This window comes from Mesobacillus maritimus, assembly GCF_023715205.1.
Classification (GTDB): domain Bacteria; phylum Bacillota; class Bacilli; order Bacillales; family Cytobacillaceae; genus Mesobacillus_B; species Mesobacillus_B maritimus_C.
Genome location: NZ_JAMBNR010000010.1, coordinates 1 through 230686 on the forward strand (window position 1 = coordinate 1; position 230686 = coordinate 230686).

At 39.6% G+C, this 230686-nt stretch carries 215 protein-coding genes and 3 pseudogenes (1 of these 218 cut by a window edge); 195 read left to right on the forward strand and 23 right to left on the reverse strand.

Features of this window, described 5'->3' with window-relative positions; translation table 11 throughout:
* Positions 1 to 375 precede the first annotated feature (375 nt).
* Positions 376 to 777, reverse strand: a complete 402-nt coding sequence (locus M3182_RS14945) for a hypothetical protein (protein ID WP_251425576.1) — start codon at positions 775 to 777, stop codon at positions 376 to 378.
* Positions 778 to 1314: 537 nt separating this feature from the next.
* Positions 1315 to 1749 (reverse strand): DUF1885 family protein, encoded by a 435-nt coding sequence (locus tag M3182_RS14950; protein WP_251425578.1) that lies wholly within the window; start codon positions 1747 to 1749, stop codon positions 1315 to 1317.
* A 157-nt stretch (positions 1750 to 1906) separates the two neighbouring features.
* Here M3182_RS14950 and M3182_RS14955 point away from each other — a divergent pair, with 157 nt between their 5' ends.
* Both M3182_RS14955 and M3182_RS14960 read left to right on the forward strand, forming a co-directional pair.
* Complete coding sequence (locus M3182_RS14955) at positions 1907 to 2206, forward strand: DUF3055 domain-containing protein (RefSeq protein ID WP_251558830.1); 300 nt, start codon at positions 1907 to 1909, stop codon at positions 2204 to 2206.
* Between the two features lie 198 nt (positions 2207 to 2404).
* A complete protein-coding gene (locus M3182_RS14960; RefSeq protein WP_251425580.1) occupies positions 2405 to 2527 on the forward strand; it encodes a GapA-binding peptide SR1P in 123 nt (40 codons plus the stop codon).
* A 326-nt stretch (positions 2528 to 2853) separates the two neighbouring features.
* On the opposite strand, the gene M3182_RS14965 is transcribed toward M3182_RS14960, so the two are convergent.
* A complete protein-coding gene (locus M3182_RS14965; protein WP_251425582.1) occupies positions 2854 to 4323 on the reverse strand; it encodes an aminotransferase class I/II-fold pyridoxal phosphate-dependent enzyme in 1470 nt (489 codons plus the stop codon).
* 205 nt (positions 4324 to 4528) lie between these two features.
* Between M3182_RS14965 and M3182_RS14970 the strand changes: the two genes are divergently transcribed.
* The gene (locus M3182_RS14970) at positions 4529 to 5485 is read left to right on the forward strand and encodes an NAD(P)H-dependent flavin oxidoreductase (RefSeq protein ID WP_251425584.1); all 957 of its coding nucleotides are present in this window, start codon (positions 4529 to 4531) and stop codon (positions 5483 to 5485) included.
* 81 nt (positions 5486 to 5566) lie between these two features.
* Positions 5567 to 5839, forward strand: a complete 273-nt coding sequence (locus M3182_RS14975; RefSeq protein WP_251425586.1) for a UPF0223 family protein — start codon at positions 5567 to 5569, stop codon at positions 5837 to 5839.
* Between the two features lie 28 nt (positions 5840 to 5867).
* Here M3182_RS14975 and M3182_RS14980 read toward each other — a convergent pair whose 3' ends face one another.
* The gene (locus M3182_RS14980) at positions 5868 to 6488 is read right to left on the reverse strand and encodes a DUF1054 domain-containing protein (RefSeq protein ID WP_251425588.1); all 621 of its coding nucleotides are present in this window, start codon (positions 6486 to 6488) and stop codon (positions 5868 to 5870) included.
* Positions 6489 to 6657: 169 nt separating this feature from the next.
* Between M3182_RS14980 and M3182_RS14985 the strand changes: the two genes are divergently transcribed.
* Positions 6658 to 6852, forward strand: a complete 195-nt coding sequence (locus tag M3182_RS14985; RefSeq protein WP_251425590.1) for a YkzI domain-containing protein — start codon at positions 6658 to 6660, stop codon at positions 6850 to 6852.
* A 322-nt stretch (positions 6853 to 7174) separates the two neighbouring features.
* Entirely contained in the window at positions 7175 to 7981 is an 807-nt protein-coding gene (locus M3182_RS14990) for an inositol monophosphatase family protein (protein WP_251558833.1), read from the forward strand.
* Between the two features lie 309 nt (positions 7982 to 8290).
* Here the strand turns inward: M3182_RS14990 and M3182_RS14995 are convergent, their stop codons facing one another.
* Positions 8291 to 8476 carry a YlaF family protein gene (locus M3182_RS14995; protein WP_251425594.1) on the reverse strand — a complete coding sequence of 62 codons (186 nt, stop codon included), beginning with the start codon at positions 8474 to 8476 and terminating at the stop codon, positions 8291 to 8293.
* 126 nt (positions 8477 to 8602) lie between these two features.
* On the opposite strand from M3182_RS14995, the gene typA reads away from it, so the two are divergent.
* The 3 genes from typA to M3182_RS15010 are packed head-to-tail and all read left to right on the forward strand — an operon-like array spanning position 8603 to position 11077.
* On the forward strand, positions 8603 to 10438 hold the full coding sequence (gene typA, locus M3182_RS15000) for a translational GTPase TypA (RefSeq protein WP_251425596.1): 1836 nt from the start codon (positions 8603 to 8605) through the stop codon (positions 10436 to 10438).
* Between the two features lie 23 nt (positions 10439 to 10461).
* Positions 10462 to 10776 carry a YlaH-like family protein gene (locus M3182_RS15005; RefSeq protein ID WP_251425598.1) on the forward strand — a complete coding sequence of 105 codons (315 nt, stop codon included), beginning with the start codon at positions 10462 to 10464 and terminating at the stop codon, positions 10774 to 10776.
* A gap of 10 nt (positions 10777 to 10786) precedes the next feature.
* Positions 10787 to 11077: a hypothetical protein gene (locus M3182_RS15010; RefSeq protein ID WP_251425600.1), complete on the forward strand. Its 291-nt coding sequence runs from the start codon at positions 10787 to 10789 to the stop codon at positions 11075 to 11077.
* A gap of 103 nt (positions 11078 to 11180) precedes the next feature.
* On the opposite strand, the gene M3182_RS15015 is transcribed toward M3182_RS15010, so the two are convergent.
* The gene (locus M3182_RS15015; protein WP_251425602.1) at positions 11181 to 11381 is read right to left on the reverse strand and encodes a YlaI family protein; all 201 of its coding nucleotides are present in this window, start codon (positions 11379 to 11381) and stop codon (positions 11181 to 11183) included.
* Positions 11382 to 11518: 137 nt separating this feature from the next.
* Between M3182_RS15015 and M3182_RS15020 the strand changes: the two genes are divergently transcribed.
* Positions 11519 to 11974 (forward strand): pyridoxamine 5'-phosphate oxidase family protein, encoded by a 456-nt coding sequence (locus M3182_RS15020; RefSeq protein ID WP_251425604.1) that lies wholly within the window; start codon positions 11519 to 11521, stop codon positions 11972 to 11974.
* A 102-nt stretch (positions 11975 to 12076) separates the two neighbouring features.
* Here the strand turns inward: M3182_RS15020 and M3182_RS15025 are convergent, their stop codons facing one another.
* Positions 12077 to 12670 (reverse strand): YhcN/YlaJ family sporulation lipoprotein, encoded by a 594-nt coding sequence (locus M3182_RS15025; RefSeq protein WP_251558836.1) that lies wholly within the window; start codon positions 12668 to 12670, stop codon positions 12077 to 12079.
* 209 nt (positions 12671 to 12879) lie between these two features.
* Between M3182_RS15025 and M3182_RS15030 the strand changes: the two genes are divergently transcribed.
* On the forward strand, positions 12880 to 14217 hold the full coding sequence (locus M3182_RS15030; protein WP_251425608.1) for a PhoH family protein: 1338 nt from the start codon (positions 12880 to 12882) through the stop codon (positions 14215 to 14217).
* 79 nt (positions 14218 to 14296) lie between these two features.
* Here M3182_RS15030 and M3182_RS15035 read toward each other — a convergent pair whose 3' ends face one another.
* Positions 14297 to 14794 carry a protein kinase family protein gene (locus tag M3182_RS15035; protein ID WP_251425610.1) on the reverse strand — a complete coding sequence of 166 codons (498 nt, stop codon included), beginning with the start codon at positions 14792 to 14794 and terminating at the stop codon, positions 14297 to 14299.
* Positions 14795 to 14966: 172 nt separating this feature from the next.
* On the opposite strand from M3182_RS15035, the gene M3182_RS15040 reads away from it, so the two are divergent.
* Positions 14967 to 15248 carry an Fpa/YlaN family protein gene (locus M3182_RS15040; RefSeq protein ID WP_251426181.1) on the forward strand — a complete coding sequence of 94 codons (282 nt, stop codon included), beginning with the start codon at positions 14967 to 14969 and terminating at the stop codon, positions 15246 to 15248.
* Between the two features lie 137 nt (positions 15249 to 15385).
* The gene (locus tag M3182_RS15045) at positions 15386 to 16585 is read left to right on the forward strand and encodes an FtsW/RodA/SpoVE family cell cycle protein (protein ID WP_251426182.1); all 1200 of its coding nucleotides are present in this window, start codon (positions 15386 to 15388) and stop codon (positions 16583 to 16585) included.
* Between the two features lie 141 nt (positions 16586 to 16726).
* On the opposite strand, the gene M3182_RS15050 is transcribed toward M3182_RS15045, so the two are convergent.
* Complete coding sequence (locus M3182_RS15050; protein WP_251425612.1) at positions 16727 to 17695, reverse strand: COX15/CtaA family protein; 969 nt, start codon at positions 17693 to 17695, stop codon at positions 16727 to 16729.
* 610 nt (positions 17696 to 18305) lie between these two features.
* Between M3182_RS15050 and cyoE the strand changes: the two genes are divergently transcribed.
* The 7 genes from cyoE (at position 18306) to M3182_RS15085 (ending at position 24998) form a co-directional block, all read left to right on the forward strand.
* Positions 18306 to 19244: a heme o synthase gene (gene cyoE, locus M3182_RS15055; protein WP_251425614.1), complete on the forward strand. Its 939-nt coding sequence runs from the start codon at positions 18306 to 18308 to the stop codon at positions 19242 to 19244.
* A 136-nt stretch (positions 19245 to 19380) separates the two neighbouring features.
* On the forward strand, positions 19381 to 20448 hold the full coding sequence (coxB, locus tag M3182_RS15060) for a cytochrome c oxidase subunit II (protein WP_251425617.1): 1068 nt from the start codon (positions 19381 to 19383) through the stop codon (positions 20446 to 20448).
* Positions 20449 to 20473: 25 nt separating this feature from the next.
* Positions 20474 to 22345: a cytochrome c oxidase subunit I gene (gene ctaD, locus M3182_RS15065; RefSeq protein ID WP_251425619.1), complete on the forward strand. Its 1872-nt coding sequence runs from the start codon at positions 20474 to 20476 to the stop codon at positions 22343 to 22345.
* Positions 22345 to 22974, forward strand: a complete 630-nt coding sequence (locus tag M3182_RS15070) for a cytochrome (ubi)quinol oxidase subunit III (RefSeq protein WP_251425620.1) — start codon at positions 22345 to 22347, stop codon at positions 22972 to 22974. The genes ctaD and M3182_RS15070 overlap by 1 nt, the downstream gene beginning before the upstream one ends.
* Before the next feature lie 4 nt (positions 22975 to 22978).
* On the forward strand, positions 22979 to 23314 hold the full coding sequence (gene ctaF, locus M3182_RS15075; protein ID WP_251425622.1) for a cytochrome c oxidase subunit IVB: 336 nt from the start codon (positions 22979 to 22981) through the stop codon (positions 23312 to 23314).
* 268 nt (positions 23315 to 23582) lie between these two features.
* Complete coding sequence (gene ctaG, locus M3182_RS15080; RefSeq protein WP_251425624.1) at positions 23583 to 24494, forward strand: cytochrome c oxidase assembly factor CtaG; 912 nt, start codon at positions 23583 to 23585, stop codon at positions 24492 to 24494.
* Positions 24495 to 24533: 39 nt separating this feature from the next.
* Entirely contained in the window at positions 24534 to 24998 is a 465-nt protein-coding gene (locus tag M3182_RS15085; RefSeq protein ID WP_251425626.1) for a DUF420 domain-containing protein, read from the forward strand.
* Between the two features lie 114 nt (positions 24999 to 25112).
* On the opposite strand, the gene ytvI is transcribed toward M3182_RS15085, so the two are convergent.
* Together ytvI and M3182_RS15095 are read right to left on the reverse strand one after the other, a co-directional pair.
* The gene (gene ytvI / locus M3182_RS15090; RefSeq protein WP_251558838.1) at positions 25113 to 26171 is read right to left on the reverse strand and encodes a sporulation integral membrane protein YtvI; all 1059 of its coding nucleotides are present in this window, start codon (positions 26169 to 26171) and stop codon (positions 25113 to 25115) included.
* Between the two features lie 247 nt (positions 26172 to 26418).
* Entirely contained in the window at positions 26419 to 26778 is a 360-nt protein-coding gene (locus tag M3182_RS15095; protein WP_251425630.1) for a YugN family protein, read from the reverse strand.
* A gap of 172 nt (positions 26779 to 26950) precedes the next feature.
* Here M3182_RS15095 and M3182_RS15100 point away from each other — a divergent pair, with 172 nt between their 5' ends.
* Positions 26951 to 27382, forward strand: coding sequence for a CBS domain-containing protein (locus M3182_RS15100; RefSeq protein ID WP_251558840.1), 432 nt, complete (start codon positions 26951 to 26953; stop codon positions 27380 to 27382).
* 32 nt (positions 27383 to 27414) lie between these two features.
* On the opposite strand, the gene M3182_RS15105 is transcribed toward M3182_RS15100, so the two are convergent.
* On the reverse strand, positions 27415 to 27903 hold the full coding sequence (locus M3182_RS15105; protein ID WP_349775458.1) for a PaaI family thioesterase: 489 nt from the start codon (positions 27901 to 27903) through the stop codon (positions 27415 to 27417).
* Positions 27904 to 28089: 186 nt separating this feature from the next.
* Between M3182_RS15105 and M3182_RS15110 the strand changes: the two genes are divergently transcribed.
* From M3182_RS15110 to coaD, 6 genes are all read left to right on the forward strand, one after another.
* Positions 28090 to 28506, forward strand: coding sequence for a YlbD family protein (locus M3182_RS15110; protein ID WP_251425634.1), 417 nt, complete (start codon positions 28090 to 28092; stop codon positions 28504 to 28506).
* Between the two features lie 11 nt (positions 28507 to 28517).
* Positions 28518 to 28760: a YlbE-like family protein gene (locus M3182_RS15115; protein WP_251425636.1), complete on the forward strand. Its 243-nt coding sequence runs from the start codon at positions 28518 to 28520 to the stop codon at positions 28758 to 28760.
* Between the two features lie 109 nt (positions 28761 to 28869).
* Positions 28870 to 29313 (forward strand): YlbF/YmcA family competence regulator, encoded by a 444-nt coding sequence (locus M3182_RS15120; protein WP_251425638.1) that lies wholly within the window; start codon positions 28870 to 28872, stop codon positions 29311 to 29313.
* Between the two features lie 245 nt (positions 29314 to 29558).
* Positions 29559 to 29834 carry a YlbG family protein gene (locus tag M3182_RS15125; RefSeq protein WP_251425640.1) on the forward strand — a complete coding sequence of 92 codons (276 nt, stop codon included), beginning with the start codon at positions 29559 to 29561 and terminating at the stop codon, positions 29832 to 29834.
* Positions 29835 to 30221: 387 nt separating this feature from the next.
* Positions 30222 to 30794: a 16S rRNA (guanine(966)-N(2))-methyltransferase RsmD gene (gene rsmD / locus M3182_RS15130; protein WP_251425642.1), complete on the forward strand. Its 573-nt coding sequence runs from the start codon at positions 30222 to 30224 to the stop codon at positions 30792 to 30794.
* Entirely contained in the window at positions 30795 to 31280 is a 486-nt protein-coding gene (gene coaD, locus M3182_RS15135; protein ID WP_251425644.1) for a pantetheine-phosphate adenylyltransferase, read from the forward strand.
* 626 nt (positions 31281 to 31906) lie between these two features.
* Here the strand turns inward: coaD and ylbJ are convergent.
* Complete coding sequence (ylbJ, locus tag M3182_RS15140; RefSeq protein ID WP_251558843.1) at positions 31907 to 33136, reverse strand: sporulation integral membrane protein YlbJ; 1230 nt, start codon at positions 33134 to 33136, stop codon at positions 31907 to 31909.
* A 253-nt stretch (positions 33137 to 33389) separates the two neighbouring features.
* On the opposite strand from ylbJ, the gene M3182_RS15145 reads away from it, so the two are divergent.
* Both M3182_RS15145 and M3182_RS15150 read left to right on the forward strand, forming a co-directional pair.
* On the forward strand, positions 33390 to 34181 hold the full coding sequence (locus M3182_RS15145; protein ID WP_251425647.1) for a patatin-like phospholipase family protein: 792 nt from the start codon (positions 33390 to 33392) through the stop codon (positions 34179 to 34181).
* On the forward strand, positions 34178 to 35194 hold the full coding sequence (locus M3182_RS15150; protein ID WP_251558845.1) for a SepM family pheromone-processing serine protease: 1017 nt from the start codon (positions 34178 to 34180) through the stop codon (positions 35192 to 35194). The genes M3182_RS15145 and M3182_RS15150 overlap by 4 nt, the downstream gene beginning before the upstream one ends.
* Positions 35195 to 35468: 274 nt before the next feature.
* Here M3182_RS15150 and M3182_RS15155 read toward each other — a convergent pair whose 3' ends face one another.
* Entirely contained in the window at positions 35469 to 36680 is a 1212-nt protein-coding gene (locus M3182_RS15155) for a nucleotidyltransferase (protein ID WP_251558848.1), read from the reverse strand.
* A 542-nt stretch (positions 36681 to 37222) separates the two neighbouring features.
* Between M3182_RS15155 and M3182_RS15160 the strand changes: the two genes are divergently transcribed.
* The 4 genes from M3182_RS15160 (at position 37223) to M3182_RS15175 (ending at position 39744) form a co-directional block, all read left to right on the forward strand.
* Entirely contained in the window at positions 37223 to 37747 is a 525-nt protein-coding gene (locus tag M3182_RS15160; protein ID WP_251425652.1) for a YceD family protein, read from the forward strand.
* A 106-nt stretch (positions 37748 to 37853) separates the two neighbouring features.
* The gene (gene rpmF, locus M3182_RS15165) at positions 37854 to 38027 is read left to right on the forward strand and encodes a 50S ribosomal protein L32 (protein WP_046522242.1); all 174 of its coding nucleotides are present in this window, start codon (positions 37854 to 37856) and stop codon (positions 38025 to 38027) included.
* A 200-nt stretch (positions 38028 to 38227) separates the two neighbouring features.
* On the forward strand, positions 38228 to 38986 hold the full coding sequence (locus M3182_RS15170) for an enoyl-CoA hydratase/isomerase family protein (protein WP_251558850.1): 759 nt from the start codon (positions 38228 to 38230) through the stop codon (positions 38984 to 38986).
* Positions 38987 to 39189: 203 nt separating this feature from the next.
* The gene (locus tag M3182_RS15175) at positions 39190 to 39744 is read left to right on the forward strand and encodes an RsfA family transcriptional regulator (protein ID WP_251425655.1); all 555 of its coding nucleotides are present in this window, start codon (positions 39190 to 39192) and stop codon (positions 39742 to 39744) included.
* 51 nt (positions 39745 to 39795) lie between these two features.
* Here the strand turns inward: M3182_RS15175 and M3182_RS15180 are convergent, their stop codons facing one another.
* Both M3182_RS15180 and M3182_RS15185 read right to left on the reverse strand, forming a co-directional pair.
* Positions 39796 to 40272, reverse strand: a complete 477-nt coding sequence (locus M3182_RS15180) for an N-acetyltransferase (protein WP_251425657.1) — start codon at positions 40270 to 40272, stop codon at positions 39796 to 39798.
* Positions 40273 to 40417: 145 nt separating this feature from the next.
* Complete coding sequence (locus tag M3182_RS15185) at positions 40418 to 40867, reverse strand: Lrp/AsnC family transcriptional regulator (protein ID WP_251425659.1); 450 nt, start codon at positions 40865 to 40867, stop codon at positions 40418 to 40420.
* Between the two features lie 257 nt (positions 40868 to 41124).
* Between M3182_RS15185 and M3182_RS15190 the strand changes: the two genes are divergently transcribed.
* The 47 genes and pseudogenes from M3182_RS15190 to pyrE all read left to right on the forward strand — a co-directional run bounded on the left by M3182_RS15190 (position 41125) and on the right by pyrE (position 91250).
* Positions 41125 to 41700, forward strand: coding sequence for a chromate transporter (locus M3182_RS15190; protein WP_251558853.1), 576 nt, complete (start codon positions 41125 to 41127; stop codon positions 41698 to 41700).
* Positions 41697 to 42227 (forward strand): chromate transporter, encoded by a 531-nt coding sequence (locus M3182_RS15195; protein WP_251558855.1) that lies wholly within the window; start codon positions 41697 to 41699, stop codon positions 42225 to 42227. The genes M3182_RS15190 and M3182_RS15195 overlap by 4 nt, the downstream gene beginning before the upstream one ends.
* A 219-nt stretch (positions 42228 to 42446) precedes the next feature.
* On the forward strand, positions 42447 to 43319 hold the full coding sequence (locus M3182_RS15200) for a 2-dehydropantoate 2-reductase (protein WP_251558858.1): 873 nt from the start codon (positions 42447 to 42449) through the stop codon (positions 43317 to 43319).
* A 14-nt stretch (positions 43320 to 43333) separates the two neighbouring features.
* On the forward strand, positions 43334 to 43729 hold the full coding sequence (locus M3182_RS15205; RefSeq protein ID WP_251558860.1) for a DUF3397 domain-containing protein: 396 nt from the start codon (positions 43334 to 43336) through the stop codon (positions 43727 to 43729).
* Between the two features lie 106 nt (positions 43730 to 43835).
* A complete protein-coding gene (gene bshC / locus M3182_RS15210; RefSeq protein ID WP_251425668.1) occupies positions 43836 to 45470 on the forward strand; it encodes a bacillithiol biosynthesis cysteine-adding enzyme BshC in 1635 nt (544 codons plus the stop codon).
* A gap of 175 nt (positions 45471 to 45645) precedes the next feature.
* On the forward strand, positions 45646 to 46077 hold the full coding sequence (gene mraZ, locus M3182_RS15215) for a division/cell wall cluster transcriptional repressor MraZ (RefSeq protein ID WP_251426184.1): 432 nt from the start codon (positions 45646 to 45648) through the stop codon (positions 46075 to 46077).
* 54 nt (positions 46078 to 46131) lie between these two features.
* Positions 46132 to 47064 (forward strand): 16S rRNA (cytosine(1402)-N(4))-methyltransferase RsmH, encoded by a 933-nt coding sequence (gene rsmH / locus M3182_RS15220; protein WP_251425670.1) that lies wholly within the window; start codon positions 46132 to 46134, stop codon positions 47062 to 47064.
* Between the two features lie 54 nt (positions 47065 to 47118).
* Positions 47119 to 47490 carry a cell division protein FtsL gene (ftsL, locus tag M3182_RS15225; RefSeq protein ID WP_251425673.1) on the forward strand — a complete coding sequence of 124 codons (372 nt, stop codon included), beginning with the start codon at positions 47119 to 47121 and terminating at the stop codon, positions 47488 to 47490.
* Positions 47487 to 49751 (forward strand): penicillin-binding protein, encoded by a 2265-nt coding sequence (locus M3182_RS15230; protein WP_251425674.1) that lies wholly within the window; start codon positions 47487 to 47489, stop codon positions 49749 to 49751. Before ftsL ends, M3182_RS15230 begins: the two co-directional genes overlap by 4 nt.
* Positions 49752 to 49873: 122 nt before the next feature.
* Positions 49874 to 50002 (forward strand): hypothetical protein, encoded by a 129-nt coding sequence (locus M3182_RS26205; RefSeq protein ID WP_285868332.1) that lies wholly within the window; start codon positions 49874 to 49876, stop codon positions 50000 to 50002.
* Positions 50003 to 50213: 211 nt separating this feature from the next.
* Positions 50214 to 52151 carry a stage V sporulation protein D gene (locus M3182_RS15235; protein ID WP_251425676.1) on the forward strand — a complete coding sequence of 646 codons (1938 nt, stop codon included), beginning with the start codon at positions 50214 to 50216 and terminating at the stop codon, positions 52149 to 52151.
* 305 nt (positions 52152 to 52456) lie between these two features.
* Complete coding sequence (locus M3182_RS15240) at positions 52457 to 53926, forward strand: UDP-N-acetylmuramoyl-L-alanyl-D-glutamate--2,6-diaminopimelate ligase (RefSeq protein WP_251425678.1); 1470 nt, start codon at positions 52457 to 52459, stop codon at positions 53924 to 53926.
* A gap of 121 nt (positions 53927 to 54047) precedes the next feature.
* Positions 54048 to 55022: a phospho-N-acetylmuramoyl-pentapeptide-transferase gene (mraY, locus tag M3182_RS15245; RefSeq protein ID WP_251425680.1), complete on the forward strand. Its 975-nt coding sequence runs from the start codon at positions 54048 to 54050 to the stop codon at positions 55020 to 55022.
* A complete protein-coding gene (gene murD / locus M3182_RS15250; RefSeq protein ID WP_251425682.1) occupies positions 55023 to 56375 on the forward strand; it encodes a UDP-N-acetylmuramoyl-L-alanine--D-glutamate ligase in 1353 nt (450 codons plus the stop codon). It begins immediately after the preceding gene.
* Positions 56376 to 56471: 96 nt separating this feature from the next.
* The gene (spoVE, locus tag M3182_RS15255) at positions 56472 to 57572 is read left to right on the forward strand and encodes a stage V sporulation protein E (RefSeq protein ID WP_251425684.1); all 1101 of its coding nucleotides are present in this window, start codon (positions 56472 to 56474) and stop codon (positions 57570 to 57572) included.
* Positions 57573 to 58347: 775 nt separating this feature from the next.
* Positions 58348 to 59439, forward strand: a complete 1092-nt coding sequence (gene murG, locus M3182_RS15260) for an undecaprenyldiphospho-muramoylpentapeptide beta-N-acetylglucosaminyltransferase (RefSeq protein WP_251425686.1) — start codon at positions 58348 to 58350, stop codon at positions 59437 to 59439.
* Positions 59440 to 59502: 63 nt separating this feature from the next.
* On the forward strand, positions 59503 to 60411 hold the full coding sequence (gene murB / locus M3182_RS15265) for a UDP-N-acetylmuramate dehydrogenase (protein WP_251425688.1): 909 nt from the start codon (positions 59503 to 59505) through the stop codon (positions 60409 to 60411).
* Between the two features lie 205 nt (positions 60412 to 60616).
* Positions 60617 to 61408, forward strand: coding sequence for a cell division protein FtsQ/DivIB (locus tag M3182_RS15270; RefSeq protein WP_251425690.1), 792 nt, complete (start codon positions 60617 to 60619; stop codon positions 61406 to 61408).
* Complete coding sequence (locus tag M3182_RS15275; RefSeq protein ID WP_251425692.1) at positions 61386 to 62090, forward strand: DUF881 domain-containing protein; 705 nt, start codon at positions 61386 to 61388, stop codon at positions 62088 to 62090. The genes M3182_RS15270 and M3182_RS15275 overlap by 23 nt, the downstream gene beginning before the upstream one ends.
* 28 nt (positions 62091 to 62118) lie before the next feature.
* Complete coding sequence (locus tag M3182_RS15280) at positions 62119 to 62853, forward strand: DUF881 domain-containing protein (RefSeq protein WP_349774412.1); 735 nt, start codon at positions 62119 to 62121, stop codon at positions 62851 to 62853.
* Positions 62853 to 63203: a small basic family protein gene (locus tag M3182_RS15285; protein ID WP_251425694.1), complete on the forward strand. Its 351-nt coding sequence runs from the start codon at positions 62853 to 62855 to the stop codon at positions 63201 to 63203. Before M3182_RS15280 ends, M3182_RS15285 begins: the two co-directional genes overlap by 1 nt.
* A 108-nt stretch (positions 63204 to 63311) precedes the next feature.
* Positions 63312 to 64601 carry a cell division protein FtsA gene (gene ftsA / locus M3182_RS15290; protein ID WP_251425696.1) on the forward strand — a complete coding sequence of 430 codons (1290 nt, stop codon included), beginning with the start codon at positions 63312 to 63314 and terminating at the stop codon, positions 64599 to 64601.
* A 42-nt stretch (positions 64602 to 64643) separates the two neighbouring features.
* The gene (ftsZ, locus tag M3182_RS15295; protein ID WP_251425698.1) at positions 64644 to 65801 is read left to right on the forward strand and encodes a cell division protein FtsZ; all 1158 of its coding nucleotides are present in this window, start codon (positions 64644 to 64646) and stop codon (positions 65799 to 65801) included.
* 734 nt (positions 65802 to 66535) lie between these two features.
* Positions 66536 to 67471, forward strand: a complete 936-nt coding sequence (gene spoIIGA / locus M3182_RS15300; RefSeq protein ID WP_251425700.1) for a sigma-E processing peptidase SpoIIGA — start codon at positions 66536 to 66538, stop codon at positions 67469 to 67471.
* Positions 67472 to 67515: 44 nt separating this feature from the next.
* Positions 67516 to 68235 (forward strand): RNA polymerase sporulation sigma factor SigE, encoded by a 720-nt coding sequence (sigE, locus tag M3182_RS15305; protein ID WP_251425702.1) that lies wholly within the window; start codon positions 67516 to 67518, stop codon positions 68233 to 68235.
* A 152-nt stretch (positions 68236 to 68387) separates the two neighbouring features.
* Positions 68388 to 69167, forward strand: a complete 780-nt coding sequence (gene sigG, locus M3182_RS15310; RefSeq protein ID WP_251425704.1) for an RNA polymerase sporulation sigma factor SigG — start codon at positions 68388 to 68390, stop codon at positions 69165 to 69167.
* Between the two features lie 374 nt (positions 69168 to 69541).
* Positions 69542 to 69811, forward strand: a complete 270-nt coding sequence (locus M3182_RS15315) for a YlmC/YmxH family sporulation protein (RefSeq protein WP_251425706.1) — start codon at positions 69542 to 69544, stop codon at positions 69809 to 69811.
* 239 nt (positions 69812 to 70050) lie between these two features.
* A complete protein-coding gene (pgeF, locus tag M3182_RS15320; protein ID WP_251425708.1) occupies positions 70051 to 70878 on the forward strand; it encodes a peptidoglycan editing factor PgeF in 828 nt (275 codons plus the stop codon).
* The gene (locus tag M3182_RS15325) at positions 70879 to 71562 is read left to right on the forward strand and encodes a YggS family pyridoxal phosphate-dependent enzyme (protein WP_251425710.1); all 684 of its coding nucleotides are present in this window, start codon (positions 70879 to 70881) and stop codon (positions 71560 to 71562) included.
* Positions 71563 to 71565: 3 nt separating this feature from the next.
* Positions 71566 to 72021: a cell division protein SepF gene (locus tag M3182_RS15330; RefSeq protein ID WP_251425712.1), complete on the forward strand. Its 456-nt coding sequence runs from the start codon at positions 71566 to 71568 to the stop codon at positions 72019 to 72021.
* A 7-nt stretch (positions 72022 to 72028) separates the two neighbouring features.
* On the forward strand, positions 72029 to 72289 hold the full coding sequence (locus M3182_RS15335) for a YggT family protein (RefSeq protein WP_251425714.1): 261 nt from the start codon (positions 72029 to 72031) through the stop codon (positions 72287 to 72289).
* Positions 72290 to 72405: 116 nt separating this feature from the next.
* Positions 72406 to 73176, forward strand: coding sequence for a YlmH family RNA-binding protein (locus M3182_RS15340; protein WP_251425716.1), 771 nt, complete (start codon positions 72406 to 72408; stop codon positions 73174 to 73176).
* An 88-nt stretch (positions 73177 to 73264) separates the two neighbouring features.
* Positions 73265 to 73786, forward strand: coding sequence for a DivIVA domain-containing protein (locus tag M3182_RS15345; RefSeq protein ID WP_251425718.1), 522 nt, complete (start codon positions 73265 to 73267; stop codon positions 73784 to 73786).
* Between the two features lie 339 nt (positions 73787 to 74125).
* Positions 74126 to 76894 (forward strand): isoleucine--tRNA ligase, encoded by a 2769-nt coding sequence (gene ileS / locus M3182_RS15350; protein WP_251425720.1) that lies wholly within the window; start codon positions 74126 to 74128, stop codon positions 76892 to 76894.
* A 598-nt stretch (positions 76895 to 77492) separates the two neighbouring features.
* Positions 77493 to 77777, forward strand: coding sequence for a hypothetical protein (locus tag M3182_RS15355; RefSeq protein WP_251425722.1), 285 nt, complete (start codon positions 77493 to 77495; stop codon positions 77775 to 77777).
* A gap of 84 nt (positions 77778 to 77861) precedes the next feature.
* Positions 77862 to 78350, forward strand: a complete 489-nt coding sequence (gene lspA, locus M3182_RS15360; protein WP_251425724.1) for a signal peptidase II — start codon at positions 77862 to 77864, stop codon at positions 78348 to 78350.
* Positions 78325 to 79236, forward strand: a complete 912-nt coding sequence (locus M3182_RS15365; protein WP_251425727.1) for an RluA family pseudouridine synthase — start codon at positions 78325 to 78327, stop codon at positions 79234 to 79236. The genes lspA and M3182_RS15365 overlap by 26 nt, the downstream gene beginning before the upstream one ends.
* Positions 79237 to 79406: 170 nt before the next feature.
* Positions 79407 to 79949, forward strand: a complete 543-nt coding sequence (gene pyrR / locus M3182_RS15370; protein ID WP_251425729.1) for a bifunctional pyr operon transcriptional regulator/uracil phosphoribosyltransferase PyrR — start codon at positions 79407 to 79409, stop codon at positions 79947 to 79949.
* Positions 79950 to 80215: 266 nt separating this feature from the next.
* Positions 80216 to 81517: a solute carrier family 23 protein gene (locus M3182_RS15375; RefSeq protein ID WP_251425731.1), complete on the forward strand. Its 1302-nt coding sequence runs from the start codon at positions 80216 to 80218 to the stop codon at positions 81515 to 81517.
* 215 nt (positions 81518 to 81732) lie between these two features.
* Positions 81733 to 82668 carry an aspartate carbamoyltransferase catalytic subunit gene (locus M3182_RS15380; protein WP_251425733.1) on the forward strand — a complete coding sequence of 312 codons (936 nt, stop codon included), beginning with the start codon at positions 81733 to 81735 and terminating at the stop codon, positions 82666 to 82668.
* The gene (pyrC, locus tag M3182_RS15385; RefSeq protein WP_251425735.1) at positions 82631 to 83917 is read left to right on the forward strand and encodes a dihydroorotase; all 1287 of its coding nucleotides are present in this window, start codon (positions 82631 to 82633) and stop codon (positions 83915 to 83917) included. Before M3182_RS15380 ends, pyrC begins: the two co-directional genes overlap by 38 nt.
* Positions 83914 to 85031, forward strand: a pseudogene (locus M3182_RS15390) (carbamoyl phosphate synthase small subunit). The gene pyrC and the pseudogene M3182_RS15390 overlap by 4 nt, the downstream one beginning before the upstream one ends.
* Positions 84998 to 88216 (forward strand): carbamoyl-phosphate synthase large subunit, encoded by a 3219-nt coding sequence (gene carB / locus M3182_RS15395; protein WP_251425739.1) that lies wholly within the window; start codon positions 84998 to 85000, stop codon positions 88214 to 88216. Before M3182_RS15390 ends, carB begins: the two are co-directional and overlap by 34 nt.
* The gene (locus M3182_RS15400; RefSeq protein WP_251558865.1) at positions 88213 to 88992 is read left to right on the forward strand and encodes a dihydroorotate dehydrogenase electron transfer subunit; all 780 of its coding nucleotides are present in this window, start codon (positions 88213 to 88215) and stop codon (positions 88990 to 88992) included. Before carB ends, M3182_RS15400 begins: the two co-directional genes overlap by 4 nt.
* A complete protein-coding gene (locus tag M3182_RS15405) occupies positions 88989 to 89930 on the forward strand; it encodes a dihydroorotate dehydrogenase (protein WP_251425744.1) in 942 nt (313 codons plus the stop codon). Before M3182_RS15400 ends, M3182_RS15405 begins: the two co-directional genes overlap by 4 nt.
* On the forward strand, positions 89902 to 90618 hold the full coding sequence (gene pyrF / locus M3182_RS15410) for an orotidine-5'-phosphate decarboxylase (protein WP_251558867.1): 717 nt from the start codon (positions 89902 to 89904) through the stop codon (positions 90616 to 90618). Before M3182_RS15405 ends, pyrF begins: the two co-directional genes overlap by 29 nt.
* On the forward strand, positions 90615 to 91250 hold the full coding sequence (gene pyrE / locus M3182_RS15415) for an orotate phosphoribosyltransferase (RefSeq protein WP_251425748.1): 636 nt from the start codon (positions 90615 to 90617) through the stop codon (positions 91248 to 91250). The genes pyrF and pyrE overlap by 4 nt, the downstream gene beginning before the upstream one ends.
* 396 nt (positions 91251 to 91646) lie before the next feature.
* Here pyrE and M3182_RS15420 read toward each other — a convergent pair whose 3' ends face one another.
* Positions 91647 to 93356, reverse strand: a complete 1710-nt coding sequence (locus M3182_RS15420) for an Rqc2 family fibronectin-binding protein (RefSeq protein ID WP_251425751.1) — start codon at positions 93354 to 93356, stop codon at positions 91647 to 91649.
* 127 nt (positions 93357 to 93483) lie between these two features.
* Between M3182_RS15420 and M3182_RS15425 the strand changes: the two genes are divergently transcribed.
* The 17 genes from M3182_RS15425 to spoVM all read left to right on the forward strand — a co-directional run bounded on the left by M3182_RS15425 (position 93484) and on the right by spoVM (position 111802).
* Positions 93484 to 96174 carry a calcium-translocating P-type ATPase, SERCA-type gene (locus tag M3182_RS15425; RefSeq protein ID WP_251425753.1) on the forward strand — a complete coding sequence of 897 codons (2691 nt, stop codon included), beginning with the start codon at positions 93484 to 93486 and terminating at the stop codon, positions 96172 to 96174.
* A 306-nt stretch (positions 96175 to 96480) separates the two neighbouring features.
* Positions 96481 to 97356, forward strand: coding sequence for a YicC/YloC family endoribonuclease (locus M3182_RS15430; RefSeq protein ID WP_251558869.1), 876 nt, complete (start codon positions 96481 to 96483; stop codon positions 97354 to 97356).
* A 56-nt stretch (positions 97357 to 97412) separates the two neighbouring features.
* Positions 97413 to 97676, forward strand: a complete 264-nt coding sequence (gene remA / locus M3182_RS15435) for an extracellular matrix/biofilm regulator RemA (protein ID WP_251425757.1) — start codon at positions 97413 to 97415, stop codon at positions 97674 to 97676.
* Between the two features lie 10 nt (positions 97677 to 97686).
* A complete protein-coding gene (gene gmk, locus M3182_RS15440; RefSeq protein ID WP_251425759.1) occupies positions 97687 to 98301 on the forward strand; it encodes a guanylate kinase in 615 nt (204 codons plus the stop codon).
* Position 98302: 1 nt separating this feature from the next.
* Positions 98303 to 98527: a DNA-directed RNA polymerase subunit omega gene (rpoZ, locus tag M3182_RS15445; RefSeq protein ID WP_251425761.1), complete on the forward strand. Its 225-nt coding sequence runs from the start codon at positions 98303 to 98305 to the stop codon at positions 98525 to 98527.
* Between the two features lie 323 nt (positions 98528 to 98850).
* On the forward strand, positions 98851 to 100062 hold the full coding sequence (gene coaBC / locus M3182_RS15450) for a bifunctional phosphopantothenoylcysteine decarboxylase/phosphopantothenate--cysteine ligase CoaBC (protein WP_251558871.1): 1212 nt from the start codon (positions 98851 to 98853) through the stop codon (positions 100060 to 100062).
* The gene (gene priA, locus M3182_RS15455; RefSeq protein WP_251425765.1) at positions 100059 to 102473 is read left to right on the forward strand and encodes a primosomal protein N'; all 2415 of its coding nucleotides are present in this window, start codon (positions 100059 to 100061) and stop codon (positions 102471 to 102473) included. The genes coaBC and priA overlap by 4 nt, the downstream gene beginning before the upstream one ends.
* A gap of 68 nt (positions 102474 to 102541) precedes the next feature.
* Positions 102542 to 103027 carry a peptide deformylase gene (gene def / locus M3182_RS15460; RefSeq protein ID WP_251425767.1) on the forward strand — a complete coding sequence of 162 codons (486 nt, stop codon included), beginning with the start codon at positions 102542 to 102544 and terminating at the stop codon, positions 103025 to 103027.
* The gene (fmt, locus tag M3182_RS15465; RefSeq protein ID WP_251558872.1) at positions 103024 to 103980 is read left to right on the forward strand and encodes a methionyl-tRNA formyltransferase; all 957 of its coding nucleotides are present in this window, start codon (positions 103024 to 103026) and stop codon (positions 103978 to 103980) included. The genes def and fmt overlap by 4 nt, the downstream gene beginning before the upstream one ends.
* Entirely contained in the window at positions 103970 to 105322 is a 1353-nt protein-coding gene (gene rsmB / locus M3182_RS15470) for a 16S rRNA (cytosine(967)-C(5))-methyltransferase RsmB (protein WP_251558874.1), read from the forward strand. The genes fmt and rsmB overlap by 11 nt, the downstream gene beginning before the upstream one ends.
* 8 nt (positions 105323 to 105330) lie before the next feature.
* Positions 105331 to 106425: a dual-specificity RNA methyltransferase RlmN gene (gene rlmN, locus M3182_RS15475; protein WP_251426186.1), complete on the forward strand. Its 1095-nt coding sequence runs from the start codon at positions 105331 to 105333 to the stop codon at positions 106423 to 106425.
* 4 nt (positions 106426 to 106429) lie between these two features.
* Entirely contained in the window at positions 106430 to 107179 is a 750-nt protein-coding gene (locus tag M3182_RS15480; protein WP_251558876.1) for a Stp1/IreP family PP2C-type Ser/Thr phosphatase, read from the forward strand.
* Positions 107180 to 107184: 5 nt separating this feature from the next.
* The gene (pknB, locus tag M3182_RS15485) at positions 107185 to 109167 is read left to right on the forward strand and encodes a Stk1 family PASTA domain-containing Ser/Thr kinase (RefSeq protein ID WP_251425775.1); all 1983 of its coding nucleotides are present in this window, start codon (positions 107185 to 107187) and stop codon (positions 109165 to 109167) included.
* An 18-nt stretch (positions 109168 to 109185) separates the two neighbouring features.
* Positions 109186 to 110067, forward strand: coding sequence for a ribosome small subunit-dependent GTPase A (rsgA, locus tag M3182_RS15490; RefSeq protein WP_251425777.1), 882 nt, complete (start codon positions 109186 to 109188; stop codon positions 110065 to 110067).
* Positions 110068 to 110069: 2 nt separating this feature from the next.
* Positions 110070 to 110714, forward strand: a complete 645-nt coding sequence (gene rpe / locus M3182_RS15495; RefSeq protein ID WP_251425779.1) for a ribulose-phosphate 3-epimerase — start codon at positions 110070 to 110072, stop codon at positions 110712 to 110714.
* 263 nt (positions 110715 to 110977) lie between these two features.
* The gene (locus M3182_RS15500) at positions 110978 to 111625 is read left to right on the forward strand and encodes a thiamine diphosphokinase (protein ID WP_251425781.1); all 648 of its coding nucleotides are present in this window, start codon (positions 110978 to 110980) and stop codon (positions 111623 to 111625) included.
* Positions 111626 to 111721: 96 nt separating this feature from the next.
* A complete protein-coding gene (gene spoVM, locus M3182_RS15505) occupies positions 111722 to 111802 on the forward strand; it encodes a stage V sporulation protein SpoVM (RefSeq protein ID WP_034302035.1) in 81 nt (26 codons plus the stop codon).
* A gap of 185 nt (positions 111803 to 111987) precedes the next feature.
* Here spoVM and rpmB read toward each other — a convergent pair whose 3' ends face one another.
* Positions 111988 to 112176, reverse strand: coding sequence for a 50S ribosomal protein L28 (gene rpmB / locus M3182_RS15510; protein WP_066053137.1), 189 nt, complete (start codon positions 112174 to 112176; stop codon positions 111988 to 111990).
* A gap of 301 nt (positions 112177 to 112477) precedes the next feature.
* Here rpmB and M3182_RS15515 point away from each other — a divergent pair, with 301 nt between their 5' ends.
* The 88 genes and pseudogenes from M3182_RS15515 (at position 112478) to M3182_RS15950 (ending at position 212651) form a co-directional block, all read left to right on the forward strand.
* Positions 112478 to 112840: an Asp23/Gls24 family envelope stress response protein gene (locus M3182_RS15515; protein ID WP_251425783.1), complete on the forward strand. Its 363-nt coding sequence runs from the start codon at positions 112478 to 112480 to the stop codon at positions 112838 to 112840.
* Between the two features lie 38 nt (positions 112841 to 112878).
* Positions 112879 to 114546 (forward strand): DAK2 domain-containing protein, encoded by a 1668-nt coding sequence (locus tag M3182_RS15520; protein ID WP_251425784.1) that lies wholly within the window; start codon positions 112879 to 112881, stop codon positions 114544 to 114546.
* Positions 114547 to 114865: 319 nt separating this feature from the next.
* Positions 114866 to 116914, forward strand: a complete 2049-nt coding sequence (gene recG, locus M3182_RS15525) for an ATP-dependent DNA helicase RecG (protein WP_251425786.1) — start codon at positions 114866 to 114868, stop codon at positions 116912 to 116914.
* Between the two features lie 138 nt (positions 116915 to 117052).
* A complete protein-coding gene (fapR, locus tag M3182_RS15530) occupies positions 117053 to 117628 on the forward strand; it encodes a transcription factor FapR (protein ID WP_251425788.1) in 576 nt (191 codons plus the stop codon).
* Between the two features lie 5 nt (positions 117629 to 117633).
* Positions 117634 to 118614 (forward strand): phosphate acyltransferase PlsX, encoded by a 981-nt coding sequence (gene plsX / locus M3182_RS15535; RefSeq protein ID WP_251425790.1) that lies wholly within the window; start codon positions 117634 to 117636, stop codon positions 118612 to 118614.
* A 35-nt stretch (positions 118615 to 118649) separates the two neighbouring features.
* Entirely contained in the window at positions 118650 to 119588 is a 939-nt protein-coding gene (gene fabD / locus M3182_RS15540) for an ACP S-malonyltransferase (RefSeq protein ID WP_251425792.1), read from the forward strand.
* 5 nt (positions 119589 to 119593) lie between these two features.
* Complete coding sequence (gene fabG / locus M3182_RS15545; protein ID WP_251558878.1) at positions 119594 to 120337, forward strand: 3-oxoacyl-[acyl-carrier-protein] reductase; 744 nt, start codon at positions 119594 to 119596, stop codon at positions 120335 to 120337.
* A gap of 94 nt (positions 120338 to 120431) precedes the next feature.
* Positions 120432 to 120665, forward strand: a complete 234-nt coding sequence (gene acpP / locus M3182_RS15550) for an acyl carrier protein (protein ID WP_251425796.1) — start codon at positions 120432 to 120434, stop codon at positions 120663 to 120665.
* A gap of 183 nt (positions 120666 to 120848) precedes the next feature.
* Positions 120849 to 121628, forward strand: coding sequence for a ribonuclease III (gene rnc / locus M3182_RS15555; protein WP_251425798.1), 780 nt, complete (start codon positions 120849 to 120851; stop codon positions 121626 to 121628).
* Between the two features lie 20 nt (positions 121629 to 121648).
* Positions 121649 to 125215, forward strand: coding sequence for a chromosome segregation protein SMC (gene smc, locus M3182_RS15560; RefSeq protein ID WP_251558880.1), 3567 nt, complete (start codon positions 121649 to 121651; stop codon positions 125213 to 125215).
* Between the two features lie 16 nt (positions 125216 to 125231).
* Positions 125232 to 126233, forward strand: a complete 1002-nt coding sequence (gene ftsY, locus M3182_RS15565; RefSeq protein ID WP_251558882.1) for a signal recognition particle-docking protein FtsY — start codon at positions 125232 to 125234, stop codon at positions 126231 to 126233.
* Positions 126234 to 126610: 377 nt separating this feature from the next.
* Positions 126611 to 126940 (forward strand): putative DNA-binding protein, encoded by a 330-nt coding sequence (locus tag M3182_RS15570; protein WP_251425804.1) that lies wholly within the window; start codon positions 126611 to 126613, stop codon positions 126938 to 126940.
* Positions 126941 to 126953: 13 nt separating this feature from the next.
* Entirely contained in the window at positions 126954 to 128306 is a 1353-nt protein-coding gene (gene ffh, locus M3182_RS15575) for a signal recognition particle protein (RefSeq protein ID WP_251425805.1), read from the forward strand.
* A gap of 110 nt (positions 128307 to 128416) precedes the next feature.
* On the forward strand, positions 128417 to 128689 hold the full coding sequence (gene rpsP / locus M3182_RS15580) for a 30S ribosomal protein S16 (RefSeq protein WP_251425807.1): 273 nt from the start codon (positions 128417 to 128419) through the stop codon (positions 128687 to 128689).
* 13 nt (positions 128690 to 128702) lie between these two features.
* A complete protein-coding gene (locus tag M3182_RS15585) occupies positions 128703 to 128933 on the forward strand; it encodes a KH domain-containing protein (protein WP_251425809.1) in 231 nt (76 codons plus the stop codon).
* Positions 128934 to 129158: 225 nt separating this feature from the next.
* Entirely contained in the window at positions 129159 to 129551 is a 393-nt protein-coding gene (locus tag M3182_RS15590) for a YlqD family protein (protein ID WP_251425811.1), read from the forward strand.
* A 6-nt stretch (positions 129552 to 129557) separates the two neighbouring features.
* Entirely contained in the window at positions 129558 to 130076 is a 519-nt protein-coding gene (rimM, locus tag M3182_RS15595) for a ribosome maturation factor RimM (RefSeq protein ID WP_251425813.1), read from the forward strand.
* Positions 130076 to 130816, forward strand: a complete 741-nt coding sequence (gene trmD / locus M3182_RS15600; protein ID WP_251558958.1) for a tRNA (guanosine(37)-N1)-methyltransferase TrmD — start codon at positions 130076 to 130078, stop codon at positions 130814 to 130816. The genes rimM and trmD overlap by 1 nt, the downstream gene beginning before the upstream one ends.
* A 125-nt stretch (positions 130817 to 130941) precedes the next feature.
* Positions 130942 to 131286 (forward strand): 50S ribosomal protein L19, encoded by a 345-nt coding sequence (gene rplS / locus M3182_RS15605; protein WP_251425814.1) that lies wholly within the window; start codon positions 130942 to 130944, stop codon positions 131284 to 131286.
* Positions 131287 to 131581: 295 nt separating this feature from the next.
* On the forward strand, positions 131582 to 132133 hold the full coding sequence (gene lepB, locus M3182_RS15610) for a signal peptidase I (protein ID WP_251425816.1): 552 nt from the start codon (positions 131582 to 131584) through the stop codon (positions 132131 to 132133).
* Between the two features lie 268 nt (positions 132134 to 132401).
* Positions 132402 to 133268 (forward strand): ribosome biogenesis GTPase YlqF, encoded by an 867-nt coding sequence (gene ylqF / locus M3182_RS15615; protein WP_251558884.1) that lies wholly within the window; start codon positions 132402 to 132404, stop codon positions 133266 to 133268.
* A 117-nt stretch (positions 133269 to 133385) separates the two neighbouring features.
* Positions 133386 to 134168, forward strand: coding sequence for a ribonuclease HII (gene rnhB / locus M3182_RS15620; RefSeq protein ID WP_251426188.1), 783 nt, complete (start codon positions 133386 to 133388; stop codon positions 134166 to 134168).
* Positions 134169 to 134442: 274 nt separating this feature from the next.
* Positions 134443 to 135603, forward strand: coding sequence for an ADP-forming succinate--CoA ligase subunit beta (gene sucC, locus M3182_RS15625; protein WP_251425820.1), 1161 nt, complete (start codon positions 134443 to 134445; stop codon positions 135601 to 135603).
* A 22-nt stretch (positions 135604 to 135625) separates the two neighbouring features.
* Positions 135626 to 136528, forward strand: coding sequence for a succinate--CoA ligase subunit alpha (sucD, locus tag M3182_RS15630; protein WP_251425822.1), 903 nt, complete (start codon positions 135626 to 135628; stop codon positions 136526 to 136528).
* 98 nt (positions 136529 to 136626) lie between these two features.
* Positions 136627 to 137496: a DNA-processing protein DprA gene (gene dprA / locus M3182_RS15635; protein ID WP_251425824.1), complete on the forward strand. Its 870-nt coding sequence runs from the start codon at positions 136627 to 136629 to the stop codon at positions 137494 to 137496.
* A gap of 385 nt (positions 137497 to 137881) precedes the next feature.
* Complete coding sequence (gene topA, locus M3182_RS15640; protein WP_251558886.1) at positions 137882 to 139957, forward strand: type I DNA topoisomerase; 2076 nt, start codon at positions 137882 to 137884, stop codon at positions 139955 to 139957.
* A gap of 421 nt (positions 139958 to 140378) precedes the next feature.
* Positions 140379 to 141287: a tyrosine recombinase XerC gene (gene xerC, locus M3182_RS15645; protein WP_251426189.1), complete on the forward strand. Its 909-nt coding sequence runs from the start codon at positions 140379 to 140381 to the stop codon at positions 141285 to 141287.
* Between the two features lie 22 nt (positions 141288 to 141309).
* Positions 141310 to 141852 (forward strand): ATP-dependent protease subunit HslV, encoded by a 543-nt coding sequence (hslV, locus tag M3182_RS15650; protein ID WP_251425828.1) that lies wholly within the window; start codon positions 141310 to 141312, stop codon positions 141850 to 141852.
* Positions 141853 to 141869: 17 nt separating this feature from the next.
* Positions 141870 to 143279, forward strand: a complete 1410-nt coding sequence (hslU, locus tag M3182_RS15655) for an ATP-dependent protease ATPase subunit HslU (RefSeq protein WP_251425830.1) — start codon at positions 141870 to 141872, stop codon at positions 143277 to 143279.
* 90 nt (positions 143280 to 143369) lie between these two features.
* Entirely contained in the window at positions 143370 to 144149 is a 780-nt protein-coding gene (codY, locus tag M3182_RS15660; protein ID WP_251425832.1) for a GTP-sensing pleiotropic transcriptional regulator CodY, read from the forward strand.
* Positions 144150 to 144453: 304 nt separating this feature from the next.
* A complete protein-coding gene (gene rpsB / locus M3182_RS15665; protein ID WP_251425834.1) occupies positions 144454 to 145164 on the forward strand; it encodes a 30S ribosomal protein S2 in 711 nt (236 codons plus the stop codon).
* A gap of 142 nt (positions 145165 to 145306) precedes the next feature.
* The gene (tsf, locus tag M3182_RS15670) at positions 145307 to 146191 is read left to right on the forward strand and encodes a translation elongation factor Ts (protein WP_251425836.1); all 885 of its coding nucleotides are present in this window, start codon (positions 145307 to 145309) and stop codon (positions 146189 to 146191) included.
* 265 nt (positions 146192 to 146456) lie between these two features.
* Positions 146457 to 147179, forward strand: coding sequence for a UMP kinase (gene pyrH, locus M3182_RS15675; RefSeq protein ID WP_251425837.1), 723 nt, complete (start codon positions 146457 to 146459; stop codon positions 147177 to 147179).
* 2 nt (positions 147180 to 147181) lie between these two features.
* Entirely contained in the window at positions 147182 to 147739 is a 558-nt protein-coding gene (gene frr / locus M3182_RS15680) for a ribosome recycling factor (RefSeq protein ID WP_251425839.1), read from the forward strand.
* Between the two features lie 231 nt (positions 147740 to 147970).
* Complete coding sequence (uppS, locus tag M3182_RS15685) at positions 147971 to 148747, forward strand: undecaprenyl pyrophosphate synthase (RefSeq protein WP_251425841.1); 777 nt, start codon at positions 147971 to 147973, stop codon at positions 148745 to 148747.
* 16 nt (positions 148748 to 148763) lie between these two features.
* Positions 148764 to 149558: a phosphatidate cytidylyltransferase gene (locus tag M3182_RS15690; protein ID WP_251558888.1), complete on the forward strand. Its 795-nt coding sequence runs from the start codon at positions 148764 to 148766 to the stop codon at positions 149556 to 149558.
* Between the two features lie 101 nt (positions 149559 to 149659).
* Positions 149660 to 150802 carry a 1-deoxy-D-xylulose-5-phosphate reductoisomerase gene (gene dxr, locus M3182_RS15695; protein ID WP_251425845.1) on the forward strand — a complete coding sequence of 381 codons (1143 nt, stop codon included), beginning with the start codon at positions 149660 to 149662 and terminating at the stop codon, positions 150800 to 150802.
* A gap of 18 nt (positions 150803 to 150820) precedes the next feature.
* A complete protein-coding gene (gene rseP, locus M3182_RS15700) occupies positions 150821 to 152095 on the forward strand; it encodes an RIP metalloprotease RseP (protein ID WP_251425847.1) in 1275 nt (424 codons plus the stop codon).
* 273 nt (positions 152096 to 152368) lie between these two features.
* Entirely contained in the window at positions 152369 to 154075 is a 1707-nt protein-coding gene (locus M3182_RS15705) for a proline--tRNA ligase (protein WP_251558890.1), read from the forward strand.
* A 456-nt stretch (positions 154076 to 154531) separates the two neighbouring features.
* A pseudogene (locus tag M3182_RS15710) lies at positions 154532 to 157450 on the forward strand (PolC-type DNA polymerase III); the annotation flags it as partial.
* Positions 157451 to 158188: 738 nt separating this feature from the next.
* A complete protein-coding gene (gene ltrA / locus M3182_RS15715) occupies positions 158189 to 159292 on the forward strand; it encodes a group II intron reverse transcriptase/maturase (protein WP_251558892.1) in 1104 nt (367 codons plus the stop codon).
* A gap of 492 nt (positions 159293 to 159784) precedes the next feature.
* The gene (locus M3182_RS15720; RefSeq protein ID WP_251558894.1) at positions 159785 to 160012 is read left to right on the forward strand and encodes a hypothetical protein; all 228 of its coding nucleotides are present in this window, start codon (positions 159785 to 159787) and stop codon (positions 160010 to 160012) included.
* A 112-nt stretch (positions 160013 to 160124) separates the two neighbouring features.
* Positions 160125 to 161528 (forward strand): annotated as a pseudogene (locus tag M3182_RS15725) (PolC-type DNA polymerase III); the annotation flags it as partial.
* Between the two features lie 294 nt (positions 161529 to 161822).
* A complete protein-coding gene (gene rimP / locus M3182_RS15730) occupies positions 161823 to 162293 on the forward strand; it encodes a ribosome maturation factor RimP (RefSeq protein ID WP_251425854.1) in 471 nt (156 codons plus the stop codon).
* A 72-nt stretch (positions 162294 to 162365) separates the two neighbouring features.
* On the forward strand, positions 162366 to 163481 hold the full coding sequence (nusA, locus tag M3182_RS15735; protein WP_251425856.1) for a transcription termination factor NusA: 1116 nt from the start codon (positions 162366 to 162368) through the stop codon (positions 163479 to 163481).
* A gap of 18 nt (positions 163482 to 163499) precedes the next feature.
* Positions 163500 to 163781: an RNase P modulator RnpM gene (gene rnpM, locus M3182_RS15740; protein WP_251558896.1), complete on the forward strand. Its 282-nt coding sequence runs from the start codon at positions 163500 to 163502 to the stop codon at positions 163779 to 163781.
* A complete protein-coding gene (locus M3182_RS15745; protein ID WP_432806563.1) occupies positions 163781 to 164080 on the forward strand; it encodes a YlxQ family RNA-binding protein in 300 nt (99 codons plus the stop codon). The genes rnpM and M3182_RS15745 overlap by 1 nt, the downstream gene beginning before the upstream one ends.
* Before the next feature lie 21 nt (positions 164081 to 164101).
* Positions 164102 to 166432, forward strand: a complete 2331-nt coding sequence (gene infB / locus M3182_RS15750; RefSeq protein ID WP_251558897.1) for a translation initiation factor IF-2 — start codon at positions 164102 to 164104, stop codon at positions 166430 to 166432.
* Complete coding sequence (locus M3182_RS15755; protein WP_251425862.1) at positions 166432 to 166713, forward strand: DUF503 domain-containing protein; 282 nt, start codon at positions 166432 to 166434, stop codon at positions 166711 to 166713. The genes infB and M3182_RS15755 overlap by 1 nt, the downstream gene beginning before the upstream one ends.
* A gap of 19 nt (positions 166714 to 166732) precedes the next feature.
* A complete protein-coding gene (gene rbfA, locus M3182_RS15760) occupies positions 166733 to 167098 on the forward strand; it encodes a 30S ribosome-binding factor RbfA (RefSeq protein WP_251425864.1) in 366 nt (121 codons plus the stop codon).
* Positions 167099 to 167351: 253 nt separating this feature from the next.
* Positions 167352 to 168269 (forward strand): tRNA pseudouridine(55) synthase TruB, encoded by a 918-nt coding sequence (gene truB, locus M3182_RS15765; RefSeq protein ID WP_251558899.1) that lies wholly within the window; start codon positions 167352 to 167354, stop codon positions 168267 to 168269.
* Between the two features lie 35 nt (positions 168270 to 168304).
* Positions 168305 to 169255 (forward strand): bifunctional riboflavin kinase/FAD synthetase, encoded by a 951-nt coding sequence (gene ribF, locus M3182_RS15770; protein WP_251425869.1) that lies wholly within the window; start codon positions 168305 to 168307, stop codon positions 169253 to 169255.
* A 121-nt stretch (positions 169256 to 169376) separates the two neighbouring features.
* Complete coding sequence (gene rpsO, locus M3182_RS15775; RefSeq protein ID WP_251425871.1) at positions 169377 to 169646, forward strand: 30S ribosomal protein S15; 270 nt, start codon at positions 169377 to 169379, stop codon at positions 169644 to 169646.
* Between the two features lie 269 nt (positions 169647 to 169915).
* Positions 169916 to 172033 (forward strand): polyribonucleotide nucleotidyltransferase, encoded by a 2118-nt coding sequence (gene pnp / locus M3182_RS15780; RefSeq protein WP_251425873.1) that lies wholly within the window; start codon positions 169916 to 169918, stop codon positions 172031 to 172033.
* Positions 172034 to 172322: 289 nt separating this feature from the next.
* On the forward strand, positions 172323 to 173297 hold the full coding sequence (locus M3182_RS15785; RefSeq protein ID WP_251425875.1) for a polysaccharide deacetylase family protein: 975 nt from the start codon (positions 172323 to 172325) through the stop codon (positions 173295 to 173297).
* Positions 173298 to 173441: 144 nt separating this feature from the next.
* The gene (locus tag M3182_RS15790; RefSeq protein ID WP_251425877.1) at positions 173442 to 174680 is read left to right on the forward strand and encodes a M16 family metallopeptidase; all 1239 of its coding nucleotides are present in this window, start codon (positions 173442 to 173444) and stop codon (positions 174678 to 174680) included.
* Between the two features lie 243 nt (positions 174681 to 174923).
* On the forward strand, positions 174924 to 175166 hold the full coding sequence (locus M3182_RS15795; RefSeq protein WP_251425879.1) for a YlmC/YmxH family sporulation protein: 243 nt from the start codon (positions 174924 to 174926) through the stop codon (positions 175164 to 175166).
* 502 nt (positions 175167 to 175668) lie between these two features.
* Positions 175669 to 176571 carry a dipicolinic acid synthetase subunit A gene (gene dpaA, locus M3182_RS15800; RefSeq protein WP_251558901.1) on the forward strand — a complete coding sequence of 301 codons (903 nt, stop codon included), beginning with the start codon at positions 175669 to 175671 and terminating at the stop codon, positions 176569 to 176571.
* Positions 176568 to 177167 carry a dipicolinate synthase subunit B gene (locus tag M3182_RS15805; protein WP_251425883.1) on the forward strand — a complete coding sequence of 200 codons (600 nt, stop codon included), beginning with the start codon at positions 176568 to 176570 and terminating at the stop codon, positions 177165 to 177167. Before dpaA ends, M3182_RS15805 begins: the two co-directional genes overlap by 4 nt.
* 204 nt (positions 177168 to 177371) lie before the next feature.
* Positions 177372 to 178424, forward strand: coding sequence for an aspartate-semialdehyde dehydrogenase (gene asd, locus M3182_RS15810; protein WP_251558903.1), 1053 nt, complete (start codon positions 177372 to 177374; stop codon positions 178422 to 178424).
* 48 nt (positions 178425 to 178472) lie between these two features.
* The gene (gene dapG / locus M3182_RS15815) at positions 178473 to 179705 is read left to right on the forward strand and encodes an aspartate kinase (protein ID WP_251558905.1); all 1233 of its coding nucleotides are present in this window, start codon (positions 178473 to 178475) and stop codon (positions 179703 to 179705) included.
* A 121-nt stretch (positions 179706 to 179826) separates the two neighbouring features.
* Complete coding sequence (dapA, locus tag M3182_RS15820; RefSeq protein ID WP_251558907.1) at positions 179827 to 180696, forward strand: 4-hydroxy-tetrahydrodipicolinate synthase; 870 nt, start codon at positions 179827 to 179829, stop codon at positions 180694 to 180696.
* Between the two features lie 367 nt (positions 180697 to 181063).
* Positions 181064 to 182734, forward strand: a complete 1671-nt coding sequence (locus M3182_RS15825; protein WP_285868413.1) for a ribonuclease J — start codon at positions 181064 to 181066, stop codon at positions 182732 to 182734.
* A gap of 539 nt (positions 182735 to 183273) precedes the next feature.
* Positions 183274 to 184008, forward strand: a complete 735-nt coding sequence (locus M3182_RS15830) for a ClpP family protease (RefSeq protein WP_251425892.1) — start codon at positions 183274 to 183276, stop codon at positions 184006 to 184008.
* A complete protein-coding gene (locus tag M3182_RS15835) occupies positions 184005 to 184226 on the forward strand; it encodes a YlzJ-like family protein (protein WP_251425895.1) in 222 nt (73 codons plus the stop codon). The genes M3182_RS15830 and M3182_RS15835 overlap by 4 nt, the downstream gene beginning before the upstream one ends.
* 139 nt (positions 184227 to 184365) lie before the next feature.
* Complete coding sequence (locus tag M3182_RS15840; protein ID WP_251558909.1) at positions 184366 to 186756, forward strand: DNA translocase FtsK; 2391 nt, start codon at positions 184366 to 184368, stop codon at positions 186754 to 186756.
* 444 nt (positions 186757 to 187200) lie between these two features.
* Entirely contained in the window at positions 187201 to 187926 is a 726-nt protein-coding gene (locus M3182_RS15845; RefSeq protein ID WP_251425899.1) for a GntR family transcriptional regulator, read from the forward strand.
* 108 nt (positions 187927 to 188034) lie between these two features.
* Entirely contained in the window at positions 188035 to 189144 is a 1110-nt protein-coding gene (locus M3182_RS15850) for a BMP family lipoprotein (protein WP_251558912.1), read from the forward strand.
* A gap of 291 nt (positions 189145 to 189435) precedes the next feature.
* Entirely contained in the window at positions 189436 to 190971 is a 1536-nt protein-coding gene (locus M3182_RS15855; protein ID WP_251558914.1) for an ABC transporter ATP-binding protein, read from the forward strand.
* A complete protein-coding gene (locus tag M3182_RS15860; protein ID WP_251425906.1) occupies positions 190964 to 192010 on the forward strand; it encodes an ABC transporter permease in 1047 nt (348 codons plus the stop codon). The genes M3182_RS15855 and M3182_RS15860 overlap by 8 nt, the downstream gene beginning before the upstream one ends.
* Positions 192011 to 192019: 9 nt before the next feature.
* Complete coding sequence (locus tag M3182_RS15865) at positions 192020 to 192970, forward strand: ABC transporter permease (RefSeq protein WP_285868470.1); 951 nt, start codon at positions 192020 to 192022, stop codon at positions 192968 to 192970.
* Positions 192971 to 193406: 436 nt separating this feature from the next.
* Positions 193407 to 194684, forward strand: coding sequence for an EF-P 5-aminopentanol modification-associated protein YfmF (gene yfmF / locus M3182_RS15870; protein WP_251425910.1), 1278 nt, complete (start codon positions 193407 to 193409; stop codon positions 194682 to 194684).
* Positions 194684 to 195970: an EF-P 5-aminopentanol modification-associated protein YfmH gene (gene yfmH, locus M3182_RS15875; protein WP_251558918.1), complete on the forward strand. Its 1287-nt coding sequence runs from the start codon at positions 194684 to 194686 to the stop codon at positions 195968 to 195970. The genes yfmF and yfmH overlap by 1 nt, the downstream gene beginning before the upstream one ends.
* 50 nt (positions 195971 to 196020) lie before the next feature.
* Positions 196021 to 196743: an elongation factor P 5-aminopentanone reductase gene (gene ymfI / locus M3182_RS15880; protein ID WP_251558920.1), complete on the forward strand. Its 723-nt coding sequence runs from the start codon at positions 196021 to 196023 to the stop codon at positions 196741 to 196743.
* An 85-nt stretch (positions 196744 to 196828) separates the two neighbouring features.
* Complete coding sequence (locus tag M3182_RS15885) at positions 196829 to 197080, forward strand: DUF3243 domain-containing protein (RefSeq protein WP_251425916.1); 252 nt, start codon at positions 196829 to 196831, stop codon at positions 197078 to 197080.
* 348 nt (positions 197081 to 197428) lie between these two features.
* Positions 197429 to 198220 (forward strand): DUF3388 domain-containing protein, encoded by a 792-nt coding sequence (locus tag M3182_RS15890; protein WP_251425918.1) that lies wholly within the window; start codon positions 197429 to 197431, stop codon positions 198218 to 198220.
* An 18-nt stretch (positions 198221 to 198238) separates the two neighbouring features.
* Positions 198239 to 199150, forward strand: coding sequence for a helix-turn-helix domain-containing protein (locus tag M3182_RS15895; protein ID WP_251558922.1), 912 nt, complete (start codon positions 198239 to 198241; stop codon positions 199148 to 199150).
* 263 nt (positions 199151 to 199413) lie between these two features.
* Positions 199414 to 199992: a CDP-diacylglycerol--glycerol-3-phosphate 3-phosphatidyltransferase gene (pgsA, locus tag M3182_RS15900; RefSeq protein WP_251425922.1), complete on the forward strand. Its 579-nt coding sequence runs from the start codon at positions 199414 to 199416 to the stop codon at positions 199990 to 199992.
* A gap of 33 nt (positions 199993 to 200025) precedes the next feature.
* Positions 200026 to 201273, forward strand: coding sequence for a competence/damage-inducible protein A (locus tag M3182_RS15905; protein ID WP_251558923.1), 1248 nt, complete (start codon positions 200026 to 200028; stop codon positions 201271 to 201273).
* Between the two features lie 437 nt (positions 201274 to 201710).
* A complete protein-coding gene (recA, locus tag M3182_RS15910; RefSeq protein ID WP_349774413.1) occupies positions 201711 to 202757 on the forward strand; it encodes a recombinase RecA in 1047 nt (348 codons plus the stop codon).
* A gap of 315 nt (positions 202758 to 203072) precedes the next feature.
* The gene (rny, locus tag M3182_RS15915; RefSeq protein ID WP_432806564.1) at positions 203073 to 204638 is read left to right on the forward strand and encodes a ribonuclease Y; all 1566 of its coding nucleotides are present in this window, start codon (positions 203073 to 203075) and stop codon (positions 204636 to 204638) included.
* A gap of 263 nt (positions 204639 to 204901) precedes the next feature.
* Positions 204902 to 205699 (forward strand): TIGR00282 family metallophosphoesterase, encoded by a 798-nt coding sequence (locus M3182_RS15920; RefSeq protein ID WP_251425928.1) that lies wholly within the window; start codon positions 204902 to 204904, stop codon positions 205697 to 205699.
* A gap of 294 nt (positions 205700 to 205993) precedes the next feature.
* Positions 205994 to 206254 (forward strand): stage V sporulation protein SpoVS, encoded by a 261-nt coding sequence (gene spoVS, locus M3182_RS15925; protein WP_221875497.1) that lies wholly within the window; start codon positions 205994 to 205996, stop codon positions 206252 to 206254.
* A gap of 474 nt (positions 206255 to 206728) precedes the next feature.
* Entirely contained in the window at positions 206729 to 208462 is a 1734-nt protein-coding gene (locus tag M3182_RS15930) for a 2-oxoacid:acceptor oxidoreductase subunit alpha (protein ID WP_251425930.1), read from the forward strand.
* Positions 208463 to 209329 (forward strand): 2-oxoacid:ferredoxin oxidoreductase subunit beta, encoded by an 867-nt coding sequence (locus tag M3182_RS15935; protein ID WP_251425932.1) that lies wholly within the window; start codon positions 208463 to 208465, stop codon positions 209327 to 209329.
* Between the two features lie 294 nt (positions 209330 to 209623).
* Positions 209624 to 211168, forward strand: a complete 1545-nt coding sequence (gene miaB / locus M3182_RS15940; RefSeq protein ID WP_251558925.1) for a tRNA (N6-isopentenyl adenosine(37)-C2)-methylthiotransferase MiaB — start codon at positions 209624 to 209626, stop codon at positions 211166 to 211168.
* 1 nt (position 211169) lies between these two features.
* Positions 211170 to 211598: a YlbF/YmcA family competence regulator gene (locus M3182_RS15945; RefSeq protein WP_251425936.1), complete on the forward strand. Its 429-nt coding sequence runs from the start codon at positions 211170 to 211172 to the stop codon at positions 211596 to 211598.
* Between the two features lie 504 nt (positions 211599 to 212102).
* Entirely contained in the window at positions 212103 to 212651 is a 549-nt protein-coding gene (locus M3182_RS15950) for an outer spore coat protein CotE (RefSeq protein WP_251425938.1), read from the forward strand.
* 89 nt (positions 212652 to 212740) lie between these two features.
* On the opposite strand, the gene M3182_RS15955 is transcribed toward M3182_RS15950, so the two are convergent.
* Positions 212741 to 213937: an ABC transporter permease gene (locus M3182_RS15955; RefSeq protein WP_251558927.1), complete on the reverse strand. Its 1197-nt coding sequence runs from the start codon at positions 213935 to 213937 to the stop codon at positions 212741 to 212743.
* Positions 213930 to 214646: an ABC transporter ATP-binding protein gene (locus M3182_RS15960; RefSeq protein WP_251425942.1), complete on the reverse strand. Its 717-nt coding sequence runs from the start codon at positions 214644 to 214646 to the stop codon at positions 213930 to 213932. Before M3182_RS15960 ends, M3182_RS15955 begins: the two co-directional genes overlap by 8 nt.
* Before the next feature lie 560 nt (positions 214647 to 215206).
* On the opposite strand from M3182_RS15960, the gene mutS reads away from it, so the two are divergent.
* A complete protein-coding gene (gene mutS, locus M3182_RS15965; RefSeq protein ID WP_251425943.1) occupies positions 215207 to 217882 on the forward strand; it encodes a DNA mismatch repair protein MutS in 2676 nt (891 codons plus the stop codon).
* 39 nt (positions 217883 to 217921) lie between these two features.
* Positions 217922 to 219889 (forward strand): DNA mismatch repair endonuclease MutL, encoded by a 1968-nt coding sequence (gene mutL, locus M3182_RS15970; RefSeq protein WP_251425944.1) that lies wholly within the window; start codon positions 217922 to 217924, stop codon positions 219887 to 219889.
* 135 nt (positions 219890 to 220024) lie between these two features.
* Here the strand turns inward: mutL and M3182_RS15975 are convergent, their stop codons facing one another.
* The gene (locus M3182_RS15975) at positions 220025 to 220180 is read right to left on the reverse strand and encodes a hypothetical protein (protein WP_251425946.1); all 156 of its coding nucleotides are present in this window, start codon (positions 220178 to 220180) and stop codon (positions 220025 to 220027) included.
* Positions 220181 to 220422: 242 nt separating this feature from the next.
* On the opposite strand from M3182_RS15975, the gene tatA reads away from it, so the two are divergent.
* The gene (gene tatA / locus M3182_RS15980; protein WP_251425949.1) at positions 220423 to 220614 is read left to right on the forward strand and encodes a twin-arginine translocase TatA/TatE family subunit; all 192 of its coding nucleotides are present in this window, start codon (positions 220423 to 220425) and stop codon (positions 220612 to 220614) included.
* A gap of 446 nt (positions 220615 to 221060) precedes the next feature.
* Here the strand turns inward: tatA and mreBH are convergent, their stop codons facing one another.
* Positions 221061 to 222068 (reverse strand): rod-share determining protein MreBH, encoded by a 1008-nt coding sequence (gene mreBH, locus M3182_RS15985; protein ID WP_251426193.1) that lies wholly within the window; start codon positions 222066 to 222068, stop codon positions 221061 to 221063.
* 318 nt (positions 222069 to 222386) lie between these two features.
* Between mreBH and miaA the strand changes: the two genes are divergently transcribed.
* The 3 genes from miaA (at position 222387) to spoVK (ending at position 225178) form a co-directional block, all read left to right on the forward strand.
* On the forward strand, positions 222387 to 223343 hold the full coding sequence (gene miaA, locus M3182_RS15990; protein WP_251558929.1) for a tRNA (adenosine(37)-N6)-dimethylallyltransferase MiaA: 957 nt from the start codon (positions 222387 to 222389) through the stop codon (positions 223341 to 223343).
* 27 nt (positions 223344 to 223370) lie between these two features.
* On the forward strand, positions 223371 to 223601 hold the full coding sequence (gene hfq / locus M3182_RS15995) for an RNA chaperone Hfq (RefSeq protein WP_251425953.1): 231 nt from the start codon (positions 223371 to 223373) through the stop codon (positions 223599 to 223601).
* A gap of 626 nt (positions 223602 to 224227) precedes the next feature.
* Positions 224228 to 225178 (forward strand): stage V sporulation protein K, encoded by a 951-nt coding sequence (spoVK, locus tag M3182_RS16000; RefSeq protein WP_251425955.1) that lies wholly within the window; start codon positions 224228 to 224230, stop codon positions 225176 to 225178.
* A 114-nt stretch (positions 225179 to 225292) separates the two neighbouring features.
* On the opposite strand, the gene M3182_RS16005 is transcribed toward spoVK, so the two are convergent.
* On the reverse strand, positions 225293 to 225901 hold the full coding sequence (locus M3182_RS16005) for a trimeric intracellular cation channel family protein (RefSeq protein ID WP_251425956.1): 609 nt from the start codon (positions 225899 to 225901) through the stop codon (positions 225293 to 225295).
* 325 nt (positions 225902 to 226226) lie between these two features.
* Here M3182_RS16005 and hflX point away from each other — a divergent pair, with 325 nt between their 5' ends.
* The 4 genes from hflX to glnA form a co-directional block, all read left to right on the forward strand.
* Positions 226227 to 227489 carry a GTPase HflX gene (hflX, locus tag M3182_RS16010; protein ID WP_251558931.1) on the forward strand — a complete coding sequence of 421 codons (1263 nt, stop codon included), beginning with the start codon at positions 226227 to 226229 and terminating at the stop codon, positions 227487 to 227489.
* A gap of 13 nt (positions 227490 to 227502) precedes the next feature.
* Positions 227503 to 228774: a methionine gamma-lyase family protein gene (locus M3182_RS16015; protein ID WP_251558933.1), complete on the forward strand. Its 1272-nt coding sequence runs from the start codon at positions 227503 to 227505 to the stop codon at positions 228772 to 228774.
* Positions 228775 to 229161: 387 nt separating this feature from the next.
* A complete protein-coding gene (locus M3182_RS16020; protein WP_251558936.1) occupies positions 229162 to 229569 on the forward strand; it encodes a MerR family transcriptional regulator in 408 nt (135 codons plus the stop codon).
* A gap of 35 nt (positions 229570 to 229604) precedes the next feature.
* Positions 229605 to 230686, forward strand: partial view of a type I glutamate--ammonia ligase gene (glnA, locus tag M3182_RS16025; RefSeq protein WP_251425961.1) — the 5' portion only. The gene runs 253 nt beyond the window's last position; the window shows 1082 of its 1335 coding nt (coding positions 1-1082); its start codon is at positions 229605 to 229607; the stop codon falls past the right edge of the window.

A 230686-nucleotide genomic window follows, 5' to 3' on the forward strand; every position in this document is an offset into this window, starting at 1 on the left:
CTTAATGAAAAGGAATAAAAAAAGAAAAGGAAAAAGGCAATTTTCCGCTTGAAAAACAGGTGGAAAATTGCCTTTTTGTATTCATTTGAATTTGCAGAATAAAAAACGTAAGTTTTTCAGTGCCCTCGTGAATAGCGGAGGGGATTTTTTTATCTAAAATCCAAAACTATACCTAAATCTGTTCAGGAGCCTATTTTTGAGTGATGATACTTTTGTTTAAAGTGGTTTGTCACAATGAGGCTAGCTATGTAGATTGAATCTCTAAGGGAGGTTATGATAGTTCAGTTTACGTAAAGAGGACTGTAAACGATGGCTGTTTTCAAGGTAGGAAACTAAAAGGATATACAGCGCATGGGCAATATATATAAGGAGAACTTATTGATTCTTTACTGAAAGTGGGCTTTCGTCAGAAAAAACCGCCTCAATCGGTTTGATAATCTCGTGCTTAGTAGCATTTCCACTAATTTTAACAAGAATATGATCTTGATAATAAACCACGATAGCGGGCTGTTGGTCAATCTCAAATAGCTTCGAATATTTTGATGCCTTTTCTCCAACCAAAACTTGCATATTATTAAACGCATCTGGATAATCTCTTCTTAGCTCAACGATTGCATCATAATAAGGTGCTTCAAAGCGATTATTTGTATCGTTTGACAAGAAAAAAATCTGTTTAGAATTATAATCAAGGTCAAAATCATCATAAATAGAAAATGAGCTACAGGAAGAGATTATGAATAGGAAAGTAATGATAAAAATCATGGATAAAACCCGCACTTTCTTCCCTCACTTCCACGTAATAAAGTAGTGAACCGTCCAGTTATTAAAACCATTCTATCACACTGATTTCCGAAAATTCTGTCTGTCACTCATTTGTTACTTAAATGAAAAATATCTATCAAAATTATACATATACTATTTCTTAACGATTGGCTATGAAGAAAGAATTGAAAAATGGTGGTGATCTCGTGAAGGTTTATTCCGTTATTCTGATGCAGATGATGATTTGGAGTCTATATACGCTATTGGAATGGCTATCACAACATGATCATCCAATATATAATGGAATCATGTTCATAGTTTTTCTTTTTATCGCAATGAAGTGTGGAAACCTCATAATGAAGTCAACCCGAAAAACACTTTTTACTACTCTAGTTAGTTTAGGTGTATATTTTTCGTTGTATTTAACAATGTCGATTTTTTCAATATAAAATACGGTGTATATTAGGATGGGATTAGGTCAACAAAACTAATAGCACATCAAGAGAAACAGAACGATAAAAAACCCCCTGAATTACTCAGGGGGGAAAGAAATTATTTACGAGGATAATAATACATAATACGACCATTGAATAAATGAAGTTCGCCTTTAAGTTTTTTGGCTAAAAATTTACTAAACTCATTTGCTTTCCCCTTATCACCATGGGTGGCGGAATCAGGGAGGGTAATTTGTATGTAAGTCTGTTTCACTTGCTCATTTTCATTGTTGACAACGCTTTCGTTGTCAATACCCATTAAAATGGCGTTATATCGATCATGGTCGGATTTAAGGTAAAACCAGTTGTCTGTTCCAGTTGTGGGTTCTTTTATTTCGTATGGGAAGGCAGAGTACTCATAATTCCAATCAACTTGAGTGCCGGTCTTTGAAGTGATTTCTTTATAGTAGTTAAAAAGTGATTTAATCTCATCAGTCGTAATGGTTTGTTGTGCTGATGACGGGACAAGTTTAATATAAGCATTTTCAGTCATGGTCGACCCCCCTAGTTTCCTATCAATCTAATGATAGCATTTGCTAATAATAGCGACAACATATTGTCACAAAATTCCTTAATCGTTGCCTTGAATCCTGTGAATTGTTGATTTATAATTTTCTTTTAAGATTCAAACAAAAAGGAGGAGATGATTTATGGGTTTGTTTGAAAAACTATATGATGAACATGAAAAAGTACAAGTACGCTTTATTGGTTTTACAACCGAAGAGACACGGTATGACTTTGGGATTGTCTATACCAATATGTTTTTTGGAAAACCTCTTATTGTTTGTATGCAAACAGGTCGCTCAGCTCTCCTTGATCCAAGTGATTTGGATAATATTGAATACCTACAAAAAGCATTCCACATAAAAGAAGTTAATCAGGCAGCCGATTTAGCTGAATTTTTCAAGTCTGAACTTCCTATCATGCCATTTCAACCCCAATATGAATAATGAAAAGAAACCAGGTCGTCTTTGACCTGGTTTCTTTGTATACATGATCATTATAATATGCATACAAAATGAACAAAAAAACTTTAATGTGTTATACAAATTAGGCTTGATATTTTAATAGTGTTATATTATTATGTATTTAGATAATTTAAAACGCTTTCAGATTCACCAAACTAAAGGGAAAAGGGGTTTGAAGTAATGGGAACAATCGTGTGTCAAACATGCAATTCAACAATTGAACATTTTGAGGATGAGAAAGTCACTGTTCTCTACTCAAACAACTGTACATGCAACAATAAAGACCATAAAAATGAAAAATAATAGGTAAAAATAAAAGGGTATGCGTTAGGTGAACGCATACCCTTTTTTTGATAAGGCTCTTTTCTCAAACATTGTTGCTTTTAAAAAATATATAGCATGATTTAGCGATGTTTCCATTCCAAATTGGTTTGTAAGAGGAGAAAAGAGCTTAAAAACTAAGTAGTATCGCAGAGGAAAGCTTATTTCTCGTTATAATCGGCTTTAGGATTTTAACAACAAACTTTACGATAACAACCTATGGTAAAAAATATAAATCAATCTTTATATGACGACTACTTTGAAATGGAAAACTCGCCAATCGGCGAGTTCTTTTAATTAGATTGTACCTACCGTATAGCCTTATGCTCTTTTATAACCCGAATATTTTGTAGTTGGTCATCTTCCGGTCCTTGAACAGGAAGGCCTGCTTCCATATTCATTTTTATATAACGAAGATTTTCGGCTGTAATAATTTCACCAGGAATAAAGATTGGGATTCCAGGAGGATATACCATTACAAACTCGGCGATAATCCGGCCTTCCGATTCAGACAATGGAATGACTTCCGTTTCAGCATAAAATGCATCTCTTGGAGTAAGGGCAAGTAACGGGATGTCAGGTAAGATTACTTGAGCATGGATTTTCTCAACGCGTTCATGAAATTGGTCGCTTAATTCTTTGAGGGCACGAACCAACAAATCTCCTTCTGATTCAGTATCACCTGGTGTGATGATGCAGAGAAGATTGTATAAATCAGAAAGTTCCACTTCAATATTGTATTTTTCGCGAAGCCATTTTTCAGCATCATAACCTGTTATTCCTAAATCTTTTATGGAAATAATTAATTTTGTTGGATCATAATCAAATGTTGCCTTTGTACCAAGTATTTCTTCACCAACACAATAAAGGTGTTCAATTTCATTGATTTGTTTTCTAATAGATTTAGCTAAATTGATTGTTTTATCAATCAGTTCTTTCCCCTCAGTTACTAAACGCCTTCTTGCTACATCCAGGGACGCTAAAAGCAGGTAGGAAGTAGAAGTAGTGGTTAGCATAGACAAAATGGATTGAACTCTTTTATATGACACAAGCCCATCCTTAACGTTTAAGATTGAACTTTGAGTCATAGACCCACCTAATTTGTGCACACTTGTTGCAGCCATATCTGCACCTGCTTGCATGGCAGAAAGTGGGAGTTCTTCGTGAAAGTGAATGTGTACTCCATGTGCTTCATCGACTAAAACCGGAACTTCATAGGAGTGAGCCACTTCTACGATTTTTCTTAAATCTGCTGAAACACCGAAATAAGTAGGGTTGATGACAAGTACACCTTTTGCATCTGGATTTTGTTCTAATGCTTTTTCTACTGCATCGGTAGTAATTCCGTGCGAAATCCCCAAGTTTGAATCGATTTCAGGGTGAATAAAAATAGGGATTGCCCCTGAAAAAACAATAGCCGACATGACCGATTTATGGACATTTCTTGGGACAATGATTTTATCCCCAGGTCCACACACGGTCATAATCATCGTCATAATTGCACCACTTGTACCTTGTACGGAAAAGAAAGTGTGATCTGCTCCAAATGCTTCTGCAGCTAGATCCTGGGCTTCTTTAATGATTCCTTTAGGGGAATGAAGGTCATCTAGTGGTCCAATGTTAATTAAGTCAATTGATAAGGCATTATCTCCGATAAAATTTCGAAAAGTTGGATCCATCCCTGTTCCTTTTTTATGACCGGGAATATGGAACTGGACTGGGTTCTTTTTTGCGTGTTCAATTAAACCACTAAACAGTGGTGTTTTATTCTGTGACAACAATAGCAGGAACACCTCTTTATATCAATAATAATTACAGAGTCTACAAAACAAATGAATTATAGCATTATTCATTTTCCATGACTACAACTAATTCTTACTTTTCATTCATCCTTCTATAATTATTTATGCCCTTGTTTCTGCTGAATAAAAGGAAAGTTCCTTTGAAAATAGAATAACAATACGTGAAGGGAGATGTTTGTAAATGAATTGGGAAACAAAAGTTACCAAAATGCTTGGGATTCGCTATCCGATAATTCAGGGAGGATTAGCCTATTTAGCTTATTCAGATTTGGCTGCTGCTGTCTCAAATGCAGGAGGATTAGGTCAAATTACAGCAATGAGTTTAGAAAGTCCGGAAGCATTAAGAGCAGAAATTAAACAGTTAAAAAAAATGACAGATAATCCATATGGAGTAAATTTTGCGATTGGTCAACATGGACGACCATTTTCTGACTTCCTAGATGTCGCTATCGAAGAAAAGGTCCCGGTCATTACGATGACAGGTGGAAATCCAGCGCCTATTTTTGAGCAGTTAGAAGGTGTAGATGTTAAAAAACTTGTGCTAGTGGCAGCTAAAAGACAAGCAGAGAAAGCAGAGGAACTTGGCGCGGATGCAGTAATGGTCGTTGGTCAAGAAGGGGGAGGGCATCTAGGTAAAAATGATACCGGTACGATGGTGTTGATCCCGAGTGTAGTTGATGCAGTGTCAATCCCGGTTATTGCATCAGGTGGAATTGGAGATGGTCGTGGATTGATGGCAGCACTTAGTTTAGGAGCGGAAGGCATTGAAATGGGGACGAGATTCATTGCAACTAAAGAATGTATCCATGCACATAAAGCTTATAAACAGCGATTAGTGAACGGGACAGAAAATGACACAGTCGTCATCAAAAGGAGGATTGGGGCACCGGCTCGGGCGATTTCAAATGAGTGGACAAATAAAATTATTGAACTAGAGAATAAGTATGGAAATTATGAATCCCTCAAGGAGTATATTAGCGGTGAAGCGAACAAAAAGTATATTTATAAAGGAGACGAACAAGCAGGGTTTGCTTGGGCAGGTCAAGTAATGGGACTGATCAATGATGTACCGACGGTGGAAGAGCTGATTACTAGGATGGTCCGCGAAGCAGAGTCAATTCGAGAAAAGTGGAATTGAAATTAGATTTGCACCTGGTTGAGATAAATGTGTACAATTGGTTCAAACTAGAAATATGATGATAAAGCAGGTGCGTATTTTATGGAATATCAATATCCTATCGATTATACATGGTCGACAGACGAAATTATCGATGTTGTAGCATTTTTTGAAGTGATTGAACTGGCCTATGAAAAAGGAGTATCTCGAGAAACGATCATGGACCGTTATCGACGGTTGAAAGAAATCGTTCCAAGTAAATCAGAAGAAAAGAAATTGTTTAACGAATTTGAATCAGAGAGTGGTTATTCTTCTTATCGGACAGTAAAGTCTGCAAAGGAAGCTAACTCGGGGGATAAAATAAAAATGAAATGAAAAAACGGCCTTGAGGCCGTTTTTTGGTTTAAGACAGTTTATAGAGGGGTATTAATGTTTTAAATACAGAGTCTACTTTATCAATGAATTCTTCGCCACTCATTTTAGTAGCTGTTTCACGTGGGATTGTATATCCACATAGAATCTCTGCTTTTTTTACTGTTTGTAGCCGCGTGAACATATCCAGTAAGTCAGCTTTTGATAAAGTTTGTTGTTTCCATGCATCTGGTTTTGTGTGGTCAGTGGACCAAACGAAATCAGGTGGTGTTTGGTTGATAATTTGATCAATATTCTTTTCTAGTACTTTGCCGTACTCTACTTTATTTGGTGCTTCATAGATAAGAGCAAACCAAATGAACATATGCGACTCCCAAAGGCCAATTTGAAAATGAGGCATCATTTTATAGCCCCGGGGATTCGCAGCGAATGCGACCCATGTATCTTGGGGTGGATTTTTGGTGCGACGAGCATGTTTCGCCACATGATAATACATTTCATCTCCAGTAAGGCTAGCTAGCTGTGGGTTGAAATGGTTTCCAAGCTCTTCAAGTTTTGGACGGATTTGCTTTTTTAATGCATCCATCCGCTCGTCCAAACCGTCTATTGTAAAAACTTCAAAGTCTTTATCTGTGAAACCAGAAAACTTCATCTTACTACCTCCTAATTCTTTGTAGATATTGTAACAAACAGAATCAGAATTTTGAAAGGATAACACCTATTTATAGGTCATAGCACATATTTGTTGCAACGTCCACTATCGTTTCATAGAATATTAAAAATATAAAAATATTTCAAAACCACTAAGGAGTGTATAAAACTTGAAACAACTAATGGATTCTATGGAGGGAAGGCCGAGCGACAAACAAAGAACAGCCGTTTTGCGAATGGAACTTGACTATGAACTTGCGACGCTTTTTGAAGCAATGAGTGAGTCTAATAAAGCAAAGATAAATTCCTGTAAGAAAAAACTCGAAAAGATTCGCCAGGAGCTGCTTGCTCTAAAGGCACTATAATAAAAGATTGGATACAGGTAAAATGATTAATCAGGTAATCAAATTAAGGGCAAAATAAAACGAACTCCAAGGAAAAGGGGGAGTTCGTTTTTGTTGTTTAAAGATCATTTGTCAAAGAGTAGCTAGGAACTCAACTCGACATTATAAGGAATGGTTTCATTTATTTATCTGATAAGAAGGTTCTTCGGAGGGGTCTTATCTAAGTGCTTCCTAATTAAACCCTTAAAGGGAAAATACTTGAAGCGATAATGTTTTTCTTATAAGCTAAATCTAATCTTTTTTCACGTAAAAACAGAAAATGGAATATGTAAAGGGGGAGCAGATGGTGACCGTGAATTTGCATGAAATTGATACATATGCCAAACAATGGATTAAAGAAGCCGGAGAGCGAATACGAGAATCCTTTCCAAAAACGTTAAATATTGCAGCAAAGTCAAATCCCAACGATTTGGTAACCAATATTGATCAAGAAACGGAGCAATATTTCATTGAGAAAATAAAGGGCACATACCCCGATCATAAAATTTTAGGCGAGGAAGGATATGGGGATCGCTTAGAAAAGCTAGAAGGAGTTGTATGGATTATTGATCCTATTGATGGGACGATGAATTTTATCCATCAACAGCGTAACTTCGCTATCTCAATCGGCATTTATGAAGATGGTATCGGAAAAATTGGGATTATATATGATGTTGTACATGACGAACTCTATCACGTGTTAAAAGGACATGGGGTTTTTCTTAATGATATTCAACTTTCGAATCTTAAGGAAACGAGTGTGCATGAGTCGATTATTGCCCTAAATGCAACATGGGTAACGGAGAACCGCCGTCTTCCTTCCGACTTGCTAGCACCTCTTGTAAAAGAAGCAAGAGGCACAAGATCCTATGGTTCAGCTGCTCTTGAAATGGTGTATTTAGCTTCTGGACGGATTGATGCTTATATTACGCCAAGATTAGCTCCATGGGACTTTGCTGCAGGAATCATTATGATTGAGGAACTGGGTGGTGTAGCTACAAATCTAAGAGGCGGAAAACTAGACTTATTAAACCAAAGCTCTTTGTTTGTTGCGAAACCTGGTTTACATGGCGAAATTTTGAAAAAGTATTTAAAGAATGGTCAGTGGTAGGGAAGGTTCATCTAAAATTTGGGTAGACAAAAATCCCGCTCTATTCTAGAGGGGATTTTTGTCTGAGAATGTATTTGGGGAAGATAGTGAAATCTTTTTAATCATCGTAGCTTTTTTTATAAGGCTGTTTTTCGTAAAGATTGTTGTTAAAAATCTTAGTGCCGATTTTAACGAAATAGTAGCCAATTCGTATGTTTTAAATTAGTTTGCAACCTCTTTTTTCATAAAATTGACTGTTTTTTTGAAAAAAATCTAACTTATTCAGATGTATTTTTGTTTCAAGAGCAACAAATTTTGAGAAAAGAGCCTTTATAATTCGCCGTTTTCTCTAAGCTTCTTTTTTATTTTAAAGCCAAAACCCATAATGAAAACTAGTGCAACAATGCTGAATATAGCTCCTAAAACACTACTTTCACCGATTGAAACTCCTATTCCCATCATACATACTGCAGCGGCAATTGCTAAAAATAATAATGGCCATTTAATTTGATTCATGACGACTTGGACTCCTTCCAAAAATATTCCAGTAAAGAATCAGTTTCTCCTATTGATATGGTTATGATATAATAACTCAGTTATAAAAAAATGATAACATATTTGAGATAAAGGCGGTTGACTTTTTTGAAAATAAGAGAAGATATTCGCAATATAGCAATCATTGCCCACGTTGACCATGGAAAAACAACTCTAGTTGATGAACTCTTAAGACAAGCCGGGACTTTTCGTGCAAATGAGAGTGTCGATGAAAGAGCGATGGATTCTAACGATATCGAAAGAGAACGTGGAATCACGATTCTGGCTAAAAATACCGGAATCATCTATAAAGACACTAGAATTAATATTCTAGACACACCAGGACACGCTGACTTCGGTGGAGAGGTTGAGCGAATCATGAAGATGGTCGATGGAGTGCTACTTGTTGTTGACGCGTACGAAGGATGTATGCCTCAAACTCGTTTTGTATTAAAAAAGGCGCTAGAACAGCAAATAACACCAATCGTCGTTGTCAATAAAATTGATAAAGAATTTGCAAGGCCTGCTGAAGTCATTGATGAAGTCATTGATTTATTTATTGAGCTTGGTGCGGATGAGGAGCAACTTGAATTCCCAGTGGTTTATGCTTCTGCCATTAATGGTACTGCAAGTTTGAATCCAGAAAAACAAGATGAAAACATGCAAGTTCTTTATGAGTCCATTATTGACCATATTCCTGCACCAATTGATAATCGCGAAGACCCGCTTCAATTCCAGGTAGCCCTTTTAGATTACAATGATTATGTTGGCCGAATTGGAATTGGTCGTGTTTTCCGTGGAACGATGAAAGTAGGTCAGCAGGTAGCTTTAATGAAATTAGATGGTTCAGTAAAACAATTCCGTGTTACGAAAATTTTTGGTTTCTTTGGGCTAAAGCGAGAAGAAATTCAAGAAGCTAAAGCAGGCGATTTAATTGCCGTTTCTGGGATGGAAGATATTAATGTTGGGGAGACCGTTTGCCCTGTAGAACATCAAGATGCTCTACCGATATTACGCATCGATGAACCTACACTACAGATGACTTTCCTTGTAAATAATAGCCCGTTTGCTGGTAGAGAAGGTAAATACCTTACTTCTAGAAAAATTGAAGAAAGACTTCGTGCGCAATTACAAACAGATGTAAGTCTTCGTGTAGAAAATACAGATTCTCCAGATGCTTGGATTGTTTCTGGTCGTGGAGAACTTCATCTTTCCATTTTAATTGAAAACATGCGTCGTGAAGGATATGAGTTGCAAGTATCAAAGCCAGAGGTTATCGTTAAGGAAATCGATGGCGTGCGTTGTGAACCTGTAGAACGTGTTCAAATCGATGTTCCAGAAGAACATACTGGATCCATTATGGAATCGATTGGTGCTCGTAAAGGTGAAATGCTGGATATGGTTAATGGTGGGAATGGACAAGTCCGATTGACTTTCAATGTTCCAGCACGTGGACTAATTGGGTATACAACCGAGTTCCTTACATTAACACGTGGATATGGGATAATTAACCATTCCTTTGACAGCTACCAACCAATGGCGACCGGACAAGTAGGTGGCAGAAGACAAGGGGTTCTTGTTTCTATGGAAACAGGTAAAGCAACAACTTATGGTATAATGGGAGTAGAAGATCGTGGTACCATCTTCGTAGAACCTGGTACTGAAATTTACGAAGGTATGATTGTTGGAGAACATACACGTGAAAATGATATCACGGTAAACATCACAAAAGTAAAACACGCAACAAATATTCGTTCAGCTAATAAGGACCAAACTTCCGTTATAAAGAAACCGAGAATTATGACGTTAGAGGAATCCCTTGAATATTTAAATGAAGACGAATATTGTGAAGTAACTCCTGAATCGATTCGCCTTCGTAAAAAAATCCTTGATAAGAGTGAACGTGAGCGAGTGGCAAAGAAAAAGAAATATGCTGAAGCTTAAGTAGATTATAGGGGGAAAGTAGTATGGATGTTAGTCAACGCCTGACCTTTTTTGCAGCACTTTTCAAAGTGGATCAAAATCCTGATCTCGGCATGTGGATGCTTTACTTAACCATTTTATTGTTAAGTATCCTTGTTTATAAATTGGGGTTTGCTAAAAAACTGCCTATTGGAAAGGCGATTATCATTTATTTATTCCTAGGTTTTGGTTGTACATTCCTAACCTTTCTAGGTATTTTCCTCCCTATCGCAGAAGGTCTGGTAGTAGCAGCTTTGATTTTGATCATTTACAAGCTTCGTCTACGGCTGCACAAGAAACAGGAAATGGATGTTAACTGAGGTGGAAAATATGATGTCCTTGCAAGATAAATTGTATAACTGGTTAACAATCAAAGTAGTGGTTGATGCCAGGCCAGAGGATACAGCCGCAGCTGAAACAATGCAAATGTTTGAGCATCTATTAGCTGATGAGAATGGCATTCAAAATCCTGTAGTGAATGTAGACGAGACGATGTATCAAGTTGAAGTTGAAACGGAAGGGAAACAGAAAATGTATCGTTTCCCAAGAGAGTTGATAGAAGTTATGCTAGACCAAATAAGTAATGAACCAGATAAGTACGTGAATTACCCTAATGAATAGAGTATGGTGCAGTTTGAGATAGACTTTAGTTAGGGAAGGTATCTATTCTTTTAATCATTACAAAATAACAAAGAAAAGACCGCCACTCTGGCGGTCTTTCCTATTACCATTCATCATTTTCAACTGGAGACTTATATAAACGGAAATTTCCTGTTTCCATTCGTTTGTTCGTCTTCTCAGTAATTCGCTCATGGCACTCATCGCACATATAAGTGTGGATTGGACGATTTCTAAGTTGTTTAGCTTGGAGCGTTTCGTCGTTTATTGTTTCGATTTTATCGCAAATTACACATTTTACTCTCATTGTTTTACACCTCAAAGAAAATCGATTCAGAGTTTTTGTATAGTATATCATGGATTAATCCAAAGAAGAATGGGTGGATGAATTTGCCCTGTAAATCCATCCATAGTAAGATATTGTTAAAATAAGGAGGCTGACGTATGGCAAATGAAGTCGAACCACAATTAATTAGTGAATTGTTTGAGGAGTTGCAAACAGAACGTTTTGTCACAATCGCTACTGTAGACCATGAAACAGGTGGCCCAAATGTTAGTGCGATTTCATGGATTTTTGCACAGAACGCAAAAACCATTTATTTCGCCATCGATAATCGCTCTCGAATCATTGAGAATCTAAAACAAAATGGCAAGGTCGTTATCGCTCTTGTGGCGAACGAATCTACTTATTCAATATCAGGAACAACAACTATAAAACAGGACGCGATCCCCAATGTACCTTTAAGCTTGTCACTAGTTGAAATGCATATTGAAGAGGTAAGAGATGTGATGTTCTACGGTTCTAAAATTGTATCCGAACCTACATACGATAAAACATATGATAAAGAGGCAGCAGCAAGATTGGATAAACAGGTGATGGATGCCATAAGAAAAGCTTAGTCAAGTAGACTAAGCTTTTTGAGCTAGCGGAAGGGAATGTTATCTCCCAATTTCGGGTTGAAAGATTTACAGGAATTTCTTGTAGTAAACCAATAGGCCCCTTTAATCTCTATCTTTCATATAATTCGACTGGCGATCTTGTGTTTTTTCTAGTTGCTTTTCTTCGCCTTCTTCTAATTTATCTTTTGGTTCCTCGATTCCATCTTTTGGCTGTGGTTCTAAATTATCGGCAGGAACTTCAGGCATGATTCTACCGGTGATATCAGCAAGCTCATTCATAATTCCTTGCAAGGGACTACCATTTCTAAAGTCTTCTACTACCTCCGCTAACCTTGCATTCAAATCGGGATCCGCAACCACAATGGCACTTGCTCCTTGAGGGTCACCTTTTAAACTCTCTGAAACGGCATATTTAATTGTACCAACTTCAGAGCGGTCCAAATTTTTGTCTACGTCAATTCCAATTACAGCATAATCTCCAATTACAAGCGCAGTTGCGTTTTTTACATCAGGCACACCTTTAGCTAATTCTTCGAGATGATTGGCCTTATTTTCGTCTTCCTCTCGATCAACCTGCTCATTTGTTGTGTTTTGTACTTTCACTCTTTCGTCTTGCTCCTTCTGTGAAGCATTGTTATTTGATGCACAACCTGTGAGCAATAAAATAAAACACAAGAAAAATAAAGCTCTTTTCACTATAGCACCTCCAAAATTTTTCGATACAGGATTTAATTTTGGCTAAGACATAGGCTGTCCTCCTGGTAAATGATTAAGAAAAAAGACTTGTTTACATGTATTGTGCAAAATAAATTCTATCTTTATGCAGGAAAACATATATTTTACCAAAGTCTCTGCTGATAGTGATTTGGCGGCGCCAGAAAAACAAGAAGGTGGGAGGCAAAATTTTGACAAAAATATATGTACTTGATACGAATGTTCTACTACAGGATCCATATGCACTCTTTTCATTCCAAGACAATGAGGTCGTTATCCCGGCAGTGGTTCTAGAAGAGGTTGACTCTAAAAAGCGTTATATGGACGAGATTGGTCGTAATGCGAGGCAGGTATCGAGAATCATTGATGGTTTAAGAGAGACAGGAAAACTTCACGAAAAGATTCCTCTTGAAAACGGAGGCAGTTTAAGAATTGAATTAAACCATCGTTCTTTTCATCAACTTCAAGAGGTCTTTGTTGAAAAGACCAATGACAACCGAATCCTAGCAGTGGCCAAAAATTTATCATTAGAAGAGCAGACGAAGGAAAATGGCCGTCCGGTTATCTTGGTTAGTAAGGATGCCTTGGTAAGGGTCAAAGCAGACGCGATTGGGCTTCTTTCTGAAGATTTTCTTAGTGACAGGGTAATTGAAGTGGATGACCTGTACAGCGGGTTTGTTGAGGTTTATGTAGCAACCGAGCTCTTAAATAGTTTTTATCTAAAAGGAGAGCTAACGATTTCGGAAATCAAAGGTCAGAAATTATACCCCAATCAATTTGTCATGTTGAAAGATAGTATGGGAAGTTCGGCATCCGCGATTGCGATGGTGGACAAGAAAAGAGAAAAAATAAAAAAATTAGTTTTTGACCAAGAGGGTAAACAGATTTGGGGAATTCGTGCTAGGAATGCGCAGCAAATTATGGCGCTTGAGTTGCTGTTAAGAGATGATATCCCACTTGTTACATTAACTGGTCGAGCTGGTACAGGCAAAACGTTGCTTACATTGGCAACCGGTCTGTTTCAAACAGAGGACCTGGGTGAATATAAAAAGTTAGTGGTTGCTCGTCCGATTGTTCCAGTTGGAAAGGACCTAGGTTTCCTTCCAGGTGAAAAACAGGAAAAGCTCCGTCCATGGATGCAGCCAATTTTTGATAATCTCGAGTTTTTATTTAATACAAAAAAACCAGGAGAGCTTGATGCCATTTTAGCAGGAATGGGGTCAATAGAGGTTGAGGCTTTAACTTATATTAGAGGTAGAAGTATACCTGATCAGTTTATTATTATTGATGAAGCACAAAATTTAACCAAGCATGAGGTCAAGACGATTTTAACCCGCGTTGGAGAACGGAGTAAAATTGTTTTAATGGGAGACCCGGATCAGATTGACCACCCATATCTAGATGCTTACAATAACGGCCTTACATATGTGGTCGAAAAATTTAAAGACCAACAAATTGCTGGCCATGTGAAGCTAGTAAAAGGAGAGAGGTCTGCTCTTGCGCAATTAGCGGCAGACATTTTAAAATAAACGGGCTGAGTTGTACAGCCCGTTTATTTTTCTTATCTGTACCCCGGTACCTCTTTATAAAAAATAAAGAACTTAATTTTTATTTAATGTGAAATTCTTTAACACCTTTAATGGGGTCCTGTTGATTCGAACCATCTCCATAATAGATATAAACAGGACCGTCTTCAGTTAATGGTTTACCATTTTTTGAAAAACCCAGAATCAGCTTGGCTGCTTCTTCTAATGATAGCTCAAGCTCACCATCTTTGTGTTTAATCACTAAAGATGTTGCTTCATCTTGAGGCTCAGCGTTTTTGATGAAAGGTTCGAAAACGATTCCAAAATTGCCTTCCATGAGCTTTTGTTTTTCAAATTTACGTTCCGTTTTAAGTGTCGGAGGAAAGACAGCACCTTCCATAATTTCTCTATCCCAATGTTTTGAAACGGATTTCGTATATTTTTCTAGTTCATTTTCTGTGGCTTTGGTTTCTTGAAAATATGTATCTAAATCAACTTTGCGATCATCGAAAATCCAAACACCAGGATCTAAAGTGATTTGATAGTTAATTTTTCCAGTAATCGGTATAATATTTTCCAAAACAATCCCCCCTTTGATAGTTCTATATAAGTATAGCTTTAATTTAACGGCTTGTCATTGCATCTCTAAGATGAAAAAAATACTTAGTCCTTATTATTCTTGCTTTTTTAGTATCTTAAGAGTAAAATTTATAGATAGGATTGGTTAATGCTCGGAAACGGGGGGATCAATGTTGGCGTCTGAAATGATTATAAATCACCAAGAAAAAGCCCATGCCTTGTTGAAGGCTGACGCTGATAAAATATTAAAGCTAATAAAAGTGCAAATGGATAACTTAACAATGCCCCAATGTCCTCTCTATGAAGAAGTTTTGGACACGCAAATGTTTGGGTTATCTAGGGAAATTGACTTTGCAGTTCGACTTGGCTTGATAGACGAAGCGGAAGGGAAAAACATCCTCGGGGAGTTGGAGAGGGAATTATCTGCACTTCATGAAGCTTCTACGAGAAAATAAGATAGCTAAAAACTCAAACAGTTCAAGGATTGTTTGAGTTTTTTTACACTTTCCTCCCCTAGATGCAGGATTATTGGTGCTTCATTTAGAATACATAAAACAACTTAGAAGATGGGGAAGAGACGATGCTAAAAAAGTTGGTAAAAAATATTTTCAAATCCTATGATTACTCTTTAATCATTGTTATTGCCCTTTTGTCTTTGTTCGGACTCGTTATGGTGTATAGTGCTAGTCTAGTAACGCGTTATGAAGTTCCGAGCGATTTTTTCTTTGATAAGCAAAAAATGAATTTACTGGTTGCTGGTATCTTCTTTGTAATTACGGCATTAATACCTTATAAAGCAATGAAAAGTACGAAGTTTCTCCTGCCGATGGTTATATTTTCATTAATGGGATTAGTTGTTTTGTTTGTAGTAGGACATGTGGCTAATAATGCGCTTAGTTGGATTAAAGTTGGTGCACGGAGTATTCAACCAGCCGAATTTGCAAAACTAAGTGTAATCATTTACTTGTCAGCTGTATATGCGAAAAAACAGGCCTACATTAATGAGTTTAATAAGGGTGTGGTGCCACCATTAGTTTATTTAGCGCTAGTGGTTATGCTTGTAGCAGTACAACCGGACTTTGGTACAGCAGGTATTATTTTCTTAATCGCAGCCTCGATTATTGTCTCATCTGGTATGGCTTGGAAGAATATCAGTAAATTAGTTTTAATTATTATTTGTCTAATTGCCCCTCTGTCACTCATTATGAAAGATGAAATTTTTTCGGAGACAAGAATGGATCGTTTGGTTTCATATAGTGATCCTTTCGAAGATGAATTGGATACGGGTTATCAATTAGCGAATTCATACTATGCAATTGGTTCTGGAGGTATAACAGGTTTAGGGCTAGGACAAAGTGTACAGAAACTTGGTTATTTACCAGAACCACATACTGATTTTATTATTGCGATAATATCAGAAGAATTGGGGATTTTCGGTGTCGGGTTTGTTCTTTTGTGTCTAGCTTATATTGTTTTAAGAGGAATCTATATTGGTTTGAGGTGTAAAGACCCATTTGGTAGCTTACTTGCTATTGGCATCTCAAGTATGATTGGAATACAGTCTTTTATCAATCTCGGTGGAGCAACTGGGATTATTCCGTTAACTGGGGTCACACTCCCGTTTGTTAGTTATGGTGGCTCATCAATGGTTCAGTTAGCAATTGCAATGGGAATATTGGTGAATGTCTCCATGTTTGTGCAGTTTGAAAAAAAGTACAAACATCCGAAGGCTGAAAAAACAGCTCCGCATATTAATCATTCAGTGGGGAATACGATGCATACAAGAGGCTAGAGTAAAAAACAAGCTGCAGCTTATAAACTGCAGCTTGTTTTTTATGATAATTGGAGAGTTTAAGACTTGTTAAGTCTATTGGTTTTGTATCCGTAGGAATGATGAGTGTGTAATTACGACCTCACCTGAGACCCACTCTTCTTATTGAGCAGGGGGAACATAGTTGCTTCCTTCTTGTTTTACTTCATTTTGGTTTGAAAGCGATTGACTATTTTTCTTATTCCTCGAAACCAGTAAGACAAGGTAACTTAAAACGCCGAATAAACATGAAATAAAGAAAGCATGTGCTAAGGCAACATAAAGATTTAGTCTTGAAAAAATTACACTAGCACCAGAAACCACTTGTAGTGAAACAAGAATAAAGGATGTAATCCAAGCCCAATAAATGACTTTTTGATGCTGATAATGTCGAATTGCTAAGTAGGTAACATAAGCAATCCATATGAAGATAAGACCGGCAGCAGCCCTGTGCCCCATTTGAACCCATTGATATAAATTATTTGGTAGACTAGGATCAGAATTCACACAGAGTGGCCAATCAGGGCAAACTAAACTTGCGTTCGTATGTCTGACAAGTGCTCCGGTATAGACAACAATAAAGCTATAAATGGTAATTCCTATAATGTGAGTACTCATCTTTTTATCAATTATAACTTTTTCGGCTTTAAACTTTTTATCTACCTCAAAAATTAAAAGGGTCAATAGAAAGACAGCTGCAAATGAAATAAGCGAGATTCCAAAGTGGATGGCTAATACAAAATCATTTTGTCCCCAAACAACAGCCGCTGCCCCGATAAGACCTTGTAAAACGATGAAAAAGAAAGATAGAAAAGCTAAAAATTTGGTTTCCCGGATATGTCCAATTGCCTTCCAAGACCAAATAGCAAGGACTAGAACCATAATCCCAAGTGCACCGGACACGAGGCGGTGGGCTAATTCAATAACGAGTTCGGGCGTAATATTAGACGGGATAACCTCTCCATGGCAAAGTGGCCAAGATTGACCACACCCCATTCCGGAATCCGTTTTTGTAACGAGTGCGCCCCCTAGTAATACAAAAAGCATCCCAATCGTCGTCAGAACAGCCAACCATTTTAAAGAGCGTTTCAATTCATTCACCTGCTTGTGTTAGTTATGATGTTGTTATATATATCCTAGGCTCGTATAATAAATATGGACTTAACGTATCTATTCGATAAATCCATATTCTATAATAGCCGATTTTTCACTAAAAAGATAGAAAGGTGTTATAAAGACTCTAAAAGATACTACAAAAAGTATTATTATAAATAACAAGAATTAAAATGCTAAAATTTAAGGCATATAGTTTGATTCCTATAAATGGATTTGTTAGTAATATAGTTGAAGTTGGCAATTGTCGGATAACTTTATTCTGGATAATAAACTAGGAGAAATTGTGCCCATGCTAAAAACCATTGACAAAAAATTGTTAGTGATGATGGGGAATTGGGTTTGAATACGTGATAAATAAACGGTTTATCCCAGTTTTTTTCTAAAACATACATTTTGTTCAAAAAAAATACACAAAAAAAGTCCAAAGTGTGATTTAATATACATCAAGAGAGTTATTTTCCTACACAAATATTTAACACCTTTTTCACGGTGCAAATAGTGGAAAACTTTATGAAAATGTCTTTACTCTGGATTAATTTAACTAGTTCGATTAAAATAAGAATTTAATGAAGAAGGAGGAGTAGAAATGTCAAGTCCAAAAGCTTTAAATGAAGCTGTTATGGATCGAAGTCAGCAGTCCATTAATGCTGGGTTGACTGAAACCTCAGGGTTTAGTGACTTCCTAGCACTAATAAAAGTTGGCATCGTCAATTCAAACGCAATTACTACATTCACAGGGCTATGGCTTGCTCTTCATTTTAGTGGTCTGCGATTCCTAGAGAATTTAGACATTGTGTTTTTAACATTGATAGGATCCTCCCTAATCATCGCGGGTTCATGCAGTTTAAATAATTATATTGACCGCGATATCGATCATTTGATGGAAAGAACGAAGGCAAGACCGACGGTCACTGGGAAAGTTCAACCATATAAAGTGGCAGTACTGGGTTTCCTGTTGATAGGAATCGGTTCAATACTTTTATTCATGACCACGGTAACAGCCGGAATTATTGGGTTGGTCGGGGTTTTCAGCTATGTAGTTCTTTATAGCATGTGGTCTAAGCGTCTTCACGTTTCAAATACAATAGTTGGTAGTATCTCAGGAGCCGTTCCGCCTTTAATCGGTTGGGCAGCGGTTGATGCAAATTTATCGACAATGGCCTGGGTGTTATTTTTGATTATGTTTATTTGGCAACCTCCACATTTTTATGCGCTAGCAATGAGAAGGGCAGAAGAATACCGAGCAGCGGGAATTCCAATGTTGCCTGTTGTAAAAGGATTTGCTAGAACAAAAAAATCAATTATGCTCTGGATTATTGTTCTGTTGCCTTTGCCATTCCTACTGATGGAATTAGGGACCGCTTTTCTAGTGTTAGCAACAGCCTTGAATTTAGGTTGGTTGTTCCTTGGGCTCTACGGTAGAAAGGCAAAAGATGATATTAAATGGGCGAAGCGAATGTTTGTTTATTCCATACAATACTTGACTATTTTATTTGTAGCTATGGTAATTGTCACACTTATTTAATATACTTGGGCGCCTTTGGTGCTCTACATATCATTTGTTAGGACATTCTTTCCTTTAACTTCAGGAAGGAATTTATCCATATTTTATTTTCAGAATCATTTAATGAACTTTATACGAAAGAGGGGTTTGAAAAGCTATGAAAAGGCTTGGAAAATGGGGTTTACTACCATTATTTGCGGCCATAGCACTATTGTCTGGATGCGGTGAACCTTTTCTGTCCACATTACAGCCGGCAGGAGAAGTTGCACAAAGACAGTTTGACTTGATGGTGCTAAGTACGTCGATTATGGTAGGGGTAATTGTAGTTGTCGCAATAATCTTTATTATTGTAATGATTCGTTTCCGCAGGAAAAGCGAGAATGAGATTCCTAAACAAGTAGAAGGTAGTCACACATTGGAAATTATTTGGACTGTGATTCCGATTTTGCTTTTACTAGTTCTTGCAGTTCCGACTGTTTCAGCAACCTTCCAACTTGCAGATGTTTCTCCAGCGGAGGAAAAAAACGACGAAGGAAAAACAGACGCACTTGTTGTAAATGTTCGTGCGAATCTTTATTGGTGGGAATTTGAATATCCAAACGAGGAAATTCTTACTAGCCAAGATTTAGTAGTGCCAACGGATGAAAAGGTTTACTTTAATTTGATTGCATCTGATGTTAAACACTCATTTTGGATTCCAGCAATTGGCGGGAAATTGGATACTAACACAGATAACGTAAACAAATTTTGGTTAGAGTTTGATGGAGAGAAAGCAGATGAAGTAGGAAATATTTTCTACGGGAAATGTGCTGAACTTTGTGGCCCTTCACATGCTTTAATGGATTTCAAAGTCAAGGCTCTGCCTCGTGCTGAATTTGATCAATGGGTTGCTAGCATGCAAGCCGTTAAAGAACCGGTGCAAGCAGAAACTGCTGAAGCACAAGCTGGACAAGAAATTTTTAATAACAGCTGTATCGGCTGTCACGCAGTTACGCCTGCAAACACTACACCTGAACAAGCGCGTATGGGTCCTAACTTAACGGACTTCGGAAATCGCACACTTGTTGCGGGTATTCTTGAACATAACGAGGGAAATATCAAAACATGGTTAAAAGATCCTGAATCCATCAAGCCAGGCAATAAGATGACTGGTAAGTATAACCTTTCTGATGAGGAAATTGATGCCGTTACTGAATACTTGATGGGATTAAAGGTCCAAGAATAACAGAGGATGAAATGGAGGTAAAACTGTGAGTACCAATGCTCAGAAAAAAGGGTTCGGCGCAGTATTATGGGATTACCTAACAACGGTTGACCATAAAAAAATCGCGATCCTTTACTTGATAGCTGGTGGAATTTTCTTTATCCTCGGTGGATTAGAAGCAATGATTATCCGTATCCAGCTAGCTATTCCAGACAATAATTTTGTTAGTGCAGGCTTCTACAATGAAGTTCTAACGATGCATGGAACAACGATGATTTTCCTTGCAGCGATGCCATTATTATTTGCATTTATGAATGCGGTTGTGCCATTACAAATAGGAGCACGTGATGTTGCATTTCCATTCTTAAACTCTTTAGGTTTTTGGTTGTTCTTTTTCGGGGGAGTTTTCTTAAACCTTTCATGGTTCTTAGGTGGAGCTCCTGATGCAGGATGGACTTCTTATGCATCTTTATCACTTGCGTCAGAAGGACATGGAATTGATTTCTATTCCTTAGGGTTACAGATTTCGGGATTTGGTACACTAATTGCCGGGATCAATTTCTTAGTAACAATTATTAACATGCGTGCACCAGGGATGACTTACATGCGGATGCCGTTATTTACATGGACGACTTTTGTTGCATCGGCTCTTATCTTGTTCGCATTCCCAGCTTTGACTGTTGGGATATTCTTCCTGACATTTGATCGTTTATTTGGCTCAAACTTCTTCGATCCTACCATGGGTGGAAACACGGTTATTTGGGAACATTTATTCTGGATTTTCGGACACCCAGAAGTTTATATTCTGATCTTACCAGCGTTCGGTATTTTCTCGGATATCATCTCGACGTTCTCTAGAAAGCGTCTATTTGGATACTCTTCGATGGTTTTCGCGACAGTATTGATTGGTTTCCTTGGATTCATGGTATGGGCTCACCATATGTTTACAACTGGTTTAGGACCAATTGCGAATGCGATTTTTGCTGTTGCAACAATGGCGATTGCGGTTCCAACTGGTATTAAAATCTTTAACTGGTTATTTACGATGTGGGGTGGAAGTATTAAGTTTACCACTCCAATGTTGTATGCTGTTGCCTTCGTACCTTCTTTTGTTATGGGTGGGGTAACGGGAGTAATGCTAGCCGCAGCTCCTGCTGATTATCAATATCATGATTCTTATTTTGTTGTTGCACACTTCCACTACGTTATCATTGGTGGGGTAGTATTATCGTTATTGGCCGCAACTCATTTCTACTGGCCAAAAATGTTCGGAACGATGTTAAATGAGTTCTTAGGAAAAATTACGTTCTGGTTATTCTTAATCGGTTTCCATTTAACATTCTTTATTCAACACTTCCTTGGACTAATGGGGATGCCACGTCGTATCTTTACATTCCTTCCAAACCAAGGATTAGAAATCGGAAACCTTGTATCGTCAATCGGAGCTTTCTTTATGGCTGTCGCAACAATTATTCTATTGATTAATATCGTCATTACAAGTGTGAAAAATGTAAAAGTTGGCAATGATCCATGGGGCGATGGACGTACGCTTGAATGGGCGATTGCGTCACCACCTCCATACTACAACTTCAAACAACTACCGTTAGTTCGTGGTTTAGATCCTTACTGGATTGAAAAAATGGAAGGAAAGAAGGAAATGACTCCTGCAGAACCGCTTGGAGACATTCATATGCCAAACGGCAGCTTTATACCGTTTATGATTTCTCTGGGATTATTTATCGCTGCATTTGGTGCGATGTATCGTTTGGATTATGGATGGGGTCTACCTGTATTGATTATTGGATTAGTGATCACATTCGGTTCAATGTTTGTTCGTTCCATTAAGGATGACCATGGATATCATATTCATAAGGAAGAATTAATGGATGATGACGATAATAAGGGGGTAAAGGCATAATGCACGCTGAAGAAAAAATGACACATGAAACATGGCCGGCGTCGCCTGAAAAAGCTACCCTTGAGGCTAAAAATAAATTTTTGGGCTTTTGGTTCTTTTTGGGGGGAGAAACAGTTCTATTTGCTTCTCTCTTTGCTACCTATCTTGCACTGAAAGATAAGGTTCCAACAGCTGATCATGTGCTAGCAAAAGATTTATTTGAAATGCCACTTGTCTTTTTAATGACAATGATCCTTTTAACAAGTTCATTAACTAGTGTGTATGCGATGTACCATATGAAAAACTTTAATTTCAAGAAAATGCAGCTTTGGCTTGGCATCACTGTTCTTTTAGGGCTGTCTTTCTTAGGTCTTGAAATTTATGAGTTCAATCACTATGTACATGAGTTCCATCATACTTTTTCGAGCAGTGCATTTGGATCTGCCTTCTATACACTAGTTGGTTTCCATGGTGCTCACGTTGCTTTTGGATTATGCTGGATTGTTTCACTAATGATTCGAAATGCAAAACGAGGCTTGAGCCTCTATAATGCCCCTAAATTTTATACTGCCAGCCTTTATTGGCACTATATTGATGTTGTGTGGGTATTTATCTTTACGGTTGTATACTTAATGGGAATGGTGGGATAAACTGATGGCAAATCAACAATCTACTTCAGGTAACCCAAGAGTCGACCTTGAATATCGCCGCAAGAAAAATGTAGAGGAAATGAGATACCAAGTTATTACATTTGCTTTGATGATTTTCTTAACTCTTATTGCATTTGCTGCAGTAGGTTTTGGTGATGTTTCAAACTGGTTCACAATACCATTCATTCTGCTCTTGGCGGTAGTTCAAGTTATTTTTCAATTGTATTATTTTATGCATATGAGTCATAAAGGGCATGAGGCGCCTCAACTCTTCTTATATTCAGGTGCATTAGTTGGGTTCTTAACAGTGCTAGCATTTATGACAATCATTTGGTGGTAGACTTTACGACAAAAAATCGGCTCTCGAGGCCGATTTTTTGTTTTAAATGACTCTTTATTTTAAAGCGAATATAAGCATTTAGACTTGCATGCTCCTGCTAACAGTGATCATTTATAGAGTAGTTTTTCATTTAGTCTAATACGCAATAAGAAATACACACTTGTAAATAATGGGTAAAGCAAAGATATGCCGCTGTTTCATTGCAGTTTCAGCCTATTTATAGGTATAATAGAGGAAAATGTGTTTCTATTAATATGAGGTGATTTTTGTGTTTTCTCTTGATTTGTTTGGGTTTAGAGCAAACTGGAGTCCATATTTTTTAGCTAGCTTAATGATTATTTTAGTCGCATATTATTTACTAGTGTACAAATGGTATCCACGCTTTAAAGATAGTAAGCATGCTACTACTAAACAGACTACACTGTTTACAATTGGAATCGTTACTCTTTACATTATTAAAGGTTCGCCGCTTGACCTGTTGGGACATATTACGTTCTATGCACATATGATTCAAATGGCCACTCTATATTTAATTATTCCACCCCTATTAATCCTTGGTATACCAAACTGGATTTGGAGAAAGGTCATTAATCATCACTTCATTAAACCGGCTTTTGATTTTATGACGAAACCATTAATCGCACTCATTCTTTTTAATGGATTCTTTTCTTTGTACCATATTCCGCTCATTTTTGACGTTGTTAAAACAGACATGTGGTTGCATGCAGGGTACACTTCATTATTATTTATTTTATCGATTATCATGTGGTGGCCATTATTAAATATCTTACCTGAGAAACAATCCTTATCAGGACTTAAAAAAATAGGGTATATCTTTGCAGATGGTGTTTTATTAACACCTGCTTGTGCGTTAATTATCTTTGCAGAAACCCCATTGTATGCTACATTTTCTGATCCAAATGCTTGGGCACAAGCATTGGCCCTTTGTGTACCGGCTTCAACTTTATCCATGTTAAATTTGAGTGGACCAGAAATGTTTAGTTCAATGACACTACTTGAAGATCAACGACTTGGTGGTGTTGTTATGAAGATTATCCAGGAAATTGTTTATGGAGTGGTTCTAGCTTACACCTTTTTTGCTTGGTATAATGCCGAACAAGAGAAGGAAAAAGAAGAATTGGCTCTATATCGTCAACAACATCCCCAAACAACAGAATAAGAAATTTGTATGAACCAATAGAGAGAGGAATATAAGACTATGGGAGACCTTCCAATTCTACCAACCATTAGTACAACCTTCATTGTTCTTAGTGCCATTACAGTGGCTATTGGCTGGTGGCAAATTGCACAAAGAAAATTAGAAAAGCATCGAAAAACGATGACTCTTGCAGGCGTTTTCGCGGTAATCTTTTTTATCATCTATGCGTCTAGAACGATTTTTATTGGAAACACTTCATTCGGTGGTCCAGATGATATAAAAATTTACTATACGGTGTTTTTAATCTTTCATATCACCTTAGCTACGGTCGGTGCTGTTCTGGGAATCATTTCCTTATGGACAGGATATAAAAATAGATTAGCCTTTCATAAGAAACTCGGTCCGATTACGAGCATTGTGTGGTTTTTTACAGCTATTACAGGAGTGGTAGTCTATTTATTGTTATATGTTTTCTACCATGGTGGACAAACGACTTCTTTAATTAAGGCAATTCTAGGAATATAAAAAAATGCTGTCTATATGACAGCATTTTTTTGTTGGAGCTTATTTAGGTAGTTTCTGTTTAAAGGACATTGTCAAAGCTCCCTTTTGGTTAAAAAAACCGGATCATCAATCCGGTTAGATTTTAAAATTCAATTTAATAATTCCAGCTTCTCTTGCAGTATTAAATGCAATTACGAGGAGAGGACCAACAATAAATCCCATCATCCCTATTAGTTTTAAACCAAGATACATCGCTATTAGTGTTGCTAATGGGGAAAGCCCGATATGCGTACCCATTACCTTTGGTTCAACGGTCCTTCTTATTATTAAGAGGATTGCAGCTAAGATAGCAAGTTTTGTTCCTAGAATGAGATCTCCAGTTAACAAGTGGAATAACGCCCACGGTCCTAATATCGCAATTGAGCCAATAATTGGGATAACATCAATGATCCAAATGACAAACGACATGAATATAGCTACATCAGGAGCAATGATCAATAAACCAATAAGAGAAACAGCAAAGATTATTAGACTTACAAGAAATTGTGCTTTAAAAAACCCTGTAATTACACTCGTAAGTCGCGAAATCATAAAATCAACCTTCTCCGCTGTCTGTTCAGAAAGGAAACCATAGAACCCAGCTCGAAGTTTTGGTAAATCGAGCAAGAAAAGAAAAAGTGCGATTAAATAAACAAGAAAGCTGACTAAAAAATTTGGTATATTTGTCAGGATTGTTTTTAAGTTATTAATGTTGATAAAAGCAAGTAAATCGTCTCTTAGATTAATTAAGAAATCTTCTCCACGATCACTAATTTCATGTACTAGTTCATTAGGAAGATCTTTAGCGGCTTCGACAAACTGTTCTTGTGCATCAAACCATACATTTGTAATATCATTAATGTATTTTGGTGCATTTTCGACAACATTTATTGCCTCGGTAATAACCTTTGTTGTAATGAAATAACCTGATAAACCAATTAGGGCCATGAAGGCGATAAAGACAAGAATAACAGAAAACTTCCGTCCAATTTTAAACCTTTTTTGGATAAGTCTAACCACTGGTTCAAGAATCATCGCGGTAAATAAGGCTCCAATAAGCGGCACTGATACAGGAAGAATAATGTAAAAGAGAATAGCCAAGAGGAGAATAACAAGTAGAATTGTTATATTCTTTTTATTAAAAAATCTAGTCAAGTTGGACCCCTTTCTAAACAGTAAGATTGCATATAGGCACATTCATTATATTACTTTTGAGAGAGCTATCACAAGAGTGTTTTACTCTTGTAGAATCGGATAAGAGTTGTAAAAAAAGACGCATAACTGCGTCTTTTTTTTGATACTAAGAATTGACTTTTCCTATGATTAAAGCTGAAGAAAATCATTCTCTAGTTGGAGCACTTCAGAAGTACTCGCTAACAGGCCACTTTTAGATCTTTTCTATCTACAGTGCAACCTGTTCTACTTCGTCTTTAAGGTCTTTTAGAAGTTTCTCACACTGACTCACAAGCGATTTTGGAAAATGTTCGCCCTCTCCATATTCGACACCGTGAGGATAATAATGTTTACCTAATAATGGTTCGACAAATTGAATCACAGCTTTATGGGAACCCACATCGCCTTCAACCGTAAAACCTTGTACACGAAGGTAGTATACGCCTTCTTTTAAGTTAAATTTACGGTCATATGTAACTCGGTCGTAATCCCATTGCTCATGACGCTCTAAACCATATTTAGGTAATATAACGTCTAACCTATTCAGATCGGCTTTTAGCTTTTCCAATCCGGTGTTATCAAATTTCATCCCTCATCCCTCCTAAACACATAGAAGCAAAATTCTACATAATGGTAAACCCATCTCTTTATCAATAATAGTAAAAATAATCAAAAGTTGCAATGTATTAAGTAAGCATAAATTGTTTTTTGCGGGAGAATCTATAAAAAGGTGAAAAATATTTCAAGGAGCTGAGAGAAAAATGGGTTCAATTCGTGAGATTATGACAACAGATGTAGAAACCTGTTCCTTACTAGATAATGTGTTTGAAGTAGCAGTTAAAATGAAAGAGAATAATGTTGGGGCAATTCCAATCGTAGATGGAGAAAAGTTGGTTGGGATGATTACGGACCGTGATATTGTTATGCGTGGGATTGCAGAAAAGAAACCACCATCTTCTAAGGTAGAAGTGGTTATGAGCGACTATCTAGTGACGATTACACCTGATACATCTACAGAGGAAGCCGCAAAACTAATGGCTGACCATCAGATTCGGCGTCTACCGATTGTCGAGGGCGATCGATTGGTGGGAATTGTGGCACTCGGTGATTTAGCGGTTGAACCCAAGTTTGACAATAATGCGGAAATCGCATTATCCGAGATATCTGAACATGATAAAAGCCAGCTTCAATAGAAACAAAAAAAGCGGAGGGATTTTCCCTTCGCTTATTTTTTGATGACGAAAAAACTACCTGTTGCGTGCGCTATTTTCTTACCATCATCTCGAAACACATCGGATTCTAGCACCATGGTTTTAGTACCCTTGTGGACAAAATGGGCTTTACAGGTAAGTTCATTGCCAATTCCAGGAGCTAAATAATGAATGTTTAATTGAGTTGTGACGGCGGCGTAGCCTTCTGGAAGGCTATTGACTGCCATCATCCCCATTGCTGTATCTATAATTGTAGCAGTAACCCCTCCATGAACAATATCTAAGTTATTGTTTATAAGTGGAGTAACAGGCACAGTTAGCTCGTATGTATCAGAGTTGATTTGACGTTTCATTTGTAGCAGAGGTTCAATGTAAGTCCCTCTTTTGTTTTCAAGCTTTTGTTTCATCCCTGTTAACATGTCCTTCAAGATTTTAATGTCGTCATCGTTAGCTAATTCAACGCAATCAGCCATAAGTTTCACTAATTCTTCGTCTTTCATCATCGCGCTACCTCTTTCTATATGTGAATGCTTTTTGAAAATAAAAAATCTATTGACCATTGTACCGTAGTTTCCCTTATAGGTAAAACAGAGTTCAAATATTGGCCAAAAGGGGATATTGGCTATCACGCTTTTCGGTCATACACATAAATTATGGTAGGCGATTGTATTCGTGTGAGGTGAAACAACATGGCAGGAAAAAGGTTGCATCCCTCCGTTCAGCAATTCAAAGCATTTGTCAAGAATAACCCAGGGCTCATAAAAGAAGTAAGGGACGGAAAGGCAACATGGCAAGAGTTATATGAAGATTGGTATTTGCTTGGAGAAGAGGACTCTAGATGGGAATCATTCAAAGATACATCAACAGAATCGAGCAAAGAAAAGACTGAGTCGAAATCGGAAAAAAGTAGTGAATGGATGCCGAAGATCATCAGCATGGTAAAAAATATGGATCAAGAACAACTCCAAGGACAAATTGGTAATATTAGCCAGGCTATAGCCGCGATTCAAGGTGTTCTTTCACAATTTCAAGGGAGCCAACCATCTTCACAATCACCAAAAAGCAATAATGCTCCGAAACATCCTTTTTCATTTAGAAAAGACTAAGGGAGACAATAATGAGACGAGATATACTTGAACAAATTAAAAAGCAAAAAGAATTACATGAGTTTTTGCGGCTAAACCCAAACTGGTATCGAAGGTTAGCAAGAGACCCTCGAGAACTCCGTACAATGGAAATTGCTGCTATGAATTTTTATGGAAGAACCATTCCGCAACAAGTGCAAAAATTCTCTAATGGCGTTCAAATGGCTAATATGATGTTTCATATGTTTGCAAATATGAATTCCTCATCCTCATAGGCTTCTTTCTAATTAAGAGGCCTCACTTTTTGTCCTTTATTAGAAGGATTTACAAACTTTCGCTTTTTAAGCTTTTCATGTTAAAATATGAAGCGGAGGTGGGCAAAACATGCTTGCTACAATTGAAAGAATTGAGTTACTGGAGAGAGCGGAAGAGCTTGTTCAAATGGTGTTAAATTCGGAGATTGCTGAGAATTATCGGCAGTGTTTATATAAAGTAAAATCCAGCAAGGAAACACAGGAGAAAATCACGGCTTTTGCACGGATGAAAGAACGGTATGAAGAGGTCCAACGTTTTGGGAGGTATCACCCAGATTACAAAGAAGTAATGATGCAAGTTCGTGTCTTAAAAAGAGAAGTAGATTTAGATGACCGTGTTGCTGAATTCAAAAAAGCAGAAAATGATTTGCAAGGATTATTAGATGAAATAAGTGTGTTAATTGGGCGTTCTGTCTCTGAAAGTGTCAAGGTCCCAACTGGAAATCCATTTTTTGATACAGGATCTTCTTGTAGTGGCGGCTGCGGAAGTGGCGGAAGTTGTGGTTGTTCGTGAGCATAGGCAAAGTTCCTATGCTCTTTCTTACATGCTTTTCTTAGGAAAATAGCCAAAGCGTACGAGAAAAAGAGCTGCAAACTTAGAAATATCGCGCAAAATAGGTTATACTGCGTTATTGGCTTTATGATTTTAACAATAATCTTAATGAAAACAGCCTTTTTATATTTAGTTGGCGATTGTAATGATTAGATTGGCTATGCTAAACTAGTGAAAAGCATGTTTGTTCGAAGGGGTATAAAAAGATGATTGGTCAAAGACAAGGAATCATAGTGTGGCTTTACTCGTTAAAGCAGGCTAAAATGCTAAGAAGATTTGGAAATGTTCATTATGTATCAAGGAAACTGAAATATGTTGTCTTATACTGTAACCAAGACGATACAGAAGCATTGATTCGAAAGATTAGTTCCTATTCCTTTGTCAAAAAGGTAGAGCCTTCTTATAAACCCTTTTTAAAAATGGAATTTGAGAACGCTGCACCAGATAAAGCTAAAGAGTATGATTATAAGATGGGAATATAATAAGTGCACGCATCTCATCAAAGGTGAGGGCATGCGCTTTTTTCTTTACTAAAGGTTCGATTACGCTAATATTGGCATCACGCCATACTTATCTTAAAAGGCACAGTTTGAGAAAAGAGCTTATAAAAAAAGAAAACCCTGCATCATCTGCAGGGTCCTTCTATGTCCCATATCTTTGGGACAGAAGGCAAAGGGAGAGGAGAAACCGGAGGAAGAACTTATGGGGAAACGTAAGTCTTCTCCGCGGTTGGCAACAACATCCTCGAATTGATGTTGTTACTATCATTATTTCCATAAACGCCCAGCTTATACACATTTTTTGTTTATATTTTTTCTTCTGTGGCAGGATAAAGTAGAAGTGATTTAAGGATTGAAGGAGAAAAAGGTATGAGAGTTGTATCAGGTAGTCTGAAAGGGAAAGGTCTGAAAGCGGTTCCTGGGAATTCCACTCGGCCAACGACAGATAAGGTGAAAGAAGCAATCTTTAATATGGTCGGTCCATATTTTAGTGGTGGTTTAGGGCTTGATTTGTTTGCGGGAAGTGGTGGACTAGGCATTGAAGGTCTCAGTAGAGGTCTAGACAAAGTGATTTTTGTTGATTTGGATCGAAAAGCGATTCAGACGATATACGATAATCTGCGTAACTGCAAGCTAGAAGAACGGGCAGAAGTCTATCGGAATGAAGCTTCAAGAGCATTAAAAGCCATTTATAAACGGGAATTATGTTTTGATTACATTTTTCTTGACCCCCCTTATAAAAAACAACAGCTTATCAAGTTAATGGAAATGATTGACGAGTCTAATCTATTAAAACCAGATGGAACCATCGTATGTGAACATGGAGTGGAAACGAAACTTCCTGAAAAAATTGGTAGATATAAGCAAATTAGGCATGAAGAATATGGTATTATTGGAGTTACAGTGTATACATATAAAGTGGACAAAGAGGGGGAAATGTAAATGGCTAGTATAGCCGTCGTACCAGGAAGTTTTGATCCAATCACATTTGGGCATATGGACATTATTACTAGAGCTGCAAAAGTATTCGATGAGATTTATGTCTCGGTTTTAAACAATTCGTCAAAACATCCGTTGTTTTCTGTTGAAGAAAGAATGGAACTAATCCAACAAGTAACGAAAGATATCCCTAATGTGAAGGTAGATACTTTTCATGGTTTATTGGTGGAGTATGCTGCGAGTGTAAATGCAAATGCTATTGTAAGGGGATTAAGAGCAGTCTCTGACTTTGAATATGAGATGCAAATCACTTCAATGAACCGATTGCTTGATAAAGGAATTGAGACCTTTTTTATCATGACTAATAATCAATACTCATTCCTTAGTTCTAGTATTGTGAAAGAGGTTGCGCAATATCATGGTGAAATCTCAGAGTTAGTTCCACCACAAGTTGAAGAAGCACTAAGAAAAAAGTTTGCAAAAAACTAAGGCGATTTGCAAAAGAATGATTGGTGTAATAACTCAAGACTGAACTATCTATAAAGTAAGAAGATCTCATATTAATGAGCGAGCCATACTTGCTCCGGATTGTCGAGAAAGGGTATTTTTCTCGGCAATTTTTTATTAATAGGCTGTTTTCGTAAGGCTTGTTTACGTTGTTGAATAAAATCCTAAAGTCAATTTTAACAATTTAGTAGCCATTTTTATGTATAACCTAGCTCATTCGGTTGTATTTTTTGTTATAAGCAATAAAGAATGAGAAAAAGAGCGTATTAAAAGAGATTGTCTCTGCAACCTGACTTGTTTATTTCCACTTGGTCACTCGCTTTTCGCGAGGAGCTTCTAGAGCATCTTTGGAGTTTAAGCGCCTGTGGGGGTCTCAAGTAACCTCTTTTTCCCAAAGGAGTCGACTGCCCTCCACTGTCCATTAGGTCAGATATAAATCAGTAAAGATCCTTATGGATCAACAGACGCTTTGCATGGACTAACGATCAAATTTAAAACGGTAAAGTGTTAAAAATTTGAAAATAAAAGGCTGTCGAGGGTTCTCGACAGCTAGGGGCGAGTCTTGCTCGCTCTTTTGTATTTATATAAATGTTGGAACCTTCTATCAGTTACCCATACAATCCTCTATTCATCTTTTTATAATAAAGGATAATATAAACAAAAAGGGAAAAAATCGTGATTAGTGGTCCTAGTTGAGTAAGTGAAAGATGGAAATCAGCCATTTTCGTACCTTCTTCAACTAGTCGGTTCATCACTGGCATTGCATTTGAAGGCTCATCGGTTTGGATGAAAGGTAGATAAAATGGTTTCCATAACAGTAGAGCATACATACTAGCAAAAATACCGTGTAGAATTCGTGAAATGAAAAATGGTTTAAAGCGGACATCTGTTGGAGCTAGCAGACTAGCGACCTGTGCTTGTATGCTAAACCCACTAAATCCAAGGAAAAAACTAACAATGATGGCTTGATGAAGCAAGTTAGTTTCTTGGACTTGACTAGCCATCTGACTTCCCATCGTAATCTCAAAAAGACCAGAAATGAAAGCCATGCTCAAGGCCTCATCTAACCCAATCACTCCCAATAAATATTGAATAAACCCTGCCAAAAACGCCGTGATCCCTAAGAGATATAATAGCTTATTAATAACTGAGAAAATAATGATGAAACCGCCGATCATCAGTAAGGTATTGATTGAGGAAAGGACAGCATCCCCAAGAAGCTGCCCGATCGGGCGTTCATCTTTTATTCGTGTTTTATGTAGCGCGGACAGTGCATCACGAATGGAAGGTTTCTTTTTCTTATCGTTTATTTTCGTTTCCTCCGTGCTTCCATAAAATCTCATCACTAACCCGACACTAATAATCCCAAGATAATGGGCAATCGCGAGAAGAATTCCAAGCTGTGCGTTGTGGAAGAAGCCAACGGCAACAGCACCAAAGATAAAAATCGGATTTGAAGAATTGGTAAATGAAACAAGCCTCTCTGCCTCAATTTTGGTTATTTGGTCTTCTTGTCTTAGGCGTGCTGTCAATTTTGCTCCTGATGGGGTTCCAGAAGCCATACTCATCGCCCAAACAAAGCCACCCACCCCTGGAACGCGAAAAACGGGCCTCATTAATGGTTCAAGTAGAACCCCGATAAATTTTACTACCCCAAAGCCAATTAAAAGCTCAGAAACAATGAAAAACGGTAGCAAAGAAGGAAATACAATCTCCCACCACATATTTAATCCTCTAATTGAGGCATCCAATGATTCCTGCGGAAAAATAATCATTGAAACGGCCATAACTGTAACTGAGCTAGCTAAGACGCCTGTTTTAATTTTTGACTTTAACACGTGAATCCTCCCCCCGCAGGTCAACTGCTGTCAAACATGAAAAAACAGTGATAAAATAGATACTATTCCTTGAAACGTAATAGTAATATGGCGTATATGGTTACTTCGGTTGTTCTGCAGAAACTTATTAAACCATATATAAGAATAGAGTGGCGGCTAGCTACTCAACACCTTGTCCTTATATACAATCAATATGCAATCTAGTATATAAAATAGACCAAAAGATTAACGAAGGATAAAAGGAGGTTAAAAATTGCGACGTCCAATCATAGGTTTAGCTCTAGGGTCGGGAGGAGCTCGGGGGTTTGCCCATCTTGGTGTCATTAAAGTTCTACGTGAGAATGGAATCCCGATTGATTTAATTGCTGGGAGTAGTATGGGTGCAATGGTCGGATGTTTTTACGGGGCCGGATTAGATATCGATCGTTTATATACTTTGGCGAAAGCTTTTAAAAGGAAATATTACTTAGATTTCACTGTACCAAAAATGGGGTTTATTTCGGGCAAACGAGTTAAAGACTTAATTCGGATTTTTACGCATGGGAAAGAGTTACAAGATTTGGATATCCCTGTAGCTGTTGTCGCAACTGACCTCGTTTCTGGTGAAAAAGTGGTTTTTAAAGATGGACCGATCTCGAATGCGGTAAGGGCGAGCATTGCCATTCCAGGAATATTCACCCCAGAAAAGTTAAACGGTCGCCTTTTAATTGATGGTGGTGTAATTGACAGGATTCCTGTTTCTGTAGTGAAAGATATGGGGGCGGATATAATTATTGCAGTAGATGTTTCCCATGTAAACACAAATACAGAAATCACCTCTATATTTGATGTTATTATGCAGAGTATAGACATCATGCAAATGGAGCTTGTTACAAATCGCGAAATTGCCTCGGATATTATGATAAGACCGAGAGTTGAAATGTATAGTTCTAGAGCCTTCACAAACATAAATGATATTATTTCAATTGGAGAAGAAGAAACTAGAAAGCAAATGGCAAAAATTCAAACTGTAATTGAGCAATGGAAGGAGCCCCCGTCGTCATGAGAAAGATTCAACTTTTATTAATCTTTACAATCTTGTTATTTGCGAGCTCTTTTTATTATTTACCATATTATGTCTCTAAGCCTGGTATGGCTAAAGAGCTCGAACCAATTATCGAAGTAGATGGTGGTTATGATGAAGAGGGGAGTTTTATGTTGACGACCATTCGCATGGGTCGTGCCAATGTTTATGCCTATATCTTGGCCAAGCTAGATGAATATTCAGAAATTCATCCAGTTGAGGATATTAGAGCAGAGAATGAGACAGATGAGGAATACACAATGAGACAACTTCATATGATGGATACCTCAAAAACTAGTGCGATTGAGGTTGCCTATAAAAAAGCTGGTCTTCCGATTGAATATGACTATAAAGGTGTCTATGTGTTACAGGTGATTCCAGGAATGCCAGCTGAGGGTAAATTAACTGTTGGAGATCGGATTATTGAAATCGATGGTCAAAGATTTTCTTCCTCAAAAGAATTCATTGACTATGTTAGTAGTAAACAGGAAGGCGATCAGCTAACCTTTACTGCTGAAACCGATGGCTCTAAACGTGAAGTGGACATAAAATTACAGAAATTCGACGAAACCAGTGAACGAGTCGGAATTGGAATTTCTCTTGTCGATGATAAAGAAATAAAAGTGCAACCAAGCATCGAGATGGACACAGATGAAATCGGCGGTCCTTCAGCTGGACTAATGTTTTCACTCGAAATCTATAATCAGTTATCTAAAACAGATTTAACGAAGGGGTACGCAATTGCTGGAACTGGAACCATCTCAACGGACGGAACGGTAGGGCGTATTGGGGGAATTGAACAAAAAATAGTCGCTGCTGATAAAGCGGAAGCTGACTACTTTTTAGCACCAAATGAGGAAGGTGCAGCTGGTTCGAATTATCAAATAGCTTTAAAGACGGCAAAAGATATTAAGACTTCTATGGAAATAATTCCGGTTAATACATTTGATGACGCGGTTGAATTCCTTGAAAACTTACCAGCGAAAACAAGCTAAGAAATATACCTTAATGTTATTCTGAAATGACTATTCATCATTAGCGCTAACAAAGCATGAGAGTAGAGGCTTTCAAGAAACTACATTCATTTTTATTAGTTTTTATATGAAGGACTCTATTCTCAAACTTTGTTGTTTTGCTTTTTGTGAACGCGCTTTCCTATATCCACCTTACAAAAGAAAAGGGGAGTAACCCTGAAGTTCCTTTAGTTCAAACAGCCTTCCCTATGTAGAGTTGATATAAAGTTGGCGAAGTTGACATATAATGTCGACTTTAATCCACCTGAATTGGAGGCTGTGTAAACTCCCGTTGTATGAGCTTATTTTGTTGCTCTGAATCGTGAAAACCTAATGCATAAATTCTAGAAGCGCGGATATCAAGCTCAAGTTGCTCTTTAACAGTAGAAAGTTTCGAAATTAAGGGAAGCCCAAAATTCTTTTTTTCTTTCCGCAAATACTCTCTCCCGGTAGAAGTCATTCCAAGTAGTCTAAGATAGTTAAACGAGGTCATTTCTCGTATCGTTTCTTTTTGGATGTTCATCATAATATGTAAGCAAACCCGCTGAAGTCTTGTCCATGTGTATCTCTTCGTTTTTATTTCCTTCATAAATGCTTCAAATGTAATCGCGGATCGTGCAGCCTGTAGTAAACGGTGTTCAAGCCCTTCTTCTACCTCGTGAACCTTTCTTAATTCGGCGGGTGTACTTTGGAGTAGTTTGTATTTTAACAAAGGCCAATAATTTTCCCATGAATGAAAATGGCCAAACTCCTTTTGGTATTTAGCAAGTATTTCATAGGAAGTCGGGGGAAGATAAGCTTGAATGTCATTTATTTGACCATCATGTGAAAATAGTGCTTTTCTAATGCTTGTCGCACTTGCAATAGAGTTGGAAGCAAAGTGCTCGTCATGGTAGTTGGCACTCTTACGGATAATCGTAAGAGGTTCCATCGTGAGCTTTTGGCTTCGAATTGCTGCAACATATTGCAAACCTAGAATGTTATTTGGTTTTGATAAATCGAGCAATTGATCATTAGGAGATAGAGACTTAAAACTTTGAGACAGGGCTGTTGGATAACTAACTCCTTCTCTCATATATTCTTTCACTTTCGTTTGAAATACATCTTCGTGTACATCAAGGAAATCAAGTGTCATATTAAAAGAATCTATGTCACCTGATTCACTACCAAAACATAGAGAATGACAATTTGCTGCAGCTAAAATGTTGACTGCGCCCTTGGCGAAAATATCCGCATTTTGGGTGGCGAACTGATAAGGAAGCTCAAAAATGATATCAGCTCCGCCAAGTAACGCCATTTTGGTCCGCGCCCATTTAGAAACTAAAGCGGGCTCTCCTCTTTGGAGAAAGTTGCCACTCATCACGGCAATGATTACATCGGCACCTGATTGTTCTATTGTTTGATTCAAATGAAATTGATGACCATTATGAAAAGGGTTATATTCAACAACTACCCCAACTGCTTTCATGACTTCACCTTTGATTACGGGAGAACCCGGATTATTTAATAAGGCTCTTTTCTCAGTCTTTGTTGCTCTTGAAGAAAAATATGACTGAATGGAATGAGCTATCGCAATAATAAGCTTCATTCAAGAGAAAAGAGCGTGCAAACTTAATTTGTAGCTTACGAATGACCGTTATTGGTATTATTACGTTAAGATCGGCTTTAAAATTTTCGAAACAGCCTTTTATTAAAAAAAGCGGCACTATTGTAAGATTGATTTAAACCTTAGCACCGCTTTAACTACTATGTATTTAGATAGAAATAGAAGTGTAAAGCTCTTTCTTGAGTAGCTAGCTGTTTTTAAATTAATTCAAGCCGATGCTTGTTATTCCTAATCGCTAAAAGCGATAGTAGGCTAAGAACGTCAAAATAAAATAAGAACCTGTTCTACCTGTGGTTAAAATGTTTATTTTATTATGACAACGTCTACATTATACTGTAAAGAAAAAATATTGACAAATAGGTAAGCGAAAGCTATAATTACCTTTGTTGCCTTGGGGTGATTCTATGAAATGGACAATGAGTCAGTTACAAAAATATCGAAACAAGGACTTTTCGGTTGACGAATATGTCAAGGTGGATGAAATCAAAGAAGTTGAGAAATCCATTCGTGAAGTGTCGCCGATGCATATAAAGGGCCGGGTTGACATCAGTGCAACGAAAGTGACCTTTCATCTTCAGATTGAAGGACACTTAATCCTTCCTTGTTCTCGTACACTGGTTGATGTCAAGTATCCAGTAAATGTCGAAACAACTGAAACCTTTCTACTTGACCATCCTGAGTATGACTCAGATGAAGAAGTACATCAAGTACAAGGTGATGTCATCGATCTTATGCCTGTTATACAAGAAATCCTCTTGTTAGAGGTTCCAATGCAGGTATTTTGTGACGATGACCAAAGCAAGGATGGAGCTCCTCAGTCTGGAACGGACTGGGAAGTGATTAGCGAAGATAACAAACAGCAAAAAGTTGATCCAAGACTTGCTGATCTCGCGAAATTTTTTGAACAAGACGATTCGGGTAATGATTGAATCACTTGTTTAAAATTATGAAGCCCAGTTCGGACTGGCCTTCGTAACAATCCATAAAAGGGGTTTTTTGAAACTACCTTTAACTCTCTTTAAGGAGGTGGGAAGAATGGCTGTACCATTTAGAAGAACGTCTAAAACTGCAAAAAGAAAACGCCGTACTCATTTCAAACTACAAGTTCCAGGCATGGTTGCTTGCCCTAACTGCGGTGAAATGAAATTAGCTCACCGTGTTTGTAAAGAATGCGGAACATACAAAGGAAAAGAAGTCGTTAACGACTAATTCTTTTACGATAAAAACACAGGACTCAATCCTGTGTTTTTTTTTGCTTTCATTTTAGAAATCCTTCATGAACAATGATTTTTGCTTCAATTTTCAATTAAGGGCTCAAGTTTACTGATTTTCTAATGTTTTTAATAGGGATGTAGAGAAGAGATGTTGAATTGAAACTAGGAGTCGTATTTTTAGGAGGATGAGAAGAAATGGAACCTTACCGAATAACCAAGAATGCTGATGGTTTGTTGATTTATACAATCAACCGGCCAGAAAAGAGAAATGCTGTTAATGACGATATTATGACCGGGCTCGAGCAAGCAATATTAATGGCCAATGAACCAGATGTCAAAGCGTTAGTGATAACAGGGGAAGGGGAGAAGGCATTTTGCTCCGGAGGCGACCTATCGGTTTACCAACATTTAAAAACAGAAGCTGACGCTTTGCCAATGCTTTCACGGATGGCCAAAATAGTGAGTGAATTGTTATTATGCCCTAAACCAACTGTTGCTTTAATGAATGGAACTGCAATTGGTGGTGGATGCGAAATTGCCATTGCCTGTGATTTTCGACTAGGGCGAAAGGGAATAAAAGCAGGTTTCGTGCAAGGGAACTTAGCAATCACAACCGGCTGGGGAGGAGGAACAATTTTATTTGAAAAATTCTCTTCTTCAATAGCGTTACAAATGCTGGGAAAGGGGGAAGTTTACTCGACAAGTGAGTTAGAGAAATTAGGTTTTCTTGACAAAACCTACGAGGGTAATCCTATTGACCATTGTTATGCTTTTCTGGAGAAAATTCTAGAAAAAGAAACAGAGGTACTTGAGGCATATAAAGAAATGCTTCAGAGAAAATGGTTAGCTTCAGGTATAACCAATCGAATTGAGAGAGAGGCAGAGCGGTGTGCAGTCTTATGGGGAGGAGAGGTCCATAATCGTAAGGTTGATGAGTTCATACATAAATCATAAATAGCAATGGGTTGCCAATATTTCTTATATAAGTTGGGGAAGACCCTGTAGGATGATCGATTTAATTTGTGTTTTTCAAGGCAGCAATGATGTCTTGTGGAACGAGTTTTCGAGAAGGGAACTTCCCACAAAAAGTAAATGGTGTATTCTATCTTTCCTAGTAGATGCATATGAATGAATAAAAAACTAGGAGGGATATTCATATGCCTATTACTCGTCAGGATGCATGGACTGAAGATGAAGATTTAATGCTGGCTGAAACAGTATTGCGTCATATAAGAGAGGGAGGAACACAGTTAAAAGCTTTTGAAGAAGTGGGAAAAAAACTATCGCGTACCGGGGCTGCATGCGGGTTTAGATGGAACTCATATGTTCGCAAACAATACCAATCAGGAATTGAACTTGCTAAACGGCAGCGGAAAGAACTAAAAAAACAAGCTAAAAAGCTAGAAAATACCAATGAAGTGCCTAAACAAGTAGAAAGTGTAGAGGTTAGCAAGCAACCAGAAAAACTTACATTTTATGATGTCAAAAGTTATTTGCAAGCCCTCTATGAAAAAGCCGAAACTACAAGGACTCAAAAAGAAGAGATTTCAAGGTATGAATACCGTATAAAGGAACTCGAAGAAAAAATCATCCATCTGTCAAACCAGAATAAAAAGCTTAAAGAGGAAATAACCACAATCGAAGGGGACCATCGTGCTCTTGTAGAAATTATGGAGAGAGCTAGGAGAATGGTTGGTACTCGTGAAGCTTAGAAAATAGACCTAAAACAGCGCCTAGGTATGAACCTAGGCGCAAGTAGTTTCTTATGAGTGCAATTGTTCATGTACTCCTTCTGGATACCAAATAAACGGGTTTTCCCCTCGGTCACGTTCAACCTCGTAAGTTGCCGGAGTAAAGCTCATAGACGCCCAAAAATCGGACGAGTTGATTCGTCCATTTGTTTTAATTGGTAGACCGAATGATTTTGCAAAATCAACTAAGGTCTTCCCATATCCCTTTCCTTGATAATCAGGTAATACTTCAAGTTTCCAAAGCTCCAAGTAATCCTTAGGCGGGTCAAAATAACGATTAAATTGGGCGTCAATTTGATAGAGGCTCATCCTAGCAACGAGCCTGTCGCCAAAGTAAATCCCATAGAATGGGGATTCACTGTCATTGTCAATGATATTTGCCTCAAGATCTTCAAGCATGGATAATTCTTGTCTACCATACTGTTTGAACTTTTTAAATTCTTCCAGTGTCTTATAATTAATTTTTAGTCTTTCAACCTTAAATTTCACCGTTAATCCCCCCGTGTCGTTGTGCCAATCTGCTGTTTATTGATCTAGATTCAACAGCTTTGTATCTATATTTATTATATTATAAAAAGAGTAAAAATTCTGCGTTTCGAGAAAAGAAAACGTTTACCATTTTCTGTAGGGGAGGTTATAACTTTAGCCCTGTCCGGCTCTTAAATCTTCTCAATAAAATATGGCTTTCAACTCTTGTGATACCTTCAAGACTATATAACTCTTCGTTAATAAAGTTTTCCAATGCGATAAAGTCCTCGACTAGAACGTGCATATGTAAGGTGCTCGGTCCTGTCATCTGATAGCAACTTGCTACTCTAGGATTATTGGCTAAATTTTCAGCTACACTTACTAGAAAAGAGGGTTCGCAATCAACTTCGAAGAACGCAGATACGGCTTTCCCGACCTTTTCAGAATTAATTACAACAGAAAATTTTTCAATGACTCCTGATTGAATTAATTGATTGACCCGTTCCCTAATCGCAACTCTAGATAAATTTAACTCTTTTCCAATGTCAACATAGGACATTCTACCATTTTCGGAGAGCAATTCGAGGATTCGGTGATCGATTGCATCTAATTTCATTTTTTCCCCCATTCAACCTTTTGTACCTTATCTTACCTTACGTGAAAAGAACGAATCAATGAAAAGTTGTTTATGGTCATATATTTGTTGGATATTTCTGAAAATAGTATAGAATAATCAGAAAGTATGGATTATAATGGATTGGAATTTACGAAAAACAGAATTAAGGCTCATATGATTTCATAAAGAAAGAGAAAAGAGATCTATTTATATCTTTTTGGTTACTGATTAATTATTTAAGAAAAGGTGATGTAAGAATGAAGCAGGTTCAATTGTTTCTGGCTTTTCTTCGAGTGGGGCTATTGGGGTACGGTGGAGGGCCATCTTCCATTCCCCTTGTTCACAAGGAAGTGGTGGCAAAATACAAATGGATGAATGATGATGAATTTGCAGATGTGCTAGCTTTAGGGAATACTTTGCCAGGTCCTATTGCTACAAAAATGGCAGGGTATATTGGTTTTCGAGTGGCAGGAGTAGCTGGGATGATTAATGCTGTTTTTGCGAGCATCACTCCGACGATTTTGTTAATGATTGTACTCTTAACTTCATTATCCAATTTTAAAAATCTCGATTGGGTAAATGGCATGACGAAGGCGGTTGTTCCTGTTGTTGCAGTGATGTTAGCAACGCTGACCTGGGATTTCTTCAAAAAGTCAAAGGATTCTATTGGACTCAAGGCCGCTTCTCTCATTATTATTGCTAGTATTGTCCTACTAGAGTTTGTACACATGCATCCAGCTATCTTAATTGGTAGTTTATTAATTGTTGCGGTGTTAAGAAAAGACAAGAAAGAGACAGTAGAGAAATCGACAGACAGAGGAGTGGGGATGTGATTTATTGGCAAATATTTCTTGCATTTTTTATCCCTGGGATTATTGGCTATGGTGGAGGGCCAGCTTCTATTCCACTTGTTGAAAATGAAGTAGTGGATCGTTATGGATGGCTTACAGTTTCTGAATTCAGCGAAGTTTTAGCAATGGGAAACGCTCTTCCCGGTCCGATAGCGACGAAAATGGCAGGGTTTATTGGATTTCAGCAAGGAGGTATTCTAGGTGCGGTAATTGGCGTTTTTGCAACAGTTGCACCGTCCTTGCTCTTGATGGTGGTTCTTTTGGGTGTTTTATATCGTCATAAAGAGTCTCCTAAAGTTAAAAGGATGACCAATTATGTTCGACCTACAATCGCCGTTCTTTTAGGGGTTATGACCTTGAACTTTTTCATTACCTCCTATGAGGGGGTAGGCATTGGACAAACCGTTCTTTTAGTAATGGGGAGTTACGTTTTGCTTGAAAAGTTAAAGGTTCATCCGGCATTTGTGATTGTTGGTGCACTCGGTTATGGAGCTGTATTTCTTGGATAATGAGTAACGATGCAATTAATAGGCAGTTATTAATCTAAAGTATTTAAATAAAGCATACCAAGAAGCCGTTATTTGTGAACGGAGTAGGAAGAAGGCTTTGTTGAAAGAGGGGTTGGCTATTTTGTCAACTCTTTTTGTTTGAAAGCATTGAAAACATCCCCAAAAGAATTCCTCTTTCTGTTAAAATATAGCTAATATAACGAATTGGAGTTAAAAAAGATGCAAATTGGAATTATTGGAGCGGGGGCCATTGGGTTATTGTTCTCATTTTACTTAAGTAAAACCCATCGGGTAACCGTTTATACACGGACAGCAGACCAAGCGGAGTTAATTAACACAAACGGAATAGAATTAGTGACGGGTGAGAAAGTTGAAAATCAATTGGTACAGGCAAAGCCTTTTGAGGAATGGACAGGAGAGGAAGACCTAGCCATAGTTACTGTAAAACAATACCAACTACCTGCGTTGTTTTCAAAGTTTGATGGGACTAGCAGCCTTCTGTTTTTACAAAATGGTATGGGACATCTAAAATACCTCTCTAAAATAATTGCTCGAAACATCTTCGTAGGGACCGTTGAGCATGGTGCAACAAGGACTACTCAAAATACCGTTGCACATAATGGAAGAGGAATGACTAAATGTGCGGTGTTTCGGGGAGAGGCAACGGTTTTAAGAGAATTAGTTGATTCGACAACGGATGAGTTTTCAATGTCTCTCGAAAATGATTATCTGGAGATCCTCCAAGCGAAACTAATCGTTAATGCCATTATTAACCCGTTAACGGCGGCGTTTCAAGTTAACAATGGCAGCCTCGTAGATAATCCGTATTTCTATCGAATTGTGGAAAGCATGTTTCGTGAAGTCTCTGCGGTCTTAAACCTCCAGTTACCAGAAAGACAATTTGCAAATGTTGTTTCTGTTTGTGAGAATACAGCCTCAAATCGGTCCTCGATGTTAAAAGATCTTGAAGAAGGCAGGAAAACGGAAATTGATGCTATTTTAGGTTATTTGCTTGAAGAAGCTGAGAGCAATCAGGTCGAAGTTCCATTGATTCGCAATTATTATGATGTAATTAAAGGAAAAGAATTATGAAGGGAGGTCTCTGAATGGCAGGCTTCATCTCATTTATAATTGCAACGTTAGTGACTTTACCGTTGGTAGGCTACCTTCTAATGTTCATCTTCAGCAAACAAATCTCAAAGAATCATAAGCGTTCAGTCCAAAGAGCCATTGATTTCAGTACATTACTATTAATTATCTCCACACATTTTTTGGTTATGGTGATTTGGAATCAATCTTATTTATGGTTAATTCTGTTGGTTTTAATTGTATTGGCCATTCTATTTGTGCTCTTTCACTGGAAATTCCGGCAAGAAATTGAATACACCAGAGTATTTAAAGGTTATTGGCGAATGAACTTTTTACTATTTTCTTTAGTGTATGTTGTACTAATCCTCTTTGGTTTGGTACAGCGGATCCTAGTGGTGGTAGAGGTATTATAAAGTTACTTTTAGGTGATTTCTTCCAAACAAAGTCTTTTTCTTTTACAAACTAACAATGCTATACTACTTAGAGTGAAAACTGTTTATGAGAAAGGAAGACTTTAATATGGAGATTTTGAATCTCTCACTCCCAGCTACAAACCGTTTTGCTACGGGATATCTCAGCGGGAATGAAGAAATCCAGAGCTTCTTTCATTATAATTTTCAAAGTGCCTCAGACTATAACTCCCGGTTAGGGGAATTATCAGAACGGAAATTTTACAGGCAAGAGCTTGCGCAACATATTACTGATTTCATGTCTAGGTTTCCTACTTCAAGTCGAGTCGCGGAAAATATTGAAAAACTAAAGCTCGAGAATAGTGTGGCTGTTATAGGCGGGCAACAGGCTGGTCTCTTAACGGGTCCCTTGTACTCTGTACATAAAGTAATTTCAATTATTAAATTAGCAGAGCAAAAGGAACAAGAACTAGGGGTACCTGTTGTACCTGTCTTTTGGGTTGCAGGGGAAGATCATGATTACCAGGAAGTCAACCATGTTTATGTTCTGAATGAACGAAAACCTGAAAAAAAGGTTTATCCTGCTAAAAATCATCAGAAGATCATGATTACCGAAACGAAACTAGATAAGGACATGTGCTTATCTTGGGTTGAAGAGATAATTGAATCATACGGAGAGACAAATTACACAAATAACCTAAGGCAATTTACGCAAAAGGCTTTAGATGCTTCGACAACTTTTGTTGATTTCTTTGCAACCATAATTATGGAAATGTTTAAGGAACAGGGCTTATTAATCGTTGATTCTGGTAATCCGGAGCTTCGCAAGTTAGAAAAAGAATACTTTCTCCAACAAATTGAAAATTACGCAACGATTACGAAGCAAGTATTGTCGCAGCAACAAGTGACCGAAAAAGCTGGGTTTAAACAAGCGATTGAAATTGGCGAAAATGCAGCAAATTTATTTTATACAGATCCAGATACCGATGAACGGATTTTATTAGTATTTGATTCTGAAACGGGCCTATTCTCTGGTAAGAATGGCGGCGTTGGTTTCACGAAAGAGGAATTAGTGAATATTGCGACGGAATTTCCAGAAAGGCTCAGCAACAATGTGGTAACAAGGCCTCTGATGCAAGAATGGTTGTTTCCTACTCTTGCATTTATTGGAGGGCCAGGTGAAATTGCCTATTGGGCAGAGCTTAAACAAGTGTTTGAGCACTTTGGGATTAAAATGCCCCCACTTGTTCCAAGGTTAAATATCACGATTCTGGATCGCTCAATTGAGACAGACTTAGCTGAGCTAAATCTAGACCTTAAAGATGTACTAGAAGCGGGGACAAGTAAACATGAGTTGAAGTTTATTGATTCGTTAAAAGACCGTGAACTCGAAGAATTATTTACTGAAACGAAGAATTATCTTAAGTTACAGTACGAATCAATACGTGAAAAATCGGAGCAAGTAGATAAGACGTTAAGACCATTGGCTACAAAGAATGAGGAAATTCTATTGAAACAAATTGGTTTTATGGAACAAAAAGTTCATGAATCTGTTTGTCGTAAGCATGATGATATCTTAAGGAAGTTTTCTCGGATTGAAAATGCGCTTCGACCAAATGGTGTCCCGCAGGAAAGAATATGGAATCCATATTATTATCTAAATCGATATGGGATTGACTTTTTCTCTAATCTTTTGACACTACCTTTCACGTTTGACGGCTCTCATAAAGTAATTAAAGTTTAGACTCCTTAAATGGGGTCTTTTTTTTGTTGAAAAAGCAATGGATTTGTAGATGAAAAAATGGCTATAAAACTGCATGGAAAGCAGGATTCATGTAAGTGGTAGAGAATAATTAAAAATATGTGGAGGAAAGTGGGGGAATGTGGTACATTTGAGTAAGAAAGTGGGGGTAGTGGATATGTTCATGGGCGAATACCATCATAACATTGATACAAAAGGTCGCCTAATTGTCCCTGCTAAAATGCGGGAAGGTCTAGGTGAAATGTTTATTATCACCCGTGGACTCGACCAATGTTTGTTTGGTTATCCTCTTTCTGAATGGGCAATTATTGAAGAAAAACTAAAAGCCCTCCCACTAACTAAAAAAGATGCACGCGCATTTACCCGATTTTTCTTTTCAGGTGCTACCGAGAGTGAAATTGACAAACAAGGAAGAATCAATATCCCCTCTACTCTTCTTCAATACGCTAAACTGGAGAAAGAATGTGTCATTTTAGGCGTTTCCAATCGGATTGAAATATGGAGCAAAGCAATTTGGGAAGAATATTTCGTGCAATCAGAGGAATCTTTTGCTGAAATTGCGGAAAATATGATTGGGTTCGATATTTAAAGGTAATATTATGTTGATATATAATAGTGCCTGTTGATTGGAAAGGGGAATGACATGTTTAAACATACTACAGTTTTGTTAGAAGAAGCCGTTAATGGTCTAAATATAAAGCCAGATGGGATTTATGTGGATTGTACTCTCGGTGGTGCAGGGCATAGTGAGCTCATTTTGTCCAAGCTCTCTGAAAACGGGAAGCTATATGCATTTGATCAGGATGATATTGCGATTCAGAATGCCCAGAAAAAACTAGAAAGATTTGGTGATAAGTTAACCATCATCAAAAGCAATTTTCTTCATTTAAAGACAGAATTAGAAAAACGGGGAGTTTATAAGGTTGATGGGGTACTTTATGACCTTGGTGTTTCGTCACCACAGCTAGATAATCCAGAACGTGGTTTTAGCTATCATCATGATGCCCCATTAGATATGAGAATGGACCAAGATGCTGAAGTTTCTGCTTATGACGTTGTGAACAAATGGAGTTATGAGCAATTGGTAAAAATCTTTTTCCGGTACGGAGAAGAAAAATTTTCAAAGCAAGTTGCTAGAAAAATTGAGGCAGCTAGAGAAGTGAATCCAATTCAAACGACAGGAGCACTAGTTGAGCTGATAAAAGAAGCAATTCCAGCTCCAGCTAGAAGAACAGGAGGTCATCCTGCGAAACGGATTTTTCAAGCGATTCGAATAGCGGTAAATGACGAACTCCAAGTTTTTGAGGACTCTCTTGAACAAGCTTTGGACATCCTTAACCAGGGTGGACGAGCCAGCGTCATTACTTTCCATTCATTAGAGGACAGAATTTGTAAGGTAACTTTTAAAAAAGCTAGTGAAACCCCTCCGTTACCACCAGGTTTACCAGTTATTCCGGAGGAGTTTAAACCAACAGCGAAATTGATTACACGTAAGCCGATTCTACCTTCTGAGGAAGAACTAGAAGTCAATAACCGAGCGCGTTCCGCGAAGTTAAGAATTGCGGAGAAGCTGTAATTAAGGTTCTAACAAACGGAACAAAAACCAAATTTTAAAACGGGAGGAAATAGGATGAGCAATCTTGCTAAAAAAATACAGCAGGAAGAGCAGCAAAACTTGCAGCAGCAAACAACAATTACGCCAAAACCGGTTGCCCCGAAGAAACACACCTGGCTATCCCCTGGAGAAAAAGCTTTGATGTTTGCATTTGGTGTTTTGTTCTGCATTGGCGCAGCGTTTATCATCTCTAAACAATCCGATATTTACCATGTGAACAAAGAAATCCAGCTGGTTGAAAGCTCCATCCAAGATCAACAAAAGGTGAACGGGGATTTAGAAATGCAAATTGATGAGTTAAGCCGTTATGAGCGAATTAAAGAACAAGCGGAGAAGCTTGGCTTAACTTTAAATGAAAATAACGTTAAGGTTGTGCAGGGGCAATGAGCAAGAAGCAACCCAATATGAATGTAGGAGCAGCTGGATTGTTTTTTCTATTCAGCCTGCTCTTTTTTATCTTAATCTATAGATTTTTATCAATTCAAATTACGGGAGAAGCGCATGGTCAAGCTCTTGCGGCAAAAGCTCAGCAAAAATATTCAAATGAAACGGTAATTGAGGCAGTTCGGGGAACCATTTACGATCGAAATGAAGAAGTCATTGCTGAAGACGCAAGTGCCTATACGCTTGTAGCGATATTAGATGAAGAGATGACCTCAAATCCAAAAGAACCTAAGCATGTGGTAGATCCAGCGAAAACAGCTAGCATCCTTGCAAATTACATTGATATGGAAGAATCTGAAATATACGAACGGTTAACAAGGGAAGGCCTCTTCCAAGTTGAGTTTGGTCAGGCGGGGAGAGATATTTCTCATCAAATAAAAAGTGAAATTGAAAAAAAAGATTTACCGGGCATTATTTTTACAAAAAGTTCAAAACGGTTCTATCCAAATGGTGTTTTTTCTTCCCACCTTATTGGTTTTGTTGAGAAAAAAGAAAATGAAGACGGAAAAACCGAAACAATTGGTCAACTTGGTATTGAACAAAGTATGAATGATCTTTTGACTGGTAAAAATGGGTCGCTAAACATCAAAAGTGATTTATGGGGATTTTTACTACCAAATTCAGAAAAGCAGGTCACTCCTGCTGAAAATGGGAAAAATGTTTACTTAACCATTGATAAAAAAATTCAAACCTTCCTAGAAGATGCGATGAATCGTGTTGAAGAAGAATATGAACCTGAAAAAATCATGGCAATTGTTGCGGATCCTAAAACTGGTGAGATCTTAGCTATGGGTCAAAGGCCAACTTTTCACCCGCAAACAAGAGAAGGAATTGACAAGACTTGGCATAATGAAATCATCGAGACAACGATTGAACCAGGGTCAACGATGAAAATATTTACTTTAGCAGCTGCTGTGGAAGAAGGGGTATTTAACCCAAATGAAACCTTCGAATCAGGCTCTTATCGTGTCACACCAAAATCTGTACCGATCCGTGATCATAACTGGGGAAGAGGTTGGGGAACCATTAGTTACTTAGAAGGGATACAGCGTTCTTCTAATGTAGCGGTGGCAAAACTAGTGAATGAAAAAATAGGGACCGATACCTTTAGAAACTATTTAACTTCCTTTGGATTTGATCAACCAACTGGCATCGATTTACCAAACGAAGTGACAGGCAAAGTACAATACGAATGGCCAATTGAAAAGATTACAACATCATTTGGACAAGGAACAACGATGACCCCAATCCAGCTTGTGCAAGCAGCTACAGCAATTGCGAACGACGGGAAAATGATGAAACCGCAGATTATCGATAAAATTGTAGATTCTGATTCTGGGGAAGTCGTAAAACAAGTGAAGCCAGAAATCGTAGGAACACCAATATCGCCAGAAACGGCAAAAGAAGTTCGTGATATTTTAGAATCAACTGTAACCAATGAAGATCATGGAACAGCTACTAGTTATCAAATCGAAGGCTATGATGTTTCCGGGAAAACAGGGACAGCACAACTTCCAGGCGATGATGGAAAATATTTGACTGGACGCGAAAACTTCTTGTTCTCATTCTTGGGAATGGCTCCAACAGAGGATCCAGAACTAATTGTATATGTAGCAGTTCAACAGCCAAAGATTGATGAAAGTACAAGTGGAGCAACACCTGTATCGGAGATTTTTAATCCTGTAATGAAGAGTAGTCTTCAATATTTAAATATCCAACCGACTGTAACCGAAAAAGTAGCGAAGGGTGAAATTCCGGATGTCACGGGGACGCCGACTTCTAAAGCTGTTAGTATGTTAGAAAAAGAGGGATTAACCCCTGTAGTGCTTGGTGATGGGAAAGAGATTGAGACTCAATTACCAGTAGCTGGAGCGGATACTTTAGAAGGAGAACGCGTGCTATTAAAAACTTCTGGAAAAGAAATCATCGCGCCTGACATGACGGATTGGTCATTAAGGGACGCAATGAAATTTGCAAAAATTGCTGAGGTTAAGTTGAACAAGGCAGGAAGTGGCTACGTTAGCAAACAAAGTATTAAACCAGGAACAAAGGTGAAAAAGGGTGAATACTTAATTGTTGAACTCACTACACCACTTCAAAGATTGGAAGAGGAGACAAAGGAAAAAGATAGTGAAGATGGCTCAAATGAAGAGTCTTCGGCAGAAGAAACCAATAGTGAAGCAGAGGAAGTCCTTGGTGACTAGTCCTCTGCTTTTTTTGTTTTGTTTTGGATTGAAAGACAGAAGCTATCGTGCCCGAAAAACAGGTGGAGAGGTGAAAAAGGGGACGATGGAAAGTCTATCGTGCCCGAAAAGCAGGAAGAGAAGTGAAAAAGGAACGGTGGAAAATCTATCGTGCCCGAAAAACAGGAGGAGAGGTGAAAAAGGGAACGATGGAAATCTTTCGTATCCGAAAACCTGATGGAGAGGCTGAAAAAAGAGCGATAGATATTTAGGTTACACATGGCCCAGGTAGACTTTCTCTAGTCACCAAGACAATCCGTCTTCAATCAGTGCGCTAGCGTTTTTATATCATTCTGCTTCGGCGGTTTTGTGGTTATATTGGTTTTGGTACAAGCATATATTTGAACGAGCAATGCTTATAGAGGAATTTTCGTGTTTGATTGGAATAGGTGCTCTAGCGGTTAGAAGGAGGTAGTACAATGTATGCGAGTTTCAAATGTTACGGTTAGGAAGAGATTGGCTTATACACTTTTAATTGGTCTTCTTGTCTTTTTAGTTATTGACGTCAGGCTTGGGTATGTTCAGTTTATTCTGGGAGACTGGTTAACGGAGAAAGCCAAAAGTTCGTGGAGCCGGAATATACCGTTTGAACCAAAACGAGGAGAGATTGTCGACCGAAATGGTGTTGCACTCGCGACGAATATTAGTGCTCCTACAGTTTGGGTGGTGCCAAGACAAATTGAAAACCCTGACGAGACGGCAAAAAAATTGGCCGCTGTATTAAATGTTGAAGTGAAAAAAATCTATGATTATATCACTAAGGGAGAATCAATCGTAAGAATTAAAGAAGCAAGGAAAATCTCCCATGAAAAAGCAAAAGAAGTTAGAGCGCTCGATTTAAAAGGGATTTATATAGGAGAAGATTCAAAGCGTCATTATCCGTTTGGTGATTATTTATCTCATGTTCTTGGTTTCGCTGGAGTGGACAATCAAGGGCTAATGGGCCTTGAATTATATTATGATGAAGAATTAAAAGGAGAACAAGGTTCGGTTCAATTCTACGCAAATGCTAAAGGGCAGAGAATGGATGATATGGCGGATGATTATGAACCGCCAAAAGATGGATTAGATCTAAAGTTAACGATTGATAGTAAAGTTCAGACTATCGTAGAACGTGAATTAGATAATGCAGAGGCAAAGTATAACCCTGATGGAATCATCGCGATTGCTATGGATCCCGATAACGGTGAAATCCTGGCGATGTCGAGCAGGCCAAATTTCGATCCAGCAGACTTCCAATCTGTGCCTCCGGACGTTTATAATCGAAACTTACCGATTTGGAGTACGTATGAACCAGGTTCTACTTTTAAGATTATTACATTAGCTGCAGCTCTCGAGGAAGGGAAAGTAGACTTGAAGAAAGACAATTTTCATGATCCTGGACATATTGAGGTTGCGGGTACAAGGATTCACTGTTGGAAATCAGGAGGACATGGAAGTCAGAGTTTTCTCGAGGTTGTTCAAAACTCTTGTAACCCAGGTTTTGTTGAGTTAGGGGAAAGATTAGGAAAAGAAAAATTATTTAAATATGTACATGATTTTGGATTTGGGAAAAAAACGGGAATCGACTTACAAGGGGAATCTTCTGGAATTTTATTTAATATTGATCGTGTAGGGCCGCTTGAGCAAGCAACAACTGCTTTTGGTCAAGGGGTTTCGGTTACACCGATTCAACAAGTTGCCGCTGTTTCCGCAGCTGTAAATGGAGGAACCTTATACACTCCTTACATCGCGAAAGAACTTGTTGACTCGACAACGGGAGAAGTCGTGATGAAGAAATCACCAGTAGCTAAAAGAAGAGTCATATCTGAAGAGACTTCAAAAGAAATTAGATTTGCACTAGAGACTGTTGTTGCTCAAGGTTCAGGTAAAGGGGCCTTTGTTGACTCTTACCGTGTAGGTGGAAAAACGGGTACTGCCCAAAAGGCCCAAGGCGGACGCTATCTAGAGAATAACTATATCGTTTCTTTTATTGGCTTTGCTCCAGCTGATGACCCTGAAATTGTTGTTTATGTTGCTGTTGACAATCCGAAGGGAACCGTTCAATTTGGAGGGGTTGTTGCAGCGCCAATTGTAGGGAAAATTATGGAAGATAGTCTACATGCATTAGAAGTAAAACCTCGAAAAGAGCAAGTTGAAAAGGAGCTAACTTGGTTAGATACACCTCTCATCGAAGTGCCAGATTTGGTTGGTAAGTCTAAGAAAGAAATTCAACAAATGCTGTTGAATTTAAAAATTGATACTAGCGGTGCAGGAGATGAGGTTGTAAAACAATCACCATCGGCTGGTACTAAGGTAAAAGAAGGATCCACGATAAGGATTTATTTGGACGAGAGTAAAAAGAAAAAGGACAAGGAATAAAAACATAACAACACAGAACCATTTAGAAACGGGATCTTTGGGCGGCGAACTAGAAAGTAAATTCGCCGCCTAATTTTTGTTTTATATGAAGTTTCTGTCATATTAAATTAACCTGTACTTTTCATGACATGATAGCTAAATTCCGCTTAATCATGTAAAATAAAGTGATACTTCTAACGGTCAAACATATGGCTGTTTTGAAGGGAACATTTGAACTGACCAAAAGGGAAGGTTTCAAAGTATCAGAAAGGGAATTCGGTACTTTAGAAATATCCATGCTTGTTTGAGAGGATTTGATTATTGTTATGAAACTACATAAGTTACTTGAATCATTAGGGCCTTTTGTAGATGCTCAAGGGGAGAACCCTGACATTACTTCGATTGAAAATGACAATCGGAAGGTAGAACAAGGGAGCTTATTTATTTGTATAAAAGGCTATACGGTAGATGGGCATGATTTCGCAAAATCTGCAGTTGAAAATGGGGCAGTAGCGGTTCTTGCAGAGAGAGAGTTAAATTTAAATGTACCTGTTATTGTGGTTAAAAATACCCATCGTTCAATGGCGGTCTTAGCTGATGCTTTTTATGAACACCCGAGCCATCAATTACACATGATTGGGATCACAGGGACAAATGGGAAAACAACTACCAGTCATTTAATCGAGAAAATTTTTGCTGACTCTGGTCAAAAAACTGGACTAATCGGTACGATGTATACCAAAATTGCTGAGAAAAAATATGAAGTTAAAAACACAACTCCGGAAAGTTTAACTTTGCAAAAGACATTAAAACAGATGGTTGATGAACAAGTTGAAACGGCTGTGATGGAAGTGTCTTCCCATGCTTTAGATTACGGAAGAGTTCATGGGACTGATTATGATGTGGCGGTTTTTACGAACCTATCACAGGACCATCTTGACTACCATAAAACAATGGAAGAGTATAAAAAAGCTAAGGGGCTTCTTTTTGCTCAATTAGGAAATCGATACAATCATAAGAAACCGAAATATGCAGTCTTAAATGCAGATGATCCAACAAGTGCTGAGTACGAGCGGAGCACCGCTGCGTTAGTCATGACATATGGGATAGATCAGCCCGCAGACCTTCAAGCTAAAAACGTCAGGATGTCGGCAAGTGGTACATCTTTTGAACTTCACAGTCCAGTCGGAACTCACCAAGTGAATATTCAGTTGATTGGAAAGTTCAGTGTATACAATGTACTTGCAAGTATTGGGGCCGCGCTTGTTTCAGGTTTATCAATACAAGATATTATTGCATCTGTTGAGAGCGTAAAAGGAGTTGCTGGGCGTTTTGAACCAGTAGATGCAGAGCAAGACTTTTCTGTCATTGTGGATTATGCACATACCCCAGACAGCCTAGAGAATGTGTTGAAGACTGTTCGTCAGTTTGCTGAAAAACGGATCTTTGTCGTTGTCGGTTGTGGTGGCGATCGAGACCGTACGAAACGACCACTTATGGCAAAAATCGCTTGTGAATATGCAACTGATGCCATTTTCACTTCAGATAACCCGCGGAGTGAGGACCCTGAACGCATCTTAGAAGATATGGAAGAGGGCGTGAAAGGTCTGGCATATACAAAAATAACGGATCGCGAAGTCGCGATTCAGTATGCAGTGTCAGAAGCTAAAACTGGCGATGTGATCTTGATTGCTGGGAAAGGTCATGAAACTTATCAAATAATTGGAACGCAAATTTTTGATTTTGATGATCGAGAAATTGCAAGAAAAGCTATAAAGCAGAGAAAGGAACAATAGAATAAAGTGATGGACAAAAAAAGAATCGAAAGCATGAAAAAGAACAAAAGAAACTTTCAAACTTCACTAAACCAATTTGGTTTGGTACGAATGAGCAACCAAGAAGGAAGGGGGGAATAAAATGCTGGAGCAAGTCATTTTCTTTACAATTATTTCAAGTTTCTTAATAACGGTCATTCTTTCTCCAGTTTTTATTCCATTCTTGCGCAGATTGAAGTTCGGGCAAAGTATTCGTGAGGAAGGACCAAAATCTCACCAGAAAAAAACAGGCACCCCTACAATGGGCGGGCTAATGATTTTGCTATCGATCGTTGTGACAACCATTGTCATGACACAAAAGTTTTCGGGGCTTAGTGTAGAAACCTTTTTATTATTATTTGTGACTTTAGGGTTTGGGTTATTAGGATTTCTTGATGACTTTATTAAAGTGGTAATGAAACGAAACCTAGGCTTAACATCCAAACAAAAATTACTAGGACAAATCATCATTTCTGTTATTTTTTATATCATTTTCCAGCGTAGTGAATTTTCCACAGTAATCAGCATTCCATTAACGGATCTATCCTTTGATTTGGGCTGGGGTTATGTATTATTTATTATCTTCTGGATGGTTGGTTTTTCAAATGCTGTTAACCTTACAGATGGACTTGATGGTCTAGTATCCGGTACTGCTGCTATTGCTTTTGGAGCATTTGCTGTGCTCGCTTGGAATCAATCACTATTTGAAGTTTCCATTTTTTCTGTGGCCGTGGTAGGAGCAGTGCTAGGTTTCCTTGTTTTTAATGCACATCCTGCTAAGGTCTTCATGGGAGATACCGGATCGCTTGCGCTTGGTGGAGCAATTGCAACTGTGGCCATATTAACCAAGTTAGAGTTTTTACTGCTCATCATTGGGGGAGTATTTGTAATTGAGACTTTATCTGTTATTCTCCAAGTTCTTTCTTTTAAAACGACTGGTAAACGAATCTTTAGAATGAGTCCTCTTCACCATCATTATGAACTCATTGGTTGGTCAGAATGGCGTGTTGTTGTTACTTTTTGGACTGTAGGCTTATTATTTGCCATTATTGGAATCTATATTGAGGTGTGGGTATAAGTGAAACAGGTTACAGCTTACAAACATAAAAAAATCCTTGTCCTTGGGCTAGCAAAAAGTGGAGTCAGTGCAGCTGCATTGCTACATAAGCTGGGGGCTTTTGTAACGGTAAATGATAATAAGCCATTATCAGAAAATCCTGAGGCACAGGGGCTGCTCGCACAGGGCATTAAGGTTGTTTGCGGTGGTCATCCTGTGGAACTTATGGATGAAGGGTTTGAGTTGGTCGTTAAAAATCCAGGGATTCCATACCATAACCCTATGATTGAAAAGGCATTAGAGAAAAACATTCCAGTCATTACAGAAGTGGAGCTTGCGTTCCAAATTTCTGAAGCGCCATTTATTGGGATAACAGGTACAAATGGAAAAACAACTACAACGACGCTCATTCATGAAATGTTAAAGGTAGGAGAGAAGAAGCCTCTGATTGCTGGGAATATTGGTACAGTTGCATCAGGTGTTGCTCAAGAGGCCACAAGTGAGGACCATATTGTCATTGAATTATCGTCTTTTCAATTAATGGGAATTGATTCTTTCCGACCTAAAATATCGGTTATAACAAACCTTTATCAAGCACATCTTGATTATCATGGGACATTATCGGAATACCATCAAGCAAAAGCGAGAATTACTGAAAACCAACAAGAAGATGACTATTTCATTTGTAATGCCGATCAAGCAGAAGTGATGGAAATCGCTCGGCGCTCAAAAGCACAAATTGTGCCTTTCTCTACGAAAAAAGTACTTGGATCGGGAGCTTATGTTGAAGGTCAGTGGGTGATTTTCAATGGAGAGAAAATTATTAAGGTAGAAGATATTGCTTTACCGGGTGAACATAATTTAGAGAACATTTTATCCGCTGTAGCAGCAGCTAAGCTTGCAGAAGTAAACACAGATGCAATTGTCCAGGTGTTAAAGACATTTACAGGGGTTCGCCACCGTTTACAGTTTGTTGGAGAAGTGTCAGAACGAAAATTTTATAACGACTCAAAAGCTACGAATATTCTAGCTACACAAAAGGCTTTGTCTGCGTTTAAAGCCCCCGTCATTCTTCTCGCTGGAGGTCTTGATCGGGGCAATGGTTTTGATGAGCTCGCTCCTTCACTAGATGGGGTCAAAGCGTTGATAACCTTTGGTCAAACTGCTGAAAAGATAGCGAAAGTAGGTAAAAAGGCAGGGATAAAAACGATTGTTCACGTCGATAATGTTGAAAAAGCTGTACCAGAAGCGTTCAACTTTTCTGATGCTGGCGATGTGATTTTGCTTTCCCCTGCATGTGCAAGTTGGGACCAATATAAAACTTTTGAGGTCAGGGGAGACATGTTCATCGAAGCTGTGCATAAGCTTAAATAGGGCTTGTCTTTGATTCTACTTCATTACCCGCTTCTAGCGCTGGATAGATTTGCAAGCATCGTACAGGCCCAAATCTAAACAGCCGAGGTGTTTCAGTTGCCAACGAAAAAAACAACCCCCGACTTTATTTTATTAATCGTTACTTTTGCACTTCTTGCTGTAGGGATGACAATGGTCTACAGTGCGAGTGCCATATGGGCAGAGTATAAATTTGACGATTCCTTCTTTTTCGCAAAACGGCAGATGTTATTTGCTGTAGTTGGAATTATCGCGATGTTTTTTATCATGAATGTTGATTACTGGACATGGAGAACATGGGCAAAGGTTCTTGTCATTGTCTGTTTTGTTTTGCTAGTCCTAGTCTTAATTCCTGGGGTAGGAAACGTTCGGAATGGCTCGAGAAGCTGGATTGGGGTTGGAGCTTTCTCTGTGCAACCTTCCGAGTTTATGAAGTTAGCCATGATTGCTTTTTTGGCGAAGTTTTTATCTGAAAAACAGAAACTCATTACTTCGTTTAAATCTGGGCTGCTTCCTTCTTTAGGACTCGTTTTTACTGCTTTTGCCCTTATTATGCTTCAACCTGACTTAGGTACGGGGACCGTTATGGTTGGGACATGTGTTGTAATGATTTTTATTTCTGGAGCAAGAATTAGCCATTTCGTTTATTTAGGATTACTTGGGGTTGCGGGTTTTGTTGGGTTAATTGCTTCAGCTCCCTACCGAATGGATCGGATTACTTCATTTTTAGACCCATGGAAAGACCCATTAGGCACCGGCTTTCAAATGATTCAATCTTTGTATGCGATTGGCCCTGGCGGTTTATTTGGGCTAGGACTAGGTGAAAGTAGACAAAAGTTTTTCTACTTGCCAGAGCCTCAGACCGATTTTATCTTTGCCATCATTGCTGAAGAATTAGGGTTTATTGGAGGAACCTTTGTGTTACTTTTATTCTCGCTTCTTCTCTGGAGAGGAATTCGGGTTGCACTAGGGGCTCCAGATTTGTACGGTAGTCTATTGGCAACCGGCATCATTGCAATGATCGCCATCCAAGTGATGATTAATATCGGTGTAGTTACTGGGTTAATGCCTGTAACGGGTATCACCTTGCCGTTTTTAAGTTATGGTGGTTCTTCGTTAACTTTAATGTTGATGGCAGTAGGGGTCCTATTAAACATAAGTCGGTATTCTAGATATTGATTGTTCAACCCTGTGTTACAGGGTTCTTTTTAGCTAAGAGGAGAGCGTAAATGGTTGTTGATCCATTTCGACCAAGATGTGTCAAAAGCTCCTCCTGTGAACTGTAGAAAAAAATCAGGCTTTGTGCGACTATGCCTCTATTATTGCCTAAAGGGCTCGCCAATTGGCGAGTTTTCTTTATTCAAGGCTCTTTTCTTACACTTGCTTTTGAAGGAAAAATACGATTGCATGAGCGAAGTACAACTGAAAAATTGTTACTTATGAGAAATGAGCGTGCAAACTTAATTTTTTACTTCCTATTAGGGCTTGTATTGCGTTAAAATCGGCTTTAGGATTTTAAAAACATCTTTAACGAAACAGCCTTATTCAAATAGGTGTCTTTGGACATCGATATTCGAAGTGCCGTGTGAATGTTTGGAAGATGGACCATGTAACATAAGAGTCCTATAGGTAAATGAGGATTTGGGTAAAGGGATAGAGGGCTTGAGTTCTAAATTTCATAAAAGTTGTTTATGGTCAATTCACATTAGCGTTTGAAGAATATCGTTAAGTTTTTCTTAGAGTATTGTCTGGAAAGTTTTGTTATTATAATGGGCCTCTTGCGTATTGTTAGTACTAAGGCAATGTTACAATTCAATAACATTCTTTTTAAAATCAATTTAGATGTATAGAATATAGTAGAATAGGGGATAGCCAATTGGGATTGCTTAGTTTGGCTCCATGCTAGACCTTTATTCCTTGTAAGATTAGATTGCTCTTCAATGAGGTGAGGAAAATGAGAATCGTTGTTAGTGGCGGGGGAACCGGAGGACATATCTATCCGGCACTTGCATTAATAAGAGAAATTAAAAAGAAAGATACAAATGTAGAGTTTCTTTATATAGGAACAGAGAAGGGACTAGAAAGCAAAATCGTCCCTAGGGAAAATATCGCCTTTAAATCAATACATATTACCGGTTTTAAGCGAAAGCTTAGTTTGGAAAATGTTAAAACGGTAATGAGGTTTTTTAAGGGAGTTAGCGATAGCAAAAAGATTCTTAAAGATTTTAACGCCGATGTTGTCATAGGTACTGGGGGCTATGTATGTGGTCCAGTTGTCTATGCGGCGGCTAAATTGGGGATTCCAACGATCATTCACGAACAAAATAGTGTTCCGGGGCTTACAAATAAATTTTTAAGTCGCTATGTGGATCGAATTGGGATTTGCTTTGAAGAAGCAAAAGAGTCTTTTCCTAGTGAAAAGGTGGTTATGACGGGAAACCCGCGTGCCTCTGAAGTATTAGGGCAAGACGGCAAACAAGGTAGGCTTTCTGTTGGGTTAAAATTAGATCAACCTGCTGTACTGATCTTTGGAGGAAGTAGAGGGGCTAAACCACTGAATGAGGCTGTTTTAAAAAGCCTAACGGAAATGGGAAGTAAACCATATCAAGTGTTATATATAACAGGGGATGTCCATTATGATGAAGTCCAAAGAGAAGTGGAGTTAATTGGAAATCCTGAAAACGTGATTATTAAGCCGTTTATCCATAATATGCCTGAAGTTTTAGCGGGGATTGACCTCACTGTCGCTCGTGCAGGAGCAACAACTCTTGCCGAACTTACATCTTTAGGAATTCCGAGCATCTTGATTCCTAGTCCTTACGTAACCGATAATCATCAAGAAAAGAATGCACGAGCACTTAGCAATCATCAAGCGGCCGAGCTTTTACTTGAGAAGGATTTAACAGGTCCAAAGTTAATAGAAAAGATTGATGGCATTCTAACAAATCAAGAAACGTTACAAGAAATGAAGATTGCGGCGAAAAAGCTTGGCGTACCTGACGCAGCTGACAGAATGTATAAGGTAATCAAAGAGCTTGTTAAGTAGCCCAAAGATAATCGCAAGCATAGAATGTGATAAATGGATTTTTGCTGAAAGGAAGATTTTTTAATGAAGGATCTGGCAATGCAGCTTCAACAGTTGAATATTGGCACCGTTAGAGAGAATGAGCCATTAGCAAGTCATACAACTATAAAAATCGGTGGACCAGCAGACTTGTTTATTGAGCCTTCTTCGATTGAAAATCTTGAGAAAGCGATGACTGTCATACGTGAGGCTGGTGTAAAGTGGACAGCAATCGGCCGAGGCTCAAACCTTCTTGTTTCCGATAAAGGTATTGAGGGAGTAGTCATTAAATTAGGTTCGGGTCTTGACCATGTTGAAGTAAACGAAACAAAAGTAAAGGTAGGAGCAGGAACTTCTGTGGTCGCTTTAGCAATGACCTTAAGCAGAAAAGGGCTCTCTGGTTTAGAATTTGCGAGTGGAATTCCTGGGTCTGTTGGGGGTGCTGTCTATATGAATGCGGGCGCACATGGTTCTGATGTCTCACGAATTCTAGAAAAAGCACATATTCTCTTTGAAGATGGGACGATGGAATGGTTATCGTTAGAAGACATGAAATTTTCTTATCGGACCTCTGTCCTTCAAAAAGAACGCCCAGGAATTGTCCTAGAAGCGATATTTAAGCTTCAAGAAGGCGACCCAGAAAATATTAAAGCGGTCATTAAAAAGAACAAGGATTATCGTAAAGATACACAGCCATGGAGTTCGCCTTGTGCTGGAAGTATTTTTAGAAACCCACTTCCAAATTATGCTGGCCAGTTGGTGGAAAAGGCGGGTTTGAAAGGATATTCAATTGGTGGTGCTCAAATTTCTGAAATGCATGGGAATTTTATTGTGAATGCCGGAAATGCAAAAGCAGAAGATGTCTTAGCGCTTATTGAATTCGTAAAAGATAAAATTTGGGAATTATATGAAGTTCGGATGGAAACGGAAGTTGAAATAATAGGCAGAAATTAAATGTTCTCTATCTGCTAATTGGCAGAAATGTGGTATAATAATTCATCAGATTAAGTTATGAATAGGTGGAGTTAGAGCGATAACGGCATGGTTTTCGTGCCGTTGTTTTCACTTCTACAAGTAGACAAGCCTACCTGTGTCCATTTCAGTTTCTAATCATGTTAATTCGCGGTTGAAGAAATTGCTGTAAACGGGGTGATTGGGGATGGAGAACGGAAAAATCGTATCGATTGAAGATCGGATACCGAAATTGAAGCAGCAAAGGCGAAAAAAGGCAAACAGACGATTAATATTGATGCTTTTCCTCTTTTTTACGTTGATTTTATGCATCATTTATTTCCAGTCACCTCTCAGTAAAGTCCAAAAGGTTCTCATAAGCGGTACTGAAACGGTAACGGAAGACACGATTAAAAAAGCTAGTGGCATTACTTCGGACACGAACATTTGGAAAATCGACCGAAAAGAAACAGAAGCTAGACTGGAAAAAATGCCAGAAATTGAACAAGCAGACCTTTCAATTGACTTCCCGAATACGGTAGCCATTCAACTCAAAGAATTCGATAAGTTAGCCTTTCTGTCTCAAGGTAGAGACTTTTTCCCTGTGCTTAGTAACGGAGAAATTCTTACAAGCGGCTTGACGCAGGACATTCCAGTGAATGCACCGATTTTGTTTGCATTTAAGGAAGGGGAGGTCCTCAATGAGATGATTGCCTCATTACAAAGTCTTCCGGAGGAGATTTTGAGCAACATCTCCGAGATTCATCATAATCCATCGGAAACAGATCGATACCGGATTCACCTTTTTATGAATAATGGGTTTGAAGTTAATGCAACATTAAGAAACTTTAGTGAAAAAATGGTGCATTACCCTTCTATTATCAGCCAATTAGATCCGTCGCAAAAAGGGATTATTGATATCGAGGTAGGTTCTTACTTTAAAGCGTATGAAGCGGAGGATGCTGAAGAGGTTGAGATTGAAAAAGAAAGTGAAAACTAGAGGTGTCGTATTGGCGATTGTTTTCCTTGTTCTCGGTTTTATGGTGGCATACTCTTTTCGAGTTACTCAAGGAGAAAAAAGCAATCAACCGATTACAGATAGGCAGTGGGAACAAAACTTACGGCTTCGCGATGAACTTAATGAGCAAAAAGAGAGAAATCGGGATTTGCAAAAGGAATTGAACGAAAAGCAAGAAATGGTTCGTGACTACGAATCACAACTTGCGGACGAAGCTCAAGTTTATTTTAACTTAGCGGAGGATGCTGAAAAATATCGAATGTTTCTTGGAAAAGTGAAGGTAAAAGGAGAGGGTGTTAAGGTTACCCTTTCAGATGGCGAGTACAATCCTGATGAGCCAAACATCAATAATTACCTAGTACATGAACATCATGTTTATAAGGTCATAACGGAACTCTATATTTCTGGGGCCGCTGCTGTTGCTATTAACGGTCATCGGTTAACACATAATTCCTATATTTTGTGTGATGGGCCTGTCATCACAGTTGATGGCCAACAGTACCCTGCGCCATTCGAAATTACTGCAATCGGTGATCCTAAAGTCCTTTCCTCAGCATTGAATATTACTGGTGGGGTAAAAGATCAATTGGTTAATGATCAAATTATTTTTTCTCTGCAAGAGGAAAATAAGATTGTAATGGACCCCGTCAATGTAAAAAAATAGTGTGCGTAAAGGATAAGGGAAGGTGTGAATGATGGGTAGCCAAAAGAATGTATATTTTACCATTACAGCTTCCATCATAGGTTTCATGGTTGCCATCCAATTTCAGACTGTTAGTGAACCGGTCGTTAGGGATACTCGTGATACGTGGGAGCTCCGCAATGATTTAATGAGTGAAAAGGAAATTGAATCAGAATTGCTTCAAGAAATTCAGACCTTTGAAGATACATTAGCAAAATATGAAGATGAAAGAGAACAGAGCAAGGGCAAACTGTTAAAGGAAACACTAAATGAGTTAAAAAACGAAGCAGGTATGACAGATGTATCTGGACCAGGAATTACTTTAACAATCCGACCAATTATAAATGAAATTGGCCGTGAAGTTCAAATGGCTTATATCTCACCTAGTTTACTTCAAAGGCTTCTCAATGAATTAAACATGTACGGTGCAAAGTATGTTTCGATTGATGAGCAGAGAGTCATTAGCACAACGGTTATTCGGGACATCGGCACGGTAACCAAGATTGACGGTCACTCTTTAAACCGTCTGCCGATTGTAATCAAAGTTATCACAGAAGACGAAGAGAAGGCAGAACGTCTTTTTAAGCGAATGGAGATTTCTCCGGTTGTTGAGGATTTTAATATGGATTCCTTAAAAGTTGAGTTGAGTAATCCTGAAGAAAACATAACGATTCCGGGATATAAGGATCCAATCAGGATAAGATATATGGAGCCGGCTGATAATGGCGTAGGAGGCGACGGATAATGTGGCTTCCATTAATGGGGTTAATTATTGGGGTTATTATAGGTCTTCTGACCGATATAAGAATACCAGCGGAATACTCAAACTATTTGTCTATCGCCATTTTAGCAGCGTTAGATACATTGTTTGGGGGAATTCGAGCGCAATTGCAAAATATATATGATGAAAAAGTGTTTGTTTCAGGTTTCTTTTTTAATATCTTATTAGCTGCAAGTTTAGCTTTTCTAGGTGTTCATCTTGGTGTAGACTTGTATTTAGCAGCAGTCTTTGCTTTCGGCGTCCGTTTATTTCAGAATATCGCCGTAATTAGAAGAATTCTCTTGACGAAATGGACATCAAGTGGTGAAAAATAGAAAAAAAAATGATATTTTAAAAGGGAATCAACTTATTTTGACGAATAGGTAATTGTAATTAATAGGGAAATCGTGCTTGTTGTTCGAAAATAAAGGAGGTGCCAGAGAATGAACAGCAATGATATATATGTCAGTCTTGACATCGGTACATCCAGTGTAAAAGTAATCATTGGGGAAATGGTCAATGACTCTTTGAATATAATTGGTGTTGGAAGTGTAAAATCGGAGGGCCTAAGGAAAGGCTCCATCGTTGATATAGATGAAACCGTTCATTCTATTAAACAAGCAGTGGAGCAGGCTGAAAGAATGATAGGAATGGATATTGGTCAGGTAATTGTTGGAGTTACTGGCAACCATGTCACGCTTCAGCCTTGTCACGGTGTAGTGGCAGTTTCTAGTCCAAATCGAGAAATCACAAATGAAGACGTTGCAAGAGTTATGGATGCAGCACAAGTGGTTTCGATTCCACCTGAACGGGAAATCATTGATGTCATACCAAGGCAATTTATCGTTGATGGATTAGATGAAATTAGTGATCCTCGAGGGATGATTGGGGTCCGGCTCGAAATGGAAGGAACCATCATTACCGGTTCTAAAACGATTTTACATAATACGCTCCGTTGTGTTGAACGTGCCGGATTAGAAGTATTAGATATCGTTCTTCAACCACTGGCAGCGGGATCGTTTGCGCTCTCAAAAGATGAGAAAAATATGGGGGTTGTTCTAATTGACATGGGTGGCGGATCGACAACTCTAGGTTGGTTTACGGACGGTCACCTGGCTGCTACTGCAGTCATCCCTGTAGGGGGAGAACATGTAACGAAAGATTTGTCTATTGGACTTAGAACTTCAACAGAGGATGCTGAAAAGATTAAAGTTAAGCATGGACATGCTTTTTATGACCATGCATCAGAAGATGAAGTATTTACTGTTGGAATTATTGGCAGTGACCAGCAACAACAGTTCAATCAATTAGAAGTTGCTGATATCATCGAAGCTCGCATTGAAGAAATTTTTGAGTTAGTTCAAGATGAACTACGAAAAATGAAGGTTCGTGATTTGCCAGGAGGATTTGTCCTTACTGGCGGGATGGCAAATACGCAAGGAGTCCTCGAATTGGCACAGGATATGTTCCAAAGCCGTGTAAGACTTGCTGTGCCAGATTATATTGGGGTGCGTGAACCACAATTCACCACAGCTGTCGGTCTAATTAAATTTGCCTATAAGAATGCCAAGCTGCAAGGAAGACAAGTAGAAGCTACAGTAGCTGAACAGGAATTTAAGGAAAATAGAGTCCAAAAACAGCCGCAGCCAAAAACCAAGCCGGAAAAACAAAAGCAACCGGAAGAAAAGGGACCATCTAGAGTAAAGAAATTTCTTGGCTACTTTTTTGAGTAAATTTTTGCGAATCGGAATCTCGACGATTTAGGAGGATTTGTCATGTTGGAGTTTGATACAAATTTAGATTCACTTGCGACGATAAAAGTTATCGGTGTTGGTGGCGGCGGAAATAATGCAGTTAACCGAATGATTGAACATGGCGTGCAGGGTGTTGAGTTTATCGCAGTAAATACAGACGCACAAGCCTTAAATCTATCAAAAGCCGAAGTTAAAATGCAAATTGGCGGCAAATTAACCCGTGGATTAGGTGCAGGCGCTAATCCTGAAGTAGGGAAAAAAGCTGCTGAAGAAAGCAAAGAACAAATTGAAGAAGCACTTAAAGGTGCAGATATGGTATTTGTAACAGCTGGTATGGGTGGTGGAACTGGTACTGGTGCAGCTCCTGTTATTGCTCAGATTGCTCGAGATCTAGGGGCCTTAACAGTTGGAGTCGTTACTCGTCCATTTACATTTGAAGGACGCAAGCGTGCAACGCAAGCGGGTGGCGGAATTGGAGCAATGAAGGAAGCGGTTGATACACTTATTGTGATTCCAAATGACCGACTTCTAGAAATCGTTGATAAGAGCACTCCAATGTTGGAAGCATTCCGTGAAGCGGATAACGTATTACGTCAAGGTGTGCAAGGTATTTCTGACTTGATTGCAGTCCCTGGTCTGATCAACTTAGACTTTGCTGATGTTAAGACGATTATGTCTAACAAAGGCTCTGCACTAATGGGGATTGGTGTTGCAGCTGGAGAAAACCGTGCAGCTGAAGCGGCAAAGAAAGCTATTTCTTCTCCGTTGCTAGAGACTTCTATCGATGGAGCTCAAGGTGTTCTTATGAACATTACAGGCGGTTCTAACTTAAGTCTTTATGAAGTTCAAGAAGCAGCTGATATTGTTGCGACTGCCTCTGATCAAGAAGTTAACATGATTTTTGGTTCTGTCATCAATGACAACCTTAAAGATGAGATTGTTGTTACAGTCATCGCAACAGGGTTTAATGACATTCCATCGGCACCAGCGAAGCCATCACGCCCTGTATTTGGTGGACAATCAAAACCACTCAATAATAATACAGTTAAGCGTGAAGTCAAGCGTGAAGAACCGCAACAACAGGAACCTCAAAGAGGCAACCACGGTCAACAACAGCAGCAAATGGAAGATACATTGGATATTCCAACATTCCTACGTAACAGAAATCGTAGAAGATAATAATTGGATTATTAACAAGAAGCGTCCTACTTTGTAGGGCGCTTTTTGTGTGCAATGAATTAATTATGGGGTTGTCCTATAAGGACAATACCTTTACGAGAGAAGATAAATTTGGGAGGCTCCCAAATTAAAGTAAGGGTAATGGAATAAGGTCACCAATAAGGTGTCTGGGTGCCCAAACTTGGTTTGGAGCAGAAGAACTGTCACCAATAAACGGGTAGCTGCCCAACTAAGGATAGGAATGCAAGGAAGGGATGTCCCAAACGCATAAATCCCGTTCGTTTGACGCAGAGCTTGGCAAAAAGGCATGCAAGAAGTTCTAACGTGCCCAAAACAACTAGGGTCACCCTAATAGTTAGGAACGGCATATTTAACGAAATCTCCCTCCAAAAATGATCCAAATTATTTCGCTTTCCACAGCATAACAGAATCGCAGTAAACACTACCTCTCAGTTTAGCTTCTATCCCGATGAAATCTATCTTTCAATCATTTAAGCTACTTTGGTAAAAAAATCAATTTGATAATGTGACAAAATCCGAATAGATAAGTGAAAATTTCCGATGTTTTGTATACAGAAAGTGACACACTTCAATAAGGTATGTACGTTATACTTTGTCGTAAGCATAAAGTAGAAAGATGGAGGCGAGTGTTGACGATAGGATAAATCTTTCATTATGATGGTGCGAATGTTTTCTGGTTATGTTTGAAGTCTGGGGGTTAGGAGGGTAGGGAGTTGACGGTCTATCTAGATGTGATATGGGCTTTGAATTTGTGTTTTGATGCTCTTCTCCTGTATTTGACTGCATTAGTACTAAAGCGAAGGGTGAAGCCTTGGAGAGTCTTTGTAGGGGGCTTCATTGGAACCATATTAATATTATTAACACTTACCCCTTTTGAACATACCGGTCACCCAGTGGTTAAGTTGGGCTTTTCCATTTTAATGGTGTTAGCAGTCTTTGGGTTTAAGCGGTTAAGCTTTTTTCTTAAAAGCCTAATGACATTTTATATGATGACTTTTCTAATGGGAGGGGCCATTATCGGTTCCCATTATTTTGTCCAATTTGACATGGATCTTTCAACTTCAGTGGCTCTTGCTAGTATTAGAGGTTTTGGGGACCCAATTAGCTGGCTTTTTGTCCTTTTAGGATTTCCGCTTGCGTGGCATTTTTCGCGTAAAAATGTGGAAGGAATTGAGATGGCGAAAATTCAATATGACCAAATTGTCGATGTATCCATTAGTATCAATGACATCGAGCTAAAACTGAAAGGGTTGGTCGATAGTGGGAACCAACTGTATGATCCGATTTCGAAGAAACCTGTCATGATCGTATCCATTGATGCCTTGCCGGTTGAGTTTCCAGAAGAGATCAAAAATGTCGCTAAGGAACCAGAAAGGATGTTAACTGGGGAAGCGCAGTTTCCGCCTGAATACGAAAGTAGGATGAGTATTATTCCGTATAAGGTGGTTGGACAAGAGCATCAATTGATTGTTGCTTTTAAACCAGAATATTTAAGAATTGAGAATGAAAAAGAAACATTTATCGTGGATAAAGCGTTAGTTAGTTTCACCGCACAAAAGTTATCCTCTGATGACAGTTTTGATTGTATCGTGCATCCTAAAATGCTTGCAGGCATTGCAACTCAGGAAAAAGGTGTATTGGTAAGTTAATAATACTATACTCAAAAAAAACAATTTTAGAAGGAGGACAATTCATGAAAAGTTTACGGCTGCGCTTATCCTATTACTGGTATAAGTTATTGCACAAACTAGGACTTAAAACAGATGAAATTTATTATATCGGCGGTAGTGAAGCACTGCCTCCTCCTTTGAATAAAGAAGAAGAAGAATTATTGTTACAAAAACTCCCAAATGGAGACAAAGCTGCACGTTCGATTTTGATTGAAAGAAATTTAAGATTAGTTGTTTATATTGCAAGGAAGTTTGAAAATACAGGCATCAACATCGAGGATTTGATTTCAATTGGAACGATTGGTCTTATTAAAGCAGTTAATACGTTTAATCCTGAGAAAAAGATTAAGCTCGCTACATATGCTTCCCGTTGTATCGAGAATGAAATATTAATGTATTTACGCAGGAATAACAAGATTCGCTCTGAAGTATCATTTGATGAACCTTTGAATATTGATTGGGATGGAAATGAATTACTTCTATCGGATGTCCTAGGAACAGATGATGACATTATCACAAAAGATTTAGAGTCCAATGTTGATAAAAAGCTATTAATTAAGGCTTTGGAGCAACTTTCAGACCGAGAAAAACAAATCATGGAGCTTCGCTTTGGACTTGGTAGTGGTGAGGAAAAGACACAGAAAGATGTTGCGGATATGTTAGGGATTTCCCAATCCTATATCTCTCGATTAGAAAAACGAATTATCAAACGGTTGCGAAAAGAATTTAATAAAATGGTGTAAAATTTTTTTGGTAAAGAAAGTCCATACTGGTAAAGGTTTCTAGGTGATAATTTCCTTTTTAGGTGGATTAGTTCCAATTAGCTTGTGCATATTTTTCCTTCTTGCGGAGATACTTAATTTTGTACAGCAGCTCCTGTAAGGAGGGAAAAAGATTGACTCGAAACAAAGTAGAAATTTGCGGTGTGGATACTTCAAAATTGCCAGTTTTGAAAAACGAAGAAATGAGAGAGCTTTTCAAACAGATGCAAAGTGGTGAGTTAACAGCAAGGGAGAAGCTAGTAAATGGAAACCTACGGCTAGTGTTGAGTGTCATACAGCGCTTTAACAACCGTGGAGAATTTGTAGACGATCTATTCCAGGTGGGCTGTATCGGACTTATGAAATCTATTGATAATTTCGATTTAAGTCAAAACGTTAAGTTTTCAACTTATGCTGTTCCGATGATTATTGGGGAAATTAGGAGATATCTCAGAGATAATAATCCGATTCGAGTATCGCGATCACTCAGAGATATTGCTTATAAAGCTTTACAAGTAAGAGAAAAGCTTATGAGTGAAAGACTTCGAGAGCCAACAGCCGAGGAAATTGCCAAAGTGTTAGATGTCCCTCATGAGGAAATTGTCTTTGCTTTGGATGCGATTCAAGATCCAGTTTCTTTATTCGAGCCGATTTACAATGACGGTGGGGATCCAATCTTTGTGATGGATCAACTAAGCGATGAAAAGAATAAAGATATTAACTGGATTGAAGAAATCGCGCTTAAAGAAGGAATGCGTCGTTTAAATGAAAGAGAAAAATTAATATTAAGAAAGCGTTTCTTCCAAGGGAAAACACAAATGGAAGTAGCGGAAGAAATCGGCATTTCACAAGCGCAAGTGTCAAGGCTTGAGAAGGCTGCCATTAAACAAATGAATAAGAATATTCAAAACTGAAATTAGTTTTTGAAAGCGAAAAGCTGCCTTAAAGGCGGCTTTTTATTTTGTCCGTGTGAAGGTCAAACCGCTGGTCAAGATGCAAGTTTTCTTATTGCAAAGCTCTTTTCTCAAAGATTGTTGAAATAAAAAAATAAATTAGCTATGATTCCATCCAAAGATCATTTATAAGAGAAGAAAAGAGCTTACAAACTAAGTAGTAACGCAGAGCAAAGCTTATTTCTCGTTTAAATCGGCTTTAGGATTTTAACAACAAACTTTACGAAAACAGCCTATTGCAAAGAACCTGATTATTTGGATAAAGTGGAATGCTAGTCATGAACGGTCCCCTTTGCCTCATATATTTTAATATGAGAGGGCAGGGAGGAAGATAGATGTTAAAAGTCTCAGAGTTTCAAATAAAAGATGTGGTGAATATTTCGGATGGTAAAAGGCTCGGGAATATTGATGATATTGAAATCAACCTAGACACAGGGAATATTGAGGCAATCGTTGTCGGAGGAGTCGGGAGAGTTCTTGGTTTTTTTGGAAAAGAAGACGAAGTAGTGATACCTTGGAAAAATATTTTAAAAATCGGGGAAGATGTCATCCTTGTTCGATATAAGGATTATGGTGAAATAAAAGAGGTTCAAGAAGAGGTATGAGCTTTTATTTGCTAGATACGGTATTCGTTAGCTAAACTAAAGGTAACAAGGCCATCAGAGGTTTTCCTCTGATGGAAAACCCTTTTTTTAAAAAACGGTTGGGTTTGATTATCACAGGAAAAACTACTTGTGCTTAAAAATTAAGGTGTTAATTTTATCACCCCACCTCATTTATTTTAAAGGGACAAGTTTAAGCTACTAGTCTGTGTAATTAAATAAAATTCATAGGGGAATGAAAAATGGAGCCATTTAAAATAAAAGATCAAAGATATTTTACAATCAATTCTTGGGCGGAAGAGTTTCCGAATTTAGTTGCTGGTTTTACCACTAAAATGGATGGTGTAAGCGAGGGGGAGTTTTCTGGATTGAATTTTGGTTTCCATGTAGGAGACCAACTTACGTCTGTTTGCGAAAATCGGGAACTTTTAGCGACAACGCTGGGATTTCCGACGAGTTGTTGGGTAGGTGCAGAGCAAACTCACGAGGTTCATCTTGAAAAAGTAACGAAAGCGGATAAAGGAAAAGGGGCTTCTTCGTATGAAAGTTCATTTTCAAGAACAGATGGTTTTTTTACAGATGAGGCAGGAATCCTACTGACCCTTTGTTTTGCAGATTGTGTGCCGATTTTCTTCCTTGATCAAGAATCTAGAAGAATTGGCATAGCTCATGCTGGTTGGAAGGGGAGTGTTCAGGCCATTGCGGCGGAAGTGGTTACTGCTTTTAAAGAAAATGGGAGTAATCCTTCAAGAATTTTAGCGATAATTGGTCCCTCCATATGCAAAAAATGTTATATTGTAGATAATAGAGTCAAGAACCTAGTTGAAAAAGCACTAGAAGGTGTCGAAAAAAAGCCATATAATCAAATTAACGATAATGAGTATTCATTGGACTTAAAGGAGCTTAATAAACAAATTCTGATAAGGGCAGGCGTCCCTGAAGAAAATATTCTTCAGACCAACTATTGTACAAGTTGTCATCAAGAGTATTTTTATTCCCATCGAAGAGATTGCGGAAGTACAGGGCGAATGCTAGCTTTTATTGGTTGGAAGGAGGAGCTTCGTTCTTAAATGAGAGTCGAGGACAATTTACGTAGTATACAAGCAAACATTGAACATGCCTGTAAGGTTTCAGGAAGACAACCAAGCGAAGTGAAAATTATTGCAGTGACCAAGTATGTGAGTGTTGAAAGAGCGAAAGAGGCTGTCGAAGCAGGAATTGTCCATCTTGGAGAAAACCGCGATGAGGGTTTACTTAATAAGTGGGAACATCTTAAGGACAAGCCTATATGGCACTACATAGGAACATTGCAAACTCGTAAAGTCAAAAACGTGATGGATAAAATTGATTATTTGCATTCGCTTGATCGTTTGTCACTAGCTAAAGAAGTGAATAAACGAGCAACGAAAAAAGTAAAGTGTTTTGTCCAGGTAAATGTCTCAGGAGAAGAATCAAAACATGGATTAAATCCAGGCGATGTTCTTGAGTTTGTAAAAGATTTAGCTCAGTTCGAAAACATTCAGGTTGAAGGGTTAATGACAATGGCCCCGTACACCGAGGATGAATTGTTGTTACGCCGTTGTTTTCAAAACCTAAAATCATTGCAGCATGAGGTCCAACAACTACATCTTGATTATGCACCTTGTAACGAGCTTTCAATGGGGATGTCAAATGATTATCAAATTGCAGTTGAAGAAGGGGCTACCATGGTGAGAATTGGCACTGCACTGGTAGGTGAGAAATCGGAGGTATAAAAAATGAGTTTAAAATCAAAAATAAAAAATTATTTCTTTCTTGAAGATGATTATGACTATAAGGAAGAGGAAATGATTGAAGAGGAAACTGTACAACCAACGAAACAAGCTAGACCACAGTCTACACCACAACCAGCACCAAAACAAAATGTTGTAAGTTTACAAAGTGTACAGAAAGCCTCTAAAGTGATTTTAATGGAGCCAAGAGTATATGCTGAAGCTCAAGAGATTGCCGATCATTTAAAGAATCGGCGAGCAGTTGTCGTTAATCTCCAAAGGATTGAACAGGACCAAGCTAGAAGAATTGTTGATTTTTTAAGTGGGACTGTCTATGCAATTGGTGGCGATATCCAGAAGATTGGTGCTAATATTATCTTATGCACTCCAGATAACGTGGAAGTGTCAGGAAACATATCAGAGCTTATGCAAGAACGAGATTTTCAAGAATCGAGGTGGTAGGGGTTAAATGGAGTTTTTACTTGGAATTATTCTGCAGCTAATTAACCTATTTCAATGGGCACTAATTATTTATATCTTTATGTCTTGGTTCCCGAATGCAAGGGAATCTTCAATTGGACAATTTCTCGCACGAATTTGTGAACCATATCTTGAGCCATTCAGAAGGTTTATTCCACCGCTTGGTATGATTGATATTTCGCCAATCGTTGCTTTCCTAGTTTTACGATTTGCTTCAGCGGGGTTAGTTCAACTGTTTAATTGGTTCTAAAATGAAAAGGGTCTATTGTAGACCCTTTTTTGCATAGAAAAAATGTTGGGTGTATTTTTAGAAGTGCTATCTTAATCAATTATTTACGCTTTTCAATTCATAAGGAGTTAAAATCAATGAACATCTACCAGCATTTTCGTCCCGAGGAGCGGGAGTTTATTGATCAAGTTTTGAGTTGGCGAGATTATGTAGAGCAAACATATGCTCCAAAGCTTACCGACTTCCTTGATCCACGTGAACAACAAATTGTTCAAACCATCATTGGCAACAAAGATGTTAAATGTTCTTTCTTTGGCGGATTTGAAGGAGCCGAGCGGCAAAGGGCTTTGTTGTATCCAGACTATTTTGAGGTGAGTGAGGAAGAGTTTCAACTATGTTTGTTTGATTTGAATTATGCTAAAAAGTTTGTTTCAATAGAACATCGTCAAGTACTGGGAAGTCTGATGTCACTGGGCTTAAAACGCGGAAAATTTGGTGATATTGTGATTAACAGTCATCAAGTACAGTTTTATGCCGCGAGTGAAATTTCTGATTATGTCCGCCTCCAGCTAGATAGTGTTGGAAAAGCTGGCATTAGCTTAAAGGAGATACCGTTAAATCAAGCAATACAGCCCGAGGTTAATTGGCGTGAATTGACAACCACAGCATCTTCATTGCGGTTAGACACATTGATGTCAGCTTTGTACAATATTTCGAGACAGAAGTCGCAGACGTATATTCAACATGGGGTTGTTAAAGTCAATTGGACAACAATTGAAAATCCAGCGTTTGAGTGTGGCGAAGGAGACATTTTATCTGTACGCGGATTGGGTCGTGCAAAGATTGTAACAATTGAAGGGAAAACGAAAAAAGATAAATATCGGGTTATTGCCGGCAGACAAAAATAAGGCTATAGTAGAATTTAGAAGGATTTTTTGTTTTCTTGTCGAAATATCCTCTATACATAATCAGTTTATACAAATAGGAGGTGGCGTCATGCCTTTAACGCCGTTAGATATACACAATAAAGAGTTTAGCAAAGGTTTCAGGGGTTATGATGAGGACGAAGTAAATGAATTCCTTGACCAAGTAATTAAAGATTACGAAATGATTATCCGTGAGAAAAAAGAGCTTGAAGAGAAGCTTAATGATATGAATTCCCGCCTTGGCCATTTTACAACCATTGAGGAAACTTTAAATAAATCAATCGTGATTGCTCAAGAGGCCGGAGATGAAGTAAAGCGTAATGCACAAAAAGAGGCGAAATTAATTATTAAGGAAGCGGAGAAAAACGCTGACCGTATTATAAATGAATCTTTATCGAAAGCTCGTAAAATTGCTTTGGAAATTGAGGAATTAAAGAAACAATCAAAAGTGTTCAGAAATCGCTTTAAGATGTTAATTGAAGCACAGCTTGATATGCTTAATAACGATGATTGGGATCATTTACTTGAGTACGAAGTAGATTCCACCGAGCTAAAGTCAGCGTTGAAAGAAGAAGAAGATTCACTAGCTTGACGTTAGAAGCTAATTTGTCATATAATTTATCAAAGTATAATACATGACTGAAACAATGACAGGGACAGTACGATTTTTCAATTGCTCAATTTTTTAGCGAATCGGGGATGGTGGAAGCCCGGTTTGAGAGAAAAATCAGAAAATCACCCGATAGTTCCGAGCTGAACGTTCTTAGGAATCATTAAGTGTAGGCGCTTCATTCACGTTAAGAATGCTAAGTGGACACTGCTGTTGTAGCGTGTCTAGTAGGGTGGTACCGCGGGAAACCTTCTCGTCCCTTTTTGGGATGAGAAGGTTTTTTTGTCGTTCATGATTGAAAGAATGTAGGAGGAAGAAAAAATGGATTTTAAAGACACACTGTTGATGCCAAAAACAGATTTCCCGATGCGTGGAAACCTGCCAAAGCGTGAGCCAGATATGCAGAAACAATGGGAAGAAATGAATATTTACGAAAAGGTACAAAAGCGTACTGAGGGAAGACCGCATTTTATTTTACATGATGGCCCTCCATACGCAAATGGTGATATTCATATTGGTCATGCTTTAAATAAAATTCTTAAAGATATGATTGTTCGCTATAAGTCCATGAGTGGTTACTCTTCTCCATACGTACCTGGATGGGATACGCACGGACTTCCAATTGAACAGGCGCTAACAAATAAAGGCGTAAAACGAAAAGAAATGACGATTGCTGAGTTCCGCAAGCTTTGTGAACAATACGCATACGAGCAAATCGATAGCCAACGTACCCAGTTTAAGCGTTTAGGTGTTCGTGGTGAGTGGGAAAATCCTTATATCACTTTAAAGCCTGCATACGAAGCTCAGCAGATTAAAGTGTTTGGAGAAATGGCGAAAAAAGGTTATATCTATAAAGGATTAAAGCCGGTATATTGGTCTCCATCCAGTGAATCTGCATTGGCTGAAGCGGAAATTGAATATAAGGATAAAAAGTCTCCATCCATTTATGTCGGATTTAAGGTGAAAAACGGTAACGGTGTGTTAGCAGAGGATGTTGAAATCGTCATCTGGACAACAACACCTTGGACCATTCCTGCCAACCTCGGAATCTCCGTGCATCCTGACCTCACATATGTTGTCGTGGCTGTCGAAGATAAAAAGTACTTAGTGGCCGAGGCATTATTAGAAACCGTGAGCCAAGAGATTGGTTGGGAAAACCCTGAAGTTGTTCAAAAAGTACAAGGAAAAGACATTGAACGAGTTGTTGCCGAACATCCGTTATATGGAAGAGATTCACTTGTAATGTTAGGGGAACATGTTACCACTGATGCTGGTACTGGTTGTGTTCATACAGCGCCAGGTCACGGGGAAGATGACTTCTTAGTTGGGCAAAAATATGGCCTTGATGTGTTGAGTCCTGTTGACGATAAAGGCTGCATGACGGCTGAAGCTGAAGGATTTGAAGGGCTATTCTATGATCAAGCAAATAAACCAATTACCGAGAAGTTACAGGAAGCAGGGAAATTACTGAAGCTTACGTTCATGACTCACTCCTACCCGCATGACTGGAGAACGAAGAAACCAGTTATTTTCAGAGCAACAGCGCAGTGGTTCGCTTCCATTAAAGACTTCCGTGGCGATTTGCTACAAGCAATCAATGAAACAAAATTTGTCCCTGCTTGGGGTGAAACAAGACTTTACAACATGGTTCGTGACCGTGGAGACTGGTGTATTTCCAGACAACGTGCATGGGGAGTTCCAATTCCAGTCTTTTATGCGGAAAATGGGGAGCCAATCATTACGGATGAGACGATTGACCATATTTCAAATCTATTTAGAGAACATGGTTCAAATATTTGGTTTGAAAAAGAAGCGAAGGAACTATTACCTGAAGGATTTACGCATCCAGGTAGTCCAAACGGAGAATTTACGAAAGAAACAGACATCATGGATGTATGGTTTGATTCTGGATCCTCCCATCAGGCAGTATTGTTGGAGCGTGATGATTTAGAAAGACCTGCAGACTTATATCTTGAAGGTTCTGACCAGTATCGTGGCTGGTTTAACTCTTCACTATCAACAGGTGTAGCAGTAACGGGTAAAGCACCATATAAAGGCATCTTGAGCCATGGCTTTGTTTTAGATGGAGACGGACGTAAAATGAGTAAATCTCTTGGTAACGTTGTGGTTCCGGCAAAGGTTATGAATCAACTAGGAGCAGATATTTTACGTTTATGGGTTGCTTCTGTTGATTATCAAGCAGATGTACGTGTATCTGACCCGATTTTAAAACAAGTAGCTGAAGTTTATCGAAAAATCCGTAACACATTCAGATTCCTTTTAGGAAACCTTGCTGATTTTAACCCTGAAACAGATGCAGTTGCGTTTGAAGATTTACGCGAAGTCGATCAATTTATGCTTGTAAAATTAAATAAGCTTATCGAGAATACTCATCAAGCTTATGAAAATTATGAGTTTGCAGGTGTTTATCATGCGGTTAACAACTTCTGTACGCTTGACCTAAGTTCATTCTATTTGGATTTTGCCAAGGATATTCTTTATATCGAAGCTGCAAATCACCCAGATCGCCGTGCAATTCAGACGGTTCTACATGAAAGTTTGTTAAGCTTAGTCAAGCTTGTGGCACCGATTCTTCCACATACAGCGGATGAAGTATGGTCCTTTATTCCTGCAGTAACAGAAGAAAGTGTCCAGCTCACTGATTTACCAGTGGCGAAGGATATTCCAAACGCTAAATCATTAGAAACGAAATGGAATGCTTTCCTAAAGCTCCGTGATGAAGTGTTAAAAGCACTTGAGGAAGCACGAAACGCTAAAGTAATCGGAAAATCACTTACAGCAAAAGCAGCTCTTTATGTGAATGCTGAAACTAAAGAGTTGCTTGATTCCATTAAAGAAAATATTGCTCAGTTATTCATTGTTTCTGACTTTGAAGTTGCAGGAATGTATGACGATGCTCCTGAAAATGCGATGAAGCTTGAACAGGCAGCGATTGTTGTTACAAAAGCTGAAGGAGAAACTTGTGAGCGTTGTTGGGTTGTCACTCCTGAAGTAGGAAAAGTAGAAGAGTTCCCAACTGTTTGTCCAAGATGTGCTAGTGTTGTAAAAGAACATCAGGAAAATAATTAATAAGAAAAGTGTCCTCATTTTGGGGACACTTTTTTATTGAGGTTATTTTATAAGAACATGCTCTTTCAAGTGTCTAACATGGATGACTCCTTTTAAAAGGCAAAGGGCTTTTGAAGATGTGCTCCGTGTATAATTTGTTCATGAGAACGAAAAGAGCCGTGAGAGTTTGAAAAAAGTGTTCCATGAAGGGTTCATGAGAACCTGTAAAGCCGTGAGTATTGAAAAAGTGCACCATGAAGTGTCCATGCGACCAGAAAGAGCCGTGAGTATTTGAAAAGCGTTCCTTGATTATTTCATTTGAACAAAAGGGCAGTGAATTTTATAAAAACAACCTCCGATTAACGCACAGCTATGCTTATCTTTTAGCTCCGTATTTTTATATTGAAAAAATAACCAATCACATTTATTGTGGTAGTGCTTATGATAATAAAAAAGCTCATTTTTGTTTTAACTAAGCCTTTTATTTAGACTATACAGCTTAAAAATTTTTAAATTTTTCCTTCTCCGACAATTCTTGTTCTGCTTGTCAAAAGTTTATCCGAGTCAACGGAATAGAACGGGTAATAATAGCTGTAAACAGGAACGGAGGCAGTGATATATGAAGCGATATCATTTTATCTATGAAGAGCTCCGTCGCACCAGGGAGGAGCTGCTTGAGCGCTTACAACAAGCAGATAAGCATAGTTCAATCCTCCTTTATATCAAAGCGGAGCTTGATGATGTAGAACGAGCAATAGCTAAGATGGAAGCTGGAGATTTCGGTCGTTGTGAAATGTCAGGAGAACTATTACCTGATGGGTTATTAGGGATGGTTCCAACTGCTAGATCAGAAGAAGACCTGAAAATGATGGAGGCATTCCTCCGCAAGCCGCTCTATTCATAGGAGATAAAGCAAAGTATTACTGTCGTTTTTGATTGCGTTATGCTAAAATGCAAAAGTAATCCATTTGATTTGGAGGTTACTTTTGTGTTTTATTACATAATTGCTGTATTGATCATTCTTTTAGACCAGTTCACAAAATGGCTAGTAGTGAAGTATATGGAATTGGGAGAAAGCATTCAACTTATTGAGAATTTCCTGTATTTAACCTCGCATCGAAATCGTGGTGCTGCTTGGGGAATTTTACAGGGGAAAATGTGGTTTTTTTACATTATTACAGTAATCGTAATCGTTGCACTGGTCCTTTATCTTGAAAAAGAGGCAAAAAACAATAAATTAATGGGGTTATCTATCGCTCTGATGTTAGGTGGAGCAATTGGGAATTTTATCGATCGCGTTTTCCGAAAAGAAGTTGTGGATTTTGTTAACACATATATTTTCGGATACGATTTTCCTATCTTCAATGTCGCCGACTCTGCTCTTGTCATCGGCGTCGGATTGATAATGCTTCAGATGATCAGAGAAGAGAGAGAGGCGAAACGTAACAAACATGGAAACAGTTCAAATAATAATTGAGGAAAGTTTGGCCGGAGATCGAATTGATAAGGCCCTCACAACAACAAATAAAGATTGGTCACGTAGTCAAATTCAGCAATGGATTAAAGACGGCCAAATTGTTGTGAATGGAAAAAACGTTAAGGCCAATTATAAATGTAGCTTAAATGATGTGATTGAAGTAAGGATCCCAGATCCAGAAGTACTTGACGTCATTCCCGAGGAAATGGATTTGGATATTTACTATGAAGATGCGGATGTGTTAGTGGTAAATAAGCCAAAGGGGATGGTCGTTCACCCTGCTCCTGGTCATTTAACAGGAACACTTGTCAATGGGCTTATGGCGCATTGTACGGACTTATCTGGGATTAACGGTGTGTTAAGACCAGGGATTGTCCACCGAATTGATAAAGATACTTCGGGTCTATTAATGGTGGCTAAAAATGATGTTGCGCATGAAAGTTTGGTTAACCAATTAGTGGCCAAAACGGTAACAAGAAAGTATAGAGCGATTGTTCATGGTGTAATTCCGCATGATTACGGAACGATTGACGCGCCACTTGGTCGAGACCAGAAAGATCGTCAAAGTATGGCGGTCGTTGATAATGGGAAAAATGCAATAACACATTTCAATGTGTTGGAGCGTTTCAAAGATTTTTCATTTGTAGAGTGTAAGCTTGAGACAGGTAGAACACACCAAATTCGTGTCCATATGAAATATATTGGTTATCCATTGGCTGGTGATCCGAAATATGGTCCAAGAAAAACACTTGATCTTGGAGGACAGGCTCTACATGCTGGTGTATTAGGATTTGAGCATCCTCGTACAGGCCAATATATAGAATTTGAAGCGCCTCTACCAGAGTACTTTGAAAATCTTCTAGATGACTTAAGAAATAATCATTGACAAACATGCAACAATAGACTAAGATTACGTTAGTTGAATAAGACCTTTAAACCAGTCCCGTGAGACTGAGAAGGATACGGATATAGTGACACTTGACAGTGGTCAAAGTATGCACAAAATCAAACCTCTCATCTACCGGTGAGAGGTTTTTTGTTAAAAGGAGTAGGGTCATGACTGAAAAAGCGATTGTACTAGATGAACAAGCCATTCGAAGAGCATTAACAAGGATTAGTCATGAAATTCTTGAGCGAAACAAAGGAATTGATGATTGTATCCTTGTTGGGATTCGCACTCGTGGAATCTATATAGCAGAACGTCTTGCTGAGAGAATTAAACAAATTGAAGGAAAAGAAATTCAAGTCGGTGAAATTGATATCACGCTTTACCGTGACGATTTAACCGTTAAAACGAAGGATCAAGAGCCACAAGTAAAAGGATCCGATATACCAGTTCAAATTGACAATAAAAAGGTTATTCTTGTAGACGACGTCCTTTATACAGGTAGAACAGTCCGAGCGGCTTTGGATGCGTTAATTGATATCGGCCGTCCAGCAAGTATACAGCTAGCTGTTTTAGTGGATCGCGGACATCGCGAGTTGCCAATCCGAGCTGATTTTGTTGGAAAGAATATACCTACTTCTAGTACAGAGAAAATTGTTGTCCAGCTTACAGAAGTAGATCAACAAGATAAAGTTTCAATCTATGAAAACTAAATAGTACCCTTTTAATTACAGTCCCGTGAGGCTGAAAAAGGGGGAACTCGTGGAGTTTATTGCTCCTCGTCCGAACCCTTTTTGTGCCCTCAAAACAAAAAGGGTTTTTATTTTAGGCTCTTTTCTCAAACTTTGTTGCATTTAGATATAAAGAGAAAAGAATTAACTGCGCATAAAATGGCTTATCCTGCGCTAAAATCGGCTTTAGGATCTTAACAACAAACTTTATGAAAATAGCCTTAGAAAAAGAGGAGGAGAAATACACCATGAATAAACCACTATTGGACGTAAAAGAAGTCCCTTCAACTTTTCAATTTATCACGCTAAGCCTCCAACATTTATTTGCAATGTTTGGTGCAACCATCTTAGTACCATTTTTAGTCGGTTTAGATCCTGCGATTGCGCTCATTTCAAGTGGATTAGGAACCATCGCGTTTATGATCATTACCAAATGGCAGGTTCCAGCATACTTAGGTTCATCCTTCGCTTTCATAGCCCCGATTATCGCTGCGAAAGCAGGAGGTGGCCCAGGGGCAGCAATGATTGGAGCCTTTCTAGCCGGTCTGGTTTATGGCACAGTTGCTCTTGCAATTAAAAAAGTCGGCTATCAATGGATAATGAAGCTGTTACCTCCAATCGTAACAGGGCCAATCATTATTGTAATTGGTTTATCTCTTTCTGGAACAGCTATAGATATGGCAATGAACGATGCTTCTGGGGAATACAGTTTGCTACACTTCTCCGTTGCCCTTGTAACTTTAGCTGTTACCATTCTTTGCTCCATCTACGCAAAAGGGTTGTTGAAAATGGTTCCGATTTTAATAGGAATTGTTGTCGGATATCTTTTTGCCTTAGCGGTTGGAATTGTTGATTTAACAGGAGTGAAAGAAGCAAACTGGTTTGAAATGCCGAATTTTATCTTCCCGTTTGTTCACTACGATGTGAGTATAACGTATGAGTTAGTATTGATTATGGTACCAGTTGCCCTTGTTACCTTATCCGAACACATTGGTCATCAGCTTGTATTAGGAAAGGTTGTCGGCCGTGATTATATTAAGGAACCTGGTCTACATCGTTCGATTCTAGGGGATGGAATGGCAACGATTATCTCCGCGTTGATTGGTGGTCCGCCGAAGACTACGTATGGAGAAAATATCGGAGTTTTAGCGATAACGAAGGTATACAGTGTTTATGTCTTGTTTGGTGCAGCAATTGCCGCAATTGTATTTGGCTTCATTGGTAAGGTTACAGCGTTGATTGGGTCAATTCCAACTCCAGTAATGGGCGGTGTTTCAATCCTACTGTTTGGAATCATTGCTTCGTCAGGTCTAAGAATGCTTGTTGAAAGTAAAATTGATTTTGGCAACAATCGAAACCTTGCGATCGCATCAGTGATTCTCGTCATTGGAATTGGTGGGGCATTCATCAAACTTTCGGAGGACTTCCAAATCGAAGGTATGGCATTAGCGGCTTTAATCGGTGTCATCTTGAACCAGATTTTACCGACCCAAAAGGATGAGGAACAAGTAGAAGAATTTGAAAGTCAGAAAGCAAATCACATAGCGTAATCACCTTTTAAAAATTAGTCCAGAGAGACTAGAAAGGGTGTGTTGATAAGTGGCCGAGGCTCACGCTGGTTTCACTTGTCCTTAAGCAGGTATCCCTGTGGAAAAGCACCCTGGATTTATAGACCAGGGTGCTTTTTTTATGGGATTATAGGCAAGGCTAACACACTCTTTTTTAAAATAGGGCAAAAAGGTTTACAAAAAAAGGAGGAAGGTCAATGAAAAATCATTTATTGACAACGACAGCACTTTCATCGGAAGAGATTCATTCAATTCTAGATACAGCTCAAGCATTTGCAGGCGGGATGGTGTGGAATCCAACAAGAAAAGCGTTTGTTGCCAATTTATTTTATGAACCTAGCACAAGAACAAAATCAAGCTTTGAAATGGCTGAGAGAAAATTAGGCTTAGAAGTGATTCCGTTTGAAGTGCAAACCTCCAGTGTATTAAAGGGAGAAACCCTCTACGATACAGTCAAAACATTAGAATCGATTGGTGTAAACACTGTTGTCATTCGTCATAGCATGGATCGATATTTTGAAACGCTTAAAGGCAGTCTAACAATACCGATAATAAATGCAGGTGATGGGTGCGGACACCATCCTACACAATCGCTACTTGATTTATTGACCATTAAACAGGAGTTTGGCGGTTTTCAGGGTCTGAAGATTGCGATTATAGGCGATATATCGCATAGCCGTGTTGCAAGATCGAATGCCGAGGCACTAAGAAAGTTAGGGGCAGAAGTAGTGTTCTCCGGCCCACCAGAATGGTTTGAAAAGCAGGAAGCAAATCGGTATGTCGACATTGATGAAGCGATCATGACTTCTGATGTCGTCATGCTTTTAAGGATTCAACATGAGCGCCATGGGGATGAGAGCATCGTGGATATACAGAACTATCATCGTCAATATGGATTAACAATTAAAAGGGAAAAGTTCATGAAAAAGGGCAGTATTATTATGCATCCGGCACCAGTCAATCGAGGAGTTGAAATTGCGGATAGCCTTGTTGAAGCGGAGCGCTCAAGGATTTTTAAACAAATGCAAAATGGAGTTTTTGTTCGCATGGCAGTTTTACAACGAGCACTTAAAAACATCGAAGGAGGAAAAAGTTATGACATTACTAATCAAAAATGGCCACTGGCTTACTAATACAGGGGAACTAGAAAAAGTTGAGATTTTCATAGAGGATGGAAAGATTAGTGAAATTGGCAAGGATATCAGCAAAACCGCACAAGAGACAATCGATGCAGAGGGAAAATTAATCGCTCCAGGATTTGTTGACCTGCATGTCCATCTTCGTGAACCAGGTGGGGAAAAGAAAGAAACGATCGCTACAGGAACTTTGGCAGCAGCAAAAGGCGGATTTACAACGGTTGCCGCGATGCCGAATACAAGGCCAGTACCAGATTCTAAAGAACAACTTGAAAATTTGAATCAGAAAATAAGTGAAACGGCTTCTGTTCGAGTTCTCCCTTATGCTTCGATCACAGTGCGAGAACTTGGAAGAGAATTAACCGACTTCGCTTCCCTAAAAGAAGCTGGGGCATTTGCGTTTACAGATGATGGAGTAGGCGTTCAAGAAGCAGGTATGATGTTAGCGGCAATGAAACAAGCCGCTGAAGTCGATATGGCAATTGTTGCACATTGTGAAGACAATACGCTTATTAATAAAGGCTCCCTTCATGAAGGAAAAACATCTGCAGAAATGGGCATCAATGGAATCCCTTCTGTATGTGAAGCCGTACATATTGCGCGGGATGTTCTCTTAGCTGAAGCAGCTGGGTGCCATTATCATGTGTGTCATATTAGCACGAAGGAATCGGTACGTACGGTTCGGGATGCAAAGCGAAACGGCATTCGGGTCACAGCAGAAGTTACGCCGCACCATCTTTTACTAAACGAGGAACATATCCCAGGAGATGATGCGAATTATAAAATGAACCCACCACTGCGCAGTCAAGAAGATCAGAAAGCGTTAATCGAGGGTCTCCTTGATGGAACGATTGATTTTATCGCAACCGATCATGCTCCACATACGAGTGAAGAAAAAGCGGAGGGAATTGAACTAGCGCCATTTGGAATTGTGGGTCTTGAAACAGCATTTCCACTTTTATATACAGAGTTTGTTGAAAAAGGAATCATCAGTTTGAAGCAATTGATTGAGTTCTTAACCATAAAACCAGCTGAATCGTTTAACTTACCATATGGCAGATTAGAAGTTGGCTCAGTGGCTGACTTGGTTTTACTAGATTTAGAGCATGAAGAACAAATTAATCCAGAACAATTTTTGTCAAAAGGAAAGAACACTCCATTTGGAGGTTGGAATTGTAAAGGTTGGCCAGTATTGACAGTTGTAGGCGGTAAAGTGGTATGGAGCAAAGGGAGGGTAACAGCATGAAGAGACAATTAATTCTTGAAGATGGCACCATTTTTAAAGGAACAGCATTCGGTAGTGAGAGCAATGTGATAGGCGAGGTTGTATTTAATACAGGGATGACAGGTTATCAAGAGATTCTTTCAGACCCATCCTACTGTGGGCAAATTGTCACGCTAACGTATCCGCTTGTCGGAAATTATGGAATCAACCGAGATGATTTTGAATCGATTACTCCTGCTTTCTCAGCTTTTGTTGTCAAAGAGGTAGCGGATTTTCCATCAAACTGGCGGAGCAAGCTTAGTCTTGATGAATATTTAAGAATGAAAAACATTCCTGGAATTGCGGGAGTAGATACTCGAAAACTAACAAAAATGATTCGTCAACACGGGACGCTTAAAGGTGCCATTTGTGGTAGTGAAGAAAATCCATTAGAAGTAATTGAAAGGTTACGTGCGACAAAGGTGCGCACTGATCAAGTCAAACAAGTTTCTACGAAAAGTGCTTATGCAAGTCCGGGACGTGGCTATCGCGTGGTCCTAGTTGATTTTGGGATGAAGCATGGAATTTTACGAGAGTTAATTAAACGAAATTGTGATGTGGTCGTGGTTCCTTACAATATAAATGCTGAAGAAATCCTTGCGCTAAATCCTGATGGAATTATGCTATCAAATGGCCCTGGAGACCCAAAGGATGTTCCTGAAGCAATTGAAATGATTAAAGGAGTTCTTGGCAAATTGCCACTGTTTGGAATATGCCTTGGACACCAATTGTTTGCGCTAGCTTGTGGAGCGGATTCCGTGAAAATGAAATTTGGACATCGTGGTTCAAACCATCCGGTAAAAGATTTAAAGTCAGGTAAAGTGGCAACCACTTCACAAAATCATGGTTATACCATTGAAGTGAGCTCGATTGTTGGTACCGAGCTTGAAGTGACACATGTTGCCCTAAATGATGGAACAATTGAAGGTTTGGCACATAAAAATGCGGCTGCGTTTACGGTGCAATATCATCCAGAAGCTTCACCAGGACCAGAAGATGCCAACGGTTTATTTGATCAATTTATTCGTTTAATAGAAACAGCTAAACAGGGGGATGCAAACTATGCCAAAGCGTAAAGACGTCAAAAGTATTTTAGTCATCGGGTCAGGTCCAATCGTGATTGGGCAGGCTGCAGAATTTGATTATGCCGGAACGCAAGCTTGTATCGCTCTAAGAGAAGAAGGGTATAAAGTAATTCTTGTAAACTCAAATCCAGCAACAATTATGACCGATACAGAAGTGGCAGATGTTGTCTACATAGAGCCGATTACACTTGAATTTGTGAGTCGCATTATTCGTAAAGAACGCCCAGATGCCATTTTGCCTACATTAGGGGGGCAGACAGGACTAAATATGGCTGTTGAACTTTCAAAGGCTGGTATTTTAGAAGAATGTGATGTCGAAATTCTTGGTACAAAACTAGAAGCAATTGAACAAGCAGAAGATCGAGAATTGTTCCGGAATTTAATGAATGAGCTGGGGCAGCCTGTACCTGAAAGTGAGATCATTCATACACTTGAAGAAGCTTATACATTCGTTGAACAAGTAGGATACCCAGTGATTGTACGCCCAGCCTATACATTAGGCGGTACTGGTGGTGGAATTTGTAGCAACGAGCAAGAGTTAATAGAAATTGTTGCTAGTGGATTGAAAAACAGTCCGGTCCATCAGTGTCTACTTGAAAAGAGTATAGCGGGTTTTAAAGAAATTGAATATGAAGTGATGCGGGATGCAAACGACAACGCCATTGTTGTCTGTAATATGGAAAACTTTGATCCAGTCGGAATTCATACGGGTGATAGCATCGTTGTCGCGCCTAGCCAAACGTTAAGCGATCGCGAATATCAATTATTGCGGAATGCTTCATTAAAAATTATCCGCGCATTAAAAATTGAAGGTGGCTGTAACGTCCAGCTAGCGCTTGATCCGGACAGCTTTAACTATTATGTCATTGAAGTGAACCCAAGGGTAAGCCGCTCTTCAGCTTTAGCATCAAAAGCAACTGGTTACCCAATTGCCAAACTAGCGGCGAAAATCGCTGTTGGTCTTACATTAGATGAAATGATCAACCCGGTAACAAATACTTCTTATGCTTGTTTTGAACCAGCCCTTGATTATGTTGTAACAAAGATTCCACGCTGGCCATTCGATAAGTTTGAATCTGCAAATCGCCGGCTTGGAACGCAAATGAAAGCGACCGGGGAAGTCATGGCGATCGGAAGAACACTTGAAGAGTCATTATTAAAAGCGATTCGTTCACTCGAAGCGGGCATCTATCATTTTGAGTTGAAAGATGGGGAAACCTTTGATGATGCTTTGATTGAAAAAAGAATTCGTAAAGCAGGCGATGAGCGGTTATTTTATATCAGCGAAGCCCTTCGTCGAGGAGTCAGCATCGAAACAATTCATGACTGGAGCAAGATCGACTTGTTTTTCCTTTATAAATTAAACAAGTTGATTCAGTTTGAAACAAAACTAAAAGGATGTCCGTTTGAAGTGGAAGTAGGCAAAAAAGCGAAGGAACTTGGGTTTTCTGACAAGGCGCTTGCTACGCTTTGGAACTCAGATGAAACAACGGTCTACCACTGGAGAAAAACTTCTGGTCTTGTCCCTGTTTTTAAAATGGTAGATACGTGCGCTGCCGAATTTGAATCAAGTACACCGTATTTTTACAGCTCTTATGAAGAGGAAAACGAATCGCTAAGAACGGAGCGAGAAAGTGTTGTTGTGTTAGGCTCAGGACCAATTCGAATCGGTCAAGGGGTTGAGTTCGATTACGCAACCGTGCATTGCGTAAAAGCGATTAAAGAAGCTGGTTATGAAGCCATCATTATTAACAATAATCCTGAAACAGTATCAACAGACTTTAGTATTTCTGACAAGTTGTATTTTGAACCGTTAACAATCGAAGATGTCATGAATGTCATTGACTTAGAACAACCAAAAGGAGTTGTCGTTCAATTTGGCGGTCAAACAGCGATTAACCTTGCAGATGGGCTTTCTAAATTAGGAGTGCAAATTTTAGGTACATCTCTTGAAGATGTAGATCGTGCTGAAAATCGCGACAAATTCGAGCAAGCGATGATGGAGTTAGATATTCCGCAGCCAAAGGGAAATACAGCGATGTCTGTTGGAGAAGCAGTAAAGATTGCTGAAGAGATTGGTTATCCGGTACTTGTTCGTCCGTCTTATGTCCTTGGTGGCCGCGCAATGGAAATAGTCTATAAAGAAGAAGAACTTCTCCACTATATGGAAAATGCTGTGAAAGTGAATCCTGAACACCCAGTGTTGGTTGACCGCTACTTGACTGGAATGGAAATCGAGGTTGATGCCATCTCTGACGGAGAGACAGTGGTAATTCCGGGAATCATGGAGCATATTGAACGCGCAGGAGTACACTCTGGTGACTCAATAGCTGTCTATCCTCCACAAAGCTTAACGGATGAAGTGAAAGCAAAATTGATTGACTACACGGACAGATTAGCAAAAGGGCTAAACATTATTGGTCTTTTAAACATTCAGTTCGTTGTCGCAAATCATGAGGTGTTTGTGCTTGAAGTGAACCCTCGATCAAGCCGGACGGTTCCTTTCTTAAGTAAAATTACACATGTCCCAATGGCGAAGATTGCCACAAACGTGATCATGGGTCAAACACTCCGTGAACAAGGATATGAGTCAGGACTTGTACCAGAACAAGAAGGAGTTTATGTAAAAGTTCCTGTATTTTCGTTTGAAAAGTTGAGAAGAGTAGACATTACACTCGGCCCAGAAATGAAGTCAACTGGGGAAGTAATGGGAAAAGATACAACCCTTGAAAAGGCGCTTTATAAAGGGATGATTGCAGCTGGAATGAAGTTTAAAAATTACGGTACCGTGCTCTTAACGGTTGCAGATAAGGATAAAGAAGAAACGGTTGAAATCGCAAGAAGATTTGCTGAAATCGGCTATCAGCTTGTTGCGACAAGTGGAACTGCTCGCTACTTAGAAGCAGCTGGTATAAAAACAACAACCGTTGGTAAAATCGGTTCTGAAGGTCCGAACTTGATTGATTTAATTCGGGGCGGAAACGCGCAGCTTGTGGTAAATACATTAACTAGAGGAAAACAGCCTGCACGCGATGGCTTTAAAATACGTCGCGAGTCTGTTGAAAATGGCGTTCCTTGCTTAACCTCCCTTGATACCGCAGAAGCCATTCTGCAGGTATTAGAATCAATGACCTTTTCAGCAAGCGCGATGGTCCAGCCTGAAACAAAATCAGTTAAAGTGGGTGTCACGCAATGATCATAAACGATCAGTGTACTGTGGTTTCTCAGCAACAAATTGCAGAATCCATTTTTGAGCTAGTTTTGTCAGGGAAAATTGTTGAGGAGATGAACGAGCCAGGAAGATTTGTTCATATCAAAGTGACAGAAGGGCTCGACCCGATGTTAAGAAGGCCGATTTCCATTGCGGCTATTAATAAACGAAGCAATGAATTTACGATTATTTATCGGAAGCAGGGGCGGGGAACCTCCCTGCTTGCTAATAAAAAGAGCGGCGAAACAGTCGATATTTTAGGTCCGCTTGGAAATGGATTTTCTGTTGCAGAAGCAAATATCGGGGAGACAGCGGTACTTGTCGGTGGCGGCATTGGCGTACCGCCTCTGTATGAACTTGCGAAACAGCTTGTCGCCAAAGGAGTAAAGGTCATCAGTATCCTCGGTTTTCAATCTCAATCAGCGGTTTTCTACGAAGAAAAGTTTGCTAGTTTAGGAGAAACGTATGTAACTACGGTAGATGGGACTTATGGGAAGAAAGGATTCGTAACCGATATCCTCGGGGGTCTGGTCGTTCAACCTGATGTGATTTATTCTTGTGGACCAACTCCAATGTTAAAAGCAATCGAGAAAGGGCAATACGCAGCAAAAGTATTTTTATCATTAGAAGAGCGTATGGGTTGCGGCATTGGAGCTTGCTTTGCATGTGTCTGCCATACAAAAGACGATCCAACCGGTCACACTTATAAAAAAGTATGTACGGACGGACCAGTTTTTGAAGCGGGAGAGGTGGCAATATGAGCAGATTGAATATCGAACTTCCGGGATTGTCATTAAAGAATCCGGTTATGCCAGCATCAGGCTGTTTCGGGTTTGGGAAGGAGTATAGCCAACTCTATGATTTAAATGTCCTCGGAGCAATCATGATTAAAGCAACAACCCCTGAGCCACGTTTTGGAAATCCGACTCCAAGGGTGGCAGAGACTCCAGGAGGCATGCTTAATGCGATCGGTTTACAAAATCCAGGCTTGGAGAAGGTTGTCTCGGAGGAGCTTCCTTGGCTAGAACAATATGAAGTTCCAATTATCGCGAATGTAGCTGGCTCAACAGAAGAGGATTATGTTAGGGTGGCTGAAGTGATTTCGAAGGCTCCAAACGTTCATGCACTTGAATTGAACATCTCTTGTCCAAATGTGAAAACAGGTGGAATTGCCTTTGGAACTGACCCTGAAATGGCCAAGAATTTAACGAAAAAGGTAAAGGCCGTTTCTGAGGTTCCTGTTTACGTTAAGCTTTCCCCAAATGTTAGCAATATCGTTTCAATTGCAAAAGCGGTTGAGGATGGCGGTGCAGATGGCTTAACAATGATCAATACGCTTTTAGGAATGAGATTGGATTTGCAGACGGGTAAACCAATTCTTGCTAATCGTACGGGTGGCTTGTCTGGCCCTGTTGTTAAACCAGTAGCATTGCGGATGATTTATGAAGTTAGTCAGCAGGTTCACATACCGATTATCGGAATGGGTGGAATTCAATCGGCCGAAGATGTGATTGAATTTTTCTATGCAGGGGCAAGTGCAGTAGCGGTCGGTACGCAGAATTTTATTGACCCTTTTGTGTGCCCAACCATAATTGATGAGCTACCGCAGCTTTTAACTCAACTAGGGTATCAACATATTTCTGAATGTACAGGAAGGAGCTGGAAGCAGCATGAACAATTCGCTTATCATCGCGCTTGATTTTCCTGATAAAAAGAAGGTTGAAGAATTTTTACCTTCATTCGGGAATGAAAAACTATTTTTAAAAGTAGGCATGGAATTGTTTTATGCTGAAGGTCCATCGATTGTTACGTATCTAAAAGAACAGGGACATGATGTGTTCTTGGATCTTAAACTACATGATATTCCCAATACTGTTAAAGGTGGGATGAGAAACTTAGCTAGATTAGGCGCTGATCTGGTCAATGTCCATGCAGCCGGTGGTCGTGAAATGATGGAGGCGGCTTTAGAAGGTCTTGAAGCTGGAGTTGGCGTCGGTGAGAAACGACCTTTTTGTATCGCTGTAACACAATTAACCAGTACTTCAGAAACGCAAATGAGCCGGGATCAGTTGATAACAGTCTCACTTGAGGAATCTGTTTGTCATTATGCGTCCGTAGCTCAGCAGGCAGGTTTAGACGGAGTCGTTTGTTCTGCACATGAAGCAAAGATGATTTCTGAGCGGGTCGGAGAAGGATTTTTAAAAGTGACTCCAGGAATTCGTCTTGCAGGAGGCGGCGCTGGCGACCAAAAACGAGTGGCAACTCCAAAGTTTGCTAGAGGCGAAGGTGCTTCCGCAATCGTAGTTGGGCGCCCAATTACACAGGCAGAAAATCCACTAGAAAGTTATTTAGCACTGAAAAATGAATGGGAAGGTGTATTGCTGTGAAAAAACAAATTGCAGGAAGACTACTAGATATTGAGGCAGTATCATTAAAACCAAACCAACCATTTACTTGGTCTTCCGGATTAAAGTCGCCAATTTATTGTGACAATCGGCTAACTCTTTCCTATCCAGAGGTTCGTAAAGAAATTGCAGCAGGCTTAAAGGAATTGATTGTGGCCCATTTTCCAGATGTTGAGGGAGTTGCTGGAACAGCGACTGCAGGAATTCCGCATGCTGCATGGGTGAGTGATTTGCTTGAGTTGCCAATGAGTTATGTGCGTTCGAAAGCCAAAGGCCATGGAAAAGGAAATCAGATTGAAGGGAAAGTATTAGCTGGGCAGAAAGTAGTAGTAGTGGAGGACTTAATTTCAACGGGGGGAAGTGTCATCAACGCCGTTGAAGCATTACGAGAAGCTGGTTGCGAGGTACTTGGTGCCGTGGCCATATTCACATATGAGTTAGAAAAAGGGAAAGAATTGCTTAAGGAAGCTGGAATTGAAGTGTTTTCGCTGACAGATTTCACCACCCTAGCTGAAGTTGCCCGTGAACGAGAAGAAATTAGTGAAGCGGATCTTGCGAAGTTAGCGGAATGGCGGAAGAACCCAGCTGAGTGGGGAGCAGAGGTAGTTAAATAAGCTAGTTGATTTGATTGACTGTTCGTAGCTGGTACTTTCTTTGGGTGAGTAACGTGGCCATAATACAGGATATTAGGAGAAATCGGCACGGTAGAAAAATCTATCGTGCCCGAACTGCGTGAGCGAGTAGGAAAACGGTAACGATAGAAGAATGTATCATTCCCGCAAAATGTAAGATGAGATAGAAATAGGTATAATGGATTCCGGTTGCAGTAGCTATTTATGAATGATGAAAGATACATGAAGCAAGTTTCCAGAAGAAACTGGAAAAAAAGTGCACCATGAAAGCTTCAAAGAAGCATGCTATTAAAAACTTTACAACCAAGATAAAGCTAAAAATAAAAAAAGCGTCGAACGTAACTCGGTAGCCATTTTCCGAGTCACGTTCGACGCTATTTATTTTTTCAGAGCTAATACCATATCTTCGTCTGGTGTAACATAAACGGTCTGTTGTTGTTCATAGATGACAAATCCTGGTTTCGCGCCTGCTGGTTTTTTTACATGGCGTACTTTTGTGAAATCAACCGGGACAGAACTGGAACTACGGGCTTTGCTAAAATAAGCAGCAATGGAGGCCGCTTCTAAAATGGTTTGCTCGGATGGTTCTTTGCTGCGAATGACAACATGGGAACCAGGAATATCCTTTGTATGCAACCAGATGTCGTCCCTTGCAGCAGCTTTATTTGTAAGATAGTCATTTTGCTTATTGTTTTTCCCAACAAGAATTTCAGTTCCATCTGATGATTGGTAGTGTTCCAGAACAATCTTGGCTACTTGATTTTTCTTATTTCCACGCTTTTGTCTTTGGCGGATATATCCACCTTCAACGAGTTCATCGCGAATTTCTTGAATGTCTTTCGGAGAAGCTGCTTCAATTTGCTGTTGTAAACCTGCAAAGTAAGTGACTTCATCCCGTGCATGGTTGATTTGTTCTTCAACGATTTTTAAAGCATTTTTTGCTTTCTGATAGCGTGTAAAATATTTTTGGGCATTTTCTGATGGAGTTTTTCTTGGATCTAACGGAACCGTCACGTTCTCTCCATCCTCGGAATAATAATTCAACACGCTGATTTCTTTCATGCCTTTTTCAGCCGCATAAAGGTTTGCCGTCAATAATTCCCCAAATAGCTGATATTGCTCGGCGTTTTTGGCTTCCACTAAAGTGCGTTCGAGTTTTTTAATTTTTTTCTCGTTTTTCTCTTTTTCATTTAAAATAAAGCGCTCTAAGTCATTCGCTTGCTGCTTTACTCGGTCGCGCTCCGCTTTGCCAAAATAAAAACGGTCAAGAAGTTCACCTGTAGTTTCAAACTTTCGTGTCTCTCCGTTTAAGTGCTCAAGTGGGAGGATATAAAAATACTCTTTCCCTTTTGACACGATGATGGATGGCTGATAAAGGTGTTCTTTTAATTCGTTCATGACATCCACAAACGCTTTCGGAAGTGTTGTTCGATTGGCAAGTCCAGCACGAAACACAATTTCTTTTGCGATCAGAGGTGACATTCCCGCGAAATTTTGAACAAGTTGTTTGTCCAAAAGCCCGCTATTAAAATCAATACGTCGAAGTATTTCCTCTTCATTTACCTCAAACGGATTTATTTTATCTTGTGCAGGAGGCATGATGTATTCTTGACCAGGTTGTATTGCACGATGTGTATTAACCGCGAATGAAACATGCTTAATGCTGTCAAGAATCATATTTCGTTCCTTATCAACGAGAACAATATTGCTATGGCGCCCCATTATTTCTACGATGAGCTGTTTATAGGAAACATCGCCGATCTCATTGCGCCCTTTCACTTCAAAAATAATCATTCGGTCTAGCCCAGATTGATGAATATCCTCGATTATATAGCCTTCAAGATGTTTTCGGAGAAGCATGCAAAACATCGGTGGTTCACTTGGATTCTCATATTGATCATTTGTTAGTTGCACTCTTGCGTAGCTAGGATGAGCGGAAAGGAGAACTTTATGATTGACTCCACCTGCTCGGATGACCATTAAAATTTCGTTTTTAAAAGGTTGATGAATTTTATTCACTCGTCCTCCTTTTAAAACACTGGATAATTCATTGGTCACGGCTCTTGTAAATAATCCGTCAAATGACATGTGCAAAACATCCTTTTCATTTTCTTCTCTATTATCATAGCATTTTTTTGGACAGGGCTGAATAAGCTGTCACTAGAGGATTAAGACAGATATGATCAGTCGCTGAAAGGGGAAGTGAGTTGGCCCGATGAAGTTCCATGAAATGAATGAAAAAGAAATCGAAGAAGTCCTAAATACTGATTTTACAGAAGGACTAGCAGAAAAGGAAGTGAAGAATCGGCAAAAGCAACACGGGCTTAATGCATTAGAAGAGGGAGAAAAACCATCCGCACTACTGTTATTTGCAAGTCAGTTTAAAGATTTTATGGTTTTAGTCCTGCTCGGTGCCACTTTGATATCTGGTCTTCTTGGAGAAGTGGTCGATGCCATTGCCATTATTGCGATTGTTTTCATCAATGCGTTCCTTGGCTTTTTCCAAGAACGTAAAGCCGAAAAATCACTCGATGCTTTAAAAGAGCTATCCGCTCCACAAGTCTTGGCCCTTAGAGATGGGGCCTGGGAAAAGGTTTTATCAAAGGAAGTAGTTCCTGGGGATATTATTAAGTTTTCCTCAGGAGATCGTATTGGAGCAGATATAAGGCTGATTCAAGCTAATAGCTTAGAAGTAGAAGAATCAGCGTTAACTGGTGAATCTGTTCCTGTGCAAAAATTCACCGGTCCTTTGCGAATTCCAAAACCTGGAATCGGGGATATGGAAAATATGGCCTTTATGGGGACACTTGTTACCCGAGGAAATGGGATTGGTGTTGTTGTAGCAACAGGAATGAAAACAGCAATGGGACAAATTGCTGGATTGTTGCAAACGGCTGAAACAATGGAAACCCCTTTACAACGTAGGTTGGAGCAGCTTGGGAAAATATTAATTACTGTTGCGCTAGTCTTAACCGTACTTGTTGTCGGCATTGGTGTACTTCAAGGACATGACCTCTATACCATGTTTCTTGCTGGGGTTTCTTTAGCTGTAGCCGCGATTCCAGAAGGTTTACCGGCAATTGTGACTGTAGCCTTGTCACTTGGGGTTCAAAGAATGATTAAGCAAAAAGCAATTGTTCGTAAATTACCGGCAGTCGAGACGCTTGGGTGTGCTTCTGTTATCTGTTCTGATAAAACGGGTACGCTGACACAAAATAAAATGACTGTCACACATGCATGGAGTGGCGGGAAAACGTGGACCGTTGATGGTGTTGGTTATGATCCAAATGGTGATTTTTACTCCGATGAAAATCGAGTTGATCCAAATGCCGTTAAACCTTTGCAACAATTGCTAACATTTGGGATGCTGTGTAATCATGCCGAGTTAATGGAGAAGGAAAACGAGCATGTCATTGATGGCGACCCAACTGAAGGAGCCTTATTAGTTGCCGCCATGAAAGCAGGATTAACAAGATCCGGTTTGCTAGGGCAATTTGAAATTGTAAATGAGTTCCCATTCGATTCACAGCGAAAAATGATGAGTATTATCGTTAAGGATAAAAGTGGTCGTCAGTTTGTGGTCACAAAAGGTGCTCCAGATGTTTTAATTGGACTGAGTCAATCCATACTTTGGGATGACAAGCAACAGCATTTAACAAAAGATATGACTGTTAAAGTACAAGCAGCAATTGATGGTCTTGCAGAAAAGGCTTTAAGAACCATTGCAATTGCATATAAACCGCTATCACCAAGTACAGTCGTTTTAAGTGAAAAAGAGGCAGAACGAGATTTAACGTTTATTGGGCTACAGGGGATGATTGACCCGCCACGTCCTGAAGTGAAAACAGCTGTTAAAGAGTGTCGTGATGCTGGAATTAAGACTGTCATGATTACAGGAGACCACCTAATTACTGCAAAGGCAATTGCCTCGGAACTAGGAATCTTAACAAAAGGTAGTCGAGTGATGGACGGGGCAACTCTTTCAGAATTATCGGTTGAAGAGTTAGAAGATATCGTCGAAGAAGTCTCTGTGTTTGCACGTGTATCACCAGAACATAAACTAAAAATTGTAAAAGCACTTCAAAACAAAGGACATATTGTTGCGATGACTGGAGACGGTGTAAACGATGCTCCAGCGATCAAAGCAGCTGATATCGGAGTTGCAATGGGTATCACTGGTACGGATGTAGCGAAAGAAGCGTCGTCACTTGTCTTGCTGGATGATAACTTTGCCACAATTAAGGCTGCCATTAAAGAAGGAAGAAATATCTACGAGAATATCCGAAAATTTATTCGTTATCTGCTCGCTTCAAATGTTGGTGAAATACTGGTAATGTTATTTGCAATGATTTTGGCATTGCCGTTACCGTTAGTTCCGATCCAAATCCTCTGGGTTAACCTGGTGACAGATGGTCTTCCAGCAATGGCTTTAGGTTTAGACCAACCTGAGGATGATGTAATGAAACGGGGACCTCGTCATCCAAAAGAAGGGGTATTTGCTAGAGGTTTAGGATGGAAGGTCATCTCAAGAGGGTTCCTAATTGGAATTGCAACGTTGATTGCCTTCATGACGGTATACTATCGAAACCCAGATGATTTGGCTTATGCACAAACAATCGCGTTTGCAACACTTGTATTAGCGCAATTGATTCATGTGTTTGATTGTCGTAGTGAAAAATCGATTTTCTCTCGTAATCCTTTTGAGAATAAATATTTAGTATGGGCGGTTCTTTCCTCATTACTACTTGTGCTTGTCGTTATTTATTATCCGCCACTACAGCCGATTTTCCACACAGTAGCCATTGTTCCATTTGACTGGTTATTGATTATCGGAATGTCTGCTTTACCGACTTTTTTACTAGCTGGGTCATTTTTAGCAAGTAAAACACGAAAGAATGTGATATAATCCGTAAGGTAATAGAGCATTGACTCTATTGCCTTCTTTTTTTGTGAATCAGCGAAGGAAGAAAGAACGGACAAGTTCCATCTTCTAGCTGCTAATTAAGAATAAAGTTTAAACGCGGTTCCAAGGATCTCTTTTTAAAAGGGATAAAGGAGTAAACAGCTAATAATGATGAGGAAAGTGTCTACAATTTCAATTCCATCCTACAAAATAGCTGTTATTACGTTAAAATGGGTTTAAGAGTTATACCAATAACTATACGAAAACAACCTTTTTAAAACGACTCTACTAAGAATGGATGTGTTCTGAATGGTCGTAAGCATGACAGGGTTTGGTCGCGGAAGGATCGAAACCGAACAAGTAGCAGTAACGGTTGAAATAAAAACAGTCAACCATCGCTTTTGTGAATTTAATATCCGTATCCCCAACCAACTAGCTAAGATTGAAACACATTTAAAAAAGACTCTTACCACCTATATAAAAAGGGGACGAGTGGAAGTTCATGTTACCCTTGAAGGTCAAGCTACAACTAAACGGGGGATTCAAATAGATTGGGATCTTCTTGACCAATATGTTCGATACATAAACGAAATTAAGGATAGATATGGTCTAAGCGGTGAGGTAAATCTTCACGAATTGATTGGTCGACCAGACCTCATTCTTATTGAAGAAAAAGATGAAGAGAATGAAGAAATTGAAACACTTGTATTACAAGCTGCTGTACAAGCTACAGAGGGAGTGGTACAAATGAGGCTCCAAGAAGGAAAGGCACTTGAAGCAGATGTAAAGGCAAATATCCTACACATCAAAGAACATTCTCAAGTTGTAAGAAACCTTGCTCAGCTTGTTGTCGAACAATATCGTGAGCGATTATCCAAGAAAATGGTTGAGTTTGTCGGTGGACAAGTGGATGAGACACGCATCCTTACTGAAGTAGCTTTATTTGCCGATAAAGCGGATATTAATGAGGAACTTACTAGACTTGAAAGTCATATTGAACAGTTTTTAAAAATACTTCTCTTACAAGAACCGATTGGTCGTAAATTGGAGTTTTTGATTCAGGAGATGAATCGAGAAATTAATACCATTGGTTCGAAAGCAAATGATTCAAAAATTGCAATGGAAGTAGTAGAAATGAAAAGTTTCCTTGAAAAAGTGAAAGAACAAGTTCAAAATATCGAGTAAAGTTTAGGAAACAAATTGTAAGGACAAAATATAGGAATGATGATTGGGGGAGCATCATGGGGATAAAACTAATTAATATTGGATTTGGCAATATTGTATCAGCGAATCGTATTATTTCAATTGTGAGTCCAGAATCTGCACCAATTAAACGGGTTATTCAGGATGCCAGAGATAGAGGTTCCCTGATTGATGCAACCTATGGAAGACGGACACGTGCCGTTATTGTAATGGATAGTGATCATGTAATTTTATCGGCTGTACAACCGGAAACGGTCGCAGCTCGATTAGATAATCGTGATGATATATTGGATGAAGGGTAGGATTTAATAAATGCAAGAAAAAGGATTATTGATCGTTCTTTCTGGTCCTTCGGGTGTTGGAAAAGGAACTGTCCGAAAAGAAATTTTCTCACAACCGGATACCGCCTTCGAATATTCGGTTTCAGCAACAACTAGGAAACCTCGTGAAGGAGAAGTTGATGGCGTTGATTACTTTTTCAAGACGCGTGAGCAATTTGAAGAAATGATTGAGAACGATCAGTTGCTGGAATATGCTGAGTACGTCGGCAACTATTACGGCACCCCGGTCGAATATGTCCAACAAACGCTTGATGCAGGAAAAGATGTTTTCCTAGAAATTGAGGTTCAGGGTGCTGGTCAAGTACGTCGAAAGTTCCCTGAAGGCTTGTTTATTTTCCTTGCGCCTCCTAGTCTTTCTGAGTTAGAAAACCGGATTGTGACAAGAGGTACGGAAACAGAGGACCTGATTAAAGGACGAATGAAGGCGGCTCGTGAGGAATTGGAAATGATGGAACTTTACGATTATGTTGTGGAAAACGACAAAGTTGAGCTAGCTTGTGAGCGAGTAAAAGCGATTGTCGTTGCAGAGCATTGCCGTCGTGAGAGAGTACAATATCGTTATAAAAAAATGTTGGAGGTTGATTGATTTGCTATATCCTTCTATTGATTCTTTACTAACAAAAATTGATTCAAAATATTCCTTGGTATCTGTGGCTGCAAAGCGTGCACGAAACATGCAAGTTCACCAAAATGGGTTATTAGATAAATATGTATCTCACAAATACGTTGGGAAAGCCCTTGAAGAGATCAATGGAGAAAAACTTCACTATCATACAACAGCAGGGAATGAAGATTCCTACGCAGCCAAATAACAACCTACATTAGGTTGTTATTTTTTTTCTAAGGGTCTTTTTGCGAGCTTGGTTGTTCAACCAATAATAATAGGGTGGTTCACTTTTTTACTTGTAAGCTGGGAACATTATGAGGAGACCATGAGCTTATAAATTTATTGGACGTACAAAACTGCTTACTCGAAGTTTTAAGAAATCAACAACAACTTTCACCACGGTTTCAACTCATAGGTTTTTTACAAACTTAATACTGAGAAGAGATTTTGCGAAGTTTTTTGATGAAATATGTGCTTTATTCAATCATAATGAAGAGTAGAAGAAGGAAGCAAATGGGGGTTTCGAGAATGCTGAACGGAAAAAAGATTTTATTATGTGTGACCGGTGGAATCGCTGTTTATAAAGCTGTTGCGTTAACAAGTAAGTTGGCTCAGGCTGGCGCAGAGGTAAAAGTCATATTAAGTGAATCTGCGGCAAAGTTCGTTACGCCACTAACTTTTCAAGCGATGTCGAGGAATGAGGTTTATACTGATACTTTTGAAGAAAAAAATGCGAAGGTAATTTCTCATATTGATTTAGCAGATTGGCCCGATTTAATTTTAGTCGCACCTGCTACAGCCAATACAATCGCGAAATTGGCCCATGGTTTCGCTGATAATATGATGACCACTACCTTGCTGGCCGCTACTGCTCCGGTTTGGATTGCTCCAGCAATGAATGTACATATGTATGATCATCCTGCTGTTCAAAAGAATATGAAAACTCTTGATGAATATGGCTACCGTTTTATCGAGCCGGGAGAAGGGTTTCTAGCATGTGGCTATGTAGGAAAAGGAAGATTAGAGGAGCCTGAAACCATTGTTGAGCTCCTTCAGCAAAACTTTACTAGCAAAAATTCAGAATGGACGGGAAAAAAGATTGTGATTACGGCTGGACCAACGAGGGAAAAGATTGATCCTGTTCGGTTTTTAACAAATCATTCCACAGGGAAAATGGGTTATGCCATTGCGAAGGAAGCACAGAAATTAGGAGCAGACGTCTGCTTAATAAGTGGTCCCGTTGCGCTGACACCACCGATTGGAGTAGAAACCATTGAAGTGGAAAGTGCTGAGGAAATGTATCACGCTGTGCTTGAACATTATGACCAAGCAGATGTTGTCATTAAAACAGCTGCTGTTGCTGACTACCGACCGAAAGATACTCATGATCATAAAATAAAAAAACAAGATGGCGGTCAAACGCTAGAGCTTGAACGGACAAGGGATATTTTATTTGAACTTGGTCAACGGAAAACAACACAATTGCTTGTAGGTTTTGCGGCGGAAACAGACAATGTCGAAGAATATGCGCGTAAAAAACTCGTGAAAAAAAATGCCGATATGATTGTCGCGAATAATGTGAAGGCTGAAGGTGCAGGTTTTGGTTATGATACCAATATCGTCACAATTTATAAACGAAATGGAGACAAAGTAGAATTGCCATTAATGAGTAAAAAGAAAGTAGCTGAACAACTTTTAAATGAAGTGGCGATTCAGCTAAAGAAGGTTGAAAAAGAATGAAAGTAGCAAGTGTTATTGTCGATGTACCCGCAAAACAAACTGACAAAACATTTGATTATCTGATACCAGAACAGTATGAAAACGTGATTGTACCTGGGATAAGAGTGCATGTCCCTTTTGGACCACGTCATATTCAAGGCTTTGTAACAGGTATTAAAACAGAATCAAATTTCTCTAAGTTAAAGAAAATCGTGGAGCCACTGGATCTCACTCCTGTCTTAAATCAAGAATTGCTGGCCTTAGGTGATTGGCTTACGGATCATTCGCTTTGTTATAAAATTTCAGCCTTTCAAGCGATGTTGCCAGCAGCTTTAAAAGCAAAATATGAAAAAAAAGTACAATTGACAAATGATGCAGCCATAGATGACCTACAGGAAGAGACGAAATCTTTATTTCAAGGGAGCAAGGAAATCACTTGGCAGGAAGTTGTTGACCAAAATCTTGTTTCAAATTTTAAACAAGAAGTGGACAAGGGTCTTGTTGAGGTTGTTTATCAAGTGAAAAATCGAGTAAGAAAAAAGAAATTAAAGCATATTTCCTTGCTGCTCACTCCGTCAGATGTGGAAGAGGAAATTGAAAAACTGACTCCTCAGGCAAAGGGGCAAAAAGCGCTGTTACAATATTTTCTTCAGCATAAAGGTCCTATTGAACTTAGAAAATTATTAGCGGATACGAATGTTTCGCAAGCCTCTGTAAAAGCGCTCGTAAAAAAGGGGATTTTAAGCGAAGACTATATGGAAGTTTATCGTGATCCTTATGCTAATCGAGAGTTTAAACGACAAGATCCCCTTCCGCTTACGGATGCTCAAGAGAAAGCGATTATCCCCATCCTCGCCTCAATTGAGGACGAGCGGCATGAGGTCTTTTTGCTTTACGGCGTAACGGGAAGTGGAAAAACAGAAATCTATCTTCAATCCATTCAACGTGTTCTTGATAAAGGAGAAGAAGCGATTGTGTTAGTCCCGGAAATCTCGTTAACTCCGCAAATGGTGAAACGTTTCAAACAAAGATTTGGAGATTTGGTTGCGGTTATGCACAGTGGACTCTCTGCTGGTGAGAAATATGATGAGTGGCGAAAGATTCAGCGTCGCGAGGTAAAAGTGGTTGTTGGGGCGCGGTCGGCCATTTACGCACCATTTGAGAAGCTCGGGATTATCATTATTGATGAAGAACATGAAACAAGCTATAAGCAAGAAGAAAATCCACGTTATCATGCTCGTGATGTTGCAATCAAACGAGCGTCGACGCATCGCTGTCCAGTTGTTTTAGGTAGTGCAACTCCTTCACTCGAGTCTTTTGCTCGAGCGCAAAAAGGAGTTTATACCTTATTAAATCTTCCAAAACGGATGAACGAGCAGCCTCTACCTACTGTGGAGATTGTCGATATGCGTGAAGAATTACGGTCAGGAAATCGCTCAATGTTCTCTGAAAGTTTGTTTGAAAAGCTTCAAGACCGTTTGGCAAAAGGAGAGCAAACCGTACTGTTTTTAAATAAAAGAGGTCATTCCTCGTTTGTTATGTGCCGCGATTGTGGGTTTGTCGTCAATTGTCCCAACTGTGAAATTACGCTCACTTACCATCGTTATCAAGAATTAATGAAATGTCATTATTGTGGACATGAGGAACGAGTTCCAACTACTTGTCCAGAATGTATGAGTGATCATATTCGTTATTTTGGGACGGGAACTCAAAAAGTTGAAGAAGAACTAACCAAGTTATTACCGGAGGCACGTGTAATCCGGATGGATGTTGATACGACAGGACGTAAAGGGGCACATGAAAGATTATTAAATGCATTTGAAGATGGCGAGGCTGATATCTTATTAGGAACTCAAATGATTGCCAAGGGCCTAGATTTTCCTAACATCACGTTAGTTGGTGTGTTAAGTGCAGATACGATGCTCCATTTGCCAGATTTTCGCTCATCTGAAAAAACATTTCAATTATTAACTCAAGTAAGTGGTCGAGCTGGGAGACATGAACTTCCGGGGGAAGTAGTCATTCAGACTTATACACCGGAACATTATAGTATCGAGCTTTCGGGGAGTCAGGATTATGATCGATTTTACCAACAAGAAATGATGGCGAGAAAACTTCACAAATATCCGCCATTTTACTATCTATCATTAATCACTGTCAGCCATGAAGATTTAATGAAAGTTGTCTCCGTCACGGAGAAGATTACTGGTTTTATTTCTTCTAGGGTTTCTAGGGGAGCTGTTGTTCTAGGACCGGTAGCCTCGCCAATCCCTAGAATCAAAAATAGATATCGATATCAATGTCTGATAAAATACAAAAAGGAACCCGAACTAAAGCAAACGTTAAAAGCGATCTTAGACCATTATCAGCAGGAAACCGCTAGTGGCAACCTGCAAATTTCAATGGATTTAAATCCATATATTTTGATGTAATAGTATGGGAAACCGTAAATTTGTGGAAACATGAAGAATAATAGTAACCGGATATTGGAGGAACAGATTTGGCAGTACGTAAGATTGTAATGCATCCAGCAGATATTTTGGAACAGGAATGTAAACCTGTTGATGTTTTTGATAAGAAATTAACGAAGCTGTTGGATGATATGTATGATACAATGATTGAATTTGACGGAGTTGGTTTAGCAGCCCCGCAGATTAATATCGATAAACAAATCGCCATTGTCGACGTCGACGATCAACATGGGACGATTGAATTGATTAACCCAGAAATAATTGAATCTAGTGGAACTCAATCAGGCCCAGAAGGCTGTCTAAGCTTTCCAGGACTTTTTGGAGAAGTGACTCGTCCTTATAAAGTTAAGGTTCGTGCACAGGATCGTAAGGGAAGAACCTATGAATTAGAGGCAGAAGATTTCTTAGCAAGAGCAATTCAGCATGAAATTGATCATTTGCACGGCATTCTCTTCACTTCTAAAGTTAGCAGATACTTAGATGAAAACGAATTAGAGGAGTTGACTGAAGAATGACCAAGATTGTTTTTATGGGAACGCCAGACTTTTCAGTGCCTGTATTGCAACAACTTTTACATGATGGATATGAAGTAATTGCCGTTGTGACGCAACCAGACCGTCCGGTTGGACGAAAGAGAGTAATGACTCCACCACCAGTAAAAGTAGAAGCTGTAAAACAAGGGATCCCCGTCTATCAGCCTGAAAAAATCCGTAAGCAAGAAGAATTAAATGAAATCTTAGCGTTGCAACCGGACTTAATTGTCACAGCAGCATTCGGGCAAATTTTACCGAAACAGCTGTTAGAAGCACCAAAATATGGCTGTATTAATGTCCATGCATCTTTGCTTCCAAAATTACGCGGTGGAGCCCCAATTCATTATGCAATTATAAATGGTGAGGATAAAACAGGTATCACCATCATGTATATGGTGGAAAAGCTAGATGCAGGTGATATTTTAACTCAAGTGGAAGTACCGATTGAGGAACATGATAACGTGGGTACCCTTCATGATAAATTAAGTGCTGCTGGTGCGAAGCTTCTTTCTGAAACAGTTCCTAAGCTCTTAGAAGGTGAAATCAAGCCACTGAAACAGAATGATGAGGAAGCTACTTTTGCTTGGAATATCAAGCGGGAACAAGAGAAAATTGATTGGTCCAAGACAGGGGAAGAAATTTACAATCATATTCGTGGAATGAACCCATGGCCTGTTGCCTATAGTACACTTAACAGTTCCGTTTTAAAAGTTTGGAAAGCAGAGAAAATAGAAGTAACGCAGACAGCTGAACCGGGAATGATCCTGTCAATTGAGGAAGATGGTTTGGTTGTGGGTAGTGGGAATCATGTAGCCATTAAAGTGACCGAGCTTCAGCCTGCGGGCAAAAAGCGCATGGAGGCTGGCCAGTATTTGCGTGGAGCCGGTTCCCATATTGAAGTAGGTATGAAGTTAGGAGAGAGTCATGAAGGGTAACCGCAAAAATGTACGGGAGACCGCTTTGGAGCTTTTAGAAAGCATCGAAAAAAATCAAGCGTATAGCAACCTCTTGTTAAATCATGCGATTGAAAAAAACAAAATCGATAAAAAAGACATTGGGTTATTGACGGAACTCGTATATGGAACTTTACAACGTAAGTTGACACTTGATTTCTATTTGGCTCCGTTTTTAAAAAATAATCGAAAATTGGAACCTTGGGTGAAACCTTTATTACAATTGACAGTTTATCAGATGGAATATTTAGACCGAGTACCTGATCGCGCGGCAATTTATGAAGCTGTGGAGATTGCGAAACGCCATGGTCATAAAGGGATAGCAAGTATGGTAAACGGTGTTTTACGAAGCTTGCAGCGTGAAGGTCTCCCTTCATTAGAGTCAATTAAAGACCCAGCAAAACAAATCGCGATTGCGACCAGTCATCCAGAGTGGCTTGTTAAGCGATGGATCGAACAATTTGGAATGGAAAAAACGAAAGCAATGTGTGAAATCAATCTCACAGCTCCACTTCAAACGGCTCGGGTTAATTTAACGAAAATAACAGTTGAAGATTGCATCAAGCGGCTGGAAGAGGAGGGGTATGCGGTCGAAGCTAGTCCAATTGTTCCAGAAGCGATTAAATGTCTTCGAGGCAATCTTGCTTCTTCGTCGGCTTTTAAGGAAGGGTTACTGACGATTCAAGATGAGAGTTCGATGCTTGTTGCTCATGCTTTAGGTGTTCAACAAGAAGAGAATATTCTCGATGCTTGTGCAGCTCCTGGAGGAAAGTCCACTCATATTGCAGAGAAACTAGCGAATACAGGGGCCGTTGTTTCCCTCGACTTACATGAACATAAGGTGAAATTGATAAGTCAAAACGCATCCCGTTTAGGATTAGAGAATATTGAATCAAAAAAACTAGATAGTCGTAATGTTCAAGAGCATTTTGAACAACAAAGTTTCGATCGAATTCTTCTTGACGCACCATGTTCTGGCCTAGGAGTTATGCGACGCAAGCCTGATATGAAATATACGAAGAAAGAAGAAGATTTATCTAGGTTGCAAGAAATCCAACTTTCCCTTTTAGAAGCGGTCGCTCCTCTAATCAAAAAAGGTGGAACTCTTGTTTATAGTACGTGCACAGTGGACCGTGCTGAGAATCAAGAAACGGTGCAAAAGTTTCTAGAAAAACATCCGGAATTCATAGGCGATTCTTCTGTTAAAGAAAGAATGCCGGAAGCCATCCGCCCATTAATGAACGGTTTTGACCTTCAAATACTCCCACAAGATTTTGGGTCTGATGGATTTTATATTGCTTGTATCAAAAGGAAGGTGGACTAACCATGACCATGGAACAACCAGCAACGAAGAAACGAAAAACAACAGCATACGAACCGGAAAAGCCTTCCATTTATTCGCTTCAACTTGATGATTTGAAGGAATGGCTTGTTGCTCAAGGTGACAAAGCTTTTCGTGCTGAACAAATTTTTGATTGGCTCTATAAGAAGAGAGTGACTTCATTTGAAGATATGACCAATCTTTCAAAAGCGCTTCGGGATAAACTAGAGGAAAATTTCATTTTAACGACGCTTAATACCATTATCCAACAAACTTCGTCTGACGGGACGATTAAATTCTTATTTGAACTGCAAGATGGGAAGTCCATTGAGACAGTGTTAATGAGACATGAATATGGAAACTCCGTTTGTGTAACCACTCAAGTCGGCTGTCGAATCGGCTGTACTTTCTGCGCATCTACGCTTGGAGGGTTAAAGCGAAACCTAGAAGCAGGGGAAATTGTTGCTCAAGTGGTCAAAGTACAACAAGCTCTAGATGAAACGAATGAGCGAGTAAGTTCGATCGTCATTATGGGAATTGGTGAACCATTTGATAACTACGACAATATGCTAGCGTTTTTGAAAATCATGAATCACGAAAAAGCGTTAAACATTGGAGCAAGACATATCACGGTGTCTACAAGTGGAATTATTCCGAAAATCTATCAATTTGCAGATGAAAATATGCAGATTAATTTTGCGATTTCGCTTCATGCACCAAATTCTGATTTAAGAAGCAGATTAATGCCAATCAATCGTGCATATAAACTTCCTGATTTGATGGATGCTGTTCGCTATTATGTAGATAAAACAGGGCGTCGGATCTCGTTTGAATATGGACTTTTCGGGAATGTAAATGACCAAGTTGAACATGCTGAGGAGTTAGCAAAGCTTGTGAAAGGGATCAAATGTCATATCAACTTAATCCCAGTAAACTATGTTCCAGAACGTGATTATGTACGAACACCAAAGGCACAAATCTTCAAGTTTGAAAAAACGTTAAAAGACCGTGGCGTAAATGTTACGATTCGTCGCGAGCAAGGTCATGACATTGACGCAGCTTGTGGACAGCTTCGAGCAAAGGAACGACAAGAAGAGACGAGGTGAAAAAATGAACGCTTTTTTCATGACAGATAAGGGAAAGGTTCGCCTTCATAATGAGGATAATGGAGGAGTTTTCACCAACCGAGAAGGCCAACACCTTGCCATCGTTGCCGATGGCATGGGTGGCCATCGGGCTGGTGACGTGGCAAGCGAAATGACGATGAGTTTATTAAAAGAAGAATGGGAAAAAACAGATAGAATTGAAACGGCGGAACAAGCCGTTGAATGGTTGAAAGTAAAAATAAATGATGTGAATAAACTTGTTTTTGAACATGCGCAAAAAAATATTGAGTGTGAGGGCATGGGCACTACACTTGTAGCCGCGATTTGTACGAAATTATTTGCGACAGTTGCGAATATAGGGGATAGTAGGGGCTACATCTTAAATGAAAGTGGCTTACAACAGTTAACCGAGGACCACTCACTTGTGAATGAATTAGTACGTACGGGGCAAATCTCGAAAGAAGATGCTGAGCATCATCCGCGTAAAAATGTGTTGCTTCGAGCGCTAGGAACAGAGGAAACAGTTGCTATGGATACGAAAACAATTATGTTTGAAGAGGGTGACCTCCTTTTCCTATGTTCTGACGGTTTGTCAAACAAAGTTACACAAGCAGAGTTACAAAAAATTCTTACTCATAGTGAATCACTGAATGAAAAGGCTTCCGAATTGATAACACTCGCCAACCTCAACGGTGGAGAAGATAATATTACTCTCGCAATTGTTGAATATTCAGATGGCTCAGAAGGCAGGTGAGTAAGATGATTGGGAAAATAATTAGCGGACGGTATAAGATTCTTAGCATGATCGGTGGCGGAGGTATGGCCAATGTCTACCTAGCTCATGACAAAATCCTTGACCGTGACGTAGCTGTCAAAATGTTAAGACTTGATTTTGTAAACGATGAAGAATTTATTCGTAGATTCCGCCGTGAAGCCCAGTCGGCTACAAGTCTTGCCCATCCAAATATCGTCAGTATATATGATGTCGGAGAAGAGGCAGATTTATACTACATAGTTATGGAGTATGTTAGTGGGCAGACATTAAAGCAATACATACTACAACACGCTCCTGTGCAAATAGACAAAGCGCTTGATATAATGAAACAACTAACATCAGCGATTGCACATGCCCATCAAAATCATATTATTCATCGTGATATTAAACCGCATAATATTCTAATAGATGAAAAAGGCAATGTGAAAATTACCGATTTTGGAATTGCCATGGCCTTAAGTGCGACAAGTATTACTCAAACGAACTCGGTATTAGGTTCTGTTCATTATTTATCGCCCGAACAAGCCAGAGGTGGGATGGTCAATAATAAATCAGATATTTATTCTCTCGGGATTGTCATGTTTGAGTTGTTAACAGGAAGACTTCCATTTTCTGGTGACTCTGCTGTTTCCATTGCTTTAAAGCATTTACAATCAGAAACTCCATCTTTACGAAGATGGAATCCTGAAATTCCCCAAAGCGTAGAAAACGTTGTGTTGAAAGCAACAGCGAAAGATCCCTTTCATCGTTATGATGACGTATATGAGATGGAAGAAGATATCAGGACATCTCTTGACCCTGAAAGGGTAAATGAAAGCAAATTTACGATTCCAGATGATGATGAGGCAACGAAAGCGATTCCTGTTATTACGGAAGATCAATTCGAGCGGAATCTAGATCATACGATTATCAGAGGCAACGAAGAGTCTGAAGCAGATCAGCAGAAACCAAAGAAAAAAGGGAAGAAACCCAAGAAGGAAAAGGAAAAGAAAAAACGGAAAAAATGGCCAGTTGTTTTAACCACCATTTTTGCTTTGCTAATAGCTGCCGCGTTTTTGCTTGTCGTCTATGGACCAGATTGGTTTGGCCCTAAAGAAATTACGGTTCCTGATCTTGAGGGAGTGGAGTATGATGACGCAAAAAGTGAACTAGAGTCTGCTGGTTTTCTTATTGGGGATAAAATAGAAAATAGTGATGAGAATATTGAGGAAGGTCATGTTATCAAGACAATTCCAAAAGCTGGAGAAAAGGCAAAAGAGGGCAAAGAGATTGACGTATATGTTAGTCTTGGAAAAGAAAAGATGGAGTTTTCCGATTATCGTGGTCGAAAGTATGATGAAACCGTTCGTAGACTTGAGAGTTACAACTTCAAAGACATTGTTCAAATGGAAGAATTCGATGATAGCGAACCAGGAACCATTCTTGATCAGGAACCGGATTCTGGAGAGATGGTTATCCCGGGTGAAACCATTATTGAATTTACAGTAAGCAAAGGTCCTGAATTAATTTCTTTACTAGATTTAAGGGGTTACAATCAAAAAGCGTTGAATGATTATGCTGCTAACGCCGGCCTTGTGATCGATACAACGGAAGAATACCATGACAGCGTTCCAGAAGGGGAAGTCATTTCACAGGATCCTGCACCTAATACAAAGCTAAAAGAAGGTAGCACTGTGAAAGTAGTCATCTCTTTAGGAAAAAAAGAAGAGCCAACCCCACAAACGATTACAGAGGATATTACCATTCCTTATGACGAAAGTTTAGAGGGAGAACCGCAGACGGTGCAAATTCATATTGAGGATATGAACCATAACGATATAAAAGTTCCTGCAGAGACGTTTGAAATTAAAGAAAATACAACTCGAAAAATTGAATTAATTATTCCACCTGGTGGAAAAGCGATGTTCCAGGTTATAAGTAATGGAGAAGTGATTCTAGAGGATGAGTATGAGTATTCAGAACAATGATTGTACAGGAGTGATGCTATGCCGCAGGGCAAAATTGTCAAAGCTTTAAGTGGCTTTTATTATGTTCTTGGAGAGGAAGGATTGGTTCAGTGCCGAGGACGTGGTGTATTTCGAAAAAATAAAGTGAATCCGCTTGTTGGCGATGAAGTCGTCTATCAAGCCGAAAATAGCACAGAAGGTTATATCATGGAAGTAAAAGAAAGAAGAAATGAGTTGGTTCGACCACCAATTGCGAACGTCGACCAAGCGATTCTCGTTTTTTCCGCTGTTGAACCGGAATTTAGTACGGCATTATTAGACCGGTTCCTTGTTCTTGTGGAATACAACCATATTCAGCCGTTAATTGTGATTACCAAGGTAGATCTACTTGAAGAGGGATTAACGGTTTTGGAGCAATATGCGAGCGATTATCGTGAAGCAGGATATGACGTGATCTTTACATCTTCTGAAACCGCACAAGGCTTAGAGGATTTATCGCCCTATCTTGCAGGGAAAATCTCTGTTTTTGCTGGACAGTCCGGGGTAGGGAAATCTTCTTTATTAAATGCGTTAGAGCCTGAGTTGGAACTCAAAACCAATGATATCTCCCAACATTTAGGGAGAGGGCGACATACAACTAGACATGTAGAGCTTATTAATATCGGAAACAGTGGTTTAGTCGCAGATACTCCTGGTTTTAGCTCATTGGAGTTCACTGATATTGAAGCAACTGATTTAAACTATTGTTTCCCTGATATTGAAAGGATTAGTGAAAACTGCAAATTTAGAGGATGCTTACATGTCTCTGAGCCAAAATGTGCGGTAAAAGCAGCGGTGGAAGCAGAAGAACTGCCAACCTATCGTTATGAGCATTACAAAGACTTTTTACAAGAAATAAAAGATAGAAAGCCGAGGTATTAAGTATGGTTAAAATTGCACCTTCGATTTTATCAGCCGATTTTTCTCGACTAGGGGAAGAAATCAAGGATGTAGAACAAGGGGGAGCGGATTATATTCATGTGGATGTAATGGACGGACATTTTGTGCCCAACATTACAATAGGCTCGTTAATTGTGGATGCGATTCGTCCGGTCACAAAATTACCGCTTGATGTCCATTTAATGATTGAGAATCCGGACCAGTATATTGAGGATTTTGCAAAAGCAGGAGCGGATTACATAACCGTTCATGTGGAGGCTTGCCGTCATTTACACAGAACGATTCATCAGATTAAATCATTGGGAGTTAAAGCAGGAGTCGTTTTGAACCCGGCAACTCCAGTGGAGTCAATTACTTCGATTATTGATGATGTGGATATGGTATTGTTAATGACTGTAAATCCAGGGTTTGGCGGTCAAAAATTTATCCATTCTGTTTTACCTAAAATTCGTCAAGTTCATAATCTCGCGGCAGCGCGAGGTCTAGATATTGAAATTGAAGTCGATGGTGGCGTAAATGAAGAAACGGCTAAGCTATGTATTGAGGCTGGAGCTAATGTCCTTGTCGCTGGTTCTGCTGTTTATAACAACAAAGACAGAGGGCAAGCAATCGCCGCTTTGCGACAATGACCAAAAAGGAACTGACATCAAAATGTTCAGTTCCTTTTTTAGTAGACCATTTTTAATCTTTTTGTGCATTAAAAACGGAGTACATAAGCCAATATCGGTTGGAAGGTTGATTTTGAACGGAAATGAACAACACCGTTGATGATCACGGCTTTTTTAATAACAGTGGGAAATTCATTTTTAACCTACAAATGTCTTCGTCCACGGTGAAATTGGAAGTAGATTTAATAACAATCTTTATAAAGACTAAAATGGGGTGGAAGCAGATGATTATTAACCTTCTTGGGGGAGGACCTGATCGATATCTCCCGGAAATCAGCCAAGTTGCAGAGGAAGACCAGCGCTGGATTGGTGTAGATAGGGGAGTTTTTACGTTATTGTCGAAAGGAATTCAACCTTATGCAGCATTTGGAGATTTTGACTCTGTTAACGAACAAGAGTGGCAGCGAATCGAACGTTCTGTAAAAAATGTCCAGATTTATAGACCAGAGAAAGATCAAACAGATATGGAACTAGCTTTAGATTGGGCTCTTGCTCGAGAACCTAATCGGATTCACCTTTATGGAGCTACAGGTGGAAGATTGGATCACTTTTTCGGGAATATTCAACTTTTGTTAAAAGCTGAATTGCAAAAAAAGCGTACACACATTGAGATGATTGATACTCAAAATCATGTTTATGTTAAAGGTGCTGGAAGACATAAAATTGAAAAAAAAGAGGATCAGGAATATATTTCTTTTATCCCCGTAACTCCTGAAATAAAGGGGCTGACACTCGAAGGGTTCAAATACCCACTCACTAATAGTCATATTTCTTTTGGTTCAACACTATGTATAAGTAATGAACTAGTAACCGATTCTGGTACTTTTTCTTTTTCAGAAGGCATATTAATGGTGATAAGAAGCAAGGATTGAAATGTCTTCTTCTTAAGCAATTATTTCTACTTCCTGAATATAATGTATAGGCGAAAATTCTTCAGCTTGGTTTTTAGGACAGTGAGGAGGGACATGATGAAGTTTTATACAATTAAACTACCAAAAGTATTAGGTGGTCTTGTCAAAGCGATGTTGGGTGCCTTTAAAAAGGGTTAATAAAGCAGGGTCATAAAATCAATGGAGCATCCGTGTAACAAACGGGTGCTTTATTTTTAGGCGATGCTGAATATAGAGCCGAAAAAGACGAGTCTAATGAAAGAAATAAAAAAGCACCCGTTAGACGGATGCTTTTTCTTGTTTAATTTCAACGTCTAGTCCCGTGGAAAAGACGTTTCATATCATTAAACGCGTTCAACTTTACCTGATTTTAAAGCTCTTGCAGATACCCAAACACGCTTAGGCTTTCCGTCTACAAGAATGCGAACTTTTTGAAGGTTAGCACCCCAAGTACGCTTGTTAGCGTTCATTGCGTGGGAACGAGCGTTACCTGAACGAGTTCCTTTACCAGTTACAACACATTTACGTGGCATGTTTATTTCCCTCCTTACTTACGTAAGCTAATACTATTTCGATGCAAAAGTGCATTTTTTCGTCAGAACATCTAATCAAAGGGTTGGTACCGTAATTCTGACTGTCAAACATACTTTAATAATTTATCACACAAATTTTTTAAATGCAATACTCTTGATGAAAGCTTATCAAGAAAAAAGCCTTGACATATTGGATGAATTCTTGCTCAATAATAAGATGGGGACAGAATGACTTTTAAATTAATCGCGCTTATAGTAAAATGGCTGTAGTCTATAGCATTTTCCAAAAGGGGGAACGACCATGTCCATTGAATTACAAACAAAGTACGGACAAATTGATATATCGAACGATGTAATTGCTACAATTGCAGGCGGTGCCGCAGTTGATTGTTATGGCATTGTTGGAATGGCTTCAAAGCATCAGTTAAAAGACGGAATTGCTGAAATCCTACGCAAAGAAAATTTTTCACGTGGGATTGTCGTTCGCCAAGAAGACGAAGAAGTACATATTGATATGTATATAATTGTAAGTTATGGAACGAAAATTTCTGAAGTTGCCCATCAAGTTCAATCCAAAGTGAAATATACGCTCAACCAAACGGTTGGACTTGCGGTTGATTCGGTTAATATTTACGTTCAAGGAGTTCGAGTAACGAATCCGTAAGTTCGCTTACCCGAGCCCTATGTGAGGAGGAAAGGTTTGTGTCAATTAAAGTTCTAGACGGAAAACGTTTCGCAGAAATGATCATTCAAGGAGCTAATCATCTTTCAGCAAATGCCAAAATGGTCGATGCGTTAAACGTGTTCCCTGTTCCTGATGGTGATACCGGTACAAACATGAATTTGTCGATGACATCCGGTGCCAAGGAAGTAAAAAATAACATTCAAGAACATATCGGAAAAGTAGGTACTTCCCTATCAAGAGGATTGTTGATGGGTGCGAGAGGAAATTCTGGTGTGATCTTGTCTCAATTGTTCCGTGGGTTCTCGAAAGCCATTGAACAAAAAAACACGATTACGGCAAAAGAATTTGCAGGCGCGTTGGAGGCTGGAGTCACAACTGCTTATAAAGCGGTTATGAAGCCAGTTGAAGGAACCATTTTAACAGTGGCTAAAGATGCAGCCAAAAAAGGAGTTCTAGTCGCTAAAAAAGAGGAAGACATCGTGATCCTCATGGAGGAAGTTGTCAAAGAAGCGCGTGCCTCTTTAAATCGCACACCAGATTTACTGCCAGTTCTAAAAGAAGTTGGCGTTGTTGATAGTGGTGGTCAAGGACTACTGATTGTTTATGAAGGATTTTTAGCTGTCCTTAAAGGAGAAGCTCTTCCTGAAGGCCCTTCTGCGGTTGAGGCAATGGATGAGTTGGTAAACGCAGAACATCATCGAAATGTTCAAGGTCATATCAATACAGAGGATATTGAATTTGGCTATTGTACTGAGTTTATGGTTAAGCTTGAAGGGAAACGCCCATTTTCAGAGGAACAATTCCGTCAGGATTTAAGTGCATATGGAGATTCTCTTCTTGTGATTTCGGACGATCAAGTTGCGAAAATCCATGTTCACACAGAGCGACCTGGAGAGGTTTTAACATATGGTCAAACCTATGGAAATCTAATTAGCATGAAAATCGAGAACATGCGTCAACAGCATACAGATATCGTTGGAGAAAAGGCTCAACCGGCAGCGGAAAAGAAGCCGGTAAGTGATGAAAAGAAGGAATATGGAATTGTTACGGTTTCTATGGGAACAGGAATCGGCAACCTATTTAAGAGCATCGGAGCAAATATCGTCATCGAAGGCGGTCAAACAATGAACCCTAGCACAGAAGACATTGTCAAAGCTGTGAAAGAGGCTCATGCTCATAAAGTCATTATTCTGCCAAATAATAAGAATATTATTATGGCTGCTGAACAAGCGGCGGAATTGGCGGAAGAAGATGTAATTGTCATTCCATCGAAAACAGTTCCTCAAGGAATGTCTGCTTTATTAGCCTTTAATCCGGGAGCGGATTTGGCTGGTAATCAATCAGAGATGACAGAAGCGATGAATCATGTGAAAACCGGACAACTAACGTTTGCTGTCCGTGACACAAGTATTGATGGGCTTGAAATTGAGACAGGCGATTTCATGGGAATTTCTGAAGGGAAAATTGTCCTTAAAGATAAAGATAAGCTGAAAGCTGCGACATCCTTATTAAGTAACATTGTTAATGAAGATGATGAAATTCTCACCATTTTAAAAGGTGAAGATGCAACACAAGCAGATGTTGATCATCTCGTTCAGTATCTTGAAGAAAACTTTGAGGATATCGAAGTGGAAGTTCATGATGGTGGACAGCCGCTATATCCATTTATCTTTGCGATAGAATAATTTTATAAAATTTGGCTGGTTTGTCTCATTGCGAGTTGATCTAGCACCACAGAAATAGAAGGGGAACCTCCCCTTCTATTTCTGTTTTATCGTGGTATATTTGCTTTTAATGATAAAATAAAATGAGCATTCCTTTTTATGCAGGGTGCCGAACAAGAGAAAGTGGATAGACTCTAACCTTATAGTAAAATAGCTTAAATTGTAATAAGTTTAACAACCTTTTGAAAAAGGATTATGGGAAAATAGAAGCAGAAGGAGAAATCAGCAAGGAGGGATGTGACTTTCGCCTAGAGGAGTTTGGCGGAAAGTCGCACATATCGTGAGTAATCTTATAAATCAACCAGTAACAGATGTCAAAGGAATTGGTCCAGAAATGGGAGCTGCGCTTGCTGATATGAACATTCATAGTATTCAAGATTTATTTGAATACTTTCCTTATCGTTATGAAGATTTTCGTTTGCGTGATTTAGCTGAGGTGAAGCATGAGGAAAGAGTCACTGTTGAAGGGGTCATTCACGGGGAGCCGTCCTTAATGTATCATGGCCGGAAAAAGTCTAGGCTTACGGTTAGACTCCTCGTCGATCGTTACTTAATTAAAGTGGTTTTTTTCAATCAACCTTATCTTAAACAAAAAATGACTGTAAATGAAACGATAACGGTCACTGGTAAGTGGGACCAGCATCGGCAAACCATTACCGCAAATCAAATGTCTGTTGGTGAGAATCAAAAAAAACAAGAGTTTGAACCAGTTTATGCAATAAAAGGAAAAGTAACGGTAAAGGGGCTCAGAAAGCACATTCATAATGCTTTTGCGCAGTTCGGTAGCCAAATCACTGAAATTTTGCCTGAAGAGCTCTTACAACGGTATCGGCTGATGAACCGAAGAGATGCCTTAAAGTTGATGCATTTTCCTCAAGGTGCAGAGGATGTAAAGCAAGCGAGAAGAAGATTCGTATATGAAGAGTTTTTATTATTTCAATTGAAAATGCAGGCGTTGCGAAAATTTGAACGCGAACAATCTCCTGGAATTGCTCAAAGCTATCAGACTACAGCGGTACAAGAATTTATAAAGGGACTCCCTTTTCCATTGACGAATGCACAACAAAGAGTCGTCAATGAAGTTCTATCTGATATGAACAGTTCTTATCGTATGAACCGTTTGCTGCAAGGGGATGTAGGGTCTGGTAAAACCGTTGTTGCTGCGATTACCTTATACGCTTCCATTACTGCAGGCTACCAAGGTGCTCTGATGGTTCCAACTGAAATACTTGCAGAACAACATGCAGAGTCATTGACTGCTCTGCTGAGCCCTTTTGGGATAGAATGCCGGCTGCTAACCAGCTCCGTTAAGGGGAAAAAGCGGAGAGAGATACTCGGTGAATTAGCAGATGGAAACATTGATGTTTTAATTGGGACGCATGCATTGATTCAAGATGATGTAAGCTTTAAGAATCTAGGCCTGGTCATTACCGATGAACAGCACCGCTTCGGTGTTGAGCAACGTCGAGTTCTTCGTGAAAAAGGTGAAAGCCCAGATGTCCTATTTATGACGGCGACTCCGATTCCTCGGACTTTGGCTATAACCGTTTTTGGGGAAATGGATGTTTCGGTCATTGATGAAATGCCTGCAGGAAGAAAAACAATTGAAACGTATTGGGCGAAACATGATATGTTGGACCGCGTTTTGGGGTTCATGGAAAAGGAACTTGCGCAGGGGCGGCAAGCATATGTAATCTGCCCATTAATTGAGGAATCCGACAAGCTGGATGTTCAAAATGCAATCGATGTGCATCATACGCTGAGTGTTTATTTTGGGAGTAGGTATAAAGTGGGGTTGATGCATGGACGTCTAAATTCAGCAGAGAAAGACGCCATCATGCAAGAATTCACGGAAAATAAATCGCAAGTCCTTGTCTCGACTACAGTTGTAGAAGTTGGTGTGAATGTGCCGAATGCGACTTTTATGTTGATTTATGACGCTGAACGTTTTGGGTTATCGCAACTCCACCAGCTTCGTGGTCGAGTGGGAAGAGGCGAATTTCAGAGTTATTGTATTTTACTTGCTGATCCTAAAAATGAAGTTGGAAAAGAGCGAATGAGAATAATGACCGAAACGAACGATGGCTTTGAGTTGAGTGAAAAAGACTTAGAATTGCGTGGGCCAGGGGATTTCTTTGGAAAGAAACAAAGTGGCATGCCTGAATTTAGAGTGGCTGATATGGTTCATGATTATCGTGCACTTGAAACAGCAAGGAATGATGCTGCCGTCATGGTACAATCCACCGCATTTTGGCAATCAGAAAAATATCGTTCGTTAAGACAGACCCTTGAAGCAAGTGGAGTACTTGCAGGGGAAAAACTTGATTAAAATGGATTCACACAAAATGCAAGAAAGAGAGATCAGAGGCATTCCGGTTGCTGATGATATTTCTTCTTGCATTTTGTGTTCCTTTTCTTTATATTACTATTAGGACCTAGTCATAATACTGCGGATGTGATGATTGAGATGAGACGAAATAAACGGGAACGACAGCAATTGTTAGTAGAGACGATCGCGGAGAATCCGTTCATAACGGATGAAGAGTTAGCTGAGCGTTTTTCTGTCAGCATACAGACGATTCGACTTGATCGACTAGAGCTTTCGATTCCGGAGTTACGGGAAAGAATAAAGCATGTTGCGGAAAAGCGTTTTGAAGATGAAGTTCGCTCGCTACCACTTGAAGAAGTGATTGGTGAGATTATTGATATTGAATTAGATAAAACCGCAATTTCGATTTTAGATATTAAAAAAGAACATGTCTTTATTCGTAATAAAATCGCAAGAGGACATCATATTTTTGCCCAAGCAAATTCGCTAGCTGTAGCTGTTATCAATGATGAATTAGCACTTACAGCAAAGGCGAATATCCAATTTACTCGTTCCGTCAACGAAGGAGAACGAGTGATCGCAAAAGCAAAAGTAACGAATATAGATGAGCAAACAGGTAGAACGGTCGTAGAGGTAAATAGTTTTGTTAATAATGAACTTGTTTTTACTGGAGAATTTAAAATGTACCGTTCACAAAATAATACTAGAGGATGAAACATATGAGATTAGCAATTGACGCGATGGGTGGAGACAACGCCCCGAAAGAAATCGTCCTTGGAGCTATAAAGGCAATCAGTGCGTTTAGTGATATACATATTACTCTCGTTGGAGATGAAAGTCAGATCCGACAACATCTTACAAATGAGGAAAGAATTGAGATTTTACACACAGAAGAGGTTATTCTTAGCACGGATGAACCAGTTCGGGCGGTTAGAAGAAAAAAGAATGCTTCAATGGTTTTAGCTGCCAGACAAGTGACCGAAGGAAAGGCAGACGCTTGTTTATCTGCTGGGAATACCGGAGCGTTAATGGCAGCAGGATTGTTCGTTGTTGGAAGAATTGAAGGGATTGAACGACCTGCGCTTGCACCGACTTTGCCGACTATCGGTGGCGAAGGGTTTCTACTCTTGGATGTTGGTGCGAATGCAGATGCAAAACCAGAACACTTATTGCAATATGCATTAATGGGTTCCATCTATAGTGAAAAAGCACGAGGAATGAAAAGTCCAAGAGTGGGCTTACTAAATATCGGCACCGAAGAGAAAAAGGGAAACGAGCTAACAAAAAATACATTTGCTTTACTGCAAAATGCTGATATAAACTTCGTTGGCAATGTGGAAGCGAGAGAGTTATTAAACGGTGTCGCAGATGTGGTCGTGACAGATGGGTTTACTGGTAATATGGTTTTAAAGACCATTGAAGGAACCGCGATGTCGGTGTTTAAAATGTTAAAACAAACGCTAATGTCGAGCACAAAGTCTAAACTTGCAGCAGCGGTGCTTAAACCGGAGTTTGCCACGATAAAAGGAAAAATGGACTATACAGAATATGGCGGTGCAGGATTATTCGGGCTCAAGGCACCTGTTATTAAAGCGCATGGATCTTCTGATGCCAATGCGATCTACAATTCAGTACGTCAAGCGCGAGAAATGGTCGCAAATGATGTGGCTGGAACGATCAAAACAGCGATTGAAAAATAGATTTGCAAACTAAAAATGAGTTGAGGGGGATGATTATGGGGAAGATTGCCTTTCTTTTTCCTGGACAAGGATCACAGCAAGTTGGGATGGGAAAAGAGTTAGCTGATGCTAACAAAGCGGTGAATGGTTTTTTTGAAAAAGCGGATGAAGTACTAGGTGAGAGTTTGAGCACAACGATTTTTGAAGGGCCGCAGGAGAAGTTAACCTTAACCGTTAATGCTCAACCGGCATTGCTTACGACTAGCATTGCAATCTTAGATTATTTTAAGCAATCAGGAATTACTGCTGACTATGTTGCTGGTCACAGTTTAGGGGAATATTCTGCCTTGGTTGCCGCAGGGGCGTTAAGCTTTGAAGATGGTGTTTATGCGGTGCGTAAACGTGGAGAGCTAATGGAAAAAGCGGTCCCAAATGGCGAGGGAACGATGGCTGCAGTCCTTGGGCTTGGACGTGAACCGCTAACAGCTGTATGTGATGCGATTACGGAAGCAGGTGACCCTGTTCAGTTAGCGAATTTAAATTGTCCTGGTCAAATTGTGATCTCCGGTTCGAAAAAAGGTGTAGAAATAGCAGCAGTAAAAGCGAAGGAAGCTGGAGCGAAACGGGTACTACCACTAAATGTGAGTGGACCTTTCCATTCTGCGTTAATGAAACCGGCAGCAGAAGAGTTCCAAGGAATTCTCGATGGTCTTGAAATCCAATCGGCAAAAATCCCAGTCATTGCAAATGTAACAGCAGAAGCGATGCAAGATGCTACGGAAATTAAAGAAAAGTTGATTCAGCAATTGTATTCCCCTGTTTTGTGGGAGGATTCTGTTCATAAGATGTTGGAGCAAGGTGTAGACACGTTCGTTGAAATCGGGCCAGGTAAGGTATTGGCCGGTTTAGTGAAAAAAGTGGACCGGGCCGTTAAAACATACGCTGTCTATGATTTAGCAAGTTGTGAGGCTGTAATTTCCGAGTTAAAGGAGTGATAGTAATGAAATTAGAAGGTAAAGTTGCCCTTGTTACAGGTGCTTCTCGTGGCATTGGTAGAGAGATTGCTTTGGAATTGGCGAGAGAGGGTGCCAATGTGGCGATAAACTATGCAGGTAGTGAGGCCAAGGCGGCAGAAGTAGCGGCAGAAATTAAAGAAATGGGCCGAGAAGCAATTGCCATTCAGGCGGATGTTTCAAGCTCTGAATCAGTTGAATCGATGGTGAAACAAACGATCGAAGCGTTTGGTCGACTGGATATTCTAGTTAACAACGCAGGAATTACAAAAGATAACTTGTTAATGAGAATGAAGGAAGCAGACTGGGATGATGTGATTAACACGAATTTAAAAGGTGTTTTCCTCTGTACGAAAGCAGTGACAAGACAAATGATGAAACAACGCAGTGGAAGAATTATCAACATTTCATCCATTGTTGGCGTAAGTGGGAATGCTGGACAAGCCAATTATGTAGCAGCAAAATCTGGTGTAATTGGGTTAACGAAAACGACGGCGAAGGAACTGGCTTCGAGAGGAATTACCGTGAACGCCGTAGCGCCAGGGTTTATTACGACTGACATGACCGATCAGCTAACGGAAGAAACAAAGAGTGAAATGTTAAAGCAAATCCCATTGGCACGCTTAGGTGAACCAATTGATATTGCAAAAACAGTTTTGTTCCTTGCTTCCGAGGATAGTCGTTACATGACAGGGCAGACACTCCATGTTGATGGTGGTATGGTAATGTAACCATAAGGGGATGAGAAAAAGTTCCCCTTTTATGGAAGTCTGCTTTATTTATCGAAGTTTATCCTCTATAATGACTTGAGGGGAGGTGACAAGCATGGCAGAAGTTTTAGAACGCGTAACAAAGATTATTGTTGATCGTTTAGGCGTAGATGAAGCACAAGTTAAATTAGAGGCATCTTTCAAAGATGATCTAGGTGCAGACTCTCTTGATGTAGTTGAACTTGTAATGGAATTAGAAGATGAGTTCAACATGGAAATCTCTGATGATGATGCTGAGAAAATCGCTACAGTTGGTGACGCTGTAAATTACATAAATGGCAAAATGTAGACTGTTGGATTTGCTCTAAAGCTCCGTTTTTATAACGGGGCTTTCTTCTATATTCTAGATATCCTCGTAAAAAGGAAAGAAATTTAACTGGATGAGAAAAAAATCAAAGGTTTTTTTGCCTTTTTCATCGACTTTTTTGTAAACTAGACTAGTGTGTAAATTTTGAGCAAGGTGGAATTTGGAATGCGCCATATCGGTAGAGATAAGGAAAAAAAGTTTTTTAGGGCAAAAGATCAGAAGTTTAAAGAGTTCCAAGCGAAAATTGGGATTTATTTTCAGAATGAGAAATTACTAAGACAAGCTTTCACCCATTCATCGTATGTGAATGAGCATCGCAGAAAGCCGTATGAAGATAATGAAAGGCTTGAGTTTCTTGGGGACGCAGTTCTTGAATTAACTGTTTCTCAATTCTTATATAAAAAATATCCAATGATGAGTGAAGGAGAGTTAACGAAGTTAAGAGCGGCTGTTGTTTGTGAGCCATCTCTCGTTTCGTTTGCGAATCAATTGAATTTTGGGGAAGTAGTCCTTCTTGGTAAAGGGGAGGAAATGACGGGCGGTCGAACGAGACCGGCGCTACTTGCTGATGTGTTTGAAGCGTTCATTGGTGCCTTGTATCTTGATAAGGGAATTGAGGTAGTTACTTCATTTTTAGAGAAAGTAGTCTATCCGAAGATTGATGCTGGTGCTTTTTCTCATGTGATGGATTTTAAAAGTCAGCTGCAAGAACTTGTTCAACGCGATGCAGCTGGAACATTAGAATATAAGATTTTATCAGAATCCGGGCCGGCACATAATCGTGAATTTGAATCGGTTGTTGCTCTGAACGGTGAGCAATTAGGTACTGGGAAAGGGCGCTCGAAAAAGGAAGCAGAACAGCATGCGGCCCAGAAAGCTCTAGAGAAATTGAAAGCACATATGGAAGCGATCTCGAAGCAAAATGACACCAAGAGTAAAGAATAACCGAAAGGGAGAGCTTGAAAGTGTTTCTAAAACGTTTAGATGTAGTGGGCTTTAAGTCCTTTGCTGAGCGGATAGGCGTTGAATTTGTTCCTGGAGTGACGGCTGTAGTAGGCCCAAACGGTAGTGGGAAAAGCAATATTATCGACGCCGTTCGCTGGGTTTTAGGAGAACAATCGGCGAAGTCCCTGCGCGGAGCAAAAATGGAAGATATTATCTTCGCGGGGAGTGATTCACGGAAGCCATTAAACTTCGCTGAAGTGACACTCACACTAGACAATGAAGATCAATCATTGCCGATTGATTATAGTGAAGTTAGTGTGACCAGACGGGTTTATCGTTCTGGTGAAAGTGAGTTTTTAATCAATAAGCAGAATTGCCGTTTAAAAGATATTATCGATTTGTTTATGGATTCTGGTCTTGGAAGGGAAGCTTTTTCGATTATCTCCCAAGGAAAAGTGGAGCAAATTTTAAATAGTAAACCTGAAGATCGCCGAACAATTTTTGAAGAAGCGGCAGGAGTATTAAAATACAAAACCCGAAAAAAGAAGGCAGAAAACAAATTGTTTGAGACGCAAGAAAACCTCAATCGTGTCGCTGATATTCTTCATGAACTTGAAGGTCAGGTAGAGCCGTTAAAAATACAGGCTTCGATGGCAAAAGAGTATCTTGAACATAAGGACGAGTTAGAAAAAATTGAAGTAGCGCTCATTGCCTATGAGATTGAGGAATTGCACGGAAGATGGGAAAAACTCTCAAAAGAAATCGATCTTCATAAAGAAAGTGAAATCAAGCTTTCTGCTAATGTTCAAAACAAGGAAGCGGATATTGAAAAGCTGAGGGATGAATTAACAGCGATCGATGAATCAATCAGTAGTTTACAAAACGTTCTTCTACATGCCAGTGAAGAGTTAGAGAAGCTTGAGGGGCGTAAAGAAGTACTAAAAGAACGAAAAAAGAATGCGGCGCAAAATCGGGAGCAACTAGAAAAAAATGTTGCTGAGATTTCGAACAGGATTGAAGAACTTGAAGAAACTAGAATTGTCCAAGAAAAGACTGTAGAAGTATTAGGTCAGGAGGCAGAACAATTCCAACTTGGCCTAACCGAACGACAACAGCAGTTAGAGCTATACAGTGAAGACATCGAAGAGAAAATTGAGTCATTAAAAAGTGATTATATTGAACTCCTGAACCAACAGGCTAGTGCAAAAAATGAACTCACTTATATAGGGCAACAACTTTCACAGCAGGCTGCAAGAAGTTCTAGGGTTGGTGGTGAAAACCAACGCTTCCTTCAATTGAGAGACGAAATCAACGAAAAGAAGCAGCAGGTTGAGGAACAACTTCATCAGGTACAATCTGCATTGGAAACCGAGGTTCAACAATACTTAAAAGCACAACGAAGCATGGAGCTCTTGCAAAGAGACGTTGAGAAGCAAGAGAAAACACTTTATCAAGCCTATCAATTTGTCCAACAAGCAAAGTCTAAAAAAGAAATGCTCGAGGAAATGGAAGAGGAATATACAGGTTTCTTTCAAGGTGTTAAAGAAGTATTAAAAGCCCGTGGAAAGAAATTAAATGGGATTGAAGGAGCCATTGCGGAACTGATTAAAGTTCCCAAAGAATATGAGCTTCCAATGGAAACGGCTCTCGGTGGAGCGATGCAGCATATTGTCGTAACCAATGAAGAAAATGGCCGAGCAGCTATTCAGTATTTAAAGAAAAATTCATTTGGGCGTGCGACTTTTTTACCTTTAAGTGTCATAAAGGGGAAAACGATTGCGGGACATCTTATCCAGTCAATCGCTGAACACCCCTCTTACGTAGGAACAGCTGTTAGCTTAATAGAATTTGATGAAAAATACAAAGAAGTTATTCATAATCTTCTTGGCAATATCGTGATTGCCAAAGATTTAAAAGGCGCGAACGAGTTAGCAAGGATGCTTCAGTATAGAAGTAGAATTGTGACCTTAGACGGAGATGTAGTGAATCCTGGTGGTTCGATGTCAGGTGGAGCGGCAAAAAAGAATTCTTCTGCGCTATTAAGCCGAAAAGGTGAGCTAGAGGAATTAAAAGGAAAAATCTTTGAAATGGAAGAGAAAACAAGAGGATTAGAAACACGTTTTAAATCCATGAAGGAAGAACTCCAAACTTCTAGAAATAATCTTGAAGAGTTGCGCAAAAAAGGAGAAGAGCTTCGTCTCAAAGAACAATCGCTAAAAGGTGAACTCCGAGAAGTTGAGATTGAAGAAAGAAACATCAATGACCGTCTTGCTGTATACGATTCAGAACAGTCTCAATTCAATGTGGAGCGAGAAAAGTTATCTGTGCGTAAGTCAGAATTAGAAGAGTTAAATAAAAAGCTACAAATAGAGATTCAGAATTTAGATCAAGAAATTGCTGTACTAACGAAGCGAAAGAATATTAATACGACGTCGAAAGAAGCGTTAATTGCGGAAATTAGTGAATTGAAGGTTGCTTTAGCGGCCAAGAAAGAACAGTATCAGTTCGCGAAAGAAAAGCTTGAGGGTGCAGTCCAAGAATTAAAAAGTCAGAATGCAAGATTAGTGACTACGAAAGAGGACCTTGCGCTTCTTTCTTCAGAAATGACCAATAATTCCTCGGGTGAAAACCAACTTGAGGAATCAGCTAGGAAAAAGTTAGAAGATAAAAACACAACGCTTGAGCTCATTTCGACAAGAAGAGAAGAACGTTTGCATCGACAAGCACAGCTTGAAGACCTTGAGCTTGAAACAAAAGAGTTGAAACGTCAGCATAAAGGCTTGACCGGTGTTCTTAAAGATGAAGAAATTAAACTAAATCGATTAGATGTCGAACTTGAAACCCGTTTAGCTCATCTAAGAGAGGAATATCTATTATCTTTTGAAGCAGCGAAAGTGCAGTATCCGTTGGTTCTCCCGGCGGAAGAAGCGCGACGAAAAGTGAAATTAATCAAATTAGCGATTGAAGAACTTGGTACAGTCAATTTGGGTGCTATTGATGAATATGAACGAGTTTCAGAACGGTATGAATTCTTAAATGAGCAAAAAAATGATTTACAGCATGCGAAGGAAACGTTACATCAAGTGATTGATGAAATGGATATAGAAATGAAAAAGCGGTTTGAGGAGACGTTTATTGCCATTCGTTCAGAGTTTGAACCAACTTTCCAATCCCTTTTTGGTGGTGGTCGAGCAGATATCCGTTTGACACAACCGGAAGACCTTCTCAATACAGGTGTAGATATCCTAGCGCAACCGCCTGGAAAGAAATTGCAGAATCTAGGTTTATTATCAGGTGGAGAGCGGGCGTTAACGGCCATTGCCTTATTGTTTGCGATTCTAAAGGTTCGCCCGGTTCCGTTTTGTATTTTAGATGAAGTCGAAGCTGCGCTTGATGAGGCAAATGTTTTCCGCTTTAGTCAATATTTGAAGAGTTATAGCAAGGAAACGCAATTCATTGTGATTACTCATCGAAAAGGTACAATGGAGGAAGCGGATGTCCTATATGGAATTACGATGCAAGAATCAGGCGTATCTAAATTGGTATCTGTAAAACTTGAAGAAACAAAAAACCTAGTAAATTCCTAATAGGAGGAAGAAAACGGTGAGTTTTTTTAAAAAATTAAAAGAAAAAATTACAAAGCAAACTGAGACTGTCTCGGAAAAGTTTAAAGACGGTTTAACAAAGACGAGAGATAATTTCTCAGGTAAAGTGAACGACTTAGTGGCTCGTTATCGTAAAGTTGATGAGGATTTCTTTGAAGAGTTAGAAGAAATTCTAATCGGGGCAGATGTTGGTTTCGAAACGGTCATGGAGTTGATCGAGGAACTTAAGATGGAAGTGAAACGCCGTAATATTCAGGATCCGGCAGAGGTCCAGTCCGTCATTTCTGAAAAACTTGTGGAAATTTATGAAAGTGCTGGCGAAGAGAATAATGACTTGAATATGCAAACAGATGAGCTTATGGTGATTTTGTTTGTCGGCGTGAATGGTGTTGGAAAAACAACAACAATTGGTAAGCTCGCACATAAATTTAAATCCGAAGGGAAAAGTGTTCTGCTTGCCGCTGGGGATACGTTCCGCGCTGGAGCCATTGATCAGCTTGAAGTTTGGGGCGAAAGAGTCGGTGTGGACGTAATCAAACAAGGGGAAGGTTCTGATCCTGCTGCCGTCATGTATGATGCTGTTCGAGCGGCGAAATCCCGTGGTGTCGATGTATTATTATGCGATACAGCAGGACGCCTGCAGAATAAAGTGAATCTCATGAAAGAGCTCGAAAAGGTAAAACGTGTCATCGAACGTGAGGTTCCTGGAGCTCCACATGAGGTGCTGCTCGTCCTTGATGCGACAACGGGTCAAAATGCTCTCATTCAAACAAAGACGTTTAAAGAGGCAACAGATGTTAGTGGAATCGTTCTAACAAAGCTGGATGGTACAGCTAAGGGCGGGATTGTTCTTGCAATTCGAAATGAGCTTAACGTACCGGTTAAATTTGTCGGTCTTGGCGAAAAAATGGATGACTTACAAGCATTTGATGCTGAAAAATATGTATACGGTCTGTTTGCGGATTTAGTTGAAAACGAGGAAATTGAACAAGCTGAATAAAAATTTGAGGGTTCTGAGTCAGTAAATCTCAGGCCTTCTTTTTGAAAGGCTGTTTTCGTAAAGTTTGTTGTTAAAATCCTAAAGCCGATTTTAACGCGAAATATGATTTTCTCTGCGTTACTACTTAGTTTGTAAGCTCTTTTCTCTCTTATAAACGATCTTTGGAATGGAATCATAGTAATTTATTCTTTATTTCCTTTAAAAAGCAAAAATCTTTGAGAAAAGAGCTTTTTAAAACAGTTTATTCTTAATGGGTAAGAGTGATTAGCCTGCTCCTTTGTACATGGCTTACACTTCTTCTAATATTGACACCAAGCGCCTTACTGTGTAAACTACCAATGTAAAGGCTTTTCACTTAACACATTGGGGGGATGAAAATGCTTGAAAAAACAACCCGCATGAATTATTTATATGATTTTTATCAAGCCTTGTTAACTCCCAAGCAGCAAAGCTATATGTCCCTCTATTATCTAGATGATTATTCTCTTGGAGAAATTGCAGAGGAATATCATGTTAGCCGACAGGCGGTCTATGACAATATTAAACGAACGGAAGCAATGCTTGAAGAGTATGAAGAGAAGTTATTGTTGTTTGAAAAATTTCAGGAGCGTAAAGCTTTGATTGCAAGAATGAAAGAATGCTTGAATGGACAACCAGATCATCAGACTCTTTCCGATTATGTTGCAGCGATTGAGAAATTAGATTAGGAGGCGGCACGAAATGGCATTTGAAGGATTAGCCGACCGACTGCAAAACACGATGCAAAAAATCCGTGGGAAAGGAAAAGTTTCCGAAGCGGATGTCAAAGAAATGATGCGTGAGGTCCGTCTTGCCTTACTTGAGGCAGATGTTAATTTTAAGGTAGTAAAAGAGTTTGTTAAAAAGGTCAGCGAACGATCTGTCGGCCAGGAGGTCATGAAAAGCCTAACTCCAGGTCAGCAGGTTATTAAGGTGGTAAAAGAAGAGCTAACTGAACTAATGGGTGGAGAAGAAAGCAAAATTGCCGTTGCAAACCGTCCTCCAACCGTTATTATGATGGTCGGTCTTCAAGGGGCAGGGAAAACCACAACAACTGGGAAACTTGCCAACTTATTACGGAAGAAATATAACCGTAAGCCGATGCTTGTTGCGGCCGATATTTACCGCCCAGCAGCAATCAAGCAGCTAGAGACTCTCGGAAAACAATTAAATATGCCTGTATTCTCACTAGGGGACCAAGTAAGCCCAGTGGAAATTGCTCGCCAAGCGATTGCGAAGGCGAAAGAAGAACACAATGATTATGTCCTAATCGATACGGCAGGTCGTTTGCATATTGATGAAAATTTGATGGACGAGTTAAAGCAAATTAAGGAACTCTCCAATCCAAATGAAATTTTCCTTGTGGTCGACGCTATGACAGGTCAGGATGCGGTAAATGTTGCTCAAAGCTTTAACGAGCAACTAGGGCTAACTGGGGTTGTCTTAACAAAGCTTGATGGTGATACCCGTGGTGGAGCAGCTTTATCGATTCGGTCGGTTACAAACACACCGATTAAATTTGTTGGTTTAGGGGAAAAACTGGATGCGTTGGAAACATTTCATCCAGAGCGTATGGCTTCCCGTATTCTCGGAATGGGCGATGTCTTAACACTGATTGAGAAAGCTCAGGCAAATGTTGATGAAGAGAAAGCGAAGGAACTTGAGAAAAAGATGCGTACGGCATCGTTCACATTGGATGATTTCCTTGAGCAGCTAGGTCAGGTCCGAAACATGGGACCGTTAGATGAGTTGTTGAAAATGATGCCTGGTGCCAATAAAATCAAAGGCTTGGATAATCTGCAAATTGATGAGAAACAGATTTCTCATGTTGAAGCGATTATTCAGTCGATGACAGCTGACGAAAAAGAGCATCCAGAAATCATTAATGCGAGCAGACGTAAACGGATTGCTAAAGGTAGCGGAAGAACCGTTCCTGAAGTCAATCGCTTATTAAAGCAGTTTGAAGACATGAAAAAAATGATGAAACAAATGACTGGAATGCAGCAAAAGGGCAAGAAAAAAGGTGGATTTAAACTCCCTTTTAAACCATTCTAAACATCGTTTTATCACCAAAATTAACCTGTAAAGAAAAAAACCTTTACAACACAAAAACAATTTGTTATCATTCTATCTTGTGTGAAACTATTCGGAGGTGCTTATTTAAAATGGCAGTAAAAATTCGTTTAAAGCGTATGGGAGCTAAAAAGTCTCCTTTCTATCGTATTGTAGTAGCTGATTCTCGTTCTCCTCGTGATGGACGTTTTATTGAAACAGTTGGAACTTACAATCCAGTTGCTGAACCAGCAATTGTTGACATCAACGAAGAGCTTGCTCTTAAATGGTTAAATGATGGAGCTAAACCATCTGACACTGTTCGTAACTTGTTCTCAAACCAAGGCATTATGGAAAAATTCCACAATGCAAAAGTAAGCAAGTAATTGTGAGAACAGCATGAAAGAATTAATTGAAACAATCGTAAAGCCTTTAGTTGATTTTCCTGATGACGTTCAAGTGAATGTAGAAGAAGGAGATCAACGGGTGACCTATAGGCTTTCTGTTCACAAAAGTGATATGGGAAAAGTGATAGGGAAACAGGGGCGTGTTGCAAAGGCCATTCGAACGGTCGTCTACGCAGCAGGATCATCACAACAAAAGAAGATCTTTTTAGAGATTGTTGAATAAGAAGGGGGCTGAATTAAAGGATCATTCAAATGGTCTTTTGGTCAGCCCTTTTCTTATTGAATCTTACTCAACTTTGTCGCTTTTCAAATGAAAGTGTTTGGGCAATCTAGACTGTCAAAAAGGAATATCTATGAGAATTGAGACTTCCCCATTTTTCATTTTCCTACCCGTTATCGTATAATAAAGGTTAAGACACATAGACGAAATGGGAGAGGATGGATTGCTGTGAAGCTTATCCAGACAGTTGTGGTGAAGCAAGTTCTCACCGAAAAGAGTAAAAATAAATTACTGAGCAATTACGAAGGAAAAAAGTTTCAGCTTCAAAAAGAGTGCGATCAGTTAAAGTTTGAAATGAAAAAACAGGAAAAAGCGAAGAAATTTTCTCCTGAAATCTTAAAAAAACAATTTGAGAAAGAAATTGGAATTCGAAATGAAAAAATCAAACTTCTTGATTTTCATATGGAACAATTACATATTCTACCCGTAGGTAGTGAATTAAAAGAATCGGAACATCAAGCCCTTGTTGAAGTCAATGAGGGAGATAAGTGGGACGACTTTCTTTTTGAAAAAACGATTGTGGTTAAAGACGGAATCGTGGTTGAAATACGCGAGAGGTGAGTTTTATTGGAAAACTGGTTTAATGTTGGGAAGATCGTGAACACGCATGGAATACGTGGCGAGGTAAGAGTCATTTCACGTACAGACTTTCCAGACGAAAGATACAAAGTAGGAAATCAGCTATTTTTATTTAAAAAAGGCTCAAAAGAACCGCTTGAACTTGTTGTCAAAAGTCATCGGAAACATAAAAATTTTGATTTGCTAACTTTTGAAGGCTATGACAATGTCAACCAAGTGGAAGAAATGCGTGATGGGATTTTAAAGGTGCCTGAAAGCCAGCGAGGTGAGTTAGCTGAGGGTGAGTACTATTTTCAAGATATCATTGGATGTTTAGTGGCTACCATCGGTGGAGAAGAGGTTGGGAAAGTGGTTGAGATTCTTACTCCGGGTGCCAATGATGTCTGGGTTGTGAAAAATAGCAAAGGCAAAGAAATACTAATTCCTTATATTGAAGATGTTGTCAAAAGAGTCGACGTTAAGGATAAGGTGATTTTAATTGAACCAATGGAAGGTCTTCTGTCATGATGAAAATTGATGTTCTCTCGATCTTTCCAGAAATGTTTTCTGGCGTGTTTGGACATTCGATTTTAAAAAAAGCAGAGGAAAAACAAGCGGTAAGCTATCGGGTTGTCAATTTTCGCGATTATGCGGATAACCGTCATCAAACGGTCGATGATTATCCGTACGGTGGTGGCGCCGGAATGGTTTTAAAGCCACAACCAATCTTTGATGCTGTTGACGACCTTGTACAACACTCTGAGGCAAAAAAACCACGAGTGGTACTTATGTGTCCACAAGGAGAGCGCTATACGCAACAAAAGGCAGAGGAGCTTGCAAAGGAAGACCATCTAATATTTGTTTGCGGCCATTATGAAGGGTATGACGAGCGAATTCGGCAACATATCATTACCGACGAAATTTCCATTGGTGATTATGTTCTAACTGGTGGAGAATTAGGTGCAATGGTTGTCATTGATAGTGTTGTCCGTCTTTTGCCGGGTGTTTTAGGGAGCCAAGAATCACATATTCAGGATTCGTTTAGCACAGGCTTACTGGAGCATCCACATTACACAAGACCTGCTGAATTCCGCGGGATGAAAGTTCCCGAAGTATTAACATCCGGGAATCATCGGTTAATTGAGGACTGGCGAATGAAAGAATCTTTGCGACGAACTTACACACGCCGACCAGATCTACTAGAGAACATTGAGTTGTCCAAAAAACAGCAGAAATGGTTGGAGGAAATAAAAAAACAACCTGAATAATTCTTGCAGTGGGCACAGCAATATGGTATTATACTTCTTGTGACTTGAGGAAATGCAAGTCTTGATAACGATGTTCCGCTGTACCAAGAGTTGTATAAGAGCATCTGTGGGAGGAGTTGAAAACGATGCAAAGTCTAATTGCAGAAATTACAAAAGAACAACTTCGTACAGATCTTCCTGCGTTCCGTCCTGGTGACACTGTACGTGTACACGTTAAAGTTGTTGAGGGAACTCGTGAACGTATTCAGATTTTCGAAGGTGTTGTAATTAAGCGTCGTGGTGGTGGAATTAGCGAAACATTTACAGTTCGTAAGATTTCTTACGGTGTAGGAGTTGAGCGTACATTCCCTGTACACACACCAAAAATTGCGAAGCTAGAAGTAATTCGTCGCGGTAAAGTACGCCGTGCGAAACTTTACTACCTACGTCAATTACGTGGTAAGAAAGCTCGTATTAAAGAAATCCGATAGGATTATAAGAATGATTCAAAAAAAGAGCTTGCTTGACAAGCTCTTTTTTCATACTTTACGAAAACATCCTTTTTCTCAAACTTTTTGTTTGTTTTTGAGTAGATCCTAAGTTTCTGTGTATAATGGCTATTATTGCAAAAAAAGTATTTTCTCTATGGCTTCCTAAAAAGGATTCATGGAAACAACCAGTAAAAATTATGTTTTTACTGTAAAAAAACACTCCCATCGTGTTTAAATTGAGAAACTTATGTAAAATAGTTATATACGAGATGATTCTGAGAATGGTGGGGAAAGCATGGCAAAGAAAAAGAACGAACTATGGGAATGGATAAAAGCGCTCGTTATCGCAGTATTGCTTGCGGCATTAATTAGATATTTCTTATTTGCCCCTATCGTTGTGGATGGTCTATCGATGATGCCAACTCTACATGATCAGGATAGAATGATTGTAAATAAGTTAAGTTATAAAATTGGTGAACCTGAGCGGTTTGATATCGTCGTTTTTCATGCTCCAGAAAACAAAGATTACATAAAGAGGGTAATAGGTCTTCCCGGGGATACGATTGAATACAAAAATGATACTCTCTATGTGAATGGGAAAGCGTATGAAGAGCCATACTTGGAAGAGTACAAGCAGCAAGTGATTGATGGTCCATTGACTGACCCATTTACTTTGGAAGAAAAAATTGGGAGAAGTACGGTTCCAGAAGGCCATATTTTTGTAATGGGTGACAATCGCCGTTTCAGTAAAGATAGCCGACATATTGGAACGGTTCCACTTGACAAAGTATTAGGTAAAACGAATTTAATTTATTGGCCAATAGATGATATCCGTACGATTGAGTAGTGAAAAAAGCGCCTTGTTCATCCCCTGCTTGAGGTTTGCAGGCCATAAACAAGGCGCTTTTTGTTTTTAATTTGGCTGACTTTGTAAAGTTTGTTGTTTAAATACATTTGCTGATTTTTCGAAAGATAGCCTATTTTGTGCGACATATCTAAGTTTGTAGCTCTTTTCTCATACGCTGAAGCTATGATAAACATGGCATTGGTGCTCTATTTGAGCCCTGAAGCAACAATGTTTAAAAGAGCCTTGATTTTAAAAGGAGGGCTTTATAATGACTATACAATGGTTCCCAGGCCATATGGCTAAAGCTCGTAGACAAGTAACAGAAAAATTAAAGCTAGTTGATATTATTTTTGAATTAGTCGATGCAAGGATTCCTTACTCTTCTCGTAACCCGATGATTGATGAAATTATTCAACATAAGCCGAGGATCGTTTTATTAAATAAAGCAGATATGGCAGATAAGGAAATAACAACAGAATGGATTCGTTATTTTAAAGACCAAGGAATCACTGCGCTTGCGATTAATTCCCAAGCAGGGACGGGTTTAAAGCCAATCGTTACTGAAGCCAAGCGGTTACTCCAAGATAAATTCGATCGCTATAAAGCGAAGGGAGTAAAGCCGCGTGCCATTCGAGCGATGATTGTTGGGATACCGAATGCGGGAAAATCAACGCTCATTAATCGATTACACGGAAAAAATATTGCCAAGACAGGGAATATGCCAGGTGTAACAAAAGCTCAGCAATGGATAAAGGTCGGAAATGAGCTTGAACTATTGGATACCCCAGGAATCCTTTGGCCGAAATTTGAGGACCAAGAGGTTGGCTTAAAATTGGCGGTTACGGGTGCGATTAAAGATGCGATCTTAAACATGGATGATGTGGCCGTTTATGCCTTAAAGTATCTTGGAAATACCTATCCAGATCGAGTGAGGGAACGCTTCGGTTTAGAAGAGATTCCAGAAGATGTCGTTGAAATGTTTGATAAAATTGGCTTGGCGCGTGGCTTTAAACAAGGAAAAGAAATCGATTACGACAAAGTTGCGGAAACGGTTATTCGAGAAATCCGCGCTGAGAAACTTGGCCCGCTATCCTTTGAAAGACCAAGTGATTTCGAATCTTCAGAGCTTGAATAGGAAGGTTGTTTTTGCAAAGATTGTTGATAAAATGTTAATTTTAACACATTAGTGGCATTTCGTATGAAAACGAAAAGAATCGAAAAAACACCAACTTGTGAGAAAGTGAAGTTTATGATGGAAAAGATGACAATTGGAGAAATTGAACAAAAACTTTTGATTGAAAGATCCCGAGACGATGCGTTTATCCAATTTTTAAAGAAGGATGAACGAAAAGGGGTTCAGAAAGTACTAGCCAAATGGGAAAAGTTGTGTGCCAAAGAGGAACTGCTCCAGAAAAAATTCGTGGAAATGACTTCCTTTGAGCGTGAAATAAGAAAGCAAGGATTTCAATTGATTGCTGGCATAGACGAAGCGGGACGAGGACCGTTAGCAGGGCCGGTTGTCGCTGCTGCAGTGATTTTACCAGAAGAATTTTATTTGCCTGGAATTGATGATTCTAAAAAGTTATCCGAGCAGAGTCGCGAAGAATATTTTGCATATATTCAATCTGAAGCGATAGCTGTTGGGGTAGGCATTATTGACGCGCAGGAAATTGACTCAATCAATATTTTAGAAGCGGCCAAAAAAGCGATGCTAAATGCGGTGAGTGAACTAACAGTTTCCCCAGATTATCTCCTGGTTGACGCTGTAAAGCTTGAAACTCCTTATCCAGCTGAAGCGTTGATAAAAGGGGATGCGCGCAGTGTGACCATCGCAGCGGCGTCGATTATCGCGAAAGTAACGCGGGATCGTTTGATGAAAGAAATCGATAAAGAGTATCCGCATTATGGATTTGCATCAAATATGGGCTATGGAACGGCCGTGCATCTTGACGCATTAAGAAACTATGGAGTGACTCCATATCATCGAAAAAGTTTCTCTCCTGTAAAAGAATACGATAGAACTATTGTAGAATAGTAGAGATTGTTGTTTAAATCTACTTAATAAAACGAAAAAACTTGTACCAAGGTAGAATATACCTTGGTATTTTTTTTGCTTGTCAACTATTTTTGCAATTTTTTAAAAGGCAAAATATTTCAATCATAAGTCTAGACAAGAAATATTTCATTCTATACAATGAAAGCGTTGGTTTATTATTTGAAACATAAGAGAGTGTAAAAATACCTTTCATTAATAGGGTGCAATAATTTTGATTGCGCTTTCTTGTAAAGGTTGATAGGAGGATGGGAAAATGAATATCCATGAGTATCAAGGAAAAGAGGTCCTCAGACAATATGGGGTTACGGTACCTAATGGTAAGGTAGCTTTCACAGTTGAAGAAGCTGTTGAAGCGGCTAAAGAATTAGGAACTCAAGTCTGTGTTGTAAAAGCACAAATCCATGCTGGAGGCCGCGGGAAAGCTGGCGGTGTTAAAGTTGCCAAGAACTTAGATGAAGTTCGTACATATGCGAGTGAAATCTTAGGAAAAACACTTGTCACTCATCAAACTGGACCAGAAGGCAAAGAGGTTAAGCGTTTATTAATCGAAGAAGGCTGCGATATTAAGAAAGAATATTATGTTGGTCTTGTTCTAGACCGTGCAACTTCTCGTGTTGTATTGATGGCTTCTGAAGAAGGCGGTACTGAAATCGAAGAAGTTGCCGAAAAAACTCCAGAAAAGATCTTCAAAGAAGAAATTGATCCGGTTGTTGGATTAACTGCATTCCAAGCACGCCGTATCGCTTTCAATATCAACATTCCAAAAGAACTTGTAAATCAAGCGGTCAAGTTTATGATGGGCTTATATAATGCTTACATTGAAAAAGATTGCTCAATTGCGGAAATCAATCCACTAGTTGTTACTGGAGATGGCAAGGTAATGGCGCTTGATGCGAAATTAAACTTTGATTCAAACGCTCTCTATCGTCAAAAAAATATCCTTGAGTTCCGTGATTTAGAAGAAGAAGATCCAAAAGAAATCGAAGCTTCAAAGTATGACTTAAGCTATGTAGCACTTGATGGAAACATCGGTTGTATGGTTAATGGTGCAGGTCTTGCGATGTCTACAATGGATATCATCAAGCACTATGGCGGTGAACCGGCGAACTTCCTTGATGTTGGGGGCGGTGCAACAGCTGAAAAGGTTACTGAAGCATTTAAGATTATTCTATCCGATCCAAACGTAAAAGGCATTTTTGTCAATATTTTTGGTGGAATTATGAAGTGTGACGTTATTGCAGAAGGTGTTGTTCAAGCTGCAAAAGAAGTTGGACTTCAAGTACCGCTTGTTGTTCGACTAGAAGGAACAAATGTTGACTTAGGGAAGAAGATTCTAAATGAATCAGACTTAAACCTAGTAGCAGCAGAATCAATGGCAGACGGAGCGCAAAAGATCGTTTCACTAGTTAAGTAGGATAGGAAGGAGAATCGTTTTCATGAGTGTATTTATTAATAAAGATACAAAAGTCATTGTTCAAGGGATTACTGGTTCTACAGCCCTTTTCCATACAAAGCAAATGCTTGAATATGGTACGAAAATTGTAGCAGGAACTACCCCAGGAAAAGGCGGTCAAGAGGTTGAAGGAGTACCTGTCTTCAACACGGTCCAAGAAGCGGTAAAAGAAACTGGAGCTACTGCCTCTGTTATCTATGTACCTGCTCCATTTGCAGCAGATGCCATTATGGAAGCGGTGGATGCTGAATTAGATCTGGCCATTTGTATTACTGAGCATATCCCAGTATTAGATATGGTAAAAGTGAAGCGTTATATGGAGGGTAAAAAGACTCGCTTAGTTGGTCCTAACTGCCCTGGTATCATTACAGCTGATGAATGTAAAATCGGTATTATGCCTGGATATATTCATACAAAAGGTCATGTTGGAGTTGTTTCTCGCTCCGGAACATTAACCTATGAAGCTGTTCATCAGTTAACTCAAGCTGGAATCGGTCAAACGACTGCTGTCGGAATCGGTGGAGACCCTGTTAATGGAACCAACTTTATTGATGTTCTTAAAGCTTTCAATGAAGACCCAGAAACTTACGCGGTCATCATGATTGGTGAAATCGGTGGAACTGCAGAAGAAGAAGCAGCTGAATGGGTAAAAGCAAATATGACGAAGCCTGTTGTTGGCTTCATCGGTGGACGTACTGCTCCTCCAGGAAAGCGTATGGGCCATGCTGGTGCGATTATTTCTGGTGGTAAAGGTACAGCTGATGAAAAAATTCGCGTCATGAACGATGCAGGCATCAAAGTTGCAGAGACTCCATCTGTTATGGGAGAAACATTAATCGAAGTTCTTAAAGAACAAGGACTTTACGAAAAATGTAAAACTCATTAATAAAGATTGTTTTCACAACAGTCCCTCTTCCTAGAGGGACTGTTTGCCATCTTTTTATTTCTTCTTTTTACCACACTTTCCTTAAATCGGAGGTCCCCATGGAAGAATCCAAAAAAAGGCTCATCCACTTGATCCACTGTAGAACATATAGTTGGAAGGCCATTTATCAACTTTTAAAAATAGATCCTAGTTTAGCTTCTCTTTATACCACTCACGAACATCAGTCATTCTCCAATGCCGTAAAAGGCTCGTTTTCTTCTCCTCAAAACATTCCGATTGAACAGTTACTCGAATACTATCAAAAGAACCAAATTCATCTTATAAGCTACTTTGATGATGACTATCCTATGTTATTAAAGAATGTCTATCGACCACCTTGGGTACTTTTTGCTAAAGGTGACAAAAGCTTGTTAAATCGCCCGTTTCCTCTCGCTGTTGTAGGAAGTAGGGAAGCAACAAGTTATGGAAAAAAGGTCATTGAGTACCTATTCCCTGAATTAGTGAAACAGGAAGCGGTCATTATTAGTGGTTTGGCAAAGGGGATAGATACGCATGCACACCAAACGGCGGTGCATCTTGGCGGGAAGACGATTGGCGTCATCGCTGGAGGATTTCAACACATCTATCCAAAAGAAAATCAAACTCTCGCGAACTATATGATGGAGGAACATCTAGTTCTCTCAGAGTATCCCCCTCATTTTAGGCCTGAAAAGTGGCATTTTCCTTTAAGAAATCGAATCATTGCTGGGTTAGCAAGAGGTACGGTCGTTATTGAGGCGAAGCGACGAAGTGGCTCGTTCATTACTGCAGATATGGCGTTGAATGAGGGAAGAGAAGTATTTGCTGTGCCAGGCAATATTTTGACCCCTTCTTCCGTAGGAACAAATGAATTAATCAAGATTGGAGCAAAATTAGTCAAAGAACCAAAAGATATAATAGAAGAAATTTTTTATGAAAGGAAAATGTAGTGAAAAAACGTTCTAACTAAAGGGATTTTCCGATGTCTAAAACCAAGTCATTTGGAAAATTTATTACAAAATGGTTGAAATTATTCAAAATCTGTTATACATTTTGCATCAGGACTAACCAAAAAAAGAGTTATGGCAATCAATTGATCAAAGCTGTTATTCCCAACTCTCAGGAGATAGGGATTTAAAAGCAATGAACATTATGATATAAATCAGGTTAAGACTGATGCTGGTTATCGAAAAGCGGGAAGTGCTTCACGATCACCCTTTAAAAAATGGGCTGGTTAAAAAAATAAAACGCTTACTTTACCCAGGTTATTGACAATGGGGAACCGCATATTAAATAATAGTGGTAATTTTATTCCCTCTAAGGAGGACTAACTGAATGTCGGATTATTTAGTCATCGTTGAGTCACCCGCGAAAGCGAAGACGATTGAACGGTATCTAGGAAAAAAATATAAAGTAAAAGCTTCAATGGGTCATGTTCGAGATTTGCCTAAGAGTCAAATGGGGGTTTCTCCAGAGCAACGCTTTGAACCAAAGTATATCACTATTCGTGGGAAAGGCCCTGTTTTGAAGGAATTAAAAACAGCTGCAAAAAAAGCCAAGAAAATCTATCTCGCGGCTGACCCCGATCGCGAAGGGGAGGCCATTGCTTGGCATTTGGCCCACAGTCTTGATGTAGATGTAAATTCTGACTGTCGTGTGGTATTTAACGAAATTACAAAGGATGCGATCAAAGAATCGTTTAAGCACCCACGACCAATTAACATGGATCTCGTGGATGCACAGCAAGCACGTCGGGTATTGGATCGTCTTGTTGGTTATAACATCAGTCCACTGTTATGGAAAAAAGTGAAAAAAGGATTAAGTGCTGGTCGCGTCCAATCTGTCGCTTTACGGATGATCATTGATCGTGAAAAAGAAATTCAAAACTTCCAACCGGAAGAATATTGGACTATTGGAGCTGAATTTTTAAAAGGGAAATCAAAGTTTGAAGGTTCTTTCTACGGCATCGATAAAAAGAAAATGGAGCTGAAATCCGAGGAAGATGTCAAAAAAGTCCTTCAAAAATTGAAAGGGAATAAGTTCTTAATAGATTCCGTTACGAAGAAAGAGCGTAAACGAAATCCTGCACCACCTTTTATTACCTCTTCTCTTCAGCAAGAAGCGGCTCGTAAATTAAATTTTAGAGCGAAAAAGACGATGATGCTCGCGCAACAGTTATACGAAGGAATCGACTTAGGAAGTGAAGGGACTGTTGGTTTAATTACCTATATGAGAACAGACTCAACGCGTATTTCTGAAGTTGCTCAAGAAGAAGCAAGTCGTTATATCGAATCACAATTTGGAAAAGAGTACTTGAAAACAGAAACGAAAAAGGAAAAGAAAGTAAGCAATGCTCAAGATGCACACGAAGCGATTCGGCCAACAAGTGCTTTGCGCATTCCGAGTGAACTGAAGCAATTTTTATCGAGGGATCAATTAAGGCTATATAAATTAATTTGGGAACGTTTTGTTGCTAGTCAAATGGCTTCTGCAGTTATGGATACGATGAGTGTCGATTTGCTAAATTCGGGAGTGGTGTTCAGAGCGACTGGTTCGAAAATCAAATTCCATGGGTTTATGAAAGTCTATGTCGAAGGGACAGACGATCAAACGGAAGAAAAAGACAAACAGCTTCCAGATCTAAAAGAAGGCGATGAGGTCCTAAAAAAGGACATTGAACCAAAACAACATTTTACCCAGCCACCTCCAAGGTATACGGAAGCCCGTTTAGTCCGAGAACTTGAAGAGTTGGGAATTGGAAGACCTTCAACATATGCCCCAACGATGGATACAATCCAAAAACGAGGATATGTCGCTCTTGATAATAAGCGCTTTGTTCCAACCGAGTTAGGAGAAATCGTCCATGAATTAATGAGTGAATTTTTCCCAGGAATCTTGGATGTTGAATTTACAGCGAAAATGGAAGAAGATCTTGATAATATCGAAGAAGGCAAAGTAGAATGGCTAAAAATTATTGATGAATTTTATCAAGATTTTGAACAAGATCTCAAAAAAGCTGAGATAGAAATGCAAGAAGTTGAAATTAAAGATGAACCTGCTGGGGAAGATTGTGACCAATGTGGAAACCCAATGGTGTTTAAAATGGGACGCTATGGAAAATTCATGGCATGCAGCAACTTCCCTGATTGTCGGAATACGAAAGCAATTGTTAAAGAGATTGGAGTGAAATGTCCAAATTGTAAAGAAGGAAACATCATTGAACGGAAAAGTAAGAAACGTCGCATATTTTACGGCTGTGACCGCTATCCTGAATGTGAATTTCTATCTTGGGACAAACCGATTGCTAGAAGTTGTCCAAAATGTGAGAGTCTTCTGGTCGAGAAAAAGCTTAAAAAAGGTGTCCAAGTTTCGTGTACGGAATGTGATTATAAAGAAGAACCACAAAAATAAGAGTGAGCATATGCTCACTCTTTTGCTTTGGATCCAGGACGAAATTCAAGACGTTACATTTTGGAGGACTAAGGTGTCTAAGGTTAGCCTCTAGTATAAATAGTTTCTGCTTTACTAGAGTTTTAATTTGAATTAAAAACTTTCTCTTTGAACGTTGATGAAGTTTGTGATAGAATCATTCTTTGTTCGATTTGAAACTTTTTTCTGTTTAATTCGTATTTTTAGGTGCAAAATGTCCAATTCAGGGTAAGAATAGAAAGGTAGTAGTTTTTAGATAGATCGATTTGAAGCTTTTTTCAATAACTGTGATTTCTTTAAAAATCCCTAGTATTGGAAATATTTCAGAAAGTTGTGAAAAATTTGCAAACTTGTTGCATATGGTTATTAAGATATGATAACATTTAGTAGCCTTTGTGAGGTGATGCCATTGACGGGAAATGTGAACGTTTCGTTAAAGTTGTTTATAGAATATTTACAAATTGAAAAAAACTGTTCACAATATACTGTTGAACATTATCATCATGACATCCTCGATTTCTTTGATTTCATGAAAGAAGAGGCAATTCATGATCTAAAGGAAGTCCAATACTCTGATGTCCGAATCTATCTGACGAAACTATACGAAAAACAACTATCAAGAAGAACAGTAGCGCGACGAATCTCTTGTCTTCGAAGTTTTTATAAATTCCTCATGCGGGAAAAACTCGTCGAAGATAACCCAATGGCGCTAGTCTCCATCCCGAAAGCAGAGAAACGACTTCCGGATTTTTTTTATGAACAAGAATTGGAGTTGCTGTTTAACGCTTGTGAGACAGATACAGCCCTTGGAAAGCGAAATAAAGCTTTGTTGGAATTGCTTTATGGTACAGGAATTCGAGTGAGTGAATGTTGTAAAATTCGTCTATCAGATCTTGATTTTTACCTTTCGACGGTTCTGGTACAGGGAAAAGGGCATAAGCAGAGGTATGTTCCATTCGGAAGCTTTGCCCATGATGAACTTGAAGGTTACATACAGACAGCACGTCATGAACTGTTAAAAGGGAAAGAAGACCATGGTTTCTTATTCGTTAATTTTCGTGGGGGACCATTGACCGATAGAGGAGTTCGTGAAATATTAAACAAGATGGTTGAAAAATCAGCACTACAAGGGGAAATTCATCCACATAAGCTTCGGCACTCATTTGCAACCCATTTGCTGAGCAATGGTGCTGATTTAAGAACGGTCCAAGAACTCCTTGGTCATGCTTTTTTATCCTCAACACAGGTTTACACTCATATAACCAATGAACATTTAAGACGGACCTATATGTCCGCTCATCCAAGGGCATAAAGTCTTAAAAGGAGGAAGAGGTATGTCTCAATTTCATGCAACCACTATCTTTGCGGTTCAACATAAAGGGAAATGTGCAATGTCCGGAGACGGTCAAGTTACATTTGGGAATGCAGTTGTGATGAAACACACAGCAAGAAAAGTTCGAAAACTATTTAATGGAAAAGTAGTGGCTGGATTTGCTGGGTCCGTAGCAGATGCTTTTACCTTATTTGAAATGTTTGAAGCAAAGCTTGAAGAATACAACGGAAGCTTACAACGAGCTGCTGTTGAGTTAGCAAAGCAATGGCGCGGCGATAAAATGCTTAGACAACTTGAAGCAATGTTGATTGTCATGAACGAAGAGCATATATTACTCATCTCAGGTACAGGTGAAGTAATTGAACCGGATGACGGAATCTTGGCAATTGGCTCTGGTGGGAATTATGCACTGGCAGCTGGTCGTTCATTAAAACAGTATGCAGGTGAACATTTGACAGCAGTAGAAATTGCAAAAGCGGCGCTTGAGATTGCGGCAGATATTTGTGTGTATACCAATACCAACATTATTGTGGAAGAATTATAGGGAAGGAGTGAACATTAGTGAAAAATTCAACAAACTTAACCCCTAGGCAAATCGTTGACCGACTAGATCAATTTATTATTGGCCAAAAAGATGCAAAAAAAGCGGTAGCTGTTGCATTGAGGAATCGATACCGCAGAAGTTTGTTAGATGAAAGTATTCGCGATGAAATCAGTCCAAAGAATATCCTGATGATTGGGCCAACTGGTGTTGGGAAAACGGAAATTGCGCGAAGAATGGCCAAAATGGTTCGAGCACCGTTTGTGAAAGTAGAAGCGACAAAGTTCACAGAAGTTGGTTATGTTGGCCGCGATGTCGAATCAATGGTTCGTGATTTGGTTGAAACTTCTGTTCGTATTGTGAAAGAAGAAAAAATGTTGAGTGTAAAGGAACGCGCTGAAGAAAATGCCAATCGCCGCCTTGTGGAACTCTTGGTTCCTTCTACAAAGAAAGCGACCAATTATAAAAATCCATTGGAAATGCTTTTCGGTGGAAACGCTCAATCTGAACCAGAAAACAATACAGCTTCAACGGAAGAAATGAATGTGAGAGAGAGACGAAAAGCAGTTCAGCAAAAGTTGGAAGCAGGAGAACTGGAAAATGAAGTGGTTACCATCGAAGTAGATGAACAAGCGCCTTCCATGTTCGATATGCTACAAGGTTCCGGCATGGAGCAAATGGGTGTGAACATGCAGGATGCACTGAGTAACCTTATGCCGAAGAAAAGGAAAAAACGGAAACTTCCAGTAAAAGAAGCACGTAAAGTACTGGCAAATGAGGAAGCTCAAAAATTAATTGATATGGATGAAGTAACTCAAGAAGCGACCGTTCGTGCGGAGCAAACAGGGATCATTTTTATCGATGAGATTGATAAGATTGCTTCTAAAAGTTCAGGAGGGTCATCTGCTGATGTTTCCCGTGAAGGAGTCCAAAGAGACATTCTGCCAATTGTTGAAGGTTCAACTGTTGTGACGAAATACGGTCCGGTTAAAACAGATCATGTTCTCTTCGTAGCTGCGGGTGCCTTCCATATGGCAAAACCATCTGATTTAATCCCTGAGTTACAAGGACGTTTTCCAATTCGTGTTGAGTTAACGAAGCTAACGGTAGATGATTTTTACCGCATACTTGTTGAACCAGATAATGCATTGATTAAACAATATAAAGCATTATTGGAAACAGAAGGTATACAAATTGAATTTTCTGACGATGCTATTCGTAAGGTGGCAGAAGTAGCCTATGAGGTGAACCAAAATACGGATAATATCGGTGCGAGACGTCTCCATACTATTTTGGAAAAGTTACTTGAAGACTTAAGTTTTGAAGCTCCGGATATTTCGATGGGTGAAATCACGATTACTCCTCAATATGTAGAAGAGAAACTAGGAGCGATTTCTAGAAATAAAGACTTAAGTAGATTTATTTTATAAACCATTTTAACTAGCGATGCTCGTAGAATGGTCGCAATAGAATTTAAAAACATCATATAGATTTGTTTACGCAAATAGGAGGAAGAACGAATGGATTTACTATCAAAAACAAGAAAAATTAATGCACTACTCCAAAAAGCAGCTGGAAAACCAGTGAACTTTAAGGAAATGTCAGAGACATTATCTGATGTAATTGAAGCGAATATCTTCGTTGTTAGTCGTCGTGGGAAATTATTAGGATTTGCTGTAAACCAACAAATTGAAAACGATCGTATGAAGAAAATGCTTGAAGATCGTCAATTCCCGGAAGAATACACAAATGGATTGTTTAACATTCAAGAAACATCCCCAAACTTAGATGTGGAAAGTCAATACACTATTTTCCCTGTAGAAAACAAAGACCTATTTAGAAATGGTTTAACAACAATCGTGCCAATTATTGGTGGAGGGGAGCGCCTAGGTACGCTACTTCTTGGTCGTGTTGCAGACCCGTTCCATGATGACGATTTGATTTTAGCTGAATATGGAGCAACAGTTGTTGGGATGGAAATCTTACGTGAAAAAGCGGAAGAAATTGAAGAAGAAGCGCGTAGCAAAGCAGTTGTTCAAATGGCTATCAGTTCTCTTTCTTACAGTGAACTTGAAGCAATTGAACATATTTTTGAAGAATTAAACGGCAAAGAGGGCTTATTAGTTGCATCTAAAATTGCTGACCGTGTAGGAATTACGCGTTCTGTAATCGTTAATGCTCTTCGTAAACTAGAAAGTGCGGGTGTAATTGAATCACGTTCTCTAGGTATGAAGGGGACTTACATTAAAGTATTGAATGATAAGTTTTTACTTGAATTAGAAAAACTTAAAACCAAATAATCATCATGTTCTCCGAAAAATCCTGTTTGGTTTAAAACAGGATTTTTATTTTGAAATGACTCAGGATCTTTATTGCTGATAAAATCCTAAGATTAATATGAAAGAAGGAGAAGTATTTTAGGTTTTTGGAGGACTTGCTCTTAAAAAAATTAAGTTCTACTTGATTGTCAACTACTCTTATGCTATATTATTAAACGGTGTTAAAAACACACGGTCATGGATTTATGCGGTTGGTGCTGATTCATTCAGTTTCCGCTAAAGAAGATATGATCGGAGGAAATCAAACCACTAGGAGGAAAAAAACATGTCAGTTATTTCTATGAAGCAATTGCTTGAAGCTGGTGTACACTTTGGTCACCAGACTCGCCGTTGGAACCCTAAGATGAAAAAATATATTTTCACTGAGCGTAACGGCATCTACATCATCGACCTTCAAAAAACAGTTAAAAAGGTTGAAGAAGCTTATAACTGGGTAAAAGAACTTGCTGCAGAAGGTGGCACAATTCTTTTCGTTGGTACAAAGAAACAAGCTCAGGACTCTGTGAAAGAAGAAGCAGAACGTTCTGGAATGTACTTTGTGAACCAACGCTGGTTAGGTGGAACTTTAACAAACTTCGAAACAATCCAAAAGCGTATTTCACGCCTTAAAGATATTGAGAGAATGGCTGAAGATGGTACATTTGAAGTCCTTCCTAAAAAAGAAGTTGTTCAACTAAGAAAAGAACAAGAGCGCTTAGAAAAGTTCTTGGGCGGTATTAAAGATATGAAGACTCTTCCAGATGCTTTATTCATTATCGACCCTCGTAAAGAGCGTATTGCAGTGGCAGAAGCACGTAAGTTGAACATTCCGATCGTAGGAATTGTTGATACAAACTGTGATCCAGATGAAATCGATGTTGTTATTCCAGCGAACGATGATGCAATTCGTGCTGTGAAACTTCTAACAGGTAAAATGGCTGATGCAATCCTTGAAGCAAAGCAAGGGGAAGAAACAGCTGAAACTGTTGAAGCTTAAGTCTTGCTTAGGGAAAGGTGATATAGGGATGCCCTTTATCACCTTTTTTTAAAGTCGAGTTCGCTTTTAAAGTTTAAATCTCTTGGATATTGAGAAAATATGGAATAGGTACATATACTAACCTTTAGGAGGAATAATCGTTATGGCAATTACTGCACAAATGGTTAAAGAACTACGTGAAAAAACTGGCGCAGGTATGATGGACTGTAAAAAAGCACTTCAAGAAGTCGACGGAGATATGGAGAAAGCAATTGACTTCCTTCGTGAAAAAGGAATCGCGAAGGCAGCTAAGAAAGGTGACCGTATTGCTGCTGAAGGTCTTACAAGCGTTGTTGTGGAAGGAAACGAAGCTGTTCTCCTAGAAGTAAACTCTGAAACAGATTTCGTTGCGAAAAACGAAGGCTTCCAAACTCTTGTTAAAGAACTTGCTAGCCATCTTCTAAAGAACAAGCCTGCTACTCTTGAAGAAGCACTTGGACAAACAATGGAAAATGGTGCAACTGTTGAATCACACATCAATTCTGCAGTCGCAAAAATCGGAGAAAAACTTACACTTCGTCGTTTTGAAGTGAAAACAAAAACAGATGCAGATGCATTTGGTGCATATCTTCACATGGGCGGACGCATCGGCGTACTTTCTGTTCTTGAAGGAACAACTGATGAAGCAGCTGCGAAAGATGTTTCTATGCACATCGCTGCATTAAACCCTAAATATGTTTCACGTGATGAAGTTTCTGCTGATGAAGTAGAGCGCGAGCGTCAAGTTTTAACTCAACAAGCACTTAACGAAGGCAAGCCAGAAAATATCGTTGCGAAAATGGTTGAAGGCCGCCTTGGAAAATACTTCGAAGACGTTTGTCTTTTAGATCAAGCTTTCGTTAAAAACCCTGACCAGAAAGTACGTCAATTCGTAGAAGCTGCTGGTGGCACTGTTCGTGAATTCGTACGTTACGAAGTTGGAGAAGGAATCGAAAAGCGCGAAGATAACTTTGCTGAAGAAGTTATGAGCCAAGTTAATAAAAAATAATCATAATCAACTCTACTTTTTTTAGGGAACACTCTGTGTTCCCTATTTTTGGAGAGAGAGTATACAATCTTTAGCGTCCCAATCATTAATGTAATGATTTGAACAAGGCGCTTCCACATTTCAATGTGTCTAGTTGCAGCGCCTAGCTCCTTGGGTTATAAGCCACTCCCTGTTTGAAGGCACAGAACACCTTCACTCAGGGCGCGTCTTATGCCTGTCGGAGCTGAACAAGGCGCTTCCACATTTCAATTATTCGGAGGTTTTTATGAGTAACCCAAAGTACAAACGAGTAGTGTTAAAATTAAGTGGGGAAGCACTAGCTGGTGAAAATGGCTTCGGAATTAATCCTTCTGTCATTAAAAACGTTGCTGGACAAGTAAAAGAGCTTGCTGAGTTAGGTGTTGAAGTCGCGGTTGTTGTTGGTGGCGGAAACATTTGGCGTGGCAAAATTGGCGAAGAAATGGGCATGGACCGAGCTACAGCTGATTATATGGGAATGCTTGCGACGGTCATGAATTCATTGGCACTTCAAGATAGTCTTGAACAGGAAGGTATTGAAACGAGAGTCCAAACTTCCATTGAGATGCGTCAAGTAGCGGAGCCTTATATCAGGAGACGCGCTATTCGCCATTTAGAAAAAACTCGTGTTGTCATTTTTGCAGCTGGAACCGGAAATCCTTATTTCTCTACCGATACAACAGCGGCGTTACGAGCTGCTGAAATTGAGGCAGAAGTAATCCTGATGGCGAAAAACAATGTTGATGGTGTTTATTCTGCGGATCCGCGTGTAGATGCAAATGCAGTCAAATACGATGAACTTTCTTACCTAGACGTTATTAAAGAAGGATTAGCTGTTATGGATTCAACTGCTTCTTCTTTATGTATGGACAATAATATCCCATTGATTGTATTCTCTATTATGGAAGAAGGAAATATTAAGAGAGCTGTTATGGGTGAAAAAATTGGAACAATTGTTAGGGGGAAATAATTATGCCAAAACAAGTCATTGAAAAAACAAAAGACCGAATGACAAAAGCAGTTCAGGCTTACACTCGAGAATTGGCTTCAATCCGTGCAGGGAGAGCGAGTGCTTCTCTATTAGATCGAATTACGGTTGATTATTATGGAGCACCAACTCCTGTGAACCAATTAGCAGGGATTTCAGTGCCAGAAGCTCGACTTCTTGTTATTCAACCTTACGATAAGTCAGTTCTTGGTGAAATTGAAAAAGCGATTATGAAGTCTGATTTAGGAATAAACCCAACAAGTGATGGTTCAGTCATCCGCTTGGCGATTCCTCAATTAACAGAAGAGCGTCGTAAGGAACTGGTTAAACAAGTTCGTAAAGAATCTGAAGATGCAAAAATCGGGATTCGCAATATTCGTCGTGACGGGAACGATGATTTGAAAAAGTTAGAGAAAAATGGTGAAATTACTGAGGATGCTCTTCGTGGCTACTCCGATGATATTCAAAAGGTAACCGATGAATTCATCAGTAAGATTGACCAGATTACGAAGGATAAAGAAAAAGAATTATTGGAAGTCTAAAAAGAACCCTACAAGGTGATGAATATCGTGATAAGACCCTCTTTTAACAGGGGGTTTTTTCATAGAAAACATAAAGAATCCTCTATGAAAGGATTCTGATTTAGATAATGAGTACATAATCTTTTTATAGAGATATCTTTTTTCATTTTTGGTATGATAGGAGCATATGCTACAAAACCAATCAATAGACTATTTGGAAGCGAGTACTATCCTATTTAGGGGAGCTGTCTTATGTTAAATAAACTTAATCCCTGGAAGTCCCAAAATCAACCTTCCAGTTTGAGTGACCGAATCTCACAAATTAAGTCTCAAGAAGTACCTGCCCATATCGCTATTATTATGGATGGGAATGGACGCTGGGCAAAGAAACGTTCACTTCCAAGAGTTGCGGGACATCATGAAGGGATGAAGGTCGTTCGAAAAATCACTCGACTAGCAAATAAACTTGGAGTGAAAACATTGACCTTGTACGCCTTTTCAACGGAAAATTGGAAAAGACCAAAGATGGAAGTTGACTTTTTGATGAAGCTTCCAGAGGAATTCTTAGGTACTTTCCTTCCTGAATTGGTTGAAGAAAATGTGAGGGTTACCATGATTGGCCATAAAGAGAAGCTCCCAGCTCACACGCTTAAAGCGATTGAGAAAGCAATGGAAAGCACAAAAGACAATACAGGTCTTGTCCTAAATTTTGCGTTAAACTATGGGAGTCGTGTGGAAATCATTGAGGCCGTAAAACAGGTCTTGAATGATGTTGATGATGGCAAACTGGATAGAGAGCGTATAGATGAAGAAACATTTTCATCGTATCTAATGACTTCAGGCTTCCAAGATCCGGATTTGTTAATTAGGACAAGTGGAGAAATTCGTTTAAGTAACTTTATGCTTTGGCAACTTGCTTATACTGAATTCTTCTTTACAGATGTCCTATGGCCTGATTTTAACGAAGAACACTTTGTTGAGGCTGTAGAAGTGTTCCAAGGCCGTCAACGTCGGTATGGTGGAGTATAAAAAAGGTGTGAATTAAATGAAGCAAAGAATCGTAACAGCAGTCGTAGCAGCGGCGATATTTCTGCCAATTGTGTTAATCGGAGGTCTCCCGTTTATTTTCATGGTATACCTTCTTGCATCAGTTGGATTGTATGAAACACTAAGAATGCAAAATATTCGCTTGTTTTCAATACCTGGCCTCATCTCTCTTTTATTACTTTGGATTTTTCTAATCCCAAGTGAGCACATAGGGCTTCTTGAGAACATTAATTATTCGAAATTTGAACTTGCTCTCTTGGCTGTTTTGTTGTTTTTAACTTATACAGTTATTACCAAGAACCGATTTACCTTTGATAATGTTGCATTTTCTGTATTGGCAACCCTTTATGTCGGAATCGGCTTTTATTATTTTATTGAAACACGAGCTGCTGAGAATGGGTTAACTTTTGTGATTTATGCTCTATTTATCATTTGGGCGACTGATTCAGGGGCTTATTTTATTGGCCGTGCAATGGGAAAGAGAAAATTATGGCCCGAAATTAGTCCAAATAAAACAGTTGAAGGGGCCTTTGGTGGCATTATATGTGCCATTATTGTAGCCATAATCTTTGCCCTCTTTACAAATATCGGAGTTTCATTATGGGCTCTAGTGCTGGCAACAGCTGTACTATCAGTTTTCGGCCAAGTGGGAGACTTAGTTGAATCAGCGTTGAAACGACATTATCATGTGAAAGATTCTGGGAACATTCTCCCAGGTCACGGAGGGATTTTGGACAGGTTTGACAGCCTTCTGTTTGTCTTACCGCTTATCCATTTCTTGAATTTGTTATAATGATGTGAAATAGCGACTATATCGATCAACTCGTACAACAGTAGGTTTTTTGATTTAAAACCTCAGTTAAGGTTTCGCTTGTTGAATTAGGAGTGAATGTAGTGAAGAAAATTAGCTTATTGGGAGCAACAGGTTCCATTGGAATACAAACTCTTGATATTATTAGGGGACACAAGGAATCATTTCAGTTAGTCGCATTGTCTGCTGGCCGGAATATCGAACAGGTAAGGAAAATTGTTGCCGAATTTAGACCTGATCTGGTATCCGTCCAGGAGAAAAGTGATTGTGAGAGGTTAAGGGCTGAGTTTCCGGGGATCACGTTTTATCACGGTGCGAAAGGGATTGAAGAAGTTGCGGTCTATGATCAAGCTGAAATCCTCGTAAATGCTGTGCTAGGAAGTGTAGGGCTATCTCCTACTTTAAAAGCAATCCAAGCCGGAAAGACGATAGCGATTGCCAATAAGGAAACGCTCGTCACTGCAGGTCACCTTGTTATGGGGGCGGCCAAACAAAACAATGTCCCTCTCCTACCTGTAGATAGTGAACACTCGGCCATTTTTCAGGCATTACAAGGAGAGCAATCTAAAAATATCGAGCAATTGATTTTGACGGCGTCTGGAGGAAGCTTCCGGGACCGGAAACGTGAAGAGTTAAAAGATGTAACTGTCAAAGAGGCATTAAATCATCCGAATTGGTCAATGGGTGCTAAAATCACGATTGATTCAGCGACGATGATGAATAAAGGGCTCGAGGTAATCGAAGCGCATTGGTTATTTTCAATTCCTTACGAAAAAATATCTGTCGTGCTTCATAAAGAGAGCATTATTCATTCAATGGTCGAGTTCCATGACACGAGTATTATTGCACAGCTTGGAACTCCTGATATGCGAGTACCGATTCAGTATGCACTCACTTATCCTGACCGACTTCCGCACCCAGCGGGGAAGCGTTTAAGCCTTGCGCAAATTGGAAAACTCCATTTTTCCGAAATGGACTATGACCGTTTCCGTTGCCTGAAGTTTGCCTTTGATGCGGGGCGGGCTGGGGGCACAATGCCTACAGTTTTAAATGCTGCAAATGAGGCCGCTGTTTCTGCATTCCTAGATGGGAAAATATCCTTCTTGCAGATTGAAGAATTGATTGAGAGAGTTTTAGACCAACATCAAACAATTGGTAATCCTGACCTGGAAACCATACAAGCCGTTGATGCAGAAACTAGAAAATCAGTATTCTCACTTATTTAAAAAAGGTGGTCATTCATTTTGAGTACAGTTATTGCCTTTATCGTCATTTTCGGGGCTCTTGTTTTCTTCCATGAACTGGGTCACCTGATTTTTGCAAAACGGGCAGGGATTTTATGCCGCGAATTTGCGATTGGATTTGGTCCGAAAGTCTTTTCTCATAAAAGAAACGAGACGGTCTATACCATTCGTTTACTACCAATAGGTGGTTTTGTGCGGATGGCAGGTGAGGACCCAGAAATGGTTGAACTCAAGCCGGGATATCGAATCGGATTATTGTTTGGGGAAGACAAGAAAGTAAATAAAATTATCCTGAATAATAAGGATAAATATCCGGATGCACTCGTTGTTGAAGTTGAGGAAGCGGATGTTGAGCATGAGCTATTTATAAAAGGATATGAAGATGGAACTGATGAGGAATTACAAACCTTTTCAATTAGTCCATCTGCTGTTTTTATTGAAAATGGTGCAGAAACACAATTGGCTCCATACGACCGACAATTTTCTTCAAAGACTGTTGGACAAAGAACAATGGCGATCTTTGCGGGCCCAATGATGAATTTCTTACTAGCGATTGTGGTGTTCATTGTTATTGCTTTATTTCAAGGAATGCCATCTGATAAGCCAATTTTAGGGGAACTAGCCACTGATGGTTCCGCGCTTGAAGCGGGATTGAAAGAAGGCGATGTTGTCCAAAGCATTGAAGGAGCAGAAATCTCTAGTTGGACAGATGTTGTAGAAATTATCCAAAGAAATCCGGAAAAAGAATTAGAGTTCTTAATTCAACGTGATGGGAATCAAATTGAAATCCCTGTAACGCCAAATTCTCGTGAGGTTGAAATAGAAGGCGGCGAAAGTCAAACGATTGGAATTATCGGGGTTTATGCTCCGATTGAAAAGGACCCTTTAAAAGCGGTTTGGTATGGCTTTGAAGAAACCTATACGTGGACGAAAGAAATCATCTTCGCTGTGGGTAAACTAGTTACAGGACAATTTTCAATTGATGCTTTAGCAGGACCAGTTGGAATCTATGAATCGACTAGCATTGTCGCTCAATCAGGAATCTGGTATTTAATGAGATGGGCGGCCGTACTAAGTATTAACCTAGGAATCATGAACCTATTGCCAATCCCGGCTCTTGACGGTGGTAGATTGATGTTCTTTGCCGTCGAAGCGGTTAGAGGGAAACCAATTGACCCTCAAAAAGAGGGGATGGTTCATTTTATCGGATTTGCGTTGTTGATGCTATTGATGCTTGTTGTCACTTGGAACGACATTCAACGATTCTTTCTATAAGGCTCTTTTCTCAAACTTTGATGTCCAAAAAAATAGCTTCATTTTATGAAAAGTGCTTACAAACTGAATTAATCACACGAAATAGCTATTTTTGTTAAAATCGACTATAAGATTTTAACAAATAACTATACAGTACCAACCGTTTATAAAAACCGGTTCGTAAAATTAATAGGCTAAAAATACCATCCTAATGAGGAGTGATTGCTCAATAGGGTGGTATTATCTAATTTTTATAAGTAATTCATTTCGACATTAGATGAGGAGTAAATACAAATGAAACAAAGTATGACCTTAATTCCTACACTACGAGAAGTACCAGCTGATGCGGAAATCAAGAGCCACCAACTGCTTTTACGAGCAGGATATATTCGCCAAAATGCAAGTGGGGTTTATTCGTATTTGCCACTGGCTCGAAAAGTTCTACAAAAGGTAGAAACCATTATTCGTGAGGAAATGGATCAAGCTGGGGCGGTTGAATTATTAATGCCAGCACTTCAACAAGCTGAATTATGGCAAGAATCAGGACGCTGGTACACATACGGACCAGAACTAATGCGTTTAAAGGATCGTCATGACCGCGAGTTTGCTCTTGGGGCGACGCATGAAGAAGTGATTACAAGTCTTATTCGCGATGAAGTAAAATCATATAAGCGCCTTCCATTATCCCTTTATCAAATTCAAACAAAGTTCCGCGATGAAAAGCGCCCACGCTTTGGCGTATTGCGTGGACGTGAATTTATCATGAAGGATGCATACTCATTCCATGCTTCACAGGAAAGTTTAGATCAGGTATATGAACGCCTGTTCGAAGCCTACAATAATATCTTCTCTCGCTGTGGGCTAGATTTCCGTGCTGTTATCGCTGATTCAGGTGCGATGGGCGGAAAAGATACCCATGAGTTTATGGTTCTTTCCGATGTTGGGGAAGATACGATCGCGTATTCTGACACGTCCAACTATGCAGCCAATATTGAAATGGCACCAGTAGTTATGGAGTATACGAAAAAAGCAGAAGCAGCGAAGGAAATGGAAAAAGTGTTAACGGAAAACAAAAAGTCGATTGAAGAAGTAGCTGACTTCCTCCAAGTCAAAGCAAGCGACTGTATTAAATCAATGTTATTTAAAGTCGATGATCGCTATGTATTGGTATTAGTCCGTGGCGATCACGAAGTAAATGATATTAAACTTAAAAACCTTCTCGGCGCAGCAATAGTTGAACTTGCAGATGCTGAGGAAACAAAAACGGCTTTAGGCTGTGCTGTAGGTTCCCTTGGGCCAATTGAAGTCGCAAACGATGTTGAAGTGGTTGCTGACCATGCGGTTGCAGCAATCGTCAATGGTGTTTGCGGGGCAAATGAAGAAAATTACCATTTTGTAAATGTGAACCCAGAGCGTGACTTCACGGTCAGCCAATATGCAGACCTTCGCTTCATTCAAGAAGGAGATCCTTCACCAGATGGACAAGGTACAATCTTGTTTGCGAAAGGGATTGAAGTTGGTCATGTCTTCAAATTAGGCACAAGATACAGTGAAGCAATGGGCGCCACTTATCTGGATGAGAATGGCAGAACACAGCCAATGATCATGGGCTGTTACGGAATTGGGGTTTCACGTACGGTGGCTGCTGTCGTTGAACAATTCAATGATGAGCGAGGCCTTGTGTGGCCAACTACTCTTGCTCCATTTGATGTCCATTTAATTGCTGTCAATTTGAAAGATGAAGCTCAAGCAAACTTATCTAATGAGTTATATACTAAGCTTAAGGCAGCGCGCTTCGATGTATTATTTGATGATCGTCAAGAGCGTCCGGGAGTAAAATTCGCAGATTCAGACTTAATCGGATTACCAATTCGTATTACTGTCGGTAAGAAAGCTTCCGAAGGCATTGTTGAGGTGAAAGTCCGTAAAACAGGGGACATGCATGAAGTCCATGTGGACGAGCTTCAGAGCACGATTAAATCGATTATGAAGTCACTATAAAAGGATGGACCTCCTCGGATGCGAGGAGGTCTATTCCTTTTTTGTGCTATCACCGCTAAAAAGGAACTCAAGGCCAATCTAGCGTCCCCAAATCTGTTTGATGTCTGGGGAAAGGGAATGCAAGGCAAATCTAGTGTTCTCAAATCGATTCAATGTCTTCCAAAAGCAACGCGGTAACTATTTAACGCAGCGTACCAAGTTTGTGTAATTCACATATAGGAATAGCTTTATCCGTTTTTACAAGGGAAGAAGTTGATAGTGACAGTCTAGTGTGTTTCTAATCATTTCCTTCACTTTTCTAGAGCGATGTAATCAATCCTAGTCTATTTTTATGTTATAATTACCTTTGCTAAAAAAATAAATAAGCGCACTAAAATACTAGTAACCAAACTACCCATTCATAGGAATACCCTTTGATGGTAGTTTTATTTTATTTAAACGATAAGGAGGGAAACAATGTCGGATCTTTCCTCTAAAAAGAAAGAAAGCTTTCAGGTGCTTTTGCAGCAGCTGGGGCTAACAGAAGATAGTATGGTCGAACATTTCAAAAATGCTTTGATTGAACGAGTAGTCGTGGAGAAAAAGCAAAAGAAATGGCATTTTTATTTTCAGTTTGACCGAATCATTCCATGTAGCTTAATGAGTCGGTTTACAGCACAATTGGAGAGAAGCTTCTCCCATATCGCGAAAGTGGCCGCGACGATTAACGTTCTTGATCAGTCTTTTACGGAGCAAGTCATTCATGAGTATTGGCCACAGTGTGTTCAAGAAATCGATGGGATTGCACCGCCGCTTTTAAAGGTATTAAATGAGCAATTACCTAGAGTTCAAGGGAACAAGATTGTGTTAAATGTCCGTAACGATATGGAAGGAATGGCCATTAAGAAAAAATATTCTGGTATGTTGGCAGAAATCTTTCAAACATATGGGTTTCCAACACTTTCAATCGATACGGAAATTTCGGAAAATGCCTCGAACAACGAGTATGAAGAGTTCCGAAAGGCTAAGGAAAAAGAAGACCAAGAACGTGCTCTTATGGCAATGGTGGAAATGCAGAAGAAAGAAGCCGAGAAAGATTCGGATGTGGCAGTTCCGGAGGGGCCGATTTCGATTGGTCTTACAATTAAGGATGATACGGATTTCCGTCGTCTAGAAGAAATTGTGGATGAGGAACGGAAAGTAACCGTGGAAGGCTATGTATTCCATGCAGAAACAAAAGAACTTCGCAGTGGACGAACATTGTTGACTTTTAAAATTACGGACTATACAAGCTCCATTATGGTTAAGATGTTTTCCCGCGATAAAGAAGATGCAGCGGTATTCCAACGAGTTAAAAAAGGCATGTGGCTAAAGGCAAGAGGAAGCATTCAAAACGATACCTTTGTTCGCGACCTAGTTATGATTGGTAACGACGTACAGGAAATTCGTCCGAAATTACGTCAAGATACTGCACCAGAAGGAGAGAAGCGGGTTGAGCTTCACTTGCATACGCCAATGAGCCAAATGGATGCCGTTTCAAGTGTCGCGGAGTTAGTTGGTCAAGCGAAAAAATGGGGACACAAGGCCATTGCTATCACAGACCATGCTGTAGCTCAATCTTTCCCTGAAGCATTTGGGGCAGGTAAGAAAAATGATATCAAAATCCTCTATGGCGTAGAAGCTAACCTGGTTGATGATGGCGTTCCAATCGCTTATAATTCGGCTCATCGCTTACTTGCGGATGACACCTTTATCGTATTTGATGTCGAAACCACCGGTCTCTCAGCCGTTTACGATACCATTATTGAACTGGCTGCAGTAAAAGTCCAAAATGGGGATATTGTCGACCGCTTTGAGTCCTTTGCCAATCCGCACCGCCGGTTATCAGCAACGATTGTCGAACTGACAGGGATTACCGATGATATGGTCGAGAATGCACCAGAAGTAGATGATGTTCTTCGAAAGTTTTATGACTGGATAGGAGATTCCGTATTAGTCGCACATAACGCGTCATTTGATATGGGTTTCTTAAATACTGGCTATAAAAAACTTGGCATCGGTAAGCTGCCAAATCCGGTAATTGATACTTTGGAATTAGGTCGTTTCCTTTTCCCTGAGATGAAAAACCACCGACTAAATACCTTGGCAAAGAAATTAGATGTTGAACTCACACAACATCACCGTGCCATTTATGATGCCGAGGCAACAGGGTATATTTTGATTAAAATGCTGAAAGAAGCTCTTGAAAAAGGCATTGAATATCATGACCAACTGAATGATTATATGGGGCAAGGTGGGGCTTATAAGCGGGCAAGGCCGCATCATATTACCTTATTAGCGCAAACCGAGATAGGGTTAAAAAACTTGTTTAAGCTGGTTTCGATTTCTCATATTAATTATTTCCATCGAGTCCCACGAATCCCAAGGTCTGTTTTGCAGAAATATCGAGAAGGTATTTTAGTAGGCTCAGCCTGTGATAAAGGCGAAGTCTTTGAGACCATGATGCAAAAGTCAATGGAAGAAGCGGAAGAAGCCGCACAGTTTTATGATTATTTAGAGGTTATGCCGAAGCCAGTTTATTCTCACTTAATTGAGCTTGAGCTTGTTCGTGATGAACGCTCGCTTGAACATATCATCTCCAACGTCGTAAAACTCGGTGAAAAATTGAATTTACCAGTTGTAGCAACGGGAAATGTTCATTATTTGAATGAGAATGATAAAATTTATCGCAAAATCCTTGTTAATTCTCAAGGTGGTGCGAACCCACTTAACCGTCATCGACTTCCAGATGTCCATTTCCGAACAACGAATGAAATGCTCGCTGAATTTTCGTTTTTAGGAAAGGAAAAGGCAAAAGAAATTGTCGTAACAAACCCGAATAAGGTTGCGGATATGATTGACAATATTAAGCCAATTAAGGATGACTTATATACGCCGAAAATTGAGGGTGCAGACGAAGAGATGCGCCATATGAGCTACACAATGGCAAAGAGTATTTATGGGGAAGAACTCCCGGAAATCGTTGAAGCACGCCTTGAAAAAGAATTAAAAAGTATCATTGAAAATGGCTTTGCCGTTATTTACTTGATCTCTCATAAGCTCGTTAAAAAATCACTAGATGATGGATATCTAGTTGGTTCACGGGGATCCGTCGGTTCCTCTTTCGTTGCAACAATGACTGAAATTACCGAGGTAAATCCTTTACCGCCACATTATGTGTGTCCAACCTGTAAGAAATCGGAGTTCTTTGATGACGGTTCCGTTGGTTCAGGTTTCGATCTTCCAGACAAGGATTGTCCGAACTGCGGCATACCTTATAAAAAAGACGGTCACGATATTCCGTTTGAAACCTTCCTTGGTTTCAAAGGGGACAAGGTACCAGATATAGATTTGAGTGCGCCACGTTATCAATTTAAAAGATTGGTCACTAGTAATTAATGCTAGGAGAACTGTTAACTTAAAGTGTGGAATGATAGGGTAACGCCTTGAAACACACTCACTGAATCTGCGGCAAGCGAAGGAGACAATGTAAATAGTTGAACTCGTTTGGAGCCCGCTAAAGTCGGCTGAAGTTTACCCTAACACATATGGTGAGGAAAAACCCAATAGGGTTGTAAATGATAGGCCGGGTGTCTACAAAACTTCTATGGTTAGAATGGATAGAGTTATCTGGACGAATCCTCGACTGACTCTTCGTGAATGTCACTAAGTAGAAATGCTTAGGGGTCCAATAGGACTTTCTAGTGTGGATGAGTAAACGTTAGGTTATGAAAATCCATATAGCTTTTCAGGAGCTATCAAGCTAGACGGAGTTTAGAGGAAACCTACGGAAGTATGTATAGATAGAGTTAACGGAACGTGGGAAGCTTCGGAGACTTGAGGTGATTACACACCGATTGAAAGTCGTTCTTCAAAAAGCTCAAGATTGAGTATAATGAAGGTTTGCCGAAGTGGCAGTAAAGCCGTAGTACCGTTTGTAGGAATTGCCTGCGACGACCGAATATACCGAATAGGTCCGAGGGAAAAACAGTTCTGAGGGAAGGGCTTAAGTCGTCTTTTACGATACAAATCCTACACACGTCAGTATTCTTGTATGACTAAATAGAAACGAAAGCCTTTTTTGGAGGTGATTAGTTGGCTGACTTAATGGTTCAAAAGTTAAGAAATAACGAATACTTCAATGTTCAAGAAACATTTGACCATTTGTACGCTGAAAGTAAAAGGGGAAGGTATTTTAACAAGCTCTACGATTTAATCATCACAGAAGAAAATATTCTTCTCGCTTTTCGAAATATAAAAAGCAATACTGGAAGCAAAACAAAAGGTACAAACGGTCACACCATTAAACATCTAAACAGGATGAATAAAGAAAAGCTCATTAGAATGGTTCGGCGGAAGCTACTAGACTACAAACCAGAAATGGTCAGGCGAGTGATGATTCCAAAGCCAAATGGAGATAAACGTCCTCTTGGAATACCGACGATAGAAGATAGACTTATCCAACAGATGATTCTACAGATTATTGAGCCTATCGTTGAGGCAAAATTTCATCCGTCAAGCTATGGGTTCAGACCACATCGAAATACGCACGATGCGTTAGCAAGGTGTTACCATATGGTCAATCATAGTCACCAGCATTATGTAGTCGACGTAGATATTAAAGGGTTCTTTGATAACGTAAATCATAAAAAGTTGAGCAAACAGCTTTGGGCGATTGGAATAAGAGATAAAAAGGTTCTTACCATTATAAACAAAATGTTAAAAGCTGAGATTGAAGGCGAGAGAATACCTGAAAAAGGGACTCCACAAGGCGGGATTTTATCACCGCTCCTAGCAAACATCGTTTTGAACGAGCTGGATTGGTGGATATCGAATCAATGGGAAACCAAGCCAACAAGAGTGGACTATAAACTGAAAAGGAATCGAACCGATGCCTTAAAGAAAACGAGGCTTAAGCCTTGTTATATCGTCCGCTATGCTGATGACTTTAAAATCTTTACAAACTCTTATGAAAATGCTCGCAAGCTATTTATTGCTGTAACAAAATGGTTGAAAGAACGGTTAGGCTTGGAGGTGAGCCCTGAAAAGAGTAAAATCACAAACCTTCGAAAGAACGGAACAGATTTTCTCGGCGTGCGTTTTCGAGCAGTGCGTAAAGGGACAGCGAAGACGGGATATATAGTGAATTCATATATCTCCGAAGGCAAAAGAAAAGTTGACGAAGGTTTATCAACATAAACTAAGTCGACTACGGAAGAGCCCTAATCCTAACAAAGTTCTTGACCTCAACTCGTTTACTTTAGGCATTCATAATTACTATAAAATTGCCACGAGGGTGTCTTCGGATTTTAATGATATACGGCATACCATACACTTTAAAATTAAAACTTTGTTGAAACGGAATATTTTTAATCCAACAACAGAAAAGAATGCTGTAATTGATAAGTTCTATAATGACTTCAATTACAAACGATTTAAAAGTAATGGATTGCTTGTACTACCATTTGAATCGGTACGGCATCAAATACGAGGACAAAGAGACCCGGAATTTACGATTTACGCCAAAGAAGACCGCCAAAGAATTCATAAAGAGCTAATACATGTGACTCAGTAGAAATTGAACATTTAAGAAAAGGGAATTACTCATCTAAATCTACTTTGTACGAAAACAATCGGATAAGTAAATATGTCGCACAAAAAGGAAGGTGCTACATTACAGGCGAACGGCTAATGCCAATCAATTGTATATGTCACCATATCCAGCCTACAAAGATGGGCGGTACCGATGAGTACGACAATTTAGTCATTATAAAGAAAGACTTTCATATGCTTATCCATACAAAGTATCCGATGAAAGACCCTATTAAATCACATCATGTCCATACATTAGACGCCAAAGCATTAAAGAAACTCAATACACTACGCAAGGTTGTAGGATTCCAAGCGTTAGTGATTTAAATTATCGTAAATATAAAGACGATGGAGCGCCGTATGACACCGAAAGGGTCACGTACGGTGTGGGGCAGGGGAAAAGCTAGAGATAACATCAAAGGCTTACCTATTGCCATATTTCTCCGGAGAATATCAGCCACGTGCCCATGACTACACGAAAGTATTGTTTGGTGAAGATAATGTGTATCGAGCCGGAACAATTGGTACCGTCGCTGAAAAGACAGCTTATGGGTATGTAAGAGGTTATCAAAATGATAACAACCTTCACATGCGTGGAGCGGAAACAGACCGATTGGTTGCAGGGTGTACCGGTGTTAAACGGACAACCGGACAGCATCCAGGGGGAATTATTGTTATCCCAGATTATATGGATGTGTTTGATTTCTCCCCAATCCAATTTCCTGCGGACTCGTTAACAAGTGAATGGCGGACAACGCATTTTGACTTCCATTCCATTCACGATAATGTTTTGAAACTTGATATTCTTGGACACGATGACCCGACCGTTATCAGGATGCTCCAAGACTTAAGCGGGATTGACCCGAAAACAATTCCGACAGATGATCCAGAGGTTATGAAGATCTTTAGCAATACAGAATCTCTTGGTGTAACACAGGATCAAATTATGTGTAAAACAGGAACGCTTGGGATCCCTGAGTTTGGAACAAGATTCGTTCGTCAGATGCTTGAGGACACAAAACCAACGACATTCTCAGAGCTTGTCCAAATCTCTGGACTGTCCCATGGGACGGATGTTTGGCTTGGGAATGCACAAGAGTTGATTCATAACAATGTATGTACGTTAAGTGAAGTAATTGGTTGTCGTGATGACATCATGGTTTACCTGATTTATCAGGGGCTTGAGCCGTCTTTCGCTTTTAAAATCATGGAGTCGGTTCGTAAAGGGAAAGGCCTAACCGATGAAATGGAAGAAGAGATGCGGAACAACAAAGTGCCAGAATGGTACATTGATTCTTGTAAAAAGATAAAATACATGTTTCCAAAGGCGCACGCTGCAGCTTACGTCCTAATGGCTGTCAGAATTGCTTACTTTAAAGTCCATCATCCGCTTCTTTATTATGCAGCGTACTTTACTGTTCGTGCGGAGGACTTTGATGTCGATGCGATGGTGCGCGGTTCAGAAACGATTCGCGCGAAAGTAGAAGAAATCAATGCGAAGGGGCTAGATGCAGCTCCAAAAGAAAAGAGTTTGTTGACGGTACTAGAATTGGCTTTGGAAATGTGTGAACGAGGGTATTCCTTTAAAAAGGTTGATCTTTACCGTTCAAGTGCAACTGATTTTATTATTGATGGGGATTCTTTAATCCCGCCTTTCAATGCGATTCCTGGACTAGGAACCAATGCGGCGATTAATATTGTAAAGGCTCGTGAACAAGGTGAATTCTTATCAAAAGAAGACCTTCAACAGCGAGGGAAGGTTTCAAAAACAATTATCGAGTTTCTTGATAACCATGGCTGCTTAGAGGCTCTTCCAGATCAGAATCAGTTATCATTATTTTAATGGATAAAGAGTGACTTATTTCGTTCGTTGAGCTGAAATAAGTCACTCTTTTTTTAAAAAAAGGTCAAAAATTGGTATCGTGAAAAGAAGCGATTGTCAAGTGAAAGCTGCCATGAAAAGCCTATTCTGTTTGCATTAAAATTCTGGTTATGTTATATTTTTATTGGAAATACTAAGGATAACTCTGGCAGATAAGAGTGGGGAAACCCACTCTTTCGTGTTTGTTATGCCCTTTTCGGGATGTATTTACAGAAGAAAACGAAGAGAGCCCATTCCAAAAGGAGGGATATGAAAATGAGCAAAGTGACAGAAGTTGTCGAGGAATTATTGACACCAATATTAACCAACTTGGACTTAGAATTAGTCGATATAGAATATGTAAAAGAAGGTAAGAACTGGTTTCTACGAATTTACATAGACAAAGAGAACGGCGTCGATATTGAAGAATGCGGAGTTGTGAGTGAACGTCTGAGTGAAAAACTAGATGAACTTGATCCGATTCCTCACAACTATTTCCTAGAGGTTTCATCGCCAGGGGCAGAACGTCCGCTCAAAAAAACGCAAGATTATCAAAAGTCCATTGGGAAAAATGTCTTTATTAAAACTTATGAACCTATTGATGGTGAAAAGACATTTGAAGGGACTTTGGCAGCATTTGATGGCGATGTGGTAACCATTGAGGTCAAGATCAAGACTCGCAAAAAGGAAGTTACGATCCCATTTGACAAAATTGCTAGTGCACGTTTAGCCGTCACATTTTCGTAAACAAATATTGGAAGTAATGAACAGCCTTATAAAAAATATAAATGTAAGAATTTAAAGGGGGATATGGATCTCATGAGCAGTGAATTGTTGGATGCTCTGATTGTGCTTGAAAAGGAAAAGGGCATTTCAAGGGATGTGTTGATTGATGCGATTGAAGCTGCATTGGTCTCAGCATACCGCCGTAATTTTAACCAAGCTCAAAATGTGCGGATTGATTTGAACCTAGAGAACGGTTCAATGCGTGTGTTTGCTAGAAAAGAGGTTGTGGATGAGGTTTTTGATCCACGTTTGGAAATCTCCCTTGAAGAAGCACAACGACTTAATCCAAACTATGCAGTAGAAGACGTAGTCGAATTAGAAGTAACGCCAAAGGACTTTGGCCGCATAGCTGCTCAAACAGCGAAACAAGTTGTCACACAGCGAGTGCGTGAAGCGGAACGAGGAATTATTTATTCCGAGTTTATCGACCGCGAAGAAGATATTATGACTGGGATTGTCCAGAGACAAGATGCGAAGTTCATTTACGTAAGTCTTGGAAAGATTGAAGCGATTCTGCCAGTGAATGAGCAAATGCCGAATGAACAATATAAACCGCATGATCGGATTAAGGTTTTCCTTACAAAAGTAGAGAAAACAACAAAGGGTCCACAAATCTTTGTTTCCCGAACACATCCTGGTTTATTAAAGAGATTATTTGAAATTGAAGTGCCAGAAATTTATGACGGAACAGTGGAAATCAAATCTGTTGCACGTGAAGCGGGCGATCGTTCAAAAATTTCTGTTCACTCAGACAATCCTGAGGTCGATCCAGTGGGTTCATGTGTTGGTCCAAAAGGAACACGTGTTCAAGCTGTGGTAAACGAGCTAAAAGGTGAAAAAATTGATATTGTTAAATGGTCTGAAGATCCGGTTGTATTTGTAGCAAATGCTTTAAGCCCTTCAAAAGTGCTTGATGTTATTGTCAACGAAGAAGACAAAGCAACAACAGTTGTGGTTCCTGACTATCAACTTTCCCTTGCCATCGGGAAGCGCGGTCAAAATGCAAGATTGGCGGCAAAGTTAACTGGCTGGAAGATTGATATTAAGTCGGAAACAGATGCACGTGAAGCTGGAATCTATCCTCGTGAAGACGGAGCGCTTTTAGAAGGTTATGTCGAAGATGAGTATTTTGATGAAGAGATAGATTAAGGGAAGAGGTGGATGAGCATGAACAGCCGAAAAAAAATTCCAATGCGCAAATGTGTCGCTACTGGTGAAATGAGGCCGAAAAAAGAACTCATCCGGATTATTCGCTCAAAAGAAGGAGAAGTATCCATTGACCCGACTGGAAAGAAATCTGGCAGAGGTGCTTATCTAACAAAAGAGAAAGATACCATTCTGTTAGCGAAGAAGAAGAACATTCTTTCTAAACAGTTGGAAGCGAACATAGAGGATTCCATTTATGATGAGCTTCTAGACCTTATCGAAAAGGAGAAACGACCAATCTGATGAATGATCAGTGGATGTCATTGCTTGGCTTAGCCAATCGAGCACGCAAAATTATTTCTGGGGAAGAGCTAACCGTAAAAGAAATTAGAAACGGAAAGGCAAAATTAGTTCTTTTGTCAAAGGACGCCTCTTCCAATACTCACAAAAAAATTACAGATAAATGTAATTCCTATCATGTTCCATATAAGCTGGTCGATGACCGGTATAAGCTCGGCCAAGCGATTGGGAAAGACGCCCGTGTGGTTGTAGCCCTATTGGACAATGGGTTTGCAAAGAAATTATTGACGTTGCTCGATTAATTCTAGCGGGGGTGAAAATATATGAGTAAAACGCGCGTGTACGAATATGCCAAAAAGCATAATGTATCGAGTAAAGACGTTATTACAAAATTAAAAGAAATGAATATAGAAGTTTCAAACCATATGACGGCTATTGAAACGGATACGGTGAGGAGATTAGACGCTATTTTTAATAAAACAGAAAAACAACCTCAGTCAAAACAACAACAAAACCAACGGTCTTCCCAAGGTCAATCTGGCCAGGGACAACAAAATTCAGGTCAAGGTAATCAGCGCCCACAAGGTCAGGGACAACAAAAATCTGGCCAGGGACAACAACAGCGCCCGCAAGGTCAGGGACAACAAAAATCTGGTCAGGGACAACAGCGCCCACAAGGTCAAGGACAACAAAAGTCTGGCCAGGGACAACAGCGACCAGCTGGCCAAGGTCAGCAAAAATCACAAGGAAATCGCCCTCAAGGGCAAGGCGGAAAGTTCGGTGGCAATAATAACCGCAACAACAAGCGCAACAACAATCAAAATCGTGGTAAACAAAACAACCGTGGAAAACAAAATCAAACCCACGCTACTCAACCGCCGCAAGTGAAGAAAGAGAAAGAGCTTCCAGCAAAAATTACATTCAGTGAATCTTTAACCGTTGGCGAACTAGCGAAGAAGATCCACCGTGAGCCGTCGGAAATCATCAAGAAGTTGTTTATGCTTGGAGTAATGGCAACCATTAACCAAGACTTAGATAAAGATGCAATTGAATTAATCTGTACGGATTATGGAGTTGAAGTAGAAGAAGAAATCCTAGTAGATACAACAGACCTAGAGGTGTACTTCACAGAGGACACAGAAGACCTTCTACAGGAACGTCCTCCAGTTGTAACGATCATGGGACACGTTGACCACGGGAAAACAACGACGCTCGATTCTATCCGTCATACAAAGGTTACCGCAGGTGAGGCAGGGGGAATTACCCAGCATATCGGTGCTTATCAAGTTGAAGAGAATGGCAAGAAGATTACTTTCTTAGATACACCAGGTCACGCTGCTTTTACAACCATGCGTGCACGTGGAGCAAAAATCACAGATATTACAATTCTCGTCGTTGCAGCAGATGATGGTGTCATGCCACAAACGATTGAGGCGATCAATCATGCGAAGGCTGCCAATGTACCAATTATCGTTGCTGTTAATAAGATGGATAAAGAGAGTGCAAATCCTGACCGTGTTATGCAAGAATTAACGGAACATGGTCTAGTCCCAGAAACTTGGGGTGGAGACACCATTTTTGTCCCAATCTCAGCTCTTAAAGGGGAAGGCATTGACAGTTTACTTGAAATGATTCTCCTTGTAAGTGAAGTAGAAGAATATAAAGCGAATCCGAAACGTCCAGCAGTTGGTACAGTGATTGAAGCGCAATTGGATAAAGGTCGCGGTTCTGTAGCGACATTACTTGTTCAAAATGGTACTCTAAAAGTAGGAGATCCAATTGTTGTTGGAAATACATTCGGACGTGTTCGTGCAATGGTGAACGACTTAGGACGCCGTGTGAAAGAAGTAGGACCATCCACTCCTGTTGAAATCACTGGTCTAAATGATGTACCTCTTGCGGGAGACCGTTTTGTAGTATTTGAAGATGAAAAAACAGCTCGTCAGGTTGGGGAAGCACGTGCGAGTCAAGCTCTCCAAGCGCATCGCTCTGAGAAACAAAAGATTAGCCTCGATAACTTGTTTGAACATTTGAAACAAGGAGAAATGAAAGATTTAAATCTCATTGTAAAGGCTGATGTTCAAGGTTCTGTTGAAGCTGTTGCAGCTGCTCTTCAAAAATTAGATGTCGAAGGAATTAATGTTCGTATTATTCATACAGGCGTTGGTGCCATTAATGAATCAGACATTACCTTAGCCGCTGCTTCAAATGCGATTGTCATTGGTTTCAACGTTCGTCCTGATAACAATGCAAAACGTGCTGCAGAAACGGAAGAAGTCGATATCCGTTTACACCGAATTATTTATAAAGTAATCGAAGAAATTGAATCAGCGATGAAAGGAATGTTGGATCCTGTTTACCAAGAGAAAATAATTGGTCAAGCAGAGGTTCGTCAAACGTTCAAAGTATCAAAAATTGGTACCATTGCAGGTTCTTATGTCACAGACGGTAAAATTACGCGTGATAGTGGTGTCCGCTTAATTCGTGATGGTATTGTTATTTTTGAAGGGGAAATTGATGCACTCAAACGCTTCAAAGATGATGCAAAAGAAGTAGCACAAGGATATGAGTGTGGAATTACCATTAAAAACTTCAATGATGTGAAGGAAGGCGACGTCATCGAAGCATATATCATGGAAGAAGTGGAACGTTAATGATTGTAGGGCTCGCTTCTTGCGAATGCTTGATCTACGATGCCCACTCGTTAAAGGAGAAACGAGCGGTTTTACAACGAATAATCTCTAGGCTGAAACAAAAATTTAATGTTTCTGTTTCAGAAGTGGATTTTCAAGATATGTGGCAGCGGACGAAGATAGCGATTGTAACGGTTTCGTCCGCTAAAACATCAACAGAGAGAGAATTACAAAATGCCCTTCAAATGATCGATTCGTTTCCAGAGATAGAACGAACCATTACAGACATTGAATGGCTTTAATTTGATGAGGTGATCGAACATGGGCCATAGGGTAAATCGAGTTGGAGAACAAATGAAGAAAGAGCTTGGTGACATTATCGGCCGTAAAATCAAGGATCCCCGTATTGGTTTTGTTACGGTGACGGATGTTGAGGTAACCGGTGATCTTCAGCAAGCGAAGGTTTTTATTTCCGTTTTAGGAGACGAAGCACAAAAAGAAAACACCTTAAAGGCGTTAGCAAAAGCGAAAGGGTTTATTCGGACCGAAATTGGGCAACGAATTAGACTTCGCAAAACGCCTGAAATTAGTTTTGAATTTGATCCATCTCTTGAATATGGGAACCGGATTGATACGCTTCTTCACCAAGTTCATTCCAATAATGATGAAAAAGAACGGGAAAATTAACATAGAAAAATGGATAGACACTGTGTCTATCCATTTTTTAAATGCTTTAATAAATTCTTAAGATCCCTTTTCTGTTTTTGAAGAGAAAAGTACGCACAATGAGCTCGGTTATAACAGAAACTAGCTTCGTAAGGAGAAGAAGAGCTCGCAAACTAAACTTTAGCCTACGAACTGACTAACTTGCGTTATAACCGGCTTGAGGATGTTAACAATAATTTTTACAAAAAATAGCCTTAAATAATTAGGAGGAAAGATGGAAGGAATATTACCATTGATGAAACAAGCGGGAATGACATCACACGACTGTGTTTTTCGCTTGCGAAAAATTTTAAAAATGAAACGAATTGGTCACACGGGAACGTTAGATCCGGATGTGACAGGGGTTTTGCCTATTTGTATTGGTCGGGCAACTAAAGTTGCAGAGTATATTACGGATGCAGGTAAGGCGTATGAAGGTGAAGTTACGATTGGTTTTTCAACAACAACAGAAGATGCCTCAGGTGAGGTTGTTAACAAAAGAAACGTTGATCGAAGTATTACGAGAGCTGAAATCTTGGATGTTCTGCAGCAATTAACAGGAGAAATCAGTCAAACTCCTCCAATGTTTTCAGCGGTAAAAGTAAATGGGAAGCGATTGTATGAATATGCAAGACAAGGAATTGAAGTGGAGAGACCGACGCGCCAGGTTCGAATCTATAAACTTGAACTGCTTGATGAGCGTGAAGTTTTTGAAGGAGAAACCATCTCTTTTCGTTTCCGGGTCAGCTGCAGCAAAGGGACCTATGTGCGAACACTTGCCGTTACAATTGGAGAGATTTTAGGCTACCCAGCTCATATGTCTTGGCTCCAGCGGATTCAATCTTCGACGATGACATTGGCGGATTGTTATACGCTAGCTGAAATTGAAAAGCTAGCTGAGGATGGAAAAGTAGAGGAAGCATTAAAGCCTTTAGAAGCAGGGATTTCTCATTTGCCGAAATATGAAATAAGTGGTAAAGTAGCAGAGAAAGTGAAAAATGGTGCTTTATTGGAGATTCCGTCCCATCTAGCGGATGAAGAAGGGCCTATCGCGGTGCAATTAGCCAATGGAATGGTTATAGCTATCTATCGCAAGCACCCTCGTAAACCGGGGCTACTGAAGCCCGATAAAGTACTAAGAAACGAGTTTTAGACCCAAGGCTTTGTCAGAAAAGGTGAGTATGCACAGTGGAATTAATTAAATTGAATCACCCACATTTATATAAAAGCGAAGATTTCTCGCCACAAGTAATGGCTTTAGGATATTTCGATGGCGTTCATCTTGGTCACCAAGAAGTGATGAAGGAAGCAATCAAAATTGCGAAAGAAAAAGGGATGAAAAGTGCTGTTATGACGTTCGATCCCCATCCTTCCGTTGTTCTCGGCAAAAAGGTTCAACATGTTGAATACATTACTCCCATCGAAGAAAAAATCAGAGTAATCGAAAATATGGGTGTAGACCGTTTGTATATTGTTCATTTTACACGAGAATTTGCAAACCTCTTGCCACAGGAGTTTATCGACGATTATATCATTCAATTAAATGTGAAGCACGTTGTTGCCGGTTTTGATTATACATACGGAAAAATGGGCAAAGGGACGATGGAAACCATCCAGTTCCATTCGCGTGAACAATTTGAATATACAATTGTCCCTAAGTTGGCTGTCAATGGGGAGAAGGTTAGTTCCACTTTGATTCGTACTTTTCTACTTCAAGGAAAAGTAGACGCTGTTCCCCTATTATTAGGGCGGTATTACACTTCAAGCGGAGTCGTCGGTCATGGGGATAAGCGCGGCCGGACGATTGGTTTTCCTACTGCCAATGTGGATGTATTTGAGGAATTTATTCTGCCTCCAACAGGAGTTTATGCAGTACGACTATTAGTAGACGGAAAATGGCACAATGGAGTCTGCAATCTTGGCTATAAACCAACTTTTAATAATCAAAAAGCGGCAAAACCAACGGTTGAGGTTCATATCTTTGACTTTAATCAAGATATATACGGAAAACTGGTCATTGTCGAATGGCATCAGAAGATACGTGATGAGCAAAAGTTCTCAGGTATTGATGCCTTAGTGGAGCAAATCAATCAAGATAAACAGCAAGCACTGGATTATTTTGAAAAACAATTTGCTTAGACTTGCTTTTTTTGCTGAAAAGTTGTATTCTATTTAACGTATCAAAAAGAACCTTTGCTTGGCAAGTCGAGTCACCGACGCTTGCTCGGTAACAGGGGATATTCATTAGGAGGTGAATCGGATGGCAATCACTAAAGAACGTAAGAATGAACTAATCAACGAGTTCAAGACACACGAAAATGATACTGGTTCTCCAGAAGTTCAAATCGCTGTCCTTACTGCAGAGATTAATGCATTGAACGAACATTTACGTACTCATAAGAAGGATCACCACTCTCGTCGTGGTCTTCTAAAAATGGTTGGTAAGCGTCGTAATCTTTTAACGTACCTACGTAACAAAGACGTTACACGTTACCGTGACTTAATCAACAAGCTTGGTTTACGTCGATAATTTGTAAAAAGCGGGATTTTTCCCGCTTTTTTATTGTGTAAATAAAAGGTTTAGGTATAAAATTAATTACATATTCCTTCTTCAATTTTAGAGTTGGTTTATTCTGTACATAATAATTAACGGAGTAAGTCTTTAGGGAGTAAAATTTTATGTTTTAACCCATTTATCATGAACAGTAATTTAACTGTTCCATACATTGAATGTACATGCAACAGAAGAAGGATTTTTATACTGCTGCAAACGGATTCAGTAAGAGAGGGGCTTAATGAATGAACCAGGAAAAACAAATATTTTCAATGGACTGGGCCGGCCGTGAACTGAGCGTTGAAATCGGTCAGTTAGCCAAACAGGCAAACGGTGCAGTTCTAGTCCGCTACGGAGACACAGCGGTTCTTAGTACGGCAACAGCATCTAAAGAACCAAAAAACTTAGATTTCTTCCCACTAACGGTAAATTATGAGGAACGTCTTTACGCAGTTGGGAAAATTCCAGGTGGATTTATTAAACGAGAAGGTCGCCCAAGTGAAAAAGCGATATTGGCAAGTCGGTTAATTGACCGCCCAATTCGTCCTTTATTTGCTGATGGCTTTCGCAACGATGTTCAAGTTATTTCAATTGTGATGAGTGTAGACCAAAACTGTCCATCTGAAATGGCTGCTATGCTAGGATCTTCATTGGCACTATCTGTATCAGATATTCCGTTTGAAGGACCAATTGCAGGTGTCATCGTTGGTCGTGTTGATGGTAAATTTGTCATCAATCCGACTGTAGAAGAAATGGAAAAAAGTGATATGCACTTAACGGTTGCAGGTACAAAAGATGCAATCAATATGGTTGAAGCGGGTGCGAACGAAATTCCAGAAGAAGTGATGCTGGAAGCAATCATGTTTGGACATGATGAAATTAAGCGTCTGATTGCGTTCCAAGAGGAAGTTGCTGCAAAAGTTGGCAAGGAAAAAATGGAAATCAAATTATTTGAACTTGATAGTGAAATCGAAGCTGAAGTTCGTGGATTATGTGAAAAAGACATGATTAGTGCGATTCAAGTTCAAGAAAAGCATGCCCGTGAAGATGCGATTAAAGTAGTGAAAGATCGTGTCCTTGCAAAGTATGAAGAAGAAGAAGCGGATGAGGACAAGCTAAAGCAAGTAAAACAAATCCTCGATAAAATTGTTAAGGGTGAAGTTCGCCGCTTAATTACCGAAGAAAAAGTCCGCCCAGATGGCCGTGGTGTCGATGAAATTCGTCCATTATCATCTGAAGTAGGCATTCTTCCACGTACGCATGGATCAGGTTTGTTTACAAGAGGACAAACGCAGGCACTAAGCATTTGTACTCTTGGTGCAATGGGTGATGTTCAAATTTTAGATGGATTAGGTCTTGAAGAAGAAAAACGCTTCATGCATCATTATAATTTCCCACAATTCAGTGTTGGGGAAACTGGACCAATTCGTGGACCAGGTCGTCGTGAAATTGGACATGGTGCTCTTGGAGAACGTGCACTCGAAAAGGTAATTCCATCTGAAAAAGAATTCCCATATACAATTCGTCTTGTTTCAGAAGTACTTGAATCAAATGGTTCAACTTCGCAAGCGAGTATTTGTGCAAGTACATTAGCGATGATGGATGCTGGGGTACCAATTAAAGCACCTGTAGCTGGTATTGCCATGGGACTTGTAAAGTCAGGTGAGCATTATACCATCTTAACGGATATTCAAGGGATGGAAGACCATCTTGGAGACATGGACTTTAAAGTGGCAGGTACTGCTAAAGGTGTTACGGCACTACAAATGGATATCAAGATTGAAGGTTTATCACGTGAGATTTTAGAAGAAGCATTGCAGCAAGCGAAAAAAGGTCGCATGCAGATTCTTGAATCAATGCTTGCAACGATTTCTGAGCCACGTAAGCAACTTTCAACATATGCTCCTAAGATTTTAACAATGAAAATTAACCCAGATAAAATTCGTGATGTAATTGGACCAAGTGGAAAGCAAATCAATAAAATCATTGAAGAAACTGGCGTAAAAATTGATATTGAACAAGATGGTACTGTCTTTATCGCTTCTACAGATCAAGAAATGAATGAAAAAGCGAAGAAAATCATCGAAGATATTGTTCGCGAAGTAGAAGTAGGTCAAATGTATCTTGGTAAAGTAAAACGTATTGAAAAATTCGGTGCTTTCGTTGAGATCTTCAATGGCAAAGATGGACTTGTTCATATTTCAGAGCTTGCAGAAGAACGTGTTGGCAAGGTAGAGGATGTTGTGAAACTTGGAGATGAAATCCTTGTTAAAGTAACGGAAATCGATCGCCAAGGTCGTGTCAACCTTAGCCGTAAAGCTGTTCTTAAAGAGCAAAAAGAAAAAGCAGCACAAAGTGAATAACGTACTCACAAAACCCGGGGGAAACCCTGGTTTTTTTATTGGGCATAAATAATTTTCCTGGAGATATTTTTTAGGTGAAAGTCTATTTCGGTGAAAAAGGTCTCTAATGGCGTGAACGTTCGGTTTCAAATGAGGATATTTAATCGAGTTTTGATCACCACTACTTTTCATCCTGCCTTTCTTTTAATTGAATGCTAAACAACGTTCTACCTTGTCTTTTCTCCTCATACTCTAATTTATAGAGAACGATGGACAAGGACGATCTCTAGCGAATGAAGGAGGCATAGGGATGAAGAAATTAACGTATCTAATCGTCATCCTAATGGGTGCGTGGTTATTGGTGAGTAATCCTTTTTCTGACCAGTATTTATCCTATCTTAAAGCGGAGTCTATTCCCGTGTCGGTGAATGAAGACCCCTTACATAGGGAAATAGTCGAAAAAGCAGCAAAATACGAAGAAGAACCTATTGATGCAAAGATGGATCCCGTTTGGAAAGCCATACCAGGTTACAATGGGGTAAAAGTAAACGTTGAAAAATCGTATCAGAAAATGAAAAAAGAAGGCGAGTTTTCAGAACACTCATTAGTATTGGAAGAAATCAATCCGAAAGTGCATTTATCGGAACTTCCACCTGCAGCAATTTATAAGGGGAATCCTGAAAAACCGATGGCTAGCTTTATCATCAATGTCGCATGGGGGAACGAATATTTATCTGATATGTTAGCAACGTTGAAAAAACATCATGTGAAAGCCACTTTTTTTCTGGAAGGAAGATGGGTTAAGAATCACCCTGACCTTGCGAAAATGATTGTAGAAGCTGGGCATGAGGTAGGAAACCATTCTTTCAGCCATCCTGATATGAAAAGTTTATCAACCGCGAGGATTCACAGTGAAATTAAAAAGACGAATGAAGTGATTGAAGCCACAACGGGTGAAAAACCACGGTGGTTTGCACCTCCAAGCGGGAGCTATCGCGAAGAAGTGGCGAAAGTTGCATCTGTGTATGGACTAGGTACCGTCATGTGGAGCATAGATACAATTGACTGGCGTAAGCCTTCCCCAGATGTTTTAATTCAGAGAGTAACGGGAAAGCTTCATAATGGTGCACTTATTTTAATGCATCCAACTGATTCAACAGCAAAATCATTGGATCGATTGATTACCGAAATAAAGGCGCAAGATTTACACATAGGGACCGTATCTGAATTACTAAGTGAAGACCGAGTGATGGTTAACAAAACAGCATCAGAGGAAGAATCATAAATCGGATATAAAAAAAGGGAAGAATTAATTCATAAACGGGAATTATATGAAAAGAAAGCCTTCGTTTTGGAAAAAGTAACTAAAATGAAATATACTAAGTTATTGCAGGAATAGTTTATAACTATTTCCAAAGGAGGGGTCTTTTTGATAAAAAAATATACATGCCAAAATGGAGTGCGGATTGTACTTGAACAAATCCCTACAGTAAGATCAGTTGCAATTGGTGTCTGGATTGGGACCGGTTCACGGAATGAAGTTCCTGAGAATAATGGGATTTCCCATTTCCTTGAGCATATGTTCTTCAAAGGTACAAAAACTAGATCAGCGAGGGAGATTGCGGAGTCTTTCGATAGCATTGGCGGGCAAGTCAATGCATTTACTTCGAAAGAGTATACGTGCTACTATGCAAAAGTGCTAGACACGCATTCTCAATATGCGCTTGAAGTGTTGTCCGATATGTTCTTTAATTCCACTTTTGATGCTGGAGAACTCGACAAAGAAAAAAATGTGGTCTACGAAGAAATCAAAATGTACGAAGATACTCCAGATGATATTGTTCATGATTTATTAAGCAAGGCCATTTATAATGAACATTCACTAGGGTATCCAATTCTGGGAACAGAAGAAACTTTAAAAACATTCACTGGAGATACGTTAAATCAATATATGTTTGATACATACACTCCGGAAAATGTGGTCATTTCGATTGCAGGAAATGTTCCTGAAACGTTTATCACAGAGGTTGAAAAGCTGTTCGGTTCTTATGAGGCAGGAAAAGAAGCGATTGAGTACCATAAACCAGGTTTCCATGCTGAAAAAGTTGCCCGTAAAAAAGATACAGAGCAAGCTCATCTATGCCTTGGATTTGAAGGACTTCAAATTGGTCACTCTGATGTATACAGTTTAATTACCTTAAATAATGTACTAGGAGGCAGCATGAGTAGTCGTCTGTTCCAAGAAGTAAGGGAACAACGAGGTCTTGCTTACTCTGTATTTTCATACCATTCTGCTTTCAGAGATAGCGGCATCGTAACCATTTATGGTGGAACCGGGGCCAATCAGCTTGATGTCTTATTTGAAACCATTCAAGAGACGCTTTCGAAACTTCGCCAGGACGGGATTACGGACAAAGAATTAAAGAATAGTAAGGAACAGTTAAAAGGCAGTCTCATGCTAAGTCTTGAGAGTACGAATAGCCGCATGAGTCGAAACGGGAAGAATGAACTAATGCTTGGACGCCATCGCTCTCTTGATGAGATTGTGGAACAAATTGATCAAGTAACGATTAATAGTGTAAACAGCTTAGCAAATTCAATTTTCACGGACGAATATTCGGTTTCATTAATCAGTCCAGAAGGAGTACTTCCGAAGGGATTGCAATAAAATTTCTATTTCGAACACACGTCATTTCATGCGGAAGGGCGTGTGTTTTTTTGTGCAGGTGGACGGGTAAGAGAGAGTACGAAGTGAAAGGTTGTCCGAAGTTCTCAGCCTCCTCGCTGTTTTTTGACAAAGCTCTTCTAATTCATGAATGATAACGATACATATATAGTAAGACAAAGTAATAAACCGATTTTAACAACAATCTTTACAGAATCAGCCTAATAAAATAATGGAGGGGAAAGAATGAGGTTAAGTGAATTAGGTGGAAAAGAAATTGTCGATGTAAAAAAAGCGGAAAGACTTGGGATTCTCGGACAAACCGATTTAGAAATAGATGAGAAAACAGGGCAAATTAAAGCTCTCATTATTCCTTCGGTTAAGTGGTTTGGTCTTAAACGCCATGGCGGAGAATTAAGGGTGCCATGGAAGCAGATAACAAAAATCGGTACAGATATGGTCATTGTTGATATTGAGGACGAAACTTAGGCTAGCAGAGAATGCTAGTCTTTTTTTGTAGGCTTTTTTCTCCAACATAGTTGCTTTTTAAAGAAAATATAGAATGTTTCGGCTACTCTTCCATGACAAATTTGTACATAAGAGGAGAAAAGAGTTTGAAAACCAAGTAGTAACGCAGAGAAGATCTTAATTCTCGTTAAAATCGACTTTAGGATTTTAACAACAAACTTTACGAAAACAGCCTTTTAGTATCGAAACTAAATTGATGTCAACATTCTTTGGAGGACCTCATTATTCCTCATTTAAAACTCCTTGTCCGACTATCATCATCCTAAAAATATTGGATGAAATTTTTTCCTTCCAAGCTCATTCGTATCCTATAAACGTCTCGTTTTTCCTTTAACCGCAGGCTTTTTCCTGTTTTCAATCAGGAAATCCGCGGATAACTCACCCTTCAGTCACCTATGACATATGATGTTGAAGTAAATAGAAAAATTCCTGTTCGACTATTGTAAAGAAGGTGATAATTCTTATGCTGACAGGAATGCAAATTGCTGTAATTGGCGGTGATGCCAGGCAGTTGGAGATTATTCGCCAACTAACAGAGCATGATGCCAAATTATCATTAGTTGGCTTTGAGCAATTGGATCACGCCTTTACTGGAGCAAGCAAAGAAAAAATAGATGAGATAGATTTTACTGTACAGGATGCGATTATTTTGCCTGTACGAGGAACAGACCAAGACGGTCTAGTTGATACAGTATTTTCGAGTGAAAAAATTATTTTAACAAAAGAAATGCTCGAACAGCTTCCTGCACATGCGATTGTGTTTTCGGGAATTAGCAACCCATATTTGGATGGAATCACAAACGAAAGCAATCGACGGCTTGTGAAATTATTTGAACGAGACGATGTTGCTATTTACAATTCAATTCCGACAGTAGAGGGGACCATCATGATGGTCATCCAACACACTGACTTTACCATTCATGGCTCAAATGTCGCAGTCTTAGGTTTAGGAAGAGTGGGTGTAACAGTTGCACGTACTTTCCAGTCGTTAGGAGCAAAAGTGAGAGTTGGTGCTAGAAGAAGTGAGCATAAAGCGAGAATTACTGAAATGGGTCTCATAGCATTTGACCTCAGTGATCTTGAATCAAATATGAAAGACGTTGATATTTGTATCAATACGATTCCAACGCAAATTGTGACGGCGTCGGTTATCTCAAAAATGCCAGCTCACACCCTCATTATCGATTTGGCTTCCAAGCCAGGAGGCACGGATTTTCGGTATGCCGAAAAACGGGGAATTAAAGCGTTACTAGCCCCAAGTCTTCCAGGGATTGTTGCCCCGAAGACGGCAGGTCAGATTCTTGCCAATGTCTTGATTAAGCTTTTGAAAGAGGATATGAAAAAGAGGGAGGAGAATCAAGCATGAGTTTAAAAGGGAAAAGAATTGGATTTGGATTAACAGGTTCTCACTGCACATATGATGAAGTTTTTCCTGAAATTGAAAAGTTAGTCAATGAAGGAGCAGACGTTGTACCAATCGTTTCTCATACTGTTCAGTCTACTGATACTAGATTTGGAAAAGGAGAAGATTGGGTCCAAAGAATCGTCGATTTAACTGGGAATAAATTAATCAATTCCATTGTTGATGCAGAGCCACTTGGTCCTAAATATCCGCTTGATTGCATGGTCATTTCTCCGATGACAGGTGTTTCATTGAGCAAATTTGCGAACGCGCAAAATGATTCTCCCGTTTTAATGGCTGCAAAAGCGACACTTAGGAATCAGAAGCCAGTCGTTCTAGGGATCTCTACTAATGATGCACTAGGTTTAAATGGTGTAAATATCATGCGGTTGATGTCTACTAAAAATATTTATTTTATCCCATTCGGTCAAGATGACCCAACCAAAAAACCAAATTCATTGGTGGCAAGAATGAGTGCAACAAGAGATGCCATTCTTTCAGCAATGGAAGGCCGTCAAGTTCAGCCTGTTCTTGTAGAAAAGTATCGCGACAGTCAGTGACGGTATTCTGATCGAAAAGGAAAAAGATAATCCCTTTGTTACTTTACCGAAATAAAATCTGCCAATCCCCTTTCCTTCGTGGTTGAATATGATAAAATAAATGAAAATATACAATTGGCAGATTGATTCGATTGAATACGTCTGCCTATTCATATTTCTATAACCGGTTTAAGCTGGTAATATACTTTGGAAGGGGAACTATGAATGGCACAAGAGAGAGGATTCCATGTAGCAGTTGTCGGAGCAACAGGAGCTGTTGGTCAACAAATGCTTAAAACATTAGAAAATCGGGATTTTCCAATTTCAAAACTAACATTATTATCTTCTGCACGTTCAGCTGGAAAAACGGCTGTTTACAAGGGGCAGGATATTACGATAGAAGAGGCAAAACCAGAAAGTTTTGAAGGAGTAGATATTGCTCTTTTCAGTGCTGGAGGGAGTGTATCAAAAGCACTTGCGCCCGAAGCCGCTAAGCGTGGAGCAATTGTTGTTGATAATACTAGTGCCTATCGTATGGACGAAAATGTTCCACTAGTCGTTCCAGAGGTCAATCCAGAAGACCTAAAGAATCATAATGGAATTATTGCAAATCCTAACTGCTCGACGATTCAAATGGTCGTAGCATTGGAGCCTTTGCGTAAAAAATATGGTTTGAAGAAAGTAATTGTTTCTACCTACCAAGCGGTTTCTGGTGCTGGGGCTGCTGCTGTCGAAGAGATGTATGCACAAACTCAAGCAATCTTAGATGGCAAAGAACCAGAAGCGAATATCCTTCCGGTAGGATCGGCTGAAAAGCATTATCAAATTGCTTTTAATGCGATTCCACAAATTGATAAATTTGAAGAAAATGGCTTCACTTTTGAAGAAATGAAAATGATTAACGAGACGAAAAAAATCATGCATATGCAGGAGCTTGAAGTAGCGGCTACATGTGTACGTCTTCCGGTTGGAACAGGGCATTCTGAGTCTGTTTATTTTGAAATCGACGCAGAAGGTGTTGATGCAAATGAAATCAAGACATTGCTTGCCGATGCGCCTGGCGTTGTTTTACAAGATAATCCATCCGAGCAAATTTACCCAATGCCTGCGTTTTGTGTAGGAAGTAACGATGTTTTTGTCGGACGCATCCGTAAAGATTTAGACAATAAGAAAGGCTTCCATATGTGGGTTGTTTCTGATAATCTACTTAAGGGAGCGGCTTGGAACTCTGTTCAAATCGCAGAAAAACTAGTCGAGCTTGGCTTAGTTAAGGAATAAGTGAGAAATGAAGTTTAAATTTTAATAGAGCATCTTTGAGGTGTAACGATGAAAATAATCGTCCAAAAATTTGGTGGCACGTCCGTTCGAAGTGATGAAAGTCGGGCGCAAGCCATTAATCATATCAAAAAGGCAATTTCAGAAGGATATAAAGTGGTTGTCGTTGTGTCGGCAATGGGAAGGAAAGGGGAACCGTATGCAACCGATACTCTACTTTCCCTTGTTAGCGAAACCAATAATCAATTAAAACCTAGAGAATATGATTTGCTCCTTTCATGTGGTGAAATCATTTCAAGTGTGGTCTTCACAGATCAACTACACGCAGATGGAATTAAGGCTACTGCCCTTACAGGCGCCCAAGCAGGATTTTTAACAAACAGGGAGCATATGAGTGCCAAGATCCTTGATATGAAATGCGATCGCTTGCTGAAGGAACTAGAAGAAGTCGATGTTGTAGTTGTGGCTGGTTTTCAAGGGGCTGCTCCAAACGGGGATATCACGACAATTGGTAGAGGAGGTAGTGATACCTCTGCTGCTGCCCTTGGAGCCGCTCTGAACGCTGAACGGATTGATATCTTTACAGATGTTGAAGGGATTATGACAGCAGATCCAAGAATTGCTGAAAATGCTAGACCACTTCCGGTTGTAACTTACACAGAGGTTTGCAATATGGCTTATCAAGGTGCAAAGGTTATTCACCCTCGAGCAGTGGAGATTGCCATGCAAGCAAAGGTTCCAATCCGAATTCGTTCTACTTATTCGGATGGCCTAGGCACGCTTGTGACAGATAAGAATATGAAGCAGACCAAGGGTGCGGATATAAAAGAAAGACCGGTTACGGGAATTGCACATGTTTCCAATGTAACGCAAATTAAAGTATTTGCGAAAGAGGGACAGTACAACCTTCAGTCTGAAGTATTTAAAGCGATGGCAAATGAAAATATTTCAGTGGATTTTATCAACATATCGCCTAAAGGTGTTGTTTATACGGTTTCAGAGGAAATGACGCAACGAGCGATTACGATTTTAGAAAACCTTGGCCATGAACCTGTCATTGAAAGAGAGTGCGCAAAAGTATCGGTGGTTGGAGCAGGAATGGCAGGTGTACCAGGCGTCACTTCGAAAATAGTGATGGCCTTATCCGATAAGGGAATTCGAATTTTACAATCAGCTGATAGTCATACGACAATCTGGGTACTGGTCAAGGAGAAGGACCTCATTCTTGCTGTAAATGCTCTGCACGATGCATTTCATTTAGAAGAGGTTCACCAAGAAGTTTAGTGTGCTAAGAATACCGGGTAGTCAACTCCTTAGGCTCAACTGAACGTTTCGATTGTGAGGGAAATCTCTTACCAAACGAAAGGATTCTATGGAGTGGTACTAAAGTAAAGGAGTGGATCAAATGGTCCAATTTGGCCGTATATCGACAGCAATGGTAACTCCATTTGATAGTAAAGGACATGTCGATTTTACAAAGACGACTCAGTTGGTCAATCATTTAATCAACAATGGTACAGAATCCATTGTTGTAGCAGGGACAACAGGTGAATCTCCCACTTTAACAAAAGAAGAGAAAATTGCTTTATTTAGTCATGTAGTAAAAGTAGCAGATAAGCGTGTTCCAGTTATCGCTGGAACAGGCAGTAATAACACATATGCCTCCATTGAACTGACAAAAAAGGCGGCAAGTTTAGGTGTCGACGCTATTATGGTTGTTGCCCCATATTACAACAAACCGAATCAAGAAGGGTTATACCAACACTTTAAAGCAGTAGCTGAAAGTACGGACCTTCCAGTTATGTTGTATAACATCCCTGGTCGTTCGGTCGTCAATGTACAACCAGAGACTATTATTAGGTTGGCAGAAGTGCCGAATATCGTATGTGTTAAAGAGGCCAGTGGGGATTTGAATGCTGTTACGAAAATCATTGCAAATACACCTGATGATTTTATCGTTTATAGCGGTGATGATGGATTGGCATTGCCACTTCTATCCGTTGGAGGACATGGCGTTGTATCTGTTGCTTCCCACATTATCGGGAATGAAATGCAAGAGATGGTGAAGGCCTATCTAGAAGGCGAAGTCCAAAAGGCAGCAAAACTTCATCAGCAATTACTTCCTATTATGCAAGGACTATTTAAAGCTCCTAGCCCAGCACCAGTTAAAACAGCACTCCAATTAATTGGTCTGGATGTGGGATCTGTGAGATTGCCACTAGTTCCACTTAATGAACAAGAACGAGCCGAGATTTATGAGCTAGTAAAAAAATAAGAAAAAATCAATCAGCTTTTGCTGGTTGATTTTTTTTTATTTGGCTTCTTTCTCAAAAATTATTGCTTTTTAAAGGAAATATAGAATAATTTAGCTATGATTCCATTCCAAATTTGTTTTCAAGAGGAGAAAAGAGCTTACAAACTAAGTAGTAGCGCAGAGAAAGGCTTATTCCTCGAAAAATCGGTTTTAGGATTTTAACAACAAACTTTACGAAAACAGCCTTTTATTTTTGCTGATATAGTGGTCTATTTTGGTGGAATTGACAACTTGTGGACGGGATTCCTATTGTAAAGGGTTTCTATCATCAAGTATAATAACTATAACTGGTCATGGTCGGCCCAATTCAGCAAGGAGGAAGCTACACTTGAATAGTAGAGAGAATGAGAGCATAAAAATCATCCCTATGGGTGGAGTTGGAGAAATTGGTAAGAATATGTATCTCACAGAAGTGGACGGAGATATTTTCATTATAGACGCGGGATTGATGTTCCCAGAGGATGAAATGCTCGGTATTGATATTGTAATTCCAGATCTGACTTATTTAATTCAAAATAAACATAGAGTGCGTGCAATTTTTCTGACTCATGGTCATGAGGATCATATTGGTGCCCTTTCTTATGTTTTACAACAAGTACAAGCCCCTGTATATGGGACAAGGCTAACCCTAGCCTTAGCAAAAGAAAAAATGAAAGAACAGGACTTCCGCGGTAAAATTGATTTTAGAGTAATTCATTCGAACTCAAAGATTAAATTTGAAACGGCACATGTATCTTTCTTTAAAACCAATCACAGTATTCCTGACTCCTTGGCTGTTTGTATTCATACATCTGAAGGTGCCATTGTTCATACTGGTGATTTCAAATTTGACCAAGCAGCACCAAATCTGTATCGTCCAGAAATTGGAAAAATGGCAACAATCGGAGAAAGAGGAGTGCTATGCCTCTTATCTGATAGTATGGGAGCTGAAAAACCAGGGTATACCGAGTCTGAAAATGTGGTGGCTCGAGAATATTCCCATCGGTTTGAAAAAGCAGCTGGAAGAGTGATTGTGGCTTCCTTCGCAACAGATATTAGCAGAATCCAGCATATTTTCCATAGTGCATTAGAAAGTAATCGGAAAATTGTCCTTGTTGGAAAGAGCTTAAAACGGACGATCGAAAAAGTGATTGAACTAGGATACTTAGAAGTCGCAGAAGATCAGATGTGTCCAATTAACGAAATCAATCAGTATCATGACAGTGAACTGTTGTTTTTAATCACGGGAAGCCAAGGCGAGCCAATTGAAGCGCTCGAAAAGATGGCAAAGCGAAATCATCCAGTTGTAAATATTCAACAAGGAGATACGGTTCTTATCCCTGTTTCGCCACTTACGAGCAGCGAAGTTTATCTAAATAAAACAATTGATCTACTTTACCGAGCTGGGGCTGAAGTGTTGTTTGGTAGAGGATTAAAAGATGTATCTAGCCATGGAAGTCAAGAAGAGCTTAAGTTTATGATTAACCTTATGAATCCTAAATTCTTTATCCCTGTTCATGGAGAATATAAAATGCTGAAGGCACATACAAAAATTGCCCAACAATGTGGAATTCCAGATACGAACATGACCATTCCTGATCGAGGAGATGTAATTGAATTCGTTGATGGGAAAATGCGGAAAGCAGACCGTGTCCCAGCAGGGAATGTTCTGATTGATGGAATTGGTGTTGGAGATGTTGGAAACATCGTGTTAAGAGACCGTAAACTTCTTTCCCAAGATGGTGTTTTGATTGTGGTAGTTACCCTTAATCGTTCTGAACGAACCATTATCGCGGGGCCAGAAATTATATCTAGAGGTTTCGTCTATGTGAGAGAATCTGAGGAGCTCATGAGTGAATCAGAAGCAATTGTCAAAGAGGTTGTGGAAAAAGTCATTTCACGTGATTCATTTGATTGGGCAAGCTTAAAACAAGAAATGAGAGATGCCTTAAGCTATCATCTTTTCAATAAAACAAAGCGCCGGCCAATGATTATGCCAATTTTAATGGAAGTGAAATAACTAAAAGAAGAGGAAGCGCGGGTGACAGGTTCCGCTTGGTGACGCATAATCTAAAAATGCAATCCAAAATGTTACCCGGTTTTTACAGCTTTTTTATTTATGTTTCTATAATAAAAAATGGCTCAGTTTACTATACTGAGCCATTTTTTATATCCTTGGCTCGAAAAACGTGAAAAAGGGTAATTTTGCTATGCTTAATCGGAAATTCTCCGCTTATATTCCTCGTACCAAGCGTTATTCTGCAGTTTAACTGAATAATACCCGCTTATTTTAAATATCACTCGTTAATCAAGTTAAGGAGTATCGGAACCTGTTAGCTTTCGGTAGAGACTCCTCTTTTTATCTATTCAAATACTCATGAAACATCCAACATTCGTAAGTTCGCTAATCTTAAGTATTTAACAAAGAAATATTTTTAAAAAGACCTGTAAAAGACCTCCTTTTAAGAACAAACTTAAACAGAAATAGAAACCCCTTCCGCATTAAAATTGCAGGATTGTTTATACTAATTGATATCATGTTTGTAGGGGGTAAATGAGATGCAAATGAATGAACAACAACCAGAAAAGCAGGAGGGACAAAAGGAAGAAAAGTCTCCTCTGCTTGAGAAAATACAGCAGCTAGGGCAGACAAATGTGCCACAGCTTTCGCAAGATAGTAAAATTCACTGTTTGACAATTGTTGGTCAAATTGAAGGTCATGTACAACTTCCTCCTCATAATAAAACAACAAAATATGAACACTTGATCCCACAACTTGTAGCCATTGAACAGAACCCGAAAATTGAAGGGTTAATGGTGATTTTGAATACAGTTGGTGGGGATGTGGAAGCAGGATTGGCTATTTCCGAGATGATTTCGTCTTTGTCGAAACCAACTGTTTCGATTGTTCTTGGTGGAGGTCATTCGATTGGGGTTCCGATTGCGGTTTCTTGTGATTATTCGTTTATTGCGGAAACAGCTACAATGACCATTCATCCAATTCGTTTAACTGGCCTCGTCATTGGTGTTCCGCAAACGTTTGAGTACTTAGATAAAATGCAAGAGCGCGTGATTAACTTTGTAACGAAACACTCCAATATCCCGGAGGAAACGTTTAAGGAGTATATGTTTGCGAAAGGGAATTTAACTCGAGACATTGGGACAAATGTGGTTGGATCAGATGCAGTCGAAGCAGGGTTAATTAATGAAGTTGGTGGTCTAGGTGCCGCTATGAAAAAATTAAACGAATTAATAGATTTAAACAAAGATCAAGATGAGGGGATGATCCAATGATTTTGTACACCATGATGCCCCGTGAACTGGTTTATCCTGAAGAAGCAGCGGAGCAACAAGGAGCCTCTAACCAAATGCTCGTTCAGTATCAAGGGGTTCCTGTTTTGGCTGAACAAGAAGATGGGATGAATTATCGCATTGTTCGGGTCATGAGTACGGATCCATCACATTATTTAAATGAAGCGTGCAGCCCAGGTACAAAAATTTCCCTTTCATAGAACGAATGTTTGACCAACCACTCGGGACCTTATGTTATAATAAAATGTAATCCAACAACAGCAGCCGAGAAAGGCTGCTTGTTTGCTTTAACAAATTGCTAGGTAGGATGAAATGAAGACTAGATTGTAAGGTGATTAGATGGCAAAAAGAAAGAAGCGACAAAGTCGCAAAAACGAACCAATTAAAACAACATTGAAATTTGAACTTAGCGGTCTGATACTAATTGCCTTGGCGGTTATTGCGATGGCAAATTTAGGTGCCGTTGGAACAGCAGTAGTTTTGTTCTTCCGTTTCTTCATGGGAGAATGGTACATGCTTAGCCTTATTGGCCTAGTCATCTTTAGTTTCTATATTATGTGGAAACGGGCATTCCCTTTTCTGTTTCAGATTAAGTTATTCGGTACATATTTAATCATCGGATCCATTTTATTACTAAGCCATGTCACTTTGTTTGAACATTTATCGAATGGTGGCCAATTTGAGAACCCGAGTGTCATAGCGAATACATGGGACCTTTATAAAATGGAGGTCAGAGGAGAAACAAGCACTGCCGATCTTGGTGGGGGAATGATCGGAGCTGTCCTCTTTGCAACTTTTTATTTTTTATTCGATGCTGTCGGCTCTCAGTTAATTGCATTTCTAGCGATTCTCATTGGAATTATCTTGATAACAGGTCGGACATTTGGGGATACAGCCGGGAAATTTATAACGAGTATTGTTAACTTTATTGGGCGGCAGTGGCAAGCTTTTTTAGAAGATATGAAAAGTTGGAAGCAAGACTTTACTCGTAAAAGGGCCGAAAAACAAGAAGCAAAAAATAATGAAGTGGCGAGTGAAAAAAAGGAACCAAGGAAGCGAAGGTCTCCTATTAAAGTTGAATCTGAAGAAGAAGAACCACTTACGACTGAACCAATCATTTCGAGTTTTGCGGAAAGAGCTTATCCTGAAGAAGTTGTACTAGAAGATAAGGTAGAACAAAAGGAAGAGAAAAAGAAAAATGATGTAGCAAAAGGAAATAAGAGCGGAACAAGCGGAACAAAGGAAGACGGGGCTCAGGAAGAAGAACAAGGACCGCCGATTACGTTTACTGAAGTAGAAAACACTTCTTATGAGTTACCACCACTTAGTTTACTAAAGCGTCCGAATAAAACTGATCAAAGTGGTGAGTATGAATTGATCCATGCAAATGCCGCTAAACTTGAACGTACCTTCCAAAGTTTTGGAGTGAAAGCCAAAGTGACGCAAGTTCATTTAGGGCCTGCCGTAACCAAGTACGAAGTGCATCCTGATGTTGGGGTGAAAGTCAGTCGGATTGTGAGTTTGCATGACGATCTAGCTTTAGCACTAGCTGCGAAAGATATTCGGATTGAAGCTCCAATTCCTGGTAAGTCGGCAATCGGGATCGAAGTGCCAAATTCAGAAGTGGCGATGGTGTCTTTACGTGAAGTTATTGAAGCGAAACGAAATAATAAACCAGATGCGAAACTTCAAATTGCCCTCGGTCGTGATATTACAGGAGAAGCAGTTCTTGCTGAATTAAACAAAATGCCTCACCTTCTGGTTGCTGGAGCAACAGGTAGTGGAAAGAGTGTATGTATTAATGGGATTATTACAAGTATTCTTATGAGGGCAAAGCCTCATGAGGTAAAGTTAATGATGATTGATCCGAAGATGGTTGAATTGAATGTTTATAATGGGGTTCCACATTTACTTGCTCCCGTAGTGACGAATCCGAAACGAGCGTCACAAGCACTTCAAAAGGTCGTTAGTGAAATGGAACGCCGCTATGAATTATTCTCACACACAGGAACAAGAAATATTGAAGGATATAATGAACATGTGAAAAGGTCCAATGAGGAAGAGGGCGAAAAACAGCCGTTGCTTCCTTACATTGTCGTAATTGTCGATGAGTTAGCGGACCTTATGATGGTTGCTTCCTCAGATGTGGAAGATGCGATTACGAGACTTGCGCAAATGGCAAGGGCAGCTGGTATTCACTTAATAATTGCGACACAGCGACCATCCGTTGATGTTATTACAGGAGTCATTAAGGCGAACATTCCGTCACGAATTGCTTTTGCTGTCTCGTCTGCTACAGACTCTAGAACCATCTTAGATATGGGGGGCGCAGAGAAGCTATTAGGTAGAGGGGATATGTTATTTTTACCAGTAGGGGCTTCAAAGCCTGTCCGTTTACAAGGGGCTTTTCTTTCAGATGAAGAAGTCGAAGAAGTTGTCGATTTCGTCATTGGTCAGCAAAAGGCACAATATCAAGAAGAAATGATTCCAGATGAAATTCCAGAAACAACAGCATCTGATGTGCAAGATGAGTTATATCAAGATGCTGTCGATTTAATTATTGATATGCAAACGGCTTCTGTCTCGATGCTACAACGCAGGTTCCGAATAGGTTATTCCCGTGCAGCACGCTTGATTGATGAAATGGAACTTAGAGGTGTAGTGGGACCTTATGAAGGAAGTAAACCACGAACAGTTCTCATTGCAAAATCCGAAGAAGCGAGTTCATAATCAGGGATAGGTTCGTGGGTCTTTTTTACGGAAAGAATGTAGTTAAAATCTTGCAGCTGATACTAACGCAGAATAAGCCATTCATACTAAGTTTACAGGCTATATTCTCCTAATCAAAAGTTACTTACCTTATATCTCTAAAGGCAACAAAGTTTAAGGAAAAAGGCATACGGAAAACAAGATATAAATGATACAAAGTGTCTCAAGTGGTAATGCCATTTGAGGCACTTTTTTCAATTAGAAAAACACAATCAACTATTATATCAGCTTTTATGACATTGTGTATGAACATTATGCTACCCTATACGAAATCCCTTCCTTTTTTCGACAAAATTTTGAAACTCTATTTATTTATAAATGAAAAAATGATATAGTAATTTCGATTAGTAGAAATGTAATACATCAGATGTCTGATGTCTGGAGAATACGGTTGGAGGAAGTCCTATGTCAATCAAGTCAGATAACCGTCACTTATACCTTCAAGTGATTGATCACTTAAAGCAGGATATTCAAAATGGGGTTTACAAAGAAAAAGAAAAACTCCCATCTGAATTTGACCTTGCAAAAAAACTGGGTGTAAGCAGGGCTACGCTGCGAGAGGCTTTGCGTATTCTTGAAGAAGAAAACGTTATTATTCGTAGACATGGAGTTGGGACATTTGTTCACTCTAGGCCCGTGTTTACCTCAGGGATCGAACAGCTGAATAGTGTAACATACATGATTGAACAGGTTGGGATGAAACCGGGGACTGTATTTTTAAGCTCAACGGTTGTTGGACCGTCTGATGAAGATCTTCGCCGGTTTAACTGCTCACCAGAAGAGGACATTCATGTCATTGAAAGAGTTAGAACCGCAGATGGAGACCCGGTAGTTTACTGTGTAGATAAGTTTCCTTCTCGGATTTTCCCAGGTCCTTTTACCTATGAGAGAGAGTCAATCTTTGAAATTTTAGAAGAAGGGTCTGAAAGGAAAATTTCTTACGCAGTAGCGCAGATTGAACCAATTGGTTTCCACGACAAGGTATCACCCATACTTGAATGTGAACCTGAAACGGCCCTGCTGGTGCTCAAACAAATGCACTATGATGAAATGGACAATCCAATTTTGTATTCGGTCAACTATTTTAAAGCCGACAAGTTCAGCTTTCATGTCTTGAGAAAGAGAATTTAATTTTTTTTAGAAAAAGAGTCTAAAAATTCATGAGACTGAAAGCGTTAGCTTGTTGGTAAATCCCATTTCTACTAAATCTAACCAACAAAATCCTTAGGGGGTACTAACGTGAAAAAGCGTAAATTTGGTTTAACCATGTCGCTCATTTTGGCTGCTGGAACAATTCTTGGCGCTTGTGGTGGTGGCGACACTGAAGAAGCCGAAAAAGAAGGTACAACTGGTGAAAAAACAGAACAAGAATTTAGCGTAGCAATGGTTACTGACGTCGGTGGAATCGACGATAAGTCCTTTAACCAATCAGCTTGGAAAGGGATTAAAGAATTTGGTGAGGCAAACAACCTTGCAGAAGGTGACGGATATACTTACTTACAATCCCAATCAGATGCTGACTATACAACAAACTTAAACTCTTTAGCTCGTAAAAACTATAACCTAATTTTCGGTGTTGGTTTCATGATGGAAGAGTCTATTAATGAAATTGCTGGTCAACAAAAAGATTATAACTTCTCTATCATTGATGGTGCTGTTGATCAACCAAACGTAGCGAGCATTCTTTTCAAAGAGCAAGAAGCTTCTTTCTTAGCTGGAATTGCTGCTGGATTAACAACTGAGTCTAATAAAGTTGGGTTCATCGGTGGAGTAACAGGTGCTGTTATCGAACGTTTTGAAGCTGGATTCATTGCTGGTGTTGAAGCGGTTAATCCTGACGCTGAAGTAGAAGTTCAATATGCTGAAGCATTTGACAAAGCTGAAATGGGACAATCTATTGCGTCTAAGATGTATTCTTCTGGCGTAGATGTCATTTTCCATGCAGCCGGTGGTACTGGTAATGGTCTCTTCAAAGAAGCGCGTGACCTTAAACAAAAAAATCCTGATCGTAATGTATGGGCAATCGGTGTTGACTCTGACCAAGCAGCTGAAGGTGTAGTAGAAATCGATGGTGAAGAACAGAACATCATTATTACATCTGCATTGAAGCGTGTAGACGTAGCGGTTAAAGATATTTCTGAAAAAGCAAAAGCAGGAGAATTCCCTGGAGGCGAAACGTCTGTTTATACTCTAGCGGATGATGGAGTTGGCTTAGCACCAATTAATGACGCAGTACCTGCAAAAGCGGATATCGAAGCAAAAGTAGCTGAGTTCACTGAGAAAATTAAGAACGGTGACTTAGAGATCCCTGGTACGCTTGATGAACTTAAAACTTTCTCATTAGAGTAAAAGGATTACTACTAAGTTTTTTTATGAAAGGGTAAAATTTTTGCTTCTTTCATAGGTGGTTTGACCTAAGACTTGTGAACTGTTAAAAAATATTTATGTAGTTTTGATGCTGGCGCCTTGTGAATCGAGGCGCCGGTGTTAAGAATTCAGGATGAACGAAAATCCTAACTGAAGAACAGAAAGGCTTCTGTTTTTCATTTAAGGTTTTACGGGGGAGTCCTTTTTTAAAAATTCAAAAAGGTCTGACCTCTTACTACCTGAATTTTCACCTTATTTGGGGGAGTGAAAAAAGTGGAATATGTTATTGAGATGCTCAATATACGTAAAGAATTTTCAGGATTCGTTGCGAACGATAATATTACTTTGCAATTGAAACAAGGAGAAATCCATGCGCTGCTTGGGGAAAATGGTGCGGGAAAATCCACGCTCATGAACGTTCTCTTTGGGTTGTATCAGCCTGAAGAAGGAGAAATTAAAGTGAAAGGCGAGACTGTTAAAATAACGGACCCAAATGTTGCAAATGAACTAGGGATTGGCATGGTTCACCAGCATTTTATGCTTGTTGATACGTTTACAGTCACTGAAAATATCATTCTTGGGAAAGAGACAACCAAGGGTGGATTTATTGATATTAAAACAGCGGAAGAGGAAGTTCGCAAAATTTCCGAAAGATATGGTCTTGCTGTTGACCCCCAAGCGAAGGTTGCAAATATTTCCGTTGGGATGCAACAACGCGTTGAAATACTGAAAACGCTTTACCGTGGTGCGGATATCTTGATTTTTGATGAACCTACAGCGGTATTAACACCACAAGAAATAAAAGAGTTAATACAAATCTTCAAAACTCTTATTAAAGAAGGCAAATCCATTATTTTGATTACTCATAAGTTGAAGGAAATTATGGAGGTTTGTGATCGAGTAACGGTTATTCGAAAAGGAAAAGGTATCGGAACAGTCAATGTTAGCGAAACCAACCCTACGGAATTAGCGAGTCTTATGGTAGGTCGGGATGTTGTGTTCAAAACAGAAAAAACAGAAGCAAATCCTGCCCATGAGGTTTTGCAAGTTGAGAACTTGAATGTCAAGGATGCTCGTGGCGTTCAAGCTATTAAAAATCTTAATCTATCTGTTCGTGCTGGAGAAATTGTTGGGATTGCCGGGGTCGATGGCAATGGTCAAACAGAATTAATTGAAGCCATCACGGGACTTCGTAAAGCTGAAAGTGGACGGGTGAAAATTAACGGGAAAAACGTCCTGAATTTTTCACCAAGAAAAGTGACGGAAACGGGTCTAGGTCATATTCCTCAAGACCGTCATAAACATGGGCTCGTTCTAAACTACTCTGTAGGAGAAAATATGGTTCTACAAACGTATTACCAAAAGCCCTACTCTAAATCTGGAGTTATGAATTTCAAGAAGATTTACGATAAAGCAAGAGCATTAATTCAAGAGTTTGATGTGCGGACGCCAAGCGAGTACACTCCTGCGCGAGCATTATCAGGAGGAAATCAGCAAAAGGCCATTATTGGACGTGAAGTTGATCGAAATCCAGATATCTTGATAGCTGCTCAACCGACACGGGGATTAGATGTTGGTGCGATTGAATTTATTCATAAGCGTTTAATTGAACAACGTGATAACGGCAAAGCAGTTCTACTTGTATCGTTTGAGCTAGATGAAATCATGAACGTAAGTGACCGGATTGCGGTTATTTATGAAGGTGAAATTGTTGCGATTGTTGATCCTAAAGAAACAACGGAACAGGAATTAGGATTGCTAATGGCGGGTTCAAAGAAGAAGGAAGTAGGTGAAAATGCAAATGTCTAGCAGAATGAAAAACTTGCTAACCCCTGTCATTGCTGTATTACTAGGAGTATTAGTTGGAACGATTATTATGATTGTTAGTGGCTATGATGCGATTGCTGCGTACACGGCTCTTTGGAACGGTGCTTTTGGTGATGTGTATTTTGTTGGGGAAGTCGTTCGTCAAGTCACTCCATATATCTTAGCCGGGCTCGCGGTTGCTTTTGCATTTAAAACCGGTCTTTTCAACATCGGGGTTGAAGGACAAATGCTAGTTGGCTGGGTAGCTGCGGTTTGGGTAGGGGTTAGTTTTGATCTGCCGAGAATCATTCATTTGCCTTTAGCCGTTTTAGCAGCTGGAGTAGCTGGTGCTCTTTGGGCGTTTATTCCTGGTTATTTAAAAGCAAGATTCCGCGTTCATGAAGTAATCGTTACGATTATGTTAAACCATACTGCTTTGTATGTGACAAATGAAATTATTCGAAGCGTCCTTTCAGATGGGAAAGAACGTACCGATATGATTGCAGAATCAGCTTCATTACGTTCACCGTTTTTCGAAGTATTAACAGATTATTCCCGGATGCACTGGGGAATCACCATTGCGATTATTTGTGCAATTATCATGTGGTTTATTCTTGAAAAGACAACAACCGGTTTTGAATTGCGTGCTGTAGGATTCAATGAACATGCATCCCAATATGCTGGAATGAATGTAAAACGTAATATTATCTTATCAATGGTTATTTCAGGTGTCTTTGCTGGACTAGCCGGTGCGATGGAAGGCTTAGGTACATTTGGTTATGCCGCTGTTAAGGGAGGCTTTACCGGTGTTGGTTTCGATGGAATCGCCGTTGCTCTTCTTGGTGGAAATACAGCGATTGGGGTAATTCTCGCAGCGATTTTATTCGGTGGGTTAAAGGTCGGTGCTTTAAACATGCCGCTTGAAGCAGGGGTACCGAATGAATTAGTCGACATTATTATTGCACTCATTATTATTTTCGTTGCATCAAGTTATATTATTCGTTGGTTTATCGATCGCATTAGTAAAAAGGGGGTGAAATAAGTGGGCTTCATGGACATCCTGCAAATCGTCATTCCGTCAACTCTATTATGGGCAGCTCCGCTTATTCTCACTGCATTAGGTGGTATCTTTTCAGAACGTTCAGGTGTTGTGAACATCGGTCTAGAAGGACTCATGGTCATCGGTGCCTTTACGGGAATTGTGTTCAACCTTGAAACGGTGCAAGTTTTTGGAAACTGGACTCCTTGGGTAGCTCTTTTGGTTGCAGCCCTAGTCGGTGCATTGTTTTCACTTATTCATGCTGTTGCTACGATTTCTTTTAGAGCAGACCACACGGTATCAGGGGTTGCCATCAACCTTTTAGCTGTTGGGGTTGCATTATTCTTAGTGAAATTGATTTATGATAAAGGACAAACGGATATCATTCAGAAAGGTTTCAGAAAAATTGATATCCCATTTTTAAGTGATATTCCAATTATTGGGCCAATTTTCTTCTCAAATACGTATTGGACCTCTTATGTTGCGATTATTATCGCGATCATTGCTTGGTTTATTGTCTTTAAAACTCCATTTGGTTTACGTCTCCGTTCGACAGGTGAGCATCCAATGGCTGCTGATACTATGGGGATTAACGTTACGAAAATGCGATATATCGGTGTTATTATTTCAGGGGCGCTTGGAGGCCTAGGTGGAGCTGTATATGCTCAATCCATCTCTTCTGATTTTAGTCATGCGACGATTAGTGGACAAGGATTTATGGCACTTGCAGCGATGATCTTTGGGAAATGGCACCCACTAGGTGCGATGGGTGCGGCAATTTTCTTCGGTTTTGCCCAAAGTTTAAGTATTATCGGAAACAGCTTGCCATTCTTGCAGAATGTCCCAAGCGTCATTCTCTTAATTGCACCATATATTTTAACGATTCTTGCATTGACTGGTTTCATCGGGCGTGCAGATGCACCGAAAGCATCTGGAACCCACTATATCAAAGGAAGTCGTTAATCAATAAAACTTCTTTAGAAAAACTCTCGAATGTACCAAAGTTCGAGAGTTTTTTATATTTACTAACCGAGAGAACGAAATGATTATGATAATTTAGGGTCATAAGTAAATCAATAGTGACGAGAGATCGTGTAAATGAAAATTTCTATAATCTTTACGAAAATTAGCCTTTTGTTAAGCCCCTTCAAGGGTTTTTATTTTGAGTAAGAAGAAGCCGGAAATAACATAGAATTGGAAAGGGATGAATTTGTTTAGAGTTAGGATACTTGTCTTTTAAAGAAATTAGCAGGTATAGTAAGAATATGTACAAGTCAAAAGGAAAAGATAACAATATAACCTAGAAGAATCATACATAAAATGTACTATTGGTTGAATGAAAGTTCTAGGTACTACCTGTTTTCATTGGATTATACCTAGAAACAGAAGGAGGACCCTAATGGGAGTGATTTCGGAAGCAATTAAAGAGATGGAAGGTTACAAGCTCCATGTTGTGACCACGGAAAAGTTTAAAACGAATACAATTGTTTGGAAAATGAAGGCCCCGTTAACGAAGGAAGACGTCACACAGCGTGCTTTACTGCCGCATGTGTTGCAAAGTAGCACAGCTAGCTACCCAACAACAGCTAAATTGAGATCGTACTTGGATGAATTATATGGAGCAAACATGTTTGTTGATGTCTCTAAAAAAGGAGAATATCAGATTATTTCAATGTCAATTGAAATTGCGAATGAAAAGTTTTTGAGCGATGCGACTCCACTTTTATCAAAAGGGTTGGAATTACTTGCCGAAATGGTTAGAAACCCATTAGCGGAAAATGGAACATTTAACCATGAAACAGTCGAAAAAGAGAAGCGAACATTAAAACAAAGAATTCAATCTGTATTTGATGACAAAATGAGGTATGCTAATTTTCGTCTCGTTGAAGAAATGTGTGCAGGTGAACCTTATGCCTTACCTGTAAATGGAGAATTGGAAGCGGTTGATCAGATTGACGCTAAATCTCTATATGACTATTACCAGAAGGCTTTCGCTGAGGATGAACTAGATTTGTATGTCATTGGAGATGTTTCGTCACAGGAAGTTGAATCCATTGCGTCTGGTTTATTTCGTTTTGCTCAGCGGACTCCAAAAGAAACTAATACATTGAACCGAGTAAGTGGAGAGGCAAAGACGATTAAAGAAAAGCAGGATATTAAACAGGGAAAACTGAATATTGGTTATCGGACAAATATCAAATATGGAGACCAAGATTATAACGCTCTACAAGTTTTTAACGGGATATTTGGGGGATTTTCACATTCGAAACTATTCTTGAATGTGCGTGAAAAGAACAGTCTTGCTTACTATGTAGCAAGTCGGCTTGAAAGTCATAAAGGTCTGATGATGGTGATGTCAGGCATTGAGTTTGAAAATTTTGATTTAGCGGTGAAAATCATTAAAGAACAAATGGAAGCAATGACGAACGGTGATTTCACAGATGAAGAAATCGAACAAACGAAAGCCGTAATCGAAAATCAATTGCTAGAGACCGTTGATACCGCAAGAGGAATGGTGGAGCTTTTATATCATAATGTCGTCTCAAAGGTAACCGTTCCTCTGGATGATTGGTTAAATGGAATGAAAAACACAACAAAAGATGAAATTATCGCCGTTGCCAATAAGATTAACCTTGATACCGTTTACTTTTTAACTGGAATGGAGGCGGCGGAATAATGGAGAAAATTGCATTTGAGCAATTAAATGAAGAGCTTTTTTACGAGAAATTGGAGAACGGTCTAGATGTTTATATTTTGCCAAAAAAAGGTTTTAATAAAACGTATGCCACGTTTACGACGAAATACGGAAGCATCGATAATCATTTTAAACCGTTAGGCAAAAACGAATATGTGAAAGTTCCAGATGGAATTGCTCATTTTTTGGAGCATAAACTGTTTGAAAAAGAAGATGGAGATGTGTTTCAGCAATTCAGTCGCCAAGGTGCTTCGGCCAATGCCTTCACGTCTTTTACTAGAACGGCTTATTTGTTTTCAAGTACGTCAAATGTGGAAAAAAACCTTGAAACATTGATGGATTTTGTCCAAGAGCCGTATTTTACCGAAAAAACGGTCGAAAAAGAAAAAGGGATTATTGGCCAGGAAATAACGATGTATGACGATAACCCTGACTGGCGGTTATACTACGGTGTGATTGAAAATATGTTCAAAAATCACCCGGTGAAAATTGATATTGCAGGGACGAGAGAATCGATCTCCCATATCACCAAGGATATGCTTTATGAGTGTTATCACACTTTTTACCATCCAAGCAATATGCTGCTATTTGTGGTGGGGGCGATTGAGCCGAAAGAAATCATGACTCAAATTAAAGCAAACCAAGCGAAGAAAGAGTTTAGTGCCCAATCTGAAATTGAACGTCAATTTGAATCGGAAATAGAGGAAGTTGCGGAGAAGAAACAAGTTCTGAAAATGAATGTTCAAACGCCAAAGTGCATCCTTGGAATTAAGGCCGCACCAGCAAATTTAAAAGGGCAGGAAATGTTAAAACATGAACTATCCACCAATGTTATGCTTGACATTTTGTTTGGGAAAAGTTCTGAAGGGTATACCGAATTATATGGAGAAGGGTTAATTGATGATACCTTTTCATATGATTTCAGCCAGGAGCAAGGGTTTGGCTTTGCGATGGTCGGAGGCGATACACCAGATCCGGAAAAGCTTGTTGAGAAGGTGACGGCGATTCTGTTGAAAGCAAAAGAAGGATCTATTTTTAATGAGGAGCAGTTAGGTAGAGCGAGAAAGAAAAAAATTGGGGCATTCTTACGCGCGATTAATTCACCAGAGTATATCGCCAATCAATTTACCCGATATGCTTTCAATGAAATGGATTTATTTGAAGTCGTTCCGGTACTCGAAAGCATTACCATTGGAGATATTCAGGCAGCCGCAGCAGATTTAATTGACGAAAAACGGTTTACTGTTTGTCAAGTTGTACCGAAATAATTAGGAGCGTCAGCGTCCCTGCTGACGCTTTTGTCTTGAGGAGAATACATATGCATAAATTTATTTTAATTACTGGGGCGAGTGGGGCCATTGGCCAGTCAATCGCCCTCAATCTTGCTTCTAAAGGATATTCTTTGTATCTTCATTACAATCAGAATCAAGAGGGAATTCAAAATTTGTTAGCCAAATTAGCACCGTATCATGGAGAATTTATCCCGATTCAGGCGGATTTAGCCATTCCCCAAGGATATCAACAGCTTGCCGATGCTATTTTCTCTTTAGATGGAATCGTACATAATGCAGGACATGCTTTATATGGCCTGCTCCAAGATTTGACAGTAGAGGAGGCAGAGAGGCTCATTCAAGTCTCAGTTACCTCACCACTGTTGCTAACAAAATCTTTAGTGCCCAAGTTAATCAGTAAAAAAGAAGGGGCTATTGTCGTTGTATCGTCGATTTGGGGACAAACAGGTGCTGCTTTCGAAGTAGCGTATTCAACGGTCAAAGGTGCTCAAATTTCGTTTGTGAAGGCTCTAAGTAAGGAGTTAGCACCTTCAGGTATTAGAGTGAACGCAGTGGCGCCTGGAGCGGTTGAGACGCCAATGCTATCAGGGTTTTCACCTGATGAGCTGGCTGCGGTACGAGAAGAAATTCCACTTTCAAGATTAGCTACGCCAGAAGATGTTGCAAATGGCGTGGAATTTTTACTTTCTAAAAAGTCCAGCTACATTACTGGCCAAGTACTAGCGATTAATGGTGGATGGCATGTATAACTTTTTGACAAAATTTAGATGATGAATATTTTAGAGCCCCCCAATGCAAAATATCTATGAACACTTTAAAAGGAGGTTCAAAATTATGTCTGTTTTAGAAAACTGGGGTTCATGGAAAGATTTCTTAGGTAGCCGTTTGGATCAAGCTCAACAAGAAGGAATGAACAATAATGTAATCTCTGAAGTGGCTTACCAAGTTGGGGATTACCTTGCAAAGAACGTTGATCCCAAAAACGAACAAGAGCGTGTGCTTGCTGACCTTTGGTCTGTAGCGGATGAAAAAGAGCAGCATGCAATTGCGAACCTAATGGTAAAACTTGTTCAAAATAACGGGTAAGCAGACTGAAATAAAGAGGGGCATAGCCTCTCTTTTTTTCGCAATCAAAAGCACAAAGGAAACATGAAGCTTGATTCGCAAATTTAACGCTCGCTATGTGGCGAGTTTTCTTCTATAGAAAAAAAATATCTGTTAGCGCTTAATGATTTTTTGGTATCAGTCTCATATGCCCCTGAACAAGCCGCTTGCGCTTTTCGTGCTTTTTTGTTTTGATTTCTCCTTTTTCTTTCATCTTCTATCAAAATCATTTATTATAGAAGCTAGAAACAACTTGACATTGACTCAAATGGTTAGAAAGTACATAATCCGTACAATCGGACTGATTGTTGATATAGTTGGAGGGGTTTGATGGAGAAAAAAGAATGGTACCTAGAATATGAAATCACTATCAATCGCCCGGGTTTATTAGGGGATATCTCTTCATTGCTAGGGATGCTTGCGATTAATATCGTGACCATCAATGGAATTGATCAAGGAAGACGAGGACTGTTAATTTTAGCAAAAAACGATGAACAAATCGTAAGACTTGAGTCAATTCTAAAGACAATGGATACGATAAAAGTAATTAAGCTTCGTGAACCAAAACTTCGTGATCGGATGGCTGTTCGACATGGTCGTTATATTGAAAGAGATGCAGATGATAAAAAAACTTTTCGATTTGTGCGGAGCGAGCTTGGACTCCTAGTGGATTTTATGGCAGAATTGTTTAAGCAAGATGGTCATAAACTCATTGGTATTCGAGGAATGCCACGTGTAGGGAAAACGGAGTCTGTCGTAGCTGCTAGTGTTTGTGCAAACAAGCGATGGTTGTTTGTTTCATCAACCCTTTTAAAGCAAACGATTCGGAACCAATTAGTTGAAGACGAGTATAATGCGGATAATCTGTTTATTTTGGACGGGATTGTTTCAACGAGAAGAGCGAATGAACGACATTGGCAACTTGTTCGTGAAATCATGAGGATGCCAGCAGTAAAAGTGGTAGAGCACCCGGATATATTTGTCCAAAACACAGAATATACATTGGATGATTTTGATTATATTATCGAGCTTCGTAATAATCAGGACGAGGAAATAACGTACGATTTAGTACAACAAAACAATTTGTTTACTGATCCAGATTTCGGAGGATTCGATTTTTAAGTATTGGAAGGTGTTATCGTGACAGAGTTAGGTGATCGCTTTAAGCAAGAAAGAGAAGCAAAGGGGCTTAGCCTCAATCAGTTGCAAGATATGACGAAAATACAGAAACGTTATCTTGCTGGGATTGAGGAAGGCAATTATGCGATGATGCCAGGGAAATTCTATGTGCGGGCTTTTATAAAGCAATATGCTGAAGCATTGGATCTTGACCCTGACGAAATTTTTGAACAGTATAAAAATGATATTCCGACTACATATAATGAAGATTTGCCAGAGCAATTGTCTCGGGTGCAATCGCGTAAAAGTTTTTCGAATCGGACATCAAAGGTTTTAGACCTTCTTCCTAAACTGCTAATCGGTCTTTTTGTGATTGGGGCCATCGTTCTTGTTTGGTATTGGATGGTTCAGAGTGCTAGCAAGGAAGAAAATGACCAAGTGAATCAAGGGAACAATCCGGTCAATATTGAGGAACAAACTGATATTGTGACCGAAGATGAAAATGCTGAATCAGGTGCTACGGAAGAAGGAAGCGAAAATTCAGCGGATACGAATGAAGATACGAAAAAGGAAGATGAAGAGACTGCTGAAGAACAAGAGGAACTTACTCAAAGCATTAGCGTAGCAGAGAAAAACGGAAGTTCTACGGTTTATGAGTTAACCGACGCGGATACATTTGAATTAGAAGTTGTCTCTACTGGCGCAACATGGGTCAGTGTCAAAAATGGGGCTGGAAAAACGTTCTTTGAGAAAACCTTACAAAAGGGTGACAAAGAAACCGTTGACTTTACAGACCAAACGGAGGCATTCCTCCGCATTGGGAATGTTCCTGGAACTGAACTTTATATTAATGGTGAAAAGCTTGAGTACGCAGTCTCTCCAAATGAGCAAACGACTCAAAATATTACCATCCGTTATACGACAAGCGAATAATAGTCATCGCAAGGTGACTATTTTTTCGCTTGGTTAATAAGGAATACAAATTTAACTTTGGGAATTGTAGGCCCCAGGCCATACGCCGCTGAGCAGGGCACTACCGCTTTTCTTTGTCTAGCTGCAGCGGCTAGCCCCTCGAGTCGCTTCGGTCCGGCAGTTGAAGTCAAAGAACGACTTCATCTGCCGGACCTCCAGCACTTGTCGGGTCTGAACAAGCCGCTTCCGCTTTTCTTTATCATTTTTGTTTTGGAGGAAAAATCATGAATTTACCGAATAAAATCACCATCTCACGAATATTTCTAATACCTGTGTTTTTAGTGGTGATGCTTGCACCTTTTGATTGGGGAATGGTGAGTATATTAGGAGCGACAATGCCTGTGACTCATCTTGTCGGAGCTTTGATTTTTATCTTTGCTTCGGTGACGGATTGGGTGGATGGATACTACGCTCGGAAACTTAATCTTGTAACCAATCTAGGCAAATTTCTAGACCCATTAGCAGATAAATTACTTGTAGCTTCTGCCCTGATTGTTTTAGTCGAACTTCAACTGGCACCATCTTGGATTGTCATCATCATTATTTTTAGAGAATTTGCGGTGACTGGTTTGCGCGCGATTCTTGCCGAAGGGGGAGAAGTGGTTGCAGCGAATATGCTTGGGAAAATTAAAACGTGGGCCCAAATCGTTGCAATTTCAGCTTTGCTTCTTCACAATATCTTTTTCGAAATGATTTCGGTTCCATTTGACATGATCGCTCTTTGGGTTGCAATGTTCTTTACCATTTGGTCTGGTTGGGATTACTTTAACAAAAATAAAGCGGTCTTTAAAAACTCAAAGTAAGTGCGTGCAGATTAAAACCCCGGGAGGAATAATATGAATGCTGAAATTATTGCTGTAGGTTCGGAGCTACTGCTCGGACAAATCAATAACACAAATGCTAGATTCCTGTCTTCGCAACTGGCCAGTATTGGAGTGAACGTTTTTTTTCATACCGTTGTAGGAGATAATCCTGTTCGTCTGAAATCAGCGCTTGAGATTGCAGATCAGCGCTCTGAATTGATTATTCTAACTGGAGGCCTTGGGCCAACAAAAGACGATTTAACAAAAGAAACGATTGCAAGTCACCTTGGGGTAGATCTTGAAATCGATGAGGTTGCGCTAACATCCATTGAACATTATTTTAAAAAAACAAATAGACCGATGACTGAGAATAATCGGAAACAAGCGCTCATTTTGAAAGGATCACTTGCGTTAAAAAATGACCATGGTATGGCACCGGGGATGTTTCTCGAAAAGGGGAACCATTATTACATGCTTTTACCGGGACCGCCTAGTGAACTTGAGCCAATGTTTGCGAAATATGGCATCCCGGCCATCACAGAAAGCATGTCAGAGCAGGCAAGGATTGTATCTAGGGTCCTTCGTTTCTTTGGAATCGGGGAAGCTGCGCTTGATGAGAGGTTAGACGATTTAATTGAGAACCAAACGAATCCGACGATTGCTCCACTTGCTTCAGAGTCGGAAGTAACGGTGCGCTTAACAGCAAGGCATCAGATTGAGGATGAGGCGATCCTATTAATTGATGAAGCGGAGAAAGAGATTCAGAGTCGATTGGGGCAGTACTTTTATGGGTATGATGATACTTCATTAGTGAATGAATTGATGAAGAGCTTGCAGTCGAAGAGCCTAACGATTGCAGCAGCAGAAAGCTTGACTGGTGGAATGTTTCAAGAACAACTTACTTCTCTCTCAGGAGCAAGTAGCGTGCTAAAAGGCGGTGTGGTTTGTTATACAAATGTGGCCAAAGTGAACCTCGTGAAAGTACGCGAAGAAACGATTGCCGACCACGGTGCAGTTAGTGCGGAATGTGCTCAAGAATTAGCTGAAAATGTAGCAAGTTTATTAGGAGCGGATATTGGAATTAGTTTTACCGGTGTCGCTGGTCCTGGTGAACTTGAAGGGCATCCGGCAGGAACCGTTTTTGTGGGAATTTATCTGAAAGGAAAACCAACAAGAACAGAAAAACTTCAGCTTGCTGGTACTCGCGAGATGAACCGCGTTCGAGCAGTTAAACATGGATGTCGTTTGTTAATCAATAGTTTGAAAGAGGAAAAATTGTAGAATGGAAGTCCTTGTTCTAGCGTGAACAAGGGCTTTCTTTGCTAATTTTCAAAGAACGCTGCTAGAAAGCCTCTATTAATGATAAAGATATTTAAGGGTAGAAGTTTCTACTAAATCTTCTTATGGTAGCAGTCCCCCTCTCTTTAACAGTACCCGCCGTAATAATTCTTTCTTGCTAGACTGTAAGAAGCGAATAATTCAAAAACCTGTTTAATCGTTAAAATCTCGTTATCAACGTACCTATTTCCTATAAATGATCTGAAATTGAGTTAAAAATCACTTTTTTAGCGAAACTTACCAGTGAAAAAAATCGAATGGATGTTCGTTTTTTTTGCTCGACAAATGATTTAAAAGAAGGTATAGTATGAGTAGTATTCCGAATAAGTTGTGGACGTTCGTCTATGGACGAAAACGTATGGATAAAGGAGGAAAATTGAGTGAGTGATCGTAAAGCTGCCTTAGATATGGCATTAAAACAAATAGAAAAGCAATTTGGTAAAGGTTCAGTTATGAAGTTAGGAGAACAAACGGATCGTAGAGTTTCAACTAGTCCGAGTGGTTCGCTTACATTGGATATAGCGCTTGGAATTGGTGGATACCCACGCGGTCGTGTTATTGAAATCTATGGACCTGAAAGTTCTGGTAAAACAACTGTCGCTCTTCATGCGATTGCAGAAGTTCAGGCTCAAGGTGGACAAGCTGCGTTTATTGATGCGGAACATGCATTGGACCCAGTTTATGCTCAAAAGCTAGGTGTCAATATTGATGAACTATTGCTATCACAGCCAGATACAGGAGAACAAGCGTTAGAAATCGCCGAGGCTCTTGTACGAAGTGGTGCGGTTGATATTATTGTAGTTGACTCAGTAGCTGCGTTGGTTCCAAAAGCAGAAATTGAAGGGGAAATGGGAGATGCCCACGTAGGTCTTCAAGCTCGCTTAATGTCACAGGCTCTTCGTAAGCTATCAGGTGCAATCAATAAATCTAATACAATAGCGATTTTCATTAACCAGATTCGTGAAAAAGTTGGTATTATGTTTGGTAACCCTGAGACAACACCTGGTGGTCGTGCGTTAAAATTCTATTCTAGTGTTCGTCTTGAAGTACGCCGTGCTGAAACCTTAAAGCAAGGAAATGAAATGGTCGGAAATAAGACAAAAATTAAGGTTGTGAAAAATAAGGTTGCTCCTCCTTTCCGTGTTGCGGAAGTAGACATTATGTACGGAGAAGGAATCTCAAAAGAAGGCGAAATCATCGATATCGGATCTGAACTTGATATTGTCCAAAAAAGTGGATCTTGGTATTCTTATGAGGGTGAACGTGTAGGACAGGGACGTGAGAATGCGAAGCAGTTCCTCAAGGAAAATCCTTCTATTCGTCTTGCGATTCAACAAAAAATCCGTGAGCATTATGGTTTAGATGGAGAGAAGCCACTTGCTGAAGCGGAAGAAGATTTAGATCAAGAAGAATTGGAGCTTTCCTAATGGAAAAAAAGCAAAGCAATCGTGCTTTGCTTTTTTTTTGCAGATAAATGTTTCAGATTGTTTAACCATATGACAGAGGGGCATACTTGCTCGTGCCAGCCTATTACAAATTTAAAACTGGCAAGAAACACCAATCGGCGCTTACACCCCCTTGACAATAAAAATCGGAAAACATACAATTAACATGTATATTTTTACTTTTACTAGTAATAAAAGCGTTTAAAAGCCTTTGTGCTGTATGTTGATGCAAGAAAACAATATACATGCCGACACTTTAAAAAACGTAACAAAAAGTTCATAGCAAGAGGAGGTGAAATGATGGAATTTTTCATAACTATCATCTCCATTTTGCTTGGCCTAATCGTCGGTGCAGTTGTTGGCTATTTTTATCGAAAATCCGTTGCAGAGGCAAAAATAGCAGGTGCAAGGAATGCGGCAGAACAGATTCTTGAGGATGCGAAGCGGGATGCGGAAGCATTAAAGAAGGAAGCCCTGCTTGAAGCAAAGGATGACATTCATAAGCTGCGCACAGAAGCAGAACGCGAAGTGCGTGAGCGTCGAAATGAACTGCAAAAACAAGAAAATCGTTTACTGCAAAAGGAGGAGAATCTTGACCGGAAGGACGAGTCGTTAAATAAACGCGAAATTCTTTTGGAGAAGAAAGATGACTCTCTGAACCAAAGACAACAGCATATTGAACAGATGCAAAGCAAAGTGGACGAAATGGTGCGTATGCAACAAGCCGAGCTAGAACGTATCTCGAGCTTGACGCGTGATGAGGCAAAATCCATCATTTTAGAACGTACTGAGCAAGAGTTAGCTCACGACATAGCTGTCATGATTAAAGAAAGTGAGAGCAGAGCGAAGGAAGAGTCCGACAAGAAGGCGAAGGAGTTATTATCTCTTGCCCTTCAACGGTGCGCTGCAGACCATGTTGCTGAAACAACGGTTTCCGTTGTGAATCTTCCAAATGATGAAATGAAAGGACGCATCATTGGGCGTGAAGGACGGAACATCCGGACACTTGAGACGCTGACGGGAATCGATTTAATTATCGATGATACGCCAGAAGCAGTCATACTATCTGGATTCGATCCAATTCGTCGTGAAACGGCAAGATTAGCCCTTGATAAACTTGTACAGGACGGTCGAATTCACCCTGCAAGAATCGAGGAAATGGTTGAAAAAGCGCGTCGCGAAGTCGATGAACATATTCGTGAAGTCGGGGAACAGACGACGTTTGAAGTGGGTGTACATGGTCTTCACCCAGATTTAATTAAGATTCTAGGACGATTGAAATATCGTACAAGCTACGGTCAGAACGTTCTCAAACACTCTATGGAGGTTGCACAGCTATCAGGGCTGTTAGCCGCTGAGTTAGGGGAAGATGAGATACTTGCAAGACGTGCAGGTCTCCTGCATGATATTGGAAAAGCGATTGACCATGAAGTGGAAGGAAGCCATGTTGAAATTGGGGTTGAACTTGCAACCAAGTATAAAGAACATCCAGTTGTGATTAACAGTATTGCTTCCCACCATGGTGATTCTGAACCAACATCTGTTATTGCGGTACTTGTCGCAGCTGCTGATGCATTATCAGCTGCTAGACCTGGAGCACGTAGTGAAGCGCTGGAAAACTATATCCGCCGCTTAGAGCGCCTAGAAGAAATCTCTGAATCCTTCGAAGGAGTCGAGAAATCATTTGCCATTCAGGCGGGCCGTGAGATTCGCATAATGGTAAAACCTGACTTAATTGATGATCTTCAAGCTCACCGTTTAGCGCGTGACATCAGGAAGAATATTGAGGAAGAACTCGATTATCCTGGTCATATTAAAGTAACGGTCATTCGTGAAACGAGAGCAGTTGAATACGCAAAATAAAGCGGTGCATATGCACCGCTTTTTTAGCTTCTGGGAGTGATCCTTTCCTAGGACAACTACCAACCAAATTTCTCTTAGGCTTTAGTGTAGAGAAAAAAGAATAATACTTTGCTTAAATGCGCGTCTGTCATCTTTCTAGGACTCGTCAAGTGGCGAGTTTTCTTTATGTTTGCAAAGTGGAGAGCATTTGGGGGAAGAATATGATACATATCAGGTATGATACAATCGAACTAAACTAAAAAGAATAGGAATGGAAGAATACAATGAGAATTTTATTTATCGGTGATGTCGTTGGCTCACCTGGTCGTGACATGGTGAAGGAGTATTTGCCGAAACTAAAAGAAAAGTACCGTCCAACGATTACAATTGTTAACGGTGAAAATGCCGCAAGTGGAAAAGGAATCAATGAAAAGATTTATCGGCAATTTTTAGAGTGGGGCGCACAAGCAGTTACGCTTGGAAATCATGCATGGGATAAAAAAGAAATCTTTGATTTTATTGACAAAGCTAAGTATCTGGTACGGCCTGCTAATTTGCCAGAGGAAGTTCCTGGCACAGGCATCGTGTATTTAAAAGTCAATCAAGATGAAGTGGCTGTTATTAACCTGCAAGGTCGGACGTTTTTACCGGCGATTGATTGCCCGTTTAAGAAGGCAGATGAACTAATTGCGGAAGCTAGAAAGCGGACACCGATTATCTTCGTTGATTTTCATGCCGAAGCAACAAGTGAAAAAGAAGCGATGGGCTGGTATTTGGATGGACGAGTAACGGCAGTTGTTGGAACACATACGCATGTACAAACAGCAGATGAGCGGATACTCCCAAGTGGAACTGCTTATTTAACGGATGCTGGAATGACAGGACCTTATGACGGAATTTTAGGGGTCGAACGCGATGCTGTCATTAAACGCTTCTTGACTTCCCTTCCAGTTCGATTTGAAGTAAGCACAGGTGGTCGGACTCAATTATCCGGTGTGGTTGTTGATGTGGATAAAAAGGATGGTCGTGCGAAGAAAATTCAACGTGTTCGCATCAATGATGATCAACCTCTTTTTAGTTAATCTAAAGTAGTAGCTTCTCTTTTTGAAAGGCTCTTTTCTCAAGTATTGGCTGTCTATCTGTAAAAACAGCCAATATATGGGGAAAGAGCCTTGTTGTTTATTTTTAAACCTAAAAAAATAGCCTCTTCACCGTTAAAATGGTTAGGGTTTTAACAATAATCTTTCCAAAAACAGTGTTTTTTCAATAGCTCGGTTATATCCCTTGACTTTTCTGAATATAGTAGCAGTGGAACAACTTACCCTGAAAATTAGAGGGCATTCAGGTTTTGGGGAGAAAATAAGGAGGAGCTAGGAATGGAAATATTAAAAGTTTCAGCAAAATCTAACCCTAATTCTGTAGCTGGTGCGCTTGCAGGAGTTCTGCGTGAAAGAGGGAATGCAGAAATCCAGGCAATCGGTGCGGGTGCATTGAATCAGGCCGTAAAGGCAGTAGCTATCGCAAGAGGATTTGTAGCGCCTAGCGGAGTTGATTTGATTTGCATCCCAGCCTTTACCGATATTCAAATAGACGGTGAAGAGCGTACCGCGATTAAATTGATTATTGAACCAAGGTAGGAAAATTAGGGGATGTGTGGTACAAGATTCTATGAAGAAATGAATTAAAAGATTCAATCATCCGTCTGTCAAAGAAACACGAACGACAGATGGATTTTTTTTGCCTGTGAGACTGGAAAAAACATCCATAAAATATTATTCTAGAATAAGAGACGATTATTTTGCATCCTTGCACAAATTTGAAAAAAAACGGTTATATCAACTATGTTTTTAAGAATTTTAGAAGTTGGAAAAAATGAAGAATATGGAAAAACTAAAATAGAAAAAATATTCTTATTTTGGCTAATATTTGGTGAGAAAGGGTTGCTTTTTTCTCGGCATAGGTCTAGAATTGAAAGCGTTTAGTACCCCTCCAAGTTGCAAGTTAAAGACAAAGTGAGAACGTGATTTTTTAGTGAATGGCTTGGAAAAGTGCTAAAATTATTAATGGAATAGAATTACATACTTTTTAACGTACCTAAAGGGGTGTAGGAGATGATCAATCAACTTTCATGGAAAGTTGGAGGGCAACAAGGAGAAGGAATTGAGAGTACCGGTGAAATTTTTGCGATTGCTCTAAATCGCTTAGGCTATTATTTATATGGCTATCGTCACTTTTCTTCACGTATCAAAGGTGGACATACGAATAATAAAATTCGTGTGAGCACGACTCAGGTTCGTTCTATTTCCGATGATTTGGACATCCTTGTTGCATTTGACCAAGAAACCATCGACGTAAACTACAAGGAACTTCATGAGAATGGTGTTATTATGGCAGATGCAAAGTTCGAGCCAAAGAAACCAGAAGATACAAAAGCAACATTGTATGCGGTTCCATTTACTGAGATTGCAACGGAACTTGGAACATCTCTAATGAAAAACATGGTTGCGATTGGGGCAACTAGTGCAGTCCTAGATTTAGATATTCAGGTTTTCGAAGAAGTAGTGAATGAAATCTTCGGGAAAAAAGGCCAGCAAGTGGTCGAAAAGAATATGGAAGCCATTAAATCCGGCTTTGAATATATGAAAAAACAATTAGGTTCTGAAGCTACCATGCAGCTTGAAAAAGCAGACGGAAACAAGCGCTTATTTATGATCGGGAACGATGCGATTGCAATGGGTGCATTAGCAGGTGGATGTCGCTTCATGGCTGCTTATCCGATTACTCCAGCTTCAGAAATTATGGAATATTTAATCAAGAGATTACCAGAAGTCGGTGGAACTGTTATTCAGACGGAAGATGAAATCGCTGCTGCAACTATGGCGATTGGTGCAAACTATGGTGGTGTCCGTGCGTTAACAGCTTCTGCGGGACCAGGTCTTTCTCTAAAAATGGAAGCAATCGGCCTTTCGGGGATTACCGAGACTCCGTTAGTTATTGTTGATACACAGCGTGGTGGCCCATCAACTGGACTTCCTACGAAGCAGGAACAATCAGATTTAATGGCCATGATTTATGGAACACATGGTGAAATTCCAAAGATTGTTATGGCTCCAAGTACAGTGCAGGAAGCTTTCTATGATACTGCGGAAGCTTTCAATCTAGCAGAAGAATACCAATGCCCAGTCATTGTTTTATCTGACCTACAGCTTTCTCTAGGAAAGCAAACAGTAGAACCTCTGGATTTTAGTAAAGTAGAGATTCGTAGAGGAAAACTTCAAACAGGTGAACTACCAGAGCTTGAAGCAAAAGGCTACTTTAAGCGTTACGAAGTAACTGAAGATGGGGTTTCCCCACGTACGATTCCTGGAACGAAGAATGGAATCCACCATGTTACAGGTGTTGAACATGAGGAAACAGGTAAACCTTCTGAATCAGCTGCAAACCGTAGAGCACAGATGGATAAGCGTTTTCGTAAAATCAGCAATGTTCAATTTAACACTCCGGTCCATAAGAATGCTCCACACGAGGAAGCAGATTTGTTGATTGTTGGTTTCAACTCTACAAGAGGAGCAATTGAGGAAGCGATGGGACGTCTAGAGCAGGATGGCATTAAAGTCAATCATGCACATGTTCGTTTGATTCATCCATTCCCAGTAGACGAAATGTTACCACTCGTTCAGTCTGCGAAGAAAATTGCTGTGATTGAAAACAATGCAACAGGTCAGTTGGCAAATATTCTAAAGATGAACGTCGGACAACATGAGAAGATCGAAAAAATCTTAAAATATGACGGAAATCCATTTTTGCCGCATGAAATTCACTCGAAATGCAAGGAGTTGTTCTAAATGGCCACATTTAAAGACTTTCGAAACAATGTAAAACCTAACTGGTGCCCTGGTTGTGGTGACTTCTCAGTCCAAGCGGCGATGCAGCGTGCTGCAGCCAATGTTGGGCTTGAGCCTGAACAATTGGCTGTTGTTTCCGGAATCGGCTGTTCAGGGCGTATTTCAGGATATATTAACTCATATGGTTTCCATGGAATTCATGGCCGCTCATTGCCAATCGCTCAAGGAGTAAAAATGGCAAATCGCGATTTAACGGTAATCGCTTCTGGAGGAGATGGAGATGGGTTCGCGATCGGAATGGGGCATACCATTCATGCGATACGTCGTAACATTGATGTTACATACATTGTTATGGACAACCAAATCTATGGTTTAACAAAGGGACAAACATCCCCACGTTCAGCTGCAGGATTCAAAACAAAGTCAACACCTGCAGGTTCGATTGAACAAGCGATTTCTCCAATGGAAATGGCGCTTACGGCTGGTGCAACCTTTGTTGCTCAAAGTTTCTCAACAGACTTGAAAGACTTGACAGCTCTTATTGAAGCAGGAATTAAGCATAAAGGATTCTCTCTCATTAACGTATTCAGTCCATGTGTAACGTATAATAAAGTCAACACGTATGACTGGTTCAAAGAGAATTTGACAAAACTTAAGGATATTGAAGGCTATGACTCTTCAAGTCGTGAAATGGCGATGCAGACTTTGATGAAGCATGATGGTCTTGTAACTGGACTTATCTACCAAAACACAGAGCGCCCATCCTATCAAGAGTTGGTCAATGGATATTCTGAAACTCCGCTTTCGCAAGCAGACTTGAAGCTAGATCAAGAGTATTTTGATAAGCTTACAGCTGAATTTGTTTAAGTTGATACTAATAAACACCTTAATTGTTCGAGAACAATTAAGGTGTTTTTGTGTGAGTCCATTTATTTTCGGCGAAACTAGGAAGAGGAGTGTGGGAAAATTTGTGTTTTCCTCATGTGTGTTATTTTACTATAATGATAACCTAAGCTGATTGTAAGAAAAATCACTTACAGAGTTAGAACAGTGTCATATGATATTGTTTGTCAGACCTATTAACGTTATAATTATTTATTGTATGTTTATATGATTAAATAATACTTAAAAAGTTTTTTACCTATAGAAAGGAGACAAACTATGAATGAAAATCAACGCCTAGAAGGCCAGCAAGTGAAAACGGGTAATCCTTCGGACAAAAAATCCGAAAAGGACTACAGTAAGTACTTTGAAACTGTTTTTGTTCCACCTTCCTTAAAAGATGCGAAAAAACGTGGGAAAGAAGAAGTAAAATATCATGATGATTTCAAGATTTCCGAGGAATTTCGTGGGATGGGAGACGGTCGTAAGTTTTACATCAGAACATACGGCTGCCAAATGAATGAACATGATACAGAAGTGATGGCAGGGATTTTCATGGCGCTTGGCTATGAAGCAACCGATTCTGTTGAAGATGCCGATGTTATTCTTTTAAACACTTGTGCGATTCGTGAGAACGCTGAGAATAAAGTGTTTGGAGAACTTGGACATCTTAAACACTTAAAAACGCAAAAACCTGATCTGCTTTTAGGGGTTTGTGGATGTATGTCTCAAGAAGAGTCTGTTGTAAACAAAATTCTTAAGACTTACACACAAGTGGATATCATTTTTGGTACTCATAATATCCATCGCCTTCCGAACATTCTCAAAGAGGCTTACATGTCGAAGGAAATGGTGGTTGAAGTTTGGTCGAAGGAAGGAGATGTCATTGAAAACCTTCCGAAAGTCCGCCGTGGCAACATTAAAGGTTGGGTAAACATTATGTACGGTTGTGATAAATTCTGTACGTATTGTATCGTTCCTTATACACGCGGAAAAGAACGTAGCCGTCGCCCAGAGGAAATCATCCAAGAAGTGCGCGAATTAGCTGCTCATGGTTACCAGGAAATCACACTTCTAGGTCAAAACGTAAATGCCTATGGAAAAGACTTTGAAGATCGTGAATATGGTCTTGGTGATTTAATGGATGAAATCCGTCATATCGGTATTCCACGTATTCGTTTCACAACAAGTCACCCGCGTGATTTCGATGACTACTTAATTGAAGTGCTCGCAAAAGGCGGAAACTTGATGGATCACATCCATCTTCCAGTTCAATCTGGTTCGACTGATGTGTTAAAGATTATGGCTCGTAAATACACGCGCGAGCAATATTTAGAGCTTGTTCGTAAAATCAAAGCGGCTATGCCTGATGTAGCTTTGACAACCGATATTATTGTTGGCTATCCAAATGAAACAGATGAGCAGTTTGAAGAAACGTTATCACTATATCGAGAAGTTGGCTTTGAGGCTGCTTATACATTCATTTACTCTCCACGTGAAGGAACGCCTGCTGCAAAAATGAAGGACAATGTTCCAATGGAAGTGAAAAAAGAGCGTCTACAACGCCTGAATGCATTGGTCAATGAACTTTCTGCAAAAGCTCTAGAAAAATACAAAGGTCAAACAGTGGAAGTTCTTGTAGAAGGGGAAAGCAAGAACAACCCAGATGTCCTGGCAGGATACACAAGTAAAAATAAACTTGTAAACTTTGTTGGACCGAAGACAGCAATTGGGAAAATTGTTAAAGTCAAAATTACCGATACAAAAACTTGGTCATTAAACGGAGAAATGGTGGAAGAACTACAATCAGTTGAGGTGAAATAGGATGGCAAAATTTACTAAAGATGAAATTATTGCTCAAGCAAAAGAGCTTGCCAAAATGGTTGCAGAAACAGAAGAAGTAGATTTCTTTAAGCGTGCAGAAGCACAAATTCATAGCAATGACAGAGTGAGCATGTTAATCTCTTCCATTAAAGGTTTGCAAAAACAAGCGGTTAACTTCAAGCATTATGATAAGCCAGAAGCATTGAAGAAAACGGAAGATAAAATCGCTAAGCTAGAAGCAGAGCTTGATGAAATTCCAGTCGTTCAGCAATTCAAAGAATCCCAAATTGAAGTGAACGATTTATTACAAATTATTGCCTCAACAATCTCCAATGGAGTAACGGATGAAATTCTACGCTCAACAGGCGGAGATGTTCTCCGTGGCCAAACAGGTGCAGAACTAGCAAAAGGTTCTAGCTGCAGCCACTAAATATTACCAGGTGCCAGTCACCATCCATTTTATGGATGGCGCCTGGCACTTTTTTTATTGAAGGGAAAAGGAAGTAACCCTCCAGCGCTTGTTGGGGCTGAACAGTCGTCTTCGCTTTTCGATTGTCTAGCTCCAACGGCTAACTCCTCGGTCATAAGCCAGCCCGAAATTGAAGGCAAAAAGCGCCTTCTATTCCGGTCTTTGTTATGCCTGTCGGAGTTGAACAAGCCGTTTCCGCTTTTCGATTGTCTAGCTGCGGCTCCTAGTCCCTCGAGACGCTTCGGTCTGTCAGTTGAAGTCAAAGAACGACTTCATCTGTCATCCCTCCAGCGCTGGTCGGGACTGAACAGTCGCCTTCGCTTTTCGTGGAACCTTTCTTGGGTGTGGGCATATCATGTTGTATGCCTTGGTATTATCCGCGGGGTTGGAAGAAAAATTCGTCGCACACTAGTCTAATGTCCCGCATAGGATGAATTGAAACTGATTGAGGAGGGTTCGCTCGCAATGGGAGAATACAGAGAGATTATCACAAAAGCTGTCGTAGCGAAGGGACGCAAATTTACGCAGTCCAATCATACGATCTGCCCACCACATGATCCAAGTAGTATTCTTGGCTGCTGGGTCATCAACCACAAATATAAGGCGAAGAAATCCGGAAAAACAGTTGAAGTCAATGGTTCTTATGACATCAACCTATGGTACTCCTTTGATGATAATACAAGAACAGAAGTTGTTACTGAAAAAGTGACATATTGTGATGTTATCAAATTAAAGTACCGCGACCCGGATTGCATCGATGACCATGAGGTACTCGTTCAAGTTCTGCAACAGCCAAACTGCATTGAAGCCGTCATTTCTCCAAACGGCAATAAAATCATTGTTCATGTCGAAAGAGAATTCATGACAGAAGTAATTGGAGAAACAAAGGTATGCGTTGCTATTAATCCTGATGGCTGTGAAGACTGTGACGATGATGATTGGGGTCATGATGTCGATGACGAGGAATTTGAAGATTTAAATCCTGATTTCTTATTAGGCACTGAAGAGGAATAGAAATAAACTAGGAAGGTGTACTTCCTAGTTTTTTTTAATAGTAAAATGGACAAGATGATCGTAAAAATATCATTGGAATTTTCATTGTATTAGATAGAAAAATAGAAATACAATTGACTTCCAATCCAGTAGAAAAATGCGACGAAGAGAATTCCAAGTACTGTTAGGGTCCCAACCAATTTCTTCCGAGCATTAAAAAACTCATCTCGTTCTTGGTACTTTTTTGTTAATGGATAGGAAATAATGGTTTGATCCCAGACGGACATAAGCCACGAATTAAGCATAAAGATAAAAGCTACTCCGATGATCACCTTGATCCAAAGTGGTGGTACCAATAGGAGCGCGGCTGAGGTAATTGAAACGATTTGCAGGTAGCCGCCCCAATAATTGGCGTTTCGAATAAAAACTTTGATAAAAAGTTCTTTGAAGCCATTTTCGGGATTTCGCTTTTTGTAGATTCGCTTTGATTTACGCAAAACCCATGGCTTCGTTCGAGTGCTAGTACTTCTTTTTTCAACCTCAGGTGCGATCGTAATAATGGCACCAATCAATCGTTGGCGTTCTTTTTGCTCAGATAACCATTCTTCTTCGAACGTTGACACCTTAAACAAGGACGGCATGTAAAGTACAAAAGCGATCCCAGTAGAAAGCAAGCAAGCTAATACAGGAAGTAGGTAAGCAGTTTTCAATATTTGTATACATAAAAATTGAACCATCCAACTCCCAATAACAAATGTGAATCCTCGAGTTAGTGATCGTAAAACTTTCCCGTCAATTTTTATGATTTTCGGTTTGAGGCCCATAATAAACCATTTTATGGACGTTAATAAAAGCGCGAAGAGAAAAATCTGGATGTTTAATAGCTTATAGCTTTGTATCAAAACAGGGAGAAACAGAAAAGTAATCACTCCATAAAGCAACAATGTGGTAAAGAGTGAATACACATAGCTAATTCGCTTTAAGCCGAGAAAAAGGGCAAGACGTTTAATTAGGAATACTTTATCTGCTTCATGAATGAAGGTTCGATACTGACCACGCCATGCCAAAAGATAAGATATTACCGCGATGAAAACGAATGGAACAGATTGCATCCAGTTAGGTGGCTCGTTCCACCATGAACGGTAATGATAGCCAAAAATAACTAGACCCGGGATCAGGATATACAAAATCACGGTCCAATCTAAAATGGAACCCCAAACGCGAGATTGGAATTTCCACTCAATCAATAGCCGTTTCATAAATAGCGCAACACTGCTCATTTTCGTTACGAAGGAAAAACTACTCATCGTCCGTACCTTCTGCTATTGAATGAAAACAGTCATAGAGGGACCCTTTGGGCAACTGACATTGTTCACGGATTTCATCTAACGTTCCTTGTGCAGCAAGAACACCTTGATGGATAAGTAAGAAACGGTCGCAAACTTTTTCAGCCGTATCGAGAACGTGCGTGGACATTAAAATCCCTGCCCCGCGTGAGCGTTTTTCTTCAATGCTTTCTAATAATAATTTCATCGCATTTGGATCAAGCCCAATGAAAGGTTCATCAATAATATAAACGGATGGGTTTGTGATGAACGAAAGAATCAGCATAGCTTTTTGTTGCATGCCCTTCGAATACGTATTTGGAAATTCATGAGCATGCTCAGCTAGTTTATAAGTTTTTAATAATTCATTCGCTTGCTCTTTATAGGAAACATCATCAAGCCCCTCGACTTGGGCGAGAAAGTCGAGGTGTTCCCATAAAGTGAGTTCATCGTAAAAAAGCGGGCGTTCAGGAACATAAGAATATTGGATGTTGTCTTGGAATACAATCTCTCCATCCATTTCTGCCATTAACCCAAGAATCGATTTGATTGTCGTGCTTTTCCCAGCACCGTTTGGTCCAATTAGTCCGATTAATTCCCCAGGTTCGATGGAGAAGTGAATATTTTGGATAATAGGTTTCCCAAGTTCATACCCGGCGCTATGAATCTTTGCTTTAAATAAAGAGGACATCGTTTCCCACCTTTTAGATAACTTGAATTGAAAAAGAGCTGTAGAAGCTAGCATAAAGCTGTTTTTAGTGAAGACAGAATTGTAGATTTAAAAAGTATTTCGCATAAAGTTATGATCGGTGATACAAAATTTAAAAACGACGGTATTTTAAAATAACGAAATATTCAAATTAATACAGCGATGATTATATCATTTTTTAGGAGAATTATCACAGGAAAGCACCCAAATACTTAAAATCAAAAAAGGTCACGATGGATGACCATTGTAAACCGAGGGAACTTAAGCATTTTAAAGCAAAAACTTCATCTCTTTTCTTATCATACAAACTGTTGTGCAAGTATCTTTTTACCGATAGTCCCTCTTTTTCGTTAGCTTCACAAGCTGTCCCGATTAGAGTTTTACAAATAAAAATAACTTTATGGAATGTTCACGAATTAATCTCGATTTCAGTTTCCAAAACTCCCCTTTAAAAATCGTATCCCTATCCCGAAGAGAATCCGAAATTATGATATAATAGATTCTTAGAAAATGTCGAAACGATATAGATTTTGGAGGGTATTATGGCAAGTTATACTCCTATGATAATGCAATATTTACAGATTAAGGCAGATTATCAAGATGCCTTTTTATTTTTTCGCCTTGGTGATTTTTATGAAATGTTTTTTGATGATGCGGTAAAAGCATCGCAGGAACTTGAAATTACGTTAACCAGTCGGGATGGTGGAGGAGAAGACCGGATTCCGATGTGCGGTGTCCCATACCATTCTGCAAGTGGGTATATTGAACAGCTCGTCCAGAGAGGATACAAAGTCGCGATTTGTGAACAGACTGAAGATCCTAAAGCGACAAAAGGCGTGGTCAAACGCGAAGTGGTTCAGTTGATTACACCTGGTACCGTGATGGAAGGTCGCGGCTTAAATGACAAAGAAAATAATTTCATTGCGACAGTAACCATGTTTGAAGATGGGAGCTATGGGTTTGCTTGCAGTGATTTGTCTACAGGGGAAAGTCGTTTATCTTTGCTCGCTAACAATGTTGAAACGCTTTTAAATGAGCTATCCTTATCAGGTGCAAAAGAAGTCGTGTTGGCTTCTTCAACACCAGTGGAACTTCAAGATAAGCTAAAAGAGCGCTCGGTGCTGGCGTTATCGTTTGAAGACCAAACAGAACTAAACATGAATTACGAGCATCTTCTAACCGACATAAATAACGATAAAGCAAAAGTGGTCGCAGCGAGATTGTTTAATTATCTTCATCGAACACAAAAACGCAGCTTAGATCATCTTCAACCAGTGGTTCTATATGAAGTTGAGCAGTTTATGAAAATTGATTATTTTTCGAAACGAAATCTTGAGTTAACAGAAACGATTCGTTCAACAGCGAAAAAAGGCTCGCTCCTTTGGCTTCTTGACGAAACGAAAACAGCGATGGGAGGACGATTGCTGAAGCAGTGGATTAACCGTCCGCTGCTTAGTATCGAGGCCATTCAGCGTAGACAGTCGATTGTGGACTTGTTTATTCAAAACTTTTTTGAGCGCCATGAAATCAGAGAAATGCTGAAGCAAGTTTATGATTTGGAACGCCTTGCTGGTCGGGTTGCGTTTGGAAATGTGAACGCTCGAGATTTGATTCAATTAAAAAAATCGTTAATGCAAATTCCTGTTTTAAAACAAGCGCTTGTCGCGATGGGAAACGAGATTGCTGTACAGTTGGCTGACCAGCTCGACCCTTGTGAGGAAGTAACCGATTTACTCGAGCAAGCTTTAGTAGAAAACCCGCCGATTTCGATCAAAGAAGGAAACATTATTCAGGATGGGTATCACGAGCAACTCGATCAATATCGTGATGCAAGTCGAAACGGAAAAACGTGGATTGCGAGTCTTGAACGCCAAGAACGTGAAAAGACAGGCATCAGGTCGTTGAAAATTGGTTATAATCGCGTGTTTGGCTATTATATTGAAGTAACGAAGGCAAACCTCCATCTGTTACAAGAAGGGCAATACCAACGTAAACAGACCCTAACAAACGCGGAGCGCTTTATTACTCCAGAGTTAAAGGAAAAAGAGGATTTAATTTTACAAGCGGAGGAAAAAATCGTTGAACTAGAATACGAAATTTTCGTCAACATCCGTGAAACTGTCAAAGAATACATTCCACGTCTTCAAGCCCTTGCGAAAGCGGTTAGTGAAATTGATGTTCTCACTAGTTTTGCTGAATTAAGTGAACAGCGTCATTATATCAAACCGACTTTTACCGAAGAACGAAAAATTGTTTTGAAAGATGGGCGCCATCCTGTTGTGGAAAAAGTCATGTCGGCACAAGAGTATGTTCCAAACGATTGCTATATGGACAGAGACCGTGAGTTGCTGCTCATTACCGGGCCGAACATGTCTGGTAAAAGTACGTATATGAGACAGGTTGCCTTAACGGCGATAATGGCACAAATTGGTTGCTTTGTTCCTGCTGCTGAAGCGGTACTACCTGTTTTCGATCAAGTGTTTACACGAATTGGGGCGGCGGATGATTTAATTTCTGGTCAAAGTACCTTTATGGTGGAGATGCTCGAAGCAAATAATGCGATTGCTAACGCAACGGAAAACAGCTTGATTTTATTCGATGAAATTGGACGCGGAACATCCACTTATGATGGAATGGCTCTGGCGCAAGCGATCATTGAATATATTCATCATCGTATTGGTGCAAAAACACTATTCTCGACTCACTATCATGAGTTAACTTCGTTAGAGGAAGAGCTTGAAAAGTTAAAAAACGTTCATGTTTCAGCGGTTGAACAAAACGGGAAAGTTGTTTTCCTTCATAAAATTAAAGAAGGTGCAGCTGATAAGAGTTACGGAATTCATGTGGCCCAGTTAGCTGATTTACCAGCCGACTTAATTACAAGAGCGGCAGAAATTCTTGAAAAACTTGAAGCAAAGGACGAGCCAGTAGTTGGGCAGGTGAAACCAATTAAAACATCTGAGGTGGTGGCCGAGGCGCAACCATCCCATCAACATAAAGAAACCGAAAACGAATCATCTTCACAAACGGAAGAAAAGAAGAACACAGAAGGACAATTATCCTTCTTTGATGAAGTGCCGGTTGCATCAAAAACGGCTGCTCCGAGTAAAAAGGAAAAACGCGTTTTAGAAAAGTTAACAGAGCTAGATATCCTCGATATGACACCGCTGCAAGCGATGAATACTTTATACGAACTGCAACGGAAATTAAAAAACTAGAATCTTTATCAGAAATGAACGGAACGAGGGGTGATTTGGATGGGGAAAATCAAACAGCTGGATGAAACACTATCAAATAAAATCGCTGCAGGTGAGGTTGTTGAACGTCCTGCATCCGTCGTCAAAGAATTGGTCGAAAACGCTATTGATGCAGGCAGTACGGTCGTGGAAATTGATATTGAAGAAGCAGGCATGGCGAAGATTCGTATTACTGATAACGGCGGTGGAATTGAGGAGGAAGACGCCCTCCTTGCTTTCCAACGGCACGCAACAAGCAAAATCAAAGATGAAAATGATTTGTTTCGAATCAGAACCCTTGGCTTCCGGGGTGAGGCTTTGCCAAGTATCGCTTCGGTGTCTCGTTTGGAAATGAAAACATCGACTGGTGAAAATGCTGGTACGAGAGTCGTCATTGAAGGCGGACATGTGGTGACAGTTGAAAAAGCCGATAGCCGGAAAGGAACGGATATCACGGTAACGGATTTGTTTTATAATACACCAGCTCGCTTAAAATATATGAAAACCATTCATACTGAGCTTGGGAATATAACCGATGTCGTCAATCGTCTGGCATTATCGCATCCAGAGGTATCGATTCGCCTCGTTCACAATGAGCGGAAACTGCTTTATACAACAGGAAATGGCGATGTACGCCAAGTATTGGCAGCCATTTATGGAATGAATATGGTGAAAAACATGGTGCCGATTTCTGGCCAATCGTTAGACTACAAAATCAAAGGCTGGATTACGTTACCGGAGATCACGCGCGCATCGCGGAATTATATGTCAACGATGATCAATGGGCGTTTTATAAAAAATTATCCGTTAGCTAAAGCAATTCAAGAAGGGTATCATACTTTGCTTCCAATTGGCCGTTACCCGCTCGTCTTTTTAGACATTCAAATGGATCCTTTATTAGTCGATGTGAATGTTCACCCTTCGAAAATGGAAGTGCGTTTAAGTAAGGAGCAGGAATTAAACCAGCTTGTCACCGAGACGATTAAAAATACGTTCAAAACGAAAGCGTTGATTCCCGCAGGATTTACCCAATCGAAGCCTGAAAAACCGAAATCTGAACAAACCTTTTTTGAACTTGATCATTTGCCTGATTCTGAGTCTTCGAGAGTGGAGCCAGTTCAAACAAGGAATACGGTGAATCTGCCAGAGCAAGGAGAAGTTCGCGAAACATTCACTCCGCCTACAGTGTCTGGAAACGCGTTCGAAACTCAACATGTCGAGAGTGTGGAATCCTCTTCCTGGACAAAGCCTTTTGAACATTTTGAGGAAATTCGGACGGAAACAGTGGTCAATTCGTATGAAGAGGAACTAGAAACAACAGAGGACATTTGTACTGAAAGTGTTTCTGAATATCGTGAGCCGATAGCTGAGTGGAAAGTGGATCCTTCTGAAAGTGTGGCTCCTTCGCGTGTTCCACCGCTATATCCAATTGGCCAAATGCATGGAACCTATATTTTAGCTCAAAACGATAAAGGACTTTATATTATTGACCAGCACGCGGCGCAAGAACGGATTAAATATGAATATTTCCGTGAAAAAGTTGGTCAAGTGGCGAGCGAGGTACAGGAAATGCTTGTACCATTGACATTTGAATATTCACCGGATGATTGCATTCGAATCAATGAACATTTGACTGAGTTGGAAAAAGTTGGTGTATTCCTCGAACCATTTGGGCATAACAGCTTTATTGTTCGTAATCATCCTCAATGGTTCCCGCGTGGAGAAGAGAAAGAAACGATTGAAGAAATGATTGAACAGCTTTTGGGCATGAAGAAAGTAGATATCAAAAGGCTTCGGGAAGAAGCAGCGATTCTTATGAGCTGTAAAGGATCGATAAAAGCAAATCGTCATTTGCGAAATGACGAAATTCAAGCGTTGTTGGATGAACTAAGAAGGTCATCTGATCCGTTTACATGCCCACACGGTCGTCCAATTATCGTCCACTATTCAACGTATGAAATGGAAAAGATGTTTAAGCGGGTGATGTAGCAGAACCTGCATTGGCAAGGAGAAATACGCCTTGCTTCTTTTTTTGCGGAATTAAAGCATTTTCATTATTTCTCGTAACTATCAAATGCCAAAAAAAGAGTGAACTTGTCATTCATTCACTCTTTAACAAAATTTTTATTGACCATTTTCATTGTTACTATTTACACTGTTATCCATTGGGTGTGGTTGACCGTACCCTTCAACTTTGCCCGCATGATCCTTGTGGTATTCTGACCCTGAACCTTGTTGGTTTGTAAGTTTACCTTTTTGATTTTTATTTTGTTGTGCCAAATAAATCACCTCCCAATCATCTTTTAGAATGCTTAGTATGGGTGAAATTATTCAAAGGGCAACTCCGTATCAGATTTAAGTACTTGTGCGATAAAGGGAGTTTGAACGCATAATGAAATATTACTAAAATTGTCGATTGTTTCTGAAGCATGATTGTACTATGATTTAACTAAGTGTTCATGCTCTTCTTTTATGTTTTGGTGGAGACGAAAGACACTTACTAAACAAAAGGAGGGATTGCAATGTTTTCAAACATTGGTATTCCTGGCTTAATTCTCATTCTTGTTTTAGCCTTGATTATTTTTGGGCCTAAAAAGCTTCCTGAATTAGGACGTGCAGTTGGACAAACACTCGGTGAGTTTAAAAAGTCCACAAAAGGATTAATGGAAGATGATCTAGACAAGGATGGTTCATCTAAAGAAGAGAAAAAATAATATTTCATGTAGCGCACCTAAAATGGGTGCGTTTTTCTTTTGGTTTGTGTTTGGAGGGATTCTGTAAGGTGGGATATACATATATAGAACCAAATTTAAAATAGACCTGAGTTTTATGCAAATAGAAAAAGGAAATGGAAAATAGAAAAGTGCACTGAAAATAGAACTTCAATTTGTGATAATAGCAAAAGCAAAAGTGAAAATAGAATGTTTCTTTGTGAAACTAGAACAAAGGAAAAAGAAAATAGAAAAGTGCACTGAAAATAGAACATCAATATGTGATAATAGAAAAAACAAAATGCAAATAGAATAATGATTTTTGAAAATAAGTCATCAGAAGATGAAAATAGAAACGAAACTAATAAACGATATCGAAAAACCTGCGTAGTTCATAAAATAAAAATCGCACCTCAAAAAATGAGGTGCGAGAGCTAATGTCGAATGCGTTATTTTGCGACTGGGTGAAGTTTGTGAATATACTTCAGCGCTTGTCCGGTTCCGAAGGCAACGGATTCGAGTGGGTTGGGAGCAAGATGAACAGGGACGATGATTTCTTTGCTCAACCATTCTTCCATTCCGTTTAACAAGCAGCCGCCACCTGTTAAAACAAGACCTCGGTCAACAATGTCTCCACTCAGTTCGGCTGGACAATCTTCAAGTGTCTTCCGAACTGTTTCAAGTATATGAAGCAAGGATTCTTTTAGACAATCTCGAATTTCATAAGAATTAAGAGTGACAGTGCTTGGAAGGCCAGTAACAAGGTCACGACCACGTACTTCCATTTCGAGCATCTCATGGTCGACGAGCGCATAACCAATTTCCTTCTTGATTTTCTCAGCAGTAGGTTCACCGATTAGGATATTATATTGTTTTCGAACATACTGAATGATGTGTTCATCAAAGCGGTCCCCACCAATACGAAGGGAATGGCAAGCAACAACGCCACCGTATGAGATAATGGCTACTTCCGAAGTACCGCCGCCAATATCTAAAACAACGTTGGCAACTGGCTCATCAACAGGTAAGCCGGCACCAATCGCTGCAGCAACTGGTTCCTCAATAATATGCACCTTCTTAGCGCCAGCATTACGGACGGCCTCATGAATGGCACGACGTTCTGCGCTTGTGGCTCCGGATGGTGTACATACCACGACATTTGGTTTGCGAAGAGCAAACCCACCACTTTTCATTGCTTTTTTCATGATTTGCACGAGCATTTCCGATGTAATATCAAAATCGGCAATCACGCCATCTTTCAATGGGCGAACGGCCACAATTTTCTCAGGCGTTTTCCCAATCATTTCTTTTGCCTCAGTCCCAACTGCGACAATTTTCTTCGTTTCAGTATCTATGGCAACGACAGACGGTTCGTTTAGAGCAATTCCTTTATTTTTACTATATACAAGTGTATTTGCAGTACCTAAATCAATTCCTATTTCAGCTTGTACGATCATTGTAATCACCTGATTCTCCTTCAATATAAGATAATGTCCCCATAATCTTCTACTAAAGGTAACATGAATTTGGGGGTAATTTGTCGATTGTTATCGAAACGTTACGAAACTGTAAAGGCGGTAGAGAAAATATAAAATTAACGGGAAACATTGGAAAAAGACTAGGAAGAAGCGATTAGGAACGAAAGGATTAGGATATAATGGGTAGATGTTCAACTGCTTTTCATCATGATTTAAGTTAAAATGGATTTTAAAGAGTTGAAAACTGAAATATTTGGTTTTCGATTGTAATTAGCGAAGAAGGCAGTGTGAAGTTGTTTGAAACCAAAAGAGAAACTACTCGTATTAATCGGACCAACAGCCGTTGGGAAAACAAAATTAAGTATCCAGTTGGCGAAACAATTCAATGGTGAAATCATCAGCGGGGACTCAATGCAAATCTATAAAGGCATGGACATTGGGACAGCAAAAATCACTCCCGAAGAAATGGAAGATATTCCGCATCATTTAATTGACATTCGAAATCCCGAAGATCCGTTTTCCGTTGCTGAGTTTCAAGAGCTGGTTCGTGGAAAAATCACCGAGATTACCGCCCGTGGGAAGTTGCCGATGATTGTCGGAGGTACGGGGCTATACATACAATCAATTTTATTTGATTATCAATTTACTGAAGCCGCTTCTGATTCTGAATTTCGGCAAGAGCTTGAGCGAGTGGCAGAGGAAAAAGGCAATGAGGAGTTACATAATCGATTAAGGGAAGTTGACCCGAACAGCGCAGAAAGAATTCATCCTAATAATGTCCGACGTGTGATTCGGGCTTTGGAAATCCATCATTGTACAGGAAAGACAATGACAGCGTATCAAGCTGAACAACAACCAGAATTATTATATGAGACTTGTTTGTTGGGTCTTACGATGGACCGTGAATGGTTGTATGAGCGAATTAATAAGCGTGTAGACATCATGATGGATCAGGGTCTGGTCGAAGAAGTAAAAGGATTGTATGACAAGGGATTGAGGGATTGTCAATCGATCCAAGCAATCGGCTATAAAGAGTTATATGACTATTTTGATGGCAAAGTGTCACTTGAGGAAGCGATTGAAAATTTAAAACAAAACTCTCGTCGGTATGCTAAAAGACAGCTAACGTGGTTCCGTAATAAAATGGAAGTGAAATGGTTTGAAATGTCTCCAATTGAAAAGGAGAATAAAAAATATTTCGCGGAAATTTCTACCTATATTGAAGGAAAGCTTCAAATAAAGGCGAATACATAATAATAGAGATAAAAAGGAGGATCTGCAATGAAACAAATTAACATTCAAGATCAGTATTTAAACCAGATGCGCAAGGATGGAACAAATTGTACTGTTTTCTTATTGAACGGGTTCCAATTACGTGGACAAATTAAGGGTTTTGACAATTTCACGGTATTATTTGAGACGGAAGGAAAGCAGCAACTTGTTTACAAGCATGCGATTTCAACTTTTGCGCCACAAAAGAATGTTCAAATTGATCTTGATCCACAACAATAATTGGTATGTAGGTAGTTGTACGATTCTATCTTAAGGGAATTAGATAGGGGTAGCGGTAGAAAAATGGATGATAATTAGATAATCCTAAGGTTCAAAGTTTATAGGAATGTCAATATATAAAGAAGCTCGCATATTTTTGCGAGCTTTTTGCATTGTCGGGATGGAAGGTTGAAATTTCTTTTTAATGAATTTCCATTTAGCTGAATACATATAGATTAAGGAGTATTTCCCTGTATTTCGCAGTTGGTGACCATTTTAAATGAAGTTGGTTAATTTGCGAAGGGTTTCTCTAAAAAGGTTTTTTCACCCTCTAAAAACGCAACAAGAATCTTCGGATAGAGAAATCAAAGGGAACCTTATTGGCATTAACCGTACTATTGGAGATGAGGCTCTAGTAAGGGCTTTAAGCTAGTAGAAAAGGAAAATAGCTCTTGTAGACCATAGAACGGCCATACGGGTATGGGAGGTTTTATTACTATATTAGGAAAGTCAGTCAGACTTAAGCGCCGTTCGGTGAAAGTTCTAATTAGGTGTAGCGCAATAGAGGGTGAGCGAATGGACGTTTTCTTAATCATGAGTAAGAGCTCCTTCACATAGACTGTCTTTTAGAATAGAGGTGAGAAAGCTTGGACCAACCATTTCGCATGAACAACAACGGACAGATTAGCATTGTTCTAAATGCGCAAAAACGCAATCCGACCAAAAAGGAGTTGCCTAAATCGCCTAATTTAGATATAAAACCAAAACCAGCTGAGCATGAAGCATTAAAAGAAATTGAGGAAGAACTTGAGGCATTGGTTGGAATGGAAGAAATGAAGCGAATGATTAAAGAAATATATGCTTGGATTTATGTGAATAAAAAAAGAGAAGAAAAAGGTTTGAAAGCGGGTCGCCAGGCTTTACACATGATGTTTAAAGGAAACCCGGGTACGGGGAAGACGACAGTAGCGAGATTAATTGGAAAACTTTTTCTGAAAATGAATGTTCTTTCTAAGGGGCATTTGATTGAAGCAGAAAGAGCGGACCTAGTTGGGGAATATATCGGTCATACAGCGCAAAAAACTCGTGATTTAATAAAGAAGGCTTTAGGAGGAATTCTGTTTATTGATGAAGCGTACTCCTTAGGGCGCGGAGGCGAAAAGGATTTTGGGAAGGAAGCGATCGATACGCTCGTTAAACATATGGAAGATAAACAGCATGAGTTTATTTTAATTCTTGCGGGCTATTCGCGCGAAATGGATTACTTTCTATCGTTGAACCCGGGGCTACATTCCAGATTCCCATTGGTGGTTGACTTTCCGGACTATTCAATCAGTCAATTAATGGAGATTGCACAACGAATGTTAGATGAGAGGGAATATACTTTTAGTCTCGAAGCGGAACGGAAATTGAGAGAGCATCTTGGCTTCGTGAAAGCGAGTTTTGGTCCCACCGGTTTTTCCAATGGCCGCTATATCCGAAATATCATCGAAAAGTCCATTCGCGCTCAAGCGATGAGACTTCTGCTTGAAAGTCAATTTGATCGTCATGAACTTATGACAATTAGAAGCAACGATCTTATTTTTGATTCAGAGTAATGGTGGTCATCCTCAAAAAATTATTGCCGGACGAATTGTGGTCCAATCTTGCAAGAGTATCCCAATAAAAAAACATTAAAAAAGTCATGCTCTCTAGCCTGAGCATGACTTTCTTTAGTTATTCAACTCTGTTTTTCTAATTGGCAGACGCCATCCGTGTGTATAGGAGTAAACCCGAAGTGCGGTGATGCCGATAAAGAGACTATAGAGCTCTAGCGGAGACTCTAGCCAATTTAGCCCGATTAATAGTCCGGCTAATACGGCCCATATGGCATAGACTTCCGACCGAAAAACGAGAGGCTTCCGTCCAGCTAAGAGGTCGCGGACCATTCCGCCGCCACTACCTGTCAGCACCGCAGCGATAATAACAGCGGCTAACGGATGGTTCATTTCCGTTGCGAAAAGAGCACCTTGAATCGCGAAAGCAGAAAGGCCAATAGCATCAGTAAAGTTTCCCCATTTCCTCCAATGCTTTAATAACCTGGATGGAAAAAGGAAAACGATCGTGATGGCCAACAAGGCGATTGTGAAAAAGAGCCCCTGATCCCACAAAGCTGAAATGGGAACCCCGATGAGAAGATTCCGTATCGCTCCGCCGCCAAAAGCGGTCACGATCCCAAGCATGTAAACTCCGAAAATATCATATTCTTCTTCCATCGCGACAATGGCTCCGCTGATCGCAAAGGCAATGGTTCCAATCATACTTAAAACATCCCAAGTCATAACCGCAACCTCCCCTCTAAGGTATAATACACATTCCTATCTAAAACGAGTTACGTTGATTTCTCATAAAATAAATCTAAATCTATCTGATTTTATCACCTCTTCCCCCTTTTTAGCTACCAATTACACAGATAAAGAAGGGTGAGAAAATTTTGGTTCATTGCTATTTTTTGGTATGATGAGTTCAGGTTCATGTTTGAACCGAGCGCAGGTGTAAATAATTTATTTCGCAAGCGTTTGTAAGTTAAGAAGGAATGATAGTTTAAACAGGAAATGCAAACAATGGAATAATAGCCAATACATATGATGAAAGGTGGAATCTGTTTTGGAACAGAAACGAGATTCTGAAAAAGCCATCCTGGTCGGCTGTCAAACGCCGCTAACGGATGATCTGCGTTCTCAATATTCAATGGATGAACTTGCTTCATTAACAGAAACGGCTCAAGGCGAAGTGCTAATGTCTGTCATGCAGAAGCGAGAACGAATTCATCCGTCTACTTATATAGGAAAAGGAAAAGTCGAGGAACTCAAAGCGTTGGTAGATGAGCTTGAGGTTGACCTCATCATTTTCAATGACGAATTGTCACCAAGTCAAATCCGGAATTTGTCCAAGGATCTCGAAGTCAGGATTATCGATCGTACACAGTTAATTCTGGACATCTTTGCGCGGCGAGCTCGTTCAAAGGAAGGAAAGCTACAAGTAGAGCTGGCTCAACTTCAATATTTGCTGCCTCGCTTAATGGGTCAAGGTACCGCGCTATCGCGATTAGGTGCCGGAATTGGGACGAGGGGACCTGGGGAAACAAAACTAGAGTCTGACCGTCGTCATATCCGTAGAAGAATCGACGATATTAAAGGACAACTGGCCGTGATTGTTCAACATCGCGACAGATACCGCGAACGTCGCAAGAAAAACAAAGCCTTTCAAATTGCTTTGGTTGGATATACAAATGCAGGGAAGAGTACACTGTTCAACCGGTTAACTGAGGCAGATTCTTATGAAGAAAATCAATTGTTTGCAACGCTTGATCCGATGACTCGGAAAGTCATTCTTCCGAGTGGTTTTAGCGTACTGATGACGGACACCGTTGGATTTATTCAAGATTTGCCAACAACACTGGTTGCTGCCTTCCGTTCAACATTAGAAGAAGTGAGCGAAGCGGATTTGCTATTACATGTTGTGGATATGTCCAATCAAGATTATTTTTCACATGAAAAAACGGTCAATAAACTGTTAGAAGATTTGGAAGTTAACCAAATTCCACAAATTACGGTTTATAATAAAAAGGATATTGCCCACCCTGACTTTGTCCCTGTGGCAGATACCGAAACAGCGTTTATTAGTGCGTTTTCAGATGAAGATCGCGATAATTTAAAAAGAAAAATCGAAGAATCGATCATTAGTCAAATGGAAGCTTTTCATGTGTTGGTTCCTTCTGGAGAAGGAAAACTATTGTCTCAGTTAAAAAATGAAACCATTTTGAGAGAACTTACTTTTGATGAAGAACAACAAGGATATCGTTGTCGAGGGTACGCCTTAAAAGACCATCAAGTGTCAGGGCAACTAAATAAATACTCAGTAAGATAGGAGAAACCGCAGCATGTTTTCACAGTTAAACTCTGGAGATCAGTTAAAACCTCTTGTGGAGGAGGTTGAACAGCAAGTCTCTGAAATACATAAACAAATCGATGAGCGCATCGACTTCAATCAATTTCGTGTACTACAAAGCTTTCAAAAGCATCGAGTGAGTGATTCTCATTTTATGCCTTCAACAGGCTATGGTTACGATGATATCGGGCGCGATACGTTAGAAAGGATCTATGCCGATGTATTCGGTGGGGAAGCGGGTCTCGTAAGACCACAAATCATTTCTGGCACACATGCCATTTCGATTGCTCTTTTTGGGATACTACGCCCTGGGGATGAGCTTTTATATATGACCGGAAAGCCTTATGATACTTTAGAGGAAATTGTCGGGATTCGTGGGGACGGGAATGGCTCCTTAAAGGAATTTGGCATTTCTTATGATTCAGTCGCTTTAACAAGTGAAGGGGGCATTGATTGGCAAGCGGTAGAAAAGGCCATCAAACCCAACACGAAAATGATTGGCATACAGCGTTCAAAAGGGTATGCAACTAGACCTTCTTTCACTGTTGCGGAGATTGGCGAAATGGTACGGTTTGTAAAAGAGATTAAATCGGACGTCGTTGTGTTTGTGGATAATTGTTATGGGGAATTTGTGGAGGAACAAGAACCTTGCCATGTTGGTGCAGATTTAATCGCAGGGTCATTAATCAAGAACCCAGGAGGCGGGATTGCGAAGACTGGTGGCTATCTAGTTGGGAAACAGGAATTTGTCGATGCTTGTTCCTATCGGATGACCTCTCCAGGTATTGGTGCTGAGGCGGGTGCTTCTCTCTATGCTTTACAGGAAATGTATCAAGGATTCTTTATGGCTCCACATATCGTCGGGCAAGCGTTGAAAGGGGCGGTCTTTACTGCTGCGATGCTTGAACGCTGTGGAATGAATTCCTCACCAAAGTGGAATGCGGACAGAACGGATTTGATTCAATCTGTTCAATTTGATGATCGTGACAAAATGGTTGCGTTTTGTCAGGCGATTCAATTTGCTTCCCCGATTAATTCGCATGTAACTCCGTATCCAAGCTATATGCCTGGTTATGAAGATGATGTCATTATGGCGGCCGGTACGTTTATTCAAGGTGCCAGTATCGAATTAACCGCTGACGGTCCAACTCGTCCACCGTATGTGGCTTATGTGCAAGGTGGATTAACTTACTCCCATGTGAAAATGGCTGTATGTATTGCTTTGGATCATATGGTGACAAAAGGGTTAGTTCAGCTTGGTTAAGTAAAATAATAAAAACAGTTTTATGATCTTTAGTTCTGACAATTTATAAAGCTCGTCAATTGGCGGGCTTTCTTTTATGCATTCGAATAAAAATTACAACTGAATAAGCTAGGTATCCCAAAGAATAACTTTATTAAGAGAATAGAGCTAGCGACCGAATTTAAACATATGGAATGGGTACTATTGCGTTAAAAACATCTTTAGGATTTGAACAAAAAACTTTATGATTACTGCCTTACTTTATGAGTTAAAATGGGGATTAAGTGGGAATTGCCCATCATTAAAAAGGCGATTAAAAACCATGTCAGATTATCTTACATTTCATTGACATGTTAGTTTACATTACATATAATAAAACTATCAAAAGGAGAAAGGAGAGAAATCAAAATGGGCGGAAGCCAGATTCGCCGAAATATGCCATTGTTTTCAATCGGGATTGTCATGCAGCTGACGGATTTAACAGCAAGACAAATTCGATATTATGAGGAACATGGCTTGATTTCTCCAGCAAGAACAGAAGGCAATAAGCGTCTTTTTTCCTTAAACGATATTGACAAGTTACTTGAAGTCAAGGATCTAATTGACCAAGGTGTCAATCTTGCTGGCATTAAACAAATCTTCAACGTGAAACAGCACAACGATGTAGCACCAAATGATGAAGACAACAAAGATGCAGAAAAAGTGCGAAAAGACCTTTCTGATGCTGAACTGAGAAAGCTTCTCCGAAAAGAATTACTTAGAGCTGGAAGGTTTCATAGGAATTCTGGACCAGGAGACCGGTCAAGATTCCATTAACTTATTAAAATTTGAATATACTGGGAGGAACATGAATGTCAAAGTATACTAGAGAAGATATCGTTCGTATGTCTAAAGAGGAAAATGTAAAATTCATCCGATTGCAGTTTACTGATATTTTAGGAACAATCAAAAACGTTGAGATTCCAGTTAGCCAACTTGACAAAGCGTTGGATAATAAAATGATGTTTGATGGATCTTCGATTGAAGGGTTCGTCCGAATTGAAGAATCAGATATGTATTTAATTCCGGATTTAGATACTTGGGTAATTTTCCCTTGGACAGCAGAAAAAGGAAAAGTGGCTCGTTTGATTTGTGACATCTACAATCCAGATGGAACACCATTCTCAGGGGACCCACGCGCAAACCTAAAGCGTGTGTTAAAGGAAATGGAAGCAATGGGCTTCACAGATTTTAACTTAGGGCCTGAGCCAGAATTCTTCTTATTCAAATTGGATGAAAAAGGGGAACCCACTCTTGAACTGAACGATAACGGAGGATACTTTGACTTAGCTCCTACAGACCTTGGTGAAAACTGCCGTCGTGATATCGTGCTTGAACTAGAAGAAATGGGCTTTGAAATTGAAGCTTCTCACCATGAAGTAGCTCCTGGTCAGCACGAAATTGATTTCAAATATGCAGATGCGGTTACAGCTTGTGACTATATCCAAACATTCAAGCTTGTTGTAAAAACCATTGCTCGTAAACATGGACTACATGCGACATTTATGCCGAAACCATTATTCGGTGTGAATGGTTCAGGAATGCACATGAACCTTTCTCTATTCAGAAACGGTGAAAATGCATTCTTTGATCCAAACGCAAACCTTCAGTTGAGTGAAACAGCTGAGCAGTTCATCGCTGGAACGATCAAACACGCTACAGCGTTCACAGCCGTTACTAATCCAACAGTGAACTCTTATAAGCGTCTAGTACCAGGCTATGAAGCTCCATGTTATGTTGCGTGGTCTGCTCAAAACCGTTCACCATTAATCCGTATCCCAGCTTCCCGTGGCTTAAGCACACGTGTTGAGGTACGTAGCGTAGACCCATCTGCGAACCCTTATCTAGCAATGGCTGTTCTTCTACAAGCTGGACTTGATGGAATCAAGAACAA

What these genes read in the sequence shown, in the direction of transcription:
- mraZ (WP_251426184.1), top strand. Translation starts at nt 45,646, where the DNA reads ATGTTCATGGGCGAATACCATCATAACATTGATACAAAAGGTCGCCTA.
- rpmF (WP_046522242.1), top strand. Translation starts at nt 37,854, where the DNA reads ATGGCTGTACCATTTAGAAGAACGTCTAAAACTGCAAAAAGAAAACGC.
- spoVS (WP_221875497.1), top strand. Translation starts at nt 205,994, where the DNA reads ATGGAAATATTAAAAGTTTCAGCAAAATCTAACCCTAATTCTGTAGCT.
- yfmH (WP_251558918.1), top strand. Translation starts at nt 194,684, where the DNA reads ATGGAGAAAATTGCATTTGAGCAATTAAATGAAGAGCTTTTTTACGAG.
- M3182_RS15885 (WP_251425916.1), top strand. Translation starts at nt 196,829, where the DNA reads ATGTCTGTTTTAGAAAACTGGGGTTCATGGAAAGATTTCTTAGGTAGC.
- plsX (WP_251425790.1), top strand. Translation starts at nt 117,634, where the DNA reads ATGAGATTAGCAATTGACGCGATGGGTGGAGACAACGCCCCGAAAGAA.
- M3182_RS16020 (WP_251558936.1), top strand. Translation starts at nt 229,162, where the DNA reads ATGGGCGGAAGCCAGATTCGCCGAAATATGCCATTGTTTTCAATCGGG.
- fabG (WP_251558878.1), top strand. Translation starts at nt 119,594, where the DNA reads ATGAAATTAGAAGGTAAAGTTGCCCTTGTTACAGGTGCTTCTCGTGGC.
- M3182_RS16015 (WP_251558933.1), top strand. Translation starts at nt 227,503, where the DNA reads ATGTTTTCACAGTTAAACTCTGGAGATCAGTTAAAACCTCTTGTGGAG.
- rnpM (WP_251558896.1), top strand. Translation starts at nt 163,500, where the DNA reads ATGAACAGCCGAAAAAAAATTCCAATGCGCAAATGTGTCGCTACTGGT.
- ileS (WP_251425720.1), top strand. Translation starts at nt 74,126, where the DNA reads ATGGATTTTAAAGACACACTGTTGATGCCAAAAACAGATTTCCCGATG.
- M3182_RS15405 (WP_251425744.1), top strand. Translation starts at nt 88,989, where the DNA reads ATGAGCAGATTGAATATCGAACTTCCGGGATTGTCATTAAAGAATCCG.
- infB (WP_251558897.1), top strand. Translation starts at nt 164,102, where the DNA reads ATGAGTAAAACGCGCGTGTACGAATATGCCAAAAAGCATAATGTATCG.
- M3182_RS15070 (WP_251425620.1), top strand. Translation starts at nt 22,345, where the DNA reads ATGCACGCTGAAGAAAAAATGACACATGAAACATGGCCGGCGTCGCCT.
- M3182_RS15365 (WP_251425727.1), top strand. Translation starts at nt 78,325, where the DNA reads ATGGAAACAGTTCAAATAATAATTGAGGAAAGTTTGGCCGGAGATCGA.
- codY (WP_251425832.1), top strand. Translation starts at nt 143,370, where the DNA reads ATGGATTTACTATCAAAAACAAGAAAAATTAATGCACTACTCCAAAAA.
- dprA (WP_251425824.1), top strand. Translation starts at nt 136,627, where the DNA reads ATGGAAGAATCCAAAAAAAGGCTCATCCACTTGATCCACTGTAGAACA.
- pknB (WP_251425775.1), top strand. Translation starts at nt 107,185, where the DNA reads ATGATTGGGAAAATAATTAGCGGACGGTATAAGATTCTTAGCATGATC.
- mutS (WP_251425943.1), top strand. Translation starts at nt 215,207, where the DNA reads ATGGCAAGTTATACTCCTATGATAATGCAATATTTACAGATTAAGGCA.
- M3182_RS15745 (WP_432806563.1), top strand. Translation starts at nt 163,781, where the DNA reads ATGAATGATCAGTGGATGTCATTGCTTGGCTTAGCCAATCGAGCACGC.
- truB (WP_251558899.1), top strand. Translation starts at nt 167,352, where the DNA reads ATGGAAGGAATATTACCATTGATGAAACAAGCGGGAATGACATCACAC.
- M3182_RS15240 (WP_251425678.1), top strand. Translation starts at nt 52,457, where the DNA reads ATGAAACTACATAAGTTACTTGAATCATTAGGGCCTTTTGTAGATGCT.
- M3182_RS15830 (WP_251425892.1), top strand. Translation starts at nt 183,274, where the DNA reads ATGCAAATGAATGAACAACAACCAGAAAAGCAGGAGGGACAAAAGGAA.
- M3182_RS15795 (WP_251425879.1), top strand. Translation starts at nt 174,924, where the DNA reads ATGAGGTTAAGTGAATTAGGTGGAAAAGAAATTGTCGATGTAAAAAAA.
- sucD (WP_251425822.1), top strand. Translation starts at nt 135,626, where the DNA reads ATGAGTGTATTTATTAATAAAGATACAAAAGTCATTGTTCAAGGGATT.
- M3182_RS15500 (WP_251425781.1), top strand. Translation starts at nt 110,978, where the DNA reads ATGATTATTAACCTTCTTGGGGGAGGACCTGATCGATATCTCCCGGAA.
- M3182_RS15375 (WP_251425731.1), top strand. Translation starts at nt 80,216, where the DNA reads ATGAATAAACCACTATTGGACGTAAAAGAAGTCCCTTCAACTTTTCAA.
- rpsB (WP_251425834.1), top strand. Translation starts at nt 144,454, where the DNA reads ATGTCAGTTATTTCTATGAAGCAATTGCTTGAAGCTGGTGTACACTTT.
- M3182_RS15515 (WP_251425783.1), top strand. Translation starts at nt 112,478, where the DNA reads ATGTCCATTGAATTACAAACAAAGTACGGACAAATTGATATATCGAAC.
- M3182_RS15905 (WP_251558923.1), top strand. Translation starts at nt 200,026, where the DNA reads ATGAATGCTGAAATTATTGCTGTAGGTTCGGAGCTACTGCTCGGACAA.
- dapG (WP_251558905.1), top strand. Translation starts at nt 178,473, where the DNA reads ATGAAAATAATCGTCCAAAAATTTGGTGGCACGTCCGTTCGAAGTGAT.
- M3182_RS15955 (WP_251558927.1), bottom strand. Translation starts at nt 213,937, where the DNA reads ATGAGTAGTTTTTCCTTCGTAACGAAAATGAGCAGTGTTGCGCTATTT.
- M3182_RS15480 (WP_251558876.1), top strand. Translation starts at nt 106,430, where the DNA reads ATGAACGCTTTTTTCATGACAGATAAGGGAAAGGTTCGCCTTCATAAT.
- tsf (WP_251425836.1), top strand. Translation starts at nt 145,307, where the DNA reads ATGGCAATTACTGCACAAATGGTTAAAGAACTACGTGAAAAAACTGGC.
- M3182_RS15020 (WP_251425604.1), top strand. Translation starts at nt 11,519, where the DNA reads ATGGCAAATGAAGTCGAACCACAATTAATTAGTGAATTGTTTGAGGAG.
- trmD (WP_251558958.1), top strand. Translation starts at nt 130,076, where the DNA reads ATGAAAATTGATGTTCTCTCGATCTTTCCAGAAATGTTTTCTGGCGTG.
- M3182_RS15100 (WP_251558840.1), top strand. Translation starts at nt 26,951, where the DNA reads ATGGGTTCAATTCGTGAGATTATGACAACAGATGTAGAAACCTGTTCC.
- M3182_RS15960 (WP_251425942.1), bottom strand. Translation starts at nt 214,646, where the DNA reads ATGTCCTCTTTATTTAAAGCAAAGATTCATAGCGCCGGGTATGAACTT.
- M3182_RS15425 (WP_251425753.1), top strand. Translation starts at nt 93,484, where the DNA reads ATGAAGTTCCATGAAATGAATGAAAAAGAAATCGAAGAAGTCCTAAAT.
- M3182_RS15315 (WP_251425706.1), top strand. Translation starts at nt 69,542, where the DNA reads ATGTTAAAAGTCTCAGAGTTTCAAATAAAAGATGTGGTGAATATTTCG.
- M3182_RS15835 (WP_251425895.1), top strand. Translation starts at nt 184,005, where the DNA reads ATGATTTTGTACACCATGATGCCCCGTGAACTGGTTTATCCTGAAGAA.
- M3182_RS15720 (WP_251558894.1), top strand. Translation starts at nt 159,785, where the DNA reads ATGCCAATCAATTGTATATGTCACCATATCCAGCCTACAAAGATGGGC.
- remA (WP_251425757.1), top strand. Translation starts at nt 97,413, where the DNA reads ATGGGGATAAAACTAATTAATATTGGATTTGGCAATATTGTATCAGCG.
- pyrR (WP_251425729.1), top strand. Translation starts at nt 79,407, where the DNA reads ATGACTGAAAAAGCGATTGTACTAGATGAACAAGCCATTCGAAGAGCA.
- M3182_RS15235 (WP_251425676.1), top strand. Translation starts at nt 50,214, where the DNA reads ATGCGAGTTTCAAATGTTACGGTTAGGAAGAGATTGGCTTATACACTT.
- pyrF (WP_251558867.1), top strand. Translation starts at nt 89,902, where the DNA reads ATGAACAATTCGCTTATCATCGCGCTTGATTTTCCTGATAAAAAGAAG.
- dpaA (WP_251558901.1), top strand. Translation starts at nt 175,669, where the DNA reads ATGCTGACAGGAATGCAAATTGCTGTAATTGGCGGTGATGCCAGGCAG.
- pyrH (WP_251425837.1), top strand. Translation starts at nt 146,457, where the DNA reads ATGAGTAACCCAAAGTACAAACGAGTAGTGTTAAAATTAAGTGGGGAA.
- M3182_RS15755 (WP_251425862.1), top strand. Translation starts at nt 166,432, where the DNA reads ATGATTGTAGGGCTCGCTTCTTGCGAATGCTTGATCTACGATGCCCAC.
- M3182_RS15115 (WP_251425636.1), top strand. Translation starts at nt 28,518, where the DNA reads ATGAGACGAGATATACTTGAACAAATTAAAAAGCAAAAAGAATTACAT.
- rlmN (WP_251426186.1), top strand. Translation starts at nt 105,331, where the DNA reads ATGGAACAACCAGCAACGAAGAAACGAAAAACAACAGCATACGAACCG.
- M3182_RS15585 (WP_251425809.1), top strand. Translation starts at nt 128,703, where the DNA reads ATGAAAGAATTAATTGAAACAATCGTAAAGCCTTTAGTTGATTTTCCT.
- M3182_RS15015 (WP_251425602.1), bottom strand. Translation starts at nt 11,381, where the DNA reads ATGAGAGTAAAATGTGTAATTTGCGATAAAATCGAAACAATAAACGAC.
- M3182_RS14970 (WP_251425584.1), top strand. Translation starts at nt 4,529, where the DNA reads ATGAATTGGGAAACAAAAGTTACCAAAATGCTTGGGATTCGCTATCCG.
- rimP (WP_251425854.1), top strand. Translation starts at nt 161,823, where the DNA reads ATGAGCAAAGTGACAGAAGTTGTCGAGGAATTATTGACACCAATATTA.
- M3182_RS14980 (WP_251425588.1), bottom strand. Translation starts at nt 6,488, where the DNA reads ATGAAGTTTTCTGGTTTCACAGATAAAGACTTTGAAGTTTTTACAATA.
- ftsZ (WP_251425698.1), top strand. Translation starts at nt 64,644, where the DNA reads ATGTTGGAGTTTGATACAAATTTAGATTCACTTGCGACGATAAAAGTT.
- rsmB (WP_251558874.1), top strand. Translation starts at nt 103,970, where the DNA reads ATGAAGGGTAACCGCAAAAATGTACGGGAGACCGCTTTGGAGCTTTTA.
- gmk (WP_251425759.1), top strand. Translation starts at nt 97,687, where the DNA reads ATGCAAGAAAAAGGATTATTGATCGTTCTTTCTGGTCCTTCGGGTGTT.
- fmt (WP_251558872.1), top strand. Translation starts at nt 103,024, where the DNA reads ATGACCAAGATTGTTTTTATGGGAACGCCAGACTTTTCAGTGCCTGTA.
- ftsL (WP_251425673.1), top strand. Translation starts at nt 47,119, where the DNA reads ATGAGCAATCTTGCTAAAAAAATACAGCAGGAAGAGCAGCAAAACTTG.
- fabD (WP_251425792.1), top strand. Translation starts at nt 118,650, where the DNA reads ATGGGGAAGATTGCCTTTCTTTTTCCTGGACAAGGATCACAGCAAGTT.
- carB (WP_251425739.1), top strand. Translation starts at nt 84,998, where the DNA reads ATGCCAAAGCGTAAAGACGTCAAAAGTATTTTAGTCATCGGGTCAGGT.
- pgsA (WP_251425922.1), top strand. Translation starts at nt 199,414, where the DNA reads ATGAATTTACCGAATAAAATCACCATCTCACGAATATTTCTAATACCT.
- M3182_RS14990 (WP_251558833.1), top strand. Translation starts at nt 7,175, where the DNA reads ATGGTGACCGTGAATTTGCATGAAATTGATACATATGCCAAACAATGG.
- ftsA (WP_251425696.1), top strand. Translation starts at nt 63,312, where the DNA reads ATGAACAGCAATGATATATATGTCAGTCTTGACATCGGTACATCCAGT.
- M3182_RS15705 (WP_251558890.1), top strand. Translation starts at nt 152,369, where the DNA reads ATGAAACAAAGTATGACCTTAATTCCTACACTACGAGAAGTACCAGCT.
- M3182_RS15340 (WP_251425716.1), top strand. Translation starts at nt 72,406, where the DNA reads ATGAACATCTACCAGCATTTTCGTCCCGAGGAGCGGGAGTTTATTGAT.
- M3182_RS14960 (WP_251425580.1), top strand. Translation starts at nt 2,405, where the DNA reads ATGGGAACAATCGTGTGTCAAACATGCAATTCAACAATTGAACATTTT.
- M3182_RS15205 (WP_251558860.1), top strand. Translation starts at nt 43,334, where the DNA reads ATGGCAGGCTTCATCTCATTTATAATTGCAACGTTAGTGACTTTACCG.
- M3182_RS15110 (WP_251425634.1), top strand. Translation starts at nt 28,090, where the DNA reads ATGGCAGGAAAAAGGTTGCATCCCTCCGTTCAGCAATTCAAAGCATTT.
- tatA (WP_251425949.1), top strand. Translation starts at nt 220,423, where the DNA reads ATGTTTTCAAACATTGGTATTCCTGGCTTAATTCTCATTCTTGTTTTA.
- mreBH (WP_251426193.1), bottom strand. Translation starts at nt 222,068, where the DNA reads ATGATCGTACAAGCTGAAATAGGAATTGATTTAGGTACTGCAAATACA.
- M3182_RS15105 (WP_349775458.1), bottom strand. Translation starts at nt 27,903, where the DNA reads ATGATGAAAGACGAAGAATTAGTGAAACTTATGGCTGATTGCGTTGAA.
- priA (WP_251425765.1), top strand. Translation starts at nt 100,059, where the DNA reads ATGAAAGTAGCAAGTGTTATTGTCGATGTACCCGCAAAACAAACTGAC.
- M3182_RS15920 (WP_251425928.1), top strand. Translation starts at nt 204,902, where the DNA reads ATGAGAATTTTATTTATCGGTGATGTCGTTGGCTCACCTGGTCGTGAC.
- lepB (WP_251425816.1), top strand. Translation starts at nt 131,582, where the DNA reads ATGGCAAAGAAAAAGAACGAACTATGGGAATGGATAAAAGCGCTCGTT.
- M3182_RS15345 (WP_251425718.1), top strand. Translation starts at nt 73,265, where the DNA reads ATGCCTTTAACGCCGTTAGATATACACAATAAAGAGTTTAGCAAAGGT.
- ymfI (WP_251558920.1), top strand. Translation starts at nt 196,021, where the DNA reads ATGCATAAATTTATTTTAATTACTGGGGCGAGTGGGGCCATTGGCCAG.
- M3182_RS15945 (WP_251425936.1), top strand. Translation starts at nt 211,170, where the DNA reads ATGGCAAAATTTACTAAAGATGAAATTATTGCTCAAGCAAAAGAGCTT.
- M3182_RS15355 (WP_251425722.1), top strand. Translation starts at nt 77,493, where the DNA reads ATGAAGCGATATCATTTTATCTATGAAGAGCTCCGTCGCACCAGGGAG.
- M3182_RS15085 (WP_251425626.1), top strand. Translation starts at nt 24,534, where the DNA reads ATGGGAGACCTTCCAATTCTACCAACCATTAGTACAACCTTCATTGTT.
- M3182_RS15860 (WP_251425906.1), top strand. Translation starts at nt 190,964, where the DNA reads ATGTCTAGCAGAATGAAAAACTTGCTAACCCCTGTCATTGCTGTATTA.
- M3182_RS14975 (WP_251425586.1), top strand. Translation starts at nt 5,567, where the DNA reads ATGGAATATCAATATCCTATCGATTATACATGGTCGACAGACGAAATT.
- M3182_RS15335 (WP_251425714.1), top strand. Translation starts at nt 72,029, where the DNA reads ATGGAGTTTTTACTTGGAATTATTCTGCAGCTAATTAACCTATTTCAA.
- M3182_RS15380 (WP_251425733.1), top strand. Translation starts at nt 81,733, where the DNA reads ATGAAAAATCATTTATTGACAACGACAGCACTTTCATCGGAAGAGATT.
- spoVM (WP_034302035.1), top strand. Translation starts at nt 111,722, where the DNA reads ATGAAGTTTTATACAATTAAACTACCAAAAGTATTAGGTGGTCTTGTC.
- cyoE (WP_251425614.1), top strand. Translation starts at nt 18,306, where the DNA reads ATGTCAAGTCCAAAAGCTTTAAATGAAGCTGTTATGGATCGAAGTCAG.
- ylqF (WP_251558884.1), top strand. Translation starts at nt 132,402, where the DNA reads ATGACTATACAATGGTTCCCAGGCCATATGGCTAAAGCTCGTAGACAA.
- M3182_RS15170 (WP_251558850.1), top strand. Translation starts at nt 38,228, where the DNA reads ATGGAACCTTACCGAATAACCAAGAATGCTGATGGTTTGTTGATTTAT.
- M3182_RS15845 (WP_251425899.1), top strand. Translation starts at nt 187,201, where the DNA reads ATGTCAATCAAGTCAGATAACCGTCACTTATACCTTCAAGTGATTGAT.
- M3182_RS15950 (WP_251425938.1), top strand. Translation starts at nt 212,103, where the DNA reads ATGGGAGAATACAGAGAGATTATCACAAAAGCTGTCGTAGCGAAGGGA.
- M3182_RS15785 (WP_251425875.1), top strand. Translation starts at nt 172,323, where the DNA reads ATGAAGAAATTAACGTATCTAATCGTCATCCTAATGGGTGCGTGGTTA.
- M3182_RS15160 (WP_251425652.1), top strand. Translation starts at nt 37,223, where the DNA reads ATGAAATGGACAATGAGTCAGTTACAAAAATATCGAAACAAGGACTTT.
- M3182_RS15420 (WP_251425751.1), bottom strand. Translation starts at nt 93,356, where the DNA reads ATGTCATTTGACGGATTATTTACAAGAGCCGTGACCAATGAATTATCC.
- M3182_RS14995 (WP_251425594.1), bottom strand. Translation starts at nt 8,476, where the DNA reads ATGAATCAAATTAAATGGCCATTATTATTTTTAGCAATTGCCGCTGCA.
- rsmD (WP_251425642.1), top strand. Translation starts at nt 30,222, where the DNA reads ATGAGAGTTGTATCAGGTAGTCTGAAAGGGAAAGGTCTGAAAGCGGTT.
- M3182_RS15200 (WP_251558858.1), top strand. Translation starts at nt 42,447, where the DNA reads ATGCAAATTGGAATTATTGGAGCGGGGGCCATTGGGTTATTGTTCTCA.
- murG (WP_251425686.1), top strand. Translation starts at nt 58,348, where the DNA reads ATGAGAATCGTTGTTAGTGGCGGGGGAACCGGAGGACATATCTATCCG.
- M3182_RS15120 (WP_251425638.1), top strand. Translation starts at nt 28,870, where the DNA reads ATGCTTGCTACAATTGAAAGAATTGAGTTACTGGAGAGAGCGGAAGAG.
- M3182_RS15865 (WP_285868470.1), top strand. Translation starts at nt 192,020, where the DNA reads ATGGACATCCTGCAAATCGTCATTCCGTCAACTCTATTATGGGCAGCT.
- M3182_RS15010 (WP_251425600.1), top strand. Translation starts at nt 10,787, where the DNA reads ATGATGTCCTTGCAAGATAAATTGTATAACTGGTTAACAATCAAAGTA.
- rsgA (WP_251425777.1), top strand. Translation starts at nt 109,186, where the DNA reads ATGCCGCAGGGCAAAATTGTCAAAGCTTTAAGTGGCTTTTATTATGTT.
- M3182_RS15400 (WP_251558865.1), top strand. Translation starts at nt 88,213, where the DNA reads ATGATCATAAACGATCAGTGTACTGTGGTTTCTCAGCAACAAATTGCA.
- frr (WP_251425839.1), top strand. Translation starts at nt 147,182, where the DNA reads ATGCCAAAACAAGTCATTGAAAAAACAAAAGACCGAATGACAAAAGCA.
- miaB (WP_251558925.1), top strand. Translation starts at nt 209,624, where the DNA reads ATGAATGAAAATCAACGCCTAGAAGGCCAGCAAGTGAAAACGGGTAAT.
- nusA (WP_251425856.1), top strand. Translation starts at nt 162,366, where the DNA reads ATGAGCAGTGAATTGTTGGATGCTCTGATTGTGCTTGAAAAGGAAAAG.
- asd (WP_251558903.1), top strand. Translation starts at nt 177,372, where the DNA reads ATGGCACAAGAGAGAGGATTCCATGTAGCAGTTGTCGGAGCAACAGGA.
- M3182_RS15270 (WP_251425690.1), top strand. Translation starts at nt 60,617, where the DNA reads ATGGAGAACGGAAAAATCGTATCGATTGAAGATCGGATACCGAAATTG.
- uppS (WP_251425841.1), top strand. Translation starts at nt 147,971, where the DNA reads ATGTTAAATAAACTTAATCCCTGGAAGTCCCAAAATCAACCTTCCAGT.
- topA (WP_251558886.1), top strand. Translation starts at nt 137,882, where the DNA reads ATGTCGGATTATTTAGTCATCGTTGAGTCACCCGCGAAAGCGAAGACG.
- M3182_RS15935 (WP_251425932.1), top strand. Translation starts at nt 208,463, where the DNA reads ATGGCCACATTTAAAGACTTTCGAAACAATGTAAAACCTAACTGGTGC.
- M3182_RS14955 (WP_251558830.1), top strand. Translation starts at nt 1,907, where the DNA reads ATGGGTTTGTTTGAAAAACTATATGATGAACATGAAAAAGTACAAGTA.
- coaBC (WP_251558871.1), top strand. Translation starts at nt 98,851, where the DNA reads ATGCTGAACGGAAAAAAGATTTTATTATGTGTGACCGGTGGAATCGCT.
- M3182_RS15190 (WP_251558853.1), top strand. Translation starts at nt 41,125, where the DNA reads ATGAAGCAGGTTCAATTGTTTCTGGCTTTTCTTCGAGTGGGGCTATTG.
- M3182_RS14950 (WP_251425578.1), bottom strand. Translation starts at nt 1,749, where the DNA reads ATGACTGAAAATGCTTATATTAAACTTGTCCCGTCATCAGCACAACAA.
- M3182_RS15155 (WP_251558848.1), bottom strand. Translation starts at nt 36,680, where the DNA reads ATGAAAGCAGTTGGGGTAGTTGTTGAATATAACCCTTTTCATAATGGT.
- ctaF (WP_251425622.1), top strand. Translation starts at nt 22,979, where the DNA reads ATGGCAAATCAACAATCTACTTCAGGTAACCCAAGAGTCGACCTTGAA.
- M3182_RS15690 (WP_251558888.1), top strand. Translation starts at nt 148,764, where the DNA reads ATGAAGCAAAGAATCGTAACAGCAGTCGTAGCAGCGGCGATATTTCTG.
- M3182_RS15005 (WP_251425598.1), top strand. Translation starts at nt 10,462, where the DNA reads ATGGATGTTAGTCAACGCCTGACCTTTTTTGCAGCACTTTTCAAAGTG.
- coaD (WP_251425644.1), top strand. Translation starts at nt 30,795, where the DNA reads ATGGCTAGTATAGCCGTCGTACCAGGAAGTTTTGATCCAATCACATTT.
- rpe (WP_251425779.1), top strand. Translation starts at nt 110,070, where the DNA reads ATGGTTAAAATTGCACCTTCGATTTTATCAGCCGATTTTTCTCGACTA.
- pgeF (WP_251425708.1), top strand. Translation starts at nt 70,051, where the DNA reads ATGGAGCCATTTAAAATAAAAGATCAAAGATATTTTACAATCAATTCT.
- M3182_RS15095 (WP_251425630.1), bottom strand. Translation starts at nt 26,778, where the DNA reads ATGAAATTTGATAACACCGGATTGGAAAAGCTAAAAGCCGATCTGAAT.
- xerC (WP_251426189.1), top strand. Translation starts at nt 140,379, where the DNA reads ATGCCATTGACGGGAAATGTGAACGTTTCGTTAAAGTTGTTTATAGAA.
- sigE (WP_251425702.1), top strand. Translation starts at nt 67,516, where the DNA reads ATGAAAAGTTTACGGCTGCGCTTATCCTATTACTGGTATAAGTTATTG.
- dapA (WP_251558907.1), top strand. Translation starts at nt 179,827, where the DNA reads ATGGTCCAATTTGGCCGTATATCGACAGCAATGGTAACTCCATTTGAT.
- yfmF (WP_251425910.1), top strand. Translation starts at nt 193,407, where the DNA reads ATGGGAGTGATTTCGGAAGCAATTAAAGAGATGGAAGGTTACAAGCTC.
- M3182_RS15930 (WP_251425930.1), top strand. Translation starts at nt 206,729, where the DNA reads ATGATCAATCAACTTTCATGGAAAGTTGGAGGGCAACAAGGAGAAGGA.
- pnp (WP_251425873.1), top strand. Translation starts at nt 169,916, where the DNA reads ATGAACCAGGAAAAACAAATATTTTCAATGGACTGGGCCGGCCGTGAA.
- M3182_RS15890 (WP_251425918.1), top strand. Translation starts at nt 197,429, where the DNA reads ATGGAGAAAAAAGAATGGTACCTAGAATATGAAATCACTATCAATCGC.
- rnc (WP_251425798.1), top strand. Translation starts at nt 120,849, where the DNA reads ATGCGCCATATCGGTAGAGATAAGGAAAAAAAGTTTTTTAGGGCAAAA.
- M3182_RS15430 (WP_251558869.1), top strand. Translation starts at nt 96,481, where the DNA reads ATGGTCGTAAGCATGACAGGGTTTGGTCGCGGAAGGATCGAAACCGAA.
- M3182_RS15150 (WP_251558845.1), top strand. Translation starts at nt 34,178, where the DNA reads ATGAGAAAGATTCAACTTTTATTAATCTTTACAATCTTGTTATTTGCG.
- hfq (WP_251425953.1), top strand. Translation starts at nt 223,371, where the DNA reads ATGAAACAAATTAACATTCAAGATCAGTATTTAAACCAGATGCGCAAG.
- M3182_RS15280 (WP_349774412.1), top strand. Translation starts at nt 62,119, where the DNA reads ATGATGGGTAGCCAAAAGAATGTATATTTTACCATTACAGCTTCCATC.
- M3182_RS15325 (WP_251425710.1), top strand. Translation starts at nt 70,879, where the DNA reads ATGAGAGTCGAGGACAATTTACGTAGTATACAAGCAAACATTGAACAT.
- pyrC (WP_251425735.1), top strand. Translation starts at nt 82,631, where the DNA reads ATGACATTACTAATCAAAAATGGCCACTGGCTTACTAATACAGGGGAA.
- M3182_RS15285 (WP_251425694.1), top strand. Translation starts at nt 62,853, where the DNA reads ATGTGGCTTCCATTAATGGGGTTAATTATTGGGGTTATTATAGGTCTT.
- rny (WP_432806564.1), top strand. Translation starts at nt 203,073, where the DNA reads ATGATGGAATTTTTCATAACTATCATCTCCATTTTGCTTGGCCTAATC.
- rplS (WP_251425814.1), top strand. Translation starts at nt 130,942, where the DNA reads ATGCAAAGTCTAATTGCAGAAATTACAAAAGAACAACTTCGTACAGAT.
- rsmH (WP_251425670.1), top strand. Translation starts at nt 46,132, where the DNA reads ATGTTTAAACATACTACAGTTTTGTTAGAAGAAGCCGTTAATGGTCTA.
- rbfA (WP_251425864.1), top strand. Translation starts at nt 166,733, where the DNA reads ATGGGCCATAGGGTAAATCGAGTTGGAGAACAAATGAAGAAAGAGCTT.
- M3182_RS16005 (WP_251425956.1), bottom strand. Translation starts at nt 225,901, where the DNA reads ATGACTTGGGATGTTTTAAGTATGATTGGAACCATTGCCTTTGCGATC.
- mraY (WP_251425680.1), top strand. Translation starts at nt 54,048, where the DNA reads ATGCTGGAGCAAGTCATTTTCTTTACAATTATTTCAAGTTTCTTAATA.
- hslV (WP_251425828.1), top strand. Translation starts at nt 141,310, where the DNA reads ATGTCTCAATTTCATGCAACCACTATCTTTGCGGTTCAACATAAAGGG.
- M3182_RS15230 (WP_251425674.1), top strand. Translation starts at nt 47,487, where the DNA reads ATGAGCAAGAAGCAACCCAATATGAATGTAGGAGCAGCTGGATTGTTT.
- M3182_RS15185 (WP_251425659.1), bottom strand. Translation starts at nt 40,867, where the DNA reads ATGAAATTAGATGCAATCGATCACCGAATCCTCGAATTGCTCTCCGAA.
- bshC (WP_251425668.1), top strand. Translation starts at nt 43,836, where the DNA reads ATGGAGATTTTGAATCTCTCACTCCCAGCTACAAACCGTTTTGCTACG.
- ffh (WP_251425805.1), top strand. Translation starts at nt 126,954, where the DNA reads ATGGCATTTGAAGGATTAGCCGACCGACTGCAAAACACGATGCAAAAA.
- M3182_RS15175 (WP_251425655.1), top strand. Translation starts at nt 39,190, where the DNA reads ATGCCTATTACTCGTCAGGATGCATGGACTGAAGATGAAGATTTAATG.
- fapR (WP_251425788.1), top strand. Translation starts at nt 117,053, where the DNA reads ATGAGACGAAATAAACGGGAACGACAGCAATTGTTAGTAGAGACGATC.
- M3182_RS15330 (WP_251425712.1), top strand. Translation starts at nt 71,566, where the DNA reads ATGAGTTTAAAATCAAAAATAAAAAATTATTTCTTTCTTGAAGATGAT.
- M3182_RS15125 (WP_251425640.1), top strand. Translation starts at nt 29,559, where the DNA reads ATGATTGGTCAAAGACAAGGAATCATAGTGTGGCTTTACTCGTTAAAG.
- rnhB (WP_251426188.1), top strand. Translation starts at nt 133,386, where the DNA reads ATGGAAAAGATGACAATTGGAGAAATTGAACAAAAACTTTTGATTGAA.
- rpsP (WP_251425807.1), top strand. Translation starts at nt 128,417, where the DNA reads ATGGCAGTAAAAATTCGTTTAAAGCGTATGGGAGCTAAAAAGTCTCCT.
- mutL (WP_251425944.1), top strand. Translation starts at nt 217,922, where the DNA reads ATGGGGAAAATCAAACAGCTGGATGAAACACTATCAAATAAAATCGCT.
- acpP (WP_251425796.1), top strand. Translation starts at nt 120,432, where the DNA reads ATGGCAGAAGTTTTAGAACGCGTAACAAAGATTATTGTTGATCGTTTA.
- M3182_RS15805 (WP_251425883.1), top strand. Translation starts at nt 176,568, where the DNA reads ATGAGTTTAAAAGGGAAAAGAATTGGATTTGGATTAACAGGTTCTCAC.
- murB (WP_251425688.1), top strand. Translation starts at nt 59,503, where the DNA reads ATGAAGGATCTGGCAATGCAGCTTCAACAGTTGAATATTGGCACCGTT.
- rpmB (WP_066053137.1), bottom strand. Translation starts at nt 112,176, where the DNA reads ATGCCACGTAAATGTGTTGTAACTGGTAAAGGAACTCGTTCAGGTAAC.
- M3182_RS15840 (WP_251558909.1), top strand. Translation starts at nt 184,366, where the DNA reads ATGGCAAAAAGAAAGAAGCGACAAAGTCGCAAAAACGAACCAATTAAA.
- sucC (WP_251425820.1), top strand. Translation starts at nt 134,443, where the DNA reads ATGAATATCCATGAGTATCAAGGAAAAGAGGTCCTCAGACAATATGGG.
- coxB (WP_251425617.1), top strand. Translation starts at nt 19,381, where the DNA reads ATGAAAAGGCTTGGAAAATGGGGTTTACTACCATTATTTGCGGCCATA.
- M3182_RS15570 (WP_251425804.1), top strand. Translation starts at nt 126,611, where the DNA reads ATGCTTGAAAAAACAACCCGCATGAATTATTTATATGATTTTTATCAA.
- rpsO (WP_251425871.1), top strand. Translation starts at nt 169,377, where the DNA reads ATGGCAATCACTAAAGAACGTAAGAATGAACTAATCAACGAGTTCAAG.